General features: G+C 61.1%; 206 protein-coding genes, 1 tRNA gene, 1 other RNA gene and 26 pseudogenes (2 of these 234 only partly in view). 121 read left to right on the forward strand and 113 right to left on the reverse strand.

Going from position 1 to position 225711, the window contains the following annotated elements; genetic code table 11:
* The 10 genes from ACIGJC_RS30120 to ACIGJC_RS30165 form a co-directional block, all read left to right on the forward strand.
* A protein-coding gene (locus ACIGJC_RS30120; RefSeq protein ID WP_483714588.1) for a hypothetical protein crosses the window boundary here: on the forward strand, positions 1 to 34 show its end. It extends 305 nt beyond the left edge of the window; only the last 34 of its 339 coding nucleotides appear in the window; the start codon falls outside the window, past its left edge; the stop codon is at positions 32 to 34.
* A gap of 194 nt (positions 35 to 228) precedes the next feature.
* Positions 229 to 399 carry a hypothetical protein gene (locus ACIGJC_RS30125; RefSeq protein WP_483714589.1) on the forward strand — a complete coding sequence of 57 codons (171 nt, stop codon included), beginning with the start codon at positions 229 to 231 and terminating at the stop codon, positions 397 to 399.
* The gene (locus ACIGJC_RS30130) at positions 399 to 1091 is read left to right on the forward strand and encodes a hypothetical protein (RefSeq protein ID WP_483714591.1); all 693 of its coding nucleotides are present in this window, start codon (positions 399 to 401) and stop codon (positions 1089 to 1091) included. Before ACIGJC_RS30125 ends, ACIGJC_RS30130 begins: the two co-directional genes overlap by 1 nt.
* Positions 1057 to 2712: a DNA methyltransferase family protein gene (locus tag ACIGJC_RS30135; protein ID WP_483714592.1), complete on the forward strand. Its 1656-nt coding sequence runs from the start codon at positions 1057 to 1059 to the stop codon at positions 2710 to 2712. The genes ACIGJC_RS30130 and ACIGJC_RS30135 overlap by 35 nt, the downstream gene beginning before the upstream one ends.
* Entirely contained in the window at positions 2667 to 4262 is a 1596-nt protein-coding gene (locus ACIGJC_RS30140; RefSeq protein WP_483714594.1) for a helicase-related protein, read from the forward strand. The genes ACIGJC_RS30135 and ACIGJC_RS30140 overlap by 46 nt, the downstream gene beginning before the upstream one ends.
* Entirely contained in the window at positions 4259 to 4501 is a 243-nt protein-coding gene (locus tag ACIGJC_RS30145) for a hypothetical protein (protein ID WP_483714595.1), read from the forward strand. The genes ACIGJC_RS30140 and ACIGJC_RS30145 overlap by 4 nt, the downstream gene beginning before the upstream one ends.
* A 777-nt stretch (positions 4502 to 5278) precedes the next feature.
* Entirely contained in the window at positions 5279 to 6976 is a 1698-nt protein-coding gene (locus ACIGJC_RS30150) for a tannase/feruloyl esterase family alpha/beta hydrolase (protein WP_483714596.1), read from the forward strand.
* Between the two features lie 358 nt (positions 6977 to 7334).
* The gene (locus ACIGJC_RS30155) at positions 7335 to 7979 is read left to right on the forward strand and encodes a TetR/AcrR family transcriptional regulator (RefSeq protein WP_483714597.1); all 645 of its coding nucleotides are present in this window, start codon (positions 7335 to 7337) and stop codon (positions 7977 to 7979) included.
* A gap of 246 nt (positions 7980 to 8225) precedes the next feature.
* The gene (locus ACIGJC_RS30160; RefSeq protein WP_483714598.1) at positions 8226 to 9983 is read left to right on the forward strand and encodes an AMP-binding protein; all 1758 of its coding nucleotides are present in this window, start codon (positions 8226 to 8228) and stop codon (positions 9981 to 9983) included.
* Positions 9984 to 10011: 28 nt separating this feature from the next.
* Positions 10012 to 10764, forward strand: coding sequence for a Crp/Fnr family transcriptional regulator (locus ACIGJC_RS30165; RefSeq protein WP_483714600.1), 753 nt, complete (start codon positions 10012 to 10014; stop codon positions 10762 to 10764).
* Positions 10765 to 10832: 68 nt separating this feature from the next.
* Here the strand turns inward: ACIGJC_RS30165 and ACIGJC_RS30170 are convergent, their stop codons facing one another.
* Genes ACIGJC_RS30170 through ACIGJC_RS30185 form a run of 4 tightly spaced genes read right to left on the reverse strand, consistent with a single transcriptional unit; the run spans position 10833 to position 14958 of the window.
* Positions 10833 to 12035: an acetyl-CoA C-acyltransferase gene (locus tag ACIGJC_RS30170; protein WP_483714601.1), complete on the reverse strand. Its 1203-nt coding sequence runs from the start codon at positions 12033 to 12035 to the stop codon at positions 10833 to 10835.
* A gap of 7 nt (positions 12036 to 12042) precedes the next feature.
* The gene (locus tag ACIGJC_RS30175; RefSeq protein WP_483714602.1) at positions 12043 to 12801 is read right to left on the reverse strand and encodes an SDR family NAD(P)-dependent oxidoreductase; all 759 of its coding nucleotides are present in this window, start codon (positions 12799 to 12801) and stop codon (positions 12043 to 12045) included.
* A 19-nt stretch (positions 12802 to 12820) separates the two neighbouring features.
* A complete protein-coding gene (locus tag ACIGJC_RS30180; protein WP_483714603.1) occupies positions 12821 to 14191 on the reverse strand; it encodes an MFS transporter in 1371 nt (456 codons plus the stop codon).
* Between the two features lie 44 nt (positions 14192 to 14235).
* The gene (locus ACIGJC_RS30185; protein ID WP_483715205.1) at positions 14236 to 14958 is read right to left on the reverse strand and encodes a nitroreductase; all 723 of its coding nucleotides are present in this window, start codon (positions 14956 to 14958) and stop codon (positions 14236 to 14238) included.
* A gap of 236 nt (positions 14959 to 15194) precedes the next feature.
* Between ACIGJC_RS30185 and ACIGJC_RS30190 the strand changes: the two genes are divergently transcribed.
* Together ACIGJC_RS30190 and ACIGJC_RS30195 are read left to right on the forward strand one after the other, a co-directional pair.
* Entirely contained in the window at positions 15195 to 16853 is a 1659-nt protein-coding gene (locus tag ACIGJC_RS30190; protein WP_483714604.1) for an acyl-CoA synthetase, read from the forward strand.
* Positions 16854 to 16875: 22 nt separating this feature from the next.
* Complete coding sequence (locus tag ACIGJC_RS30195; RefSeq protein WP_483714605.1) at positions 16876 to 17643, forward strand: enoyl-CoA hydratase; 768 nt, start codon at positions 16876 to 16878, stop codon at positions 17641 to 17643.
* Positions 17644 to 17964: 321 nt separating this feature from the next.
* On the opposite strand, the gene ACIGJC_RS30200 is transcribed toward ACIGJC_RS30195, so the two are convergent.
* The 5 genes from ACIGJC_RS30200 to ACIGJC_RS30220 all read right to left on the reverse strand — a co-directional run bounded on the left by ACIGJC_RS30200 (position 17965) and on the right by ACIGJC_RS30220 (position 21705).
* Positions 17965 to 18138, reverse strand: coding sequence for a hypothetical protein (locus ACIGJC_RS30200; protein ID WP_483714606.1), 174 nt, complete (start codon positions 18136 to 18138; stop codon positions 17965 to 17967).
* Positions 18139 to 18228: 90 nt separating this feature from the next.
* Complete coding sequence (locus tag ACIGJC_RS30205) at positions 18229 to 18981, reverse strand: SDR family NAD(P)-dependent oxidoreductase (protein ID WP_483714607.1); 753 nt, start codon at positions 18979 to 18981, stop codon at positions 18229 to 18231.
* A 38-nt stretch (positions 18982 to 19019) separates the two neighbouring features.
* Positions 19020 to 19361: a hypothetical protein gene (locus tag ACIGJC_RS30210; protein WP_483714608.1), complete on the reverse strand. Its 342-nt coding sequence runs from the start codon at positions 19359 to 19361 to the stop codon at positions 19020 to 19022.
* Between the two features lie 138 nt (positions 19362 to 19499).
* Positions 19500 to 20561 (reverse strand): porin, encoded by a 1062-nt coding sequence (locus tag ACIGJC_RS30215; RefSeq protein WP_483714609.1) that lies wholly within the window; start codon positions 20559 to 20561, stop codon positions 19500 to 19502.
* Positions 20562 to 20715: 154 nt separating this feature from the next.
* The gene (locus ACIGJC_RS30220; protein WP_483714610.1) at positions 20716 to 21705 is read right to left on the reverse strand and encodes a Bug family tripartite tricarboxylate transporter substrate binding protein; all 990 of its coding nucleotides are present in this window, start codon (positions 21703 to 21705) and stop codon (positions 20716 to 20718) included.
* 272 nt (positions 21706 to 21977) lie between these two features.
* On the opposite strand from ACIGJC_RS30220, the gene ACIGJC_RS30225 reads away from it, so the two are divergent.
* Entirely contained in the window at positions 21978 to 22691 is a 714-nt protein-coding gene (locus ACIGJC_RS30225; RefSeq protein WP_483714612.1) for an FCD domain-containing protein, read from the forward strand.
* 51 nt (positions 22692 to 22742) lie between these two features.
* Here the strand turns inward: ACIGJC_RS30225 and ACIGJC_RS30230 are convergent, their stop codons facing one another.
* Complete coding sequence (locus ACIGJC_RS30230; RefSeq protein ID WP_483714613.1) at positions 22743 to 23618, reverse strand: alpha/beta hydrolase; 876 nt, start codon at positions 23616 to 23618, stop codon at positions 22743 to 22745.
* A gap of 205 nt (positions 23619 to 23823) precedes the next feature.
* On the opposite strand from ACIGJC_RS30230, the gene ACIGJC_RS30235 reads away from it, so the two are divergent.
* The 22 genes from ACIGJC_RS30235 (at position 23824) to ACIGJC_RS30340 (ending at position 42605) form a co-directional block, all read left to right on the forward strand.
* Positions 23824 to 24825 (forward strand): NAD-dependent epimerase/dehydratase family protein, encoded by a 1002-nt coding sequence (locus tag ACIGJC_RS30235; RefSeq protein ID WP_483714614.1) that lies wholly within the window; start codon positions 23824 to 23826, stop codon positions 24823 to 24825.
* 3 nt (positions 24826 to 24828) lie between these two features.
* Complete coding sequence (locus tag ACIGJC_RS30240) at positions 24829 to 25203, forward strand: RidA family protein (RefSeq protein ID WP_483714615.1); 375 nt, start codon at positions 24829 to 24831, stop codon at positions 25201 to 25203.
* A gap of 44 nt (positions 25204 to 25247) precedes the next feature.
* Positions 25248 to 26591: an MFS transporter gene (locus ACIGJC_RS30245; protein WP_483714616.1), complete on the forward strand. Its 1344-nt coding sequence runs from the start codon at positions 25248 to 25250 to the stop codon at positions 26589 to 26591.
* 384 nt (positions 26592 to 26975) lie between these two features.
* Positions 26976 to 28640, forward strand: coding sequence for a PRTRC system ParB family protein (locus ACIGJC_RS30250; RefSeq protein WP_483714617.1), 1665 nt, complete (start codon positions 26976 to 26978; stop codon positions 28638 to 28640).
* 57 nt (positions 28641 to 28697) lie between these two features.
* On the forward strand, positions 28698 to 29153 hold the full coding sequence (locus tag ACIGJC_RS30255; protein ID WP_483714618.1) for a PRTRC system protein E: 456 nt from the start codon (positions 28698 to 28700) through the stop codon (positions 29151 to 29153).
* Positions 29154 to 29164: 11 nt separating this feature from the next.
* Entirely contained in the window at positions 29165 to 29389 is a 225-nt protein-coding gene (locus ACIGJC_RS30260; protein WP_483714619.1) for a PRTRC system protein C, read from the forward strand.
* A gap of 93 nt (positions 29390 to 29482) precedes the next feature.
* A complete protein-coding gene (locus ACIGJC_RS30265) occupies positions 29483 to 30622 on the forward strand; it encodes a PRTRC system protein F (RefSeq protein ID WP_483714620.1) in 1140 nt (379 codons plus the stop codon).
* An 8-nt stretch (positions 30623 to 30630) separates the two neighbouring features.
* Positions 30631 to 31350, forward strand: coding sequence for a PRTRC system protein B (locus ACIGJC_RS30270; protein WP_483714621.1), 720 nt, complete (start codon positions 30631 to 30633; stop codon positions 31348 to 31350).
* A 2-nt stretch (positions 31351 to 31352) separates the two neighbouring features.
* Positions 31353 to 31997, forward strand: a complete 645-nt coding sequence (locus ACIGJC_RS30275) for a PRTRC system protein A (protein ID WP_483715206.1) — start codon at positions 31353 to 31355, stop codon at positions 31995 to 31997.
* Positions 31994 to 32788 carry a PRTRC system ThiF family protein gene (locus ACIGJC_RS30280; protein WP_483714622.1) on the forward strand — a complete coding sequence of 265 codons (795 nt, stop codon included), beginning with the start codon at positions 31994 to 31996 and terminating at the stop codon, positions 32786 to 32788. The genes ACIGJC_RS30275 and ACIGJC_RS30280 overlap by 4 nt, the downstream gene beginning before the upstream one ends.
* Positions 32789 to 32851: 63 nt before the next feature.
* Positions 32852 to 33043, forward strand: a complete 192-nt coding sequence (locus ACIGJC_RS30285; protein ID WP_483714623.1) for a hypothetical protein — start codon at positions 32852 to 32854, stop codon at positions 33041 to 33043.
* 196 nt (positions 33044 to 33239) lie between these two features.
* Entirely contained in the window at positions 33240 to 33560 is a 321-nt protein-coding gene (locus tag ACIGJC_RS30290; RefSeq protein WP_483714624.1) for a hypothetical protein, read from the forward strand.
* Positions 33561 to 33720: 160 nt separating this feature from the next.
* Positions 33721 to 34341, forward strand: coding sequence for an RNA-guided endonuclease InsQ/TnpB family protein (locus ACIGJC_RS30295; protein WP_483714626.1), 621 nt, complete (start codon positions 33721 to 33723; stop codon positions 34339 to 34341).
* Complete coding sequence (locus tag ACIGJC_RS30300) at positions 34338 to 35054, forward strand: RNA-guided endonuclease TnpB family protein (RefSeq protein ID WP_483714627.1); 717 nt, start codon at positions 34338 to 34340, stop codon at positions 35052 to 35054. Before ACIGJC_RS30295 ends, ACIGJC_RS30300 begins: the two co-directional genes overlap by 4 nt.
* 262 nt (positions 35055 to 35316) lie before the next feature.
* On the forward strand, positions 35317 to 35697 hold the full coding sequence (locus ACIGJC_RS30305; RefSeq protein WP_483714628.1) for a hypothetical protein: 381 nt from the start codon (positions 35317 to 35319) through the stop codon (positions 35695 to 35697).
* A gap of 197 nt (positions 35698 to 35894) precedes the next feature.
* The gene (locus ACIGJC_RS30310) at positions 35895 to 36272 is read left to right on the forward strand and encodes a hypothetical protein (protein WP_483714629.1); all 378 of its coding nucleotides are present in this window, start codon (positions 35895 to 35897) and stop codon (positions 36270 to 36272) included.
* 1 nt (position 36273) lies between these two features.
* On the forward strand, positions 36274 to 36741 hold the full coding sequence (locus tag ACIGJC_RS30315) for a hypothetical protein (protein ID WP_483714630.1): 468 nt from the start codon (positions 36274 to 36276) through the stop codon (positions 36739 to 36741).
* A gap of 264 nt (positions 36742 to 37005) precedes the next feature.
* On the forward strand, positions 37006 to 37377 hold the full coding sequence (locus ACIGJC_RS30320; protein ID WP_483714631.1) for a DUF4313 domain-containing protein: 372 nt from the start codon (positions 37006 to 37008) through the stop codon (positions 37375 to 37377).
* 97 nt (positions 37378 to 37474) lie between these two features.
* Positions 37475 to 39040 (forward strand): hypothetical protein, encoded by a 1566-nt coding sequence (locus ACIGJC_RS30325; RefSeq protein ID WP_483714632.1) that lies wholly within the window; start codon positions 37475 to 37477, stop codon positions 39038 to 39040.
* Between the two features lie 284 nt (positions 39041 to 39324).
* Entirely contained in the window at positions 39325 to 40350 is a 1026-nt protein-coding gene (locus ACIGJC_RS30330) for an ATP-binding protein (RefSeq protein ID WP_483714633.1), read from the forward strand.
* A gap of 100 nt (positions 40351 to 40450) precedes the next feature.
* Complete coding sequence (locus ACIGJC_RS30335) at positions 40451 to 41374, forward strand: hypothetical protein (RefSeq protein WP_483714634.1); 924 nt, start codon at positions 40451 to 40453, stop codon at positions 41372 to 41374.
* Positions 41375 to 41381: 7 nt separating this feature from the next.
* The gene (locus tag ACIGJC_RS30340; RefSeq protein ID WP_483714635.1) at positions 41382 to 42605 is read left to right on the forward strand and encodes a vWA domain-containing protein; all 1224 of its coding nucleotides are present in this window, start codon (positions 41382 to 41384) and stop codon (positions 42603 to 42605) included.
* Between the two features lie 295 nt (positions 42606 to 42900).
* Here ACIGJC_RS30340 and ACIGJC_RS30345 read toward each other — a convergent pair whose 3' ends face one another.
* From ACIGJC_RS30345 to ACIGJC_RS30355, 3 genes are read right to left on the reverse strand one after another with little or no spacing between them, the layout of a single operon-like run.
* A complete protein-coding gene (locus ACIGJC_RS30345) occupies positions 42901 to 43311 on the reverse strand; it encodes a bactofilin family protein (RefSeq protein ID WP_483714636.1) in 411 nt (136 codons plus the stop codon).
* Between the two features lie 11 nt (positions 43312 to 43322).
* Positions 43323 to 43946 carry a hypothetical protein gene (locus ACIGJC_RS30350; protein ID WP_483714638.1) on the reverse strand — a complete coding sequence of 208 codons (624 nt, stop codon included), beginning with the start codon at positions 43944 to 43946 and terminating at the stop codon, positions 43323 to 43325.
* Positions 43947 to 43981: 35 nt separating this feature from the next.
* Positions 43982 to 44578 carry a hypothetical protein gene (locus ACIGJC_RS30355; protein WP_483714639.1) on the reverse strand — a complete coding sequence of 199 codons (597 nt, stop codon included), beginning with the start codon at positions 44576 to 44578 and terminating at the stop codon, positions 43982 to 43984.
* Between the two features lie 720 nt (positions 44579 to 45298).
* On the opposite strand from ACIGJC_RS30355, the gene ACIGJC_RS30360 reads away from it, so the two are divergent.
* From ACIGJC_RS30360 to ACIGJC_RS30395, 8 genes and pseudogenes are all read left to right on the forward strand, one after another.
* Positions 45299 to 45538 carry a DUF7696 family protein gene (locus ACIGJC_RS30360; protein ID WP_483715208.1) on the forward strand — a complete coding sequence of 80 codons (240 nt, stop codon included), beginning with the start codon at positions 45299 to 45301 and terminating at the stop codon, positions 45536 to 45538.
* Complete coding sequence (locus tag ACIGJC_RS30365; protein ID WP_483714641.1) at positions 45487 to 46812, forward strand: recombination directionality factor; 1326 nt, start codon at positions 45487 to 45489, stop codon at positions 46810 to 46812. The genes ACIGJC_RS30360 and ACIGJC_RS30365 overlap by 52 nt, the downstream gene beginning before the upstream one ends.
* Positions 46813 to 46949: 137 nt before the next feature.
* Complete coding sequence (locus ACIGJC_RS30370; RefSeq protein WP_483714642.1) at positions 46950 to 48368, forward strand: metallophosphoesterase family protein; 1419 nt, start codon at positions 46950 to 46952, stop codon at positions 48366 to 48368.
* 164 nt (positions 48369 to 48532) lie between these two features.
* Complete coding sequence (locus ACIGJC_RS30375; RefSeq protein WP_483714644.1) at positions 48533 to 49051, forward strand: hypothetical protein; 519 nt, start codon at positions 48533 to 48535, stop codon at positions 49049 to 49051.
* Positions 49039 to 51363, forward strand: coding sequence for a sbcc family protein (locus ACIGJC_RS30380; protein WP_483714645.1), 2325 nt, complete (start codon positions 49039 to 49041; stop codon positions 51361 to 51363). The genes ACIGJC_RS30375 and ACIGJC_RS30380 overlap by 13 nt, the downstream gene beginning before the upstream one ends.
* A gap of 71 nt (positions 51364 to 51434) precedes the next feature.
* The gene (locus ACIGJC_RS30385; protein WP_483714646.1) at positions 51435 to 51944 is read left to right on the forward strand and encodes a hypothetical protein; all 510 of its coding nucleotides are present in this window, start codon (positions 51435 to 51437) and stop codon (positions 51942 to 51944) included.
* A gap of 1520 nt (positions 51945 to 53464) precedes the next feature.
* Positions 53465 to 54096: pseudogene (locus ACIGJC_RS30390) on the forward strand (IS607 family transposase).
* Positions 54090 to 55276 (forward strand): annotated as a pseudogene (locus tag ACIGJC_RS30395) (RNA-guided endonuclease InsQ/TnpB family protein). Before ACIGJC_RS30390 ends, ACIGJC_RS30395 begins: the two co-directional pseudogenes overlap by 7 nt.
* 619 nt (positions 55277 to 55895) lie before the next feature.
* On the opposite strand, the gene ACIGJC_RS30400 reads toward ACIGJC_RS30395, so the two are convergent.
* From ACIGJC_RS30400 to ACIGJC_RS30420, 5 genes are all read right to left on the reverse strand, one after another.
* Positions 55896 to 56330 carry an HU family DNA-binding protein gene (locus ACIGJC_RS30400; protein WP_483714647.1) on the reverse strand — a complete coding sequence of 145 codons (435 nt, stop codon included), beginning with the start codon at positions 56328 to 56330 and terminating at the stop codon, positions 55896 to 55898.
* A 127-nt stretch (positions 56331 to 56457) separates the two neighbouring features.
* Positions 56458 to 57369, reverse strand: a complete 912-nt coding sequence (locus ACIGJC_RS30405; protein ID WP_483714649.1) for a tyrosine-type recombinase/integrase — start codon at positions 57367 to 57369, stop codon at positions 56458 to 56460.
* Positions 57370 to 57450: 81 nt separating this feature from the next.
* Positions 57451 to 57792, reverse strand: coding sequence for a hypothetical protein (locus ACIGJC_RS30410; RefSeq protein WP_483714650.1), 342 nt, complete (start codon positions 57790 to 57792; stop codon positions 57451 to 57453).
* A gap of 98 nt (positions 57793 to 57890) precedes the next feature.
* Positions 57891 to 59189 (reverse strand): type II toxin-antitoxin system HipA family toxin, encoded by a 1299-nt coding sequence (locus ACIGJC_RS30415; RefSeq protein WP_483714652.1) that lies wholly within the window; start codon positions 59187 to 59189, stop codon positions 57891 to 57893.
* Complete coding sequence (locus ACIGJC_RS30420; protein ID WP_483714653.1) at positions 59189 to 59560, reverse strand: helix-turn-helix domain-containing protein; 372 nt, start codon at positions 59558 to 59560, stop codon at positions 59189 to 59191. The genes ACIGJC_RS30415 and ACIGJC_RS30420 overlap by 1 nt, the downstream gene beginning before the upstream one ends.
* 191 nt (positions 59561 to 59751) lie before the next feature.
* Here ACIGJC_RS30420 and ACIGJC_RS30425 point away from each other — a divergent pair, with 191 nt between their 5' ends.
* Entirely contained in the window at positions 59752 to 60075 is a 324-nt protein-coding gene (locus tag ACIGJC_RS30425) for a helix-turn-helix domain-containing protein (RefSeq protein WP_483714655.1), read from the forward strand.
* Positions 60076 to 60161: 86 nt separating this feature from the next.
* Here ACIGJC_RS30425 and ACIGJC_RS30430 read toward each other — a convergent pair.
* A pseudogene (locus ACIGJC_RS30430) lies at positions 60162 to 60491 on the reverse strand (DEAD/DEAH box helicase); the annotation flags it as partial.
* Between the two features lie 78 nt (positions 60492 to 60569).
* Here ACIGJC_RS30430 and ACIGJC_RS30435 point away from each other — a divergent pair.
* Positions 60570 to 61787, forward strand: a complete 1218-nt coding sequence (locus tag ACIGJC_RS30435; protein ID WP_483714656.1) for an RNA-guided endonuclease InsQ/TnpB family protein — start codon at positions 60570 to 60572, stop codon at positions 61785 to 61787.
* A gap of 190 nt (positions 61788 to 61977) precedes the next feature.
* On the opposite strand, the pseudogene ACIGJC_RS30440 reads toward ACIGJC_RS30435, so the two are convergent.
* From ACIGJC_RS30440 to ACIGJC_RS30455, 4 genes and pseudogenes are all read right to left on the reverse strand, one after another.
* Positions 61978 to 62932 (reverse strand): annotated as a pseudogene (locus ACIGJC_RS30440) (DEAD/DEAH box helicase family protein).
* Complete coding sequence (locus ACIGJC_RS30445; protein WP_483714657.1) at positions 62917 to 63732, reverse strand: TOTE conflict system archaeo-eukaryotic primase domain-containing protein; 816 nt, start codon at positions 63730 to 63732, stop codon at positions 62917 to 62919. Before ACIGJC_RS30445 ends, ACIGJC_RS30440 begins: the two are co-directional and overlap by 16 nt.
* Before the next feature lie 87 nt (positions 63733 to 63819).
* Positions 63820 to 64383 (reverse strand): hypothetical protein, encoded by a 564-nt coding sequence (locus ACIGJC_RS30450; RefSeq protein ID WP_483714658.1) that lies wholly within the window; start codon positions 64381 to 64383, stop codon positions 63820 to 63822.
* Positions 64384 to 64651: 268 nt separating this feature from the next.
* Positions 64652 to 65092, reverse strand: a pseudogene (locus tag ACIGJC_RS30455) (Fic family protein); the annotation flags it as partial.
* Positions 65093 to 65881: 789 nt separating this feature from the next.
* On the opposite strand from ACIGJC_RS30455, the gene ACIGJC_RS30460 reads away from it, so the two are divergent.
* Genes ACIGJC_RS30460 through ACIGJC_RS30475 form a run of 4 tightly spaced genes read left to right on the forward strand, consistent with a single transcriptional unit; the run spans position 65882 to position 67346 of the window.
* A complete protein-coding gene (locus ACIGJC_RS30460; protein ID WP_483714659.1) occupies positions 65882 to 66079 on the forward strand; it encodes a hypothetical protein in 198 nt (65 codons plus the stop codon).
* Positions 66080 to 66091: 12 nt separating this feature from the next.
* Complete coding sequence (locus ACIGJC_RS30465; RefSeq protein WP_483714661.1) at positions 66092 to 66772, forward strand: helix-turn-helix transcriptional regulator; 681 nt, start codon at positions 66092 to 66094, stop codon at positions 66770 to 66772.
* On the forward strand, positions 66769 to 67182 hold the full coding sequence (locus ACIGJC_RS30470) for a hypothetical protein (RefSeq protein ID WP_483714662.1): 414 nt from the start codon (positions 66769 to 66771) through the stop codon (positions 67180 to 67182). The genes ACIGJC_RS30465 and ACIGJC_RS30470 overlap by 4 nt, the downstream gene beginning before the upstream one ends.
* Positions 67183 to 67217: 35 nt before the next feature.
* Positions 67218 to 67346 (forward strand): hypothetical protein, encoded by a 129-nt coding sequence (locus ACIGJC_RS30475; protein ID WP_483714663.1) that lies wholly within the window; start codon positions 67218 to 67220, stop codon positions 67344 to 67346.
* A 344-nt stretch (positions 67347 to 67690) separates the two neighbouring features.
* Here ACIGJC_RS30475 and ACIGJC_RS30480 read toward each other — a convergent pair.
* A pseudogene (locus ACIGJC_RS30480) lies at positions 67691 to 68840 on the reverse strand (helix-turn-helix domain-containing protein).
* 263 nt (positions 68841 to 69103) lie between these two features.
* On the opposite strand from ACIGJC_RS30480, the gene ACIGJC_RS30485 reads away from it, so the two are divergent.
* The 3 genes from ACIGJC_RS30485 (at position 69104) to ACIGJC_RS30495 (ending at position 71518) form a co-directional block, all read left to right on the forward strand.
* Complete coding sequence (locus ACIGJC_RS30485) at positions 69104 to 69361, forward strand: type II toxin-antitoxin system Phd/YefM family antitoxin (protein ID WP_116323145.1); 258 nt, start codon at positions 69104 to 69106, stop codon at positions 69359 to 69361.
* A complete protein-coding gene (locus ACIGJC_RS30490) occupies positions 69358 to 69744 on the forward strand; it encodes a type II toxin-antitoxin system VapC family toxin (protein ID WP_483714665.1) in 387 nt (128 codons plus the stop codon). Before ACIGJC_RS30485 ends, ACIGJC_RS30490 begins: the two co-directional genes overlap by 4 nt.
* A 1399-nt stretch (positions 69745 to 71143) precedes the next feature.
* The gene (locus ACIGJC_RS30495) at positions 71144 to 71518 is read left to right on the forward strand and encodes a PHA-granule associated protein 4 (RefSeq protein ID WP_483714666.1); all 375 of its coding nucleotides are present in this window, start codon (positions 71144 to 71146) and stop codon (positions 71516 to 71518) included.
* Positions 71519 to 72254: 736 nt separating this feature from the next.
* On the opposite strand, the gene ACIGJC_RS30500 is transcribed toward ACIGJC_RS30495, so the two are convergent.
* The 3 genes from ACIGJC_RS30500 to ACIGJC_RS30510 all read right to left on the reverse strand — a co-directional run bounded on the left by ACIGJC_RS30500 (position 72255) and on the right by ACIGJC_RS30510 (position 73938).
* Positions 72255 to 72566 carry a hypothetical protein gene (locus tag ACIGJC_RS30500; protein WP_483714667.1) on the reverse strand — a complete coding sequence of 104 codons (312 nt, stop codon included), beginning with the start codon at positions 72564 to 72566 and terminating at the stop codon, positions 72255 to 72257.
* A gap of 70 nt (positions 72567 to 72636) precedes the next feature.
* Entirely contained in the window at positions 72637 to 73569 is a 933-nt protein-coding gene (locus tag ACIGJC_RS30505; protein WP_483714668.1) for a ribose-phosphate diphosphokinase, read from the reverse strand.
* A gap of 36 nt (positions 73570 to 73605) precedes the next feature.
* Complete coding sequence (locus tag ACIGJC_RS30510; protein WP_483714669.1) at positions 73606 to 73938, reverse strand: ElaB/YgaM/YqjD family protein; 333 nt, start codon at positions 73936 to 73938, stop codon at positions 73606 to 73608.
* Positions 73939 to 74161: 223 nt separating this feature from the next.
* On the opposite strand from ACIGJC_RS30510, the gene ssrA reads away from it, so the two are divergent.
* Positions 74162 to 74491, forward strand: a transfer-messenger RNA (tmRNA) gene (gene ssrA / locus ACIGJC_RS30515).
* Positions 74492 to 74568: 77 nt separating this feature from the next.
* On the opposite strand, the gene ACIGJC_RS30520 is transcribed toward ssrA, so the two are convergent.
* Positions 74569 to 74817: a hypothetical protein gene (locus ACIGJC_RS30520; RefSeq protein WP_483714670.1), complete on the reverse strand. Its 249-nt coding sequence runs from the start codon at positions 74815 to 74817 to the stop codon at positions 74569 to 74571.
* 133 nt (positions 74818 to 74950) lie between these two features.
* A complete protein-coding gene (locus tag ACIGJC_RS30525; RefSeq protein WP_483714671.1) occupies positions 74951 to 75490 on the reverse strand; it encodes an Hsp20/alpha crystallin family protein in 540 nt (179 codons plus the stop codon).
* Positions 75491 to 75853: 363 nt separating this feature from the next.
* On the opposite strand from ACIGJC_RS30525, the gene ACIGJC_RS30530 reads away from it, so the two are divergent.
* The 3 genes from ACIGJC_RS30530 to ACIGJC_RS30540 all read left to right on the forward strand — a co-directional run bounded on the left by ACIGJC_RS30530 (position 75854) and on the right by ACIGJC_RS30540 (position 77235).
* The gene (locus tag ACIGJC_RS30530) at positions 75854 to 76525 is read left to right on the forward strand and encodes a sigma-70 factor domain-containing protein (protein ID WP_483714672.1); all 672 of its coding nucleotides are present in this window, start codon (positions 75854 to 75856) and stop codon (positions 76523 to 76525) included.
* A gap of 66 nt (positions 76526 to 76591) precedes the next feature.
* Entirely contained in the window at positions 76592 to 76789 is a 198-nt protein-coding gene (locus ACIGJC_RS30535) for a sigma factor (protein ID WP_483715172.1), read from the forward strand.
* A gap of 260 nt (positions 76790 to 77049) precedes the next feature.
* Positions 77050 to 77235, forward strand: coding sequence for a sigma factor-like helix-turn-helix DNA-binding protein (locus tag ACIGJC_RS30540; RefSeq protein WP_483714673.1), 186 nt, complete (start codon positions 77050 to 77052; stop codon positions 77233 to 77235).
* 38 nt (positions 77236 to 77273) lie between these two features.
* Here the strand turns inward: ACIGJC_RS30540 and ACIGJC_RS30545 are convergent, their stop codons facing one another.
* The 3 genes and pseudogenes from ACIGJC_RS30545 to ACIGJC_RS30555 all read right to left on the reverse strand — a co-directional run bounded on the left by ACIGJC_RS30545 (position 77274) and on the right by ACIGJC_RS30555 (position 78735).
* A complete protein-coding gene (locus ACIGJC_RS30545) occupies positions 77274 to 77471 on the reverse strand; it encodes a hypothetical protein (protein ID WP_483714674.1) in 198 nt (65 codons plus the stop codon).
* 470 nt (positions 77472 to 77941) lie between these two features.
* Positions 77942 to 78411: pseudogene (locus ACIGJC_RS30550) on the reverse strand (alanine dehydrogenase); the annotation flags it as partial.
* A 9-nt stretch (positions 78412 to 78420) separates the two neighbouring features.
* Positions 78421 to 78735, reverse strand: coding sequence for a GYD domain-containing protein (locus ACIGJC_RS30555; protein WP_483714675.1), 315 nt, complete (start codon positions 78733 to 78735; stop codon positions 78421 to 78423).
* 217 nt (positions 78736 to 78952) lie between these two features.
* Between ACIGJC_RS30555 and ACIGJC_RS30560 the strand changes: the two genes are divergently transcribed.
* Positions 78953 to 79171: a hypothetical protein gene (locus tag ACIGJC_RS30560; RefSeq protein WP_483714677.1), complete on the forward strand. Its 219-nt coding sequence runs from the start codon at positions 78953 to 78955 to the stop codon at positions 79169 to 79171.
* A gap of 471 nt (positions 79172 to 79642) precedes the next feature.
* Here the strand turns inward: ACIGJC_RS30560 and ACIGJC_RS30565 are convergent, their stop codons facing one another.
* The 7 genes and pseudogenes from ACIGJC_RS30565 to ACIGJC_RS30595 form a co-directional block, all read right to left on the reverse strand.
* Positions 79643 to 80017 carry a TraR/DksA family transcriptional regulator gene (locus ACIGJC_RS30565; RefSeq protein WP_483714678.1) on the reverse strand — a complete coding sequence of 125 codons (375 nt, stop codon included), beginning with the start codon at positions 80015 to 80017 and terminating at the stop codon, positions 79643 to 79645.
* A gap of 134 nt (positions 80018 to 80151) precedes the next feature.
* Complete coding sequence (locus ACIGJC_RS30570) at positions 80152 to 80826, reverse strand: dienelactone hydrolase family protein (protein ID WP_483714679.1); 675 nt, start codon at positions 80824 to 80826, stop codon at positions 80152 to 80154.
* Positions 80827 to 80853: 27 nt separating this feature from the next.
* Positions 80854 to 81357 (reverse strand): BCAM0308 family protein, encoded by a 504-nt coding sequence (locus ACIGJC_RS30575; protein ID WP_483714680.1) that lies wholly within the window; start codon positions 81355 to 81357, stop codon positions 80854 to 80856.
* A 231-nt stretch (positions 81358 to 81588) separates the two neighbouring features.
* A pseudogene (locus tag ACIGJC_RS30580) lies at positions 81589 to 81977 on the reverse strand (ABC transporter permease); the annotation flags it as partial.
* Positions 81978 to 82023: 46 nt separating this feature from the next.
* Positions 82024 to 82650, reverse strand: a complete 627-nt coding sequence (locus tag ACIGJC_RS30585) for a phosphoribosyltransferase (RefSeq protein ID WP_483714681.1) — start codon at positions 82648 to 82650, stop codon at positions 82024 to 82026.
* Positions 82651 to 82679: 29 nt separating this feature from the next.
* Positions 82680 to 83210 carry a nitroreductase family protein gene (locus tag ACIGJC_RS30590; RefSeq protein ID WP_483714682.1) on the reverse strand — a complete coding sequence of 177 codons (531 nt, stop codon included), beginning with the start codon at positions 83208 to 83210 and terminating at the stop codon, positions 82680 to 82682.
* Positions 83211 to 83476: 266 nt separating this feature from the next.
* Positions 83477 to 84316 carry a universal stress protein gene (locus ACIGJC_RS30595; protein WP_483714683.1) on the reverse strand — a complete coding sequence of 280 codons (840 nt, stop codon included), beginning with the start codon at positions 84314 to 84316 and terminating at the stop codon, positions 83477 to 83479.
* Positions 84317 to 84541: 225 nt separating this feature from the next.
* On the opposite strand from ACIGJC_RS30595, the pseudogene ACIGJC_RS30600 reads away from it, so the two are divergent.
* A pseudogene (locus tag ACIGJC_RS30600) lies at positions 84542 to 84819 on the forward strand (DUF1488 family protein).
* Positions 84820 to 85403: 584 nt separating this feature from the next.
* Here the strand turns inward: ACIGJC_RS30600 and ACIGJC_RS30605 are convergent.
* From ACIGJC_RS30605 to ppsA, 3 genes are all read right to left on the reverse strand, one after another.
* Positions 85404 to 86303, reverse strand: coding sequence for a purine-nucleoside phosphorylase (locus ACIGJC_RS30605; protein WP_483714684.1), 900 nt, complete (start codon positions 86301 to 86303; stop codon positions 85404 to 85406).
* 120 nt (positions 86304 to 86423) lie between these two features.
* On the reverse strand, positions 86424 to 86921 hold the full coding sequence (locus ACIGJC_RS30610) for a carboxypeptidase regulatory-like domain-containing protein (protein ID WP_483714685.1): 498 nt from the start codon (positions 86919 to 86921) through the stop codon (positions 86424 to 86426).
* Between the two features lie 60 nt (positions 86922 to 86981).
* On the reverse strand, positions 86982 to 89408 hold the full coding sequence (gene ppsA, locus ACIGJC_RS30615) for a phosphoenolpyruvate synthase (RefSeq protein WP_483714686.1): 2427 nt from the start codon (positions 89406 to 89408) through the stop codon (positions 86982 to 86984).
* 646 nt (positions 89409 to 90054) lie between these two features.
* Between ppsA and acsA the strand changes: the two genes are divergently transcribed.
* The 10 genes from acsA (at position 90055) to ACIGJC_RS30665 (ending at position 99593) form a co-directional block, all read left to right on the forward strand.
* Positions 90055 to 91827, forward strand: coding sequence for an acetate--CoA ligase (gene acsA / locus ACIGJC_RS30620; RefSeq protein ID WP_483714688.1), 1773 nt, complete (start codon positions 90055 to 90057; stop codon positions 91825 to 91827).
* Positions 91824 to 92846, forward strand: a complete 1023-nt coding sequence (pdhA, locus tag ACIGJC_RS30625) for a pyruvate dehydrogenase (acetyl-transferring) E1 component subunit alpha (protein ID WP_483714689.1) — start codon at positions 91824 to 91826, stop codon at positions 92844 to 92846. Before acsA ends, pdhA begins: the two co-directional genes overlap by 4 nt.
* A gap of 8 nt (positions 92847 to 92854) precedes the next feature.
* On the forward strand, positions 92855 to 93817 hold the full coding sequence (locus ACIGJC_RS30630) for an alpha-ketoacid dehydrogenase subunit beta (RefSeq protein ID WP_483715173.1): 963 nt from the start codon (positions 92855 to 92857) through the stop codon (positions 93815 to 93817).
* 61 nt (positions 93818 to 93878) lie between these two features.
* On the forward strand, positions 93879 to 94994 hold the full coding sequence (locus ACIGJC_RS30635; protein WP_483714690.1) for a dihydrolipoamide acetyltransferase family protein: 1116 nt from the start codon (positions 93879 to 93881) through the stop codon (positions 94992 to 94994).
* On the forward strand, positions 94991 to 95239 hold the full coding sequence (locus ACIGJC_RS30640; RefSeq protein WP_483714691.1) for an acyl carrier protein: 249 nt from the start codon (positions 94991 to 94993) through the stop codon (positions 95237 to 95239). The genes ACIGJC_RS30635 and ACIGJC_RS30640 overlap by 4 nt, the downstream gene beginning before the upstream one ends.
* 640 nt (positions 95240 to 95879) lie before the next feature.
* Complete coding sequence (locus ACIGJC_RS30645; protein ID WP_483715209.1) at positions 95880 to 96365, forward strand: ATP-binding cassette domain-containing protein; 486 nt, start codon at positions 95880 to 95882, stop codon at positions 96363 to 96365.
* Between the two features lie 44 nt (positions 96366 to 96409).
* Positions 96410 to 96511, forward strand: a complete 102-nt coding sequence (locus ACIGJC_RS30650; RefSeq protein ID WP_483715175.1) for a hypothetical protein — start codon at positions 96410 to 96412, stop codon at positions 96509 to 96511.
* A 76-nt stretch (positions 96512 to 96587) separates the two neighbouring features.
* Entirely contained in the window at positions 96588 to 96947 is a 360-nt protein-coding gene (locus tag ACIGJC_RS30655) for a hypothetical protein (protein WP_483714692.1), read from the forward strand.
* Positions 96948 to 97204: 257 nt separating this feature from the next.
* Positions 97205 to 98944 carry a PAS domain-containing sensor histidine kinase gene (locus ACIGJC_RS30660; protein ID WP_483714694.1) on the forward strand — a complete coding sequence of 580 codons (1740 nt, stop codon included), beginning with the start codon at positions 97205 to 97207 and terminating at the stop codon, positions 98942 to 98944.
* A gap of 1 nt (position 98945) precedes the next feature.
* Entirely contained in the window at positions 98946 to 99593 is a 648-nt protein-coding gene (locus ACIGJC_RS30665) for a response regulator (protein WP_483714695.1), read from the forward strand.
* 133 nt (positions 99594 to 99726) lie between these two features.
* Here ACIGJC_RS30665 and ACIGJC_RS30670 read toward each other — a convergent pair whose 3' ends face one another.
* The 4 genes and pseudogenes from ACIGJC_RS30670 to ACIGJC_RS30685 all read right to left on the reverse strand — a co-directional run.
* Positions 99727 to 99936, reverse strand: coding sequence for a helix-turn-helix domain-containing protein (locus tag ACIGJC_RS30670; protein WP_483714696.1), 210 nt, complete (start codon positions 99934 to 99936; stop codon positions 99727 to 99729).
* A 32-nt stretch (positions 99937 to 99968) separates the two neighbouring features.
* Positions 99969 to 100208, reverse strand: a complete 240-nt coding sequence (locus ACIGJC_RS30675; RefSeq protein WP_483714697.1) for a cyclic nucleotide-binding domain-containing protein — start codon at positions 100206 to 100208, stop codon at positions 99969 to 99971.
* Positions 100209 to 100550: 342 nt separating this feature from the next.
* Positions 100551 to 100877, reverse strand: coding sequence for a DNA-binding response regulator (locus ACIGJC_RS30680; protein WP_483714698.1), 327 nt, complete (start codon positions 100875 to 100877; stop codon positions 100551 to 100553).
* Between the two features lie 638 nt (positions 100878 to 101515).
* Positions 101516 to 101986: pseudogene (locus ACIGJC_RS30685) on the reverse strand (cation diffusion facilitator family transporter); the annotation flags it as partial.
* Positions 101987 to 102357: 371 nt separating this feature from the next.
* On the opposite strand from ACIGJC_RS30685, the pseudogene tnpC reads away from it, so the two are divergent.
* Both tnpC and ACIGJC_RS30695 read left to right on the forward strand, forming a co-directional pair.
* A pseudogene (gene tnpC / locus ACIGJC_RS30690) lies at positions 102358 to 103067 on the forward strand (IS66 family transposase); the annotation flags it as partial.
* Between the two features lie 149 nt (positions 103068 to 103216).
* Positions 103217 to 103297 carry a hypothetical protein gene (locus tag ACIGJC_RS30695; RefSeq protein WP_483715176.1) on the forward strand — a complete coding sequence of 27 codons (81 nt, stop codon included), beginning with the start codon at positions 103217 to 103219 and terminating at the stop codon, positions 103295 to 103297.
* Between the two features lie 775 nt (positions 103298 to 104072).
* Here ACIGJC_RS30695 and ACIGJC_RS30700 read toward each other — a convergent pair.
* From ACIGJC_RS30700 to ACIGJC_RS30720, 5 genes are all read right to left on the reverse strand, one after another.
* Positions 104073 to 104741: a DMT family transporter gene (locus tag ACIGJC_RS30700; protein WP_483714700.1), complete on the reverse strand. Its 669-nt coding sequence runs from the start codon at positions 104739 to 104741 to the stop codon at positions 104073 to 104075.
* Between the two features lie 994 nt (positions 104742 to 105735).
* Positions 105736 to 106923 carry an efflux RND transporter periplasmic adaptor subunit gene (locus tag ACIGJC_RS30705; protein WP_483714701.1) on the reverse strand — a complete coding sequence of 396 codons (1188 nt, stop codon included), beginning with the start codon at positions 106921 to 106923 and terminating at the stop codon, positions 105736 to 105738.
* Between the two features lie 4 nt (positions 106924 to 106927).
* Positions 106928 to 109294, reverse strand: a complete 2367-nt coding sequence (locus ACIGJC_RS30710) for an ABC transporter permease (RefSeq protein WP_483714702.1) — start codon at positions 109292 to 109294, stop codon at positions 106928 to 106930.
* A complete protein-coding gene (locus ACIGJC_RS30715) occupies positions 109288 to 110004 on the reverse strand; it encodes an ABC transporter ATP-binding protein (RefSeq protein ID WP_483714703.1) in 717 nt (238 codons plus the stop codon). Before ACIGJC_RS30715 ends, ACIGJC_RS30710 begins: the two co-directional genes overlap by 7 nt.
* 44 nt (positions 110005 to 110048) lie before the next feature.
* Positions 110049 to 110489, reverse strand: coding sequence for a universal stress protein (locus ACIGJC_RS30720; protein ID WP_483714704.1), 441 nt, complete (start codon positions 110487 to 110489; stop codon positions 110049 to 110051).
* Between ACIGJC_RS30720 and ACIGJC_RS30725 the strand changes: the two genes are divergently transcribed.
* Complete coding sequence (locus ACIGJC_RS30725; RefSeq protein ID WP_483715210.1) at positions 110399 to 110800, forward strand: hypothetical protein; 402 nt, start codon at positions 110399 to 110401, stop codon at positions 110798 to 110800. The two genes, ACIGJC_RS30720 and ACIGJC_RS30725, sit on opposite strands and share 91 nt — an antisense overlap.
* A gap of 596 nt (positions 110801 to 111396) precedes the next feature.
* Here the strand turns inward: ACIGJC_RS30725 and ACIGJC_RS30730 are convergent.
* From ACIGJC_RS30730 to ACIGJC_RS30750, 5 genes and pseudogenes are all read right to left on the reverse strand, one after another.
* Positions 111397 to 111831, reverse strand: a pseudogene (locus ACIGJC_RS30730) (MgtC/SapB family protein); the annotation flags it as partial.
* Between the two features lie 120 nt (positions 111832 to 111951).
* Positions 111952 to 112431 carry a CreA family protein gene (locus ACIGJC_RS30735; protein ID WP_483714705.1) on the reverse strand — a complete coding sequence of 160 codons (480 nt, stop codon included), beginning with the start codon at positions 112429 to 112431 and terminating at the stop codon, positions 111952 to 111954.
* 1123 nt (positions 112432 to 113554) lie between these two features.
* Positions 113555 to 113905 (reverse strand): EF-hand domain-containing protein, encoded by a 351-nt coding sequence (locus ACIGJC_RS30740; RefSeq protein WP_483714706.1) that lies wholly within the window; start codon positions 113903 to 113905, stop codon positions 113555 to 113557.
* 52 nt (positions 113906 to 113957) lie between these two features.
* A protein-coding gene (locus tag ACIGJC_RS30745) for an IS5-like element ISJp4 family transposase (RefSeq protein WP_086004422.1) occupies positions 113958 to 114775 on the reverse strand; the annotation gives its coding sequence in 2 pieces (ribosomal slippage) (positions 113958 to 114427 and positions 114427 to 114775; 819 coding nt in all).
* Positions 114776 to 115351: 576 nt separating this feature from the next.
* The gene (locus ACIGJC_RS30750) at positions 115352 to 115675 is read right to left on the reverse strand and encodes a hypothetical protein (protein ID WP_483714707.1); all 324 of its coding nucleotides are present in this window, start codon (positions 115673 to 115675) and stop codon (positions 115352 to 115354) included.
* A gap of 362 nt (positions 115676 to 116037) precedes the next feature.
* Between ACIGJC_RS30750 and ACIGJC_RS30755 the strand changes: the two genes are divergently transcribed.
* Entirely contained in the window at positions 116038 to 116640 is a 603-nt protein-coding gene (locus ACIGJC_RS30755) for a hypothetical protein (protein WP_483714708.1), read from the forward strand.
* A 264-nt stretch (positions 116641 to 116904) separates the two neighbouring features.
* Positions 116905 to 117273 (forward strand): hypothetical protein, encoded by a 369-nt coding sequence (locus tag ACIGJC_RS30760; protein ID WP_483714709.1) that lies wholly within the window; start codon positions 116905 to 116907, stop codon positions 117271 to 117273.
* 797 nt (positions 117274 to 118070) lie between these two features.
* Here the strand turns inward: ACIGJC_RS30760 and ACIGJC_RS30765 are convergent.
* Entirely contained in the window at positions 118071 to 119090 is a 1020-nt protein-coding gene (locus ACIGJC_RS30765; protein WP_483714710.1) for an AraC family transcriptional regulator, read from the reverse strand.
* Between the two features lie 117 nt (positions 119091 to 119207).
* Between ACIGJC_RS30765 and ACIGJC_RS30770 the strand changes: the two genes are divergently transcribed.
* From ACIGJC_RS30770 to ACIGJC_RS30805, 8 genes are all read left to right on the forward strand, one after another.
* Positions 119208 to 120056 (forward strand): TauD/TfdA dioxygenase family protein, encoded by an 849-nt coding sequence (locus tag ACIGJC_RS30770; protein WP_483714711.1) that lies wholly within the window; start codon positions 119208 to 119210, stop codon positions 120054 to 120056.
* A gap of 12 nt (positions 120057 to 120068) precedes the next feature.
* A complete protein-coding gene (locus ACIGJC_RS30775) occupies positions 120069 to 121475 on the forward strand; it encodes an alpha/beta fold hydrolase (RefSeq protein WP_483714712.1) in 1407 nt (468 codons plus the stop codon).
* A 234-nt stretch (positions 121476 to 121709) separates the two neighbouring features.
* On the forward strand, positions 121710 to 123002 hold the full coding sequence (locus tag ACIGJC_RS30780) for an MFS transporter (RefSeq protein WP_483714713.1): 1293 nt from the start codon (positions 121710 to 121712) through the stop codon (positions 123000 to 123002).
* Between the two features lie 43 nt (positions 123003 to 123045).
* Complete coding sequence (locus tag ACIGJC_RS30785) at positions 123046 to 124689, forward strand: 3-(methylthio)propionyl-CoA ligase (protein WP_483714714.1); 1644 nt, start codon at positions 123046 to 123048, stop codon at positions 124687 to 124689.
* 125 nt (positions 124690 to 124814) lie between these two features.
* Positions 124815 to 125999, forward strand: coding sequence for a beta-ketothiolase BktB (gene bktB, locus ACIGJC_RS30790; RefSeq protein ID WP_483714716.1), 1185 nt, complete (start codon positions 124815 to 124817; stop codon positions 125997 to 125999).
* Positions 126000 to 126030: 31 nt separating this feature from the next.
* Positions 126031 to 126927, forward strand: coding sequence for a 3-hydroxybutyryl-CoA dehydrogenase (locus ACIGJC_RS30795; RefSeq protein WP_483714717.1), 897 nt, complete (start codon positions 126031 to 126033; stop codon positions 126925 to 126927).
* A gap of 187 nt (positions 126928 to 127114) precedes the next feature.
* The gene (locus tag ACIGJC_RS30800) at positions 127115 to 128086 is read left to right on the forward strand and encodes an NAD(P)H-dependent flavin oxidoreductase (protein ID WP_483714719.1); all 972 of its coding nucleotides are present in this window, start codon (positions 127115 to 127117) and stop codon (positions 128084 to 128086) included.
* Between the two features lie 224 nt (positions 128087 to 128310).
* The gene (locus ACIGJC_RS30805; protein ID WP_483714721.1) at positions 128311 to 128448 is read left to right on the forward strand and encodes a hypothetical protein; all 138 of its coding nucleotides are present in this window, start codon (positions 128311 to 128313) and stop codon (positions 128446 to 128448) included.
* Positions 128449 to 128512: 64 nt separating this feature from the next.
* Here ACIGJC_RS30805 and ACIGJC_RS30810 read toward each other — a convergent pair whose 3' ends face one another.
* From ACIGJC_RS30810 to ACIGJC_RS30840, 7 genes and pseudogenes are all read right to left on the reverse strand, one after another.
* Positions 128513 to 130486, reverse strand: coding sequence for an MASE4 domain-containing protein (locus ACIGJC_RS30810; RefSeq protein WP_483714722.1), 1974 nt, complete (start codon positions 130484 to 130486; stop codon positions 128513 to 128515).
* A gap of 72 nt (positions 130487 to 130558) precedes the next feature.
* Positions 130559 to 131203 (reverse strand): response regulator, encoded by a 645-nt coding sequence (locus tag ACIGJC_RS30815; protein ID WP_483714723.1) that lies wholly within the window; start codon positions 131201 to 131203, stop codon positions 130559 to 130561.
* Between the two features lie 795 nt (positions 131204 to 131998).
* Positions 131999 to 132795: pseudogene (locus ACIGJC_RS30820) on the reverse strand (IS5 family transposase).
* 35 nt (positions 132796 to 132830) lie between these two features.
* Positions 132831 to 133112: a hypothetical protein gene (locus ACIGJC_RS30825; protein WP_483714724.1), complete on the reverse strand. Its 282-nt coding sequence runs from the start codon at positions 133110 to 133112 to the stop codon at positions 132831 to 132833.
* A gap of 184 nt (positions 133113 to 133296) precedes the next feature.
* Positions 133297 to 134001, reverse strand: a complete 705-nt coding sequence (locus tag ACIGJC_RS30830) for a hypothetical protein (RefSeq protein WP_483714726.1) — start codon at positions 133999 to 134001, stop codon at positions 133297 to 133299.
* Between the two features lie 81 nt (positions 134002 to 134082).
* The gene (locus ACIGJC_RS30835) at positions 134083 to 134865 is read right to left on the reverse strand and encodes a bestrophin-like domain (protein ID WP_483714727.1); all 783 of its coding nucleotides are present in this window, start codon (positions 134863 to 134865) and stop codon (positions 134083 to 134085) included.
* 15 nt (positions 134866 to 134880) lie between these two features.
* The gene (locus tag ACIGJC_RS30840; RefSeq protein ID WP_483714729.1) at positions 134881 to 135378 is read right to left on the reverse strand and encodes a hypothetical protein; all 498 of its coding nucleotides are present in this window, start codon (positions 135376 to 135378) and stop codon (positions 134881 to 134883) included.
* A gap of 275 nt (positions 135379 to 135653) precedes the next feature.
* On the opposite strand from ACIGJC_RS30840, the gene ACIGJC_RS30845 reads away from it, so the two are divergent.
* A complete protein-coding gene (locus tag ACIGJC_RS30845; RefSeq protein WP_483714730.1) occupies positions 135654 to 136568 on the forward strand; it encodes a transporter in 915 nt (304 codons plus the stop codon).
* Positions 136569 to 136602: 34 nt separating this feature from the next.
* Here the strand turns inward: ACIGJC_RS30845 and ACIGJC_RS30850 are convergent, their stop codons facing one another.
* From ACIGJC_RS30850 to ACIGJC_RS30875, 6 genes and pseudogenes are all read right to left on the reverse strand, one after another.
* Positions 136603 to 138030 (reverse strand): DUF2252 domain-containing protein, encoded by a 1428-nt coding sequence (locus ACIGJC_RS30850; protein ID WP_483714731.1) that lies wholly within the window; start codon positions 138028 to 138030, stop codon positions 136603 to 136605.
* A 38-nt stretch (positions 138031 to 138068) separates the two neighbouring features.
* Complete coding sequence (locus ACIGJC_RS30855; RefSeq protein ID WP_483714732.1) at positions 138069 to 139877, reverse strand: SulP family inorganic anion transporter; 1809 nt, start codon at positions 139875 to 139877, stop codon at positions 138069 to 138071.
* Positions 139878 to 140070: 193 nt separating this feature from the next.
* Positions 140071 to 140523 carry a carboxypeptidase regulatory-like domain-containing protein gene (locus tag ACIGJC_RS30860; protein WP_483714733.1) on the reverse strand — a complete coding sequence of 151 codons (453 nt, stop codon included), beginning with the start codon at positions 140521 to 140523 and terminating at the stop codon, positions 140071 to 140073.
* A complete protein-coding gene (locus tag ACIGJC_RS30865) occupies positions 140520 to 140729 on the reverse strand; it encodes a hypothetical protein (RefSeq protein WP_483714734.1) in 210 nt (69 codons plus the stop codon). Before ACIGJC_RS30865 ends, ACIGJC_RS30860 begins: the two co-directional genes overlap by 4 nt.
* A gap of 1270 nt (positions 140730 to 141999) precedes the next feature.
* Complete coding sequence (locus ACIGJC_RS30870; RefSeq protein WP_483714735.1) at positions 142000 to 142479, reverse strand: hypothetical protein; 480 nt, start codon at positions 142477 to 142479, stop codon at positions 142000 to 142002.
* A 244-nt stretch (positions 142480 to 142723) separates the two neighbouring features.
* A pseudogene (locus ACIGJC_RS30875) lies at positions 142724 to 142959 on the reverse strand (ISKra4-like element ISBte1 family transposase); the annotation flags it as partial.
* Between the two features lie 212 nt (positions 142960 to 143171).
* On the opposite strand from ACIGJC_RS30875, the gene ACIGJC_RS30880 reads away from it, so the two are divergent.
* Positions 143172 to 143396 carry a DUF2188 domain-containing protein gene (locus tag ACIGJC_RS30880; RefSeq protein WP_483714736.1) on the forward strand — a complete coding sequence of 75 codons (225 nt, stop codon included), beginning with the start codon at positions 143172 to 143174 and terminating at the stop codon, positions 143394 to 143396.
* A 182-nt stretch (positions 143397 to 143578) separates the two neighbouring features.
* Here ACIGJC_RS30880 and ACIGJC_RS30885 read toward each other — a convergent pair.
* The 3 pseudogenes from ACIGJC_RS30885 to ACIGJC_RS30895 form a co-directional block, all read right to left on the reverse strand.
* A pseudogene (locus tag ACIGJC_RS30885) lies at positions 143579 to 143776 on the reverse strand (SulP family inorganic anion transporter); the annotation flags it as partial.
* Between the two features lie 6 nt (positions 143777 to 143782).
* Positions 143783 to 143897: pseudogene (locus ACIGJC_RS30890) on the reverse strand (porin); the annotation flags it as partial.
* A 204-nt stretch (positions 143898 to 144101) separates the two neighbouring features.
* Positions 144102 to 144601 (reverse strand): annotated as a pseudogene (locus tag ACIGJC_RS30895) (AMP-binding enzyme); the annotation flags it as partial.
* Here ACIGJC_RS30895 and ACIGJC_RS30900 point away from each other — a divergent pair.
* A pseudogene (locus ACIGJC_RS30900) lies at positions 144600 to 144734 on the forward strand (DDE-type integrase/transposase/recombinase); the annotation flags it as partial. The pseudogenes ACIGJC_RS30895 and ACIGJC_RS30900 sit on opposite strands and share 2 nt — an antisense overlap.
* 157 nt (positions 144735 to 144891) lie before the next feature.
* Here the strand turns inward: ACIGJC_RS30900 and ACIGJC_RS30905 are convergent.
* The 4 genes from ACIGJC_RS30905 to ACIGJC_RS30920 all read right to left on the reverse strand — a co-directional run bounded on the left by ACIGJC_RS30905 (position 144892) and on the right by ACIGJC_RS30920 (position 150145).
* Entirely contained in the window at positions 144892 to 145776 is an 885-nt protein-coding gene (locus ACIGJC_RS30905; RefSeq protein WP_483714737.1) for an ADP-polyphosphate phosphotransferase, read from the reverse strand.
* A 428-nt stretch (positions 145777 to 146204) separates the two neighbouring features.
* Entirely contained in the window at positions 146205 to 148628 is a 2424-nt protein-coding gene (locus ACIGJC_RS30910; RefSeq protein WP_483714738.1) for a plasma-membrane proton-efflux P-type ATPase, read from the reverse strand.
* Between the two features lie 102 nt (positions 148629 to 148730).
* On the reverse strand, positions 148731 to 149225 hold the full coding sequence (locus ACIGJC_RS30915) for a universal stress protein (RefSeq protein ID WP_483714739.1): 495 nt from the start codon (positions 149223 to 149225) through the stop codon (positions 148731 to 148733).
* Positions 149226 to 149284: 59 nt separating this feature from the next.
* Entirely contained in the window at positions 149285 to 150145 is an 861-nt protein-coding gene (locus ACIGJC_RS30920) for a sulfurtransferase (RefSeq protein WP_483714740.1), read from the reverse strand.
* Positions 150146 to 150531: 386 nt separating this feature from the next.
* Here ACIGJC_RS30920 and ACIGJC_RS30925 point away from each other — a divergent pair, with 386 nt between their 5' ends.
* Together ACIGJC_RS30925 and ACIGJC_RS30930 are read left to right on the forward strand one after the other, a co-directional pair.
* Positions 150532 to 151005 carry a hypothetical protein gene (locus ACIGJC_RS30925; RefSeq protein ID WP_483714741.1) on the forward strand — a complete coding sequence of 158 codons (474 nt, stop codon included), beginning with the start codon at positions 150532 to 150534 and terminating at the stop codon, positions 151003 to 151005.
* 580 nt (positions 151006 to 151585) lie between these two features.
* Positions 151586 to 152308, forward strand: a complete 723-nt coding sequence (locus ACIGJC_RS30930) for a hypothetical protein (RefSeq protein WP_483714743.1) — start codon at positions 151586 to 151588, stop codon at positions 152306 to 152308.
* A gap of 121 nt (positions 152309 to 152429) precedes the next feature.
* Here ACIGJC_RS30930 and ACIGJC_RS30935 read toward each other — a convergent pair whose 3' ends face one another.
* The 5 genes and pseudogenes from ACIGJC_RS30935 to ACIGJC_RS30955 all read right to left on the reverse strand — a co-directional run bounded on the left by ACIGJC_RS30935 (position 152430) and on the right by ACIGJC_RS30955 (position 157524).
* Complete coding sequence (locus ACIGJC_RS30935) at positions 152430 to 153320, reverse strand: DUF2242 domain-containing protein (RefSeq protein WP_483714744.1); 891 nt, start codon at positions 153318 to 153320, stop codon at positions 152430 to 152432.
* A gap of 870 nt (positions 153321 to 154190) precedes the next feature.
* Positions 154191 to 155114, reverse strand: coding sequence for an FAD:protein FMN transferase (locus ACIGJC_RS30940; protein ID WP_483714745.1), 924 nt, complete (start codon positions 155112 to 155114; stop codon positions 154191 to 154193).
* The gene (locus ACIGJC_RS30945; protein WP_483714746.1) at positions 155053 to 155574 is read right to left on the reverse strand and encodes an FMN-binding protein; all 522 of its coding nucleotides are present in this window, start codon (positions 155572 to 155574) and stop codon (positions 155053 to 155055) included. Before ACIGJC_RS30945 ends, ACIGJC_RS30940 begins: the two co-directional genes overlap by 62 nt.
* Before the next feature lie 272 nt (positions 155575 to 155846).
* Positions 155847 to 155996: pseudogene (locus tag ACIGJC_RS30950) on the reverse strand (tol-pal system YbgF family protein); the annotation flags it as partial.
* Positions 155997 to 156453: 457 nt separating this feature from the next.
* Entirely contained in the window at positions 156454 to 157524 is a 1071-nt protein-coding gene (locus ACIGJC_RS30955) for a 4-hydroxyphenylpyruvate dioxygenase family protein (protein ID WP_483714748.1), read from the reverse strand.
* A gap of 283 nt (positions 157525 to 157807) precedes the next feature.
* On the opposite strand from ACIGJC_RS30955, the gene ACIGJC_RS30960 reads away from it, so the two are divergent.
* The 3 genes from ACIGJC_RS30960 (at position 157808) to ACIGJC_RS30970 (ending at position 161230) form a co-directional block, all read left to right on the forward strand.
* Entirely contained in the window at positions 157808 to 158641 is an 834-nt protein-coding gene (locus ACIGJC_RS30960) for a shikimate dehydrogenase family protein (RefSeq protein ID WP_483714749.1), read from the forward strand.
* A 130-nt stretch (positions 158642 to 158771) separates the two neighbouring features.
* A complete protein-coding gene (locus tag ACIGJC_RS30965; protein ID WP_483714750.1) occupies positions 158772 to 160106 on the forward strand; it encodes an MFS transporter in 1335 nt (444 codons plus the stop codon).
* A 59-nt stretch (positions 160107 to 160165) separates the two neighbouring features.
* Positions 160166 to 161230: a porin gene (locus ACIGJC_RS30970; protein ID WP_483714751.1), complete on the forward strand. Its 1065-nt coding sequence runs from the start codon at positions 160166 to 160168 to the stop codon at positions 161228 to 161230.
* A gap of 49 nt (positions 161231 to 161279) precedes the next feature.
* Here ACIGJC_RS30970 and ACIGJC_RS30975 read toward each other — a convergent pair whose 3' ends face one another.
* On the reverse strand, positions 161280 to 161717 hold the full coding sequence (locus ACIGJC_RS30975) for a MerR family transcriptional regulator (protein ID WP_483714752.1): 438 nt from the start codon (positions 161715 to 161717) through the stop codon (positions 161280 to 161282).
* Positions 161718 to 161865: 148 nt separating this feature from the next.
* On the opposite strand from ACIGJC_RS30975, the gene ACIGJC_RS30980 reads away from it, so the two are divergent.
* Both ACIGJC_RS30980 and ACIGJC_RS30985 read left to right on the forward strand, forming a co-directional pair.
* Complete coding sequence (locus ACIGJC_RS30980; RefSeq protein ID WP_483714753.1) at positions 161866 to 162099, forward strand: GDCCVxC domain-containing (seleno)protein; 234 nt, start codon at positions 161866 to 161868, stop codon at positions 162097 to 162099.
* A gap of 18 nt (positions 162100 to 162117) precedes the next feature.
* Positions 162118 to 162336, forward strand: a complete 219-nt coding sequence (locus ACIGJC_RS30985; protein WP_483714754.1) for a DUF2188 domain-containing protein — start codon at positions 162118 to 162120, stop codon at positions 162334 to 162336.
* Between the two features lie 449 nt (positions 162337 to 162785).
* Here ACIGJC_RS30985 and ACIGJC_RS30990 read toward each other — a convergent pair whose 3' ends face one another.
* Both ACIGJC_RS30990 and aroQ read right to left on the reverse strand, forming a co-directional pair.
* A complete protein-coding gene (locus ACIGJC_RS30990; RefSeq protein WP_483714755.1) occupies positions 162786 to 162983 on the reverse strand; it encodes a hypothetical protein in 198 nt (65 codons plus the stop codon).
* A 142-nt stretch (positions 162984 to 163125) separates the two neighbouring features.
* Positions 163126 to 163599 (reverse strand): type II 3-dehydroquinate dehydratase, encoded by a 474-nt coding sequence (gene aroQ, locus ACIGJC_RS30995; protein WP_483714756.1) that lies wholly within the window; start codon positions 163597 to 163599, stop codon positions 163126 to 163128.
* Between the two features lie 88 nt (positions 163600 to 163687).
* Here aroQ and ACIGJC_RS31000 point away from each other — a divergent pair, with 88 nt between their 5' ends.
* On the forward strand, positions 163688 to 164647 hold the full coding sequence (locus ACIGJC_RS31000) for a LysR family transcriptional regulator (protein WP_483714757.1): 960 nt from the start codon (positions 163688 to 163690) through the stop codon (positions 164645 to 164647).
* Positions 164648 to 164682: 35 nt separating this feature from the next.
* On the opposite strand, the gene ACIGJC_RS31005 is transcribed toward ACIGJC_RS31000, so the two are convergent.
* On the reverse strand, positions 164683 to 165450 hold the full coding sequence (locus tag ACIGJC_RS31005) for an IclR family transcriptional regulator domain-containing protein (protein ID WP_483714758.1): 768 nt from the start codon (positions 165448 to 165450) through the stop codon (positions 164683 to 164685).
* A gap of 142 nt (positions 165451 to 165592) precedes the next feature.
* Here ACIGJC_RS31005 and ACIGJC_RS31010 point away from each other — a divergent pair, with 142 nt between their 5' ends.
* Complete coding sequence (locus ACIGJC_RS31010) at positions 165593 to 167467, forward strand: bifunctional sugar phosphate isomerase/epimerase/4-hydroxyphenylpyruvate dioxygenase family protein (RefSeq protein WP_483714759.1); 1875 nt, start codon at positions 165593 to 165595, stop codon at positions 167465 to 167467.
* A gap of 53 nt (positions 167468 to 167520) precedes the next feature.
* Positions 167521 to 168342: a 3-oxoadipate:acetyl-CoA acetyltransferase gene (locus ACIGJC_RS31015; RefSeq protein ID WP_483714760.1), complete on the forward strand. Its 822-nt coding sequence runs from the start codon at positions 167521 to 167523 to the stop codon at positions 168340 to 168342.
* A 60-nt stretch (positions 168343 to 168402) separates the two neighbouring features.
* On the opposite strand, the gene ACIGJC_RS31020 is transcribed toward ACIGJC_RS31015, so the two are convergent.
* The gene (locus ACIGJC_RS31020; RefSeq protein ID WP_483714761.1) at positions 168403 to 169290 is read right to left on the reverse strand and encodes a DMT family transporter; all 888 of its coding nucleotides are present in this window, start codon (positions 169288 to 169290) and stop codon (positions 168403 to 168405) included.
* 258 nt (positions 169291 to 169548) lie between these two features.
* Here ACIGJC_RS31020 and ACIGJC_RS31025 point away from each other — a divergent pair.
* Positions 169549 to 170462, forward strand: a pseudogene (locus tag ACIGJC_RS31025) (IS256 family transposase); the annotation flags it as partial.
* Between the two features lie 128 nt (positions 170463 to 170590).
* Positions 170591 to 170803: pseudogene (locus ACIGJC_RS31030) on the forward strand (transposase); the annotation flags it as partial.
* Here ACIGJC_RS31030 and tnpB read toward each other — a convergent pair.
* The 5 genes and pseudogenes from tnpB to ACIGJC_RS31055 form a co-directional block, all read right to left on the reverse strand.
* A pseudogene (tnpB, locus tag ACIGJC_RS31035) lies at positions 170795 to 170872 on the reverse strand (IS66 family insertion sequence element accessory protein TnpB); the annotation flags it as partial. The pseudogenes ACIGJC_RS31030 and tnpB sit on opposite strands and share 9 nt — an antisense overlap.
* 51 nt (positions 170873 to 170923) lie before the next feature.
* Positions 170924 to 171235: a transposase gene (locus ACIGJC_RS31040; RefSeq protein ID WP_483714762.1), complete on the reverse strand. Its 312-nt coding sequence runs from the start codon at positions 171233 to 171235 to the stop codon at positions 170924 to 170926.
* Positions 171236 to 172430: 1195 nt separating this feature from the next.
* Positions 172431 to 173042, reverse strand: coding sequence for a 3'-5' exonuclease (locus tag ACIGJC_RS31045; RefSeq protein WP_483714763.1), 612 nt, complete (start codon positions 173040 to 173042; stop codon positions 172431 to 172433).
* A gap of 1010 nt (positions 173043 to 174052) precedes the next feature.
* On the reverse strand, positions 174053 to 175576 hold the full coding sequence (locus ACIGJC_RS31050) for an amidase (protein WP_483714764.1): 1524 nt from the start codon (positions 175574 to 175576) through the stop codon (positions 174053 to 174055).
* A 70-nt stretch (positions 175577 to 175646) separates the two neighbouring features.
* The gene (locus ACIGJC_RS31055; RefSeq protein WP_483714765.1) at positions 175647 to 176642 is read right to left on the reverse strand and encodes a Bug family tripartite tricarboxylate transporter substrate binding protein; all 996 of its coding nucleotides are present in this window, start codon (positions 176640 to 176642) and stop codon (positions 175647 to 175649) included.
* A gap of 176 nt (positions 176643 to 176818) precedes the next feature.
* On the opposite strand from ACIGJC_RS31055, the gene ACIGJC_RS31060 reads away from it, so the two are divergent.
* From ACIGJC_RS31060 to ACIGJC_RS31075, 4 genes are all read left to right on the forward strand, one after another.
* Entirely contained in the window at positions 176819 to 177739 is a 921-nt protein-coding gene (locus tag ACIGJC_RS31060) for a LysR family transcriptional regulator (RefSeq protein WP_483714766.1), read from the forward strand.
* Between the two features lie 194 nt (positions 177740 to 177933).
* Positions 177934 to 179175, forward strand: coding sequence for an NAD(P)/FAD-dependent oxidoreductase (locus ACIGJC_RS31065; protein WP_483714767.1), 1242 nt, complete (start codon positions 177934 to 177936; stop codon positions 179173 to 179175).
* Positions 179176 to 179314: 139 nt separating this feature from the next.
* Positions 179315 to 180328 carry a ribonuclease Z gene (locus ACIGJC_RS31070; RefSeq protein WP_483714768.1) on the forward strand — a complete coding sequence of 338 codons (1014 nt, stop codon included), beginning with the start codon at positions 179315 to 179317 and terminating at the stop codon, positions 180326 to 180328.
* Positions 180329 to 181141: 813 nt separating this feature from the next.
* Entirely contained in the window at positions 181142 to 181342 is a 201-nt protein-coding gene (locus ACIGJC_RS31075) for a hypothetical protein (protein ID WP_483714769.1), read from the forward strand.
* Positions 181343 to 181503: 161 nt separating this feature from the next.
* Here ACIGJC_RS31075 and phaZ read toward each other — a convergent pair.
* The 3 genes and pseudogenes from phaZ to ACIGJC_RS31090 all read right to left on the reverse strand — a co-directional run bounded on the left by phaZ (position 181504) and on the right by ACIGJC_RS31090 (position 183699).
* A pseudogene (gene phaZ, locus ACIGJC_RS31080) lies at positions 181504 to 182743 on the reverse strand (polyhydroxyalkanoate depolymerase).
* Positions 182744 to 182996: 253 nt separating this feature from the next.
* Entirely contained in the window at positions 182997 to 183305 is a 309-nt protein-coding gene (locus ACIGJC_RS31085) for a hypothetical protein (RefSeq protein WP_483714771.1), read from the reverse strand.
* 76 nt (positions 183306 to 183381) lie between these two features.
* Positions 183382 to 183699: an H-NS histone family protein gene (locus tag ACIGJC_RS31090; protein ID WP_483714772.1), complete on the reverse strand. Its 318-nt coding sequence runs from the start codon at positions 183697 to 183699 to the stop codon at positions 183382 to 183384.
* Between the two features lie 311 nt (positions 183700 to 184010).
* On the opposite strand from ACIGJC_RS31090, the gene pstS reads away from it, so the two are divergent.
* Positions 184011 to 185078, forward strand: a complete 1068-nt coding sequence (pstS, locus tag ACIGJC_RS31095) for a phosphate ABC transporter substrate-binding protein PstS (RefSeq protein WP_483714773.1) — start codon at positions 184011 to 184013, stop codon at positions 185076 to 185078.
* Positions 185079 to 185864: 786 nt separating this feature from the next.
* Here pstS and ACIGJC_RS31100 read toward each other — a convergent pair.
* Both ACIGJC_RS31100 and ACIGJC_RS31105 read right to left on the reverse strand, forming a co-directional pair.
* Positions 185865 to 185941: transfer RNA gene (locus ACIGJC_RS31100), tRNA-Ile, on the reverse strand.
* Positions 185942 to 186208: 267 nt separating this feature from the next.
* Entirely contained in the window at positions 186209 to 186631 is a 423-nt protein-coding gene (locus ACIGJC_RS31105) for a fumarate hydratase (RefSeq protein WP_483714774.1), read from the reverse strand.
* A gap of 566 nt (positions 186632 to 187197) precedes the next feature.
* Between ACIGJC_RS31105 and ACIGJC_RS31110 the strand changes: the two genes are divergently transcribed.
* From ACIGJC_RS31110 to ACIGJC_RS31125, 4 genes are all read left to right on the forward strand, one after another.
* Positions 187198 to 187764 carry a YitT family protein gene (locus tag ACIGJC_RS31110; RefSeq protein ID WP_483714776.1) on the forward strand — a complete coding sequence of 189 codons (567 nt, stop codon included), beginning with the start codon at positions 187198 to 187200 and terminating at the stop codon, positions 187762 to 187764.
* 367 nt (positions 187765 to 188131) lie between these two features.
* On the forward strand, positions 188132 to 188944 hold the full coding sequence (locus tag ACIGJC_RS31115) for a formate/nitrite transporter family protein (RefSeq protein ID WP_483714778.1): 813 nt from the start codon (positions 188132 to 188134) through the stop codon (positions 188942 to 188944).
* Positions 188945 to 188966: 22 nt separating this feature from the next.
* Positions 188967 to 190703 (forward strand): bifunctional protein-serine/threonine kinase/phosphatase, encoded by a 1737-nt coding sequence (locus ACIGJC_RS31120; protein WP_483714779.1) that lies wholly within the window; start codon positions 188967 to 188969, stop codon positions 190701 to 190703.
* 356 nt (positions 190704 to 191059) lie between these two features.
* On the forward strand, positions 191060 to 192625 hold the full coding sequence (locus ACIGJC_RS31125) for a methyl-accepting chemotaxis protein (protein WP_483714780.1): 1566 nt from the start codon (positions 191060 to 191062) through the stop codon (positions 192623 to 192625).
* Positions 192626 to 192907: 282 nt separating this feature from the next.
* Here ACIGJC_RS31125 and ACIGJC_RS31130 read toward each other — a convergent pair whose 3' ends face one another.
* From ACIGJC_RS31130 to ACIGJC_RS31160, 7 genes and pseudogenes are all read right to left on the reverse strand, one after another.
* Entirely contained in the window at positions 192908 to 193111 is a 204-nt protein-coding gene (locus tag ACIGJC_RS31130) for a cold-shock protein (RefSeq protein ID WP_483714781.1), read from the reverse strand.
* A gap of 113 nt (positions 193112 to 193224) precedes the next feature.
* Positions 193225 to 193560 (reverse strand): RNA chaperone Hfq, encoded by a 336-nt coding sequence (hfq, locus tag ACIGJC_RS31135; protein WP_483714782.1) that lies wholly within the window; start codon positions 193558 to 193560, stop codon positions 193225 to 193227.
* Positions 193561 to 194242: 682 nt separating this feature from the next.
* Entirely contained in the window at positions 194243 to 195094 is an 852-nt protein-coding gene (locus ACIGJC_RS31140; protein ID WP_483714783.1) for a peptidoglycan D,D-transpeptidase FtsI family protein, read from the reverse strand.
* Positions 195095 to 195490: 396 nt separating this feature from the next.
* Complete coding sequence (gene ttdB / locus ACIGJC_RS31145; protein WP_483714784.1) at positions 195491 to 196099, reverse strand: L(+)-tartrate dehydratase subunit beta; 609 nt, start codon at positions 196097 to 196099, stop codon at positions 195491 to 195493.
* Complete coding sequence (ttdA, locus tag ACIGJC_RS31150; RefSeq protein WP_483714785.1) at positions 196096 to 196995, reverse strand: L(+)-tartrate dehydratase subunit alpha; 900 nt, start codon at positions 196993 to 196995, stop codon at positions 196096 to 196098. The genes ttdB and ttdA overlap by 4 nt, the downstream gene beginning before the upstream one ends.
* Positions 196996 to 197037: 42 nt before the next feature.
* A pseudogene (locus ACIGJC_RS31155) lies at positions 197038 to 198338 on the reverse strand (MFS transporter).
* Positions 198339 to 198800: 462 nt separating this feature from the next.
* Positions 198801 to 199724, reverse strand: a complete 924-nt coding sequence (locus ACIGJC_RS31160) for a LysR family transcriptional regulator (RefSeq protein WP_483714786.1) — start codon at positions 199722 to 199724, stop codon at positions 198801 to 198803.
* A gap of 122 nt (positions 199725 to 199846) precedes the next feature.
* Between ACIGJC_RS31160 and ACIGJC_RS31165 the strand changes: the two genes are divergently transcribed.
* From ACIGJC_RS31165 to ACIGJC_RS31195, 7 genes and pseudogenes are all read left to right on the forward strand, one after another.
* A complete protein-coding gene (locus tag ACIGJC_RS31165; RefSeq protein ID WP_483714787.1) occupies positions 199847 to 200935 on the forward strand; it encodes a tartrate dehydrogenase in 1089 nt (362 codons plus the stop codon).
* A gap of 323 nt (positions 200936 to 201258) precedes the next feature.
* Entirely contained in the window at positions 201259 to 202527 is a 1269-nt protein-coding gene (locus ACIGJC_RS31170) for a glycerate kinase type-2 family protein (RefSeq protein WP_483714789.1), read from the forward strand.
* Positions 202528 to 202540: 13 nt separating this feature from the next.
* Positions 202541 to 203959, forward strand: a complete 1419-nt coding sequence (pyk, locus tag ACIGJC_RS31175) for a pyruvate kinase (protein WP_483714790.1) — start codon at positions 202541 to 202543, stop codon at positions 203957 to 203959.
* 9 nt (positions 203960 to 203968) lie between these two features.
* Complete coding sequence (gene eno / locus ACIGJC_RS31180; protein WP_483714791.1) at positions 203969 to 205255, forward strand: phosphopyruvate hydratase; 1287 nt, start codon at positions 203969 to 203971, stop codon at positions 205253 to 205255.
* Positions 205256 to 205296: 41 nt separating this feature from the next.
* Positions 205297 to 206283, forward strand: coding sequence for a tripartite tricarboxylate transporter substrate binding protein (locus ACIGJC_RS31185; RefSeq protein ID WP_483714792.1), 987 nt, complete (start codon positions 205297 to 205299; stop codon positions 206281 to 206283).
* Positions 206284 to 206521: 238 nt separating this feature from the next.
* Positions 206522 to 207083, forward strand: a pseudogene (locus ACIGJC_RS31190) (transposase); the annotation flags it as partial.
* A gap of 73 nt (positions 207084 to 207156) precedes the next feature.
* Positions 207157 to 207441 (forward strand): LysR substrate-binding domain-containing protein, encoded by a 285-nt coding sequence (locus tag ACIGJC_RS31195; RefSeq protein ID WP_483714794.1) that lies wholly within the window; start codon positions 207157 to 207159, stop codon positions 207439 to 207441.
* Positions 207442 to 207781: 340 nt separating this feature from the next.
* Here the strand turns inward: ACIGJC_RS31195 and rraA are convergent, their stop codons facing one another.
* The 3 genes from rraA to ACIGJC_RS31210 form a co-directional block, all read right to left on the reverse strand.
* The gene (gene rraA, locus ACIGJC_RS31200) at positions 207782 to 208309 is read right to left on the reverse strand and encodes a ribonuclease E activity regulator RraA (RefSeq protein WP_483714795.1); all 528 of its coding nucleotides are present in this window, start codon (positions 208307 to 208309) and stop codon (positions 207782 to 207784) included.
* 36 nt (positions 208310 to 208345) lie between these two features.
* Positions 208346 to 209326 carry a Bug family tripartite tricarboxylate transporter substrate binding protein gene (locus ACIGJC_RS31205; protein ID WP_483714796.1) on the reverse strand — a complete coding sequence of 327 codons (981 nt, stop codon included), beginning with the start codon at positions 209324 to 209326 and terminating at the stop codon, positions 208346 to 208348.
* Between the two features lie 130 nt (positions 209327 to 209456).
* On the reverse strand, positions 209457 to 210347 hold the full coding sequence (locus ACIGJC_RS31210; protein WP_483714797.1) for a LysR family transcriptional regulator: 891 nt from the start codon (positions 210345 to 210347) through the stop codon (positions 209457 to 209459).
* A gap of 167 nt (positions 210348 to 210514) precedes the next feature.
* Between ACIGJC_RS31210 and ACIGJC_RS31215 the strand changes: the two genes are divergently transcribed.
* A complete protein-coding gene (locus ACIGJC_RS31215) occupies positions 210515 to 212491 on the forward strand; it encodes an aconitase family protein (RefSeq protein ID WP_483714798.1) in 1977 nt (658 codons plus the stop codon).
* A 304-nt stretch (positions 212492 to 212795) separates the two neighbouring features.
* On the opposite strand, the gene ACIGJC_RS31220 is transcribed toward ACIGJC_RS31215, so the two are convergent.
* The 3 genes from ACIGJC_RS31220 to ACIGJC_RS31230 form a co-directional block, all read right to left on the reverse strand.
* A complete protein-coding gene (locus tag ACIGJC_RS31220; RefSeq protein ID WP_483714799.1) occupies positions 212796 to 213197 on the reverse strand; it encodes a rubredoxin in 402 nt (133 codons plus the stop codon).
* A 102-nt stretch (positions 213198 to 213299) separates the two neighbouring features.
* Positions 213300 to 213503 (reverse strand): hypothetical protein, encoded by a 204-nt coding sequence (locus ACIGJC_RS31225; RefSeq protein WP_483715211.1) that lies wholly within the window; start codon positions 213501 to 213503, stop codon positions 213300 to 213302.
* A 14-nt stretch (positions 213504 to 213517) separates the two neighbouring features.
* Positions 213518 to 214912, reverse strand: coding sequence for a GntP family permease (locus tag ACIGJC_RS31230; RefSeq protein ID WP_483714800.1), 1395 nt, complete (start codon positions 214910 to 214912; stop codon positions 213518 to 213520).
* 57 nt (positions 214913 to 214969) lie between these two features.
* On the opposite strand from ACIGJC_RS31230, the pseudogene ACIGJC_RS31235 reads away from it, so the two are divergent.
* A pseudogene (locus tag ACIGJC_RS31235) lies at positions 214970 to 215125 on the forward strand (integrase); the annotation flags it as partial.
* An 81-nt stretch (positions 215126 to 215206) separates the two neighbouring features.
* Here ACIGJC_RS31235 and ACIGJC_RS31240 read toward each other — a convergent pair.
* Positions 215207 to 216211 carry a Bug family tripartite tricarboxylate transporter substrate binding protein gene (locus ACIGJC_RS31240; RefSeq protein WP_483714801.1) on the reverse strand — a complete coding sequence of 335 codons (1005 nt, stop codon included), beginning with the start codon at positions 216209 to 216211 and terminating at the stop codon, positions 215207 to 215209.
* 267 nt (positions 216212 to 216478) lie between these two features.
* Here ACIGJC_RS31240 and ACIGJC_RS31245 point away from each other — a divergent pair, with 267 nt between their 5' ends.
* The 7 genes from ACIGJC_RS31245 to ACIGJC_RS31275 all read left to right on the forward strand — a co-directional run bounded on the left by ACIGJC_RS31245 (position 216479) and on the right by ACIGJC_RS31275 (position 223507).
* Positions 216479 to 217930, forward strand: a complete 1452-nt coding sequence (locus ACIGJC_RS31245; protein WP_483714802.1) for an aldehyde dehydrogenase family protein — start codon at positions 216479 to 216481, stop codon at positions 217928 to 217930.
* A gap of 41 nt (positions 217931 to 217971) precedes the next feature.
* A complete protein-coding gene (locus tag ACIGJC_RS31250; RefSeq protein ID WP_483714804.1) occupies positions 217972 to 219516 on the forward strand; it encodes an acetolactate synthase large subunit in 1545 nt (514 codons plus the stop codon).
* A gap of 101 nt (positions 219517 to 219617) precedes the next feature.
* Entirely contained in the window at positions 219618 to 220541 is a 924-nt protein-coding gene (locus tag ACIGJC_RS31255) for an NAD(P)-dependent oxidoreductase (RefSeq protein ID WP_483714806.1), read from the forward strand.
* A gap of 20 nt (positions 220542 to 220561) precedes the next feature.
* Positions 220562 to 221029, forward strand: a complete 468-nt coding sequence (locus ACIGJC_RS31260) for a cupin domain-containing protein (RefSeq protein ID WP_483714807.1) — start codon at positions 220562 to 220564, stop codon at positions 221027 to 221029.
* An 11-nt stretch (positions 221030 to 221040) separates the two neighbouring features.
* The gene (locus tag ACIGJC_RS31265; protein WP_483714808.1) at positions 221041 to 221337 is read left to right on the forward strand and encodes a DUF1330 domain-containing protein; all 297 of its coding nucleotides are present in this window, start codon (positions 221041 to 221043) and stop codon (positions 221335 to 221337) included.
* Between the two features lie 90 nt (positions 221338 to 221427).
* A complete protein-coding gene (locus tag ACIGJC_RS31270; protein WP_483714810.1) occupies positions 221428 to 222273 on the forward strand; it encodes an IclR family transcriptional regulator in 846 nt (281 codons plus the stop codon).
* A gap of 652 nt (positions 222274 to 222925) precedes the next feature.
* Entirely contained in the window at positions 222926 to 223507 is a 582-nt protein-coding gene (locus ACIGJC_RS31275; RefSeq protein WP_483714812.1) for an NAD(P)H-dependent oxidoreductase, read from the forward strand.
* 227 nt (positions 223508 to 223734) lie between these two features.
* Here the strand turns inward: ACIGJC_RS31275 and ACIGJC_RS31280 are convergent, their stop codons facing one another.
* Complete coding sequence (locus ACIGJC_RS31280; RefSeq protein WP_483714814.1) at positions 223735 to 225042, reverse strand: MFS transporter; 1308 nt, start codon at positions 225040 to 225042, stop codon at positions 223735 to 223737.
* Positions 225043 to 225108: 66 nt separating this feature from the next.
* On the reverse strand, positions 225109 to 225711 hold the 3' portion of the coding sequence (locus tag ACIGJC_RS31285) for a Bug family tripartite tricarboxylate transporter substrate binding protein (RefSeq protein WP_483714815.1). 348 nt of this gene lie beyond the right edge of the window; only the last 603 of its 951 coding nucleotides appear in the window; its start codon lies off the right edge, out of view; its stop codon occupies positions 225109 to 225111.

Raw genomic sequence — 225711 nt, forward strand, 5'->3', positions numbered from 1 at the left:
CATTCCCGATATCGACCGTTTGTGGTCGGTTTGAACCGCAAGTCCGAAGTGAAGCGCACGGCGTCAGCGATCATCCTTCGCAAGACGGTACATTCGGAAGCCGTTATCAGATCCAGCAGCCGACGGGTCGGTCACTACAGCACGCAATTTACCGCGGACTGTCTCTCCGGTCTGGCGACCTTCGCAGGCAAGGCTGGCTTCCCCCAAATCCAGGCGAATCTCAGCCGCGTGAACCTCTATGACCTGACGTATGACTACAGGGAGAAATGGAGCGTGCCGGGCCTGGACGTGGTGTTCTTCAAGGACGCGTGGGAATTCAAGTTCTCGCACGAGGTCGGCAACGAGCTGATGCTGTTCGTCGGTGAGTATGGCCAGGAAGCCCTGAGGGAGCGTGACTGATGTACAACGCGCTGATTCAGAAGTTCCTCCGGGCCTCCCCGTCGAACGGGCCTGCCGAGACGAAGAAGTTTTGCCGACGGCTTGTGGCAAACATGATCGAGCGCGCCAGCATTCAGTTTGGTGTGCCGGACATGCCGCTGGCGATTGATGAGACCCGCATTGCTGTCGCAGACTACCCCAACATCTGGGAAGCAATCGGGGCGGGGATCACCCCGGACCTTGATCGCTTCTGGGATCCCCTGAGCGAGACGTACGAGCCGACGGGTGTCGCGATGGCCTACCGACAAGCGGCAACAACGCTGGTCGACGGGCTGCATCTGACCCATCCCTCATCGATCCGTCGCACGGCGAGAACGGCGCGCATGCGTCTCCTTGCCGACTCCGAATCGGCTGCCACCGATGGTCGGCCATTCCGACGCTTGACGCCGGTGTCGCTGGAGCCGGTCGGCGCTGTGGTTGTATCGTTGGTGATTGCAGCCAGGCAGGCGGGCGCATGGCCTTTAGCCGGCTGCCTCCGGCAGTTTGACTATGGCGAGCCGTTCCTCGCGCAGCGGCGCAGGACCTTCCCGGAGCTCGATGTCGTTCAGTTCAACGAGTACTGGGAGTTTCGGTTTGACGTCGCACTCGCTGACCGGCTCATGCAATTCGTGAGCCAGCATGCAGGCATTCCAGCCTGTCGGTTTTCCTCATAGTCGCTTGCGACTGCCCTTCAACTGCCCCGTCATCGACGGGTTTTTTTTCTTTATTGGAATCCAGTATGAACCATTGGTAGAGCCCTTGCGGGCCATTGTCAGTCTCGGTTCGCAGGCCGAGAAGATTGCCCACATGGGCGAATTGCACGCGGCGCGCCAGCGCCATCTTTCCCAGTTCTTCACGCCCGATGCTATCGCGCGCTTGATGTGGGGCGAGGTCTGCGGCTGGTTGCCGGAGCGCAAGGTATCCATCCTCGACAACTCGGTCGGGTCTGGCCGCCTGCTGCAGTTCGCGGATCCGGCCAAGTACAGCCTCCACGGTGTGGATGTGCATGCCCCAACGATCGAAGCAGTCCAGCATGCCGTGGAAGCCGCCGGCTTCGATGGCAGTTTTCGGCACGCTGGGATGGAGGAAATCCACCCGAAGCGCTTCGATATTGCCCTTATCAACCCGCCGTTCTCGATCCACCTTGAGTCGCCGCATCTGAAGCCATACGACTGCACCACCTGGGGCCGCTTCGGAGCTAACACCAGCGCCCTGAGCCATGAATATGCGCTGTCACAGGCGCTCGACGCGGCTCAGATCGTGGTGGCGCTGCTGCCGACGACCTTCGTCGACAAGTTCGCCAACCTGATAATCGCCCACGGCGAGCCGTTTAGTGATGCCGCGAGGCGCGTGGTCGGCGTATTTGACCTGCCCACAAGCGCGTTCCGAGAGGAAGGCGCAGAGGTGCGTACCTCCATCGCGGTGTTCGCGCGCTTCCGGATGCGAGCCCGCGATTTCGTGCGGCAAGCCGTGTCGGATCTGGCCCAGCCGCTGCCCGCGCTGGAACTGCAAGCCGACGATCGTCTCTATGGCAAGCCGCGACTGGCCCACCAGTTGCTCGACGACGAAGGGCCCGCCATCACGCGCCCGGTAACCTCGCAGAAACGGGTACGCATCGCGCATGACGGACGGCGCATCGTGTTCGGTTTCGAGTGTGGATTCACCGAGGCCATGGTGCTCAACCGGGTGCTGGAGAGCCGGATCGTGTCGCTGGAGGGCCAACGCCTGCCGCGTGGTTTTCGCTATGCCGGTACCGGTCGGTTGGACCTCGAGACCTATCTGGCGCAGGACGATCCAATCGGTGCGCTCGACCGGCTCATCAAACTGGTGAAGTCAGCGGGCGGTGAGCCGGAGTTCGCGCCGGGCTTCCTCGATCACTTCCGCCGCCGACTGCGCCGCAGCGCCCGTCAGGCGCTGCCTCTTCGCCACGCTGTATGGACCACGGGCGCGGGGCAGGCCGACACGATGGTTGGTGCTGCGACGAAGTCTCATGTCGTGGATCCGACCTCTTGGGGTAGCCCGGTCATCAAGGCGGGCCAGGAAGTGCGCTTCGACCGGCTGCCCGATGGCAATTACGCCTACGAGTGCGCGGGAAAGCTCTATTCGATGTCCCTGGATGAGCTTATGACGCGCTTCACCGTTGAGAGATCGGCCCAGGCATGGGAGGTTGTCCACGAGGGCCTGCAGCGCCGCTACCCCGAGCAAGCAAACCACTTGCGCAAGCGGCTGCGTGCGTTGGCGATCGACAAGTGGCTGGACTGGGCCAACGGGAGGACCTGGTCGAGCTGCTGCTGAAGCCCAACGGAGCCGTGGCCGCGTGGGAGCAGGGGTGCGGCAAGTCGCGGCTCGCTGCGGCGCTGATTCTGCTGTCCGGGGTCAGGCACGGCCTGATCGTGATCGAGGCCCGGCTGGTGCCAGAGATGCGCGCGGAACTGGCGCTGATCCTGCCGCCAGGCGACGTTCACGTCATCCAGTCGCCAGAAGATCTTGGTGCGCTCGGTCGAATCAACCTGATTGCCTATGAGCGTTTGCGCATGCCGGTATGCCGAGAGGCGTCTCGGCGCGTCACATATGCCCACCGGTTGCGCCGTCGCGTTGGCCTGCTGGTAGCGGACGAGGGCGAGCGGCTGTCGAACCCGGCCAGTGACCAAAGCCGTGCGCTGTGGCAGCTGTCGGCCAGGCGCCGCTACATCCTGACCGGCAGCCCCATTGCCAACTACCCGCGCGACATATTCGGGTTGATCGCTTTCACGGGAGGCGATGGCACGGCGGCTCAGCCCTACGGCTACCGGCGAGGCTATCTGGAAGCCAACTGGCTCGCTACGGTGCAGCACGCCGAGCGAGGCATTGACCGCTTCCGCAACGACTTCGTCGTGCTGGAGTGGGTGCCGTGGGAGTTTGCGGAGAGCCTGCAGGATGGGGCGAAGCGCGAAGTGCCAAAGATCGGCAACTTGCCGCGGTACCGGCAAATGCTGGCGCCGCATGTGAAGCGCCGATTGGTGTGCGAACCGGATGTGTCGCGATACATTCAGTTCGACCCGCCGGCAGTGGAGGTGGTCGAGACGGAATGGGATCCTGCGCACCTGTCGCTCTACCTCCGTACGGCGGACGAGTTTGCCGAGTGGTACCGGGACATGCGCAAGGTCGAGGGGAAGTCCAACAACCTCATCGCCATCCTGGCACGCATCCGGGCCGTGCACTTCGCCGCCAACTACCCGCAGCATGGGGTCGATGGCGTCGGCGGACTGCGGCAGCTCACCAGCAAGCAGCGCGCCGTGATCGAGCGAATGGAGGAAATTGCGGGCGAAGGCAAGCAGGCAATTCTGTTCGCGGAGAACCCGGGCGTGATCAACCTCATCGCCCGGCACTTGAAGGCGAAGGGCGTTGACACCGTGCCATTCCATGGCGGGATTCCGATTGCGAAGCGCGTGGCCGACAAGGACAAGCGATTCGTGAGCGGTAGCGCCACGGGGCTCCTGTGCACCAAAGCGTCCGGCCGGGCTGGCTACAACCTGCCCAATGCCGACTATGTGCTCTTCTACGACCGCTCGTGGACGTGGCGTATCGAGTATCAGGCGATGCGGCGCGCACTACGGTGGAACCGGAAGGGCCAGCTGAAGGTGGTGTACTTCCATTTGCCCGGAAGCATCGACGTCTACCAGGACCAGATGATTGCGCACAAACGAGACGCCATGGAGGCGGGCTTGGACTGGGCAACCCCGGAACTGGATGACGAGGCATTCCTGCACATCGATACGCTGTTGGACGATTTTGTGGACGATCTCGCCATGCTGCACGGCCGCAAGGCCCGGGATCAACGTGAACTTTTGAAGGAGGCCGCATGAAGGCTCAAGACTGCAATATCGCCGTGGGCGAAGGAGTGGTGACCGTGAAGCGCCGCGGCACTCGCGGGACCACCGTGGCATCCATCCTGGGCACCGTTGAAGCAGACGGTGTAGAGGTGATCTGCCTGGACCGGCTGGTGCACGGCACCCACGAATCGGAGCTGGATGGCTGGCAAGTCGCCGGCGCCGTCACCACGCTTTTGTCGCGCCCGATGGGCCCACGCCGGCCGATTCGCTGATGGCCACCCTGGCGGATCGCAGTACGCGGTCCGCCAGTGGGTCATCGCCGCAAGGACCGCGCTGGACGCGGACCTATTCGGCGAAAGAGGTAGCAAATTGGTGAGCTTTCGGCGGACGAAAACGCCTGAGCGCACGTTATGATTGACTTCAGTGGCGCTCCCGCTACTGACCCGACCTCGTAAGACTCACCCTCCCCACATGCGGGAGGGTTTTTTTGTCTTTTGGCCAGTGCCTGGCAGGCAGAGATCGGCCAACAACAGTCACTGCTCCTTCCGGCTCCGATGGCCGATAGCAGCCGCGTTCTGACCGTTCGGAGAACTGAGATTTCAGTCTTCACCAAAGACACACTAAGTTACGAGGTCTGACACCGCCGACGACGGCCCCGACGGCATCAGGCACGAACGCAGCCTTGAGAAATTCAAGAAATTCTGCCATCGCCCAGGAAACAACGGAGTCGTAGTCACCGTGTCGGCCGTCGCCCCACGCAAAACCTCCGCTTAGATCTTCGCATGATGCTAGAAATGCTGGAAGGTATCTAGCTGCTTTGATCGCCATCGCCATGGCGACGGCCTCGATCTTGTGGACATCCTCGCTATCCCGTTGCAATTGGCGTCTCTACTGTCTTACACATGACAATGTGCCTCCTCTCAGCACGGTAGCTTTCAGTCTGACGCTTACACCAGGCCATCAGGAGCGAACTGAAGCGTCTCGACGAGACGCAATGGTCAGATGCCCGTAACGGACCATTGCTATAAACATGAGAGGAGACTAGGCACATGAAGTACCAAACATTCATGCACACGGCCGGACGCGGCTTTGTTCTTGCGATTGGATCGACGGCAATACTTGCCGCTTGTGGAGGAGACGGCGACCCGGCAACGTCGCCCAGCATACCTGGTCCGCAAAGTAAGACGCCGGCCGAGTTGTGTGCTGGTCTTCAAAATCTCGAGATCCCTGCCGCAGTGATAGGTCTTCCCACCACCGGCGCATCTGTATCCAGCGCGACGTTGGTAGCGTCAACTGAAGCGGGCAACCAGTCCGGCGAATATTGCAAAGTGCAAGGGAAGATTCATCCTGTGGATTTTGAGGCGCCTGATATTCGCTTTGAAGTGGATCTTCCGAGCAATTGGAATGAGAAGTCTGTTCACTTCGGTGGCGGCGGATTGGACGGTACCATTCCCGCAACCGCCAACTTTGCGGCCTCCGCGTTAGCCTCCGGCGAGCGAGCCGGCACAAAGACTCCGTTGGCTAGGGGCTTCGTAACCCTCGGTAGCGACAGCGGGCATCAAGGTTCTGCTTTTGAAGGTGGATTTCTGAAAAACGACGAAGCTCTGGCGAACTACGCGGGTGACCACGTAAAGAAGACCCACGATGTCGCAGCGTTCCTGACGCAGCGCCGCTACGGGAAACCGGTCGTTCATAGCTACTACATTGGTGGTTCAGGCGGAGGCCGACAAGGTCTAGTGGCCGCCCAACGATATCCAGCCGACTACGACGGAGTAATTTCGACTTACCCCGCCTCCGAACTTCTTGGACTTTCCTTTGCCATGGGGCGAGTGTCACAGGCGTCACTGGCAACCGGCGGATTTATTAACGTTGAAAAGGCGAAAGTTCTTAAAGCGGCAGTGATGGCCCAATGCGATGCGCAAGACGGGGCAACAGATGGCGTCGTCAGCAACCCTGCCGCCTGCAATTTTGATCCGTCGACGCTGCGGTGCCCAGGTGGCGCTGATACTGGTAATGCCTGCTTGTCTGACGCGCAACTAAAAACCGTCAGCACCCTCGCTACGCCATTGACGACTGCTTTTGATTTCGCTAACGGCATTCGTTCGATCCCAGGTTACAACATCCTTGCCGGGACAGATTTCTGGAACGGCCTGTTGGCGCCTCTGGGTACATCCCCAACGGCGGCGTTGGCGGATCCTGCATCGATGACCGGATCGTTCTTCTATGCGTTCCCGTATGGCCTTGTCAATTTTGCGATCTCTCGCACCCAGCTTGTGGACGTCATGTCGTTCAACTTTTCCGATCCTGGAATCCTGACGCCCCGGACACAGGCGGTCAGCAACTTGGTAGATGCCACGAGCACCGATCTTAATTCCTTTAAAGCCCGGGGTGGGAAATTGATTCTTCAGCATGGGCAGTCCGACCAGTTCATTCCAGCCCAGATGTCGATTGATTACTACCATCGTCTGTTGACGCGATATGGCCAGGCAACTGTTGATGAATTTGTAAAATTTTATTTGGTGCCAGGCGCGGCACACGGCTCCGGTGGGCAATTCGGTGGCGCCTACGATGCGCTGACAGTCCTTGATAATTGGGTAGCTCGCGGTACTACACCGAATGCGCTGGTTATCACCGACACATATGGATCAAATGCCGGTCGCACGCGTCCTCTTTGCGAATACCCGACGTGGCCAAAGTACGTTAGCGGAGATGTGAATTCCGCAGCAAGCTTTACCTGCGCACAATAAATCAGGGCGCGCGTCGACGAAGACTCGACCGTGGGGACGCTGTGCCGCCACGGTTCTTGCTGTTCACTTGAGGTTGTTCGAGGTCTCCAGACCTTTGTCGCCTGGCACTAGGGGTAGCGCCGGGCATCTTTTTTTAGGAGGGCCAAGAACGACATTAAGCGAACCACGAGTGGGCGCGAGTGAAGTGTTTGTGCCAAAGCCGTAGGACGACAGTTTTCCACCCACCCACCAAATCCACCGCTGTCACCATTGCGTCGCAAGCTAGTAGAGTATGGTCAAAACAGGAGAGAGGCCCACCCGTGTCATAATAACCATCAGGCTGAACACGCTCCGCCCCGGATATTGGAAGGACAGTCCCATGGAAGAATTATTGACTCGTTCTCGCGTGCGCATTCGGCGTCGAGGAGCCGATAAGCATCCCCTGATACTGAAGGCCGCTCGGGAACTGGTCGCACAGTCTGGCTTCCGCGAGGCACAAATGACGGCCATTGCAGACGCCGCCGGTATTGCCGTCGGAACGCTCTATCGGTATTTCCCCTCCAAAACCGAACTCATGGTCGAGGTCGTCAAATCGACCGCACAACGTGAGGTTGACGTGGTTGCCGGCATTGCCATGCGAGATGGTTCTGCCTGCGATAAGCTCGGCGCCGCTGCGTGGACTTTCGCCAGCCGCGCGCTACGTGGCCAAAGGCTTGCGCACGCACTCGTCGCTGAACCCGTCGAGCCGGACGTCGAGGCAGCTCGCCTGATTTACCACCGCGCACTCGCCCGTGTCTTCAAGACAATCATTGAACAGGGCGTGGAAACCCAGGAATTTCCGCCACAGAATGCCGCTGCGTCGGCCGACTGCATTGTCGGCTGTCTGTTCGAAGGCCTCGTCGCACCCCTGAGCAGTGGCTCCGCCGACGCGTCCACGTCCATGGGTCTGCATGCCACGGCAATCATCACGTTCTGCCTTCGCGGGGTCGCCGGGCGCATGCTCAGCTTTCCGCCCCAAGGTTAGCGGGATCGTCAGCAGCCTGCGTACCGGTATTCGGATTCGAATCCTCGTTCCACTTAAGGAAATCCGCAAAGGAATAAATATATTATTCGGCACTTATTTTGGCCGAATCGCATCCCTATGCTAGTACTTTCCCTGTAGGCATGAGCCTTGACAGGCGGCGGAACGCAACTTAGCCTTAAGTGAAATCACAATTCGCTTAAGGCCGACTCCCCGACCCGACGCCTACTCGAGCATGGAGACAAAATCATGAGTACGTTAGAGCTCAGTTCGGAGCTAGATCGCCGGGTTGCGGCGTTGGTTTCGGAATACGCGGCGCCGACGACATCTCTCGCGTGGCTGCTCTGCGACCGCCATCCTGCCGAGACTGTGGCCTATGACGTCATCGACGCTCAAGGGAATGCCGAGCGCCTGACTTATGGCGAACTGAGACGACGCTCCGAAGGCTTTGCGGCTGGACTCGCGAGCATCGGCGTCCGCGCTGGGGATCGAGTCGCGACGCTGGCAGGGAAGAGTGCAGAATACTTGATTGGTCTCGTGGGCATCTGGCGCCTCGGCGCGGTCCACGTCCCGCTTTTTACAGCGTTTGCGCCGCCCGCCATAGCTCAGCGGCTTGCAGGGAGCCAAGCGAAAGTCGTGATTTGTGACGCCTCCCAGGTTGGCAAGCTCGGCGCAATCGACGGGGACACTGAGCCCACCGCTGTGACCGACCTAATTCTCATTGGTGGCGATAACGCCTCTTCTGGCAACTGCCGGATCCATAGATTCGACGATCTCGCAGCCGAGGGACGTGCGAACGTAGCTGCCGCGGTCCTGGGCGGCGACGCACCGTTTATTCATATCTACACGTCCGGAACCACGGGCAAGCCCAAGGGCGTAATTGTCCCCATCCGCGCCATTGCTGCGTTCCGAGCGTACATCGAGTTCGGCACTGGACTGCTTCCGGACGATGTGTACTGGTGCGCGGCCGACACTGGCTGGGCCTATGGTCTGTACTTCGGCGTCATTGGCTCACTCAGTACCGGGGTTCATAGCCTCCTTCTTAAGGGCGGCTTCGACGCTGCGGCCACTTACGGCATTCTCGCAGAGCGTAACGTCACGAATTTCGCAGCCGCTCCGACCGTCTACCGATCCCTCATGTGCTCAGAGATCGCGCCGCCGCAGGACCTGAAGCTGCGCTGCGCTTCCAGCGCTGGCGAGCCGCTCACGCCGGATGTAAACGAATGGGCCAAGTCGGCCTTAGGGACGCTCGTCTTTGACCACTATGGCCAGACCGAGGCGGGCATGCTTATCAACAACCACCACGATCCTCGCCTCGCACGTGAGGTTCGACCTGGATCAATGGGTATCGCCATGCCTGGGTGGAAGGCCGTGGTGCTGGACCGCAGCGAAGATGTCGAATTACCGGCGGGCGAGGTTGGACGTGTCGCCTTCAACGTCGCGGAGAGCCCGCTCGCCTGGTTCCACGGCTATGACGCAGCTCCGGAAAAGAGCGCCGAGAAGTTCTCCGCAGACCGAAAATACTATCTCTCCGGTGACCTTGGCAACATGGATGCCGAAGACAGCTTCTATTTTTCCGCGCGAGAGGACGACGTGATCATCATGGCCGGTTATCGCATCGGTCCATTTGAAGTCGAGTCCGTGATTGCCGCTCACCCGGCGGTCGCGGAATGTGCCGTCATTGCTGCCCCCGACAAGATCCGGGGTGAAGTAATCGAAGCGTATGTCGTCCTGCGACCCGGGTTTGCTCCGAGTTCAGCCATGGCCGAGGAGATCCAGCGGTGGGTTAAGACTCGCTATGCCGTCCACGCCTATCCGCGGCAGGTGCATTTCGCTACCGAGCTCCCCAAGACACCTAGCGGGAAGATCCAGCGATTCGTATTGCGCGCCACAAGGAACGACGGACTGGCCGACCCCGCCACTGACACAAAAGTAAAGCTTAAGCCCGTATCGACACATTCGACGCGTGCAGTCGGTCCGGTTTGCACGGAAGACCGTGACCACTGATCCCAGCGGCAACCGAAGAGAATTACACATGCAAACGCTATCCCACGACTTCAGTAGCCAGGTCGCCCCGCGACCGCTTGTCTCAGGATGCATTTCGCGTCCGACCCTGGCGTCCTTCTTCAAGAGCTCCGCCTGGTTCGACCATCTCACCCCTCAGGAGAAAACGCGCGTCATGGCCGATTCTTTTGAGAAGCACTTCGTCGCAGGCGGCACCGCTTGCCACAGGAGTACACCAGCCGACCACTGGCTGGGTGTGGTCGAAGGCATCGTCAAGGTGGACACGGCGTCCGCCTGCGGAAGGGCTATTACCTTCGCCGGCGTCCCCGCAGGCGCTTGGTTCGGCGAGGGTGCGGTGCTAAAAAACGAACCACGGCAGTACTCCGTTGTAGCGCTCAAGGACAGCAGGGTTGCCTATGTTCCAAAAGACACCTTCCTTTGGCTGTTGGAACACAACCATACCTTTAGCCGCTATGTGATCGACCAACTCAATGCACGTTGCGGCTACTATGTCGGACTGGTGCACAACCTGAGGCTTCACGAAGCCGCAGGCCGTGTGGCATTCTGCCTTGCCGAGTTGTTCCATCGTCAACTCTATCCCGCTACCGACCGGACCCTGGGGCTGTCCCAGGAAGAAATTGGACGGCTCTCCGGCCTGTCGCGCCAGAACACGAATCGAGCGCTCCGAGAACTCGCGGATGCCGGCATGATCGCCATGGAATACGGCGCCATCCATATCCTGAATCTCGAAGGGCTCCGACAATTTGCCCGCCTGGGCGATTGACCCAACAACAATTGCTGGCAGCCAGCGGCATTGCATCCAGACAAGGAGGATGCAATGCCGCCTTCTTCTTACACGATCTCAACGGCTACGGCTGTGGCCTCACCGCCGCCGATGCACAGGCTTGCGACGCCTCGGCGACCACCTGTCTTGCGAAGCGCACCAATAAGCGTGACCAGGATTCGCGCACCCGACGCGCCAATGGGGTGACCGAGCGCACATGCCCCGCCGTGAATATTGACCTTCGCCCGGTCTAGCAGCAGGTCTTGCACGGCGGCCATGGCAACGACGGCAAACGCCTCGTTAATTTCCCAAAGATCGACCTCCGATGCGGCCCATCCCAATCCGTCGAGAAGCTTCCGGATCGCACCAATCGGAGAAGTGGTGAACGTCGCCGGCGTCTGTGCGTGCGTTGCATGGCCCATGATCCTAGCAACCGGCTCGAGTTGCATCTTGTCCGCAATGGACTGCCGGGTGAGGACCATCGCTGCCGCACCATCCGAGATCGAACTCGAATTGGCGGCCGTCACCGTCCCGTCCTTCTTGAATGCCGGCTTCAAGGTGGGCACACGATTCAGATCGGCCTTCAAGGGCTGTTCATCACGCGTGACCGACACCGACCCCTTCCGTGTATCGACGGAAATCGGCACCGTCTCCCACGCGAAGCTACCCGCGTCGATCGCAGCCTGGGCACGCAGGGTCGACATCACCGCCCATTCGTCCTGCGCTTCCCGCGTGAAGCTATACATCGCAGCGCAATCCTCGGCGAACGTACCCATCAGGCGCCCACGCGTGTCGTCGCTGTAGTGATCCTCAAGGCCGTCCAGGAACATGTGGTCCATGACCTTGCCATGGCCGAGCCGATATCCGCCTCTCGCTTTTGGCAGCAGGTAGGGCGCATTTGACATGGATTCCATGCCGCCGGCGATCATGATGTCATTAGTGTTTGCCAGCAGCAGATCGTGGGCCAACATGACCGCCTTCATCCCCGATCCGCAAACCTTGCTGATAGTGGTACTAGGCGTAGAAAGCTCCAGTCCACCACGGATACCGGCCTGCCGGGCCGGCGCTTGCCCGACGCCGGCAGGAAGGACGCACCCCATGAGCAGTTCCTGGATGCAGGACGGCGTCAAGCCGGCCCGTTCCACGGCCGCACGAATAGCCGCCCCGCCCAACTCCGGAGCCGTCAAGGATGACAGCTCCCCCTGAAACCCACCGATAGGCGTGCGCGCTGCCGAAAGGACGACGATTGGATCGTTTGTCGAATTCATCATGAATACCTCACTTCGCTGCCATACGGATGGCACCGTCGAGTCGAATCACCTCACCGTTGAGGTAGGAATTGCCGATAACGTGCCGCACAAGATCCGCGAACTCTTGCGGCCTGCCCATGCGCTGGGGAAACGGTACGGATGCCCCAAGAGATTTCTGCACCTCCTCAGGCATCGCGAGCAACAGGGGCGTGCCCATGATCCCCGGCGCGATGGTTACCACCCGCACGCCGAATCGCGCCAGTTCGCGCGCCAGCGGCAGTGTCATTGCCACCACTGCGCCCTTCGAGGCGGCATATGCGCTTTGGCCGACCTGGCCGTCGAAGGCGGCAACCGACGCCGTGTTGACGATGACCCCTCGTTCGCCGTCCGCCGATGGCTGCTGCTCCGCCATCAGTGCCGCCCCAAGGCGGAGGACGTTAAACGTGCCTGCAACGTTAATCTGAAGCGTGCGGCTAAACGATGTCAGAGCATGTACGCCGTTCTTGCCAATTACCTTTTCAGCAGGAGCAACGCCAGCACAGTTGACGAGACCACGCAACGGTCCAAGCGCAGCGGCGAAGTCGAACATCTCTTTCACGCTGTCTTCACTCGTGACGTCGGCCCTGACAAAGACGCCGCCAGTCTTGCGCGCGACGTCTTGCCCGTTGTTGGAATCGAGGTCGACAATAACGACCTTCGCCCCCTGCTCAGCAAGTGCTGTTGCGGTGGCAGCACCGAGGCCAGAGCCGGCCCCGGTCACCACAAATACGTTGTCCTGAATCTGCATGTGTACGGAAATTCTGGGTTCAGCGGTTGGTGGATGCGTGCACGTCGAGCGAGGAAAGTGAACCCTCCTGCGCGGGTTGCACGGATGCGCTTTGGCGGTGGTCGATGAGCATCACCGCCAGGGTCCCGACCAGACCGGCAAAGCCGATGGCCAAGAAATTCTGTTCGAGTGGCAGCTTCATTGCCACTAGTGCGCCGATGAGCACAGGTGCCACGATGGCGCCGAGTCGGCCGATTCCCGAGGCGAAGCCCACGCCGGTCGAGCGAATGGAGCCTGGATAGAACTCCCCCGCATAGGCGTAGGCAAGCAACTGCGTGCCGAGCGTCGAGGCACCGACAACGAACACGAGCACGAACAACAATTCGGTCACCTTCGTGTATCCCATCAGGGACAGCGACACCGCGCCCGTTGCGTAGAACACCACCAGCACATGCTTGATGTTGAAGCGGTCCCCCAGCCAGCCGCCGCCGATCGCACCACATACCGCACCAATGTTGAACACTAGTACAAAGTTCAAAGCCGAACCGAGGCTGTAGCCGGACATCGCCATGAGCTTCGTCAACCAAGAGCTGAGCGAATAGACCATAAAGAGGCCGGTAAAGAAGGCCACCCAGATCATCAGCGTGCTCACGGCGCGCCCGCGGGCGAAAAGCGCCGCAACCGGGGCATTGGAAGCCATCGCCTCCTGGGGTACGACCAGACGATCACCCGGCGCAACCTTCAACTCGGGAGCAAGCTTGCGCACCACGGCACGCAGCGCGTCATCCCGCTGCTTGCGTGCAAGAAACGCCATGGACTCCGGCATGGTCCACAAGATGAACGGAATGAGAAGTACCGGCAGACCGGCAACGAAGAACACCGCCTGCCAGCCGTATGCTTCGATCAGGCCCTTGCCGGTCAGAGCGACCAGAATCCCGCCGATCGAGTACCCGGCGAAAACGATGGTAACGAGCCGAGCCCGGATCTTGCTGGGAGCAAATTCTCCCATCTGGGCCGTCACGACAGGCAGCACGCCGCCAATACCGAGACCGGCCAAGAAACGCGTGACGCTGAAGCTGATCGGATCGCTCGTGAGGCCAGCCCCCGCGGTAAACACACTGAAAAGGCCGACGCACACACAGATCGACAACTTGCGACCAATCTTGTCGGCAAGCGTGCCCAGGTAGATGGCGCCAAACATCATGCCGAACAATGCAGAACTCGCCATGAATCCCGCCTTCGTTGCATCGACCCCCATCTGCTTCATGATCGATGGCAGCGCTGCGCCCACTACCGCCAGGTCGTAGCCATCCAGCACAAGGATCATTACGCACCAAAATAGAATCATCCGGTGGAAGCCAGAGAACTTGGCTGTGTCTGCTACCTTTTGCACGTCAATTTCTTTTGTCATCGTCTCCTCCATTTGTAATGGGTCAAATCATTTTTGTGCTGCGGTCATTCCTTGTGAAATGTCGTAAAGCTCGAGGCGGGTTCGCGCTCTGATTCCAGTGAGTTCTCGATGCGCTCCTCATCGGCATATCCGAGACTCATCCCAACCACGAACTTTTCCTCGGCGCTCAGTGCCAGCTCCTGTTCGATGATCCGGTGGTACTTCATGAACGCAGCCTGAGGACAAGTACTCAGGCCGTAGGTGCGCGCGACGACCATGATGTTTTGCAGGAACATCCCGTAGTCCAGGAGGCTCCCCTCGTTCATCACTCGATCCATCGTGAAAAAGAGGCCGACGGGCGCATCAAAGAATTGGTAGTTGCGACCGTGCTGGGTGTGCATGCGGGCCTTGTCGCCCTTCTCGATCCCAAGCAGGCTGTAGAGCTTCCAACCCACCGTGCGACGGCGATCGAGATACGGATCCGTCCATTCCAGCGGGTAATACGCCCACTCGTCGCCGTGCTCTGCGGAAAGAGCCGGATCGTCATCCACCTTGCGTATTGCCCCGCAGACGCGGTCCTTGGCGGCGTCCATCAGGACGTGCACCTTCCAGGGCTGCATATTCACGCCGCTTGCAGCGAACCGCGCGGTATTCAAGATTGCCTCGACGACTTCGGCGGGCACGGATTGTGGAAGGAAGGCACGTACGCTACGGCGCGTCGTAATCGCCCATTCGACCGCGCGACGCACGGCCGGAAGCTCACTAGGAGGGGGACTCAATCTGTTCAGGTTCACGCTAACGCTCTCTACTGAAAATGGCTGCATCAGCCTTTCGGGTAGAGACTAGGTTTCGCGCCGAACGGGTACTGTCACATAGCCGACAATTGCGAGTTATTCCTGCTCGCGAACTCAAGGGAAGTCAGCACTGTCCTGTGCAAGACAGTGTCGCAATGGGAATCGGCTTACTTTCCGGGTTCCATTAGTGCGCATAGCGCAGTACTCATAGAACTCGGTAGGAGACAGTCGTGAGCAACAACATTTATGAAATCGGCCTGGAACGCAACGACGCCAATCATGTGCCGTTGACCCCACTGCACTTCCTGGACCGCTGTGCCATGCAGTATCCGGACAGGGATGCCATTATTCATGGCAACCTCCGCCAGTCGTGGCGCACGACCAGGGAGCGCTGCCGACGCCTGGCAAGCGCCCTCATCAAGCGCGGCATCGGCAAAGGCGACACCGTGTCGATCCTCGCGCCGAACACGCCGGCAATGGTGGAAGCTCATCATGGCATCCCTCTGAGCGGCGCCGTACTGAACGCCATCAACTGCCGCCTCGATGCTGATGGCGTTCGATTCATCCTGAAGCACGGCGAAGCCAAGGTTCTGCTGGTGGACCAGGAGTTCTCTGCCCTGGCAGCAGCCGCACTCGAGGGAATCGAGAACCCACCGCTGGTTATCGATGTTGTTGACACCCTCGCACCCGAAGGCGACCTCATCGGCGAGCTGGAGTATGAACAGTTCCTCCGGCAAGGCGATGCCGATTTTCCGGGCATCTATCCGAAGGACGAGTGGGATGCCATTGCGCTGAACTACACCTCCGGAACAACCTCTGATCCTAAGGGGGTTGTTCCCAGCCATCGCGGCGCGTATCTGATGAGCTTGCTGCAGCTCACGGATTGGGGCATGCCGCGCGGGCCGAAGTACTTGTGGACGCTGCCGCTCTTCCATGCCAATGGTTGGTGCTTCGCTTGGGCCATCACCGCGGCGGCTGGCACGCACGTGTGTCTGCGCAAGGTAACGGCGGCAAACATTTTCCAGGCGATCGACGCGCACGGCGTTGACCATTTCTGTGCGGCACCCATTGTGCTCGCCTCACTTGCCACGGCGACAGAAGCCGAGCGCCCAGCATTCTCGCATCCCATTCGCATCCGTACAGCGGGCTCGCCGCCTCCTGCCGCCGTAATCAAGGCCGTAAGCGAGATGGGCTTCGACGTGGAACATGTGTACGGCATCACAGAAGCTTCCGGCACCCCGGTCAGTTCGTACGCCAACCCCGCCTGGAACGCCATGCCGCCGGACGTCAGGGCTCGTTTGATGGCACGCCAGGGCAACCGTGCTGCCGCACTCGAAGGGCTCTATGTCGCCGATCCCGACACGATGTGCGCCGTACCGTGGGATGGCCGAACGCAAGGCGAACTGCTGCTACGCGGCAACATCGTCATGAAGGGGTACCTGAAGAACGCCGAAGCCACCGAGCGGGCCTTCGGAGGCGGATGGTTTCATACTGGTGACATTGCTGTCGTCCACCCGGACGGCTACGTCCAGATCACGGACCGATCAAAGGACGTGATCATTTCGGGTGGCGAAAACATATCTTCTGTGGAGGTAGAGGATGTCCTCCATCAACACCCGGCCGTCCTCATCGCGGCGGTCGTCGCCCAGCCCCACCCGAAATGGGGCGAATCGCCCTGTGCCTTCATCGAACTCAAGGACGGCTACGCCGCGCCCTCCGAAGCGGAAGTCATTGCCTTCTGCCGAGATCGCCTGGCGCACTACAAGTGCCCGGTTCGCGTGATCTATGGCGCGCTGCCGAAAACCGGCACCGGAAAGATCCAGAAATTCCGGCTGCGCGAGATGGCAGGCAGCCGCGAGGCCATCACCGACCTAGCCTGCTCACGCTAAAAACCACTGGCAGCACTGAACTATGATCGATTGCATTATTGACGGGCATACCGCACTGGTATCGCTCAACCGCCCGCCGGTCAACGCCTTCAATATCGAGAGCCTTGCCGCACTGGAGGCGCTGATCGGGCGACTGAACGCCAATGCCGAGGTGCGGGCGATCGTGATCACCGGCGAAGGGAAGTTCTTCAGCGCCGGCGCCGAGCTCAAGGAGATCGCCAACGGCGAACCCAATCATCCCCGACTGGTCGCCCAGCATTTTGGGCGCGCCTTTGAAGCGCTCCAGAATGCCAGGCCTGTAGTCATTGCGGCGATCAATGGATATGCGCTGGGGGGCGGCCTGGAATGTGCGATGTCATGTGATATTCGGATAGCCGAAGCACACGTTCAGATGGCGCTCCCCGAAAACGCGGTCGGTCTTCTTCCCGCCGGTTGCGGCACGCAGACCTTGCCAGCCCTCGTGGGCGATGGCTGGGCAAAGCGCATGATTCTATGCAATGAGCGCGTAGATGCGGAGACGGCATTGCGAATCGGGCTGGTCGAGGAGCTTGTCCCTACGGGCACGAGCCTTGAGACAGCGATGGCATTGGCTCAGCGAGCGTCAGCCGTGAGCCCTGCCGCCGCCGCCGCAAGCAAAAAACTGATCCAACTGGCACGCGACGGCGTGCCCAGGAACGCCGCGCTGGCCGTCGAGCGCGAACACTTTTTGCGCCTCTTTGATGGCGAGGACCAGAAGGAAGGTGTGGCCGCTTTCGTCGAGAAGCGAGCGCCCCGCTGGCGCGGTCGGTAGCCCACAGGAAGAGTCCCAGTCGGCTACAGTCCGATCGAGATTCGTTATCCGAACTCAATTTTCTCCACGCCCTCGGCCATTGCTGATAAATACGCCAACGGTACTGAGCGGCTGTGACCGACCGCCATCATCAACACGTTGAATGACCGATTTAGTCTGCATACGAGCCGTTTGCTGTTATGCACCGGAATGTCGCGGATGGGTCGTTCAGGGTCGGCCGTGACACGGAGGTGGACGGCCGGCCGTGACCGGCCATTTTGGAGCGTTCGAAGAGGCGGAGTGGGACGGCCGAGTTGGCCAAAAGGTGGGGCCTCCAACTCCTCAACCCAATTGTCCGCTGTGGATCGACGAGCGGTCCTTGCCACCACCCGGCGAAAAGCCTACGAGGATCCGGATAGGCTTGCCGGTGTCGGCAAAGGCCGCGCCCGACACCAGCGCGAAAATCACCAGGAGCGCAGCGGCAGAGTGCCGTACTTTTGAAACGCGTGTATTCATCCCTTCATTTCATCAGGAAGAAATTGAAGGGGAACACAGGCATTTTCGATTGCGGTTTCGCGAACGGATATCGGCGCGGCAAGCTTTGAATCAGATGCCGAGACCACCCAGGGATTTGCCTCCGTCGACAAACAACGTTTGTCCCGTGACGAAGCGAATGCCCGGAGAGGCGAAAAACGCGATCGCGTTCGCAATGTCCTCCGGTGAAGCGGGTGCCTTGCTCGGTTCGAGCGCTATGGCAGCGGCGTATTGCTCGGGCGGCATGGTTCGGGTCATCGGCGTATCCGTGAAACCCGGGGCAATCGAATTGACAGCAATCTGCTTGTTACGCAGTTCCATCGCCATGGCACGGGTCAGCCCGATGACGCCGGCTTTCGAAGCGACATAGTCGGGAAAGCCAAGTCCACCTAGCGCGCCGCGCGAAGATACCGTAACGATCCGACCTCCCTCGCGCATTCTTCTGGCACCTTCCTGGGCCGGAATGAACACGCCGATCAGGTTCACTTCCAGGGTATGGCGGAAGTCGTCGTCAGTGACCTGATCGAAGCTGCGCGGCTTGTAGATCCCGGCCGCGCAGACGACAACGTCGACGCGACCTTCAGTGTCCATCGTCCGGGCAATCCCGGCACGGTCGGTTACATCAAGTGCGTAGCCAACCACGTCCAGTTGCTCAGCCTGGAGAGTAGACACCGTGTCGTTCACAGCCTTCTCGTTCCGATCGATAACGGCGACACGAAACCCATCTCGTGCGAGCCGCGCAACCGTGGCGCGTCCGATGCCAGAAGCCCCGCCGGTGACAAACGCGACCTCCCGGCCCGAAGGCTGTGTATTCAGTTGATTCATAGCGTTCTCTTCATATGGTTGCGGTGGACCTGCACGTACTACTGCGCGGGCACCGACTCGTCCGCGAGCAGCGTTTGGGTAATATGGAAAATGCGTCCCTCGAAGAGGGGCATGATCTCGTTAAGCTTTTGCCTTAAGAGATGTCGGACCGGATGCGCAAACGCGCGATCCATGGCTTCCACCGAAGGATAGACCGTCTCGAAAGTCATGCGGAGAGACGGCCCATCGTCCTCGATTGTGTCTGCCCGCATTACGCGAACCGATGTTGCGTCTGGGAGTTGCTTCATCAGCGGCACGATCTCCGCGCCGATGAACGGATCGAACCGACTGCGATGCTCCGGTCTAACCGAGCCCTCAAGATAGGCACAACGTACAATCATTCGGGTATTCCTCGGAATGCAAGCGTCAAGCCCGCATCAGGGCCGGCGTTCTTGCAGAATAAAAGAGGCCCGGTGTACGGCGGGTTGCCACATGCCGGGCCAAACGCCTGCAAGTTGCACGACTCGCAGGCACGGTAGTCAGAAGATGTGATTCATGCCAAGGCTGAACGCGGAATTGCCTGCCGCGGCGTTTCCAACGTCGTTTGCGTTCCATACGCGGTAGAAGCCTGACGTCGCCGTGTTCGGAGCGTGATTCCAGATGTGCGCATAGGAGGTGTACAGACTGGTGCGCTTTGACAACTTGTGTACGTATCCGATGCCGAGTTGCTGCGCGTCATTGTTGGCTGCAGTCCGGTCGTTCTTGTAGATGTACGAGGTAATGATGCGTCCGGAGGCGCCAACAGGGATCTGCGCACCAATCAGGTAGTCTTCCGACTTGTAATTCGGGGTGCCGGGTACGATCGCCCCCCTGTTGATCACAAAGTTCGCATAACCGACAAATGGACCGAAATCGTACTTGGCGCCCGTGAAGACTTCACGTGCATTCTTGCCAGGGCCGTTCGCGTCCTGAGCATCTGCATAGGCAATTCGGGCCGAGAACCGTTCGTTCGAATACCCCAGCGAGGCACCATACTGGGCATTTGCTGCGGCGCTCCCCGCCACTTCACCAAAGGCGTACGACAACTCGCCTTCCAGCCCGTTCAGGCCAGTTGGCAGGTTGTACTTGATCCCGTTATCCATACGATTGGAGCCGCCACGCCCGCCTGCTGAGATCAGATTGGCTGACGTGCCGGCCAGACCGGTGACAAATGGGTCGTACTCTGCCTGGGCCAGCGCCAGCGTGGTGTACTGGCGGCCTAGCGTGAGGCGGCCGGCCGTGCTATCCAGCCCGAGGTATGCCTGGCGCCCGAAAAGCAACCCACCTTGCCCGGACGCCCCGGTGTCCATCAGCACCCCGCCCTCGAGGGTGAAGAACGCCGCCGTACCGCCGCCAAGGTCCTCGCGTCCGCGCATGCCGAATCGCGACCCGGACATCATGCCGCTGGTGACCTTGGTGACCGACCCTGCCGCGGCGCCGCTTTCGTGAACAACGCCGACGTCCGCAACGCCATACATGATGACCGAAGACGACTGCGCCCATGCCCCGCCATATCCTGCCGATGTGGTCAGTGCTGCCGCCAGGATTGCCATTCTTTTCATTCGCCGTTCCTCACTCTTCTCTGGTTGTAGCCTTGAATTTCCAAATCAATTACTGGCGTATAAATTCCATGCGCGGGCGAGCGGCATCCTCCCGTGCAGTACGGGATCACGTTGTCAGCCAGTTGTCGCTCGCCCTGCGGGCGAGCCGCGGCGCTCAGTCGGCCTGGATGCCGAATTCCTTTACCAGCTTGCCGTACCGCGCATAGTCGTTGGCGATCAGTGTTCCAAGCGTGGCCGGCTCGCCGCCGAGCGGCGTGACGGCAATCGTCGCCATGCGAGACGTCACCTCAGGCATCTTCAGAATCTCGTTGAAGTGCTTGTTCAGCGTGGCGACCAGGTCAAGCGGCATTCCCTTGGGCCCGAGGACGGCTTGCCACGCACCGACTTCGGCATCCTTGTAGCCGAGTTCGCGGAGGGTGGGCACATTGGGCGCAAACGGGGAACGCTTTGCGTCCGCCACCGCGAGAGGCGCGAGCTTGCCGGATTGGAAATACTGGGCGACAGGCCCCAGCGTCGAGTACATCATCGGGACCTGCCCCCCGAGCAAGTCCACGACGGCGGGTGCGCTGCCCTTATATGGAACCTGGGCGATCCTCACGCCCGCGGACTTGTTGAAGAGCTCGGCAAGAATGTGCATGGGCGACCCGTTACCCGGGCTTGCATAGGCCTGGATACTGCCGGCGCGTGCCCGCGCCACGAGGTCGGACATCGTAGTGGCTCCGGCTCCTTTGTTCACGACAACGAACAGCGATTGCGTACCGAGTTCGACGATCGGCGTGAAGTCCTTTTGCGGATCGTAGGAGGCGCCGCTGCCTGGCTTCAACACGTGCGGCGATATGACAAGGGTGTTCGGCGCAAACAGCAGCGTATATCCGTCGGCAGTTGCTTTGGCCACGTACGCGCTGCCGATCGACCCTCCGGCGCCTGGCCGGTTCTCGACGACAACCGGTTGGCCCAAACGTGCGGTGAGCTTCTCTGCAAACATCCGGGCCAGGACATCGGTGTCGCCGCCGGCCGGATAAGCCACGACGAGCGTGACCGGCTTGTTTGGATAGCCTCCCTGGGCCGTCGCGCTTCCCACCGCCAACGTGGCAGCAATAGCCGTCAGCGCAAGCAGGGCACAGCGCCTTGTGAATGAGTACATGCCGATCTCCTCGAAATTCGGGTCACACCCGTTTCATGTATGAAACCATGTTTCATGTTATTTGGTGTGGAAATTATAAATTTTTGACTTCTAAATATAAGATGGCGTTTACCCGAAGATAGGCCGGGAGAGGGCGATGCGTGCGTCCGATAGTGCAAAATTTCGCTGTTGACGTTAAATTTATGAATCTTTGGATGCACGATCGAATGCAACGTGGACTGCACAGGCTGGAGCCGCACCCTCCCGCCGCGCAACCACCTGGACGAACCACCATGCGGACTTCCGACCTGCCGGCCAAGCTTCAGAACACTCAAGCGCCTAGCCAGACCATCTCCGAAAAGGCTTATCAGTTGCTGCGAGCAGACATCATCGCGGGAAGCCTCGCGCCAGGGGAAAAGCTGCGCCTGCAGTCCTTGCAGCAACGCTACGAACTCGGGCTCAGCCCGATCCGGGAGGCGCTGATGCTGCTCTGCGGCGATGGGCTGGTAAGCAACGAGGGGCAGCGGGGTTTCAGTGTGTCGAAGCTGTCGAAGAGCGATCTCCTCGATCTCATGCGCACGCGGACATCGATCGAGCTGCTGCTGTTGGCAGACGCCATCGAGCATGGCGACGACGACTGGGGCGCCAACATCATGGCCGCGTACTACAAGCTGACCAAGGCTCGCCTGCCGACCGATGCGTCCGATACGGTGGCCGTAGAGCTGTGGGAAACGGCCCATCGGCGTTTCCACTTCGCGCTGATCGCGGCCGCCCGCTCGAAATGGCTGCTACGTATCGACGAACAGCTGGTCGATCACTCCGAGCGGTACCGCCGCATTCGTCTCGCCTATCCCCGCTCGAGCAAGGAACTGAGCGACGACGTCATGAAGGAGCATCTGGATATCATGGAAGCTGTGCTGGCCCGTGACACTGACAAGGCGTCAGATCTCCTGCGGCAGCACCTCATGCGTACCGCCGAGGTGCTGAGCAAGCGTTTCACCGACTAGGTCACGATCACGACTTCACGGTCCGCAGGACCCCGGGCGTGGCACCTCCACTCACTCGCGCGGAACGATGCCGGAATGCGCCAGGCTGGCTAGCCGTCCGTACCACGGATGGTCCGCGGCAGCGAGATTGGTGTGGGTCTGGAAATGATCGGCATCCGGATCGACAAACGAGGCGACCGCGCCAGGCTGCAGTGCAAGCACGCTGGCCAGGCGGCGGTTCGACACCCTGACGCGCAGGCTGTCATGCCTGCCCCAGCTCAGCACCATCGGGATACCGTTGCCGCGGGCCCAGCACAGCGGACTCATTTGCGCATCGTCCGTGTCGGGGCCGAGCACCATGTCGTAGACACGCGCTTCCAGCGACGCCGGCGCGGGCTCGGGATGGTGCAGGTCGAATATGCCGCTGATCGGCATACAGCCCACGAGCGTATCGAGCGCGACACCCGCGCGCGCCAGATCGTCGGGACGCAGCGCCAACAACGCGGCGAGATGTCCGCCCGCCGAATGACCGGCGAGCACCACGCGGCGTGCCGGCCCCGCCCACGCGGGCAGCAATCCCGCCAGCCTCGACAGCAGGGCCACGCCGTCGTCGAACGCCGCCGGCAATGGCGCGGCCGGCGCCAGCCGGTAGCTCGGCGCCACCAGCACACAACCGGTCGCGATCACGTGCCGCGCCATGAACGCGGCATATTCCTTGTAGCCGTTGGTCCACCCTCCCCCATGAAAGAACACCAGGACGGGTGCATCAGGCGCAACGCGCTGTGCCGCGTACACATCGAAGCGCTGGAGCGGGTCGGAGCCATACGGCAAGTCTTTCGCCACGCGCAGTCCGACGCTAGCCTGCTGCGCCCACGCGAGCACGCGTTCTTCATAAGCCTGCGCCGCGGCGCTCGGCAGCGGCATCTGCGGATTCAATAGCGATTTCATCGTTCACCAGGGAAGACACTGAGAAGACGCGGCGACGCTTCGCACTGCCGCGCAGTACGCATATATTCGAACATCAAATTTATAAATGCAACAATGTTTTGTGTTGACATCATCTTTTTATTTGCATAACTTGCATCCCGTGGACACCGCGGATCATCGCGTGACGTCCACGCCCAAAAGGAACAAAGAGGGACAGAGGAACCGCATGACAACGTTGATAACAGGGGCAGGACTGATTGGGCGCCTGACGGCCGAGCAGTTGCGCGAGCAGGGCGAGACGGTCGTACTCGCCGACATCCGCGCAGACACCGTGCCCACGGAATCCCGCACGCGCCAGACCGGCCTGCACGTCACCCAGTGCGACGTCACCGATTTCGCGCGCCTGGCCGCGCTGGTCGAGACGCATCGCGTGACATCGATCGTCCACACTGCCGCGCTGCTTTCGAGCGCGATCCGGCGCGATCCGCTTGCCGGCGTGCACGTCAACACGATCGGAACCGCCAACGTGCTCGAAATCGCCCGCCGCCACGGGCTCAGGCGCGTGGTGCTGGCCAGTTCGACGACAGTGGCCTATTCGGCGTTCGGCACGCTGCCGACCGAGCCGGTCGCCGAGGACTTCGCGAGCCGCAGCGTGAGCGAGGCGCCCGCGAGCATCTACGCGGCCACGAAGGTTGCAAGCGAGCACTTGGCATTGGCCTACTCGTCTCTGTACGGCGTCGACACAATTGTGCTGCGCTACGGCGCTGTGCTCGGTGCCGGGCCGGAGGCTGCCACCAGCGTACCGGGACGGCTACTCGGCCGACTGCTGGAGGCCGGGCGCACCGGTACGCCGGCCCGGCTCGACGATCCCGTCCTGCTCTGGAACGGGCGCGAGGAATTCGTCGACGCGCGCGACTGCGCACGGGCCAACCTCGCTGCCTTGCGGACCGGCACGCCGGGCCAGCGCGTGTTCAACGTGGCCACGGGCGACTGGTTCACCGTGGACGAGTTCGTCGACGTGGTGCGCGCGCGACATCCGGCTCTGCGCGTCGAGGCGATGCACTTGCCCGAAGGCGGCTTCGCGGCGTTTCCGCACCGGCGGCCGGCGCCGTCCGATGTGCGTGCCGCCCGCGAGAGCCTCGGCTTCACCGCACAATATTCGCTGGCCAACTCCGTCGCGCATTTCGCCGCGTGCGCGGCGCAGAGCGATCCGGCCACAGGGAGCTGAGTCATGGCACGCGTCATTCCCGTCGGCCTGCCGAGCCTCGGCCAGCCGTTTTCGTGGGCCACCGAGGCAGGCGGCACGGTGTTCACGGCGCACGGTCCGGTGCGGGCCGATGGCTCCATCGAAACCGGCAGTATCGAAGCCCAGGCACGCCTTACCTTCGATAACCTGCGCCTCGCGCTGGCAGCAACCGGGCTCGGCACCGCCGATGTCGCGCAGGTGCTGATCTACCTGACCGAGGCGGACGACGTCCGCGCCGTCGACGACGTCTACCGCAACTACTTCGCGCCGCCGTACCCGAACCGCTCCACCGTCGTGGTCAAGGCACTGGTGGTGCCCTGCATGCGCATCGAGATCGTCGCCTACGCGGCTTCGAACTAGCCCCCGGCGCCACACACTACTCAGAACAGAAGGACACATACGTCATGACGCAACTGGAAACGGGCAGCCTGTCCCTGCAGGCCGTCAGCGCTGGCGACGTCGAGCGCGACACGATCCGCCACATCACCTGGCGGCTCGTGCCGCTGATCTTTGTCGCATGGTTCGTCAACTACCTCGACCGCGCCAACATCGGCTTCGCCGCGCTGCAGATGAACGAGGAGCTTGGCATGGGCCCCGAGATGTTCGGCTTCGCGGCCGGCATCTTCTACCTTGGGTACATCGGCTTCGAGGTGCCGAGTAATATGCTGATGCATCGCTTCGGCGCGCGCGTCTGGCTCGCGCGCATCATGGTCACCTGGGGCATCGTCTCGGCGGCCACGGCCTTCGTGCAGACGCCGCAGCAACTCTATATCGCGCGCCTGGCTCTCGGCGTGGTCGAGGCGGGCTTCTTCCCGTCGGTCCTCTACTACCTGTCGACTTGGTTTCCGAAGCAGCATCTCGGCCGCGCCATCAGCCGCGTGTACTCGGCCAACATCGTCTCGCTGATCATCGGCGCGCCGCTGTCGGCCATGCTGATCACCCACTTCCACGAAGCTGCCGGATTTACTGGCTGGCGCTGGATGATGCTGCTCGAAGGCCTGCCAGCTGTGCTGCTCGGCGTGATCGCATGGTTCGTTCTCGTGGACCGCCCCGCCGACGCAAAATGGCTTGCGCCGGAGCAGCGCGAGTGGCTTGTCGCAACGCTGGCAGGCGAGCATGCCGCCGCCGCTGACCAAGGGGCAGGAAGTTTCCGCCAGGCCATGCTCGCGCCAATGGTCTGGGCGATGGGCTTTCTTTACTTCTGCATCGGCATCGGGTTCTTTGGCGTATCGACGTGGCTGCCGCAGGTCGTCCGGCAGATGAGCCGTCTGACGATCGTCGAGATCGGTTTCGTGAGCGCGATTCCGTTCGTTGTCGGCGCAGTGGCCATGCTCGCGAATGCACGCCATTCCGACAAGAGCATGGAGCGCCGCTGGCACTTGGCAGGATCCCTCTTCGTGGGCGCAGCAGGGCTGCTGGCAAGCGGCTTCACATCGCATGTTCCGCTATTGTCCTTTGCCTGCATCTGCCTGGCGGCCGCCGGCATCGTCGGATCCTTGAGCGTGTTCTGGACCATTCCGCCAACGTTTCTTTCCGGGGCAGGCGCGGCGAGCGGCATTGCGCTCATCAACGCGATCAGTGGCTTTGCGGGATTCTTCGCGCCGTGGCTGGTGGGTATTGCCCGCGGCCGTTCGAGCGATTTCACGCTGGCACTCTACTGTCTCGCGGCGAGTGCCGCGCTGGCGGCAATACTGGCGGTGGTGCTGCCATACGGTCGGGCGGGTGTGAGAAGCTCCAGGCAGGCTTAAATGCATGCGAGAGTCTGGTGAGCGGCGGCGAGCGGATGCCCCCGGAGCAGCGTCCGCCGTCCCCTTTTCCGGCTATCACCGCCGTTCGGCCTGGCCAAGGCCAACGGCAGAGAAGGGTCGACTGCGGCCAGCCGCAGCGGATCGGGTTGTGCAGGGGCTCAATCGCCTGTGGGCGTTGGAAACTGGCGCAGTCGGCACAATTGCGCTATTCTTGCGGCTACTTCCGCGTCTCTGACGCATCGACCTCGCACCACCCGGTGCACAGCTTTTTGCCATAACTTGGCTTCCCGCTTCGCCGGGCTGCCTTGCCTTCCTTCTTATCCCATCGGGAACCTGTTCCCGGTGCGGCTACGGGTTCCCTTTTCCGTTCCGGAGAACCCACAAATGCAATCCCAAGTTACCGTCAAGCTCGGCAAGATCCGTCCTGGCCGCAATCCCCGTAAGTATTTCGATCCCGCGGAGATGGCGGAGATGGAAGCCTCGATCAAGGCTGTAGGCATCATCCAGCCTCTCGTGGTTCGTCCCGTCGAGGATAATGAGTTCGAGCTCGTCGACGGCGAGCGGCGATACCGCGGCGCTCAGCCGCTCGGGCCCGATTACGACGCTCCCATTGTCATCAAGCATCTGACAGATGAGGAAGCCGATGAAATTGCGCTGATTGCCAATATCCAGCGCGCCGACATGGCTCCTTCCGAGGAGGCACTGGCGGCTGCCCGGATCGTTGGTCGTTACAAGGGCGATCGCGATGAAGCTGCCCGTGTACTCGGCTGGTCCCGCTCCACGCTGGACAAGCGCCTGGCGCTCATGAACTGCAGCGAAGCTGCGCTTGACGCGCTCAACACGCGCGCGCTCCAGCTTGGCCACGCCGAACTCCTGGCCACCTTGGCCAAAGACAAGCAGGACAATCTCCTGCCGGTCATCATCGCCGAGAAGAAGTCGATAGCCGAACTGAAGAAGACCATCGAGGCCGCCGCGTGCAGTCTCGCCACGGCCATCTTCGACAAGGCCGACTGCGCTGCCTGCCCACACAATTCGTCGTTGCAGACGGAAATGTTCAGCGAGGCCATTGCTACCGGCAATTGCACCAACCGCACGTGCTACAGCCAGAAGACCGACAAGCAACTGGAAACGGTTGCCTACGGCCTGAGGGATGAGTACCCGGTGATCCGGATTGTGCGCACGGGGGACAACCACACGCGCGTGCAACTGGTGGTGGACGGCCCAACCGGCGTTGGCGAGGAACAGGCGAAAGCCTGTCACGCCTGCGAGAACTTCGGGGCGGCCGTTAGCGCCTTGCCGGACAGCATGGGCAAGGTCTATCGCGGCCAGTGCTTCGATACAGCGTGCAACACCAAAAAGGTGGCTGCACGTTTGAAGGCGGAGCGCGATATCAAGGCGGCAAACCAGGCGCCTGCGAAAGCTGCGGCGAGCAGTCAGGCTGCGTCAAAGGGCACCACCAAGGCTACGACCGAGGAGAAGCCCGTCACGCGCATCAGCGAATCCGAGAGGGTGAAAGCCTACCGGACCGCGCTGTGGCGCAAGGCTTTGCGCCGCGAGGCGACGGCCAGTACTGACATGGCCAACACCTACCTGCTGGCGATGGCACTGACGGGACTGTCCCGCCAAATTTCCGGCGAGACGATGGGCAAGATCTTCGAGAAGCTGGTGGGCGAGAAATCATCGGCCACCGATCTCAAGAAGAACTTGTCAGCAGTCCACGATCTGGCCGCCGGCAAGCGCCAGAACCTGACCATTGCGCTCACTGTTGCTGCGATCGAAGGGATCGATGTCAGTGACCTGACAGCGCTGTGCCAGTACCACAAGCTTGATCTGCGCCAGCACTGGAATCTTCAGAAGTCGAAGGACTTCCTGGAGATGCTCACGAAGTCCGAGATGAAGGTGCTTGCCGACGAACTCGGCTTGCGGGCTGCGCTTGGTGACAACTTCGGCAAGGTGTTCAACAAATCCAAACCAGAACTGGTCGAGGCGCTTCTCAACGTGGAAGGCTTCGACTACAGCGGCAAGGTGCCCAAGGTCCTTTGCTTCTGATTCATCTTCTCTGAGGCGCCGCGTGCGCCTCTCTTTCTCTTTCTCAAGGAATCTCCCATGTTTTCGGAACTCGTTCCGCTCGTTCGCGCGAGCGAAAAGATCGTGCTCACCCTCACCATGCAGGGCGACACGATGTCTGTTGTCGTTGTCCCGGTCGTCAAGAACCCGACCGACGGTGCGCTCGCAACGCCTCTGGCGCTGTCCGCATCGCCGGCGGAACTCGATGCTGGGTTCGCTGACGCTGTCTCCACGGTCACCGACGCTCGCCAGTCTCTGGCCGAGCAGGCCGAGGCAACAAAGTCGATCCTGGATGCGGCCAAGTCCACGCAGTCGGTCAAGGCGACGAAGGCGCTGGTCAAGGCCTCGCCCACGTCCCCTTCGTCGTCGGCGGATGCTGATGATGAGGATGAGGAAAGCGGTGAAGGTGGCGCAAGCCCGGGCACACAGGCGAAAGCCGAGCCCGAGCAGCCCGCCGAACCGGCCGGCACCAACCTTGCCGATTTGCTCGGTTGAGGGGGATCGCAATGGCTATCGAAGTCAAGAAGCTGAAGCGCGAGTTTTCCTACAACGGCATGACGCTGATGGATCCGGGCCCGACGTTTTCCCCGGCACAGGTACGCGACGTGTATTCCGCCCAGTACCCGGAGCTGACCACCGCCGCGGTCGATGGCCCGGAGCACAAGGGCGATGTCGCGCACTACACGTTCGTTCGCGCCGCTGGCGCGAAGGGCGCCTATGCGCAGGTCTGATCTGATGAAGGCGCTGTCCACCGGACAGTTCAGCCATCCGAACACGAAGCCGCCCGAAAGGGCGGTTTTTTTTCATTCTGAGGAGACTCAACAATGCTGTTCGATCCTCGGTTGTTTGTTTTTGAAGACGTTGGAGGACAACCCGCATGGTCGTCATCGCGACAGCATTCCGCTGCCCAACGTCGACCTGCCCATGATTTTCTGACGCTGCCGGTCATCCCAGCAGAGGTCCCCGGCAAGGCGGTGCTCGCCTACCGCGAGGAATTGGATATTACGGACCTGGTTCGCGTGCAGTTCGCGACCGGCGTGCTGCGCGCCCGGGATATTGTCAATCCCACCGGTGCTGGCGATGCCTTCGCGCAAGCGATGTTCGCGTGGATTGGCGCTCGTATGCCGAAGTGCCAGCGGTTGCAGTTCAGCTTCTCGCTGGTCGATCAGTCGGCAGTCGCCGATCAGGTGAGCCAGTTCGGCTGGGACGAAGAGTTAGACAACCCGCTGTACCTGGGCATTGACTTGCCCGGCGACGAGACCTATGTCATCGGCATGGAGCGCGCGCAGGCATTGCGAGCGGCGCACCCATCGTTGCTCTACACTGCAATGGGCATCATCAATGCCGCGGCGGGCAAGTCGTTGTACCTCCGCACTCCGGATGAGTTGCTGGACATGTTCGCGCGCTGGCATTGGGAGTTTGATTCCACGCTCACCGATGACGACGATGCACGGAGCTTCTTGAAAGAGCGCTTCGGAGAGGACGATTCCGATATCGAGCGCTACCTGCCGTCCGTCGTGCGCCCTGAATTGGCACCCGATGACACATTGCCGAAGTTCTGCCATACCAATTCGGCGTCGGCTCACCTGCGCACGCTAAGCCGCCGTTGTCTGCGCGCGCTGTCGCGTTCGCAAGACGGCTGGGTAGGGGAGCTATGTGGGGCGCTTGCCGACCTGCAGTTGCTCGTTGCCCAACAGGGCGAGCGGTCAGCGCTTGAAGGCTCGCAGTGGGCGGAGCCTGCCTACTCGGCCGCAATCATCGCGTTCAGCAATTGTGACTACGTCTCGGAACTCCTGGACGACCACTACGACTGCATCAACAACTCCGGTGATGCGACCCTTTTCCAATGCTTCATTCCGCTAGCGAGCGAACCTGACGCCATTCGACTGCAGTTCCGGGATTTGGACGGGATGCTGCGGATCATCGGCGCCCTCGATCGCGTTCTCACTCTCATTGCTTCATAGGAGGCCTCATGGCCGAAATTCTGACCGCCTCGCGGTCGCACGATGTGGCCCTGCAAGGGGCCATTTTGCTTTACGGCGCTCGGCCCGAGCAGTTCTCGTACGCAACCGCCCACGTCATCCAACAGGATGTGGGCGGGCGTCCGGTGATGGGACCTGGCACGCCGCTCAACCGGCAGGCGCTGATCTACGCCGTGCGCCAGGTTGCCAAGGCGGCGCTGCCGAAAGGCGAATTCCTGACGCCGAACGTCTTGTCGATCAGTCCCACCGCGGTGACGTGGTGGTGTCCGGCGGGCGAGCGGCGCGTCTTCTTCGATTGCAAGGAGCTGGGCAAACGCAGCGCTGTCGTTCCGCATCCGGCGCTGGTATTCCAGGCGGCTCATGCGGGATTCCGGGTCTTTGCGCTGGACGGCGAAGATCGCCCGGTGCCGACCACGGTCCTGCATGAACCTCCGTACTTCAACACCTGGGACCAGGGAAAGATCTGCATCGGGAGCGCACACGTGCCCAAGCAGATCGACGTGGCTTCCATTACCGGGTGGGAAGAGAGCTTCTTCAACTCTGCATTCACCCACCCTAACGTTGGCGGCCCGCGCGTGAACTACGAGCGCGGCGCTTACGCCTTCTGGAAGGACATGCTCGAGGGGACGTTCCCCGTCTATCCCAAGAGCGTCCTCATCCCCATGAACCTTACGCTGGCCGAGCTCATCGCCGGTAAATTCAAAAAATGACCATGCATCCCGCTGATTTTGCCCTGCAACAGTCCTTTCCGACCGTCATGGTCCCGCGCTTCGGCGATCTGCAACCGATGCAGACGTTGGGGGAACGGCTCCTGATCGGGCAGAACGGAATTTTCCTTGAAATCGCTCGTCCGTGGATCCGCCTGGTACGTCGCCTGGCGTCCTACGTCTTCGAGACACCCATCCCGTACGGTGCTGTCCAGCCGGCCACGGAACTTCACTGCGGTCAGGTTCCGCTCGAGTTGATTGGGCAATTCGCCCGCATGGCTCGCGAAGCCCATCCGAACGAGACGGGCGCGTGGATCGTCTGGAGCAGCCAGACCCGCGCGTTTCGGCTCATTCCGGTGCGAATCCTGGAGCATGGCCCTGGCCACCTTCGTTACGACCGGCCGCGGCTGGAAGAGGCGGAGGTGCTGGTGATGGACTGCCATTCGCATGGGCGCCATCGAGCATGCTTCTCCTCGACCGACAATGCTGACGACCGCTTCGACGTGAAATTCGCATTGGTCGTTGGAGAGTGTGGCCGTCAGTATCCGTCACTGGCATTGCGCCTATGCGCGAAGGGGATCATGGAAGACGTCAAGCCGATCCCGGTATCGTGGTTTCGTGCAACGGCAGCTTATGGGGAGGTCGCATGAGCTTCGTCCATCAGATTCCCGTTGCGATGACACAGCGCGCATGGCGTGTTGCGGTCATTGGCGCCGGCGGTACCGGGAGCGCCTTGTTGCCGAACCTCGCCCGTCTGCACCACGCGATGTTGGAACTCGGCCACCCCGGTGGCATTGAGTGCACGGTGTATGACGACGACACGGTGAGCGAGACCAACGTGGGCCGCCAGGGGTTCTATCCAGTGGATGTGGGCCAGTACAAGGCTACGTTGCTGGTGAACCGGTTGAACAACTTGATGGGTACCCGCTGGGAAGCGGAGACACGCCGGATCGGTAGCAAGGACCGCTTCGTGGCCGACCTGGTGGTCGGCTGCGTCGACACGCGGGCGGCCCGTAAGGCCATCCTTGGGTCGATGCAACGAGGAACCGGGGGCTACTACCTCGACTGCGGCAACGAATCGGATAGTGGCCAGGTCATTCTTGGTCAGGTCCGAGGCAAAGCCGCCGAGCGGTTGCCTCATGTGGGCGACCTGTTCCCCGAGCTGTTGAACCCGAAAGGGGACAAGGCGGATACGGCGCCATCCTGCTCGATGGCCGATGCACTGCGCAAGCAGTCGTTGGTCATCAATCAGGCCATTGGCGTGCAGGCTTACAACCTGCTCTGGACGTTCTTTCGCACGGGCACGCTGCAATACTGCGGTGCCTTCGTGAATCTGGCAGCCGGCCGGACGAACCCACTGCCGGTCGATCCGGTAGCCTGGGAGCGCTTCGGCTACAAGTTGCCGCCGAAGGCGTCTCGTAAGCGAGCGCCGACGAAATGATCCAACGCTTCATGTAATTGCCCCCCAACTCGTTTGGGGGGCTTTCATTTTCCGGAGGACATCATGTCCGATCTTCAGACCACTATTGCGCCGCCCCTTGGCTATCTGTATCACAATACGGTGCACTGCGCGGCCTGCACACAGACCAAATTCCGCAGCCAGGCATACGGCCGGCCGAAGGATGGCAACGGCGTACCGTTCGCCCCGTTTCACCGGGGATTTCTCGGGATTTCAAAGTCTGTATCCCGCGCGTGACGCGGCGGATTGGCAGCAGGGTTGCACCTGTGATGACTGTGGACGATTGCTTGCTACGGGCGTGGACTGCTAACATATCTGCACTTTCCGCGTCCCTGACGCATCGACCTTGCCAGCATCGCTGGCACAGCTTTTCTCTTCCCCCTACGGGCCTTCCTGCCCGGGGCATGTTGGCCCATTTTCATGTGAGGCCATCATGTTCAAGCGTTTCTTCCTGTTCATCGGCATCGTTTGCCTGTTCACTGGCTGCGCTGCGCAATCCTCGCCGAACACCTATCGTGGATCTGACGCCATGCGCACCGGGTCTGTCGAGCAGGTGACCGTGTTGCGCGTGCGCAATGTCGTGATTGCTGGCGATTCGATGCTCTCCGCGAGCTCCGGCCTCCCAGCCATTCTCAGCACGGTGGTTGGTGCTGTGCTTGGCGCCAGCGTGATCGGCAATGGCGATGGTCGTTACATCGCCGGCGCTCTGTCGGGTACCGCGGCCGGCGTCGTCGGCCAGCTCACCGCCACATAGGCGTTGAGGTCATTGTTCGTACGGACAATGGTCGCCAGCTCGTCGTAACACAGGGCTCGGAGATGGTCTCTAGGTAGCATGAATGTGCTGATAGGTGCATAATCGTGCGCGCTCAGGGCTTGATGATGAGTTGCGATATGGAACACAAAGGGCGCTGCCAATGCTGATAGCCCATACGATCGAACTTGTAACCAGCCAGCGCGAAGTCGATTACTTCGTGAAGGCGGCTGGGTGCGCGCGTTTCGTATGGAACTGGGCGCTGGCAGAATGGAACCGCCAACGCGCAGCCGGCGGTAAGCCGAGCGCCATGGCGCTGAAGAAGTCCTTTAACGCCATCAAGTATCAACACTATCCGTGGATGGCCGACATCCATCGTGACGCGCACGCCCAACCCTTCGCGAATCTATCGAAGGCCTGGTCGAAATTCTTCTCTGACGTGACGTCGGGGATAAAAGCGCATGCCCCCCGGTTCAAGAAGAAAGGTCAATGCAAGGACGGATTCTACGTCGCCAACGATAAGCTAAGGTTTGACGGACAGTCGGTTGTGCTGCCATTGATTGGGCGGGTTGCCATGCGGGAGGCGCTGCGCTTCCCCGGGCGAGTCATGGGCGCTGCCGTGAGCAGACGCGCCGATCGTTGGTTCATCTCGGTCCAGGTAGAGGTGGCGGACGACGTGGCGTTCGTCCCGCGCACCGCCAATGGCGTGGTTGGCGTGGACCTTGGGATCAGTTCGGCCGTTACCTTTCGACGGGGGAAACGTTCGAGGGCCCAAAGCCGTTGAAAGCAGCGCTACGGCGCCTGCGGATTCGCTCTCGACGCCTTTCCCGGAAGGTGGAGATGGCCAAGCCTGGGCGCGCGGCCTTCAGCCGAGAGTTCATTGGGCCGCTACATCCGAACACTAATCCACGGCCGGCGCGGTCTGCCGGCCAGATCGACAGTGCTGCACGGCTAGCGCGCCTGCACGCCCGCGTCGCGAATATCCGGCAGGATTTCCTGCACAAGACCACCACCAGGCTATGCCGCGAAAACCAAGCGATTGGCCTGGAGGATCTCAACGTCCGCGGTATGCTCAAGAATGTGCGCCTTGCCCGTTCACTCTCAGACATGGGGCTGGGTGAGTTTCGCCGGCAAATGGAGTACAAAGCGAAGCGATACGGCACGCACCTTGTGTTTGCTGATCGCTGGTTCCCGTCGAGTAAGCTGATGTCCTGCTGTGGCCATAAGCTCGACAGACTTGCGCTGAGCGAGCGCCGCGTAGTGTGCCCGGCCTGCGGCATGAGTCATGACCGGGATCACAACGCAGCGATCAACCTTGAACGGCTCGCAACCGAAACTGCGCTACCCGTGGCGAGTGATTCGGCAACGAATCGCACTGCGAAAGGCATATCGCCACTCGCAGGCGGGAAAGTTACGTCCGTCAGAGACGAGGTCGGCCAGCAGGGAACCTCGGGGCGGGAAGGAAACGGTGCGCACATTTGCGCACGTTCCTCATAGCAGCAGCAGTTCGTCACTGGCCGAGCGGCTGTACCCGGTGTCGTCGGGTAGCAACTAGCGCCTGACGCGATGACTCGAGGGCCGTACAGGCTCTCCCATCCCTTGCACGCCCGAGAGGGCTTGCCCCAGCGTTCGCGCTTGGGCAAGCGCTTTTGATGGCGTCGCACGACGCATCGAAACCTGCACCTGGTTTGTCCAGGACCATCCCTTGCACCCACGGGGCCCCGCCCCCGTGAGCGGCGTCCCTTTTCTGGAGCCGACTATGCAATCCGTTTCCCCGATCACTACTGAAGGCAAGACCGTGCAGGAAGTTTCCGACCTGCTCGCACACAGCCTACGTGCGATCGAACTTGAGCCCGAGTGGATCATCCCGACAAACTTCCTCGCCGACGCCAATGAGGCCCAGTATGGCCTTCGACCCACCGCGCCCTGGCCAGCTGAGCATGCCCGCCACCGCTTCGCTGTTTCTGTCGAGCGCGGCATATCGGAAGGCTGGCGCGTCCACGTCGATCACATTGCAACGATAGTCGAGGGGCCCTCTGGCAGCACGACGCTGCGCAAGCTGGTCACGGCCAAGATGTTCAATCGCGACCAGGCCTGGCAGACAGCGCGCGTGATCAATCGCGCGCTGGACCTGGACTGATCACTTCGCTGGCTGGCGCGGCGCCCTTGGGCGTTTGCGCAGCCAGAGGAGGGCGTTTGCTCAATCGAGCGCCGGTGCGGCAAGCACCCTTTGATCGCGTCGTCGACGCATCGAACCCACGTCTGGATTTCCAGACCTTCACCCGTTGCGGGACACTGTCCCGTGGGGATGGCTGTCCCGATTTACCAAAGACTGCCATGAAAATCCCCAAATCCTTTACCCGGCCGCACCAGCCCGGCAACGCCGCCGCTTGTGCCACCCTGAAACGCGACGCCTCCCGCGTCATTCGCCGCCTGGCGAGCGACCTTGGACTGCGCCAGCGGGACTACACCGTCCGCGAACGCCGCCATAGCCGCCATCGCGCCGACCTCTATGCGCTGCACACCGATACGCTATATGTGCAGATTGCCCACGCGCCGCAGCAGACCGCCGCCAGCATGACCTTTCGTACCTGCCGCGGCCGCGACGACCACACAGGCAGTCGCGACAATGCCGTCTGCCTGCAGTCGATCGGTTCCCCGGAAGGCTATGCCTCGCTCGTGGCCACGCTGCGTGTGGTGGCCGGGAGACGTTGACATGTCCCTCATCAAAGTCACGTTCACGTCGACCACCGGCGAGGAGACCACCGGCAAGGCGCAGTTCGACCATGCCAGCGGTCTTGTGACGTTGCCCAGCAGCCTTCAAGGCTTGGTAGACCATGCCAAGGCTGGAGGCAACGGATGCGCGTTGGTGGCGCATGAGGACGGCTACCAACTGCCCCTTGTTCATCAACAAGGTGCGGCCTATCGCATGGATCGCACCCGGGCGAAGCGGCACGGCCTGCTGGTCCTGGCATGGCGCGCCGTTTCCGAGCCGACCAAGGAGCAGCGCCAACAGTCCGGGCGCTTTGCCCACACGCTGTCCGCGGCCGCCGTCATTGGTGCCGCGGGCTACCTCGGTACCAACCATGCGTGGACAGTGCGCGCCGTTACCGACGTAATTAGCCTGATTGGAATCGGTGTTGTACTATTTCTTGCAGGCGCAATCCTCTCCAAGGGAGACTGAGAATGACCCTCACGCTCGGCATGTTCGTCGTGATTCTTGGCGGAACCATTGCCGGCCTCCTCCTTTGGGCGGGCCACAATGGCAAGCGCGTTCACAAAGATTAAGTGATGTTTGGTGCTCTCTAACCGGGGCGCCGTCGATCCTCTCAGGTGTCCGGGCTAACCGGACGTCTGCTCTGGCGCACTCTTCGGGGTGCGTTTTTTGTTTCCAACACCCACACGGGGCTTGCCCCGATGGGGGCGCCTCTTCACTCAGGAGTCCCCCATGGAAGACCGCATCCTTTGCGCCGGCGTACCCAGCTACCCGGCAGGCCTGCATCTGCGGGTTCACGTCTACCAAAGCAACAATCGCCCGGCGCTGTCCCTCATTTGCGCCGACGACTTCATGCCATACGTCGATCTCACCTCCAATTTGCCCGGCCAGCAGCTGGCGGACGATGAGGTGTTCGTGGCGGCGTGGAATGTTCCCGATGATGTCCTGGCGGCATTGCTCGAGACAGACCTGTTCGTGCCGGTGCGCACGCTCGTCACGGGCTTCGCGCGTGGCCCGGTCTGGAAGATCCAGTCTGCCGAGCTGCTCGACTGGATTGCCGATGCCCGCGCGGACGCCGCTGCGGATGCTTCGGCAAGCGCCTGACCTGCGCCCGCGAGCCTGATCTCGCACCGTCGTTACCTTACAACCCATACGGGGCAATGCCCCGATGGGCTTGCTCCGATCGCTCACGGAGCAAATCATGTACGTTATCTCGATCGGCCCGGAACGGGTCGAGAGCCGCACGACCCTCGCGGGCGTTCTGGCCCTTCTGAACCATGAGCCCGGCCCGAAGCCGGGCATGCGCGCTGAGGATATCGCTGTGCGGCATGTCGAGCGCGGCGCCATTCCCGTGCTGCGACTCCCATCGGGGCAATTCGCGGTGCGGCCAACCGGCGATGCGAAGGCCATTCTGGCTTCGATCCTGGATGAGGTCGACCAATATATTGTCCGTCCGGATGGCAGGGTGCTGCGCCCGCATGAAATGAGCCGCACCTCCTGGCAAGCGGTGGCTGCGGCTGGACGGTTGGCGGTGTTCACCAACGAGGCAGTCGATCCGGACCAGGTTGGGAATCCCCAGTCTGCGAACCTTGACTTGTTTGCGGTGGCAGCCCCCTTCGACGCGAGCAGCTTCATGCATGAAGATTTCTATCGGCGCTTCGGCTATGGGACCAACGGGCCTGAGTACTCGCCGGGTGCCGGCACGAATTGCCGTCACGAGGTCCACGTCGCCTATGCCTTGCAGCGTGGCGAGCCCGTCAGGGACTGTATCCTGAACGTCTACCGCCGCGACGGCGATGCCGTTGACGTCGGCCGGCACGACCTGCACTGGCTGCCCACGTTGATCGAGGTGCCGGCGCTTCGGGGCGCGCTTTCCGCCAACAAGCTGCAGGCGCTGTGCTCGGTGATGCGTCATGACAAGCTGGCGATCACGGCGCGCAACGCTGCACGCCTGATAGCCCTGGTGAAGCCGCTGCCTGATGACGGCACCCATGTCGACGTCGACAATGCTCTGTTTGCCGCGCAGGTGGTTCCGCCACTCTCCGCGCCGTTGGGCAAATCCCCGACCGGAGACGATGCCACGCCGGTGTCGCCGCTGTCCGCGCGCTTGCACACCTTGATCGGGGCAAAGCGATATGCGGAGCGCGTCGAACGGGCGGCAGTGGAGCGCAGCAAGGGCAACCTCAGTGAGCGGCGCTACCAGTCGGAAATGGCCATGGCCGCCGTGGAACGTGACCATGCCAGCTTCAGTTGGCCCAACCGCTTCGCGCTGGCCGTGCTGCAACGGGACATCGCGACGCTACTGCAGGTTTTGGATACGCCGAACGACCGCAATACGTCGTCCAAGCGTGCCCTCCGCGAGGTGAGTGGTGTCGCGCTGACCGGAGTCCCCGCTGCAACGCGTCGACGCCGCATCTTCGAGATGTGCGGTTTTTCCGAGTCGGAGCAGCACCAGTGGGAGCTTCAGGCCCTGGCCGCGAAGTCCGAGCGCCTGCAGGAGCAAGACGCCGAATGTGCGCGCAAGCGTGCGGAGGTCTCGCGCTGGAACTTGAATGGCAAGCGGATGAACGGCCGGGAGTACGTGGACCTGTGCATCGATGAAGGCTTCAGCCATATCCGGCACTTCCCGCGTGGGAGCGCTCGGGTCTACTACATCGAGCAGCCCGCGACACGCACCGCCCGGCGCCTGCGGGCCAAGGATGGCACGCTGGACTATGCCCGTGCCCGCCTGTCCGAGCCGGTCACCGCGCCGGCGATAGCCGCGTGATCTTCTTTGCAATTTTCCCCCGGCCTTGTGCCCGGGGGACCTCTCTCCCTCATAAGCGATACGCAATCTCTCGCCTTTCGGCATTCCGCTCGTGCCGCGTTGCCTGTAGTCTTGTCGATGAAGCGTTGTTCGCACTGATACGGATCAGTCCAAACAGCGTTTTACCCGCGTCTAGCGACGCATCGACCCCAAGCCAGCACCGCTGGCGCATTCATTGAACCTTCCCACAGGGACACCTTCCCTGTGGGCAAGGTGGCTTTGTGGGATCCCCTTTAAGAATTCCCATGAAAGTCAATCCGCTCCAACTGCAAACGCTTCTCGCAGCCTTCATTCCGGCACGCCTGCCTGTCCTCATTACCGGTGCCCCTGGCATCGGCAAGAGCGATATCGTCGCCAGTGCCGCCAAGGCCGCCAGCTACGACCTGCTGATCTCCCACCCGGTGGTGGAGGATCCAACCGACTCCAAGGGCCTGCCGTTTCCGGCAACGGACGGTGCCGGCGCCAAGTTCCTGCCTTTCGGGGACCTGGCCACGGCGCTCAACAGCACGCGCCCCATGGTCTGGTTTATCGACGACCTCGGACAGGCCTCCCCGGCCGTCCAGGCCGCCAAGATGCAGCTGCTGCTCGCACGGCGTATCGGTGAACACGTCCTGCCGGACCACGTCACCTTTGTCGCGGCGACCAACCGTCGCAGCGACAACGCGGCGGTGTCAAACATCCTCGATCCGTTGAAATCCCGCTTTAGCACCATCGTGGAGCTGGAACCGACGATCGAGGACTGGACGCGCTGGGCCGTCACGAACGGCGTGCCGCCGGTGCTGATCGCGTTCCTGCGCTTCCGGCCCGACTTGCTGCTCTCTTCAAAGCGGAGCAGGGAGGTCGAGAACAAGCCGTCGCCGAGAGGCTGGGGGCACGTGGCGCGTCAATTGCCGCTGGTGCCGCCGGGCATGGAGATCGTCGTCACGGCCGGCGCGGTAGGCGAGGGCGCAGCGCTCGAGTTTGAGTCCTTCCGCCAGATCTATCGCGAGCTGCCCAGCGTGGACTCGGTGCTGGCCACGCCGGAATCTGCCAGGATCCCGGACAACGTGGCGGCGCAGTTCGCCATCTGCTCGGCGCTGGCATCGGTCGCCAACGAGAACAACTTCGATCGCGTGATGGTGTATGCCAATCGCCTGTTCGAAGCCCATCTCGGTGAGTTCGCTGTGATGCTGGCCACGGACGCAGCCCGCCGCGACTCGCGCATCTGCGCCACACCGGCGTGGATCAATGCGCAGGGCGGCAAGCTCGGTGAGCTGCTGCTCGGCAACTGATCCAGGCAACCAACCCCTTTTCTTCTTCATCCCCTGACGGCGAGCCATCTGGCTCGCCGTTTCCGTTTCTGCCGTATCCATCCCATTTCCAGGACTCATCATGAACATTACCAACATCACCAAGCGCGTCATGCTCGCCACCTTCAACACGTCGGTGTGGCGCGCGCGCAAGTTCGACACCCGGGCCACCGAGGAGGTCGAAGCCAATCATGACGCCAAGGACATTGGCCGCTTCAACAAGAAGCTGCTGACCGAAGGCGCCACGTCCTACAAGGAGGTGTGCGCGATTGCCAACCGTGCGCGAGCCTACTTCGATGCACACTCGCTGGACTATGACCAACTGGGCGTGCGGCTGCTGCCCACCGACATCTACATGGAGGTCGCCGACCGCCAGCGGCAGTTCCAGGACGAGTTCAATGCTGCAACCGCGGTGTTTCTGGCGGACTATCCGCGCCTGAAGGAAGAGGCGCGCGCGGCGTTGAATGGCCTCTTCGATGAGGCGGACTATCCAACACCGGCGGAGCTGGCCAAGAAGTTCGGCATGCGCCTGGCGGTCCTGCCGTTTCCGGATGCAAGCCAGTTCGACATCGCGCTGCCGGCCAACGTGCTGGACGGGCTGCGGGCCGACATGGACCAGCGCGTGCTCGGCGCGGTCAAGACGGCGAATGACGACCTGGTCGGACGCCTCTTTGAAGCCGTGCAGCACTTCGCCAACCGCCTGTATGGGGCGACGAACGTGCGGCTGGACGTGGCCGACAAGGTGCGCGAGTTGAGTGCGCTGCTGCCGAAGCTGAATTTCTCCGGGGACCCGGCGCTCACGCGCATCCTGGAGGAGACTCAGCAGCATCTGACCCGGCATAGCGGTCTGGACCTGCGTAACTCGACCGACCTGCGCAAGCAGGTGGCCGAGAAGGCGATGGAAATCGAGGCACAGATGGCCGCCTTCATGGGCGGTCCGCCGCCGTCGGTCATGTCGGAGGCGCCGGCGCCGACCTCGCAGCTCTTCGAAATGCTGACTGCGTGAGGCGAGTATGCGCGATCGAATCTCGAAGCAGCGTTCCCAGCTCATCCTGTCGCAACCGTTCTTCGGAGCGTTGCTGATGCGGTTGCAGTTGGTCGAGGATCCGTCGTGCAAGACGTTCTGGGTGGATGGCGTTTCGCTGGGGTACAACCCAGCGTACGTCGCCACCCTGAGCGATCTTGAGCTGCGCGGCTGTCTGGCGCACGAGGTCCTGCATCCGGCAAATGGACATTGCTGGCGCCGCGGCGCTCGCGACTCCGCTCCCTGGAATGAGGCGTGTGACTATGCGATCAATCCGTTGGTGCTCAACGCCGGCTTGCAGTTGCCGGCCGGTGCGCTCATCGATGGACGCTTTCTCGGAAAGTCCGCGGAAGAGATCTATGCCATGCGGCGCCAGGAGGCATCAGACCAGGCGCAGCAGCAGCCGCAGCCACAGCAACAGCAGGACGGCAACGGCGAGGGTGACGGTGGGTCGCCACCCCAGCCCGATGGCCAGGACGGCAATGCGGAAGGGAAGGCCGGTGACGATCCGTCGCAGGCCTCGCCAGAGTTCTCGCCCGGCGAGGTGCGTCAGCAACTGCAGGCGGACCAGCAGACGTTGGCCAACGAGTGGAAGGTGGCCACCATGCAGGCGGCGAAGGCCGCGCAGATGCGGGGCAAGCTGCCGGGCGAGTTGAGCGCGATGGTGGAGTCAGCCACGCGGGCGTCTGTGGATTGGCGCGCGGTGCTGCACCGCTTTGCCTTCGAGCAGACCCGTTCGGACTACAGCTGGGCGATGCCAAATCGGCGGTACACCCACATGGGGCTGTACCTGCCGGCTTTGCATGACCAGTCAGTCGGCGATGCGGTCTTCGTGCGCGACACCAGCGGTTCGGTGTTCGACGAGACGCAACGGCAGTTCGGGGCGGAAATCGAAGCGGTCTTCGCTTCGCTGCAGCCCCGGCGACTGTTCGTGGTGGACTGTGACACCCGCATCGCGCAGGTGCAATGCTTTGAACGGGGTGAGGCGATTGAGCTGGGTTCCATCCGAGGCGGTGGCGGCACGAGCTTCGTGGCGCCATTCGACTGGTTGGACGAACAGAGAATTGCTCCAGCGTTTCTGGTCTACTTGACGGACATGCACGGGAAGTTCCCGGCGGCGCCGCCAGCGTATCCTACCCTGTGGGCCTCAACCACGCCGCTCCATCGGATTGCTCCGCCGCCATTTGGTGAGGCGCTGGAGGTGATCGTTTGAACCAACCCCGGGCTTGCCCCGGGGTTTTTTTGTTGGGGGAGGGCGCCGCATCATAGGACGACTTAACGCAGAAATCTGCCAAAAAACTATCTGAGGTACGGTCGAAGGACGAAGGAACGCAGGTGGGTCTCTGCGGCTGGCATGCCAGTCGCCTACCCTTGATGAGGGGTTGCTCCGTCAAAACACGACAGTTTTATGTCGCCATTCTCCGAATCTCTGTCCAACGTGTTGGACTCGCCAGACCGCGCGCCACCTGACTCTCGGGAAGCCCGACATATTCGGAAAATTTGCCAGATCAAGCGGTCTGATCAGCGACCTCGGGTTGTTGCGTTGGGGCCGGACCGGTGTTGGTCTCCGTCGTCAGAGGCACTGCCGTCGGGAAAGCGGTGCGAGTGACGCGCCCCTCGAGGACCGCATTCGGTCCCAGCCGGATCGAGCCGGCGTAGATGATGTCGCCCTTTACCCGGCCGTTGATCTCGAGCGAAGCGCGGGCAGCGACACCACCTTCAACGGTGCCCTCGATCAAGACGTGCTCGCCTTCCGCGCGGCCCCGAATAACGGCCCCAGCTGCCACATGCAGCAGGCCTTGCGTTACCGTCATGTTGCCCTCAATCAGGCCGCCGCAGGAGATGCCGTGGTCTGCGACCACGTCTCCGTGCGCGCAGATGCCATAGTTGAGCAGGCTGATAGCAATAGGTTTTTCCATATGATCTCCCCTCAGAACATCTTCACTTCAGTCATGTGAGGTGCCGCCGCCTTCTGCGGACTAGTCGGGCTTCCCGTTGCTGGCGTCGACGTGGGGTGACGTTGCGGTGCTGGGGCGGGAGCGATACCGCGAGCCGATGATTCAGCACCAGTGACCGTGGCTCGCCGATTGGCGACAGATTGCGGAGGTGATGGGTCTTCAGGTCTTGCCAGAGGCTTCGCCGATGCCGGCGCGAGGGCGTCTGCGGGCAGTGCGACATCGGGCGCACTGGAGGCTGTGTGCGCCTGGGTCTGGACTTGACTCGGAGCGGGCACCGGAGCGACCGTTGCGGCAGCTGGCTGACTGGTGTCAGCGACATCCGTAGCCGGGCGGGCGTCCGCAGCACCTGTCCATTGATGCTGCATCTTGGCGACAAAGATGCCACCAACCGCGGCAGCGCCGATGATGCCAAATACCAGCGCCAGCACTCTCGTTCGCTGCCCGAGCGCCGTCCATTGCTGACGTGCTGCCGTTCGGACCTGTGATGGCGAAGGGAGTGCCAACGGTTCGCTGATACCGTTGCGAACCGGCAAGTCTATCGTGATCGGCTGGCGGGCAAACTGCGCGTGCAGTTGCTGGACTTCGCGCAAATCCATGTTGTCGTCCTTCAGAGGTGGGATGGGTAACGCGGCTAACGATTGAGTGCAGAGAGGCGGGTGCCGTCCCCTGCGAACTGATCGTTGTCAGGCATACAAATGGAGTGAATCAGTGAAATGCGCCGCGATGCGTGTTCGATGGCGGCGTTGCGGTCTTGCGGCGAGATGCCGCCCGCGGTCATGGCACACAGCGACAGGGTAAAAATCCGGTCGTGCTGGTTGAGTAGACGTACCAGGCGGCCCGACAGTGGATGCTTGAGTTCGACGGCTTGCTTGTCCGTAAGCAGAGGAATATCCAGGCTAGGTCGACTTTCCAGCCAGCCAATCGCCTTAGCGAACCCTTCTTCTGCGTCGCGGAACGCTGTGTCCAGCGCCCTGAGCTTGCCGCCGCGGGACAAAGTGAACTTGGAAGCGCAGAAATTATAGTCTCGCGCCACGAAGTCACGGACGAATGTTGAACAATAGATGACGACGGCGTGGGAATCGGTCTCGGGCTGGATTCGGGCAAGGCGATGGTCGCTGCCGAGCCGCAAGATAGGGCGTAAGCCAGCCGCCTTGCGGCGGGTCGATTCGTCGTCTTCGCGTTCGTCCTCTGCTCCGGGGACGCTCCCATTTGTGTCGGGGTTGGCCATATCCTTTTCGGCGGGTTCTCTCTCGCTCGGAATTGTCCGCCAAGACAAGCACATGGTTCCCAGCAAAAGCTATACGATTTTCGTGAGCTTTCCGGGATTCACACGCCGCGCAATCGATGCATAATGATGTCACTTCTCGCGTCTCCGACGCATCGACCTGACTCCCTCGCGAGTCCATAGCATTTTCAAGTCGTGCCTTAGCGCATGCGCCGACCGGTTGGCTACCGGTGTGGAAATTCTCTTGTGATGAGCAATTTCGCCATTTGCTCCCCATCTATCATCCGTAAAACGCGTCCTGCATCAGTGCTGCTTCTCGCATGCGCTGTGGACACCGTTCGAGCTCGGGACCATGTGGGTCTCTCTCTCTTGGCCCCTCCTGGGCAGAACGGCCGTCGTCGGCTGATCCGTGATCCCTGCGGAAGAACTTCGGTTCTCAATGGGTTGTAGTGCAGCGTGACCATGCTGCACGAGGACGACTTTACGTCCTCACATAGAGCCTGCGCACTGGCGCATGGCTCCCTGTTTGCCACGCCCCCGGAAGGGGCGTGGCAACGGGTTTTCCTGCGAACAAGCTCGCTTCCGCATTGCCGGAGCGGGCTTTTTTTGTTTGTAGGAACCCTCGAACAGGAGCTGATCATGCTGTCTGCAATCGACCAGAATTCCGAGATTCGCGCCGCGATTGCGGCCACGCTTGCCCGTAGGCGGCCCGACTATGTCGATATGCCGCACGCGTGGCGAAGTTTGTGCGAAGCGGCCCACGTGGCCGGTCTAGCGGAACCCGCGCGAGCGGCGTTCCTTTCCCAAGTAACGACCCAGCGCGGGGCCGACACAGCCCTGCGCCTTCGGGAGCATGCTGCGTCTATCCGCGTCGCCGTCGTTCAATTCCTTGAACGAAGGAGTAGCGCATCATGCAACGAGCCATCGTCTACAACGACTTCAGCAGTCCCCGCAGTCTCATAGAGGAACGGCCGGCCAGGCCCCCGATCATTGGCAAGATCCGCCCGGGCATCAAGGTGCTCACCAAGGCGGCGAAGGCCAACCCGGAGGCCGTCAAGATCCACGACGCGATGCTGGCGCTTGGCGAGTCGTTCGAATCCATCGGCAACGAAATCGAGCGCAAAACCAAGCTTCGCAATGCGCTGGTACCCAAGAACACCGGGTGGTTCACCTGCCGCGGTTCGGACTTCACGAACCCGGCCACCGCCGAGGAGATTCTCCAGAAGTACGGGGAAGATCGCGGCGACGGGCTCAAGCTGTGGCGCTTCCCGGTGATTTTCGCCTTCGACGACTGGCTTGCCAACATGCCCAACCAGCTGAAGGTGTGGGGCTCACGGGGCCTGCAGTATTTTTCGGACTATGGGCCGGACGGCAAGCGGTACTGCAAGATGTACGCAGCACCCGAGGTCGATCAGCGCGCGCAACGCGCAAAGCGTTTGTTCGGCGGCCGGACCATCATCCTGCGCCAGGACAATGCCATTCCTGACGGCGTATGTGATCCGCATCAGTGTCCGCAGTACCAGGATCGCAAATGCAACCTCAGCGCGAGCTTCTTCTTTGCGATTCCGGAGGTCCTCGGCCTTGGACTGATCGAATTACCCACCAACTCCATCTACGTACTGCAAAAGGCGTATGCCGCCATGCAGACGGTGGCTATGGCACGCGGTGGACGCCTGGCAGGCATGCGCTTCTGGCTCTCGAAGAAGGCGGTCGAGATCACCCGCATCGGTGAAGATGGGTTGCCGATTCGGCAGGAGCAGATGCTCACCATGCTGGATGCGGAGATCGACCTGGGCGCGCTGCTGGATGGTGCCGACCAGCTCGCCATCGAGGGGGCAAACCATGCGGTTGCGTTGCTGGAAGGCAATTCGGCAGCGATGGACGATGTGCCGTTGACGTCGACCGCAGAGTTCGCGGATGCCGTGCCAGTCGCAGCGGTATCGGAAGGCACGGCAGGAGCTTTGCCCGAGTCAGGCCCGCCGCCCATGACTGGCGCATCCGACCCCGAGGACCCCGAAAGCATGCTGGCCGACCTTGCCGCCCGCCTGGGCATGGCAGCGGGGCAGGAAAAGATCGACCTGCTGACCTTTGCCCGTATCGAGTATGGGCAAGGCTGGACCAAGCGGCCTAAGGACATCGACAGCCTGATCGGCGAGATGCAGACGGCGCTGGCCAACCCCATGGCCTTCCGCGAGCAAGTCCGCGCCCGCGTGCGCGAGGCGACCTTGCCGGTCTGACGGCATCGAGGGTGAACGGCGCAATGGCGTCGTTCACTCTTTGAAATTCCCCTTTCCCCTTCACCTGTGGCCACACCGGCCACGCCTTTCCATGCCTGCGCCATGCCGGCGCAACTTTCCCTTTGGAGAATCACTTCATGCTCGACGCAAATGAGAGCCTGCTGTTGGCTCACTTTTCTGACCTGCACTACTCGCCCGGCCATCTCGCCGAGGCGGATCGCTGCTTCGGCTTCGCGGTGCAACACGCAATCGCCGCCGGCAATCGGATTGGCGTCGTCTCCGGCGACTCGACCGACCATCGTCTGGATGCCCACACGCCGGCACTGCGTGTGCTGGCCGAACGTCTCCAGCAGCTCTCCGAGCACATGGCCGTCGTCATGCTCCAGGGAACGTATTCCCATGAGCCCCCCGGCACGCTGGATCTGTTCCGCCTCGTTGGCAGCCGTTACCCGGTCTACATCGCCGACCGCATCCATCAGGTGGCCCTGCACGATGGGGCGTTCATCCCGTCCACCGGCGCGCTGTTCACGCCAGCGGAAATCGAGCAGATCCTCGCGAGCGGGGTGCCGGAGGTGGTCTTCACCTGCGTCCCTACGGTCAACAAGGCAATGCTCGCTGCCGCAATTGGGACGTCCGATGCCGCGACTGCGGTGGGGGACCATCTGGCCACCTACCTGCATGCCGCCGGCTCGGTGAACCGGACCTTGCGTTCCCGGGGCATTCGGACCGTGGGCATCTCGCACGGCACTGTGAACGGCTGCCAGACTGAGCACGGCGTGCCCATGGCTGGATTCGACCACGAGTTCACTATTGGCGCGCTGTTCGATGTGGAGTGCGATGGCTTCATGCTCGGCCATATCCATCGCGCCCAGCAATGGGACCGCGAGGGCCGGCTGGTGGCGTATCCAGGCTCGATCGGACGCTTCCACTATGGCGAGATTGGTGACAAGACCTACCTCCAATGGCACGTCGCGCCAGGACGGGCGACAACCACTCCCGTGGTGACGCCGGCCCGCGAGACCCTGTGCATCGACTTCGATGGCCCGCCTGACATGTCGGATCTGGCCCGCGTAGCGGAGCAGGCTTCCGATAAGTTCGTGCGCATCCGTTGGGTCGTGGACGAGGAGCACCGTCAGATGGTCGATCGCGATGCCATCAGCGTGCTGTTTGCCGGTGCTGCCGAAGTGAAGCTGGAAGGCCGCGTGCTGCCCGCTGTGCGTAGTCGCGCGGAAGGTATCAGCCGTGCCGCCAGCCTGTCGGAGAAGATCACGCGGTGGGGCGAGTTGACGCAAGTCGACACCGTTCCGCTGCTGGATCGACTGTCGATGCTGGAGCATGCAGATCCGCAAGCCATCGCGGACCTGGTGCTGCAGCAGCTCGACGGTGCCGGCGACTCGGTCGTGGTTGACGCAGCGGCGGCGCCTGACGTTCTGTTGACGCCAACGGATGACGCCAATGCGCTGGCAGAGCCGTCAGTGCCTGTCGCGCGTGTCAGCACACCGCCGCAAGCGATGGACTGGCTCTCCGATGACCTGTTCGCGGAAGTGACCGCCTAACCCTTGAACCTGGCCGAAAAAAGCCATGTTCCGACAGCCCGTTGGGGCTGTCGAAACAAGGTTTTACCCGCGTCCTCCGGACGCATCGACCGTAGTTTCATCCCTTTGACCCCTGACGGGTGCTTCCCGTCCGGGAGAGCACTCCGTCGCACATGGAGTGCATCATGATGCTTTATCCCGCCGGCCCCGACTGGGCCCAAACCTTTGAAACCACCATCGCCGCGTCCGACCTGGCCGCGCGCCTGGCGGACGCGCACGGCTTTACCCGCAGCACCTTATTCCAGCCGTTCGGGGCAGGGCGCGGTGCGGTGATTGCCCAGCGCGATCATCTGCTGGTCCTCGCGGTGCACGCCGCCGACGGCCAGCACTGGTACGAGGTCACCCCCTCGCTCGAAATGCAAAACCTGCTCTGGTCGTTCTCCAACGGCTACGCCAGCCAGTGGAGCACGCTGGAGTTGAAAGCGCTGTGCGGCTGCGCGACGTGGCCCGACGTGATTGCGCTGGCTCGCCAGCAATTCGCGGCCGCCGTTCGCTCCCTGGAGCGTGCGCTGGCCGGGCGGCCCGAACAGGACACCCTAGCCGCAGCCCCTGACATGCCGTTCTACGACGGCGACGTGATGGAGCTGCCGTCCGACTACCTGTCGTCCATGACTGGTGCGGAGGTGTCCGAATGCGTCCACTGAAACTCATCCTCTCGGGTTTTCATGGCGTGCGCGATGGCATGCGCCGTGACAGCGTGACGCTGGACCTGACGCACTTGCCCCCCGGGCTGATCGCGCTGGTCGGCCCTAATGGGGCCGGCAAGACGACGCTGATGGACAACCTGCACCCGTACCCGATCATGCCGAGCCATGCCTCGAAAATGACCGCGGATGGCTTCTCCTACTGGGATCACCTCTGTGGCACCCGTGGCGAGAAGGATTTGGAATGGGAGCACGCCGGCAAGCTGTACCGGTCGGCGTTCGCGTTCAGGAATCCGGGCAAGACCCGCAAGGCCGAGTACTACCTATTCGAGAAGTGCGCCGCGGGCGACTGGGTGCCGCTGCAACTGCCGGACGGCACGCTGTCGGATGGCAAGGCCGATACCTATAACCGCTGCATCGAGGCGGTGTTGGGGTCTCCCGAAGCGTTCTTCACCAGTGTGTTTTCTGCCCAGAACCGTCGCCCGATCGCCAGCTACCAGGCCAGCGAGATCAAGCGCCTGCTGGCTGAGCTGCTTGGGATCGAGCACCTGCGCGACCTGTCAGCGAAGGCGGGCGACGTGGCGAAGGTGCTGGGGCGCAGTCTGGACACCCTCCAGCGCGAGTTGGTGGGGCTGTCCGCCCAGCGTGAGCGGGCCGGGCAGCTTGGCCGGGAGATCGGCCAAACCGACGAGGCATTGACGACGGCACGGCGCGAGCGCGATGCGGAAACAGCCAACGGCGCTAAGCTCTTGCAGGAGCGCGCGACGCTGGCTGCGAGGCAAAGCGCGAGTGCGGCGACTGAAGCGCGTCTGCGCGAACTCAGACAGCGAGAGACCGAACTTGGGGCGCGCCGGCGGCAACTGGAATCCGACCACCGTGCAATAGCCACCCGTAACTCAACGCGGCGCCGGGAGCTTGAGCAACTGGTGGCCAGCCGCAAGCTGACCTTGGCTGAAGGGCCGGCGATCCTCGCGGCAGGCGAGCAGCGCGATGCCTTGCAGATGGCCATTGGCCGGAAGCAGGAAGAGCTTGGCGCGTTGCAGCAGGCGGTGAGCCAGTTGGAAATGCAAAGGACGCAGCATGCCGCGCTTTCCACCGAGTTGCAGGGGCTGGAAGCCCGCGGCAAGTCGGCGGCGCAGTTTGCCGGCTCGCTGAAGGCACAGGCCGATGTGGTCGACACGGTGCCATGCCGGGCCGATCCGATGCATAACACCTGCCCGTTGCTGGCGCAGGCGCGCGAAGCCCAAGGCAAGTCGGCCGAACAGGTCATCACGGTGCGGGATCTGCGGGCCAGCTACCAGGCCAAGCAGTTGGCGATGAAGCCGCTGGCCGACGCGCTGGCGGCTCTGCCTGGGCAACGTACGGCTTTGTCTGCCCTGCAGGCGGAGTTGGCACGCGACCAGCAGGAATTGCAGCGCCTGACAGCGCTGGCGGCCCGCAAGCCGATGCTGGACGTGGCCCGGGAGGGCCTGGCGCAGGCCGAGCGGGACCTGACGGGGCTCGGTGAGGAGGAGGTTGCTGCCGCGGCGATTTTCGCGCGGGAAGTGGCGGACGCCGACGCGCAGATGTCGATCGTGCAGCGCGAGCTGTCCGGGCTGGCCACCGAAGACGTGACTGGCATGCTGGCCGCGCTGGACCTTCGTATCCGCCAGAGCCGGGAGGCCGTGGTGGCGCTTGATGGGCGGATTGAAGTCCTGATCCGCCAGCAGGCCACCTTGTCGACCGAACTCGAACGGGTGCAGGCCATAGTTGGCGGCTTGCCCGCGGTTCAGGGCAAGGCCGATCGGCTCTCTGACGAGATCGCGCAGTGGAAGCTGCTCGCCAAGGGATTGGGCAATGATGGCGTCATCGCGTTGTCCATCGATGACGCGGGCCCGGCCCTCACGCGGATCGTCAACGATCTGCTGCTCGCTTGTTACGGACCGCGATTCACCATCGCGATTCAGACGCAGACGACGCTGGCCAATGGCGAGAAGCGTGAAGGGTTCGAGATCGCCGTCAACGACGGGGAGAACGATTCCACGAAGGACTTCTCAGTGATGTCGGGCGGACAGAAGATCTGGATCAACGAGTGCCTGACCCGTGGGATTGCGCTCTTCCGGGCGCAGGACACCGGGCAGGCCTTCCAGACGCTGTTCACCGACGAAGCCGATGGCCCGTTGGACCCCGGGCGCAAGCGTGCCTTCATGCGAATGAAGCGCGAAGTGCTGCGCCAGGGCGGGTACGAGCGGGAGTTTTTTATCACGCACACGCCAGATCTGGTCGACGAAGCCGATGCGGTCATTGATGTGGTGGCCCTGGCTGCCCAGTAGTTGGTAGCAACCCTTTGTAGCCATGCCCGTTGTCCCGAAAAGGACGCGGGCATTTTTTATGAGGAAACAGTATGGAAAACATTAGCGATCAGCGCACAGTCCTGACCGAAGAGCAAGACGGCGCGATTGCTCGGGCGATCGAGTTCGGTAAGCGCCAGATCCAGCGGGAAATTGCCGACGGCCGGATTCCGCCGACGGTGACGGACTTCGCCAGGCTGCACGATTTCGTGGATGCCAATGAATTCGGGGGATTGTGCGAGGACGAAGGCGAGTGGAATCGCCTGTTCCCGCGCACCAACGCTGCAGAGGAAGATGCCTTTTGCGAGTCGGCCAAGCGCGTGCAAGAGGCGCTGGGACAGTGGTTGGCCGCCAGTGTTGAACGCAACGCGTTGTTGATCGAGAAGCTGGTCGAGGATGCACTGAACGCTGCATGCCTCTCCGTGCAGGACGGTCTCAAGGTGAGTGCTGGCGACGTAGCGGGCGCGTTCTTCTCCGGATCGCAAAAGGAGGCTTTCCAGGCGATGTTTGCGCGCTACGTGCTCTGCGAGATCTCCTGCATGTCTGAGGACGAAGGGGATTGAGCAGCTGCATCCTGAACTCGGCAGAGGATCGGTATCACTGGCCTCATGCCTGCGATGGAATCGTTGCACTTCTCGCGTCTCTGACGCATCGACCTTGCTGGCTTGCCAGCACAGCTTTTTCTTTTCCCATTGGGGCCTTGTCCCTATCACTGCATCCGATGGTTACCTTCCTCGACCTTAGTGACTTGGCGGTTGCCTTGGACGGCACAGTCTGGTCTGGGCCGCAGCACGTCTGCGGTGTCTGGGCAGGACCCTCCTCCGAGGGCGACCTTAATTTGCCAATCACATGGAGTACTTCGGTAGGCCTAATGAAAGCCGTGCTTATGGCTGGGCGTCAATGGGAATGAGGTCGCACGTATTGCAATCTATGTCGCCACAACACGGAATAGCCGTGTAGGGCCGCGACTGTTTTACCAGTACGGGGTTTGCGGCCGACATCGTTAGCAGTAGTGCGCGAAGAGCGCTTCTTGAGACGTATGCAAGCGGATCTGCACCGAAATGAAAATGATCTTCATTTGGTTGTCCCGCCCAAAATTCGTGATCGTCCGCCCAGCGCTGTAGGAAAGCGTACTGCTGCGACGTATCAGCGGTGTCGGCAGAATCTACGTTGAAAGTGGGCAGGGCGGTCCTTCGGCTGCGATGCATTTTTGATCTCCGGCGTAGGTAAAGTTTGGCGCCATGCAGTGGCACGAGATTTACCTTACGCGCTGGGGAGCGAAGTCAAGTCCGCGTGTCTGGAACTGCCACGCTGCGTCACGACCATGAGGCGGAATAGGGTGGGACACGCCATCACTTCAGACGCAGTTGGGCGGCTTCGACGTCATTCTTTCTCCCTGGGGAACCGCGACAGACTTCGCCGCTTGTGGGAAGGGCTTTGTCTTCGCAGTTCGCCAGAGAGCGCTCTGATGCGGCGCTACCAATTCGCCTGGTTGTAAAGGCCAGGCTATTGCTCTCTGTCAGAGGGTCTATTCGTCGCTATGTCGGCCCCTGGGCCGCCAGCGCCAATGCAATCCAACGGCAATCGCTTCCACGGGGGAAGGATCCGCCCAATCTAAACTTGAAAATGACAAGAAATACTTCGATGAGACCGGCCTTCTGGAACTGATGTCCGTTACGCCTGTAATCAGAGCCCTGTTTCAGGACTTTTACCTGGATCCATCGCGTCCGAGCAAGGGTCGAGCATTTATCTGGCGATCCTCCGAGAATAACGTGCCGCAGCGGGAGGACGTTCACGAAAATTTGCGTGAACTTGTTCTCCACCTTGGCCTAAGCGTTCCAGATGGCGACTCTATAGAGAACCATCTCAATGTATTGGCTACGCACTTCGGGGCCGATGGTGACGCCACATTTGCTAGCCTGATAGCGCGCACCCCTTTCGATGGGTGTGCAGAGCCTGGAGTGCTGTTCGAAATCGCTCGCCATTTCGACGATGGCCATGGTTTGAAGGCTATGAAGATCGGAGGGCTTCAACTGCTGAGATATTAGTTGCGCGTTCTTGCGCAGTTGTGGACATTTTGCACATGTCACGCATGATGGTCAGCATTCAAGAAGCAGCGGACTTTCTGGGCGTCTCGGCCCCAACGCTGAGGCACTGGGAGCGCGAAGGCAAGCTCATCCCAGACGAATGCACAGCGGGCGGGCGACGACGCTACGATCTCGCGCGGCTGCGCCCCGAACAATTCCACACGCCCGATCCGGCGCGACGCACCGTGGCCTACGCCCGTGTTTCCAGCCACGACCAGAAGGATGACCTTGAGCGGCAGAAGCAGGTGCTGGAGCTTTACTGTGCCCGCCAGGGCTGGACGTTTGAGGTGATTGCCGACCTTGGCTCCGGCATGAACTACCACAAGAAGGGCCTCAAGCGCCTGCTGGGCGCGATCATCGACGGCGCTGTCGGGCGCCTGGTCATCACCCACAAGGACAGGCTGCTGCGCTTCGGTGCGGAACGGGTGTTCGCCATCTGCGAGGCGAAGAACGTCGAGGTCGTGATTCGCAACCAGGGCGAGGACACGACGTTCGAGGAAGACTTGGCCAAGGACGTGCTGGAGATCACACGGTGTTCAGCGCCCGGCTCTACGGTAGCCGTTCGCGCAAAAATCAGAAGCTGCTCGACGGCGTGCGCAAGGCCGTGGAGAATGCCCAGTCATGCTGATTGCCCACCGCATCGCCCTCGATCCGAACAACGCGCAAGCCACGTATCTGGCGCGTGCGGCGGGCACGGCGCGCTTCGCCTATAACTGGGCGCTGGCCGAGTGGAAGCGCCAGTACGAGGCGTGGAAGACGGAAAACGCGCTGCCCAAGCCGTCGCAGGCAGCGTTGCGACGCCAACTGAACGCGATCAAGCGCGAGCAGTTTCCGTGGATGATGGAAGTCACCAAGAATGCGCCGCAGATGGCGATCATCCAGTTGGGCGACGCGTTCAAGAATTTCTTCGCAGGCCGCGCCCGCTATCCGCAGTTCCGCAGGAAGGGCATGCACGACCGCTTTACGCTCACCAACGATCAGTTCAGTATCGACGCCTCACGCATTCGCATCCCCAATCTCGGCTGGGTGCGCATGCGCGAGACGTTGCGCTTTGCTGGCAAGATCATGTCGGCCACGGTCTCCCGTGTGGCCGACCGCTGGTTCGTCAGCATCACCGTGGACACACCCGACAGTTCGCACCTGCCTGAAGCCGAAAACCAAGGCGCGGTGGGGGTCGATCTGGGTGTGTCAGCTCTAGCGACACTCTCGACGGGAGAAAAAGTTCCTGGTCCGAAGCCTCACAAGGCGCTATTGGACCGGTTGCGCGGTCTCTCACGCAGCCTGTCGCGCAAGGTCAAGGGCTCTGCGAATGGCCGCAGGGCTAGAGCAAAGCTGGCGAAGCTGCACGCCCGCATCGCCGCCGTCCGCTCGGATGCTCTGCACAGGCTCACGACGGATCTGACGCGCCGCTTCCATACCATCGGGATCGAGAATCTGAACGTGCGCGGTATGGTGAAAAACCGGCATCTCGCCCGCTCGATTGCCGACATGGGCTTCTTCGAGCTGCGGCGGCAACTGGAGTACAAGGCGGACATGCGCGGCGGCCAGGGGTGGTGGCCGACGCCAGCAGCAAGACGTGCTCGGCGTGCGGCGACAAGCTGGAGAGCTTGCCCCTGTCGATGCGCGAATGGACATGTCCCGCATGCGGGACGATTCACGACCGCGACGTGAATGCGGCCGTGAACCTCTGTAACAACGCCGTGAGTTCCACGGTGTCAGCCTGTGGAGAGGAAGGCGCTGGCTCGGTTCGTAAGACCCGAGCGAAACCAGCCTCTGCGAAGCAGGAAGTCAGCTTTGTTCCTGTTTGAGCAGGAGTGAGCAAGTCTGACGGAACGGGATCTTGGTATGGCTATCGAAGATCGAAGGCCTGCTGACACATGTTCAGTGCCTTTTGGTCGGTGTTATCAACGATGAAACTCGGGCAGCTCTGCGTACTGGAATAGCCAAGGGATTGCTCGGCGCACCCGATACTAGGCCAGCTCGCGCAGCTGACGCAGGTGGGGGCCGAGAACGTGTCGACTGAGTTTGACTCTGTCGCGAAGACAGTAGCGCCATCACTGACTGAGCTAGTCGGCCGTCCTGTTGGAGACCCACGACGCTGCGATGGCGCCCTGGTCGGGTTGTTTACAGTTAATGCTGGTATGCACAGTACGGCATGCCTCACGCTTTCGCACGCACCGCGCGCCGAACACGACGAGATCGCACGGCGCACCGTGTAAGGATCACCTGGGGCCGATCTTTGAGTACGACGTCGGGGCCTTGCGCGAGCGGGCGTTGTCTTTCGAGATCTTGCCGCGGGCAGGACAGGCGGCTTGGCAGCAGGTCGCGAGGACGCAGCATTCACTGTTCTGATGACCGTCAACATGCAGAAAAGCCCCTAAATCTCGCGATTTCGGGGCTTTTCCTTTTGCTACGGGTGCGAAGCAATTACGCCGCCGCGTCCTTCAGCTTCTTCAGCGGGCGGACCTTTACCTTCACGCTGGCAGGCTTGGCGGCGAACCACTGGTCTTGACCAGTGAACGGGTTCTTGCCGAAACGCTTCTTGGTAGCCGGCACCTGGATCGCAGCGACCTTGAACAGGCCGGGCAGCGTGAACTCGCCCGCGCCCTTCTTGTGGATGGCGCTGACGATGGTGTTCTCCAGGTGGGCGAGCACAGTCTGCACAGTCTTCTTTTCCAGTTGGGTTTGCTCGATCAGGTGAGCCAGCAGGCTGGATTTGTTGAAGGTTTCCTTGATCGGCTTGGCGACCGGGGCAGCAGCGGCTGCCTTCTTAGCCGGGGCGGCAGCCTTTTTGGCCGGAGCGGCTTTCTTCGCTGCGGTCTTCGTTGCAGTCTTTGCTACGGGTTTTGCTTTCGTGGCCATAGTCGTAGGTCTGGATGGAAATGCGCGCCTGCAAGCCGGATTTAACTTGCAGCGCACCGGCGAAGCATAGCAAAGACGGTTGCATGTGCAAGGCCGGGATTTCACCCGGCGTTCGAACGGTGCGCGGTTACAACGGTCTGTCGACAAGGATCGTGGCGGCGATGCGGTCGCACGTGCGATGGCTGGACAGGCCCAGCATATGGCTGACTTCCGCGCGCGAGCGTCCAGCAAGCAGTTGCCGCCGGCCGAAGGTATTGCGCAGCGTGCGCGGACTCATCTCCGCGTCCGACCCGCCAATCGCTTCGAGCACCGCCGACACGATGCGTCCGAAGCTCATGTCCGTGATTGGGCCTCCGTCCGGGGTGAGCGTGAACAATCGATCGCCCTCGATCGGTAACGTTTTGCGCCGCGCCAGCCACGCACGCAGTACGGGCACCGCGAAGTCGGGCAGGTGCACCGTGCGGGCGTCTCGTGGCCCATGTGCCGGCACGAAGAGGTAAGGGGGGCGGGCGTCCGGGACCAGGTTCACGATGCGCGCGGCGCGGGCTTCCGCGGCGGTGATGCCCGTCGCCAGAAACGTGGCCACGATGGCGCGGCTGCGCAGTTGTGCCAGATCGTCGGCAGGCGACTGCAAAAAGGCCCGCAGCCGCGCATCGACGTCTGCGTCGAGATACTGCGGCGTGGGTTCAGTGTCCGGCCACCGCTCGACGGCGAGAAGAGGAGCGGCCGGGTTGTCCTGGCGCACGCCGGCGAAGACCAGATGCCGGCATAGCCGGTCCAGCAGCTTGACGTACCGCATGCGCGTGGCCTGCGAATAGGTGCGGGCCTCCGCGCTCAACCAGAACGAGTCGATATCGTCGGCGCCAAACGCGACGACGGACGTTCCGCTGACCAGCAGATGTCGGCGGAAGTGCTCGAACATCGCCTGGTGCTGGACGATCGAGCGAGCCGAGTACGGGCGGCGATCCGCGCCGGCCGCCTCGCGGGCCTGCCAGTCCCGATAGGCCAGGGTGGGATTCGTGAGCCAGAGGGTATCCATAGTTGCTGTTATATACTGAAATTGCCTCTCCCCACGTCCCTGCCGCCTCGCTGAGGCGGATATTGCTAGCAGGCGAGGGGGTCAGAAGCGCGGGCGGCCATCGCAATTGCGCCGCCCAAGCAGCCGTGCACGGGTTCGCGCGTAGCGGGGATAGGCCGCGTCCAGCATGTCGGCAATTTCCTGCAAGCGGTATTCCTGCAAGTAGCAACACGCCAGCAAGCACTCCGCGGCGCAGTAACCGAGGATGTCCTGGAGCAGGGCGTAGTGCTTCTCGTCCGGAAAACTCAAATTGCCGGCCTTGGCCCGGGCCCGATAGCCGGCGTAGGTCAGTGCCAGCAGCGGCTGAGGCGTATCGGTGCTGGCTTCGCACAGGTCTTTCGCCTCGCCGAACGGCACAGGATAGAAGTCGCTCACCAAATTCACGGGAAGCCTCGGGGTTCAGCCCGGGGTTGAGAGTGCGGACTGCGTAGCCGTCCTTTTGGTTGCCTAGTGTGGCGACTGCTGCTGCTAAATGTAGCCAACTAGAGCAGAGTCTTGGCGATGCTCATCTGTTCATTCTCAAACGCGGGCGCGAAATCGTTCAGGTCGCGTGCGGTCATGCCCACGACGGAAGACCGAGCGACAGTTTGCCAGTCGACGATGGCCTGGTACACCTGGCCCAGCACTCGCTGAACGGCAGCCGCATTGAGGCGAAAATAGGGAGCCACACCTACGACCGCTTCGATGGAGTCGACGGGGCCGTAGCCTTCATCGAGCCACAGCTTGAGCTCCTGATCTTTGTCGGGGAACGGATTGATATCGAAGGCCGGCGACAGGCGCCACTGGCCGTGCTCCACATGCAGAAAGCCGTGGTTTTGTACGTGGTCGTCGACGTTTGTGATAAGCAGATTGAACGCCAGCCGACGCCATAGCTCTTCAAGGTCGCGGGCGGGATCGACACTGTTGGCGATGATGGCGTCGGCAATCTGCGTGTATGCGTAGTCTTCCTGCCGAGAAGCCTGCATCATTGAGCCAGCTGACAGGTACGGAATTCGCCCGCCATTGGCTACCCGGTCGAACCGGCGAACAAGTGCGACAGGGATGTCATCAGACATGACGATGCGGGAGTCTGCTACCGAGATGCCCGCGGCGGCTGCCAGGTGCAGGGCCAGAATCTCGCCCCGGGTCACGCTGCGGTCGTCCTTGACACTTGGAAACTTGCCGATGGCCAGGTGGCCGTCTTCATCGACGATGGTGCACTTTGGGCGCATCCCGCCTAGCGACGTACCGCGTCCGCGCAGGTAGCGCAAGTCGGCTTCGGTCTCCTGGTTCATCTCCACCGCGCGAGAAGCTGCCATCAGGTGTGCGAGCTCTAGCAGCGGCGGTGTGCCCCGGCCGTCGTCTTCGATGACCCGCAGGAACTCCTTGGTATTCTGGTCGACAAGCCGGACGGCGCCGATTCGACTCACATCGTCAACGCCCAGCAGGTAGTCCAACTCGCTCAATTCGGCGGCTGGGACGGGTTTGCCGTTCTGCTGCGCCTGTTTGCGGCGCTTGGCGTGGTCGCGCGCGATGACCCGACAGCCCCAGCCGTCGGGCTCAGTGTCTGCGAACGCGAAATGGAAGATGGAGTCCCCCTTGGAGGGAGCCTTGCGGAACTGGTTGCCCTCTACAAGGGGGAGGTCGGGCGAAATCCAAAACCGGTCAGCATCGGCCAGCCAGACGTTGTCGTAGGAAAAGCTGGAATGTTCCCGTTTGCCTTCCTTCGTATAGGACAGCTCGCCAAGAGCAATCCCGGCCTGACCCAGCACGACGCTCACCTTCTTTTGTTTGAGGGCCATTAGATGGCTCCCGTCTTCTTGGCACTCTTGCGCCGCACGCGCTGGGGCAGCCGCTCGTTCATGAGAGACAAGCCAATCTCATCGGACGCCGTGTCCATCAGTTCAGTGATTTTGTTGAGCTCGCCCAGGACGAAGAACGCTTGGACGACTGTCCCGATTTGTACCCGCGAGTCACCCTTTTCCATCCGACGCAGGGTGGCGACCGACGTCTGAATGCGCTCGGCCATGGACTCCTGTGTCAGCTGCCGGCGACGGCGGGCCAGCGACAGGTCGTGGCCCAGTTTGATCAAGGCGCGAGAGACTGGCGTCGGTAAGACGTTTCCATCATTAGCGCTCATATATGAGCGCTTTTGCGCGGTACGGGTGGCCATGTGAGCGGTTATAAGATGACAATACCGCAGTATTTTCGTCAACAATCGTTGAGAGGTCAAGTTATCGCTTAGATATAAGCGATAAAGTGGATTATTCGCTTATAACTGAGTGCTATTGCGGGTTTGATGGATTCCACCTCGGAGCCGTTGTCGTCGTGTCCAGTATAATTTCACGATAGCGAAAGAATCCCATGCCACGACCACTTCCTGATCCGACGCCCCCCTCGCGCGCCACCATCCGTACCATTACGCAACTGGGTGACCGCATCCGCGCCACCCGAGGAGGGCAAGGGATGCCCATTGACCAGGCAGCAAGAAGTTGTGGTGTGTCTGTCGGCATGATGTCCAAGCTAGAGAACGGTAAGGGCGTCAATCTCGAGCACGTCCTGCGGGTGCTGGACGGACTGGGTTTGACGATGCTGGTCGTGCCAAAAGCCCATGGTGTTTGGCTCGAGCAGGCAGCGGCCCATGCAGTCAAGGTCGGCGACCAAGCTGCGTGGGAACCCCATGCATAGCGGGCAGATGGATGGTTGAAAGCAGTCTCGCCTGGTTGCCGATCCAGGCTATCCCCGGTGCATTGGATTGCATAGTGGGGGAACGGTCAGTCACTACCGGCTTCTGCTGCCGTCCGATACCCCATGGCTCGGTAGCCTTGCTGGCGCTTGTGCCACATCCGCAGCAGCGCCGGATGGCCAGCATCGACAAAATCGATGATCCGTACGTCAGTCTTGTCGGCATGTTCTCGATGCAGCCGGCCGGCGTACTGTTGCAGGGTTCCCTTCCACGACACGGGCATCGCGAGCACCAGGGTGTCGAGGGGCGGGTGGTCGAATCCTTCACCGACCAGCTTGCCAGTCGCCACCAAGACGCGAGCCGCGTCGGCTGGCAGGGCGCCGAGCTCCGAGATCAACGCGGCGCGTTGCGGTTTTGACCAGAATGCGCGTCGGAAGGATAGCGCGGACGCCGCAGGCGTCCTTGACAACGCATGAATCCTGATACGATTTATATCATGCAACGACTCCAAGCCTTCAAGTACGAATTGATGCCGACCGGCGAACAGACGCGGGACATGCGCCGCTTCGCAGGTTCGTGCCGATTCGTCTACAACAAGGCGCTGGCGTTGCAGAAGCAGCGTTACGAGCAAGGCGAGAAGAAGCTCGAGTACGCTGGGCTGTGCAAGGAACTCACGGCCTGGCGCAAAGGCACCGAAACACCGTGGCTCGCCGATGCACCGACACATCCGCTGCAACAGACGCTGAAGGACCTGGAGCGAGTCTATACCAACTTCTTCACCAAACGGGCCGACTTCCCGCGCTTCAAGAAGAAGGGGCAAAGCGACAGCTTTCGTTATCCCGATCCGAAACAGATTAAGCTGGATCAGGCCAACAGTCGTATTTTCCTGCCCAAGCTCGGCTGGCTGCGCTACCGCAACAGCCAGGCCATGTTGGGGGAAATGCGCAACGCTACGGTTTCCGTGAGCGCAGGGAAGTGGTTCGTCTCGATCCAGACGCAACGAGAGGTCGAAGCCCCCGTGCCACAGTCCGCCAGCGCCGTGGGCATCGATGTCGGCGTGGCCCGCTTCGCGACATTCAGCGACGGCAGCTACCTTGCCCCGCTAAATAGTTTCAAGCGGCACGAAGCCCGGCTGCGCCGAGCGCAGCAAACGATGAGCCGCAAACAGAAATTCAGCAGCAACTGGCAGAAGGCGAAGGCTAGAATCCAGCGCATTCACGCCCGCATCGGGAACGCCCGCCGCGACTACCTGCACAAAGCCACGACCACGATCAGCCAAAACCACGCGATGGTGTGTATCGAGGACTTGCAGGTGAGGAACATGTCCAGGTCGGCAGCGGGCAGTGCCGAGAAGCCAGGCAGGAACGTTCGGGCCAAGTCCGGCCTGAACAAAGCGATTCTGGATCAGGGCTGGTTCGAATTCCGCCGCCAGTTGGAATACAAATTGGCGTGGAACGGCGGCTGGCTTGTCGCAGTGCCGCCCGAAAACACGAGCCGGACATGTCCGGCGTGCAGCAACGTGAGCGCGGACAACCGGCTTACGCAAGCTGGCTTCGCCTGCATCGAATGCGGCTTCGAGGAAAACGCCGACGTCGTCGGCGCGATCAACGTTTTGGCGCGGGGACACCGCGTTGCAGCCTGTGGAGAGCCGGTGCAGTTGGGCCGCTCTGCGAAGCAGGAACCCGCCGAAGTGGCTGCGCAGCTCATCGCGTAGCGCCGTAGGAATCCCCTTCCTTTCCGCCGACAGGCGGCGACCGCAGGTCGAGGGAGGGGAGGATGTCAAATCCGCCCGTGCAGCACGAATAGTTGGGAAATCTGCCCATTCAACGCAGCCTGGATGACATCAAGGTGTTCGGTGCGCTCGGTCAGTACCAAAATCTTGCGGCCTCGATTGAAGGCCTCCGTCACGGCCGCAGCGATGGCGTCGGTCCGGGCCTGATCGTGGACCAGGTGCCGGATATATCCTGAATGCCAGACTCGGTCGGCAGCTCAATGCGTGAAGGGCGTGTGCGCGGTACGACCACCAAGTCGTGAGGTGAGCTGGGCGCCTTTGCCGCGGTGTACCGGATAGGCCCGCACTGCATGAAGATGATGGGCTGCTGGCCATCGCGGCGAATCGGGGTGGCCGTCAGGCCGAGCACGTACTTTGCCTTGCTTCGTTTCAGAATCGCGTCGAACGAGACCGCGCCGACGTGGTGGCATTCGTCGACGATGACATGACCGTAGTTCTCGACCAGCGAGCTAACCTCGCCCAGCCGCGACAGGGATTGCATTACAGCGATGTCGATCTTGCCGGAAGGCTTGACCTTGCCACCGCCGATGGTGCCGAGGCTCGCCGTTACGGAGCCCCAAGAATGCTCGCAAACGCTCTTGCCATTGCTTGAGCAGTTCGGTGCGCTGTACCAGCACCAGGGTGTTGACGCCGCGGCGAGCGATCATGGCGGCCGCAGTGACCGTCTTGCCGAAGGCAGTCGGTGCACACAGCACGCCGGCGTCGTACTGCAACATCCCGGCAATCGCGGCTTCTTGGTCGAGGCGGAGCATGCCGGCGAAACTGACGTCGATGGGCTCACCTGAGTAGCGCTCGTCGTGCAGATCACAGCGGATGCCGTTATCACGCAGCAGTTCCAACGCAGCCTCGAGACAGCCGCGCGGGAGGGCAATGTGCTGTGGAAAGTTTTCCGCGTTGCTGATCACGCGCGGCTTGTCCCACACCGACATACGCATCGCTTGCGCCTTGTAGAACTCGGGATTCTGGAATGCCGCCAAACGGATCAGGCGATTGGCCAGCGGTTGCGGCAGTTGTGCCTTCTCAAAATAGATAAGGTTAGCCAGCGTCACGGTCAGTGACTCAGGCATAGGGCCTGCCAGGGGGGTTGCCGCGAGGGATTTGCGCTTCCACTGGGTGGAAAAGTCCTCGTCGGTGACAAAGGTGACATCCAACGGGTGGACACCATCGGTGGCGCGAAAAATCGTTGGCTCGATGTCGTGCGGTGCCATCGGCTGGATTGAAGCAAGGAATGCCCACTGGTCGGATAGGGGCGAAAATCGGCATCGACGAACACGCTGCAGCCTTGCTCACGCGAATGCTTCTGCAGTGGCAGGGCAATCAGATTGCCAAAGCCGCCCTTTGGCATCGTGTCCTGGTTGGGAAATAGACGGTCATAGGACGCCAGCTTGAGTTGCCGGGTGCGCGAGCAGGTGTGGCTGATGATGGCTGTGCCCAGCCGGCGCGCATCGCGCGCCGACACCTTGCCCGCGAAGAAGACCCAGGCATGCGCGCCCTGGCCGGAACGGGAAATCTCCAGCGCGACCGGCACCCCCAGTTCCCCGCAGGACTGCACGAAGGCACGCGCATCGTCCTGCCACTCCGCCTCATCAAAATCGGCGGGGAGAAAGTAGCAGGTGTCGTCTTCCAGCAGCGGATAGATGCCCACCGTGTGTTCACCGGCCAAATGGTCGTAGATGACCTGATCGGAGAGCGGGATCAGCAAGCGGTTGCCGCAGTCGCCGCACTTGATGCGCGGCTTCTCGCAAACGCCGGCGCGCCATTCGTTGGCGCAAGCTGGCGCGTAGCCAGACTTGCCTGTGGACTTGCTCTCCCAACGGATCGGATAGACATCCGTGCGGCCGCGAAACAACCGGCGGAACAGCGCCACTTTGTCGACCGTGGAAAAGCGCGACCGCTCAGCTTCCTGAACATCAGGCGGGCGTTCTCGGCTTGCAGCGCGGCGAACGCATCACGATCAGCCATCGACGCCATACTCGGCCAGCAATTCATCCATGTCATCGCCCACCCCGTACCCGAAATTGTCACTGGTACGGCGTACTTGGGCAAGACGTGCCCAGAGTGCCGGCCGCTGTGTATCGGACAAGGTAGCGATCATTTGCAGCGACTGGTCGAACATCCGCACCAAGGCGTCGAAATAGCCATCGTCCTGGTAGCCAATGTCAGCGCTGAAGCCGGACGCCCGTTCGCAATAGAACACCATCAGTTCGGCCATCCCTTCTGGTTGGCCATTGGCCTTCTTGTACTCCGAGATCGCCTTCTTCGCCTTGGCTACCGAGGTGTCCTGATTCTTGAACAGATCCGGCCACAGCCAGCGGTCGATGGTCACTTTGTATGGCTTGAGCACATCCTGGCCCAGGGTAAACCGGGCGTGCAAGAAGGCCTGGTTGTCCTTACTCGCCACGTACAGGGCCTGTACCAGCCCGATCAGGCCGGCACGGTCGAAGTCGGCCAGCTTGGTTTTGACATCGCTCCAGGAGGGCGAGGATTTGTGGGCTGCCTTAGGCTTTACATCCGACATTGACATGCTCCTTCTGTGGAATCCGCGCCCGTTTCGCTGATAGCAGCGTGGGCGTACATCGGTTCGCTTTGGAGTGGCATGTCCAACAATGCAGCTCCAGGCCGCGACTCGCCGCTCCCTGCGTTGTTTAGCTCCGACAGCCGTAGCGCAGGGCTTCGGTTTCGTAGTATCCGCGCGGACTTCCCTTCCTTTCGGGACAGGCTTCCACGCTGCGCCCCCTACTGGGAGCGTGAAGAGTGTAGAGCTTGTTCACGTGGCGGCAATGAAATCAGTTGGGAGGCCCAGCCACCTGGGATGCCTTCCAAGCTGCAAGTTCCGAGGGGCGCAATCCGTAGCGGGCCAGTACGCCCTCGTGCAGCCGTCGGAGTTCTTCAACGATCAGCGCTTGCATGTTGTCACGATCAACCTCTGGCACTGTTGCCATGACGACCTCCCGAATCACGGATAGGGCATCCTGATCGGGTTGCAGCACGACGTCCCGGATCGTTTGTTTGATCACATCCCGCCAGGCAAGGCGTAGCGGATCGGGTTCCGCCAGATCCTGCTTGATGGCCAGGTACTCTTGCGTTGAGCGCTCGTAGGCCCAAACGTAGAGATCGCGCAGCAATTCGACGCGGGTCATCTCATACATGCCAAGGATGGCGCGACTATAAGCTTGCTCCGGCACATCCAGGAACGTCAGCGGACAAACCTGTCGGCGGAAAGTGGGATGTAACCCGGGAAGCGGTCTCGCTCCGGCGCGGTCGCAGCAACCTCTGTCGTTTTCGCCCCAAAATAACGACGGGCACGCCCTTCGCCGATTGCCGTAACCTGTCCGCCATCGATCCATTGGCTGATCCAGCGTTGGGCTGTCCGACGCGCCACGTCGGGATGCTGTGCCGGCAACTCGGCGAGCATTAATCCCGCGGAGGCTTTCCGAATGCTTTCTAGCATGGCTTAGGCAGTGGACCTGTTGGCCATGGCGCAGTTCGCTTGAGGGAGTGGCGTGATTGTGGCGCAGTTTGAAGATCCCCTTAGTAGTGCATGGGGCACCCGACGCGCCCATCGATGGCGAGCTCATTGCAGACGCGTTCGCCTGCATGCATAACGTGGTACCGCGCATCGAATATCTCGGCCAATCTGCTGTAGGCTTTTCCATAGCGTCGGATTGATTCGAGCAGACTCTCGTAGCCGCGGCCCTCGGCGTTGTACTTGGCGGACGAGGAAGATGCTGGCCTTGTCCGCATAGAACGCGAGCGGCTTGCCGTGGCGCTCGACATAGGCGCGCGTGGCGGTGAATTACGCGCGCGTGGATTCGGCGGGCACGAACAGCAGCTGCATCAACGGGCCGGTGGCGTCGTCGACGTTGATAAGAGCGTGCAGGCCGGCGCCCGGTCCTCGAACGAGGCGTGGTCGCTGCCGTCGATCTGCACCAGCTCGCCCAGGCAGGCGCGGCGGTTGCGCGGCTGGTGGAGCTTAGGCGGGCGCAGCTTGCGGGGCACCCAGCACGGCGTCGATCATGATCCGGGCGGACCGTCTCCGTGGCCAGGTCAATGCCGTGGCGCTCGCGCAGCTTCTCGGCCGCCAGGGTGGACCCGACGTCGGCGTGGGTCTCCCGGATCTCTTTTTGGTTCTTTATGCCGCACATATGTGCGCCGCCCGGAAAAACGTCATGGATATGTTCAATAGACTGGACAAAAATAGGGATTTAGCCTAAGATAATGAACAAATGCGAGTGTCAACTGATACCACCTCAGTACTCGAGCGCCACCTGCTTTTGCAGTTGGGCGATCGCCTCAAGGGCCTGCGGAAGGCGCAAGGGCTGACTGCGGTCGAAATGGCCAAGCGGGTCGGCATCTCAAGGACCACCCTCAATTCGGTGGAATCCGGGGATCCGGCACCAACGATCGGCACATACCTCCGCGTGATGTCAGCGTTGGGCGTTGCCGGCGACTTCGCCTTGTTGGCTAACGACACCTTCCAGCCCGCCCCAGCGAACTCCGCAGCTGCGACCTCTTGGCGCATGCGGCCACAAGTTCAGGTATTGGTCTCTTCCGATTCCTCGCGCCACCAAGCCCAGGACTTGCAGAGCCTCGCACTGCACAAGGAAGCGGTGCGATTAGTCAGTGCTAATCCCGATCTGCTGGCTCGCGCTCAGGATACGCTGAAGAGATGGCGCTCGAATGGTCTGTCGCGCTCAGATTCCCTTTGGGCCGAATGGGAAGAAATCCTGGCGCACGGCTCGTGGCGGAAAGCCTTGGGACGAAGCAGGCGTGCCCAAGAACTCCGACAAGCCTCCCCGCTGCCGACCGTGTTGCCGGCGGAAGTCCGGCGTGATGTCCTTGCTCAAGTGCAAGCGCTCAAGAAGGGGGTGGTTCTAGGGGATGTCGGCGAGGACATGGCGAAATGAATCGCGAAGACTTGGAGCACATCATTCGAGCGGCGGGCGAGATTACGGATGAATACGAATTCGTGATCGTCGGCAGCCAGTCGATTCTGGGCGGAATCCCATATCCGCCCGCAGTCTTTACGGTGTCTTCGGAGGCCGACATTTATCCGCTTAATGCTCACGATAAAGCCGATCGCATCGACGCGGCGATTGGTGAGGGCTCTCATTTTCATGACACGCATGGCTACTATGCGCAGGGTGTAGGACCAGAAACGGCCTGTCTGCCGGCCGGCTGGCTGCATCGTGTGGAGCGCATCCAAAATCAAGGTACGAATGGGCACGTTGGCTATTGCCTGGCGTGCTCGATCTTTTCATGGCCAAGGCCGTCGCAGATCGAGACAAGGACCGCGACTTCGACGTGGCGCTTCTAGTACACGGTTATGTAAAGGCGGATGAAGCGATTGCAATGGTCGACAAGATGCCAATTGATAGCGCTTCCCAAGGGCGGCTGCGCGCACGGATCAAGCGGTGGATTAAGCTTGCGGAAGACAAAAGAGGCAAGGAGAACGCGAACATGCCGGAAGCAAAAGATTAACAATAGCAAAGGTCCCCACTGATCATGGCGAATTTCGGAGGCGGCCGGCAAATGATGCGACAGGCTATTTGCATAGAGACCCTGTGAATGCTCGCGAGGCGCTCCGAGCGGAGGCGCCATCGCGGTAGCGATGCCGCCGGCGCGACGGCATTCAAGAAACGTCTACGGTGTGCTTGATTGATTGTCAAAGCTAAGTTGAAATGTCCGCTTGTCCGGTGTCCTTTCAGCTTGTTTGTTCTGTCTTTGGGGGCTGTTCCCGTAGGGTGGTGGGGCTGACCTGACACGACAGAGTCCAGTTCAGGGTGGGGCTGTCATTCCAGCAGGGCCCCAGGAGCAGGCGGAAATCAGTTGTCAGTTCCGTTAAGCGGCCACGGTTGCTGCTGTAAGCGTTTTAGCGCTTCCAACATATCGTTCTGATCCAGCGAGCACTGCGACTTCTTGCCTGATGGTCGCCCACGCTTGCGGACAACGCCTTCCGTGGCAGGCAAAGAGAGAGATCGCGTGTTGTCGCGTTTCTCCTGAACGTATTGCGCCAGTTGCAATACGTGCCCCAACCGTTTGTTGTCGACGATCGCACCTTGATCCACTTCCGATAGCCGGTCGTAGGTGGTGTAGGGCAGGGCGACGCCATTCGCGCGTGGCTCGATCCTGCCGTCGGCATAGTGATAGACATCGATATAGCGACCAGCCGACTTCCGATGCTCGGGTGTATCCGTCAGCAGGTAAAGCATCTTGTCGTACTGGATGGTCAGGCTCTTGGAAACGCAGCGCGGCTCGCGCCAAGCGAAGATCAGATCCAGGTTCTCGTCCGATCGCAGCGGACGATGGGCGTTATGGCTGTTACGCGGGACCTTGGCGAAGCGCGCGTTGTAGTCCGCGATGAAGTCGGGCATGAAGACATTGGCGGCTTCCATGGTGCTGATATTGCGAAGGCGCAGCTCCTTGACCAGGCGGTCCTGCAACGTCAGGTGGGTCCGTTCGACGCGGTCCTTGGCCTGGCTGCTGTTGGCGCAGATGCCTTCGATGTTCAGCTCGAACAAGGCTCGGGAAAACTGGGTATGGCCATCGCCGCCGGTTGCATTCGGCTTGTTGACCCGGAAGACGCTGGCCTTGTCGCTGTAGAACGCCACCGGCTTGCCATGGCGCTCCAGGTAGGCGCGTTTCCTTGGACAACGTGAGTCCATGGCGTTCGCGCAGCTTCTCGCAGGCCAGCGTCGGCCCGAAGTCGACGTAGTGTTCCCGGATCAGGTTCAGCGCCGCGGCTTCACGGTCGGCCGGCAGCCGGTTGTTGCTCGGGCGGCCGCGCTTGCGGGTCACGAGCCCTGACGGGCCTTCTTGCCGGTAGCGCTCCAGCAACCGCCGCAATTGCCGGTCCGTGATCTCCAACCGTTCGGCGGCCACACCAGGCCGTAACTGACCATCCACGACCGCCTGGACGGTCTTGAGCCTGTCTAACTCATGCATGCTGACTGTAATGACCTCGGATTTAGCCATCCTCTGGCGTCTCCATCGTGTTTCAACCGGGCAGGCTGAATACCACGAATGGACCACTCAGGCGGACATTTGAACTTTGCCAAAACCGGACATTACAACTTTGCCGCTACATACCAATTACGTAGAATATGCATTATGTTCAATCATGTTTGGCTTTCTGCGCGCGCGTTCGGTTGGGCGCGCGCGTTGATGCATCGTTGCAAACGCGCAAGTCAGCGCCTTGGCAGTTATACTTAGCTAAAACTTCTAGCTAAGGAGTAAAGATGCTGACGATCAACATGCACGATGCGAAAAGCCAGCTTTCGAAGCTGGTGGACGCTGTCGAGTCGGGCACCGAGGCAGTAGTCATCATCGCTCGCAATGGTAAACCGGCTGCCCAGCTCGTCCCCGTACCCACTTTCGCACCCCAACGCATCGGCGGGGCCAAAGGCATGCTTCCGTCGCTAGAGGGACTGACTCTGCATAAATTCAACGCCAGCGACGACGAAGTCGCGGCGATGTTTCTGGAGGGCGATGAGTGAGGGTGCTCCTGGATACACACATCGCGCTGTGGGCAGTGACCGGCAGCTCTGAATTGCCGGCCGCAGCCGCGGCGGTTATTGCCGAGCCGACCAACGATATTTTCGTCTCCGTGGTGAGCCTCTGGGAAATCGGTATCAAATCGGCCATCGGCAAGCTGGGGTTCACAGCCACTCAGGCCAACGCTGCGTTCGATCTGTGCGGATATCAAAGCCTGGTGATGAACAAGTACCATACGAGCACTCTCGATGCGCTGGCGCTTCACGATGACCACAAAGACCCTTTCGACCGCATGCTAGTAGCGCAGGCCCTCCATGAGGGAATGACGCTGCTGACCGCCGACACGAAAATGACCCGCTACTCCCCGACGACTAAGGTCGTATGAGTGCTGCCGAATGCCATGTGCCAAAAAGCGAGTGAGAAATCCGAGAACCCGAAACTCGATGCCTGACGGAAGAAATCGCTCCAGGCATTCGAGCAGCGCTTACTGTCGTTCGCTCGTGCTACGCGTACCAACGCGCCCGTCGCTACCAAAGAGCCGACCGTGGTACCGTCTCTCATAAGCGCGTGTGCGCCGGGTGATCGCCCTAAGCTCCCGCGGCTAACGCGCTGGCAAATCAAAGCCGGCCACACTATCAACAGACTGATTGCGGCAAACGCCCGGCTCCCGGGGTCAACTCCGCGTGCGCGCGTGATTCGTTCGCCCTCGGCGTCCCGCTTTCCGCTTTTGACGTCCGCAGCGCCAATCGCTCTCCGACGAGAGTGCATCCGACTTGAGGCGGTCCCGCAAGGTCGAGCCACCCCTCGTTCAGCGTTCTGTTAGCTGCGTGACAATTTTCTCGCTGGCAAAAGAACTGCCGGCAAAAATGGCTCCTAATCCTGTGTTGCGCGATGTTTATATCGCCGTATCCTGTTCCGGTAGGTCCTGCTACCACCCGCGCCCCTCCCTTGATGAGCGCGGGTTCTTTTTTCACGAACAGATGAACTGCGCGCCGCAGGTTGGATTGCCGTCAACGGCGAGCTGGCGGATACTGACTGCGGGCGACGCCGCAAGGCGCTACCCGATCTACTTGGACGTTCTGCGGCCCTCTTCCATCGGATCGAGGGCTGTTTTTTCGGTCGCAATCACTATCGGGCAACCGGCGCGTCCAACTTGCCGACGGCAGCCGCCGCAGGCGCGATCCATCAGATTCCGCCCAACCCCGCAATCCGAAGGCCTGCGATCGTGACCACCTGCCCATCCAGGTTCCGGTCGGAAAGGCTTGAGCCGAACAGGTTGTCGAGTCGTGATTACCAGGAATCCACCACACCTGCGTCAGGGGAAGGATGCTGGCGAGTTCCTGGTCCAGTGGGCGCCTAGCCTGGATGGCTCCAGCGAGCACCACCGCCTCGGGGCGGTGACGGTGGACGTTTTCGATCAGCGCCCATGGGGGTCGCCGCAAATGAATACATGGCCTTCTGACATCGGTCGTTGGGGTAGGTGAATTGGTCTGAATGGAACTGGCGGATCGATGACGTGACCGCAGGTGTAACGCCGCCACTCAACCACGGTTATTTCTGAATGATCACCAATTTACCTGATCAGAGGTCCGCCGAATGCGTAGCCACGACTGCACCCGCGCAAGGTTGCCGCATCCACGAGTACAGAGTCTTAAGCCAAAGTCGCACGCCGGAGGACAAGACTGACGAACGCGCCACTTCCCCGCTTACAATGTTGCCTTGCAGCAATCTGGACCGTAGAAGCGCGCGAATCGCCACAGGTCTTACGAGCAGGGGAGGAGGCAATGGCGACAGCTCTGGCTGCGACCAAAGGCGAGGCACTAAAGCTTCTGGAAACAGAAGGCGTCACGGTCGTGGAGTTGGACTACGAATCAGGATGGCAGGATGCGATTGAACTGGGCAGACTGGGCGAAAAGCTTGGCATACGCGTCCAGTATCGCGGCCATGAGAGTATTGCCGTCAGCTCGCCCGCGGCACTTGTTGCCGGACTGAGTCGTCCAAAGTTGACGTTCCGTCAGCGCAATCTTTACTGCCAATTTCAGCTCAGCACGCTGCCAGCGGCTGACTTGGAGCGCCTGGAGGGAAAAGCGGAGAAGCTCGGGGACTACATCCTCGCTGGACACCTAATGCGGGATGTCGATGCTGTGTGGACGGAGTAACCCGTTGCCATGCAGCCTTCCTGAAGTCCAGAACAGGATTTGAGCCGTGAGTCGCGCCTTGATTTTCCAGGCCGCCTCGGGGGAACTCTTATCTCGTACGCAGAGATGGGGGCCGGTCGCGGATTGCCCGTCGTCGTGGCAGCAGCTACCATCCCTGAAGATTCGTTGTGCCCGGCGATGTCGGGCCAGTCCTCCAGGGGTATCCGTACGCGATAACGTTTCGGGGCTCTTCTTCGCTTCTGCACGCACTCAAATAGGGCAAAAAAACAGCTCTCCACCTCGCGGAAGAGAGCCGTGGAACGTCCAAGAAGAAGTCGGGCACCCGTTGTCAAGCACCCAGCTTCAGTATCCGCCAAGCTCCCAGGGCACGCAATCCCTCGCCCAGCGTGTCGCGTCGACCGTCCGGTGTCATGGGGAGCGCAGTGATCAACAAATTCAAGCACCTGCGCAGCCACTACGCGATGCCACATGGCCATGCTGAACATGCTCAATCACCATTCATCATGTTGGTGCGCAAACCGACCGGTCGATCATTCCTACGCAATGAGACTGTGCTCAGGTCGATTGCCAAACTTCGCAAGGCAAAGGAAAGAATCTCTGAACTGACGCCTGGCTTGTTCCACGCCAATTCACTGGCCCCGCAGGCCCCACAAGATGCCCAGGAGACGCTCCTTTCACGGCTCGCAGAAATGGGTACGCACGCCGCAGAAGGATGTCATTGGCACGAGTCTAGCGTTCAGCGTACGGAGTCGACTTGATGGCGACGCACATTGCTGCTTGCCACGCCGCCAGTCAAAGCGTGTGTCTCGGCTGAGCAGCGGCAGCGATTGCCCCCCAGCGTCAGGTCCACCGCGTCCGGGCTGACTCCGGGAAGCGCCACCATGAGCATGAGCCGCCCGTCCTGCTCGACCGGTTCCACGGGTGGCTCCCATATCGGCACTTGCCGTGACTGGCCGGCAAGCCGGAAGAACTGGCGGTGCAGATGCTCAGCCCGTTCAAGTGCCGCCAGCGCTGTTTCCCACATTGGGTTGAACCTCTTGCCAGGCATGACGAATTTCCCCTTTCTTTTCCGTAGGGACCAGGCCCCCCCCGGTTCACCGACAATGCATCCTCCGCCTTCAATCGGGTCGGACTGGTGCTCCAGTTCCACGTTGCACCTCAGTTTGAACACCCTCTGCCAGCCAGTTTGCGAGCGGGATGCGATTGGACGGATGCTCGACGGTGTCGCAACTGACAACGTCGGCAGCGACGGCACAAAGATCTGCGTAGGCAGTGCCGGCAAAGAGCGCATGGACGCCTATGCACACCGGCGGCCGGTAGCCGTGTTCGCGAAGCTGCCTGGCGGCCTCCAGCATGGTGTGCCCAGTGGAGACGATGTCGTCGATGAGCACCGGCGTGCAGTCCCCCGCCTCCGGCAGCCTGCGTGCGGCGATATGGACAGCCGTGTCGCTAAACCTGTCCTTCTGCAGCACAACCGCTGCCGACTGGCACCGGGCCGCAATCTCCTCCACCCACTGGCCGCTCTCCTCGTCGGGACCGATGATCAGCGGCGCCGCGATCTGTTTGCGAATCCATTGTGCAATGGCCGGCGCGGCATGAATCGCGATGGTCGGGATGGAGAAGATCTCCGACAGGCTGCCGATGCGGTGCAGGTGTGGATCGACTGTTACCAACCAGTCGAAGTGGCCGGACAGCAACGCGGCGAAGTGCCTGGCGGAGACAATTTCTCCAGCGCGAAAGATCTTGTCCTGACGCATGTAAGGCAGGTAGGGCGCCAATAGCCCCGTCCGGGCCGCGCCATTCTCCCGCACAGCCGCTGCAAGCCACAGCAGCGGCATTACCTTGGCATCGGGGCGGTCCAGCGTGCAGACAAGGATGACGTCCCGGCCCGTCACATCTTCCTGCAGCCTGACGGCGGACTCGCCATCCGGAAAGTGCCGCACGATGGCCCTGCCAGCCGTCGCATGTAGCGCACCGCAAAGCGCCGCAGCCTGCCGCTCGTTCCCTGGCATGGAAAGGACCACTTGCTGCGTGCTCGGCTTCGGACTCATCCCGTCTCCATCCACACACCAACGGCCATGACACCCCTAGCGGCGGCCGACGGCCAGTGCCACGATCGCGCCGGTCGCAGCACCAATCGCCGCGACGGTCCCGATGCACTGCCATGGATGTTCGTGGACATACAAGTCCGCCGTCTCTGAGAACTGCCCCACGCGATCACGGCCAGCGTCACGCAGCGCGTCCAGGCGCGCCTGTAGTGCTCGCAGCCGGCTTCCGAGTTCGGTTCGCGCCTGGCTGGCTCCGGTGCCAGTCTCGTCCGCGAGATCCTTGAGCAAGGCCTGTACATCGGTGAGCAATACATTGGCGTCGCGAATCAGCGTTCCCCCGTGTACCGCAAGATCTGCACGGATATCGTTCATCGTTCACTCCCTCTTTCTGCAACCACGGCCGCACAGGCGGCAACCATTGCGTAACCGGTGCAAGGTCAATATAGAGGCGTCCTGGCACCGCGGTTTGACAAGGAACAAGACCAGGGCCAAGACGTTCCTACTCCTATCCTGGTACGCAGCGGCCCACGCTTGACACCACGACGAGCCTTGAACGGCCGTGTCCGCCATGGCGAATTTCGCCGCAGACCTCAGCGCTCACCCTCGCTCTTGAAAATAGCCATGGGCGCTCCATATTGGAAACATGGTTGTCATCCCGGCAATCTGGCGGCGTTCTGGACAGGGGTTCGAATCCCCTCACCTCCACCTCAGCGTACCGTGCACGCGGCGCGCTTAGGTGGGGGTGTATCGGTTTCGACAGGGCGTGCAAAGGGGCGCAGGCAACCCGTCAGGCGATCGACGTAAATGACGCAAATCCATAAACGCCAACGATGAGCGTTTCGCACTGGCCGCCTGAGGCCAATGCCGGGGCCGCTGAAGCCTTGTAAACAAAGACAGCCGATGGGGACTTCGGTCCCCATTGTCATATTTCAGTTGGCTTCTCGCCCCTGACGAATGCCCGGGCTCTCCGATGTCGCCGTGAGCCATGGCACCAACGCCGTCTCAGTCTCCCGAATCCCGCTCGTCGCTTTCCAGAATTTCGAGAATGCGTGCGGCCTTTCCCTCCAGTTCGAAGCCAGGGCGATGCCGCAACCGCGGGTCGGTGCGAAGCCATGTGAAGGCCTCCAGGACTTCTGCATTGGTTGGCGCTTCGTCCATGATCCTTTCAACCACCTGATCCTCGACCGGTCCGACGATGTCGCGGATCTCGCTTGCGGTAGCGGCCCGCGGCACTGCTTTGTGCGTTTCCATTGCCACTCCTAGAAAAAAGGTCGCCCCGGTGACCGAGGGCGCAAGGTGGATGCCGTGCTCGTCCGCGAAGACAGGATCGACGAGAGCGGCGAGGCAATCGTCGCCGGACTCTCGCCGTGATGACACCCTGCTGTCAGGTGCTCTTCACCGGAATTTTCTTAGCCGCACTCTGTGCCTCTACCGTCTTGGGAAGCGTGACGGTCAGCACGCCCTTGTTGAACCTGGCTTCGATCTTGTCGGCATCAACGCCCTCGGGCAGTCGGAAATAGCGCTCAAAGGAACCGAAGCGACGCTCGCGAAGGTAATAGTCCTTCTCCTTTTCCTCCTTCTCCTCGCGCTTTTCGCCTTTGATGGTCAGGCCGCCATTGGCCAGCTTCACCTCGATATCCCTCTCGTCCATCCCCGGCAACTCGGCCGTCAGCTCAAAGGTCTTGTCCGTTTCGGAAAGATCCACGGAAGGAGCGGATGGCATCCATTCGTGCCGCCAGAATGGTTCCAGGCCGAACCGCGGCAGGCGTGCCGACGTCAAGCGCGTGCCGTGATCGAAATCGTCAAACAAGCGCTCCATCTCGCGCCGCAGACTCTCGATAGGGTGCCAGGCCTGAAGGGGCCACGGGTGCCTGGCGGCCTCTTCGCCCTTCTTCACGGGCACCGTAGTTTGAGATTCAGCCATTTCAAGTTCCTCCTGTGGGGTCGATGTAAGAACCATCCTAGGCCGTCTCTTATTGGGCAATTTGACTCGTATCAAAGCGGCACGACGGCTACTGGGTGGCTTTGAAGCCACAGGCGGACCGCCCCGTGAACATGCAGCGTTCGCGAAACGCGCTGCTTGCGAATTTCACTAAGAACCCCACATACGCAAGCCGAAGCGGACGGGCGTCCGCGTAGTCTCGGCGCGGCCTCTACCGCCTGAAAAGGCGGCCAGCTTTATGACCTCCCATACCCGTGCAGCCGACGCGGACAACCATACGCAAGCCATAACCCAGTTGCTGACGCTTGCAACCGACCGCGGATATCTGATCCATTCGTCGACGCTTTGCCGTCGGAAGACAGTTCGCCGGACAGCGTCGAACCCTTGCTTGCCGCGCTGACCCAGATGGGCATTGCCGTGTTCGACGAGCTTCCGGAGGCCGACGCCCTGCGCAACCACGAAGCACACTCCATCGACCCGGGCGTCATAGAGGAAGCGGGGAGTTTGCTGGCTGACGCGGCCGCCGGGATGGGCGCTTCAACCGACCCGCTTGCCATCTCTGCGCGACGCATGCAGGCCGTCGCCCTCCTTACCAGGGATGAGGAAGTGACGCTAGCAAAGGAAATCGAAACCGGGCGGCGTGGAGTACTGTGGGCGCTCGCGGTTTGCCTCGTGCGCTTGAAATGTGGCTGGTTGCGCCATTCCAGGCCGCCGGCGCCGACCCGGCACGGATTGACGAGGTCCGCCAGTCGCTGCGGCGCATGCAGACCGCGCTGCGACAAGGCGGCGCCGAATCGGTCGGGTACCAGCGCGCCCGACAGGCCATCTTTGCGATGTTGCTCGCACATGGTGAACCGGCCCGCACCGTCGACTGTGCGTGCCATGTCATGCGGAGCCTGCAGACACGCGAAGCGCGAGGGGACGGCGCCACCAGCGAGGGGTTCGCCGCGACAAGTGCGCTGTTGCATGACACGTTGGCGGCCGAAGACAGGATCGCCCGAGCTACCCGGAAGATAGTGGAGGCCAACCTTCGACTGGTGGTGTCAATCGCAAGACGGTACCAGCATCGCGGGCTGGACCTGGCTGACCGTTCAGGAAGGCAATATTGGCCTGATGCGGGCCATCGAGGAATTCCAGTACCAGCGCGGTTTCAAGTTCTCAGCCCATGCAACGTGGTGGATTCGGCAAGCCGTCGCGCGTGCGGTGGCTGATCGTGCACGGACGATGCGCTTACCAGTGAATGTCGGCGACAACCTGCGCCGCGTACTTCTGACTACCTAACGTATCTGCCAGCGCACCGGGCGAATGGCGGCCGCCCTGGCGAAACTTGCTGTTGAACGCGGATTCGAGCGAGAGAAACGCTGCCTGGTGAACCAGTCTCGCTCGACGCACCGGTACTGTCCGGCGATACCGCGCTAGCGGAAATGCTCGAAAATCAGGCGGCACCCGACCCGTTCAGGACAGCGTTGGACAAGCGCATGCGCGAGTTTGTCTCTACCATAGCTTGCAGCTATGACACCGGATGAAGCTACCGTGTTGCGATGCAGGTTCGGCATTGGGGCGTTGAGCCGATGGCCTACGAGGAAATCGCCAGGCTGACCGGCATGTCGCGCGAACGAATCCGGCGCACCGAAAGGCAGGCAATGGAAACACTGCGTACGTCGGGACAGGCAGAAGGAGCGAGGACGTTTCTGGTAGAAGACACTGCGAGACACTGCGGCGGATAAAAGCGCCAGGCACTCCCAGCCGCACTGAACCGGCCCCGTCAAAGGCCGTTGGTGATCGCCTCCAGAAGTTGCCGCCCTTTCCCGGTTACTCGAATTTGCCTGCGGTCTGTTGTCGCGGCTTCGAGACGGACTAACTGGCGCTCGACAAGAGCGCCGATGTCGGCTGGGTCCAGTTCACGGTGACTCTTCGCGTCACTGAGAACCATCAGGGCTGCAATCTCGTGGGGACTCAGCATCTTATGTCTCCGGCAGTAATTGACGGGTCACGCCTGGTGCGCCGCAGCGGCCCCTCCTGAGCTGCTAGACTCAGCCGCCGCACTGTGTCTGAGACTATAGAAGTCGACGCGCCATGGGGCGCCATCAAATTCCGGCGTATTTGCGCTGAATCAAATGGAATGGCCGCTTTGAGCAGCCCGAGCAACTTTGGCCGCCCGGGCAAGTTAAACGCCGACCGCGCTACGGGGTTCTGTACAAGTAGGGTATGAACGTCTGGCACAAGCCGCCTGCCCTCAATCGGGATGTGAAAGCTCGCGCTAACGCGCCAAGATTCGCCTATGCACAGAACGGCGATTCGTTACTAGCGCTGGTCAGCAGCACAGGACACGCGCCTAATGTGACGGTCTGACTCCTCGAACCTGCCGCCTCCCTACCGGGATCAGTGGGACTGCATCCGGGATTGCGAACGGCATTCCATTTCCGAGCCACGCACCACCCGCTTGCCGACCATCGGTCCGCGGGTCTCGGTAACCCCCGGCACTCCGCCCAGCAGCAGAGCCATGCCATCCCGCGGCTTCTCCAGGTAGGCTGCGGCCACCTGCACGGACATGCGACCGGGCACCTCGCTCATGGGCGCCAGCAAAGGAAGGCTGCCGCTCGGGGCTGTCACGGTCTCGTAGGCAACACAAACTGCGCCGGATTTCACCAGGTCCGCAGTCTGCTATCTGTCCGGGCTTGAGCAGTGCCCGCTCCGCCGGTTGCAGTTCCTTGACCTTCACGATCATCTCGCCCGAGGCGAAGACCTCCTCGGCATCCACGGCCAGTTGGGCACCGGCCAGCTTGTAGGAATGGTCGGAGGGGCCGATTGTGGCTCCGGCTGACCAGTTCACGTACGCTGGCCGGTGTGAGGCCGACCCGGTACTCCGGGTTCTTGATTTCCTTTGGGACGCCGATTCGCATGAGGCTGGCTCACACAGGCGGCAATTCCGGGAGATTCCGCACCAAATGCTTGAATCGGCCCCAGTCGACCGCAGGATGGATCGTCGCCTCGCCGTGTCCATACGCACGCACCAGGACCGACACGCGCATCGCCGCTTCAATGTCGTTGGCCTCGAAGATATCGAGGTAGTCATAGGGCCCCATGGTCGCGTAGCTGCCCAGCCACTTAATGTCCAGACAAGCCTTCTCGACATAATCCGTAACCCCACGCTCTAGCGCTTCGAACGACCGAGGCTGCCGCAGCGATTCCACCGACACACGAGTTTCCATGATGAAGATTGGCATCTTCCGCTCCTTTGACTGGCGGCCCGGATAGCTATAGCCTAGCGATCGCTGGAGGGCGGGCCTTTGTCCCAGCACAACATCCGGGAGACAAGCTACAGGGAGTTCTGGCCTGCTTCTCGATCCGACCGCGTAACTCCAGGCGGGCTGCCTCGCATGTCACCCCGACCCAGGCATGACGCGCCGGGATGGCCACCTTTTTCTTTCAGGAGAACCCGAGATGATCAAGAACAAGGGCAGCGCGGAGCAGATCGCAATGAAATCCTGCGTCGCCTGCAGGAAAAAGCCGACCTTGGCGACGCTTGCCGCAATTCGGATATTCCGCTCCCGCTACGCGTCGACCCGGGCACGAACAGCGGGTGCAACTGGCGCATTGAAGCCTTACCCGGCGTCGCGCCGGCATGCCAGACTGCAGTCAAGGCCATTACCGCGGAAATGATGCGGGAGTACGATTTTCCCTGAGCGCCCTCGCGGTTCCGCCATGGCAGTGGGCGCGCATGCCTGCACGCGCCCGCCTTTTTCGTTCTTGCGATGCGGGAATCCGGGCCCAGTCGGCTCCCATCCATCAACGGAGGATCAGATGTTCGAACGAGAGCGGTCGTACAAGGGATTCCGGATCGTCATCGGCGTGCCCGACGCAGTTGCCTTGGGCACGTCGAATTCGAACGGTCGCGTCAAGATCAGCGAGCCCGGCCAGGACATTGGTGTGCGCACGGGTGTGTGCTTCACGCCGGACTGGGGCCATCCGCCTGCAACGCCGCTGGAAGCGGAAAACTGGTTATTTGCCTATGCCGCCGGCGTCATCGACTGTGAGCTGGCTGGCGGCTTCGGCATTAGCCTCAGTCACGATTGGCGCTTGCCAGGCGGCAGCGCACCGTCCGCCGCCGTGCCTCCTTATTCATATTCCTTCTTATCCGCGATCACGAGCGAACCGACGCTCGTGCGCCTGTTGGCAGTCGGTGCATCGCTTTGCGGTCGGGTAAGCCTCGAGACGCGAATACGGTATCGGCTCGCCGCAATCGGTGCAGGTGCCGTACTGGCCCGACTTCATGCGTTCCCTTGCCGCCTGAATGTCCGCAAGTTCCATGCGGTAATGCTCCAGCATCGCGTCTGCCTGGCGCTGTACGACTTCCTCTTCGGCCAGGTCGGCTTCGTCCCGCGCCTCGGGCTGCAACGGCGCCACAAGCGGCGAGGCCGCAGTCCCGGCGGCGGCCCGGATACGGGCCTCGCCTGCGTCCAGTTGTGCGGCCAGGGCTGCGGATTCCTGCGTGGTTAGCTCGGGCATGACAGGCCTCCTTGGGCATTCATCATTCTCGCTTCATGAAGCGACCGCTGCCGCGTATTGCGCGATCGCCTTGCGGATGGCTGAACATCCCCAAGGAAGGCGCTGAAGCAGGGGTCAGACGGGCACCGAGAGTGCTACGTTTCCCTTTTCGTTTCGGCGGCAGCAAAGTGGCAAACGAACCATTCGGCGGCAAGCCTGCCTACCTGCTCCAGGGCACCAGGCTCTTCGAACAGGTGGGTAGCGCCGGGAACCACTTCCAGTCGCTTCTCGCATGGTATCCACGCTGCGGCGCGGGCATTGAGACTGACGACGACCGGATCATTTTCCCCGACGATCATCAGCAGAGGAGCGGCCAGGCGGCAGAGCGCATCGTGGTCGGCGAGATCAACCCGCCCGCCCCGGGACACGACCGCGTCGATACACAGGTGCGCCGGCGGTGCGACGGCGGCACGCAAGGCCGCGGCGCCTCCGGTGCTTGCACCGAAGTACCCTAGGCGAAGCCGACGCTGCCCGGCCAGGCCTTCCACCGACTCGGTCGCGGCCCGCAGTCTTTTGCTCAGCAGGGAAATATCGAAACGCCGCGTCAGATCGATATCCTCTTCCGGCGTCAGCAGATCAAACAGCAGCGTGCCGATGTCCGCGCCATGCAATATCGATGCAACCTGGCGATTGCGGGGGCTATGGCGAGAGCTGCCGCTCCCGTGGGCGAACAGCACAATCCCGCAAGGCGTTTCAGGCAAGGCCAGTTCCCCCGGAAGTGCCACGTCATCCGCGCGAATCACCACCTGTTGCGCAGTGATGAGTTTCATTCGCGCCCCCTTGTTCGCGTGCCCCGATCAGTCCCTGCGCCAGTTCACGTGCAATTCGGTTTCGGCATGGTCATAGTCGATCGTAAGCTTGCCGCGGTAAGCATGATGGATGGCGTTGCCGACATCGCGCGCCAGGTGCACGCCCGTGGTTGCGATGGTGGTGCCTTGGTTGTCCGACTGGACCGACATCAGTCGCTCCATCGGATGTTGTGCGCGCAAGCCCGCCTCGCGATTGCGGACGAGAGCCAGGATCTCGTGGCGATGTGCAGCCTCAAAGTCGCCGGCAAGGACCACGCGCCCGGCAGGCATGTTGTCGGCGATGCGGGCGCATGCCGAACAGACCAGACGCACTGCCCCGGATGGCACCGCGCGCCACTGCCAGTGCCCCCGCATGAAGACGGCGTGGCAGACGGGACAGGACGCCAGCGCTGGCGCCGCCGCGGGCTGCTTGTAGCGGTCCGCAATATGCTCGACGGGAAATGGACTCCACCGCACGGGACGGACTTTCGCAAACTGTGCTCGGACTTTCATGTTGGGCTCCTCGGTTCTGGGGATCCGGCCTGACGACCCGGCACGCCGGTGAAAATGTCGTAACAGGCTGCTTCGCGCTCCACCTCATTCGGCAGCAATCGCCGGTCACATAGAGATAAGCTATGCGCCAGGCCAGGCCGTGACTTAAGCTGGATCAAAGGAATTGCACAGTCGCCGCGCGAACGCAGGCGAGGATCGCAGCCGCGCAGGCAGAAGCCGTCCTCAAGCGTCCCCGCATCCGAGGCGCGCACGGCCGAACAGGCTGGTGTCGTCGATGCAGATCACAGTCACAGGCTGATAGGTACCGCACTGAAGACGTACCAGCGCCCCGCCCGAATATAGCGGCACGCAGGGCGTACGCCGTCGATCCTTCGCACGACATCTAGTACATAGTCCGGCATTCCGATGGTGTTTGCCACGGTGTTGACAGCCGGAACCATGACCCAGATGCTGGCGCCGATGTTGAAGACGGTCGATGACGACCGATTCAGGACCCCGGCAAACAGCGAGGCCATCTCGATCATCAGGAACACCAAGAACGTGATGCCGACCAGCAGACCGGTGAACTTGGCGCGGTCGCTGACCAGCAGCTTGTAAGCCAGCAGCAGGACGCCCGGAATCGCCGCTCGTTGCGGCTGGTTCGGGGAATGGTGGGAACATCCCGTCTCAGCGCGCGTTCAGGCAGGCAATGACCTGCTCGTCTTCAACCTGCGGAAACTCGCCATAGCAGTCACCGACAGCGCGGAATGCGGCCGGCGATTCCAGGCACACCACCTCGTCGGCGTATGGACGCAGGCGCTCCAGCGTCTGCCGAGGTGCCACCGGCACCGCGCATACCAGGCGCGAGGGGTTCTGCTCCCGGACAGCATGCAGTGCCGCGATCATGGAAGCGCCGGTCGCCAGGCCATCGTCAACGATGATCACCAAGCGGCCCGCCGCACTGGCGGCTTCACGCCCGGGCGTGTACATGGCCCGGCGGCGGCGCAGCGTATCAAGCTGGCTGGCGCGTTCGCGGTCAACGAATACGCTGTCAGCACCATACATCGCAGCATGGGGAGTCAGATACGTCCAGCCGCTCTCGTCCACAGCGCCGATGGCAAGTTCTGGATTCCCCGGTGCGCCAAGCTTGCGTACGAGCACGATGTCGAACTCCGCCCCGAGCGCTTGAGCAATGATCGCGCCCATCGGGACGGCCCCACGCGGGACGGCCAGCACGAGCGGATGCTTGCCAGCGTATCGGCGCAACGCCTTCGCCAGTTGCCTGGCGGCATCCCCCCTGTCGATGAACGGCATGCTTTTCTCCTTCTGCGGCGCTCGATGGGTCACCCAGGAAATCCCACACTTTGGGCGAGGACAACGCGTTGGTCGGGGTCCAGCCGCATTGCCTTTGAGAGCGCGCGCCGGTCCAGCAGCCCCCGCGCCACCGTCGCGAGGCCCGATGCGGCACAGAACAGGTACACGTTCTGGCTGATGTAGCCGGTATCCAGGGCGGTATAGAACTGACGCAGCGGCTTGTCAGTCTCGTCCAACCTCGACAGCCTGCTGACATAGACGAGGTTGAGCGGCGCAGCCGATACATAGTCTTGCAGGCCAGTGGCCGCGCGGAGGTCTTCGCCGGTCACGAGCCTGAGGCGCCAGGCTGGCGGTTCCAGCATGTAGAGGCCATCCGGCAAGGCAACGTACACGTCGATCTCCTGCCAGTTGCGGGCAGAGGGTGCGGTGCGCAAGCCGGAGTCTATCCGGTTGATGCCAAATGCCGCCCACAACAACGTAGACAGCAGCGCCTCGTCCAGCGGACGCTGCGCAAAGCTGCGGGTGGACCGGCGCTTGTGAAGCGCGGTCAGCAACGGCATACCGCCTTCGGTCTGAGGCACCGGCTTCATTCGCGCGGTTGCAGGTGGCTGTCCGGTCCCTGCTGATGTGGAGCGCCCTTCTTTCTTGCTGTGCCTGCACGTCGATACCCAATTTCTTGCGCCCGCCACGCCACGGGCGTCGGTATCGACAGGGATGCAGGTCGTGCGCGCGTGCGGCGCCAATGAGCACGGGCGTCCCGCACGTTGCCTGCCAGGTTCGCCACATAGTGGATGGGCTCATGGCCATGTCCATGCCCGTCAAACAATCAATGCGACAGCATTACCGGCACGGTCATCGACTCGAGGAGCGTACGCGTCACGCCGCCGAGCACAAGCTCGCGCATCCTGCCGTGTCCGTAGGCGCCCATGACGATCATGTCCGAGCCCTGATCCGCGGCGAATGACAGCAGCATCTGCCCTATATCGTCACCGCTTGCCGCAGTGAGGTCGTGAAGCTTGGCCTGCACTTGATGCCGGGCCAGCCATTCGATCGCAAAGCGCGGTGGCGAGAGCCATGGATTGAGCGCCCTGTCCGGCTGGTTCCATGAGACCACATCGACGGATTGCGCAGCCCGCAGAAATGGCAGTGCATCGTGAATGGCTCGGGCGGCCTCGCGGCTCCCATTCCATGCGACCAGGACATTCTTCCCCGGATGCGGAAACACCCCCTCATAGGGCACGACCAGCACCGGGCGGCCGCATTGCAGCACCACGGACTCGACGAAGTGATGTCCGGCGAAGGCATCCTTGTCAGAAGGATCGTGCTGTCCCAACACCAGCAGGTCGGCCGTATGGGCCTGTGCGACCACGCTGTCGGCCCCGGCACCCTCCGGCGCATGCCACTCCGTCGGAATCGGCAACTCGTCCGTGGCGCCGAGGAACGAATGCCGTGCCACCTCGCCGGTGCGCTGGTGCCATTCATGAAAGGAAGCCAGGAGGCGGTCTCCATCGGCAAGGTAGCGGATTGAACGGGAATCCGCATGGCCGATCGCGAAAAATCCTACCAGCGTTGCGTGAAAGTCCCGCGCCAGCATGATGGCGATGTGCAACCGCTGGTGCATGCGGCGGCTGGCATCCAGATGAACCAGTATGGTCGCGTAGTCCATAGGGCAATCTCCTATTACACGGTCCGATACATCAGCATTGAATCGATATTTGCAATGTAGATCGCAGTGCATCAGCGCGGTTGTCGCACGTCAAGACTCGCGATGGTGGCGCACGGTCCTCTTCCGGCTTGATACGCGTCAAGTCCTGCTGTGCCCCTGCATCTAGCCTTCTGATATTCGCAGGAACGCGGAATGATCAGGATTCACCGCGAGCAGGATTGCTGCATGAGCCAGATTGGCTTTCCGGATCCCGTACCAGCTTATTGCCCGGCGGGTCCCGGCCTGCAGTGCGCGGCCTGTTCGACGGCGCCGCCGCAACATTCGAGATTACGGCGGAGCCGCTGGAAGACCATTTCGGTGCCAGGTCGTATCTCTATGAAGACCTGGCGTCCGCCTTCTCGGTCCATCGCGAGGCCATCGAGAACGTTGCCCGTAGCATGTTCGAGATGAACGGCGCCCATAGCATCGTTCTGCATAGCGGCCACTTCCGGTTCCCCGCTTAGGCGAATGTTGACGATTGCACATTCAGCGGTTCGGCCAGACCTCGCCCCACTGGAAAGAACGCTTTTGACGCGACCCTTACCTTCGGCTCTACGATATGCACCCTCGGCAAGGGCACGTCGATGTCGTTCAAAGCTTTTCGTGTTGGGGATCATCTAGTCGGTGTAGGGGTAAACGCCTCGCGAACAGCAGGGTTCTCAATGGGTTGCCACACCAGACCCGCTCGCTGTGGTGATCGACCTCAATATTGAGGAGTGCAAGGCGCAGATTTGCCGAATGGTACGGCATATCCAAGCATGGAACGCGTATGGAATGCGATTGCTCTACGGCAAAGAAACTCCTGGATCTGTACTGGAAGAACTTACAGGTGCTTCACTCATGCCAATCTGCATTTGCAGAAATACAGGGCGCGCACGCTCGCTGACCGAACGACGTCGACATCCACCTTTGGTATCGGGGCCCAGCCTCTAGCCTGCTGCCTTTCGTTTGCTGCAGCCCTTTCCGGTTTGAGTGGCTATGCGCCCTTCATTACGTGCTTTTCAACAGCCTGCTATCCAAGCCGAGATCGCATTCTGACGCTGAGTTGTTAACCGCCGGACGGGCTTGGTCCTTGCGTTGACCTTGTGAAACGGCCCGACGATGCCTGTTGGTCGAGCCAGCCGAATATCAGTCGCTGCAGGTCGGGCAAGGCCATCGTCGCGTACTGCAACGTCATCTCGTGAGACAGGACTTCATTCCCGATTCCCTCGGCGAGGTTGGTGATGGAAGCAATGGCAAGCACCCGCAGGCCACAATGCCTTGCGCTGATTACCTCTGGAACTGTCGACATCCCCACAACGTCGCCACCAATGGCCTGCATCATTCGGATCTCCGCAGGGGTCTCGAATGCCGGGCCACTGAAGGCCACGTACACTCCCTCGGCCCACGGCAGTCCAAGCACCTGCGCGGCAGCGTGCAACTCTTGACGCAAGTTAGCGTCATATGCGTTCGCCATGGGAAAGAGACGAGGGCCAATCTGGTCATCGTTGGGACCGATCAATGGATTGCCCGGTTGCAGATTGATGTGGTCCGTGATCGCTACCAGGCGGCCAGGTCCCACGCCGGGGCGCAGCGAGCCTGCTGCACTTGTCACGATTAGCCGGTCGCATCCCATCCGTTTCATTGTACGGACCGCCTGCGTCATTCCCGTCGTTCCATGTCCTTCATAGAAATGCTGCCGGCCGCGCATGCACATGACATCCACCCCGCGCAACCGGCCGAGAACGAGTTCACCAGCGTGGCCTTCCACCAGGCATTGCGGGAATCCCGCCAGTTCCGCATATGGAATCACGATGGCATTCTCGATTGCTTGCGCCAGATCACCGAGTCCAGAGCCAAGGATTATGCCAATTTGGGGAATGAATTCGCCGACGCGTTGGCGAATCCGTTTGGCTGCCTGTTCGGTTTGATCAAGCCCCCCCATGGGCGATAGCAACGTGTGAGTCATGGCGCCAGCTCCTGTGTGTCGAGGCTTGCATCGCCAAATGTCATCTCAAGCCCTCGCCAGCGCTGCGGATCGAACCGGAACTGCTGAGCACGCATGAGCGGTCCAGCGTCGGCCCCTGTTCTAGCGGCAAGGGCACACAGCATTTTTGCAAAGGAGCCAGTCATCTTCCAGCTTATTCACCTGGAATCGGAATGACATGTCCAGTGCCTGGTTAGCCACCACGATGTCTCGTATCTGATCGCGGCCTTGGAATCCCGCCGTGAGCCGGTAAGCGCCTGGCTTGAGTCGCATGTATAACAGTGGACCGCTGGCCACAATGCGCAGCACCGGTTTGCCATCGACGCTGGCCACGACAACAGCTACCCCGCTAAGGGGTCTGCCGCTGCTCGCATCTACCATGCTGAGTCGGACATTAAAGCGATCCGCGACTTCCTGCATGGCCCGCTTACTGGCTTCATCGTCCCTGGCGCAAGCGTAGGGAATGCCGCGCTGCTCCATAATCTGAACTAGGTCTTCCGCCGATTTCGTCGGCGTTGCGCAACCCGCCGCCAACAGCGTCGCCAATAGCGCAGCCAACAGCGATGATATTCCGATGTTAAGTTCTTCTAGAATCTGCATTTGCCTGCCCCGTATATATGGATGGAAGTCCGAAGTGCCGGCTGCGCCCGGAGCCGACTGTCAAAGTGTGTCACCCTCGACGCCGCCCATTCGCCTGGCCGCCATGGCGGCTTCAGCGCTTGCAACGTCGCGTTTGACTGCGATGAAACTGTCAGGAGTGACGGAAACGGAATCAATGCCGCATTCGACCAGGAATCCAGCGAATCCAGGGTGGTCGCTCGGAGCCTGGCCGCACAAGCCTACGTGCACTCCTGCCTCGTGGGCCGCCGCAATGACACTCCGGATCATCGATTTAACCGCCTCGTCTTCTTCGTCGAACAAGCCGGCAAGATCGGCCGAGTCACGATCCACGCCGAGCACCAGCTGCGTCAGATCGTTGCTGCCAATCGAGAAGCCGTCGAAGCGTTTGGCGAAAGCCTTTGCCAGGATGACGTTGGATGGAATCTCGCACATGACGTAGACTTCCAGGCCGTCTTTGTGCCGTACGATGCCGTTGTCCGCCATGACCTCCAGCACAAGGTCGGCTTCTTTCACAGACCGGCAGAATGGAATCATGACAATGACATTGCTGAATCCCATCTGCTTGCGCAGGCGGGCAATTGCCTGACATTCCAGGGCGAAGCCATCCCGATAGCGCGGCGAGTAGTACCGTGAGGCGCCGCGAAATCCGAGCATGGGATTCTCCTCCAAAGGTTCGAACTCCGCTCCACCGATCAGCCGGGCATACTCGTTGGTCTTGAAATCGCTCATGCGGACGATCACGGGCCGCGGATATTGCACGGCGGCAATCCTCCCCAGTCCACGCGCGAGCCGGCTTACAAAATACTCTGTCTTGCTGTCGTAAGCGGCCGTCAATTCGGCAATGGTTCGCTTCGCTGCCTCGTCCTTGAGGGAGTCATACAAGACCAGCGCCATCGGGTGGATCTTGATATGGTTACTTACTACGAACTCCATCCGGGCCAATCCGACGCCGTCGGCGGGCATTCGCCACCAGCGAAATGCTGCTGCCGGATTTGCCAGGTTAAGCATGACCTTGGTGCGGGTCTCTGGGATACTGCCGAAATCGATTTTCTCGACTTCGTACTCGGCGATGCCTTCGTAGACAAAGCCCTCCCGACCTTCGGCGCAGGAGACCGTCACATTCTGATTCTCATGCAGCAGGCCGGTTGCATTGCCGGTCCCGACGATTGCCGGAAGCCCGAGTTCACGGCTGACTATCGCCGCGTGGGAGGTCCTTCCACCCTGGTCGGTGACTATCGCGGCCGCCCGTCGCATGACAGGTACCCAGTCGGGATCCGTGGTCCTGGTCACAAGCACCGCGCCATCGACAAAGCGCGCCATTTCCCGCAGATTCTCGATGACACAAATCGGACCGGTGGCGATGGCATCGCCAATGCTTACGCCCGTCACCAATGGCTTGCCCGCTTTCTTGATGCGATAGGTCTTGACCGCACTGGATTCGCGTCGAGACTGGACGGTTTCAGGGCGGGCCTGTACGACGAAAATCTCACCCGTTACACCGTCCTTCGCCCATTCAATGTCCATAGGCTGGCCGTAGTGGTCAGCGACCGCGCAGGCCCAGCGCGATAGTGTGAGGATCTCCTCGTCGCCCAGCACGAAGGCTGCGCGCTCCGCTGTCGTTGTCGGTATATTCCTTGTCGGGCAGGTGGAATCGCTTGTGTAGATAAGCTTCACGGCCTTTTCGCCCAGCTTCTTCCCGACAATGGGCGTGAGCGAAGGATCCGACAGCAATGGCTTGAACACTTCGTACTCGTCAGGATCGACGCCCCCCTGGACGACGTTCTCGCCCAGCCCCCATGCCGCGTTGATCAGAACCACTTTATCGAATCCGGTTTCCGTATCGATGGAAAACATCACGCCGGCGCCGCTCAGGTCCGCTCTCACCATGCGTTGGACACCAACAGATAGGCCGACCTGGAGGTGATCGATTCCCTTCGCCTGGCGGTAGCTGATTGCCCGATCGGTAAAAAGGGATGCGTAGCACCGGCGGCATGCATCAAGCAGTGCATGCTCGCCTCTGATGTTCAGAAAGGATTCCAGCTGCCCGGCAAAGCTCGCCTCGGGCAGATCTTCGGCCGTCGCGCTCGAGCGTACCGCCACGTCCACGTCGGGCTGGCCGGTCCGATGGTTCAGGGTGGCATAGGCCTGCCCGATTGCCTGAGCGGTCAATCGAGGCCACTCGCCGGTGAGGATCGCGCGGCGAATCGCCGTCCCCCCCTCGGCGAGAGAGCACTTTCCGCTCGCGAGCTCTGCAAGCGTTGATTTGATCATTGCGCTGAGCCCGTTTGCCTCAATGAAATGCCAGTAGGCGCCGACCGGAATGGCGAATCCCGGCGGCACCCGGATACCCTGGGTGCCCAGGCTGCCGGTCAGTTCTCCCAGCGAGGCGTTCTTGCCACCCACGCGCGAGATGTCGGCGCGTCGGAGTTCCTCAAACCAGACTACCTGCACAGTATTACTTGGCATGTGCTGCTCCCCGACGTCCGTCTCGTGCCGCAGCCCCCCTAGCAGCGCGCAACGGCCTTCGCGCGTTGGACAATCACTGAGCCCGCTACCAAGAACCTGTTAATCCGTTCCCAATACCAAACAACAGAGTGGACTACCGGTCCTTCACCATGCTTTCGGGCAAAACCATGACCTTCGTGACAGCCGCGCAGCAGCAGCATGCGGAGGGTGCCCTTCAATCTAGGACGCCACGCCCGCGCCACCTTGATATGGCTCAAGGTAGCGACGCCATGGGTGCCGCATAGGGCCACTGCGCCTTCCACCGGTAACTCGGAAGGCCGTCGTCCACACGTCGCGCATCAAGCCGCTTGCGGTAGATCAAGCATCTACCTGCTGCTCCAGATTTACTAGATAGAAAGGCTGGCGAATCGCTGGCGCCAGGACAGCCCCAATATGCCTGCGCATTGCTGATTGAGGTTTGATCGTTCTCGGGTCGTCTGCCATACGGATTCATCAGCTATACGCAACGGTGTCAGGGATGGGGGTGCAATTTCATGGGACAGCGCCAGAGTCTTTGGGCTGCCGCGCAAGAGAGTACCGCCATGTGTGATCGGGGTCTAACCGCGACAGAGGACGGCCAGACGCATCGCAAGCGTGCCGGCAAGTAATGGACTCCTCATCAATCATCCACAAGACGGCAGTGGATCTGCGTGTACCGCCAAATCTGGACGATTACGAGGCGGAATGTCGCCGCTTTTCCTGGGATGCTGTCCGGACGGCTCTCGGCACACAGCCGGATGGCGGAATGAACATGGCGTGGCATGCCCTGGATCGCCACGTGGCGACCGGCATGGGCCGGAAGGTGGCTTTGCGCTTTCTTGCCGGAGGTGGCAGCTCGACAGCCCGTGACGTCAGCTACGAAGAACTGGGCAGTCTTGTCAATCGCTTCTGCAATGTGCTGCGCGCCCTTGGCGTGTGCAAGGGCGACAGGCTCTTCATTCTGGCCGGGCGCATCCCGGCGCTCTATACCGCCCTGCTTGGAGGACTGAAGAGCGGCACCGTGGTCTGCCCTCTCTTTTCGGCATTCGGTCCAGAGCCGATTGCAACGCGCCTGAATCTGGGCGGCGGAACCGTGTTGGTGACAACCGATCGGCTCTACGCGCGCAAGGTTGCCAGGTGGCGTGACCGGATGCCAAGCCTTAAGCATATCTTGTTGGTCGCCGAAGAAGGCGGTCCAACCACCATTCCGGGCACGATAGATCTGGCCGCCATGATGGATGGCGTGCCTGACACTTGCGACAGCACTCCTACCTCGGCCGAAGACATGGCGCTGCTGCATTTCACCAGTGGCACCACGGGGACGCCAAAGGGCGCAGTGCATGTCCACGGGGCTCTGGTCACCCACTGGGCGACCGGCCTGCATGCGCTGGATCTTCATCCCGAAGACGTCTACTGGTGCACGGCAGATCCGGGCTGGGTGACGGGCACCTCGTATGGCACCATCGCCCCGCTGCTGCACGGCGTGACATCCATCGTGGACCCCGAGGACTTCGACGCGGAACGCTGGTACCGTATCCTTGCTGAGGAGTGCGTCTCCGTCTGGTACACGGCGCCGACGGCCATTCGCATGCTGATGAAGGCGGGAGCCGACATGGCGAAAGCCCGAAATTTCCCGCGGCTGCGGTTCATCGCCAGTGTCGGCGAACCGCTGAATCCTGAAGCGGTCTGGTGGGGCAAGCAGGTTCTCGGCCTGCCAATCCATGACAACTGGTGGCAGACGGAAACCGGCGGCATCATGATCGCCAATACTCCCGCATTCGATATCAAGCCGGGCTCGATGGGCAGGCCGTTGCCGGGCGTGGAGGCTGCCATTGTACGGCGCCTCGAATCCGGAAAGGCCGAGGTAGTCGATACGCCCGGAACCGAGGGAGAGCTGGCCCTCAGGCGCGGCTGGCCGTCGATGTTTCGCGCCTACCTGAATGACGAAGCGCGCTACCGCAAGTGCTTTGCCGGCGACTGGTACCTGACGGGCGACCTTGCGCGCCGCGACGCCGACGGGTATTACTGGTTCGTCGGCCGTGCCGACGATGTCATCAAGTCCGCCGGGCACCTGATCGGCCCGTTCGAGGTCGAGAGCGCGTTGATGGAGCACCCGGCCGTGGCCGAAGCCGGCGTCATTGGCAAGCCGGATCCCGTTGCAGGTGAAGTGGTGAAGGCATTTGTGTCGCTCAACAATGGCTTCGAGCCAAGTGAAGCCCTGCGCATGGAGTTGCTTGGCCACGCGAGAAGCCGCCTCGGTGCAGCGGTAGCCCCGAAAGAGATCGCCTTCCAGGCGGAGTTGCCGAGAACACGTAGCGGCAAGATCATGCGCCGCCTGCTCAAGGCCCGCGAGCTTGGCCTGCCCGAGGGAGACATCTCCACCCTGGAAGCCGGATCATGACCCACATCGATCATCCCGCCCCGCCGCCGCCTGCCGGCCCGGTGCCGTACGAAAAGGCGTTCGCGCTGACATTGCTGCGCGACATGCTGCGCATTCGTCGTGTCGAGGAGCGATGCGCGGAGCGCTACGGCGAAGGCAAGATCCGCGGCTTCCTTCATCTATACATTGGAGAGGAAGCCGTCTGCGTGGGTGTTCTTCATGCGCTGTCTCCCAAAGACGAAGTGGTCGCCACCTACCGGGAGCATGGGCACGCGCTGGTTCGCGGCATGGACATGGGTGTGCTGATGGCCGAGATGTATGGCAAGCGGGAAGGCTGTGCGCGAGGACGCGGCGGCTCCATGCACTTGTTTGATCGCGCCAGTGGTCTCTTCGGAGGGAATGCCATCGTGGGTGCGGGCCTGCCCCTGGCGGTGGGACTGGCGCTTGCCAGCCAAATGCAGGACGCCGGGCGCGTCACCGCCTGCTTCTTCGGCGACGGAGCGGTGGCCGAAGGCGCGTTTCACGAGTCGATGAACCTCGCGGCCTTGTGGGAGCTGCCGATTCTGTTCTGCTGTGAAAACAATCTATACGCGATGGGAACGGCATTGGAGCGCCATGAATCGCAGACAGAACTCTGCGTCAAGGCCGCCTCCTACAACATGCCGGCAATCCCCGTGGACGGTATGGATGTGGTAGCCGTCTGCGAAGCCGCCAGGGGCGCGGTGGAACGAATCAGGCTAGGCAAGGGGCCGGAGTTCCTTGAGCTGCGCACCTATCGTTTCCGGCCTCACTCGATGTACGACCCTGATCTTTACCGCCAGGCGGCAGAAGTCGACGCCTGGAAGGCGCGCGGGCCCATTCATACCTTCACCGCCCGGCTCAAGGCCGAGGGCAAGCTGACGGAAGACGAGTTCCTCGCGCTGGATGCCGAGGTGGGCGAGGAGATTGCCAAGGCTGAGGCCTTCGCCGAGGCGGGCACCTGGGAGCCTGTCGAAGATCTGCTGAAAGACGTCTGCGCGCCAATCGGAGGCACTTCGTGACCGTGCACCTGAGTTACCGCGAGGCCGTGCGTGAAGCCCTGCGCGAGGCCCTTGCCGCGGATCCCCGCGTCTTCATGATGGGAGAGGATGTAGGCCGCTATGGCGGCAGCTACGCAGTCTCCAAGGGCTTGCTGGCGGAGTTCGGGCCGGAACGCATCCGCGACACGCCCCTCTCGGAGCTCGGGTTCACCGGCGCCGGCATCGGCGCCGCCCTGGGTGGCATGCGCCCGATCGTCGAGGTCATGACGGTCAATTTCAGCCTTCTCGCCCTCGACCAGATCGTCAATACCGCTGCGCTCTACCGTCACATGTCAGGCGGACAGTTTTCGGTGCCTCTGGTCATACGCATGGCGACCGGCGCGGGGCGTCAGGTCGCGGCCCAGCATTCCCACAGCTTCGAGGGCTGGTTCGCTGGCATACCAGGCCTCAAGGTGCTGTCCCCCGCCACGGTCGAGGACGCACGCCGGATGCTGGCCCCTGCATTGGCCGACCCCGACCCCGTCTTGATCTTCGAACATGCCGGCCTGTACAACATGGACGGCGATATTCCCGAGACCTCCAGCGTGGACATCCGGTCGGCCAGGGTCCAGCGCACCGGCAAGGATGTGACCCTGATCGCCTACGGCGGCAGCCTGCCCAAGGCGATGCAGGCTGCCGATCTCCTGTCCGCGCAAGGCATCGGTGCTGAAGTGGTCGATCTGCGCGTGCTGCGCCCGCTCGATGATGCGACCATCATGGCATCCGTGGCGAAATGCCGGCGCGCGGTCATCGTCGACGAGGGCTGGCGCAGCGTCAGCCTGGCCGCGGAGTTGATGGCGCGCATCGTCGAGCAAGTCTTCTATGAACTCGATGCGCCGCTGGCCCGTGTGTGCGCCGAAGAGGTGCCGATCCCCTACGCCAGACACCTGGAAGAGGCTGCCCTGCCCCAGGCGAACAAGATCGCGGCTGCGGCGATCCAGCTGATCTCATGAACAAGCTGCCAGCCTGGGGCCTTACGGCTCCCCGGATGCGCGGTCTGTCGGCGAGGACGGCATGATTGAATTCCGCCTGCCCTCGCTGGGCGCCGACATGGACGAGGGCACACTGCTCCAATGGGCCGTGAAGCCCGGCGACGTTGTGAAAAAGGGGCAGGTTCTTGCTGTCGTGGATACCAGCAAGGCGGCGATCGACGTGGAATCATGGCATGACGGCATCGTCGGAGAACTCCTGGTCTCGCCCGGAGACAAGATGCCGGTCGGCACGGTGATGGCGATCCTCCTTCAGCCTGGCGAGGCGCTGGCGGACGCTCGGCCCATGCCCGCGCCTCACGCGTCGGGCGGCGCGCCACAGCGCCGCATGGTTTCGCCGGCAGCCCGCAAGTTCGCGCGGGAACATGGCATTGATGTCGATGTCGTGACCGGTACCGGTCCGGGTGGTGCGGTAACGCTGGCAGATGTCGAACCGGGTTCGCGCATGCCCGGAGCCGCTTCAGGCGACGGATCGGCCGATATCCGCAAAACCATCGGTGCCGCGATGGCACGGGCCAAGCGCGAGATTCCGCACTATTACGTTGCAGAAACGATTCCGCTGCGGGCGGCGCTGGCCTGGCTCACGCAATGGAATGCCCATCGGCCCATGGCCGAGCGTATCCTGCCGGCGGTGTTGCTGATCCGGGCCGTCGCGCTTGCCCTCACGCGCTTCCCAGAACTGAACGGTTTCTTTCGCAACGGCGTGTTCCAGCCTGCTACGGCGGTGCATGTCGGGGTCGCCATTTCCCTGCGACAGGGAGGTCTGGTGGCACCAGCGCTGCTGGATGCCGATAGCAAGTCGCCGGCGCAATTGATGCAAGAACTGGCCGACCTGGTCACACGGTGCCGCGCCGGCTCGCTCAAGCGTGCCGAACTGTCGGAGTCCACCGTCACGGTAACCAACCTTGGCGACCAGGGTGTGGCACAAGTCTTTGGCGTCATCTATCCGCCGCAGGTTGCGCTGGTGGGATTCGGCCGGATTGTCGAGCAGGCCTGGGCAGAAAATGGTGCGATAACGGTGATGCCGGTCGTGGCGGCCAGCCTGTCTGCCGACCATCGCGTATCCGACGGACATCGCGGGGCGATGTTCCTGGCGGAGCTGAGGGAGTTACTCCAACATCCTGGCGAGCTTGAGCGATGAACAATGCCGACATCCGCAATATCGTCCTGTCTACCCTGCGCGAGATCGCCCCCGAGGTCGAGGTGGAGACCCTGCGCGCGAATCGCCCCCTGCGCAGGGAAGTGGATCTGGATTCGATGGATTGGCTCCACTTCCTAATTGCCTTGCACCAGAAGCTGAAGGTTGAAATTCCGGAGTCCGACTATGCCCGCCTAGTGACGCTGGACGACGTCGTCTCTTACATCGAGGCCGCTCAGGGCCAATAGGCGCCGGCTGTGTCTCGCCTGGGCTGCATGGGGAATCGAGAGCGGTTTGCATCAATCAGACCAATGATGTGTAGTCAAACACTGATTGCAAGCCACCGCTCCGCGGCCCATGCGCTCCCCTGCGAGCATCACCTGTGCGCGGCTACGCTGCAGCCCGGCGCATCGCGCCAGCCGGCCGCACCCGCGGCCCGGCTCGGTCGGTAAATTCTGAAGACTCATCCCATCGAACATGAACAGCACGGAATGCAAGCCGGATCCGGTGTGGCTGGAAAATTAACCCGCCGGTGTACCGGCGGAAATTGACGCTCATCGCTTCGGCTCGGTCCCTGACATGCTCACGCAAAGGTGCAGGCAGTACGCCTCGCGTACGGCCTTCACCCACATGGGCGTTGGCCTGAGCTACGCTGACCTGGACAGCTGACTCGCCAATTTGCCGCCTACCTGCTGCAGGCGGGACTGTGCCGGAGTGACCGCGTCGCGGTGATGCTGCCAAATATTCTGCAATACTTGGTGGCCATGTTCGGCATCCTGCGCGCCGGTCTGGTTGTCGTGAACATCAACCGCTCTCGACCAACTTTCCGGAGGACAGCGCCAGCGTGTCGCCATTGCGCGCGCACTCGCGGCAAGCCCGCGCCTGCTGTTGCTGGACGAGCCGCTGTCGGCACTCGATGCCGCCCTGCAGGCGCAAATGCAGCAAGAACTCATTGCCCTGCAGCGGCAACTCGGCGTGGCATTCGTCTACGTGACGCACGACCAGACCCATGCGCTCGCCCTCTCTCCGCGCATTGCGGTCATGCAGGAGAGGCGAATCGTCCAGGTCGATAGTCCCGAGGCAATCTATCGCTTTCCTGCCACCCGGTTCGTGGCCGGATTCATCGGCTCATGCAACCTGTTTGACGCGACAGTCGAAGAGGGAGCGCAGAACCGTCTCCAGGTGCGCGTTAGCGGCATTGGCACACTGCAGGTGCAGGCCAGCGGACCAATGGCCGCGGGCAGCCGGGGCACCGTCGCTATCCGCCCCGAACAGATCCGGATTCGCGGCATGCGGGAGTTCCCGGAGCAGCCAGCCGGCCAGCGCCTGCTGTCAGGGACGGTGCGGGACCGCCTCTACCAGGAGGCGATGTGACGCTTTACCAGGTCGAACTGAGCAGCGGGCATCGCTTGCAAGCGATGGTGGCCAACACTGGCCCGGCCACCGGCGAGCAGCTCTCGCAGGGAGACCATGTCGTGCTTGACTGGCCCGACAATGCCGGCATTTTCCTTAGTCGCTGAAACAACGGGGGAGAAAGTGAGGATCCACACAAACCAGATGACTCGATGGGTTGCCTGCGGCGTGCCGATTGTCTTCTTGGTCGTGCTCATTGCGGCGCCGTCTGCCATCATGCTGGTGGCTGCTTTCCGCTCTCCAGGCGAAAGCGGCGGGCTGATGCCGTTGTTTCCTGGCGGTATGGCGGTGCCGGCACCTGTCCGGTGGCAGGACCTGTTCACGCTCGACAATGTCCGTGAGCGGCTACGGGAACCGCTGTATGCCCGGCTACTCTTGAGATCGGCAGGTTATGCCGCGCTGACCACTTTGATCTGCCTGGCGGCCGCGTATTCGCTGGCCTGGTGGATTGCGCGTAGCGCCCGCCGCCAGCGAAACCTCTTGCTGATCCCGGTCATCCTGCCCTTCTGGTCGAACTCCTGGTTCGCGTCTACGCGTGGATGAGGAGCTGCCTCATAATGCGCCTGAATGAACGCGGCCGCCCGGCGTTGGTGCGCCCGCCAGGTGTGCCGCGTCGCTGCGCCGCCGCCAACAAGCTTCCAGCGGAAACAACGCTGGCCACCTTCCATAGCCGGCAGCTTACGTTATGCGAGGTACCGATTGTGGCACAATTTTGCCGACGGGTTGCCATTGACTGCTGTCCCCCTATAGTGTTGATAAGTGCTGAAAACGCACGAGACTAGCCAGACAGTGCGCGTTGCATGACCCACCCTTTCGTCCCCAAAGGCAAGGCCCGGCCGCCATCGTCCAGAAAAGCGCCCGCGCTTGCTATCGATTTCGCGATTGGCAGTGGTGCAGTCGTGCTTTGCATCGTGGTGGCCTACCTCGTTCGGGTCACCGCCGAACGGTACCAGGAGCTTCTGTTACCGTTGGTGCCTGTGTTGGGGGCGGGCATCGGACTGGTGGTTGGTCTTTACTGGATCCGGCTGGTAAGGCTCAGGCGCGCCTCCGGAGACGGTCTTCAGAGCGTGAAGGAAAGCGAGGTGCGGTTGGCGGGGATCATCCGCTCCTCCGTGGAAGCGATCATCACCGTGGACAGCGACCAACGCGTCGTGCTGTTCAATCCAATGGCCGAGGCCATGTTCGCGTGGCCAGCCGAACTCGCGATTGGTCGCCCGCTCGGCGATTTCATTCCCGATCGATTCCGGGCTGCGCATGAGCAGCATGTACGCCGGTTCGGTATCACCGGGGTGTCGGATCGCCAAATGGGACGTCAACGAGCCCTCTACGCCTTGCGGCGAGACGGCAGCGAATTTCCGATCGAAGCGTCCATCTCGCAAACGGCGGACGGAGGCACCAAACTATATACGGTGATGCTGCGCGATATCACCGAACGTGCACGCGCGGATGAGGCGCTGCGAAGCAGTCTCCAGCGCGTGAAGGAAAGCGAGGCGCGCTTGGGGGGCATCATCCGCTCAGCCATGGAGGCGATCATCACCGTGGACAGTAATCAGCGCGTCGTGCTGTTCAATCCGATGGCCGAGAGCTTGTTTGGCTGGCTTGCCGAACTGGCGATTGGTCGCCCGCTCAGCGATTTCATTCCTGAGCGCTTCCGGGCCTCCCATGCGGAGCATGTGCGCCGGTTCGGCATTACCGGTGTGTCCGAGCGCCAGATGGGACGTCAACGGGCACTCCATGCCTTACGTCGGGACGGCAGCGAATTCCCGATCGAGGCGTCCATCTCGCAAACCGTTGACGGTGGCACCAAGTTGTACACGGTGATGCTGCGCGACATCACCGAACGCGTTCGTGCCGAGGAAGCTCTGCGGCGTTCGCGTGAGGAACTGCAGCAGCTCTCTGGGAGCGTTCTCGCCACACGCGAGGAGGAAAAGCGGCGCGTTGCGCGCGAACTCCATGATGACCTGGGCCAGCGGCTCAGCGCGCTGAAGATGGACACGGCCATGCTCCGCACCGACATGAAGGACGGCCGTGATGCTGCGGACCTCCTTCAGGAGATGGATACCATGGACGAAGTCATCGACGACGCCGTAGCCTCGGTTCGCCGCATTGCCAGTGACCTACGGCCGGCGCTGCTCGACGAACTTGGGATGCTCCCCGCCATTGAATGGCTGGCCAATGATTTTGCCGACCGGTACGGATTGGCGGTAAGCGTCGATGGCGTCGATGCGGAAGTTCCGGAGCGAACGGCAATCGCCATGTTCCGCATTGCCCAGGAAGCGTTGAGCAATGTCATCCGGCATGCCGACGCAACGGCAGTACAGATCCGCCTTACCCGGAAAGAGAGCCAGATAGAACTGCAGATACAAGACGATGGCGTGGGCTGGGACAGAAAGCCTTCCGGGGGCGGGCCGCGCAAGTCGCTGGGCCTGCTCGGCATCCGGGAACGGGCACGCCTCTTGGGTGGCGCCGTCTCGATCGACAGCACCCCTGGTAAAGGATTTTGCCTGATGGTACAAGTCCCCCAGGTCAAGGAGACTTAACGTGGTACGCGTCATGATTGCCGACGATCACGCATTGGTCCGCGACGGGCTCAGGCAGATCCTGGAGCGAGCCGGCAAGTTCGAGGTCGTCGCCGAAGCCGCGGACGGGGCGCAAGTCCTGTCTCTGGTGCGCGATTGCAGGCCGCAAGTGATGTTACTTGACCTCTCCATGCCGGGACGCAGCGGGTTGGAGCTGATTCGCCTGTTGCGGGACGAGCAGCCGGCGTTGCGCATTCTCGTGCTTACCATGCATGCGGAGGAACAATACATTGTCCGCGCCTTCCAGGCGGGGGCTGCCGGCTACCTGACCAAGGAATGCGCCGCGAATGAAGTGGTCGCTGCCATTAGTCAGGTAGCCAATGGCAGCACCTATGTCAGCCCTGCCATCGCAGGAAAACTCGCGACGAGCTTGCAAGATCAACATTGCGAGACCCCTCACCTGCACTTGTCCGACCGCGAACTGGAGGTCTATCGCCGTCTGGTCCTGGGCGATTCGCTGACAGCCATCGCTGCGGTGCTGTGTGTCAGCGCCAAGACCGTCAGTACCTACAAAATGCGCCTGATGGAGAAGATGGGGATGTCAAGCGAAGCCGCGCTGGTACGGTATGCCCTGCACCATCATTTGTTTGGCGACGACGAGGACTGCTAAGGTCTAGCGTTGGGCCTCGGTCGAGGCGCTACTCAGTCGAAGCGAGTGCCGGTGGCCGGATGCATTTGCGTGCGGGCGGGCGAGGCGTGCGGACACTGTTGCCTTTGCCTGACCCCAGCGCGCGTCAAGCGCCTCAAGCGTGACTTGCTTGCCATGGCCCCGGATGGCGGGACAAAGTACGGCTGACGGTTTCCAGTGTTACGCCCGGGTAACTCCCAATCTCCTCCCGTGTCATGCGCAACGTGAAGTCGGTTGCCGAATAACCCCGCCGTTCGAACCGTGCTGAGATGTCGAGCAAGTACGCGGCCACGCGTTGCTTGGCGGTGAGGTTACCGAGCAGCATTCTTTGACCGGCTTCACGTACGATTTCCGCGCTCAAAATCTTATGAACATGTAGCTGCAACGGCTTGACTCGCGGCACAGCGCTTCCAGTAGATGGATCGGGATCACACAGACGGCGCTGTCCTCGAGGGCAACGGCATCGCAGGTATGCTGCTCTGTCGCAATACCGTCTACGCCGATAGTTTCGCCAGGCAGGAAGAACCCGGATACGTATTCCCGGCCACTCTGGTGCGAGAGAACGGTCTTGAACGAACCTGAGCGCAACGCATACACACTGTGGAACGGATCTCCGGCCCGGTACAGCGCTGCCTGAGCGTTCGCCGGTTGAGGACAACGCCACTCAGTCGAGCGACCTCCTTCTCATCCAGGGCGGACACCATGCAGATGTGCCGCAACGCGCAGGAGGAACATGGGTCTTTGGCTTTGGCGACTTGGACGCGATGTGACCAAAATCCTCCGCTGCCGAGGCGACGGTATCGAATGCCGTCAAGGCTGCCGTCCCCGCAATGCTTGTTTCGAACATCGTTGTCTCCATCTCGATGCCAGTCGTTGACTGGCCGAACGGCGCTCTTGCGCATTCTGGACTGCGCGCATTTGTCACCGATTGCACTCTCCCTATCGTTCCTTGGCGTTCTTGACTGCAACGGCTTCCATCAGAGCCGCCCGCAGTTCATTGATCTCGAGCGACCTGTCAAAGCAGTAGCGCTTACCTGCCTTCAGGCAAGCCTTACGTAACAATGAAGCGCCGCTTTCAGCAAGCACAATCAAGATGCTCTCCGGGAGTGCTTTCGCCACTGTCTGGATCTGCGACAACGAGCCTGGCTGCGAGGCGCGCAGTCCGATCGGAATGATGTCCGGCCTTACAGCAATCAGCACCTGCAACTCGGTCGCTGCATCTGCCCCCATTCCTATGACCTGAATGCCTGCAAGCGTCCTCAGCATACGCAACTGTCAGCGCCGGATCGGGATAACGTGTTCGAGCAGATAGACGGTGAGGCTATCTTGTGGGGTGGGATCACTCATGTACCCAGTATTGTGGATGTCCGGGGGGTGTCGAAATGAGGCGCCACTGAGAGTGGCGTCAGATTTGAAGGCGGCTCTGTCAGACTTTCCTGACAGGCGGTCTGCGTTTAGGCCCCGCCTGCGAGGAAATTATGCCTCACCGCCCGTAGTGAAGACGGCGTTACCGTCGCAGCCGCCCAAAGCCTAGCAATTGCAGGCTGTCCCCTTTGCGCCTGGCACAGGTCTGGCGCCCAAAGAGAAATTTTCGGATCATAAATGTAAGGACCCCATGGGCAGCCCGATGCAGAATGCCCGAGACGTCCGCACAGCGTGCAATAGTGGTCCATGGCCATTTCCCTCGTCGATTGCAGAGCGTTGCTAACTCCAGTATCGAAGGGACACCCGATTACCGCCATCAGGAGACGCTGATTGTAATGTCAGGACCGTGGCGCGCCGTTTGTCGGCCTTGCCCCTGTGCACGTAAGTAAATACGGCAGGCCTGTCAGGGCACCCTGACAGCGGTCGACTCCTGATTTGTGGCCCGGTGTCGTGAACGCAGGGAGCCTTCACTTGGCTCGGGGCGTTTCCAGTGTGGCATTTCGAATCGCCGTTACCGTGTCCGTGTCGATCGCACGGTCCATCAGATCCCGCAGGGCACTCCGGGAGAACCGCCAGCCGATTCTTGTCAGCATCAGGCCTACCACGAGCGCCGCAATCGGATCCAGCAGGTGGTAACCCAGCGTATTGCCCAGGATCCCCAGTGCCACCAGACGCTGCATCCGGGCGTGCCAGGCGTTTACAACCAGCATGCTTGACCTGACTCGTTCGGCGATAGCGAGAAGATAGCGAAACAACAATTCCTTTGTTGCCAGCGCACCAAGGGGCGACCCAGAGCCCGATTATTCGTACAGGCTGGATTGAATCCGGATGCTCAAGCTTGAGTACGGCGTTAACAGCATGCCGACGCCGACGACCAGCAAAAGAAGTCCAAGTACCAGCGAGGAGGCAGTCTCGAAACGCTGGTGCCCGTAGTGATTGAACCGCCCCGGGAACGGTGGAGGCTGGTTGGTTTAAGTTAATAGCGGTTCGGGGGCAGGCATTTTATGCTGCCGATAGTAGTTTGCCTCAGCTTCGGCGGGCGGGATATAGCCGAGGGGTTCCATTAGCCGATGAGTGCTGCCGCGCAGTGCGGTGGAGCGCTCAGCGAGCTTGGCGGAGACATCGCCGAGCAGCTCGAGTACGTGCCCGGTCATTAACAAGCGATTCGTCATCGTCGGCCGAAGAAGGCCTGCGCTTGCTGTGACTGCATCGTGCAGGCTGCCGCACCCAGCCGACCCATTGATCGCGGTATGCCGGGTCCTCGCCTGCTCGCCCGGTTAGTAAGTTCTGCGACCATCTCCCCCTGTACCGTCAGTCAGCGATATACGCGCGGGACGGTGTCGAATTGAGCCGATCGACTCTGGCCGATTGGGTCGGCCAGGCTAGTGCACTACTGCGCCCTCTGGTCGATGCCATTCGACAGTACGTGATGGCGGCCTCGAAGATCCATGCCGAACGACACGCCGGTACCGGTGCTTGAACCCGTCAATGGCAAGAACAAGACGGGGCGGCTCTGGACCTATGTACGTGATGACAGGCCGGATCGAAGGAGACACCGGTCGCCTGGTTCGCATACAGCCCCAGTCGATCGGGAGAATATCCGCAGACCCACTTGAAGGGCTTCAAGGGAATCTTGCAGGCTGACGCGTTCGCTGGGTACAACGCCATCTACGAACGAGGCGACGTGCGAGAGGCTGGATGCGTTGCTCACGCGAGACGCAAATTCCACGACCTGTACCTGGCACGCAGGAGCAAGGTCAACACCGAGGCGCTGCGTCGGATCGGTGAGCTGTACGCGATTGAGGCCGAGATCCGCGGCACGCCCCAGACGAGCGAAGATGCGTCCGACAGGAACGGGCGCGCCCCTTACTGGATGCCTTCGAAATATGGTTGCGCTCGACGCTGAGCACGGTGTCGCACAAAAGCGATACCGCGAAGGCCATCAATTACGCATTGAATCACTGGGCTGCACTGACGCTGTATGCCGACGTTGGCCGCGTCGAGATTGACAATAATGCGGCGGAGCGCGCACTGCGAGGCGTTGCTCTCGGCCGGAAAAACTTCCCGCACTTCGGCTCCGACAGTGGCGGTGCACCCGGCGTCGCAATCTATACGCTTGTTGCGACAGCCAAACTGAACGGTCTCGATCCGAGGCTTACCTGCGACACGTCATTGCCCGCATTGCCGAGCACCCCGTCAATCGCGTCAGCGAACTACTGCCATGGGCCGTGGCTGATCAGCTTCGCCAGAGCGCAGCCTGAAAGTATCCCAAAGGATGCTGACGGTCGGAGCTCATACTTTGTTCGCCCCGGTCGATACTCGATCAGCGTTTCCTCTCAGGAGATCCGCCGCCGGAGGAGCAGAAGCTCCCAGTGGCTGTGGCGCATATAGCGAAGTACGAGCAGAGCTAGTCCAACGTCCCCATCATGGAGTTTTGCTTCTCTTACGCGCCCGACCTGTTCATGGATTCGGGTGCGCGACTCGGCAATATGGCTGTCGAGTCCCTTCAGACGTTCGGCCCTGAGCCATTTAGGGAGTAACTGCATTCGAGGCTTCCTCTGGAAGGAACCGGCTAATTTGATTCACGTGCAGAGTACCTAAGACGCTCTGTTCGCGCGTTTCGGACGAAGTACTCCGGGCCGACGGTCGCTCAGTTCGTCCCGGCTTGGCATCGCCTCACCACTGCTACCACCGCTTCGGACCGTACCACCCAATCTCAGAGAGCAGAGCCATACTTGTCCTCACGAGCTGACGGCTTCGCGCTACCGTCTCATGGACACTGTTCTGATGCAGGTTCCAGCGCTTATGCAGCGCAGTGTTATCGAGCAACAAGGCAGAGAGATGGTCCCGTGCGCGTGTCTTTTTCATTGCTGGACACCTCAAGCTAACGTTGATGTTGCCAGTCTCCGCCGCCTCTGACATGGATGACTATCGGATTCCGTCCGACATACGCGTGAGAGCGCGAAATAGGCGTGAAAGAGCGATTGTATGACTTTGAGCGCACGGCCTCGGCGCCCGCTAGCGGCCGGTCGGGCGTCACGCGGGGACGTTCGCCGCGGGCGCTCCCCGTTCGCGCGCCGCCGCGGCGGTTCCGCCCACGCCGCTGGCGGCAATGAATGCGACGCCGAGCACCGACCACGCATCCGGCACGGAGCCGAACACCATCCAGCCGCCGAGCATGGCAAAAGCGATCTGCAGATACAGATACGGCGTTAGGATGCCTACCGGTGCGCGCGCATAGGCCAGCAACAGGCACAGGTGACCGGCACAACCGGCCAGCGCCATGCCGGCCAGGAGGGCCCAGTGCATCGCGCTGACGTGCCAAACCCACGAGAGCGGAAACGCCGCCGTGAGCAGCAGCGTCGCCACAGAGCGCGTGTAGAAGTGCGTCGTCCCGACGCCGTCGGCACGCGTCAGCGCGCCGGTCAGCAACTGGTAGTCGGCGTTGAACACCACCACGCCCAGCGGCGGCAGCATGGCCGGCTGGAATTCGGGGCCGGGGCGTATCACCATCACCGCGTCGGCAAACCTCTGCAGCAGGAACAGCCAGCGCACCGGCGAGACACGTTCGCCCATCAGCGCTGCCGCGGCGAGCGTGATGGCCAGCGGCGTGAGCATTGCCACCGCGGTGAAGTCGCCCACGGGCATCACCTTGAGGCTGAAAAACGCGCACAGGCTCGACACCAGCATCCGTGCCGCGCGCATGCATTACAGGACCGGCCGGCGTGTGTGCAGCAGGTACCGGCCGCGCGCCGGCAACAGGACCGCGCCGTCAGCGCCGTCTGCGCCAGATAACGCACCCACAGCGCCATGGCCACCCGGACGGCGCCGCCGATGCCCTTGGTCAGCGTATCGAGCGTGGCAAAGCAGGCTACCGCCGCGATCATCAGTGCGATGCCTTACGGCGTGTGGTGGTCCTTCATGACGGGTTGGCTGCTTGTTGCGCCGCTGGCAGTGGGTTGCGCGGCGTGGATGGGGGGATCGGAGCTGGGTACTGTTGTCAGCAGGAAAAACAATTGGGCTGGGAGGAAAGTCAGAATGCGCTTGCGGTGAATAATACCGCCGGCTGGTGCTCTTGGGGGTAATCTATATGAACGCGTCCCGTTTGCGCCAGGTTTTCGCTTGTTCAGACACTGACAGGCTCGAAGCACTCCACCGCGTCAAGGTCTTTCAAGATGAGCCTCTAGTCCGCCTCTGGGATCGCGCAGTCCGCTCACCCTCAGCTGTCATCGTAGATTCCGTAGCTGTCGCTGCTATTGTGGCCGTCAGCCGGGTGACCGGGGAGCGCCGATTCCCCTTGCGCGTCGTCCCGTACTTCGTACGGCCCGCCCCTCGTGGTCGTCGCCGGGCTGTACGTCATGCGATCCAACCGTGATCTTGCTGATCGCCGGAAAGCTCGACTTCTCCTCGATCAACCCGCATGCCGCATAACCCACTAATTTTTCAAAAGAGCCCCAAATATTAGGCCTGCGCGACACCTCACCAATCTGGGCCGGCGGCGGCAACCATGGAAGACAACCAGCCTTCATTCGCACACGGCGCCAGAGTAACCGAGTAACCGCACCGGAAAGCTGCACCTCCGGCACCGTACACTAAGCGCAATCCGCGGCAACAGGCGCGGCCGTTGCGAACATTGGCGACGTGGCATGTAACCTGGGGGCGCAGTCGACTTGGGGTACTTTTCGACTGACACACTGGACTAGTGGCCGGTACGCAGCTTGACCCGCTGGCCATCCTGAAGGCTGTTTTGCGGATATCGAACCACTTGTACGCCGTCGGTCAGGGGAGAAAGCAGTTCCACCTCATCCGAATTCCGATGACTAATCCGGACTTCCGTCCTGCGCACCCGGTCGCCCTCAAGCCGAAACACACACCATTGGGAACCCTCGCATCGGAACAGCGAACTAGCGGGCAACTTTGTCGCGCGATCGGTCTGCCACAGCACAACGCTCGCAATGACGCGAAATCCATCACCCAGCCCAGAGGGTGAATCAATAACGTCGATAATCACCCGGGTTCGCTTTTCTTCTATGCCCAGGGCGGATACTTTGGTAAACGCATGGGGCTCCACGAGCCGAACCTTGCCTAGTACCACTTGCTCGCCGCCCCATCCTTCCAGCCTCGCCGGCATCTGCGGCCGCACCTTGACTGCTTCCGTTGACAGTAGCTCGACCACGATCTCCAGGTCATGTGGATCGCCGATTGTCAGCAGGGGCTCGCCCGCAGCGACAACCCGTTCGCTGCGCTCCGAAATGGATAATACGGCCCCGGTGAACGGTGCATGAATCGGCACGACCGGCCAGCGCCCACGTTTGTGCTCCTCGATGGCCAGCAGGCCGGCCTCTGCCACGCGGACCTCCTGCAAGGCGGTGCTGGCTCGGGCGCGCGCCGCGGCGAGATCATTGCCGGCGGTAATGGAGGCGTTGGCGGCCTGCTCCCCTGCCTGAGGAGACAGGAAACGCTCCCGCACCAGTCTCTCGACACGCTGCAGTTCGCGCTGCGCCTGAGCGTAGTCTTCGGCGGCATGCCTGGCGCGCTCCTGCGCCTCACGGTATGCCGCACGTGCCGCAGCGACCTTTGCTTCGGCTTCTTCGCGTTCCTGGGCCGTCAGCGGCAGTGGCGCAAGTTCCGCCACCACTTCGCCTGCATGCACCCAGTCGCCCTCCCGCAAGCTGATTCGCATCAGTCTTCCTGCGACAGGCGCGGCAACAACGTAGCGCTCCCTGCTGCGGGTCTCTCCCTCCTCGGTAGTGGTGACTGCCATGGCGCCAACGGAGGGTCGCACCACCTCGACATCCACTGGCTCGGGCATGAGCAGATAGCCAAGGCCCGCCGCAACCACGACAGAGCCGACCATCAGGAACGTCTTGGCTTTTGACCACCGCATCGACTTACTCTCTGGTTTTCAGCACTGCGATCAGGTCCAGCCGTCGCAGCCGCTGCTGGACAAGCAGTCCGGCCACGGCTGCAGCGCCGATGGCTGGCAGCAATGCCTGCGCCAGTGTTTGCCTGCTCAGGCTGAGCGGGATGCGAAAGGCCTCTCGGTCGAACATGGGGACGAGCAAGGCGCACAATCCATAGCCCACGGCGATCCCGACCGGCAACGACAAAACCGTCAGAAAGTACTGCTCGCCAAGCAGAATCCCAGAAACCTCTTGCTGGGAAAAACCAAGTACTCGCAGACTGGCCAACTCATTCCCGCGCTCGGACAGCGCAATGCGAAAGTTGTTGTAAACGACCCCTGCCACGATGACCGTGGCGAAGGCCGCCAGCACCAGACTGGAGACGACGAACGTCCGATCAAGCGTTCTTCGAATGCTGGCGATCACGGCGGAACGTATGATCACCGAACTCACGACGGGCAGGCCCTTGAGCCTTTGGTACAGAGATTGTGCCTTGTCGGTGTCGACGCGGAGGTACGCGCCACTGATTGCAGGCGCTTCGCCCAGCAATCGGGATGATGCCTTGTGGTCCATGTAGGCAGCGACGCCCAGCAGGTCATCGACGACATCCGCTACCCGCATGACTACACTATTGCGGCGGCCCTCGAGCACTTCAACCTCAACACGCTCACCCACCGATAAGCCCAGCTCTGCCGCCAGTCTTGCCGAGAGTACAAGCCCGTCCGAAGCAACCGGATGACGCCCGGAGGTGTAGCCCGCAATCTCATGTAACTCTCCCGTGGCTTCCAGACCTGTGATTACGGTGCGCTTGGAGCGATTCGCGTTGTGCAACCATACTGGCACAATTCGAAATGGCTCGACTCTCAGGACGCCCGGCATCTGGGCCAAGTCATGGACTACCTGCAGGGGGCGCTGTTCGTTGAAGATCAACGTCAAATCTTCATGCTGAACGCGGCCGAACTGAAGGTTGAGAATCGTATTGACGCCGTCGAGTCCGAACCGTCCGACGATGGTCAACCCTACGGCCAGCGCGATGGCGGTGATGGACATCAAGGCCTTGCCCGGCCGACGAGCCAGATTGCGCAAGATTAGGCGAAGGGGAATCGGCAACACTGCCAGGAGGCCTGCACGGTCGAGAATGCTCGCCCGGAAGCCGAGGGGTAACTCAGGGCGCATTGCTTCGACCGGTGACAAGCGGCCTGCGCGCACGGCGGCCGATGCACCGCCCAGGGAGGCCGCAGACACACTCGCTATGACAGCGCCGACCACGATCCCGGGAGAGACCTCAGCGTTCAGCGCGGGGAAGTGGAAATACTGGCGGTATAGGCCGACCAGCAATTCCTCCAGATACAGGCCAACAGGTACGCCGAGCAGCCCCCCAAGCAATACCGTCGCTAGGCCAAAATACACATATTGGCTCGCCACGGTCTCGGTGCTATAGCCAAACGCCTTCATCAAACCAACCTCGGCCCGCTGTAAGGTGACGAGGCGGCTCAGCAACGTATACACCAGGAAAGCCGCCACCGCCAGGAATAGGGCCGGGACATAGTTGGCGATCACGCGGATCTCGTCGAGTTCATCGCTAAGGAATCGATTCGACTGTTGCAGCGTCCGTTCATACGCCCCGAGGCAGCCGTAACGGAGAAGCATCCGGTCCAGCCTGGTGACGACCTCCTGGGGGCGAGCCTCGGCGTCAAGCAGGATAGCCAGATCATTGAACCCCCCCTCCATATCGAAGGCGGATTCCATAGCGGCGTGCCCCATCCACACGACGCCGAACCGGCGGTTGTCCGGAAACACCATGCCCTGCCCTACCTCATAGACGTACTCTGGTGACATTCCGAGGCCAGTGATCGTCAAGCGGCGAGCATGGCCATTGAGTATGGCTGTCAGGTGTCCCCCGACATCCAGTGCGTTGGCATTTGCGAAGGCGACACTCAGGACGACTTCGTCTTCACGGGAGGGGTCGGGAAGTCGGCCACGTGAAAGCCATAGCGCATTGATATCGGCCTTGCCGAAGGTTGGCAGGGAAATTAGGCGAAGGGTGGCCGGCTCCCGCGTGCCCGGAACATCGGCATTAACGTCATGGACGATGCGCATGAGAACTTCGCGCACGCCCGGGATAGCCCGAACAGGTCCTTCGAGAGAAACCGGTGCACGTTTCACATTGGCAAACACGTCGGCAAAGCGCTGCATCTCGTAGTAACGGTCCTTGGCGGATGCAAGAGAGTGCCATGCCCCATTCATCGCTACCAGCACGGCTATGCCGCATGCGACGACCAGCGCCGCGGCAATAACCTGGGCGCGAAGCCGCCACAACTCGCGCGATAACATGGTGAAGCGTGCGGCTACCATCGCAACTCCGATGGATTTGCGCGGGTTGCATGCTGCTCAATCTCCGTAATGCGGCCACTGCTGATGTGCAGCACCCGGTCAGCCATTGCAGCTATGGCCGTGTTATGGGTGATAACGGCTGTAATTGCTCCCTGCTCCGTATTTACGCGCTGAAGAACCTCCAGTACAAGCCTCCCAGTGCTGTAGTCCAGCGCTCCGGTTGGCTCGTCGCATAGAAGAATGTCCGGCTGCTTGACAACGGCACGGGCAATGGCAATGCGCTGCTGTTCACCGCCGGAGAGTTGCGCTGGAAAGTGGTCCTTGCGCGCCGATAGCCCTACCATGTCAAGGGCATCGAGCGGATTCATGGGATGCTCGGCGATATCGGCCACCAATGCGACGTTTTCTAGGGCCGTCAAGCTCGGAATCAGATTGTAGAACTGAAATACAAAGCCGACGTGCTCGCGGCGGTAAAGGGTAAGACCCGCCTCATCGGCGTGTGCCAGGTCATGGTCCCGGTATTCGATGGTCCCGGACGTGGGGCGGTCCAGTCCGCCTAGAATATGCAGCAACGTCGATTTTCCGCTTCCCGATGCTCCCAATAGGACGACAAACTCCCGGTCATAAAGGTCGAGGTCCACGCCGATTCGCGCGTGGACGACCACCTCGCCAGTTTGATACGTCTTATAGACACCGCGCACGCGAAAGAGCGGACTGCGATCGTTGGACATTGCAGAGCTGACCTCTTTACCTGGAGGTCAAGCATTCCCAGTCATTAGCTGCTGGCTGTGCCAGCCTTTACCAGAATGACGGGGCATGGGGCGTGAGCAATGACGCGGCCCGCTACGGAACCGACAATGGCATCCAGAAATGCGCCACGGCCGTGAGTGCCCATCACGATCGCTGCCGCATTGATAGAGCGTGCAAACTCGACGATGCGTTCTGGCGCAAAACCCGTCAGCGCGTGCTGTTCGAACGGAACACCCGCTGCGCTCAGGATCTCAGCGGCAGAGTGCAACGTCCGGCCGCTCTCGTCCGAGTGCCATGCTGCAAGGTCAGCGGCGCTGATGTAGGACTTCACCTCTCCCGACACGTCTGGCATGCAGTGAACGAGGTGTACGAGCAATGGCCCCTTCAGTAATTTCCCAGCAGCCACAAATTGTGCCGCTGCATCGCTATATGTTGACCCATCGGCCGCAAGTACAATGGATTGCATCGCATACTCCTGATGACGAAGACGGCAGCGATCTCATGCTGCGCCGCACAACATTGCAAAAATGGCGGATTACAGGTCGCGGCGGTTATCTTCCATCGGTCAAACCCCATGCCTTTGTTCATAAGGTAGGTGATGAATCATTCACGGATTTGGGCTGGATCAAAGAAGCTGTAAGCGCAAGAAGCCGCGCTATACGGCCGGACCGTCATGAAGAGATCACTATTGTCCGGCTGAGCCGCGCCTCCGGCTGTTCGGTGGCGCACACCGGAGATCCAGCACCATCATTCGGTTGGCGCCATTGCGTAGGGTAAGTCTGGCCGGGAGCGCCATGGTTCAACCTGTCATCCTCCCCAATCCATAATCGCACAAGCGCCACATCTGAGCGCCAGCCGCCCTCTCCGTCGGTGATAGGCCAACTGCCACAATCGAGGATTCGCCGATGCGGTAGTCCGGGTGTTTCGTGCGCTCAGGTAAGCGAGGCCTACAAAGCTCGGCTTGAGCGCGGTGGCCATAGCCCGGGCCCGGCTGAGCTGACCCTTCCCCGCATAGAGCAAGAGCCCTGACAAGAGCATGGCTCCTGCGACGAAGCAGAACGCGCTTTGAACGCTCCCGCCCGGCGCAGCGGTGATTCCTAGCCCCCTAGTCCACCAGTGCCATGCTGGTAACCCACGAGCTTCGTGAAGCAGAAAGCCAGAGACTTGCTGGCTTTCGGATATCTAGGCGACGCAAAAGCAAATACGGGCAGCGCTCGGTTCCATCGGGTCCATGGAGACAATCAACAAGCACATCAGGCAACACTGGGCTGAGCGACATGGCGAGGACTGGGAGTTCAGCACCAGTCGAGAGTTCGCAGCAGCCATCCAGGCGGAGACTCACACGCGTGGCCACGACAAGCTCTTTGGAGTTAGCCGAACGTGGCAGCGGTGAGCCGCATTGCCACGTGTCCGACCATGGACAGGCCTGCAATCAGTATCACCGCCCACCATAGCTGGTACGGGTTCAACGCCTTGTACGAGCCCATCCGGACACTCGGGAGGTTGGGCAAAATGAGAGCACCAGCCGTTGCAGCGCCGCCGCCACTTCACGATGCTCAATCAGGCGAAGCCAGCCATGCAATGTCGGCTTCATATCCAAGAGCACTGCCAAGGCGCCAAATTCCGGAAACAGGTTGCCAAGAAACGCTACCATGGAGACCTGTCAAGGCAAATGTGCGCAGGCCGGCTACGCGCCCGCCCTCGGGAAGTTCGCGCTCATGCCAGCCACGCTCCAAGCCAATCAGAAGACCGAACGTCAGTGCCGCCACCAAGCCCGTGGCTTCGTGGCGTATTCCGAGTGGCGTCAAGGCCGTTCTCCTCTGAGAACTGCTCCGAGCGGACTATCGCAAACTCGTGTGGTGATGTCTGTGCATCCAGATTTGACTTTATCTGCTCGCCAGGTGTGGCCGACGTTCGGTCACTCGACTTCATTTGGTTGGGATACTGATTTCGTCGGGTAACGGGATGACCATGACTTGCCCAGGCGAATTGCCAGCCATGTCGGCCTCCATATACGTAACGTAAACGAGTGCGCGCCGCTCGATGTCGACGATTCTGATCACATGGACTGACTTAAAGGTAAGCGCTACAGATTGGTCAAAAACCTGCGCTTGTACGGGAGTTGATTTTGACAAACTGAGCTTACCCACTTGGTGGCACGACACTGTTACATCTTGAGAGTGGGGTTGGCGCGCGCCATGCTGAGGAATGTCTACATGCATTTCAGATACGTAACATGCGACGCCGCGTACCAGCTGATCATCGTAGACTGTAATCCCTAGATGCGATCCATACCGCTTCGATTCGGTTTCGATGGTCGCCAGATCTTTACTTAAAGAGACATGAGGCTGCAAGAGAAGTAGCGCCGCAGCTATTGCGGCCTGCAATGGGAATAAGGATGTCCACATAGTTTCCCTTAATGTTTTCGCGACAGAACTTGTGACAGGCTGTCGATAGAATAGTCTTTTCCTCTCATTCAAAAATATCCCGACATCGAGTATCGAAGTTGATACGGGTCAAAGATCAGTTTCGCGTGGCTGCTTTTTCTAAGAGGGAGGAAACCTCGAATTGACCGATGCCCCACTTGACCCTGAGCCCGTCGCTTGGGCTAGTCGTCGCCGTGCTCGACAAAAAGTGGACCGGGTTCCCAACTGCTCTGCGCTCAATTTGTGCCGCTCTCGCCCGTATCGGGTGGAGCGGACGTTGCAGACGGTGCGGTTGGTTGCGGCGCTCGCTCTATCAGCAGATCAAGCGATCCATAAAAAAGGCGACGCGAAAACACCTCGACCTCGTGCTGGATCAGTTGAGGTGGCTCGAGTCGCTGCGTGACAACGACACGCTTGGTTAAAAAACCCCCGCAGAAGCTCTGGACGAATACTTAAAATCTGTTCAACAATCTAGTGTGCGACGACCGGTTGAATCCGCCCAGTCACGAGCCACGTCTTAACGGGCGTGCTCAAGCACGAGGGCATCGCCATCAGCAAAGTCGCGGCCGGGCGTTACGACGAGGAACGACCGCACCAGTCGCTCGGCTACAGAACGCCGAAGGCCGTCTATGTCTCGTGAGCTTGAAAGACCGCGATGGGTCGGTGGACCGGATCACACTGATATCCGCGGATTGGCTACCGCATTACGGTGGCCCGCCCCTTGAGCCTGCCGCTACCTAAAGTCGCAAATCGCAAGAATTTTGTTGCATAGTCCAATCGCGGGTTGCTCGCGTGCCGGGCTACGCCGCCTTCAGGAAACTCCTCGTCTCCAGATGGGACTGCAAAGGTCATCCGGCGTCATGCAGCTGGAGCATCGGGGCGTGGGATGGCACGGAACATGGCGAGTCTGCTGATGTCCCAAATAAGATGACCCGCATCGTTGATGCGCACGCGACCCGCCAGCGTCGCCGACCTCATCGCCCCTGAGAAGTCGCAGAATTCACAAAAATGGGCTGAGGCCGGCGAATGGACTCAGCCCTATTCCAAAGAAACGCATCCTTGAGACCTCGCGTGGTCGGGATCTTCGAAGGATTCGCTTCTCACATCAATGACCAAACCATTGCGGATTTTCTTTCTTCATTTCTTCCTTGGACATTGCCCCCCAGTACGAACCGACTTCTTTTTCGGTTACGTAGCCATGCTTCTTTCTATCGATTTTATCGAAGTGATTGTAGACACCAGGCATGCCTGCTTGCGCTTCCTCACGTGTCAGCTTTCCGTCTTGATTGCTGTCAGAGGCCTTGAAGCGCTCTGCAATCCGTGCCTTGGCTTCGGCCGGCGTCGATGCTTCGGGCATCCGGGTGGTTCCTGGTTCTGGGGCTGGCTGCGCAATCGCTCCGCCAATGGTGAGCATCATTGCGACAGCCAAGCAAACCTTACTAGCTTCTTGCATCATATTCTTTCTCCGATTGTTAGGATTTTCTTGCTTTTGGCTCTAAGAGACTGTTTCAAAAAGACGGCTCAGCGCGCCTGAAGATGTTCCAGCAGACGAGAGAGCAGCCGAGTTTTAGGAACGCTTCGTGAATGTCGGCTCGACGTTCGAAGCGAATGCGAAGACGACGAAAGTTGTGAAGCCACGCGTGAGTACGTTCGACAACCCAGCGGAATTTGCCCAAGCCACTGCCGTGTTCTGTCCGGCGCTTGGCGAGCACCGGTTTGATGCCGCGCTCGCGAAGCCGCTGACGATGCGGCTCGGAGTCGTAGCCACGGTCTGCGTAGATGACTTTGGGCTTTTGAAGCGGGCGACCGCGCACGCCGCGAATTGGCGGGATCGCGTCGACGAGCGGCAGCAGTTGGGTGACGTCGTTGCGGTTCGCCCCGGTCAGGATTGCGCTGATGGGGACGCCATTTGCGTCGACGAGGATGTGATGCTTGGAACCTGGTCGCGAGCGATCCGTGGGGTTCGGACCAGTTTTTCGCCCGCCCCAACGGCTCGCACAGACGATGAATCGACGGCTGCTCGGGAGAAGTCGAGTTCGCCGGCCTCGCGTAACTTCGCCAGCAGTAGCTCGTGCAATCGCTTCCAAACGCCGGCCTTCTGCCAATCGCGCAAGCGCCTCCAGCAGGTCGGCCCCGACCCGAATCCCAACTTGGTCGACAGGTCGCACCAGCGTATGCCAGTCTTGAACACGAACAGGATGCCGTTCAGTGCAGCCCGGTTCGAAACCGGGAGCCGCCCTGGATATTTCTTGCGTCGCGGTTTCGGCGGCGGCAGCAAAGGTTCGATCAGTGCCCACAGTTCATCATCAATGATCGGCGCGCTCATCCCCTCGGTTCCAGTTGTTCAGATGGCCAAGGTTAACAGCTTGCCGAAAAGGTTAACAGCCCCCCGGGGCTCTTTTTGAAACGGTCTCTAAAACTCGGCTGCTCTCTCGTCTGCTGGAACATCTTCAGGCGCGCTGAGCCGTCTTTTTGAAACAGTCTCTAAGTTGGCTGCTCCCTCCTCTTGGTAACAAGTACACGTCCATGTTAGTAATCGACAATCGAGATGAATTGAGATACGTCAACAAGATTAACGTCCTATCGCGACGGAGCCACCCCTCGCGCACATTCGTTCCTCCGACGACTGGTCAGCCAGTACGGTTATTGACGTCCAGACGTTGCGCGATGCTCCGCGCGGCGGTGTCGCCGAAGCCAATAACAGGATCAGCCGCCCTCCGACTGCTCCTACGTGCTGCCTGTAGCAGCTGGTGGGAAGTCCAGCCTCGGGGGGCAATTCCTTTCCCTGAAGAGACAGAGCTTATGATTCGTATCGTGCCCACAGCCAGTTCGATGGACTTGCGCACTGCAATGCCGCGCCAACAAGTATTCTTCACAATCCGACCACATTTTCAATGGCGATTTATGGATTCCACTCGTACTTACGCATGGCGATCTCGCGCAAGCGGTGGAAGGGAGCGGGATCGCGAAGTCTGCGCACTGCGTTCGCGGCAATAGCGCGACGCAGGAAGAACTCGACGCTGGCGTGAATAATCGGCCCACAGGGGTCGTCTTTGTATTCTTCTAGCATCTCAGCAAGATAAAGCATTGCCAGTGCTTGTGGTGCGAGTTCGCCTTCGGCTCGCGCGCTAATAGAGATCAACTTTCTTTGCACCTCGTCCGAAATCGGAACGCCGTAGTATCTCCACAAGAGGTTGGCCGCCTTCGCACGTCGGCGGGCGCTCATACACGCGCAAAGGTAGTCGGCTAGACCGGCCATATCAGGTTCTGGCTCCAGACAAAAACAGCGATGAGGTCGCGGCGCCAACGCTTTACCAAGACTTCGCCCTTATCCCGTTAAGAATGCACAAGCTGACAAAGCAATATGAGCGCCGGTTACGCCACATACCCCAAGCGTCCATCGTTGCCGTGCCGCATTAGCTCCAAGGCTACATTGGGGCTTCCCTGCTTGATTAAATGTAAACATCATTGGCTCAGATTGATCCACAGCAAGATTTCAGGTGTGCCATCCATGAGAATACATGCACGAGGCGCCATCGGTTCGCGCGACATGCGTATCAGTGCACATGAAGTTTGTCGCAACGTACCATGTGGCCAATCTGGGCAGCCGAAAAAACGCGAGGGGGACAAATAAATAAGCGGCCTGTCTGCATATTTATTCTAGAAAAGCGAATTTTTCTTTTAATAATGATCCTGAGTAATAATTTTTCTGGAATTAGAAGTCGCTTGCGTCGTCACGCGGTGGTGGTGATTACCATCATGGCTGGAATCGTTTGGACTGGTGAAGCGGCTTACTGCGATGAAGTTTCGGTGCAGACGAACCTCTACAATATTCACTATCACCACGATCCCGAGCACATCCCATATTCGCCGCTGGTAGGCGCAGAGTATCGCAGAAGCGACGGCTGGCTGGTCGGCGGCTCGCTTTTTTTAAACTCGTTTGGACAATTTTCCCAAGCGGCATATGTTGGCTATCTCTGGGATATTGGGAGCGCGCCATTTTACGTAAAATTGGTCGGAGGTGTCATTCACGGTTATGCAGGAGATAACAAGGGGAAGCTGCCGTTGAATGTCGGAGGCTTCGCGCCTGGAGTATTTCCAGCGGTCGGCTTAAAGTTCGGTCTCGTTCGCATCGAAACGCAATTATTCTGGACCAATGGACTGATGGTAACAGCTGGCGTCGCCTTCTGAAAGTCACGCGATCAGAGTACCAAAGAAGCTAAGATGCGAGACTGGAAAATACCAAGAAGGGTTACCCTCGCGTCGTTAGATATAGAACACATGCCGAAGAAAGAATTATTTATTTATTTATTTATTCCACACCAAAAAAAATTCGAAGCGTATGAGAGCGAACAGACTGTCAATCAGCGACATGGCATATCCAAATCAGACTGGTGATGGCGACTTAATCTGTGATGCGTGGATTTAATATTTTGGCTTATTGATAACCATTAAATGATGAAACCAAGAACTAAATCACTTACATTGGCTGCAGCTGGGACTCGTCTGACTGAGACGGAGTACCTGCGTCAGGCGCAGGCCGCTTGCGAGAGCTACAGCAGGATCCCGGGGGTCATCGGGCCGTACCAGACCGCATCACTGACATGGAACGGCAGGCGTTATTACTATGCATATGGGAAGGATGCGGCGGATGTACTAAGGCTGATAGAAGTGTTTAGGGTTGAAGAGATGGGCGAACTGAAAGCGTTGCTGGCATTCCAGTATCCGACGTTTCTCAAAGACCTGTTTCCACAGGATTATGGATTCTTGTTTGGCGAATATCCGGAAGCGGATGTCCTTCCCGTTGAAACGCCCCATGGTTGAGAATAACCTTTCAACCGCGATACGGCAATCAACACCTGAACGTCTGCCACCCGCCCATGCCAGACTGGCTGCTCGCGTCTAGAAAGTCACTTCATGGATTGGCTCGGCCGAGCACCATTGGCACGAAGCAATTTGCTTCCGATACGTTGTGCTTATTTGCTTATTTGGCGGCGTCCCACGTCCGACGCACGGAAGCAGGTATTGTATGTGAACGCGACGATCCCATGTTGGCGTGCGTCTTCAAAGTTCTCTGAGGCTCTATCCTACATTTCATTGACTTGGCGCAATATCACCGGTGTCGCTGCGACATAGTCTGAATTGCGTGCAGCCACTGGAGGAGTATCATGAAACGCACATTACTATCCCTCGCACTATTTTCGCTTGTAGCAGGCGTAGCCTTAGCTCAAGGGCCGAGGAAGCCTGATCCATTCACGGACGGCGCCCGCACCGTTGATCCTTATACGGACGGAGCTAAGTCGGGAAAATTCGATCCTTACACGGATGGGGCTAAACAATCAACGGAAGCCGCCGCCTTGAATCCCCCCGGAACCAACGCCGATCCGTACACAAGTGGATCAAAGTCCGGAAGGCCTGATCCCTACACGGATGGAGCCCGTATCGGTAAGCCGGACCCATACACTGACGGGGCAAAATCCAAATAGGGGCATCGCTCGAAATTCATCGAATTCACGGAATGCGTGCCTCTATCGACCGGTGAGTGGTCTTTTGGAGGCACGCCCCGTGTCAACTGAAATTCTAGTCGGGGTGTTGTTGCTCGGGGCCGATTCCAAAATAACTCAGTCACAGGACAGCTGGGCATTACGGGGCCGTTGTTGTCTCGTCCTTACTGGACAGCCAAACTGCTGGCGATGCCAACGGGAAAACGCACTGAGTTCCGAAAATCCCAATAATGCAGCGACTTCCGATATCGTACGCGCCCCGTCGTGGAGATAACTCGCTAGAAGCTCGCGCCGCATGGCATTAACGATGGACTTGAAAGTCGTACCTTCCGCCGAAAGATGGTTGGCCACCGTACGGCGATCAACGCCTAAGTGCTGAGCAATAATTTCCACGCGACAGTGCCCGCGCGGCAGTAACAGGGCCACCAAATGCCTCACCCGGTCTGACATTTGAGTCTGCGTGCCCGGGTCGACCTCAAGCAATCGCTGGGAATAGCGAGCCATCACAGGATCGGCTCCCGGGTTGGGGGCATCGAGATCCCGGGCGCTGCAAACAATGTCGTTGAATTCCTGTCCGAACGCTACCGGGCAGCCGAACACACGACGATGCCATTCGGTGCGCGCGGGCGCCGGGTGGCGGAACGTCACCAGCCGGGGACGCCAACCTTCGCCGAGAAATATACCCAAAAGGCGGAACGTCGTCCCCATGGCCAACTCAATGGACTGGCGCGGGGTACGGCCGCGCTCGGAAAGGATTTCCTCGCGGATACAAATCAGTTCTCCGGTTTGCACCAAGGACACGGACATGGCCGCATGGTGCACAGAGATGTGCTTGACCAGGACCTCCAGCGCATGACGCAGTGTTGGCTGGTCCCGCAACAACAGCCCCAACGGGCCTAGGTTCGACAGGCGCCGCGAGGCCGCCATGCGCAAACCGAAGGCAGGCTCATGCCCGCGCTCAGCCGCCAGCTCCAGCAAGGTCGCCGCCAGATCTGACGGCAACGCAACGTCGGGGTCCGATAGGCAGTTCCAAGGCAAGCCCACTTCCGCCACCAGGCCGTGGGCGTCTACACCGCAGTCGTTAGCAACTTTCTCGAAATTGGTCAACGCAGCCGACCGAACGATGGGCGTGGTCATGGTTATCCCCTACGTTCTCGAATAGTCAACTCATTTTCTCCAAATGTCAAGTCGGCAGCAGAGTCAATCTGCAAAATGCAGCCACATCGATACCGCATTCACCAAGTGGAGTAAGCCATGAAAGTCATCCCCCTCACCTGTGCGCTGGGTGCCGAAATCCAGGGCGTCAACCTTGCCGAGGCCGGCCGCAATGCGGATCTTGCTGGCCAGATCAAGGAACTACTGCTGAAGCACAAGGTACTGTTCTCGCGCGATCAGGTGATGACCGATGCCGAGCACGCAGCGCTCGCGCGCATCTTTGGCGATCTCGAAGACCACCCCCTCGTCCCGAGCACCAGCGGCGAGCCCGGCATCATCCAGATCTGGAAAACTCCGGACAGCCCGCCCGAGCGCTATGAAAACTCCTGGCACCACGATGCGACCTGGCGCGAAGTGCCGCCCGCGGGCGCGGTGCTGCGCTGCCTGGAATGCCCGCCGGTGGGTGGCGACACCATGTGGGCCAACATGGAACTGGCCTACGAACGCCTGCCCGATCACATCAAGGAGACCGTCGAAGGCCTGCGCGGCCGCCACAGCATGGAATCGGTATTCATGGCGGCCAAACCGATCGAAGAGCGCCTGGCGATGAAGGCCCGCTTCCCGGACCCGGAGCACCCAATCGTTCGCACCCACCCCGAGACGGGCAGGAAGAGCCTGATGACCGGCGCCTTCATGACCCACCTTACGAATTACCACACCGCCCGCAATGTGCGTTTCGGCCAGGATTGGCAGCCGGGCGCCTCGGCCCTGCTGAGCTACCTGATTAGCCAGAGCTTCATCCCCGAATACCAGATGCGCTGGCATTGGAGTCCCAATGCCATCGCCATCTGGGACAACCGCTGCACCCAGCACTACGCGGTAATGGACTACCCGCCCTGCCACCGCAAGATGAACCGCGCCACCATCAAGGGCGATCGTCCCTTCTGAGTGAGACCGAACATGGACCGTGCTTTGAATCTCGAACTCACACACAGCTACGCCCAGGTCGGCGAGGTGCGCCTGCACTATGTGAGCGGCGGCCACGGACCCACCATGGTGTTCCTGCATGGGTGGCCGCAGACCTGGTACATGTGGCGCGACGTGCTGCCCGGCATGATGCAACACTACCGCGTAGTGGCAATTGACCTGCGAGGCCTCGGCGATTCGTCGCGGCCCAACGGCGGCTATGACACCAAGACGGTTGCCCAGGACGTCTGGCGTCTGATGCACGACGTGCTGGGCGAGGACAGCTTTTACGTCGTCGCCCACGATTGGGGCGGCCCGGTCGCCTTTGCGCTGGCCGCCCAGCACCGGGACGCGGTCCGTGCGATGGCCATCTTCGATGCTCCGGTGCCCGGTGATGGCTCCGCGCTGAATGGTATCCCGCGCTGGCATTACGGCTTTCACGGCGAGCCTGACCTGCCCGAAGCGCTGGTGGCCGGACGCGAGGAAGTTTACCTGCGGCATATGTTCCGCAAGGGCGGCGCCAGGCCGGATGCTATCTCGGAGGAGGCCCAGCGTGAGTATGTGCGCGCCTACGCGCAGCCCGGTGCAATGCGTGCGGGCTTCAACTATTACCGGGCCATGTCGCAAGATGCCCGGGACAACCAGGCGTTTGTGCGTCAGGCCGGCAAGCTGCAAATGCCCATTCTGGTCTATGGCGGCGGCGCGCCCAATGTCGGCCGCGGGCTCTTTGCCATGGATTCCTGGCTACGCATGGCGAGTGACGTGCGCGGCGGCGTGGCACCCGACTGCGGCCACTGGATTCCCGAGGAACGCCCGGCCTGGGTGGTTGAGCGCCTGCTCGAGTTCTTCAGCGAAATTCATCAATCGGACGCCAAGCCAGCGTCCTGCGTATCCCCCACCACCATTTCCCCCAACCCGCAAGGAACCGCCATGTTTTACGAGAACATTGATACCGCACTGATTGACGTCGAAGCCCTGCCCTGGGTTCCCTTCACCCCCTATAGCGAGAAGTTCTTTCTCAAGCTCATTAAGGTCGATCCGATCCGCGGCGAGTGGATCGCACTCCTGAAGGTGCCTCCACACTCCGAACTGCCCCTGCACCATCACTCCGGCACGGTCATGGTTTCTACCCTGAAGGGAAGTTGGAAATACGTCGAGCATGACTGGGTGGCGACGCAAGGTAGCTTTGTGTTCGAAACCGCCGGCTCGCGCCACACGCCCGTCTCGGTTGGCGAGGAAGACGTCGTGACGTTGAACATCGTCCAGGGCGACTGGAACCTGCTGTCCCCGGACGGGGCGGTGCTGGCCATCGAAAACTGGCGCAGCATGATGGATCGTTACCTCGCGTTCTGCAAGAAGGAAGGCATCGAGCCGATCGACGTGTCGAGCTTCAGCGCCTGACATCGCGCCGGTAACCCCTGCAACCGTGCACCGGCCGCACGGCCAGCCTAGCTTCGCCGTCCCCTGACCTGCAGCTGGCCAAGGTGCATGGTCGTCGGGGCCACAACAAAAAGCTCACGATGGCCTCATCATCGGTGTCGCCCACTGCCGCCCTGCCCCTGTTTCAACTTCGTCGCCGCTGCCCCCAGGCGCGGTCTTGCCATCACCACGCCCGTCTGTCTCCCGGAGACAATTATGCTTTGGAAAAACCACCCTCGCGCCGTGATGGCGTGCCTGCTGGCGCTCCATATGCTCGCGCATATCGACCGCAACATGTTGCTGGGGTTCTCGCCCCAGATCACTCGCGATCTGGCACTGAGCAACGCGCAATACGGGCTCCTGGCCGGCGCAGTCTGGGTGCTCAGCTATGGCGTCATGGCTCTCGTCATGGGTTCTTTCGCCGACCGCTACAGTCGCACGCGGGTGATGGCCTCCGGCATCCTGATCTGGAGCGTCTGCACCGCCGCGTCCGGCGCGGCGAACAGCTTCGAGGCGATGGTGGCCGCTCGCTTTCTTGTGGCCAGTGGCGAAGCCGCCCTAGTGCCAGCAGCCGTCTCGCTGATCGCTGAGCTTTTTTCTGAGCGTCGCCGCGGGTCCGCCATGGGCGTGTTCTTCACGGGCATCCCGCTGGGCATCGGGTTCAGTTTCGTGCTGGCGGGGACGATCGGCGCGACGCAAGGCTGGCGCGACACTTATTTTAGCCTTGGCGTGGTAGGCGCCATAGTGGCTCTGCTCGTCTTGCTGCTCAAGGATGAGCGCGGCGCGCGCATGATGCATGGCGCGCATGACACCGAGGAACGTGGCGCCCCATTGCTTCAACAATTCAGTGCGGCATGGGCAGTAATGCGGAGTACCCCCGCACTCACCCTGACGATGGCCGGCTTCGTCCTAATTCACTTCGTCATCGCCGGCTTGTCGTTCGTGCAGTTGTGGCTGGTCCGTGAGCGCGGCGTCGACCCCGCTGGCATCGCGCGCGAGTTGGGTATGTTGCAGATCGTATTCGGGACGCTAGGCGCATTAAGCGGCGGGATCCTGAGCGACCGCGTGGCACCCCACGTCCCCGGCGGACGGGCAGGCTTCATGGCCTTGCTGGTGTTGCTGTGCGTTCCGCTGCAAGTGGCATTCCGCTTCGCGGCGCCCGGCTCGGCCCTGTTCTACGTGGGCATGTGTGTTGGCATCTTCCTGCCCATGGCCCTGTACGGTCCGTCCCTCTCGCTGATTCAGGGGCTCACGCCGGCGACCATGCGTTCAACCGTCACCGGCGCCACGATGCTGCTGCTGAATATCGTCGCCATAGCCATCGGAAGTGCGGCCATCGGAGCCGTCAGTGACACCCTGACCAGAGCCGGGTACCCGCAACCCCTTACCGTGGCGTTGCTGGGCAGCGATCTGCTGGCCTTGCTTGCTCTGTTCGCTTTCTTGTGGACAGCAAAGAGAATGCGCCGAACAGAGCTAATGGCCGGCGTCATTGATGCAGCCTCTACCTGATCTAGCCGGCAGGTACTTGACATCCATATCTGGAGAAAATCCCATGCTGGGACAAATGATGCAGCAAAGTCTGCTGGTGTCTTCCTTGCTGCGCCACGCCGAGCGCCACCACGGCGACCAACTCGTGGTCTCGCGCCGCGTCGAGGGCGACATCCACCGCTACGCTTACCGTGACCTTGCTCAGCGGGCCCGCCAACTCGCCAAGGCCATGGCAGCGCTGGGCGTGAAACCCGGGCAACGCGTTGGCACGCTCGCCTGGAATGGCTACCGCCACTTGGAGCTGTACTACGCGGTCAGCGGTTCCGGCGCCGTGCTCCACACACTGAACCCGCGCCTGCATGCGGACCAGCTTGTCTGGATCGCCCAGCACGCCCAGGACCAGGTACTGTGTTTCGACCTCACCTTCCTGCCCCTGGTCGAATCCGTCGCCGCCCGGCTGCCGAGCGTCAAGCACTTCGTGCTAATGAGCGACCGCGCCCACATGCCGAACGACTCCACGATCCCCGGACTGCTGTGTTACGAGAAACTCGTCGCCGCCCAGGACGACCGTTTCGACTGGCCCGACTTCGACGAGAACACCGCATCCGGCCTGTGCTACACCAGCGGCACCACCGGCAACCCCAAGGGGGTGCTCTACAGCCATCGCTCCACGGTGCTGCACAGCTATGCCTCGGCGCTGCCCGATGCGCTCAGTCTCTCGGCCCGCGACACCATCCTGCCTGTTGTGCCGATGTTTCACGTCAACGCCTGGGGACTGCCCTACTCGGCTTGCATGGTGGGGGCAAAACTCGTGCTGCCGGGGCCGGGACTGGACGGCCAGAGCCTGTACGAACTGTTCGAGTCCGAAGACGTGACGCTCTCGGCCGGCGTGCCTACGGTCTGGCAAGGGCTACTGGGTTATGTGCAGAAGCACGGTCTGCGCTTCAGCACCATGAGCCGCACCGTCGTCGGCGGCGCAGCCTGCCCGCCCGCTATGCTCGCGACCTTCGAGGACACTTACGGTGTGCAGGTGGTTCACGCCTGGGGCATGACCGAACTCAGCCCGCTTGGGACTGTCGGCATTCTCAAAGGGGAGCAGCTAGCGTGGCCCAGGGAACAGCGCCGCGCCGTGCAATCCAAGCAGGGACGTGCGCTCTTTGGCGTAGACATGAAGATCGTCGATGCCGAAGGCGAGGAGCTTCCCTGGGATGGCAAGACCTCGGGAGACCTGCTGGTACGTGGACCGTGGGTAGTGACGTCGTACTTTAACGCGACCAACGACGGCCCGTTGGTGGCGGATGCAGCCGGCAACGGCTGGTTCCCCACCGGGGATGTAGCAACCCTCGATGCCGACGGCTTCATGACCATCACCGACCGCTCCAAGGACGTCATCAAGTCCGGAGGCGAATGGATCGGGTCGATTGACCTCGAGAATATTGCCATGGCCCATCCGGCCGTGGCCATGGCCGCCTGCATTGCCGTCCGGCACCCCAAGTGGGACGAGCGCCCGCTGCTCATTGTCGTCACGAAGCCGGATGCCGAGTTGACCTCAGGCGAATTGCTGAGCTTTTACGAGGGAAAGATAGCCAAATGGTGGACGCCGGACGATGTTGTCTTCGTCGATAGTATCCCGTTAGGTGCCACCGGCAAGATGCTCAAGCACGAGTTGCGCGACAAGTTTGCGAACCACCTATTGCCGATGAGTTGACAGACATGGGCGGCACAGTCTGCTTGGGCCGCCTTTTCACGGCAGCAGCAGTAAAGATGTCCCCTTCAAGGGGTGCGACGAAAAAGTATTCGAGTATTCCAACATTTTAGGTACCGGAGAGAGACATGACGCGTGAAGTCGTGGTGGTGAGTGGTGTACGTACGGCAATCGGGACGTTTGGCGGCAGCCTGAAGGACATGGCACCGGTCGATATGGGTGCGCTCGTGGTGCGTGAAGCGCTTTCGCGCGCCAAAGTGTCCGGCGATGACGTTGGCCACGTCGTGTTCGGCAATGTGATTCAGACCGAGCCGCGCGACATGTACCTGGGCCGTGTGGCGGCCGTCAACGGCGGCGTAACGACCAATGCGCCCGCGCTGACCGTGAACCGCCTGTGCGGCTCGGGCCTGCAGGCGATTGTCAGCGCCGCGCAGACCATCCTGCTCGGCGATGCCGACATCGCCATCGGTGGCGGTGCCGAAAGCATGAGCCGCGCGCCGTACCTGGCGCCTGCCGCCCGCTGGGGCTCGCGCATGGGCGATGCCACCATGGTCGACATGATGCTGGGCGCGCTGCACGACCCGTTCCATCGCATCCACATGGGTGTCACGGCGGAAAACGTGGCCAAGGATTACGACATCAGCCGCAGCCAGCAGGACGAGGCCGCGCTGGAGTCGCACCGCCGCGCCTCGGCCGCCATCAAGGCCGGCTATTTCAAGGACCAGATCGTTCCGGTGACGCTCAAGAGCCGCAAGGGCGAAGTGAGCTTCGACACGGACGAGCACGTGCGCCATGACGCCACCATCGACGACATGACCAAGCTCAAGCCGGTCTTCGTCAAGGAAAATGGCACGGTGACCGCGGGCAACGCCTCGGGCCTGAACGATGCCGCCGCCGCGGTGGTGCTGATGGAGCGTGCCGAGGCCGAGCGCCGCGGCCTGAAGCCGCTGGCCCGCCTGGTGTCCTACGGCCACGCCGGCGTGGATCCGAAGACCATGGGCATCGGCCCCGTGCCGGCCACGAAGATCGCGCTGGAGCGCGCCGGCCTGTCGGTGTCCGACCTGGACGTGATCGAAGCCAACGAAGCGTTTGCCGCGCAAGCCTGCGCGGTAACCAAGGCGCTGGGCCTGGACCCGGCCAAGGTCAATCCGAACGGCTCCGGCATTTCGCTCGGCCACCCGATCGGCGCCACCGGCGCACTGATCACGGTCAAGGCACTGTACGAGCTGCAGCGCGTGCAAGGCCGCTATGCGCTGGTGACGATGTGCATCGGCGGCGGCCAGGGAATAGCGGTGATTTTCGAACGCGCTTGATCGAGACACTAAAATTCCATCGAGGGACGGTGTGCAATGTTCGCGCTTTAGCAACCATCAACGAGACAACAAAATGAGTATCAGGACCGTAGGCATCATCGGTGCCGGCACCATGGGCAATGGCATCGCGCAGGCATGCGCGGTGGCCGGGCTCGAGGTCATCATGCTGGACATCAGTGATGCCGCTTTGCAAAAGGCCATCGGCACTGTGGCGGCCAGCCTTGATCGGCTGATACAGAAAGGCGAAATCACAGAACTGCGCAAGGCCGCAGCAGTGTCTCGCATAAAAATCACGACCAATGACGAGGACCTGAGGTCCGCACAGATCGTAATAGAGGCCGCCACGGAGAATCTCGAGCTCAAGGTCAAAATACTGAAGCAGATCGACAGCCTGGTCGGCGATGACGTGATCATCGCCTCCAACACCTCGTCGATATCGATCACAAAACTCGCCGCAGTGGTCAATCGCTCGGAGCGCTTTATCGGCATGCATTTCTTCAACCCAGTGCCGATGATGGCGCTGGTCGAGATCATCCGTGGCCTGCAAACGAGTGACGCAGCCTACGGCCTGGTGGAAGAACTGGCCAGGCAACTGGGCAAGTTCCCCATCACCGTGAAGAACAGCCCGGGCTTCGTCGTCAACCGCATTCTGTGCCCGATGATCAACGAAGCCTTTTGCGTGCTGGGCGAAGGCTTGGTCACGGCAGAGGAGATCGACGAAGGCATGAAACTTGGTTGCAACCACCCGATCGGACCGCTGGCGCTAGCCGACATGGTTGGCCTGGACACAATGCTCGCGGTGATGGAAGTGCTGTTCACTGAGTTCGCCGATTCAAAGTACCGGCCGGCGATGCTTCTGCGGGAAATGGTGGCGGCGGGCCATTTGGGGCGGAAGACTGGACGGGGCGTGTATGTCTACAGCAAATGACAGAAGTGCCTGTTAAGGCTGGGCGCCATGTTGATATGCCCACTGGTCAAGCGCCTTGCCGGTGAAACGCCAATCCGTAGGCTGTCCTGACTGCCTTGGGATAATTCCGGCCTCTGCGTGGCAATAGGGGGACGCGGGCGCGGTGCGGTTGCAGAAAGGGCAGTGCCCATGAATAAAGAGGAACCGTATGAAAACCAGAATTACCGAGTTGCTTGGCATCTGCTACCCCATTATTCAGGGCGGTATGCAATGGGTTGGGCGCGCGGAACTTGCCTCAGCCGTGTCGAATGCTGGCGGTCTGGGTGTGTTGACGAGCCTTACCCAGCCGACGCCGGAAGCGCTAGCAGCCGAAATCCGGCGCTGCCGGGAGATGACGGACAAGCCCTTCGGCGTGAATTTGACTATTCTGCCGTCAGCTAACCCACCGCCTTATGAAGCATACCTAGACGCGGCAATCGATAGCGGGGTGAAGATTCTGGAGACTGCGGGAAACAACCCCAAGGCATTTGTTGAGAAGGCCAAGGCGGCGGGTGTAAAGATTATTCACAAGTGCACCTCGGTTAGGCACGCGCTGTCGGCTGAGCGTAACGGCGTCGATGCGATATCGATCGACGGGTTCGAGTGTGCCGGGCATCCCGGCGAGGACGACGTCGGCGGGCTCGTCTTGTTCGCAACAGCTGCGGAACAGGTCAAGATTCCGCTGATCGCGTCCGGCGGCATTGCCAATGGGCGCGGCCTCGCAGCGGCTTTGATGCTGGGCGCGGACGGCGTCAACATGGGAACGCGATTCTGTGCGACAAAGGAAGCGCCCATCCATCCGAACATTAAAGATGCGCTGCTGGCAGCCCGGGAGCGCGATACACAATTAATCTTCCGGACGCTGCGCAATACCGGGCGTGTGCTCAAGAACGCTATCGCGGATGAGGTCGTCAGGCTCGAACGTCGCCAGGGTGGTTGCGAATTCAAGGATATTCAACCGCTGGTGGCGGGAGCGCGCGGACGCGCCGCATTGGAAAGCGGAACTGTCGACCACGGGCTCGTCTGGGCCAGTCAGGTCGTAGGATTGATCCACGACATCCCGACATGTGCCGAATTGATCGAGCGATTGGTATCCGAATGTCGGGCCGCACTGGCGAGCGGATGCAGCGTCTTTGATTGATAACTTGGCGCACACTTCTCTTCATATGCTCCGTTGGCCGCCGCTTGGCACTTAGCAACGCACAATACGGCGTGGCCGAACTCTGGCCCGCCGTGCTTACCGCAAGAGGCTGACGGTGGCGACGACGTCCCGGTTTAGCACCTCGCCTCGAACTGCCGAGGCACATTTCGCATGAGAAATCCATGAGCGTGATGCGATCGCGAGCAGTAAGGTATGCAGCGGGAATGGAAACCGATCCTCGTTTCATCGTACCAGCCTCCAGAGCGATGGCAACGATCAAGCTCCATCTGCCCAAGGGCAGGATCGTGATGCATGATGTCAGCCAGGCTTGCTTGCACGAACTTATCGAGGCGCTGCGATGATAACGGAGAGTTGGCGCAAGAGCCCGGAGGTGGTGTCTGATGTTCGGCCAACTCAACCGCCATCTCAATCGCCGCCACGCCCTCGGCCATGATTCTCGTCATGGTCACCACCGTGGTCGTCCCGTTGAGCTTGGCCGCACTCCTGACCATGCCCCCAGCGCCGGCCCTCTCCTCGGTTACCGTTGTTCCCGCCACCGCTTTTCCCTCGATTCCCCGAGACCCAGCCTCGCTGTTCGCCTTGGCTCTCTCCCCCATTCCAATCTCGGGGATTACCCGGATCCTGGCAGTCTCGGTCCCATGGGGCGTCGGGATCTGACGGCGTCAGTTTCTGATCAGGAACTGGTTCGCGCGCCTCCTTTGGTTCGCCCTTGTTTCCGGGCCGCGGCAAGTGGACTGTGATGCTCGCCCCGTCGCCCGGCGCGCTGGCGAGACCGAACGTCCCGCCGAGCAGGTAGGCGCGTTCGCGCATCCCGACAAGGCCAAACGAGGTGGGCTTGCGCGGACTGGCGGTATCGAAGCCCTTTCCGTTGTCAGAGATCGAAAGTGAGATGCCGTCCTCGGCGGCGGCAATGCGGATATCGACCCGCGAGGCTTGCGCATGGCGTGCGATATTGACCAGCGCTTCCTGGACGATGCGGAATACGGCAGTGGCGTACGGGTCCGCCAGCTCTAGCCCGGGCGGATCGAAGCGCAGCCTGCAATCAATACCATGACGCTGCGCCAAGCTGCTCACCATCCATTCGGTCGCGGCGGCGAAGCCAAGGTCGTCGAGCATCAGGGGCCGCAACTCGGCGGCGATGCGCCGTGTTGCCGCGATCGCAGTGTCGGCTTGCGTGAGCATCGCATCAAGACGTCGGCGCTGCGCCGCATCGCTATCGGCGAGCTGCTCCGAGAGCCAGCCGAGATCGATGCGCAGCGTGGCAAGCCCCTGTGCCAGTTCGTCGTGCAATTCGCGGGCCACACGCCGCTTTTCGTTCTCTAGTGCCGTGGCGCTTATCGCCCCAATTTCCCGCAACTCAGCCTTCGACCTTTCCAACGCCTGTTCAGTGCGTTTGCGTTCCTCGATCTCGCGGTGCAGCTCCTCGTTCGTGGCACTGAGGTCGGCTGTGCGCGCCAGTACGCGCCGCTCGAGTTGTGCGTTGGCCTCATTGAGTTCGGCGGACTTCTCCAGCACTTGCCGGCGCTCGACACGCTCGCCGGCAAGTGCGCGCACGACCTTCCCGTACAGCTTGCCGTGCTCGAATAGCAGAATCGCGAGGACGAGGCTCGATGCGAGCAGCCCATAGGTCCTACCCGCGTAGAAGCCGACGTCGAACCGGCCTTGGTTGAAGACGGCGGACAATCCGATGTCGAAGATCCAGATAAACATCACGACAACAAGGCAGAGGTCCAGCACCGAATGGGGACGCTTGCGCCACAGCATGGCGAGCGCAGCCAGATTGAGTACCCATACGGCCGTGACCACGAATCCCATGCGGTGTGTGTACTGATGAGCGTCCATGATGGCCGGCAGCAGGTCGTCGGCCATCATGGACAGCATGGTGAAGCCAGCGATGGCTGTCAGCACGGCCGCGATGCAAAACAGGATCGGCACAATGGAACTGTGGGCCCCGATCGCGGACGGTGCGTCGCCCCGTATGCGCAATGCTGAATAGAGAATGATGGCCAGCGGAAAACCGCCGTGCCAGAACATATAGAGCCACGCCGTGGTCTGAGAGCCGCCGCCAAGCAATCCTCCCGGCGAGAACAGGCCCGGAAAGCTCATCATGTGCGCATAGGCAATGAGGCCAGTGAACAGGTAACCACCGGCAAGCACCAGTAGGGCACGCGAGCGCAGAATGTAGAATTGCCCAAACAGCAATCCCGCGGTAACCACGTCATTTACGGCAAGCGCGGTCTGGTAGATGGGAATGAACGCCCACACCGGCGGAAGCTTCACGGTGGCGAACGGCGCCACAGCAACGAAGAGGAGCGCCGATACCAGCAGTGTCCAGAGGGCGAGGCGGCGCTCGGTGCACTCGGGGGCCACCGTCGACATGAAGAGTTGGGAGGTCTCGCAAGCGCTGGCGACTTCAACGCATCTGTCGTTCAAATTCTGCCTCGCTCTGTCTCAAGTTTCGCTGCCCTCGTGGTCGATGCCGTGCCGGATTGCGTAACGGATCAGAGCTGCCTCGTGTGGAAGCTCCAGCTTATCCATCAACCGTGCCTTGTAGGTACTAACGGTCTTGACGCTCACGCAAAGCTCGTCCGCTATCTGTGAGAGCGATTGTCCGGCGGCGAGCCGGCCAAGGACCTCGAACTCCCGGTTGGACAGTCGCTGGTGCGGGGCGTCATGTTCACCGCGCAGGGCCATGGCGAACCGCTCGGCCATGGCGGGACTTAAATAGATGCTCCCGGCGGCCACTTTCTCCAAGGCGGTCATCAGTTCCGTACCTGCACTCTCCTTCGTCAGATAGCCGGATGCCCCCGCCTTAAACGCGCGTTCCGCATATGGCTGCTCGGCGTGCATGGTTAGCACGAGGACACGCAGGTGCGGGTGTCCAGCGCGGATCTGCGTGATGAGGTCGAAGCCGGTGTGGCCTGGCATCGAGAGATCCAGGACAAGCACGTCGGCGGCGATGCTGCGGCACAAGGCTAACGTGCCCGGTCCGTCGCCGGCCTCCCCTACCACGTCGAACCGGCCGGCCGAGTCCAGAACACTACCCAGGCCGGCGCGAACGACCGCATGGTCGTCGGCCAGCAACACTCTGATCATGTTTTCCTCCCCCCACCCCTCCAAGCCCTGTATGTGCTCTGCAGTTCCGCTAGCATGGTAGGCTGCAGGTGGCCCAGGCCGCAACCGATTCGCGGCGCAGAATCGGCATCCAGGTTCCCGCAGCGTTGACCCGTGCGCATGTTGTCCTCCGTTTCCTACAGGCTGGCAGCACGGACCTACTGGAATCTCAGCCACGGCCGATACCCCCGGAAGGCGTGATCCCCCAAACTGTCTCCCGACACATGAAAGGAAACAGCCGTGATGTTGACGCCACATGAAATCGCCAAGCTGTACGTGCCTCACCGAGCGCGGATATCACTCATTCGGACTTCCGCGCGCTCGTCGCGCAGAGATTAATCCGGCTCGTGCCAAGCAAGAGAAATGGCTTTCGGGCTCAACTAACGTCGCGCGGTCAGCGGATCCTCTCTTCCTTGCGCAACTGCTCGATATAGGCCTAGCTCTTGCGGAGGATGTCGCGGCCCGGTCCCCTTGGTATGCCGAAATAAGTAGAAGCCGCGATCGCAAGGGATATAGGGCCGCTGCTGAAGCTGTGAAAGCCGACGGCGCTACCCGTCCCGGTAAAACTCCGCCGAATGCCCGCATTGACCGTCCGCTTGAGCCATGACGGCATCTTGCCTTGCTCGTCCCAAGTCAGCCTTTCCGCGTTGCGGTAGAGATCAGTGGCGGTGGCGCTAGTACGTGGCGGCGGTTGCGGGGGGCGGCGGATCGAAGCGCCCCGCCGCTTCCAGTCCCTCCATGGTCAGCTCGTAGTCAGCCATCTCCGCCTAGAGCGTGTTATGCACTTTGCAGAACGGAAACTGCATGAACAAGCATGAGCATGGCGAAGACGACGAAATGCAGGCCGGTTAGGGTTTCTGGCAAACGCTCATAGTCCCGTGCGAGCCGGCGAAAGCGAGCCGAAGCTGCGTTCCACAACCCATCGTCGGGGCAGCAGGACGAAGCCTTTCTTCGCTTCGGGCAGTCGAATTACCTGCAACTCCATGCCCACAATGCGCGCCGCCTCTGCCGGCTCATCACCTGTGTAGCCCTGGTCTGCAAAGGCAACCTTCACAGTTTGGCCACTTTCGCGCTGCACCTGTTGCGCCAGCTCCTGGACTTGAGCCCGCTCTTGTTCATTGGCTGGCGTTATATGTACAGCGAGCAAGTAGCCAAGCGTGTCGACGGCCATATGGACTTCGCTTCCCACTTGCGCTTGTATCCAAGCGTACCCAGCCCTTGGTCCACTTTCGCATGTCGACTGCAACGTCCGACCGTCGAATCACCGCGCTGGGCTGGCCACGACGACCCTGTGCAAAACGCAGTATCGAACGCAAGTCGCTCACCATGGCTTCAAAGCACCCAGCGCGCAACCACCGCTGCGTTTGCTGATAGACCACCTCCCACGGCGGGAAGTTCGTCGGCAACAGTCTCCAGGCTGCTCCCGCACGGGCTATCCAGCGCAACGCATTGAACAGTTCGCGCAACTCATGCTTGCGCTGTGGAGCGTCCTCGTCCATCAGCGTCAAATACGGGGCTACAAAGCTCCATTCCTCGTCCGACACGTCCGACGGGTACGGTCTGCGTTTCGTCATCTCCATCAGCCGTGACGAAAAGTGCATAACACGCTCTAGATCCAGCGGATCATCGCCGCCCACTCACTTCTCGCTGCTGTCGCTTCTGTCACTGCTCCCGCTGACACCTTCCAGTCGCTGACGGACTTGCGCTGCGCCTGCTGCTGGCGAGCGATCGGCCGGTACCGCGACCTGGCTTTGAGCGTGGTGCGCGCCTGGGGCTGTGCCATCGCCGTGTCCCTTGCCTCGCTGCTTGCCGCCGCAATTTCGCCTTGCAAACCTTTGGCCGTGCGCTCTCCCTTCTTGCGCGCCGTGGGCTCGGCGCCCAGTTCGCGCAACCTGCGCCGGTCATTGGCTTCCGCGCGCCCTGGACACTGCCAGCCGAGCGTGTCCTGCTAACTGGGATCAAGGTTTTCGGGACCGGCTTTGCCCAAGGCTATTCAGAGTCACTGTCCGCGGGTAAGTCTTGCTCATGTATGGACTTCATGCACGCCATGAGCGGTCAGTCTGGCGGGACGCATCTCAGCCTCCCAGTGCGATAATGGCCGTGGTGAGAGCCACACCCAGTGCCGTCATGCCCATACCGGTGGCCCAACCACCGACGCCAGCGTAGCGGCCGAGCGCCCATCCGGCGACGAACAGCATGGCGAGAGTCAGAAGGCGTGAAATGATCAGTGCCACGTGGACATCGTTCAGCAACACGAACGGTAGCGCCACCGGAAACGTGCTCAGAACGACAATGAAGAATATGCGCATGGCTGCAAGCAAGTCGATCAGACTTAAGCGGGGATGCGGCGGTAGCCTGGGGGTGGCAACGAGCCGTGCCGATATGGCTTCAAGTTCCGCATCGGCAATAAGCTGTCTCATCCCAAGTGGCAGCTCAACACGAATGAGCGCGATTGCTGCCGACAGGTCGCCAGCAGTCCGGATGGCTAGCGCCAGAGAGAGCCTCTGACCGCGAGCAGCCAGCGTGCGGACCAAGAACATGACCGCATCGACCAGCCCCCAGGCCAGATTGCAACCAATCGCGGCATGGAGCATCGTACGGCTCGCGTTCGGACCGCCCGTTCCGCTCGCTACCGCGCCGACAAATGTGAGCGCCATGAATAGGCCGAAGCACAATTCGGAGGCGCGGTCTACGACGTTTAGAACCGGCTGCTGTGTCTCCGTATCCTTCGGCGGTTCGGATACAGGTGCGGCGATAGACGTCCTGGTTAAGTCTGGCATTACTAACTCCCCAAAGCTGCGTTGATATCGACCAGACGCTCTGGTAGCAAGAGCTCCAATCTCCCGCCCCCCTTTCAGGGCTCATGGAGCCTGCATCGATTCGGCGAGACGAACGAGATTCTGCGGCTCAATCCGGATAATCCCGCCCCGAGGGCTGTCAATGTCCGCAATCAGCATGAAAGACACGGCGACAACCAATGGCACCACGAACAACAGCCTCCGCTCAGCATTCGCTCCCCTTACCGAGTATCCGACGATCAGCGTGCTGCAAATCGACACGAGCAGCATGAGTAGCCATGCCGCGCTTGGGATCCTGTTCCACCAGGCGGCCTGCGTGTAACCCTCGGAGTTCAGGACATCGTTCATCCCCGCCGTCACCAGGGCCATGATCACGTTGGGCTGCGCGCTAGCGCTCTCCTGAATGACATTCCAGAGCTGTGTTTGCAATACCGAAGTCTCTGCGGTGACATTGCGCAATTCATTTTCGTCACGGAGCGTATAGAAACGCAATCGCTGGTCGACATATTGGCGAAGCAGACCGCGAACTTTGTCTGCATCTGCGCCGGGCAGGAACCCAGCCCGAAGGTATTCCGTGCCGATGGCATTCGCCTCGGCTTCTTCATAGTTCTTGCGCAAGTCGTAACGGCTCACCGCCATAGAGAAGCTGAAGCCGATCAGGAGGGCCAGTAATGTCAGGACAGCTCCTTCGATCACGCCATCAGTTGTTCCCGTGCTGTCACCAGCAGTGCGTTTCCGAAACAGGAAGCGAGTCCCGAGCCATCCGGCAAACCATAGCGTGCTGAACGTTATCAGCATGACCAATAGTGGAAAGTCCTTGATGACCAGTTTCACGAACTGCTCCATTCATTGCCATCGCGGTCAGTGCAATTGAGCGAATTGCCTGAAGACTCGGTTGGACAGGGCCCGCGACAGCGCGTAGGGAAGGCAGATCAGCACTGGACCAACAACAGCCGCCGCGCCAGGGTGGACCTCACGGTAGATAAGCAATTGCGCAATCGCATCCAGCGTAATACCCATCGCCAGCAAATCGCGTACCGCAGCTAGTCCGCTGCGCATGAGTGCCTTGCGATTTGCGGCGTCAGTGATGAGCGCATAGATATAGGGCAGGCGCCCGGTACGCGCGTCATTCCAGCCCGCCCGCGCCCCAAGAATTGCGGCAATCAGCGGCTGCAAGACAAAGCGCATGCGCCCAGGCCCCGTGAATCTCTGCGGCAGCTCGTCGATGAACTGGTGTGCGAACAGGTAGATCCGCCCTTTCTCAATGGTATCGCGCACCGCTGACGGGAGCGAGGCCAGCAGAATCAATATGGCGATCACAGTCAGAACGGTGCTGATGTCGCTGCGCTTGAATTTCATGGTCCCTTGCTTCCTTTGTCCTCCTTCTTATCAAGGAAAGTCGGTTTTTGCCTTTCCACATTGATCCTTGTCAAGTAGTCCCTCGCGCTCCTTCTCGCCCTGAAGTGTAGAAGGGCGATTTGATTGAATCTGGTAGCGCAGGCCTGCTGGTTAAACAGGGCAATTCTGCGCGAATATCAGTTATCCAAGGACAAGATCAAGCACATTTGGGAAGCACGCCCCTTCAGTCTCAGCCATAATCGTGAGTAGGATCAACGGGACCAAAGGCAACTGTCATGCCAGCACTTGGGCGTACCTTTACCTGGTGGTTTTGGCTCGCTCCCTGGGCTCTGACGGTCGCCCACGCGCAGGAGTTGGAACCTCGCGCTTATTCCGCCTTGCCTGTTGGCGCCAACTTTCTCGCAGCCAACTATTCGTTGCTGACTGGCGATGTGCTGACCGACCCGTCCCTGCCTATCTCGGATGTGCGAGCCAGAATATCCATCTATGGGGCCGGCTACGTGCACGCGTTTGACCTCTTTGGGCGAACGGCATCGATTGGCGTTTTCATGCCGTTTGCGAACGCCGATGTCAGTGGAAATGTGTTCGACGCACCGAACTCGGTCCATCGAGCGGGAATTGGCGACGCCCGCATGCGACTGGCCGTGAATTTCTTGGGCGGCTCCGCGCTGAAGCCGGCCGATTTCCTGAAAAGGACACCCGCTACCACGCTCGGTGGAAGCGTGACAGTCATTGCACCAACCGGGAAATTCAATGCGAACCGCCTAATCAACATCGGTGCCAATCGTTGGGCCGTCAAGCCGGAGATCGGGTTGTCGCAGCCCTTGCGCAACTGGTTTGCAGAGGTTTCCGCGGGCGCGTGGCTCTTCAGCGACAACCCAGATTTCCTCGGCAGCAACCGCCGTTCACAATCGCCCCTCTGGGTATTCCAGTTGCACGGCGGCTATCAGTTTCGGCCCGCGTTCTGGATTGCGAGCGATGTTGGCTTCTACACCGGCGGCAACACCTCGGTGAATGGCATCACCAACGCCGACCGACAGCAGAACGCACGTTATGGCATCACGCTGTCGGTGCCAATGGCGGCGGGCTGGTCGGCCAAGCTTGGCGCGTCAAAGGGATTCATGACCCGCGCGGGGGGCCACTACAAGGCGCTCACGCTGACGCTCCAATACCAGTGGTTAGATCCATGAGGCAGAGACGCCCCGCCGTCGGCCGCGGGACTGACTAAATCTCCTCGATCTTCGCCTCGATGCGCCCCTCCCGGATCGCGGCGACGAAGGCCCGGAAGTCGCTCCGGTTCTGCGAGCAGTATTCGGTCGCGAACTCGCAGATAGCATCATCAAAGGTCTGCCCGGAACCCAGGTACCCCGCGATCATCGCCGCGTCGCCCGATCGCGCGTGCGCGCGGGCCAGCGCGTGCGCGCACATCCGGCCGTATTGCCTGAGCATGCCGGCATCCCAGTCCTCGACCACGGCGGACATCTTCATATCGCGCAACTGGCGGATATAGAAGTCGCGCCCGTTCTTGCCGCGGGTCCAGCCCAGGAACACATCGCTGGCCGACTGCATCAGCCGCTGGCCGACGATCACGCGCTGCCCATGGTTGGGATACACGCTCTTTCCGGCATATGGCTCCAGCACCGAGGCCCGCGCCTCCTTCACCTGCAGGAACAACGGATCGTTGTCGGCCGCCATGAACAGCCCCACGCCGCACATCGTGCCGACGCTACCGACGCCGACCACCTTGACCGCCAGATCGAAGAAGTGGAAGCGGTCGAACAACACCCGCGTATGTTCTGCCAGGCTCTCGCGGTATGACCGAATAGCTTCATCGTAGCCCGACGTCAGCCCGGGGGCGAGTTCCTCGGACGGATGGAAGATCAGCGGCGGCTCATCCTTAATCCTCGGTCGCTCGCCCTCCTCCGAGACGAGTTTGGGATACAAGTGGTCGGGCACGGACTTGTGCCGTTCCGCCTCGATGCGCTCGGCCAGTCGTTTGCGCGCCGCCGCGACAATGTCGGGGTCGCCCGATCGGTCTTCATACTTCTGCAGGTCGATGCGGTCGTACCAGACGTCGAGCGCACGCATCCAGCCGTAGTTGTGCATTCGTTCGCGGTACTCCCGCACGGCGTCGGTCACCACGCGGGCCGCATCGCTCTTCGGCAGCGCGAGATGGTCAGCCGCGATCGCAATGCTGGCCCCCAGCCGCTTTAGGTCCCACTCGAACGGCGCCGGCAACGTCTCGTCGAGGTCGTTGATGTCGAAGATCACGTTGCGCTCCGGCGTGGCGAAGCCGCCGAAGTTCATCAGGTGCGCGTCCCCGCAGGCCTGCACCCGGATGCCGCTCGTGGGCGTGCTGGCCAGATCCGCCGCCATGATCGCCGCCGCGCCTCGGTAGAAGGCGAAGGGCGAGGCCGACATGCGGCCGAACCGGATGGGCACTAGCTGCAACATCCGGCCAGCATTCGACTCTTCCAGAAGCGTCACCGGATCACGGCGGTCGGGCGCCGGCGTCCATCCGGCTTGCGAGGCGCGTGGCACCGCGTCGCGCAGCATCCTTCCCTTGGCGGCGCGTTCGTCGGCGGTCAGGTAGGGCTCCGGTGGGCTCTCGCTGGAATCCACGCTGTGAATGCGTTTTTCTGCCTTGTTCATGGCTGGTCCTTTATTGAATGAATCCTGGCATTGCCCTGCTATGCGGCAGCCGGCACATCGCCGCCGGTGGCTGCACATGCGTTGTCATGGAAAGCATCGACCGCGTCAGCCACCGTCAGGTGGCGCTCGAGACGACCCAACTGCTCCTCCATCCCTTCGGCGCGCAGCATGTCGCGCGCGGCGGCATGTGCACCGACAACGCGCAGCACGGCGCCGGCCGCCTGCAGTTCCTCATGCAGGGCCGAGAGCATGCGTGCACCCGCCAGGTCGACCACGGGACTGAGGGAGAGATCGCAGATCACCAACCGCACCGCGCCGGTGCCAGCCCGAACCCGCGCCCGGATGGCCGCGCGAATATGCTCCGCGTTGAAATAGAGCAGCGACGCCTCGGGCCGGAAGATCATCACACCCGCAACGGGCTGGTTGTCCGGGTGGCGCGCCATGTCGGAGAAGATGCGCGTGCCGGGAATACGGCCAAGGATGGCCACGTGCGGATGGGCGGCGCGACGGATCAGCAGTAGCATCGACACGAGGACCGCCACGATTACCCCCTTCAGGATCCCTAGCAGCAGCACGGCAGCGAACGCGACCATCGACACCGTGAACTCGAACCGGCTCACGCGCCAGACGTGGCGCAGTTCGCTCAGGTTGATCAGCCCCTTGACTGCCACCAGCACGATCGCGGCCAGCACCACATTGGGCAGATTGGCTAGCAGACCGGTCAGGAACAGCAGGCACAGGCCGATCGTCACCGAGGCGAATACCAGCGCGAGCGGCGAGCGGGCGCCGGCCTTGTCGTTGACTGACGACTGCGAGAGGCCACCCGCCACCGGATAGGCCTGGAACAGGCCGGCGGCCAGGTTAGCCATCCCGAGGCCCAGCAGCTCCTGGCGCGGGTCAACCTCGTCGCCGTGCGACTGTGCCAGCGCGCGGGCCGCCGACACGCTCTCCACGTAGGACAGCAGTAGGCAGGCGAACGCCAGCGGAATCACTCCGTCCACATCGCTTGGCCGCAGCCCCGGGAGATGGAACGCCGGCAGCCCTTGTGGCAGTGCACCAACCACCTTGAAGCCGAGCGCGCCCAGCGGCGTCACCGACAGCACGACGATGGAAACAACCACCACGAGCAGCGCTACGGGACGCCCCGGCAGGAACTTCTCGCCCAGCAGCAATACGGCCAGGGCGGCCAGCCCGAAGCCGAGCACGGCCAGGTTGGTGTCGGGAATCTGACCGGCGAGAACAGAAATCCGCTCGAAGAACGACTCGCCGCCGCCCTTGACCCCGAACAGCTTGGGAAGCTGGGTCAGTGCGATGGTCAGCGCCGCGCCGGCCTTGAAGCCAAGCAGGATCGTCTCGCTGATGAAGTTCACCAGCGAACTCAGCCGCAGCAGCCACGCCACCACGCACATGGCCGCGATCAGCAACGCCGTCAGCGCCGCGATGGATGCCCAACGCGCGGGATCGCCCCCCGCCATGCCCGCCACAGTGACGCCCACCAGCATCGAGATCGCCGAGGTCGGTCCGATCGCAAGCTGGCGCGAAGAGCCAAAGAGCGCGTAGGCGAGGCCGCCGACCAGGTAGCAATAGATCCCGTACTGCGGTGGCAAGCCGGCAAGGGACGCGTAGGCGAGGGAGACGGGAATCCCGTAGGCGGCCAGGGTCACTCCGGCAATGACGTCGTGCCGCAACCACTGCGCCTGGTAGGCGGGCAGCCAGCGGGCCGGGGGAAACACGGCGTGCCAGCCGCGGGGGCCCGCAATCCCGTTGTCGACGGCCCTGCCGTCCCCATCGCAGTCGTCGCGCCCGCCATCCGCCGGTTCCCCGGCCCCAAAAGCGTTCCTGCCCATGGCGCCTCTCCTTATACGATGCCCCTGGGTCCGGCACGACTAACATCGAGCCGAGCCGCTTCCCGATCGCGCCCGTATCCCTTCTTACCGAAGGGCCTACAAGAAGAAAATAGCGGCACCATGGGAACACGGATTGATCCATGTCATGACGTGCACACCACCGCTCACCATCGGGAGCGCCGGCGCGTCAGCCTCACGACGGCCAGTTGAACGAACGGCTGACAGGGCCTCGCTTGGGCACTGTCACCGAGATCTTCTTTTCCACGCCGTCGGCGGTCACAACGACGCGGTATGCACCAGGCGGCATCCTCACATACAGAAGGGGGCCGTCCGATACGGCAAAGAAGACTTCCTGCCCCTTGGCGCCGAGGATGCTGGTGTTCACGCCGGCCAGGGACTCGCCCTCGCGTCCCGAAAAGGTCAGCCTGAGGTTGTATTCAGAGGCGGTGCGCCGCATCGCTGCCACCTCGTCCACGCCCACGCCGCCCGTCTGGAAGGCGATTTCGCCAGCATGGCGGACCGGCGGGGCGCCGTCCGTGAGGGAGGCCGCAGTAGTGCCGGCAGCCGGCGCAACCCGGGCCGGTACGGCCGCGCGCGACTGGCAGTCCATCCCTATACCCATATGGTGGCCTTCAGGCAGCGTCACGCCTCGGTCCTTCGGGCTTGCATCAGATCATGCATCTGCGTGGCGATCTGCTGCTCCGCGGGTGTACGGCTGGCGCGCATCCGCCCGCAAAAGTCGGCGCGTTCGTCCGGTGTCAGCATCTCCATGCCGGCATAGCGCCCATGCTGCCGTCCGCCCGGCCCCATGGGCATCGCGGACGCGCCGCTGGCGCCCGCAGCCGGACCCATGCCCATGCTCGGGCCTGCCGGGCCGGGCCGGCCCGGGGCCTTGGGCGAGGGCGGCAGGGAGCGCGGAACCGAACACGAGACCGAACATGGCAGATCTGATAAGGGAAGCCATGGGTCACCTCCTTGAGGTGTCAAATTTCTAATCTATTGCGGCGATGCCGCGCTTGTATTCAAGGGCAGCAGTTGAGTGAGGACCTGATTTGCGTCAACAAAAGCGAAAGACCTTATATGCCGCTATAGCACCTCAATTGGCATACACCGCAGGCATTTGGCACCAGTCGGTCAGCTGCGTCTGGATCGAGCTGATAGCATCCGCCTGCTCAGTGCCCGCTGTCCATTGCCGCCGTTGGGAGCATCGGAGCCGGGCCGACGCCGACGCCCTCCCACTTCCCTTTGGAGCAACCGTACCCCCCAGCCTTGCTCCGCCGTCGCGTTGAACTGGCCTTGCAAGCAAGGTTGCCAGCACCGCGCGCGCGAACCCTCGCCTGCTTCGTCTTGCAGGAGCGCCGTGGCCAGGGCTTCGAGCTTGGCGCCGCTCTCCGCCTTGCACCAAGGTCACATCGCGCACCTCGCTGTGTGCCGCGGCCAAATCCGCGCGCGAAGGTTACCTGCTAGCTGGCGCTCCAACTTCGTCGAGAATTTCGTATGTACTGCTTCTCCCTCGTTGTCTACCAGAGGGCTCGGTGCGTTCGGAGCGCGGCGGAGAATTCCCGATCGGTGTTCGGCCCACTTCTTGCCGCTTCTTTTGAGGATGCGGTTCCTTTTGCTGGCCGCACACTTGACTCCTTAGGGTCAATTAGACGGAGGGGAGGTCAATGGCACCGCGAGGTCAGATAGCCGAACGGATGGGGCCTGATTTCTGCGCATGCTCGCCTCCTCGCCGTCCCGTCTACGTGCAGGGCAGCACACTGCCAGCAGTGATTCCGGCAGGATATAAAAAGGTGCGGAGCTGGCCGACTGACAGAGCGGCACCGCTGCCTTACCTTTGAGGCAAGACGGAGTCCCTCGGGGCGACTGATGACTTGCCAGCCTAGATGCGGTAGAAGGATTGTTTAGAAAAGTCCATGTGCCTTTCTTGGGGCCCCTGAGCCAAAGCTGGGCTTGGTCCGACCACCGAAGTTGATTACGTCAATACTATATATTCTACGTGAAGAAAAATGCGTAGTAAGGGAGGATTGAATGCTAGGCGAATCGCAGATTCGCCTGCCGCGCGTTCATGTCATCCATCCTTGAGCAACCACGTGGTGGGGGCCGTTCCAAGAGCGTGAAACTACGGCTCCCAGCCGTATTTCCGCATAGCGATCTCCCGCAGGTGCTGAAAGTGGATGCAGTCGCGCCGCCGGCCCTCGGCATTGGCTGCAGTGGCACGACGCAGGAGAAACTCAACGCTCGCGTGGACAATCGGGGCATGGGGATCGCCTTCATATTCCTCTAGTATCTTGGTGAGGTAGAGCATCGCCAGCGCGTGCGGCGTGAGTTCGCCTCCGGCCTGAACGCTGAGGTACATTAACCGGTGGTGGATCTTGTCTGAGATTCGAAGACCATAGTACTTCCAGAGGAGGTCCGCTGCTTTCGCGCTGCGGCGGGAGATGACATACGCGCGAAAGTAGTCAGCCAGCCTCCCCATGTCGTCCCCGCCTCGGATGGTGGGCGAAATTATCTGGTAGCGCGCCAGCGACAGGGAGAGGCGCCGTGTGGAAATCTGTGGGCTGCCGAACAGGCTTTGACCTGAGCAGGTACCGCGAGGCATTGATGACCGTAAGCAGACCTGGCTCAATGGCTTGCAAGATCGCCTGCCGCACAGAGTGCGGGCGGCGTCGAGGCCTTGCTGCGAGTGGCTCTCCAACTGGCTCCCGCCAGACACGCACCCAGAAACTCGTTCCAGTTGCGCGGGTAGTCCTTGCCAGCTTCCGGCGCCGCTGGGAGGGCCCGTGTTCATCGGCGGGTTATAAAGCGTTGTCGATATCACGAGACCGCGCCAAACCGGGGGCTGACTAAGCGGCAATGCGGTGGCCCTCCCCTTGAGAAATGGAGAGATACCATCGTCAACGTAAGACCGAAGCCTGTTATTAAGCACCGCGGTCCGGATTTGCAGTAGGTTGTGCGCGTGCCGAGGTCGCCAAGCCATCTGTTGCCGTTTTACGAACCGCTTGCTTACAACTTGGGTGACGGCTGAATCGACAAAACCTGATGCTATGGGCTCCCCATGCCGATAGCGGTCACCGTCGTTCCTGCCACGGGGCTACTTGGCGCCATGCAATGCTTTCGTGCGACACCAAACAAATTTGCGCTGCCATATTGGCTAGTTTCGGATTAGTCTGCAGATCGTAATATAGCTTGTCACGTGACGGACAATGATTCGCCTTCACTTTCAGTCGACGGCTGATACCGACGCGGCGCCCCTGCGCAGGACCCTAGCTCCACCAACTCCCGGAGACGCCCATGCCACGCAAGAACATCCACGTCGTGCCTACCCATAATGGCTGGGCTGTTGAATCGGAAGATGGCTCTAGCAGCCAACACCGATTCACCTCCTTGGATCATGCGATTGCCGCCGGTACAGAGAAGGCTAAACGCGCAAAGGTGGACTTGCTGATTCACGGCCGTGACCGCCAACTTCTAGAGCGGAGCTCTTTCAGTAACGAACCGCGCGATGTTCAGACGTAGCTAAGCATTTCCAGGTCCAATATTTCCTCTGGCATTTCAGCCCGTTAGTTTGCATGATTTTGTTCCTGGTCTTTGCAGAATCTTGTTCCCGACCCCACGGAGGAAGCCTGCTGGCACGCTTGGAGAACGCGCGCGCGGGAAGCACGGTTGACGAACACGAAGGTTTGCCGCGCTCGCGATGACTTGCCGCCACCCTTGACCCCGAACAGCTTGGGAAGCAGCATCAGTACAATGGTCAGCGCCGCGCCGGCCTTGAAGCCGAGCAGGATCGTCTCGCTGATGAAGTTCACCAGCGAACTCAGCCGCAGCAGCCACGCCACCACGCACATGGCCGCGATCAGCAACGCCGTCAGCGCCGTGATGGACGCCCAGCGTGCCGGAAACGCTATTGCCGTACTCGATGTTGGCGCCCACCACACCGTAAAGCGTCACGCTCGATTGTGCTTGTGCCGCATCTGCAAACGCGCTCAGAGCTGCCGGGCGCGAAAAGCGACGTTTTATGCCTAAGGATCTCCACTATTGATTGTTCTGTGGTCAGCGGGGAAACCTCCCTGGCCTCCATTCCCCATCGCCAATTTTCCTGAGAAGCTGTAGCAACTCAGGGTTTTTGTGTAATGAGCCTTTCCGGGGAACCCGGCCATGCGTGAGACTGGCCACTCTTGCCAGCGGCAATCACCCGCGGTTGCGCGAGTTCATCGGCTGCGGTCATGTGGCGCCCCTCTCCCCTGACCGTTCGTTGCCCATGTCGCAAGGAACCCACACCGACCGCCTACACAAGCGCCCCCTTTTCTCTTTCGGCAACAAGTAGCCCTGGTACCAGTTGCGCAGCTTGTTTTTCAGTACCTTGCCCCTGGCCCCGAGTGGCAGGGCGTCGATGAACACGACGGCATCCGGCATCCACCACTTTGCGATCTTCCCTTCCAGAAAGGCCAGCAATTCCTCTGCCGTCACTTCGACACCTGGCTTCTTCACGGCGAGCAGTGGCGGACGCTCGTCCCACTTCGGATGCTTCGCCGCGATGCACGACGCGCTGGCTACCGCCGGATGGGCGCTGGCGATGTTCTCGATCTCGATCGAGCTGATCCACTCCCCTCCGGACTAATGACGTCCTTGCTGCGATCCGTGATCTGCATGTAGCCATCCGCGTCGATGGTGGCCACGTCGCCCGTGGGGAACCAGCCGTGTCCTTCGGCATCGGCCTGCAGGGATCTGGTGCAGCGCCACTTCCAAGCTGACGCACCGAACCGTCTGTGGGTCGCCGATGCGACCTACATACCGACAGCAGCAGGCTTCTTCCATCTCGCTGTGGTGTTGGATGTGTTCAGCCGCCGGATTGTATTGGGCACCCTTGATCCGAGTGGTGAATGCGGCGTCATGCTAACACTACGGATTGACGCAAATTCGTCTCCGGATCGGGCTGTGTACTCGGAAGTCAGGCTGGTACGCTCCAGCCATGGCGGAAACGAAAAGCACCTTGCGAGCGCGCTGGTATACCTCACACCGCCCCGCCCTCCATTTCCAGTCGAGCGCGTACCGAACGCAATACTTCATGCTTCTCAGTGGAGGTTACAGGGTAACGCAGCTTCAAACTATCGAGCGTGTCGAGAATGATCTGCGACACAATCAGGCGGGCGTTCTCTTTGTCATCCGCCGGTATCACATACCATGGCGAAACCTCCGTGCTGGTGGCATGAAGGCATCGCTCATAGGCATCCATGTACTGAGGCCAGAACTTCCGCTCTTCAATGTCCGCGATACTAAACTTCCAGTTCTTGGATGCGTCATTGATACGATCAAGAAAGCGCTTGCGCTGCTCTTCCTTCGACATATGAAGAAACAGCTTCACGATGCGCGTGTCATTGCGGCTGAGATGATTCTCGAATTCCACGATCGATCGGTATCGGCCGTTCCATAGAGCTTCACCCCTACCCGCCGCCTCGGACAAGCCCTCCGCGAGCAAGAGTTCGGGATGCACGCGTAGGATCAGGACTTCCTCGTAGTACGATCGGTTGAATATTCCAATATTCCCTCGCTTCGGCAGATTGCGTGTAGTGCGCCACAGGAAATCGTGTTGCAGTTCTGCCGCGCTTGGATGCTTGAAGCTGTAGACTTGGCATCCCTGTGGGTTGACGCCTGACATGACATGCTTGATTGCGCCATCCTTCCCGGCGGCATCCATTGCCTGAAGGATAAAGAGGACGGCAAAGCGATTGTCGGCGTAGAGCCGATTCTGCTGCTCGCTAAGCCGCTTGATGTGCTCGGCGAGGATCTTGTGATATTGCTCCTTCGACTTGTAGACTGGTTCGACGCGAGTGGGGTGGCGCTCAAGGTTCAGGCTATGGCTTTCGCTCACTCTGAACTCATTTGTGTCAATTCGCATGGCAAGTTCCTTTTCTCCTCATCCATCGTGATTTCTACGAGGCAGTAAGATTGCTCCCTGTCCATCGCTTTGCCCTTTACAGGCCGGCCATCCATCGACCCATCTCTATGCGCTGAGATGATGTGCCAATGTAGCTGCTCGTTCCGAGAACCTGATCAGGCGTCGTGAAGTCGCAGCCTGCTTCACGACGCAGCACAAAGCCCGACTATGCGTCCAGGATGAAAGACTGGCTCAATGGCGACAGGCCGAAGGATGCGCGATGACCGTAAGCTCGCACACCGAATCGCCTTGTTGAAACCTTGGAAGTGGCCCACGTTAACCATATGACGACGAGCCAGCGGAGCGGGACCGAGAGCACCCGCGCCCGGTGTGTATCCGCCACTCATAGACAAGGGCTCAGTCGATAGTGTGGACATCAAGATCCAGCTCTATCCCCATTTCCGGGTAAGGAGTCTCTTCAAGAGGTCATTCGGGCCGAGGACGAGAAGTCCTGCATAGATGAATGTCACGACACTGGTCGCAAGCGGCAGAGGTGCCAGTTCCGCCAAGCCGTGAATGCCGATGAACAGGCCGAGAGCGGCATCAGCGACGATGGCAATGGCAAGTGTCCTGCTCGGCCGTGACGACCAGAAAGCACGGCGCTCACGGACCGAGACGATGGAAAAGAGGGCGAAGAAGAGCAAAGTCTGGAATGTGAAAGTCTGCAGCTTGCCGCCGGCATCCGCGAGTCCAAAGCGATGCCAGCCGAATGCGAGCAGTGCCAGCGACTCGACCAACATCAAGAAGCCAAGAGCGATGGCCACCCGCACAAGTGGGCCGATATTCCAGGTCTCCGGCCGCTGCGAAGGATGCACACGATCAGTCGCCAGGGCGATCTTGACAAAATCCGTCATGAAGACGAGCAGGACCATGCCAAGCGCGGAAATGGCGAATCTTCCCGTGGCCAGGAATGCCACAACGACGAAGCCGGCTTTCAGTATGGTGCGACTGACCTTGTTGATGATCCATGTCAGGACGCGCTGATAGATGGCGCGTCCGCTTTTCACCATGTCGACGATGTCAACCAACCCCTCATGGGTTAGCACCGCGCTTGCGGCGCCCTTGGCAACGTCGGAGGCCCCGCTTACAGCAATGCCGACCTCGGCCTGGCGCAGGGCTGGCGCATCGTTCACGCCGTCGCCTGTCATGCCAACCACATGGCCAGCTTCCTGAAGGCGCTTGACGACCAGGAACTTGTCCTCGGGGAATACCTCCGCATAGCCGTCAACGCCTTGCATCGGGCTCCCACCATTCGCCGTTGACTGCTCACTATGCAAATCGGGAACGCGCGCAATCGTGCCGAGTCCCAGGGCCGCCGCGATGGCTTGCGCCACCGGCAAGGCATCGCCGGTCAACATCTTGACCTCGAGGCCGAGTCGGCGAAGTTCGGCAATGAGACGCGCCGAGTCGGGACGCGGAGCGTCATACAAATAAGCTAGGCCGATCAACTCCAGTGGACCTGCTCCAAGGGCTCGCGCCACTGCCAGAACACGCTCTCCTTTGCGCGCTTCGATGCTGGCCTGATCCTCCAGCCGCGTAATCGCGTCCTGCGAAAGGCCTGCCGCCTCTGCCACGGTTCGCAAGGCTCCCTTCACACATCGCAACGTGCCCCCGTCCACCGACACAATTGCTTCCGTACGTCGCGTCGCGGCGGAAAACGGCTGGAAGGACAGGATCGTTGCCTTGTGGCCCTCCTCTTGCCCCGACGTCCCCACGGCACGCAAAAATGCGAGATCGATGGGATCCGCGTTTGCTTGATTCGATGCCAACGCGGCGACCCGGACCACGTCGGCATCGCTGAATCCGGGCCGAGCTTGTACAAGCTTGAGGGAGAGCTGGTTCAAGGTAAGCGTCCCTGTCTTGTCAGTGCACAGCACGTCCATCGTAGCCGCGTCCTCGATACCGCTCAGCCGGGTGATGAGCACACCCTGTCGGGATAGCTCCATGGAGCCCAATGCCATGCTCACGGTGAACATGACAGGTAGCGCGACGGGAACAGCGCTCATCAGCAGGACAAGCGCAATAGGCAAAGTGTCTAGCAGTGGCAGCGCATTCAGGTACGACACCACCAGGGTCACCAGCACCAGGGTGCCAACGATCAGGAACAGCCAGCGAACAACGCGGGAAACAACTTCCTCGACATGTAACTTCGGATGCGCGCTCGCGACAAGCTCGGTAGTGCGACCGAAGTAGGTCTTGACTCCTGTTGCGGTGACGATCCCGGTTGCCTCGCCATACCGGACCGTTGCGCCGCCGTACAGCGTATCGCCTGCGGTCCGTTCCACTTCCCGCGACTCGCCGGTGAGCGCTGCCTGATCGAGCCTCAGATTCCCTTGCACGAGCAGCATGTCCGCGGGAACAAAGTCGCCAGCTCGCACCCGAACAATGTCCCCATGCACCAATGCCTTGGCGGAAATGGTCTTCCAGCTTCCGTCGCGCATTGTCCGGACTGCTATATTCAACTGTTGGCGCAGTGCAGCGACGGCAGCCGACGCGCGTTGCTCCTGGAGGAAACTCAGTACGGCATTCACGACGAGGAGGAGCAAAGCGACGACAAGGTCTGTCGTCTTGTGAAGAACCAACGACAGCAGGGCAATCAACTCGACCATCCAGGCGGACAGTCCCCAGAATTTGGCCAGGAAGCGGAGCACGTAGTGCTGCTTCTTCTCCGGCACCTCATTCGGGCCATCGCGTTTGAGCCGGATCTGCGCTTCCGCACTCGACAAGCCAGTCTCGCAGTTCGAGCCCGATGCTTGCAGTGTTTCTGCTACGGCCCGCGGTAGCGTTTGCTGCGCGTTCTCTTGCTGCATCATCGTATGTCTGGGTGGGAGTGACCGTTGCATGCCAGATGCCAGCGTGTTCTTCAACGCACCAGTAAGATTGGAGTTCGGCTCGCGTAGGATGAGATTGGTGAACTAGCTGGGCGCGGATGCTCCGGTGGGGGTGGCATGGTAAGGCACCAGGATGACCGGGATGGTGCTCAGCCGGGCGACGGACTCGGCAACACTGCCAAGTACAAGGCGCCGAGCGCCACGCCGGCCATGCGTTCCGATGACGATGACGTCGGCATGCCAATCTAGCGCGACCGACTGAATTGCTGACGCGACGCCCAGCCCACCAGCATCCAGCGCCAGCGTGTCGCCCCGGACGCCGGATAAGTCCAGCAACTCCCTTGCTCGGGCGAGAACGCCTTCGGTTTCGGCGCGCACCACGGCCTGCTTCGTCGATGCGTGTTCGAGACCGCCTCCCAATCCGATAATATTGGGCAGTTGCTCAACCACGCCGACTACCCTGACTACCGCATGCAGTTCGTCCGCAAGAGCGAGAGCAGTAGCGAGTGCCGCGCCAGAGGCGGAACTGCCATCAAACGCGACCAGTATCCTTTGGAACAACTTCGCCTCCTCTGACATGGAGACACCGTGGCACGTCGAAGCTTGCAGGCATCGGGCCATTGGCGCGCAGAGCGTTTCTAATAAGGCAAGCCCTCTTCGATAGGCAAAGAGAGGTCCCTCGACCACTCATTCCACGAACCAAGATAGAGCCGTACGTCGGCTATGCCAGCTTCTTCCAGGGCGACAAAGGTATTGGAAGCTCGCGCCCCTTTGAAGCAGAAGACGACGACGGGCGTATCACGACGAATTCCGACGGTAGCACACTCGGCGAGAATTTCCGCAGGTGACTTGAACATCTGGCCGGCCGGAGTCGGCTTCATCATCCGGTACCACTCGATCCAGACAGAGTTTGGAATGCGGCCTTTGCGGGGACAAAAATCCTTGCCGTAGGGCGAGGAGCTATCGGCTATCCACTCGTCGACGTCGCGTACGTCGAGTTTGACAATGTTTGGGTCGGCGACCGCCTTCTTCATTTCCTCCAGGTCGACGAGGATGCTGGCCTGCGTGCTAGCAAGCGGAAACCTGGCCGGCTCGGGCTTCGGGGTATCGGTTGTGCTGGGAAAGCCCGCCGCGTGCCATGCACGGTAGCCTCCGTGAAGCACCTTGATCTTGTCCCGTGGATATCCAAGGTATCGGAGAAGTACGTATCCTCGGCAGGATTGACCGAATCCAGTGGTCATCGATTGCTCGTAGACGACGGCCACTTCCTTTCCCGACAGTCCGGCCTTACCGAACGCCTCGTCAAATGCTTCCCGCAGGGCGGCCAAGCCCTCTTGTGTCGTTGTTGCCAAGTAGGTAAATATCTCGTGGATATTCACCGCACCAGGCAGGTGAGCCTCGGCGTAGCTCGCCGCGTCTCTCGTATCGATGAGCACGACGGACTCAGTCCGCATCATTTCCGCCAGATCGGCCGGTGATATGAGAACCCTTACGTTCATGACGACCCTCATCTGATCGAGCCACGCTTGCTTTGACGGGACGATTGACACTGGAGTACAGCAAGCTTGCGGACGATTGGAATAGTCCCGTTCATTCTGAATTCTGGGATGGGCAGGGCCGCGGTCGTTGATTTCTGTCAACCCAAGTCAAGTTACAGTGGCTGCTTGGCACCCGCCTGCGTCAAGACCTGGAGGGCCTGTCCGGCTGGTCGCCACCCGTTACGGCCTCGGGTGCCGCCATCTGAGTAGCGAAGTAGGACAAAGCCTGACAACGATCGGCCCTGCCAAGCGCTACAGTGAACTGCTTGTTTCCGAGTGCTCCTGTTCTGCGTTGCGGCCATTCCATGCCTGTCTCCTGCTCCATCGAAAAATGTCCGGCAACATGCTTGCTAGGCCTGCTGATCGTGGCCCCCCCTGCAGGTTTCGCAGCCCAGCCACTCTCCGATCTGGCCAGCCTGCTGCTTGGCACCGTAAGCGGCAAGCCAAGCGGCATGTCGGGTGTGACTCGGCTGACCGCCCGCGATGCCGAGCGCCAGCTGAGCCTGGCATGCTCGGAACTGGCTCGGTCGGCGCCGATCGTGGTGGATAACTCTACACGCCTCACTGGCTGCGCCGTCCGCCCCGGCAAGGTTGTGGAGTTCCAACTCAAGGTAACCGGGGTGGACCCGCGGCGCGACGACACCAAGAAATTCATGGCTTTTGTCAGGCCGATCCTCGAGCGCGGAATCTGCCGAAATCCGGATGTGCCCGTCCTGGGCAAGCTCGGCGTGACACTGGACTACCGCTATCTGGTGGGCCAGGAGCCTCTGGTGGCGCTGCACGTTCCTCCTGACAGATGCACGGAAAAGGCCGGGAAATGAAGTATCCCTCCAAGCACGTCCCTATCGTCATCCATTAGTTCCGCCTCTGAAGGTCCGGCACATGAGCCAGTCAGCAATTGATTGATTCCATGGACATTTCTTGTATGTACGGGCCGGACACCCAGCCGAATGCTCGGGATGCGCTTCTGTAGATTGCATCGATATCAGAGTGACTCCCGCCAGCAGGATGCCCCCCGAGGTACCGCGACCGGTCGCTACCGCACTGCTGCGGGAATTTGAGCGGCCAAAAGCGCGGGAGTTTGACCTGCCAACTGAAGTTGACGGGCATCAAGGCTCCCTTGATGGAACCCGCTAGCTTTTACATAGACGAATGAGTTCCCTACCCCAGTCGCTCTCTTGAGCCTGCATTGCACCCGGACCTTCGCGATTGTGGAGGCACGGGCACCAGCGATGCCTCTTTGTAAATCAGTTGCCCTACGGTCGCGCCTGCTCTTCCGCCAGACCGCGATGAACAAACAGGTGTTGGGGGCCTCCGGCGGATCGGTCATGACCTTCACCGGTTCGAAACTCTGGAGTCTATGCAAGATCAACAGATCGACGAACAACTGGAGTCAACATTATGAAAGGCGCATTTCAGTTATTTTGTATCGTCAGCATCGCCAGCCTCAGCTTGTTTACCCCTGAGTGTCAAGCACAGGAAACCGCTGGGCAGGTTGCAAAACCCGCGACTTCCCGGACCATGCGTGGGGTCGACCTGCTCAGCAACGAGGAAAAGGCGGATTTCTGCGGCCGTATGCACGCCGCCAGGACACCAGAAGAACGCCAGGAAGTCACGCGCCGTATGCACGATCTCGTGCATACCCGCGCAGATCAACAAGGCGTAGTGCTTCGACACGAGCGCGGGGGTGGACAGCGCATGTATGGCAGTGGTCGAGGCACCGCAAGCCTGGACTGCGGCCCCATGATGAGCCGTAGTGCGGCCACTGACCAACCGGCAGACGGCGGGTTGCCGCCGCAGAAACAGGCGAGCGGTCTGGCCTACCTTAGTGGTGGCATTGGCGAGGACGAAGCTGCCGCCTTTCGGCGTGCCGCGCCGTCGTATAGCCTGCGCCTTACCTTCACAGGCAAGCGGGGCGAATTTCTGGCCGACGTTGACACTCGGATCTACAAGCCGGACGGCAAACAGATCTTTGGGGCGATATCCGACGGGCCCTTTATGTACATCAAACTACCAGCAGGAAAGTATCGCGTGGTTGCTACTGCAAACGGCGTCGAGCGTAAGACGGAGGTTACGGTCCCATCGAAGGGAGGCGTCGCCCAGCACTTGAACTGGCCGTCCTGAAACAGTTGCAGCCAAGGACTTTCATTATTGGACCGACATTGTCTTCTTGTTGACCCCGTCCCTTGGGCTGGTCGTCGCCGTTCTTGACAAAAAGTGGACCGGGTGCCCAACTGCACTGCGCTCAGTTTGTGCCGCTCGCGCCCGTATCGGGTGGAGCGGACGTTGCAGACGGTGCGGTTGGTGCGGGCGCGACCGTCGGCCCCGTGGTGTCGGGCTTCGCGGCGGGGGCTACCGTGGCCGTTGATCCATCGGGCGCCTGCGACGTCAGCGAAGGCGACGGGGTCGCTGGAGCTGGTTCAGGTGCGGCAGCGGGCGGCTGCGCAGGAACGGACGGGACGAGCGGCGTCGGCACAGCGGGCGTTGTCATCTTCATCGGCTCGCCCGGATGTGTCGGCGCGGGCTCGGGTAGCGGCGCAACATGCTCCTTCTTCGCGGCCTTCACTGTCGCGCGGTCACGCCCCACCGGATCGACCTTCAGAAAATGGGCAACCAGATTGAAGAAGCGCTCGTAGAACACGCCGGCGGGAATCGTCTCGCTCGCGATCTTGACCATCGCGTCGCTGCCCGAGCCAATCGGCAACGACAGCGAGCCGAGCACGCTCAGGCCGACGCTGGCCGAGGTGCTGGTTTTCTTTAGCGCGTAGCGGTCCTGTACTGCGTTCACATAGGCGGTGCTCGACGAACCGTCCGCGTTCGCGTCCGCGCAAACGATGTGAAAGGCGATCACGACATGCGTGTCGTCGGTCGGCTGGAAATTCTTGCTGCCATCGATCGTATCGGGATGGGCCGAACTCGACACATAACCTTGGCTCAGCAGCGCCCGGCGCGCGGCTTCACAAGTCGCGTCGGAATTCGCCTGGAACGTGTGTGCGTATGGGCTCGTCGCCGCGTCAAACAGCTCCTGCTGATAGAGCGGCGTCGGTGCCGGCGCCGGCGCCGAATTCAAACTGCATGCCGACAAGACGGCGGCAATCGCGCACAAAACGAACAACTGGCTGAGTCGGTGGAGCATGGCGTTAATTAAAATGGCTCGGCCGTGCGACGCGTAGCAAGGTGCGGTGTAATTTTCATTTGCACCGGTCGCTTGTGGCGACGCAATCTCGCATAGCCTAGGCGTCAGTGTAGATTCGTAAGTTGACCCGGGGTTCCGAGCGCGTGCGCGGGCTTCCGCCTGGTGGTCGTCTGACCGAGTTGGCAGAGCGGATCCGTCCGACTCTAAGCGGCCGGTTTCAGCAACGGGCGGTTCCATCGGTGCCCCTAATATGCACTATGGGCCTTCATTGACATCCGTATGGAGATGCCTTTGCGTCTTTTGACTGTGCCCGAAAAGAGTCCGATGGCGAGCACTTCCATCAGGGCCCAACGTGGTCACGGTTCTCTCAAGTGCGTGAACTCGACCGCTATCCGACGTGTAGCAGAACACGAGTGGTTCCAATTCGGCGCACATGAACTCCCTGCGTAACGCCGGCGCGATGCGTGCCATCACGCAGTCATCGTTCACCGCGTCGAGCACAGTGGCTCACCACGTGTTATGCATGTCGCGAGCGCACGCCGAGCGCCATTGAAGGACGGACGTCGCCGGCCTAGAACTAGGATCGGCAGGTGGGCGCACTGTAGATGCTTCATTAACCTCTCCGCAGCGGTCCGGTCGTCTGCACCTGCTTTGGCGCGGTCTTCATTTAGCGCTTTCCCTTAATGCCTTTCCCCGGGTGCTACTGATTGCAGTTGTGCCCATACTGGTGGCCGTGCTCGACAAGAAGTGGACCAGGTCCGCTCGCGTGATGACTGCCACTTCACCTGCAACGGTACCTATGCCCGTATAGCCAGCGGTAGGACCAGGCGAATTCCGGTGCCGTTCAGGGGTGACGACGAGGAGATTTGGTCATGAAACAATTGCCTGCGCGTGATAGAGCGACAAGGCTTTGATGGTGATTGGGGACTCAATGCCGGCCAGAGTCACGACTTTTGTCAGGGCGTCGGCCCAGATGCAGCGTGGAGCGATAACGGAGACGCTGGGGTATCGCGGCGTTTTCACAACTTGACCGCGCAAGCGAGCGCCGCCGACAATCGCATACTTACCGGCACTGTGGCCAAAGCTGTCAAGAAAGTAGGCGCCGCTTGTGGCAACCGCGCCCCGATTCAATGCGCCGAGTAAATGCGTTTCTGCTGGACGCTGGGGTGACCGAACAAAAATCGGCTGGTCGGTATCGCCAAACACTCTAAGGTCGCCGCCGGCAGAAACCGCACCCGCGCGAACCCCCGCATCTCGCAAGGCACCGACGGCTACGTCAACTGCAAATCCCTTTGCGATACCTCCAAGGTCTAGCCAGACAGCCTCTTTGCGAACGACGGTGCAATCAGAATGAAGAACTATGCTGTCGAAAGTTGTGCTAGTGGCTGGTCTCGGTCCAGCTGGGGCAGGCAGTAAGCCGTCCGCAACCAATGCTGCTGCAACCGAAGGGTCGAATATGCCAGAAGTTCTCTCAAACATTCGGAACGCTTGACGGAGAACGTGCATCGTCCATGGATGTACGCTAACTCGCAGGCCAGGCTCTGCGGCGTGCAGGCGGGCAAGGTCGCTGTCGTGGCGATGAAAGCTCATTAGCTTATCGACGTACGCAATGGACTCGAATGCAGACGCTACTGCTGGCTGGGCGAGTCGCGCCGGTATTGGCCCCTCCGCAGCGCCGTCGACACGTATTTCAACGATAGTGCCGAGCAGTGGCCGCGCCCGCTTTAGCATCTCACCCCTGCGCAAGCACGAGTTCGTACAGCGCCAGTACGCGTTTGACGCCCTGTGTAACATTCTTGCACGACAGAGTTGCGCCACTGATATTGCGGATGTCCTTGCCGAGCTGGAGTGCATCGCGATATGTTTTCCCTACGAATTGAGCCCGCCACTCGGCATTGCCGACTTCACGGCCGTAACTCTCCTGATAGGACAGGATTTCAATAGCACGGACGGCACCATTCGAATCCAAACCCACAGCATAGCCAATTTTCCCGTGCTTGCTGGTAACGTGGTCGACGATGAACCAGCCGCCAGTGGACGCCTTCCAGACGCCCTTTTCGTCGAAGGGCTCATGGACGCCGGAGCGGTCGTACATGGCATCACGTACGCTTTTGCTCAATTTCAACAGAACTGGCTGGAAGGTAGCACCTTGGAACATCTCCGCTTGCGCTTGCTCGACGGTCAGATAATCGCTGGCGTACGCCGGCGCAACCAGCATGGCGAACGGTATTGCGGCAACTGGTGTCCATTTCATTGGAAAACTCCGACGGCTCAGAACGGAATGGCGACCTTGATGATAAGCCCGTTGCGGACTTGCTTATCGCCAAAGATGCGGTACGCAGTGCACTGCTGATGCTGGCGTCGCTCTCCGCCTTTTCAGCTGAAGAGCAGACCTCGCCCTGCCCGTCCCATGTCGAGATCATCGTTGACCCCACACTCCGGAAAATGTATGGTTCGTCAGAATCTGAAAATCCACCTAAAGCAGGCCCTTGGCGCGTGGCGCGGCCGGCTGGAAACCGCCCGCATTTACTTCAGCGTCTTCGACCGGTTATCCGCCGCATGCGCGCCTTCGGTACCGGGATACTTGGCCACCACCTGTTCCAGCGTTTTGCGCGCTGCCGCCTTGTGGCCGGACTCAAGCTGATTATTGGCCACCGCGATCATGGCGTCCGGCACCGCGTCGAACTCTTCCAGGGAGCCGGATTGAAATGCAGTTGCTTGAGAACGTCGGCGGTCTGCAGACTTTGAACGAATTCCGTCGCCGGGGCAGGCTGCTTTCGTGCTTCGTGTTTTGTTCAATGTCTCCTCCTGCCTTGCGCCATCTACGTGGGATGCACGGCCGATAGTAAGCCTCACGGGCAGTCGAAATGCAGTCAGAAAGAATTTACCAAGTTCCTCAAACCGCACTATCTGCAGCAATCGCCGTGCCAGGTTGTCCCACACAGTCGACGGACACATCGGGGGGACGCTCAACTCTTTGAGAGAGGGATCGTACTCGGCACCCAGCGGCTTAAAGGCCAGCAACTCGATAATTTTTCGCGCCTTGATGAGTATCGCCTCGCTTGCGAATTTCTAAGGTGCCGATGGGAAGCAGCGACTTTGGGCCACGATTCTCAATCGGCCCCACGCCTCATCACGGGGTCAACGCCTCCAGCACGGCAAGGTTGCCCTCGCCAAAGCCGTGGTGCCCGTCCCGCTGGACGATCTCGAAGAAGAACTCGCCCGCCTCGCGTTTCGCGAAGGCCTGGAGGAAGCGGTCCTGTCCGCCGTCGGCGCGCACGGTGCCATCGACCAGGACGCCGTAGCGCTGCAGCGTGGCCAGGTCCAGTCCATGCCCCGGCAGGCGCGCATCGAGCGTGCCATAGTAAGCCGCCGGCGGCTGCACGAACTGCACACCGTGCGCAGCCAGCGCCTCCGCGCTCGCCGCCAGGTTGTCCGTGGCCAGCGCAATGTGCTGGATGCCTTCGCCATGGGGGTCCGACAGGTAATGGCGCATCCGGTCATGGCGCGGCGTACCCTTCTCGTACAACGGAATCCGGATCTGCCCGCAAGGGGAAAGCAGTACGCAGGCATCGCTGGCCACCTGCCAGTCGGGATGGACTTCGTGGATCTCCCGAAAACCCAGTACCTTGCGGTAGAAGTCGCTCCATTCTTCGAGGTGGCCCGGTTCCACGGCCTGCGTCAGGTGATCAACCCGGACGAGACCGGCGCCGGACGCACGGGCGCCCAGCGGCAAGGGCCGGAAGTCCACGTCGTAGATCGAGATATCTCCAACGTCGCCCGGACGGCCTTCCTTGCCGCGCCAGCGGTCAATGAAATAAATGACCGACTGGCCGATGCCCTGGATGGCGGGAATATTCAGCTCCATCGGCCCGACCGTGCCGCCTTCGAACGGCCACGCTCCCGCATCCAGGGCGCGTTCCAATGCCGCTGCGGCATCGTTCACGCGGATGCCGACGGCGCAGATCGACAGGCCATATTCGGCGGCGTAACGCGTGGCAAAGGAATCAGGCTCCGAGTCCACGATGAAGTTCATCTCGCCCTGGCGATACAGCCTGACTGCCTTGTGGCGGTGCTCGGCAATTGCGGCAAAGCCGAAACGCTCGAAGGTCCGGCCCAGTGCGGCGGCATCCGGCGAGGCGAATTCGATGAATTCGTAACCATGGATGCCCAGCGGGTTGTCCCAAGTTTCAGCGGCGCTCATGTTGGGGGGCTCCTGTATGGGTGCGGGGCGGTAAGGCAAGCCCCGTGGCAACGTGGTCCGATCATAGCAATGCTGCCGGCGCCTGCCGCATCGCCCACCCTCTCCGTACAAACCCGCACTGCGTTTCATGATCGCCCATATGCGTTCACTAATCGCGCGTTATGCGCCTTACGTCGCTTGGCTCGTTGCCCCTCGGCCACTAATCTCCGGTCATCGAGACACAGCGCCAGGCCCGGACCATGCATCCTTGCCGGCCCTCGCTTCCTACGCCCCCAGGAACATCATGATCAACGGCAAGACCACCCTCATCGCGCACCTTGGCTTTCCGACCGAGTCATTCAAGGCGCCAATGATCTATAACCCATGGTTCGAGCAGCAGGGCATCAATGCCGTGGTGATGCCAATGGGCGTAAAGCCCGATGACTACCGCGCATTTTTCCGTTCGCTGTTCCGCCTGAGCAATATCCGCGGCGCGCTGATCACCATGCCGCACAAGGTCACCACCATCGAATTGGTGGACGAACTTACCCCCACTGCCCGCATCGCCGGCGCCTGCAACGCGGTGCTGCGGCGCGACGACGGCACGCTGGTCGGCGACCAGTTCGATGGCGCGGGCTTCGTGCGCGGCATCCAGCGCAAGGGCTGCCAGCTTGAGGGCGCGCGCGCCATCGTCTCGGGCAGCGGCGGCGTGGGCAGCGCGATCGCCGCTTCGCTGGCCGCGGCGGGCGTAGCGGAGCTGGCACTGTTCGACACGCGCGACGCCTCGGCGCTCGCGCTGCGTGGCCGGCTGCTGGCGCACTACCCGGCCCTGCGCGTGACCACCGGCTTGGCGGATCCCGCCGGCTACGACGTGGTGGTCAACGCAACGCCGCTCGGCATGAACGCGGGCGATGCGCTGCCCTTCGATGTCGCCCGGATCGATCCGGGCGCCATGGTTGGCGAGGTGGTGATGAAGTCCGAATACACCCCATTTCTCGAAGCCGCCATCGCGCGCGGCTGCAAGGTCCAGGTCGGCACCGACATGCTGTTCGAGATGATTCCCGCCTACCTGGAATTCTTTGGCTACGGCACCGCCACGCCGGACGCCCTGCGCGCCGTAGCTCGCCTTAAATACTGAAAGACAGCCACGGAATGCGCGACGGTGCCTCACCGTGCGCGCCCGCCCGCCACAAACAAGACCGGATGCCGCCCCCAGGTCGTCAAGGCATGCCGGATAGCACATCGCACCCATTGGTGGAGACAGACAAATGACCACAATCAACAAGGAGATCACGGCCCCCGCCGTGGCCAGCCACTCGTTGGCCGACAAGATCCGCGCCGGGTTCGCGCTTGGCAAGGTGCGCTGGGGCATGCTGGCGCTGGTGTTCTTCGCGACCACGCTCAACTACATCGACCGCGCCGCGCTCGGCGTCCTGCAGCCCGTGCTGGCCAAGTCCATGGCCTGGACCGCGCAGGACTACGCCAATATCAACTTCTGGTTCCAGGTCGGCTACGCCATCGGCTTCGCCCTGCAGGGACGATTCATCGACATGGTCGGCGTCAAGCGCGCCTTCGCGCTGGCCGTGCTGCTCTGGAGCCTCGCCTGCGGCGCGCATGCACTGGCGGCCTCGGCGGTCGGCTTCATGGTCTGCCGCTTCTTCCTTGGCCTGACCGAAGCCGCCAACTACCCGGCGTGCGTCAAAACCACGCGCATCTGGTTCCCCGCCAGCGAACGTGCCGTGGCTACAGGCATCTTCAACGCCGGCACCAATGTCGGCGCCATGCTCACGCCCATCATGCTGCCGCTGATTCTGCAGGTCTGGGGCTGGCAGGCAGCCTTCCTGATCGTGGGCGCGCTCGGTGCGATCTGGCTGGTGTTCTGGCTCATCAAGTACTACAACCCGGACGAGCATCCCACGGTCAGCCAGGCGGAACTGGCGCACGTCAGCCGCGATGTCGAACCGACGCCGCAGCGCATCCCGTATTCGCAGATCCTGCGCATGCGTGGTACTTGGGCTTTCGCGCTGGCCTATGCCATCACCGCGCCGGTGTTCTGGTTCTACCTGTACTGGCTGCCGCCATTCCTGAACCAGCAGTACCAGCTCGGCATCAGCGTGACGCAGATGGGCATTCCGCTGATCGTCATCTACTTGTGCGCCGACATCGGCAGCGTGGGCGGCGGCGCGCTCTCGTCCTGGCTCATCAGCCACGGCATGCCTGCGGTGCGGGCGCGGCTGGTGTCGATGCTGGCCTTCGCGCTTTGCATCACCTCCATCATCCTTGCCGCCGGCGCGAGCAGCCTGTGGATGGCCGTGGCCGCGATCTCCGTCGCCATCGGTGCCCATCAGGCCTGGACCGCGAACATCTGGAGCCTCGTGATGGACTACACGCCCAAGCACGTGGTCAGCTCGGTGTTCGGCTTCGGCGGCATGATCGGCGCGATCGGCGGCATGTTCATGACGCAGCTGGTCGGCTACGTGCTCACCGTCACGCACAACAACTACGCGGTGCTCTTCACCATGATCCCCTGCGCCTACTTCATCGCGCTGACCTGGCTGTTCTTCCTGGCGCCGCGCAAGGTGCCGACGGCCACCGCGGCCTGAGCACGTCAGACTGTCACCGTCACAACGAAACCGACAACAACAATCCGGGAGACCTTCCAATGCATAAATCCATGGTTGCGCTGCTCGCGCTTGCCGCGGGCAGCCTGCCCGCGGCCGCCCAGACCAACAGCGGCGTCACGCTCTACGGCCTGATCGACACCACCATCCGTTTCAGCACCAACGAGGACGCGGCCGGTCATTCCCGCACGCAGATGACCGACGGCGTGCTCACCGGCAGCCGCTGGGGCCTGCGCGGCACCGAAGACCTCGGCGGCGGCAACAAGGCCTGGTACATCCTCGAATCCGGCTTCGCGCCCGACACCGGCACCAGCCAGCAGGGCGGGCGCCTGTTCGGCCGCACCGCGGTGATCGGGCTCGACGGCGACTACGGCAAGCTCGCGCTCGGCCGCCAGTACACGCTGGCCCACGAAGTGCTCTCCTCCTACGAGGCCATGGCCTTCGCCAACAACTCGATCGTCGGCTACCAGGGCGGCAACTACACGGGGCTGCGCTACGACAACACCCTCAAGTACATCAAGTCCTTCGGCCCGGTGCAGGCCTCGGCCGCCTATACGTTCGGCGAAGTGCCGGGCAGCATCAAGAACAGCTCGGCCGCGGCGGGCGCGCTCGTCTACAGCAACGGGCCGCTCGAAGTCGGTGCGGTCTACCAGCAAACCCAGAATGTCACCAGCGCATTCTTCGGCGCCGTGCCCGCGGCGCAGGCGAGCAAGCAGACCGTCTGGGGGCTGGGCGGTACGTGGAAGGCCGCGCGCGCGCAGTATTACCTCGGCTACACCAACAACCGGTTGGACGTGGCCGACTATCGCAACAACGTCGGGTATGTCGGTACACGCTACTCGCTGACGGATGCGCTCGCATTCATCGGCACGTTCCAGTACGACTGGTTGCGTCATGCCGGGCAAAGCGGCAAGCGGCTCACGACAGCAGGCATGCTCGACTACAGCTTCAGCAAGCGCACCGATGTCTATCTGGAAGTGGATTACACCCATCTGCAGGGGGCGTGGATCGCGCTGAACAGTTCGCCGGCATTCAACAACAGTGGCAATACATACGGCAATGGCACGCGCCTGGGCGTAGTGGCGGGTGTGCGGCACAAGTTCTGAGGCCCCGGAGGGGCCAGATGAACGCCAGACATGGCCCCTGCGTCGGCATTCAGGGGCGAAGCGAAACCTCGCGAGCGTTGTCCGATCCCGTGCTTTCGGACAATGCTTCAATCAAGGGGCAAGACGCCTCGTCGCCATTGGCGTTGCATTGCCCGATCAGATGCTTCAGTTCGGCACGCAATCGATCGAGGTCCCTCAAGCGTTCCTCCACCAGGTCGAGCTTTCGCTCGGCCAGTGCGCGGGCCCTGCTGCACGAGTCACCATCGCTCTGTTGCAGCAGCACCCGGATTTCATCAAGGGTAAACCCGAGCGATTGGGCCCGACGAATGAAGAGTATCCGCTTCAGGCTCTGTTGCGAATACTGGCGAATGGTTCCACCGGCACGCTCCGGCACCGGCAGCAAGCCGCACCGGTGGTAGTAGCGGACCGTCTCAACGCCTACACCAGCCGCCTTGGCCAGCTTGCCGATCGTCAGTGTGTGCGCCATGGCTTGACTCCGTACCTGGGTACGGAACTAGGCTATCTCTAAACCCCACATTGGAAAAGGGCTGACTGCATTTCGATGTGCAACCGGGGCCGGAGCGCCAGGGATGGTGACGTCATACCGCTCATCGGCTGCTATGGCAAAGGACGTGATGAGCGCAATCCAGTTGAAGTCCGTCATCACCTGTCCCAAGTGCGCCTATGCAAAAGAAGAAACGATGCCGACAGATGCCTGCCAGTGGTGCTATGAGTGCGAGCGCTGCCACGTGATACTGCGGCCCAAGACCGGTGATTGCTGCGTGTTCTGTTCCTATGGGACCGAACGGTGCCCGCCCATGCAGCGGCAATCTGGCGCCTGCTGTGCGCCGGCAACTGTTCGCAGCTGACGCCAAAGCCCGGGCATCATGCCATCGCAAATCATTCGCGTTTTTCCCGCGGAATATGGCTGGGCACTGGAGGTCGTAGACCTCAATGCAAAGGCCCGGATATTTCCGACCATGGAAGCCGCAATCGCTGCAGGTTGGGGCCTGGCGCGGCACGAGAACGCCGAGTTGCACATACACCGCCACGACGGGAACCTGCGCTGGCGCACCAGCGGCTGCGACAAGCAACAGGGGCAATAGGAGCCACAGCGGCCCTGCTAGCCATGGGCGCTGCTAGGCGGCGACAGGCGGAAACACGTACCACCCGCCATCGCCATGGCGGAAGAAGGCAATCGACAAGCGTCGTGTGGATTGGGTCGATTCGACGCACAAAGACAACCCTTATGGTTGGCAAGGTGCCTGAAGCAGGCAACCCGTGCCGGGCTCTCGTTGCTTGGCGACAACCACTTTTCGACCAGCGCGCGTAGCGAATTCTCCGTATTGCGCATCGTGGCACTCCTTGCGAGGCACGCCTCACTGGGTACCGCAAACTATCGGCACCTCCTTGATTTCAAGGCTAGATGGAGAGCGTCGCCAGCGCCTTAAGCAAGGGACAACAATACGCATCGGCACGAACTGAATCGTTCGTAGGAAATCCCTGACAAGGGGTGCCCGCCCCCCCGGGCGACGTACAGGGCGTATCCTGCCATTCAACGCGGCCTGCCAATTGCCGCAAGAAGCTGAAGGCCCTCGCCCGTGATGCGGATGTGCCTGTGGTCAGGGGCAGCGGCCTCCAGCCTCACGAGCTGGCGCTCGACAAGCGCGCCAATGTCGGCCGGGTCCAGTTCACGGTGGCGTTCCGTATCTCCGAGAACCATCAAGGCTGCGATCTCATGAGGACTCAGCATCTCCTGTCTCCGGCAGTGTTCGAGGGTCGTGTCCGGTACGCCGCCTGAGGCCTCTTGCCGGCCCCGGGCCGGTCGCCGGCACGTCTCCGTCACTATAGGAGTCGACTCCCGAACGAACGCAACGATGCCGCCGCGCTTGCGCTCAATCAAATCGAAGCGCGCCATCCAACCCCGCCAGCATGGCCAGCGCCGAAACCGCCACGCCATACCCCTTCACCCCCAGGCCAGCCATCACCGCCTTGGCCACCGGGGAAATCCATGAGTGATGCCGGAATGCCTCGCGCGCATGCACATTGGAGATGTGGTACTCGATCACCGGCACCGCGGCCCCCTTGATCGCGTCGGGCAGCGCAATCGACGTATGCGTCAGCGCGCCCGCGTTGAGCACCACGCCGGCTATTTCGCCGCGCGCGCAGGCCTGCCCGGCCTCGTGGATCCAGTCGATGAGCTGCCCTTCGTAGTTGGTCTGGCGGCACTCGGCCCGCAGGCCCAGGCGCTGGGCCGCCTCCTGGCAAATCCGCTCCACATCAGCCAGCGTTTCGCTGCCGTACACCGCCGGCTCGCGCGTGCCCAGCAGGTTGAGGTTGGGGCCGTTGAGCACCAGTACTGTCTTCATTGCGTCTCCTGGAATGAACAAGGCCGCGCCTCTGGCGCGGCCATCACCAATAGCCTATCGTTAAGTCTTCGCATAACAATCCGGCAATATGGAAACTCAGAATGCGCTGTCAGCGAATAATGATCCCTTTCTGCGGGATCTGCGCCTGTTCTGCACGGTGGCACGCCGCTCCAGCTTCATTGCCGCGGCCCATGAGACGGGCATCTCGCCGGCGCACGTGAGCAAGCGCATCGCGATGCTGGAGGCGATGCTGGGCACGCGCCTGTTCCACCGCACCACGCGGCGCGTCAGCGTAACGGCAGAAGGCGAAAACGCGTTTGCGTGGGCCCGCAAGATCCTGGAGGACGTCGACGGCATGCTCGAAGCGGTGGGCGGCGCCGGCAAGGCGGAAAGCGAGCCGCGCGGGCTGCTGCGCATTGCCACCAGCCTGCGGCTGGGGCGCCGCTTCGTGGCGCCGGTGCTGGCGCTGCTGCGGCAACAGCATGCGGGACTCGAGGTGTGGCTGGAACTGCTGGATCGGCGCGTGGACCTGATCGGCGAGAACTTCGACCTGGACATCCGCGTCGGCGAAGTCGAGGAACCGCACCTCATTGCCAGCCGCATTGCTAGCGGCAGCCGCGTGCTGTGCGCGGCGCCGTCCTACTTGGCGCGCCGCGGCGCGCCGCGCCACCTGGCCGAACTGGCGCAGCATGACTGCCTGCTCCACCGCGAACGCGACCAGGCCTTCGGCGTGTGGCGGCTGCACGGCCCCGCCGGCATGGAAATGGTCAAGGTGACCGGCCCGATGGCATCGAACCACAGCGACGTCACGCGCGAGTGGGCGCACGAGGGCTACGGCATCATCATGGCCTCGGTCTGGGACGTGGCCGACAGCATTCGCGCAGGCGAGCTGGTGCAGGTGCTGCCGGCGTGGCAGCAGCCGGCCGACGTCTGGGCCGTGACCAGCGCCCGGGCATCGTCGTCGGCGCGCATGCGCGTCTGCATTGATTTCCTCAAGGGCCGCCTGTCACAGGGCCCGTTCGCGCTGGCGAGTTCGCTGCACGGGTAAGCCGGCCCGCGCAGCGGCGCAGGGGCTAACAGCCGCTAAAGCGTACGCATGATTGACAGCGCGGTGTCCTGCAGGACCTGCAGCACGCGCACGCAGGCCGCTTCCGCGCTCTCCTCGCCGATCTGCATATTGACCGACAGCGCCGCAATCACCTTGCCGTGGCGGTCTCGCAGCGGCACCGCCACCCCGCGCACGCCGATCTGCAACTGCTGCTCGACCACGGCAAAGCCCTGCGTACCGGCCTTGCGGATCTCTTGCAGCAGGCGGTCGTGCTGGAGGATGGTGTACGGCGTATAGGGTGTCAGCACGCACTGGTCCAGCCATGCGCGCACCGTGTCCTCAGGCTGCGACGCTAGCATCATCACGCCGGCCGAGGCCAGCGGCGCCGGCACGCGCGCACCCAGCACGAAGCCCGTGCTCATCACGCGGCTGGTGCTGGTGCGGGAGATGAATACCAGCTCCCAGCCATCGAGGACGCTCAGGTAGGCGGCCTCGCCGACCTGCGCGGTGATCTGCTGCAGGAACGGCTGCACCAGGCGCGGCAACCGCGCCGAATCAAAGTAGGACCAGCCGACCTTGAGCACGCGCGGCGTCAGGCTGAACAGCGTGCCGTCGCTGGTCGTATAGCCCAAGTGCTCCAGCGTGAGCAGGTAGCGCCGCGCGGCCGTACGCGTCAGTCCAGTCAGCTGCGCCGCCTGCGACGGCGTGAGGCGGGGATGGTCGTTATCAAAGGCCTCCAGGATCGCCAGGCCCTTCTCCAGCCCGGCGATCCAGTCCCGCCGGTTCAACGGTTCCTTTTCCATGCTCGTTTATGGTTAACCCTGATAACGCGTGAATGTCGCACATGATCGCGCGATTATCGCTCCTTTAAGCGCGAATTGCGATTGTTTGGCGGGCTCTCGGCTTCTACGCTTGCTGCATACCGGCCCCGACCTTCACCGCATCATGTCTGCAGCCTCTCAGCCCAAACCGCTTCCGAAGTCGATCGCGACCGTCTCGCTCTCCGGCACCCTTCCCGAAAAACTTGAAGCCGCCGCGGCCGCCGGATTCGACGGCGTGGAGATCTTCGAGAACGACCTGCTCAACTTCGACGGCTCGCCCGCCGAAGTGCGCCGCATGGCGGCCGACCTCGGGTTGCGCATCATGCTCTACCAGCCGCTGCGCGACTTCGAGGCCATGCCCGCGGAAATGTTCCCGCGCAACATGGCGCGTGCCGAACGCAAGTTCGACGTGATGGAACAGCTTGGTGCCGACACGGTGCTGGTCTGCAGCAATGTGCAGGACATCGCCATCGACGACCCCGCGCGCGCCGCCGCGGACCTGCGCCAGATGGCCGAGGCCGCCGCCCGTCGCGGCCTGCGCGTCGGCTACGAGGCCCTGGCGTGGGGCCGCCACACGCGCCGCTGGCGCGAGGCTTGGGACATCGTACGGCGCGCGGACCACCCGGCACTGGGCCTGGTGCTGGACAGCTTCCATACGCTGGCGCTGGGCGACACCCTGCATGGCCTTGGGATCGTGCCGGCCGAGAAGATTTTCTTTGTGCAACTGGCCGATGCGCCGCGCATGTCGATGGACGTGCTGGGCTGGAGCCGACACTACCGAATCTTCCCCGGACAGGGCGACCTGCCGGTGACCGACTTCACGCGCGACGTGCTGCAGGCCGGCTATACCGGCCCGCTCTCGCTGGAAATCTTCAACGACGAATTTCGCGCCGCCCCGGCGCGCCAGACCGCGCTGGACGGGCTGCGCTCGCTGATCTGGCTCGAATCCGAGGCGGGCGGCTTCGCGCTGCCGGCGCCGCCGGTATTCGAAGGCGTCGATTTCGTCGAATTCGCGGTCGACTACGTGGCCGGGCGCGAACTGGCGCAGCGGCTGGCGTCGCTCGGGTTCGTGCATGCCGGGCGCCATCGCTCCAAGTCGGTCGACCTGTACCGGCAGGGCGGCATCAACCTGATCCTCAATGCGGAGCAGGACAGCGCGGCCGCCGAACACTTCCAGCTGCACGGCCCGTCTGTCTGCGCAATCGGCCTCAAGGTCGACGATTCACGCCGCGCCATCGCGCGTGCCCGCGCGCTGCTGTGCAAGGAGTGGCGCGAACCGGTGGGCCCTCAGGAACGCGTGATTCCCGCGCTGCGCGCGCCCGACGGCATGCTGTTCCACCTGATCGACGACATCGACGCCGCGCGCAGTATTTACGAGAGCGACTTCGAGCTTCGCCCGCTGCCGCAAGAAGCCGCCGCGGGTGCGGAACTGACGGCGATCGACCATATCGCTCAGGCCCTCCCCGCCCACCGGCTCGACACCTTCGTGCTGTTCTACCGCTCGGTGTTCGGCATGCAGGCCGAAGCCGTCCACGAGATTGCCGATCCGTATGGCCTAGTCAAGAGCCGCGCCATGGTCAGTGCCGGCCAGCGCGTGCGCATTCCCCTCAATGTCTCGGAGAGCGGGCGTACGGCCACGGGGCGTTTCGTCACTGCCTACGCGGGCTCGGGCGTGCATCACATTGCCTTCCGCTCCACGCAGCTCGCGCATATGGTCGAAGCCATCGACCGCAGCCGCTCGGCGATGCTGCATGTGCCCGACAACTACTTCGAAGACCTGGCCGCGCGGCTGGCGCTCGACGATGACCTGCTGGCCCGGCTTCACCGCCTTGGCCTGCTCTACGATCGTGACGGCCATGGTGAATTCCTGCACACCTATACGGAGCCATTCCACGAGCGCTTCTTCTTCGAACTCGTGCAGCGCGATGGCTACGTCGGCTACGGCGTGGCCAACGCGTCGGTGCGCATGGCCGCTCAGGCGCAGCTGCGCCACGGCTGACGCCAGCCGCCCCTCTTTTTCAGGACAACCACACTTCCCACAGGACACTCTGAATGCTGGATCCTTGCATTATCTCGGTTGCGATTACCGGTTCCGTACCCCGCAAGAAAGACAATGCCGCCGTGCCGGTCACGGTAGCCGAACAGATTGAAAGTACTCACGCCAGCTATGAGGCGGGCGCTTCGCTTGTCCACCTACACGTCCGCGACGCGCAGGAGAACTCCAGCTCCGACCCCGAGAGTTTTGCCGCCCTGCAGGAGGGCATCCGCAAGCATTGCCCGGGCATGATCGTGCAGTTCTCTACCGGTGGACGGGGCCGCGAAGCCAGCCAGCGTGGCGCCATGCTGTATCTGCGCCCGGACATGGCATCGCTGGCCACCGGCTCGGTCAATTTCCCCACCAGCGTCTATGAGAACCCGCCCGATTTCATCCGCTCCCTGGCGGCCAGCATGCGCAAGTTCCAGGTCAAGCCCGAAATCGAGATCTTCGACCTGTCGATGCTGTACAGCACGGCCGAACTGGTAAAGGAGGGGCTGCTGGCGCCACGGCCGCATGTGCAGTTCGTGTTTGGCATCCGCAACGCGATGCCGGCGCGCCGCGAAGTCCTGGCGTTCGAAGTCGAGCAACTGCAGAAGGTGCTGCCCGGCGCGACCTGGACGGCGGCCGGGATCGGGCGGCACCAGCTCGAAGTCAATCACTGGACCCTGGAGCTTGGCGGCCATTGCCGGACCGGGCTGGAAGACAATATCCGCTGGGACAAGGACACGCTGGCCCGCAGCAATGCGCAGCTGGTGCAACGCGTTGCGCAACTGTGCGGGCAGTATGGCCGCGCCGTGGCGACGACCGCTCAGGCCAGGTCCCTGCTCGGCTTGTAACCCCTGGCGGTTTAGCCTCGATATGTCAGACCGCGGCCCGACCCGGCGGCCGGTCGGGCGTCACACGGGGACGTTCGCCGCGGGCGCCCCCCGTTCGCGCGCCGCCGCGGCGGTTCCGCCCACGCCGCTGGCGGCAATGAATGCGACGCCGAGCACCGACCACGCATCCGGCACAGAGCCGAACACCATCCAGCCGCCGAGCATGGCAAAAGCGATCTGCAGATACAGATACGGCGTCAGGATGCCTACCGGTGCGCGCGCATAGGCCAGCACCAGGCACAGGTGACCGGCACAACCGGCCAGCGCCATGCCGGCCAGCATGGCCCAGTGCATCGCGCTGACGTGCCAGACCCACGAGAACGGCAACGCCGCCGTGAGCAGCAGCGTCGCCACAGAGCCCGTGTAGAAGTGCGTCGTCCCGACGCCGTCGGCACGCGTCAGCGCGCCGGTCAGCAACTGGTAGCCGGCGTTGGACACCACCACGCCCAGCGGCAGCAGCATGGCCGGTTGGAATTCGGGACCGGGGCGTATCACCATTACCGCGCCGGCAAACCCCAGCAGCAGGAACAGCCACCGCACCGGCGAGACACGTTCGCCCATCAGCGCTGCCGCGGCGAGCGTGATGGCCAGCGGCGTGAGCATTGCCACCGCGGTGAAGTCGCCCACGGGCATCACCTTGAGGCTGAAAAACGCGCACAGGCTCGACACCAGCATCAGTGCCGCACGCATGCATTGCAGGACCGGCCGGCGTGTGTGCAGCAGGTACCGGCCGCGCGCCGGCAACAGGACCGCGCCGGTCAGCGCCGTCTGCGCCAGATAACGCACCCACAGCGCCATGGCCACCGGGACGGCGCCGCCGATGCCCTTGGTCAGCGTATCGAGCGTGGCAAAGCAGGCTACCGCCGTGATCATCAGTGCGATGCCTTGCGGCGTGTGGTGGTCCTTCATGACGGGTTGGCTGCTTGTTGCGCCGCTGGCAGTGGGTTGCGCGGCGTGGATAGGGGATGGGAGCAGGGTACTGTTGTCAGCAGGAAAAACAATTGGGCTGGGAGGAAAGTTAGAATGCGCTTGCAGTGAATAATGCCGCCGGCCGGCGCTCTAGGGGGTAATCAATATGAACGCGTCCCGTTTGCGCCAGGTTTTCGGGACCTATCCGGAATTTTGTGTACGAGGCGTATCATGAGAGGTAATGACATGGATATGCCAATGAGGAAGAAACGTACGGTGGCGTCACAGGCAGCGGCCCGCGGGCCGCTGCCTGCTTTGCCTAAAGGCTTGCTCGACGAGTTGGTTAAAGGGCCGATGACGCCTGGCGAGGTCACATGGCGATAATGCGCTCATCGAAGCCGGTAAAGCGCTGTTCGAGCTTCGGGATCAGAACCGGATCGTTTGCCTCTGAAGATGACAGCCGTTTGGCAAACAGGCACAGTCCGCCATCGCGCCAATACAGGCACTTGAGCAGATCACCTCGTACGCGCGCGGCATGAGCACTGGGCGAGATCCAGGCGTTTCTGGACGAGAGCTACGGAACGGAAGTCTCCCCGGACTTCATCAGCTCGGTCACCGACGAAGTCATGGCCGAGACCATCGCTTGGCAGAACCGCCCCCGGTCGTGTTCTTCGACGCGTTGCGGGTCAAGATCCGCAGCGACGGCATCGTCAGCAATAAGGCCGTGTATCTGGCATTGGGAATCCAGGTAGACGGCCAGCGCGACGTGCTGGGCCGGTGGGTCGAGCGACCGAAGGCGCCAAGTTCTGGCTCAAGGTCTTCAATGAACTCAAGAACCGCGGATGCCAGGACATCCTGATCGCAGTGGTCGACGGCCTCAAGGGGTTGACGGAGGCCGTTGCCACGGCCTATCCCCGCACGACGGTGCAGACCTGCATTGTGCATTTGATCCGCAACAGCTTGGAATACGCCAACTATAAGGACCGCAAGGTGCTGGCACAGGCGCTGCGGCCGATCTACGGCGCGGCCAGCGAACAGGAGGCCGGGCAGGCGCTGCAGGACTTCGCCACGGCCCGTGGGGCGCCAAATACCCGATGATCGTGCAGTCGTGGCGACGCGCCTGGGAGCACGTCATACCGTTCTTCGTGTTCCCGTCCGACATCCGGCGTGTGAAAAGCGCTGCACGGGCGGGCGGCATAGACGGGCTGCCGCCAATCGAATCCCTCCAGCAGTAGGCCAAGTTGCGCGCTCGTCAGAGCTACCACCCCGCCTTCGGCGCGCGGCCATGCGAACGCCCCCGTTCCAAGATCTGATGCTGGCGTTCAACAAGGCCATCATCGAGCGGGCGATGAGCGCCGAGATGAGCATGCATTTGGGCTACAAGCCAGGCGAGCCCAAGCCGGCCGAGCAGTCCAATGCGCGTAACGGTCTGAGCGGCAAGACCGTGATCACCGACCGCGGCCCGGTGCGGGTCGAACTGCCACGCGACCGCGATGGCTGTTTCGAACACGTGGCCTGAGAAGGGGTCCTTCTGAAGTACCGTCTGCACCTTGGCCGCCAGGCCATCAAAGCCGCATCGCATATCGGTAAAACCTGCGGCAACCCAGATGCAGGGTGTTCGCCGGCGGCCCTATCATTGGCTCAGGCATTGCACCACCGTGCGCAGGACTTCCGGATCGCCCCGGCCTTCAATGCTCACTTGTCCATTGGCTAGTTGCAACCGGATGACCGCGGTAGGCAATGCTTCCGGCTGGTCGCACGGGTTTCCCGTGGGCGGCATGTCGACCGATTCTTCGGCTGCGGTTGCCTCAACCATGACGGGTAACAGCAATGAGTCGTTGGTAACCTCAGGGACGCCGAAACGGCCTGCACGATACAAGCGGCGCCAGCGAAAGACCATGTTCACGTTAAGACCGTGTTCCAGCGCCGGCTTCGAAACAGACAAACCTCGCACACCCACGCCGCTTCTGCCAGCCTACGTTTGAGTTCAATCGGATGATTGCAGCTGCCGTGAGTGCGACCGCCCGTTTTGCCACAGTCTCCAAAGCAGTCCCCGCCAAATTCTGATGGGACTACTCTGGATACGTTTGCCTTATGCGTCTACACGGCGGTCAGCGGACGGTTACCGACTTTCACGCTTGAAAGCCGGAGATGAGGCATAACCCGCGACGATCCAGCCAAGTCATCCGCCGGCCGACCTAGTCGCGTAGGTGTTCCAGCGCTTGTGGCTGGACGACATGGTGCAATCCGCGAGCGTCAAGTGCTGGGGAACAACGGAGCGTCGTCAAACCTGCCAGCTCGGTGGGCGCGCGGAGCACTTCGAAGGGACATAGAACTCCGTCCCTCGGAAGCCATGCACGCATGGTAAGGCCTGATTTGCCTCTCTGCAGAGGTCCGATCCTCCCCAAAGCTTCGCTGCTCCCGAGATGTGCTGCGTTCGTGTCTCCATTTCATCACTTTCTTAAGCCCGTTCCCCAGCATACGTTGCTGCATCGCAACATGGGATATTCACGGGTTCTAAATCAGAATTAAACATGATTAAATTCAGGTCCGCAGCGGCAAATGCTGCACCACTTGTGCGCCGCTGCGCAGGACCGGATCGATGCTCCCCGCGTCGCTCCGGTTTTTTTTCGGCGCATCCGGACCGAATCGTCGCACGGTCTTCGCGTTCGGCATCGGCAGGTGGTTGCCGAGGTCGCCAATTGTGCGTGATGACAAGTTTGTCGCTCAGTGCATCTGGCTGGCGAATTAACCGCCCAGCCGAGGCAAGGATCAGGCCGAAGCTTTCGGAATAACCCGTTAGTATGAAGCGCGGAGTATAACCGTTGGTGCGATCCTTCCAAATCCGGTTTTAACTGCTGTTTGGATTTCATGGTGCAGATGATATGTCAAGCAAAACGCCAGAATCACTACCGAGTGGCCAATACTGGGCCACTCCGCATGCACCCTTTCCGTTGGACGGTCCAAACGGCCACGACGAGGTCTACCCCGGCGCGGATTGCCTAAGCGATGGCAAGTGGGTCACCTTCTACAAGGAAGGCAAAGAAGTATGGGCATGCAACGCCGTGTATGCCGCTGCCCATTTTGACTTTACTCGCCGTCCGGGATCCCGTTCCTCGACGGACCACTGAATTGCAGTGCTAAGCCTCGCCTAGCGAGCGCAGTAGCGTCGCGACCTTCGCGCTGGTTGTGGCCTGCACACGTGCGATGAGCGCGTAGTCGACTTGGCTCACTCGGTACGTCTGACCGATATCGTGTTGCAGGCGATGCCACAGATGGCAGGTCATTTCAGCGTCGGCCATTGCCCGGTGCGCACGAGCGGTCTTAGGCAGTTGCAGCATATCGACGAGCGTCGATAACCTGTGATTTTGAGCGTGTGGGTAGATACGCCTGGAAGTGAGCATCGTACACGCGAAGTGTTGATTGGCTGCAATGTCCAATAGCCCAAGCTCGGCCTGCCAAAACCTGCGGTCAAAACCGGCATTGTGGGCCACTACCGGATGTTTGCCGACAAACCGGGCCGCTTCACTCATGACCTTCGACGCAGCAGGTGCATCTGCAATCATGTCATTGGTAATTCCGGTCAGGCTGACAACCTGCGAGGGGATACGCCTACCCGCGTTCATCAAGCTTTGATAACGATCGATGATCTCGTCGTCACGCAGCAAAATGACAGCAATTTCCGTTGCTCGGTCACCGCGGCCCGGCGACAATCCCGTCGTTTCAAAATCCAGCACTGCGACCGTTTGCACCCTGCCTCCCCTGTTTGTCATTGCCGAAAACTGTGCCGTCGCGCCGCCACGGCTTTCGCGTTCGCGCCATTGTAGCGAACGGACCTAATCCATCTGGGCAGGCAAGTATTCCATACTGACATCGTTGGCTTCGGTAGTGGCATGCTGCGCCGCCAGGCGGGCCCAAAGGCGTTCGGCTTCGGCATCGAAGCATGGCCAGCCGGACAGCAAGTATCGCCGTCCGCTTGCGGTGGTCCCTACGCCCGTGCTAACGTCAAACGACCGAATGGCCGTACTCACACGTCCCGTCTGGGTCTCAATACAGAATCCGACGAAATATCGATCACCTCCTGCTGTCTCACGTACCCGCCAGCGTTCGAGTGTAACCTGTGCTTGCACATCAAGAGGCGCAACGGTTTTAGTCAGCATGCTGGTTCGATCCACCTGATGCAAATTCGATTCGACTGACAGTTGACAAAGGAACGTCATGGGTTGGGCGCGCCTTATGCGTCTGCTCAGCAATACTGACGCGAAATTTTACTGCGCAGTGCACGCCACCCGCCGAGACCTAAAAAAAGAAGCGCGGTTGTGCCGCGCTTTCAAAAGATCCACCAGATGCGGGGAGGGTTCTGGATGAAGAGGACAGATAATTGAATTTACCCGGCCGTCGCATCAATGACAATTGAAGCTTTTTAAGGACGGATTTAAAAATAGTGGGAAATGGAAATTACCGACTCTTCGCAACGACGTTGCTGCCATAAAATTGCGACATGGGGCCGTGTGTTGGTCCTTCAGGAAGCTATTCTGAAGTGGGTCGGGAGCGATATGCTAACGAATACATAACAGAAGAGTGATATGCTAGCCAAAGCAAAAAAGAAAATCTGACACCACTTCATTTGCTCTGGATACCGGCGTGCTGTGCCATTCCGCGCATGCGCAGTTCCGCGTCGGTCTGACTCGTTCAGATGTCGCAGAGGCCGGCTTCAGCCCGTTGGTGGTTGCCGGCGCGACTAATTCTTGCCGGCGTCGAGTCAGACCGCCGATACGCCCCCTGCCCGTGTCGTCTCGCCAAAGATGGGCGGCGCCGTCACGATGGAGCGAAGCGCGGGTACGGCCGGCACGATGGCATCGAGGTCGGGAATGGGGCGACGCAATGCCGTCGAGGCGGAAAACGCGGTCTCCATCGCCTGCGCCACGCCGAGCGTCACCGCGTCGCCGCGGAACCCGCCGGTCACCTGCAGGCCGAATGGCATGCCTTGCTCGTCAACGCCGCATGGCAATGAAATGGCCGGATGCGTGGTCAGGGTGACGACATAGGTCAGGGCAAGCCAGCGGTAATAGTTCTCCTGCTTCTCGCCATTGATAGTGTTTGCGTACAGCTGCGTCCACGGAAATGGAGAGACTGGCGTGGTCGGCGACAGGATGACGTCATAGTCCTGGAAGGCCTGCTGGAAGCGATGCAGGATTCGGGTCTGCTCTGCCTGAGCCCAGGAACTGTCACCCAGGGACATTCGCGCACCCATCTCGTAGTTGGCGCGGGTATTGGGCCCGAGGCTGGCGGGATCGCGCTGGTAAGCTTCATTCAGGCTCGCGACGAAGCTCTCTGCGCGCAATACGTCAAAGCAGCGATGCACATCGCCCAGCTCGAACCTGACTTCATCGCAACATTGGAAGAGGTGCCGCATCGCGGCGATCTTTGCGCGAAAGACGCGCCGGATGCTGTCATCGACGCTGCAGCTGCCGAAATCCTCCGTCCAGCCTACGCGCAAGGTGGACAGATGGACGTGCGGTGGCGAAAGGAAGGCAGCAGGGTCGAGTTCGTAGCTAAGGGGATCAGTGACCGACCCGCCCGCCGACGCTGCCAGCTGCAGGCAGGTATCGGCGACCGTGCGGCCCATCGGTCCGACCACGGAAATCGGGGTCCAGCCCAGCAGCTTGCGCGAGTTCGGTACGACGCCCGGCGAGGGTCGGAAGCCGACCACGCCGCACTTGGCAGCCGGGATGCGCAGCGATCCTCCCGTATCGGAGCCGGTGCAAACCGGCAGAAAATCGGCGGCCAGCGCAGCGGCGGAGCCACCTGAGGAGCCGCCTGCATTGAGGTTTGGGTTGAACGGGTTGCCAGTGGCGCCCCAGACCGCATTGCGAGAATTCGCACCGGCACCCATTTCGGGGATATTGGTTTTGCCAACGACGATGGCGCCAGCCGACCGCAGGCGCGCCACCAGGACGTTGTCCTGGCTGGGCACGTTGCTTCGGTATAACGGCGAGCCATACGTGGTGAGCAGGCCTGCGGTCGCCTCCAGGTCCTTGACGCCCAGCGGCAGCCCGTGCAAAAGGCCCAGCGGCTCGCCGCGCATGACGGCCTGCTCGGCCGCCCTCGCCTCTTTGCGCGCACGCTCGTAACAGGTCGCGGTCACGGCATTGATTGCCGGGTTGTAGGTCTCGATGCGGGCGATGCACGCCTCAAGCAGTTCGACCGGGGAGATTTCCCGGGCGCCGATCAGCCGGCGCAGTTCGACGGCGGACGTCGAAGTCAGTTGGTCCTGCGAAGACATGGAGGTTGGATTTCCTTGAGTGGCCGCTTGCGCCAGCGGCCCCGGTTGAGGGGACGGAATTCGCGCAGGCTCAGTCAAGCTTGATATTGGCGCGCTGGGCAACCGCACGCATCTGCGGAATCTCTTTGTCGATCATGTCGCTTACCTGCTTGCCCGTCGCGTAGTGCGGCTCGATGCCGCTATCGGCCAGCTTCCTGCGCGTGTCCGGGTCGGCAACGACTTCGGCCAGCGCTTTCGCCAGCCTGGCGTGGATCTCCGGCGGCAGACCGCGCGGTGCCACCAGCGCGATCCAAGTGCTGGCATCCATGCCGGGATAGCCGCTCTCGGCCACGGTCGGCACATTGGGCAGCAGCGCCGAGCGCTTGGCCGTCGTGACTGCGATGGCTTTGATCTTGCCTGCCTTGACTTGGGGCAGAGCGGCGGCCACGGTATCGATGCTGAAGGGGATCTGGCCGCCAATCAGGTCAGTCATGGCGGGCGAGCTGCCCTTGTAAGGGACATGCAGCAACTTGGTCCCGGTCAGGTTCAGCAGCGCCTCGCCGGCAAAATGCGCGGTGGTCCCTGCACCGAAGGAACCGTAGGAATACTTGCCGGGTTGTGCTTTGGCTGCGGCGACGAACTCCTTCAGGGTATTGACGGGCACGTCGCGATTGGCCAGCAGGACCAGGCCGGTAGATCCAATCAGGCCAATCGGCTCGAAGTTCTTCTGCGGGTCGTAGGGCAGCCGCGGATAGACGGCAGGGTTGACTGTGAACGTCGTGCCGGATGTCGCCAGCAGGGTATAGCCGTCCGGGGCGGACTTCGCGACATAGCTCGCACCGACAATCGTGCCGCCGCCAGGGCGGTTGTCGACCACCACGGTCTGACCCAGTCGCTCACCCAGCTTCTGGCCTATCAGACGGCCGACCACATCAGTGGCGCCTCCGGGCGGAAACGGCAGCACCAGCTGGATCGGCTTGGATGGGTAGGTGCCCTGTGCGCTTGCCAGGACGGGCGCCAGGCCAGTGGCCAGGGCGAGCCCGCAGGCAGTCAGTGCAGAAAGAGCGTGGTGGAGAGGGGATCGCATCTTGATGCTCCGGCAGGGATAGGAACCGACATATGGCAGTGGCACGCCATGTCAGACTATCCTACGATCTCGGCAGTCAAAATTCGTAGCAATGTTTAGAACAATTGATTGCCAAATCGGCAATCCGTAAGATCAACGCTGCGTTTCCTCTCGCATTGCATTGCTCAAGGCACCCCATGTCCTATCGGATCCTTCAGGAAACCGCCGTCCGCTACTTCCTCGAGGTGGTACGCACCGGCTCGGTCAAAGACGCGGCAGTGAAGCTAAACGTGGCCCCGTCAGCGGTCAGCAGGCAGATCGCCAAGCTTGAGAATGAGCTGGACACCCTGCTGTTCGACCGGCGTGCGCGAGGCCTCGCTCCCAATGCCGCCGGAGAGTTGCTGGCTGCGTTCGCCAAGCGATCCCAGCAGGAGATCGAGCGCGTCACAGGCGACATCCAGGCGCTGCGCGGCCTGCGCGCGGGACGGGTGCGGCTGGCCAGTGTCGAGGGCATCGCTCATGAGTTCCTGCCCACCCTTGCAGCCGGGTTCAGGGAACAGCACACCGGGATTCGATTCGAGCTTGATGTCTGCCCGCAGGGCGACGTCTCCCGGCGAATCCGGGACGGCGAGGCTGACATCGGGGTCACGCTGAGCGGGCTGCCCGAGCGCGAGATCGAGGTGGAACTTCGCCATCCAGCGCCCGTGCTCGCCATCATGGCGCCCGACCATCCGCTCGCCGGTCAACGTCAGGTTTCGCTGTCGCAAGTCATAGCCTACCCGCTCGCGTTGCCGCCCAAGGACAGCTCATTGCGGCAGTTGCTTGACACAAGCTGCAGCCGGCAAGACCTGCACTACCAGACCGTTTTCTCGAGCAACCATCTCGATTCGCTCGTGAGTTTCGTGGTGGCCGGCGGCGGTGCCATCAGCTTCTATGGCGAGTTGTCGGTGCGCGAGCGGCTGAAGGCCGGCACCATTGCCGCCGTGCCATTGCGCGACCGTGAAATGAACGAGCGCTACATCGAGATCCAGACCCTGGCCAAGCGCAACCTGCCTCCCGCGGCGCGCGCATTCGTGCAACAGCTGGGGCAGACCATCACCGGTGTTGGCGATGGCTGATTGCCGAAATTGCAATCCACGGTTCCGTTAAATGCGGTGCAAGCATATTCCCGTCGGCCCGCGCGACATGGAAAATCTAACGTGGTCAATATGGCCAAGTTCGCTGCTGGCCCGCCATGAACCGATCGCGAGACTTTCGGGCCCGGAGGGCGTATTGCCGGCGCAGGAAACTCTTGGATGACAGCACAGACGGCATGACAAAGGACATTGTGGTACTCGGCGCCGGCGTGGTGGGCGTATGCACGGCGTTGGCACTGCGCCAGCGCGGCCACGCGGTGGTGCTGCTCGACCGCCAGGCACCGGGGAGAGAGACCTCCTACGGCAACGCCGGCATTATTCAACGAGAGGCGGTGCAACCCTATGCCTTTCCACGGGAGTGGCAGGCTATCCTGCGGGTTGCCCTGCGCCAGGGCAACGATGTGCATTACCACCCTGGCGCGCTGGCACACCTGGCACCGGCGCTGGTGCGTTACTGGCGGGAGTCGGCGCCCGATCGCTATGCCTTTGTCGTAACCGCCTACAGTGCGCTGATACGCCACTGCCTGAGCGAGCACGAGCGACTGATCACGCTCGCCGGCGCACAAGACCTGGTGCGCAAGTCAGGGTGGCTACAGGCCTACCGCACGGCGCGCGCGTTCGACCGGGCCGCGCGCGAGGCCAGCACAGTCGCGCGTGTGCACGGCCTGGATTGTCAGGCGCTCGACCAGACTGGCGTAACGGCTACGGAGCCGGCCCTTTATGGGCGGCTCGCCGGCGCGATCCACTGGCGCGATCCCTGGACGGTTGCTGATCCCGGAGAGCTTGTCACACGTTATGCCTCGCTGTTCGAGCGCGAGGGCGGCATCTTCCGCCGCGGCGATGCCGCGACGCTCAAGCCTGCCGGCGCCGGCTGGACCGTCACCACCGAAGATGGCCCGCTGAGCGCGGAACACGTGGTGATCGCACTCGGTCCATGGGCCTCGGCCTTGATCGAGAGGCTCGGTTATCGCTTTCCGCTATTCGTCAAGCGTGGCTATCACCGCCACTATGCAGCCGACCCTATGCCCCGGCTGCCGGTGCTCGACGTCGAGAACGGCGTCATGCTGGCGCCAATGCAGCGGGGCCTGCGTCTGACCACGGGCGCGGAGTTTGCCCTCCGCGATGCACCGCCGACACCCGTCCAATTGGAGCGTGCCGAAAGCTACGCGCGCGAACTGGTGCGGCTGGGGCAGCCAGCCGAAGCGCAGCCGTGGCTCGGCGCCCGCCCCTGCGTGGCCGACATGAAGCCCATTGTGGGCAGGGCCCCGTGCCATCACGGTCTCTGGTTCCACTTCGGGCATGGCCATCAGGGTTTCACGCTCGGGCCAGTCACGGCACGTCTGCTCGGCGAGCTGATCGACGGCGAGCAACCCTACGTTGATCCCTTGCCCTACGATCCAATGCGGTTTGCCGTTTGAAGTGGCGAGTGGCGTATTGCCCGTCTATTCCCCGATCAGATCGTCGGGGAACTCGTCACGCCAGCGCAGGAACGATTGTCATACCATTAAGCCGGATCGGCCCTCGACCGCCCCTTCGTATCCGCCGCTGAAAGTGAGTATGCGTCCCCTGCTGGAAGCCCGTCTCGTCAATGATGCTTTTGGCGATCCCGGACTGTTCGTCGACTTCCTGGACGAACGGCGCGCATTGCTGTTCGACCTGGGCGATATCAGCACCCTGATGCCGCGCAAGTTGATGCGCCTGTCGCATGTGTTCGTCACGCATACGCATATGGACCATTTCTCCGGCTTCGATCGTTTGTTGCGGGTGCTGCTCGGGCGCAAGCCGTCCCTCGTGCTGTACGGCGGACCAGGTTTCCTGGCGCAGGTCGAGCACAAGCTGCTCGCCTATACGTGGAACCTGGTGCATCGCTACGACATTGAACTTGTTGTTAGAGCGAACGAACTTGGATTGGACGGGCAAGTGCGGCGTGCTTGCTTTTCCAGTCGCGATGGATTCGCCAGATTGGCCGAGTCCCCCATCGAAAGAACCGGCGACATCGTGCACGACGAGACCACATTCCGGGTGCGCGCCTGCTTTGTCGATCACGGAATTCCATGCCTGGCCTACCTGGTCGAGGAAAAGGTCCGACTCAGCATCAACGCGGAGCGCCTTGCTGCATCCGGTCTGAAAACCGGCGCCTGGCTGCGCCACCTGAAGCATGCCGTTCTGACCGGCGCAGCGGGCGATGCACCAGTTCTCGTGCAGTGGCACGATAGAAGCGGCGACCACACGGTAACGCGAACGGTCGGCGAGTTATGCCATTTGATCATGGACGTGGAGCCCGGCCAGCGCATCGGCTACGTGACCGACCTGCGCTATACGAGCGAGAACATACGAGCGCTTTCGGGCCTGATGCAAAACGTCGATCAACTTTTCGTTGAAAGTATGTTTCTGGAAGCGGATAGCGTCCACGCCCTGCGCAAAAACCATCTGACCACAGTACAGGCTGGGCTGATTGCCCGCCGCACAGGCGCCCGCAAGGTGACCCCATTCCATTTTTCGCCCCGCTATCGGGGGCGTGCCGTTGACCTGGGGGCGGAGGTTCGGACTGCCTCGGGAGTATCGCGGTAGGGACGGAGGTTTCCCCCCACTCAACCGCCATCTCGATCGCCGCCACGCCCCCGGCCACGATATTCACCACGGTCACCACGCTTGTTGTCCCGTTGGGCCTGGCCACGCTCCTGACCACGCCCCCAGCCCCGGCCCTCCGCTCGGTTGCCGTTGTTGCCGTCACGGCTTTCCCCTCGATTGCCAGAGCCCCAGCCTCGCTGATCGACTTGGTTCCAGCCTCGGTCCCAGCCTCGGCGGTCATCCCGGGACCGATCGTGGCGGTCCCGATCCCGGTCCCATTCCCTGCCACCGCTGTAGTGGCCGCCATTGCTCCAGTTGAAGTACGCCCCACCGTAACTGGGTACAGCATATCCACCGTAATAGGGCGCAGCGTGGCCGCCATAATACCCGTCGTCATATGGGGCAATGGCACAGCCGCTCAGCAACGCAGCGGCGGCAAGGGACAGTACGGCTGGACGGCTCATCAACTTTCTGCTTGGGATAGATAAGGCAGGGAGGATACCGCTGTATATGGACGACAACTGTAAGAATTCGTGTGGCAGGAGGGTGCCCCGTTGGGTCGTTATTCGCAATCTGGCCCACAGTCACAACGACCAACAATCCGATGTGTCTCAGCCTTGCTTCGCTGCATCGCAGCACGTGTAGAGCTTGATTCTGCTGAAAAAACGGTTTAGGGTGAACGCTCGGTGTGCGCATACTCAGCGCGTCCTCGCACCGAGTTCACTCAGCACCGTTCCTACCGTCCCCCGTGGAACTCCATCCACGGACCTGCAGTCGTAGTTCCTTTTTCCGATCCAGACAAAGGAGCCTGACATGCTCAGTCCGCATGAAATCGCCGCGCTATTACTGCTTGGCGATGCCCAAGACATCGACGATCTCGAACCAGAACAACTGGACGGATTACTGATCCACAAACTGGTGACAATGGAGCATGGCTATGGTAGCGCTAGTGCCCACCCTCGTTTGACGAGTCAAGGTGCTTCTATGCTTGAAGCCCTGCGCCGCATTCCGTAACACGGCTCGTGCGGCAGCCAGTGCGATCTTCGTTCTTGGCACCGGACATGAATGGTGTCCACCTCCATGACTAGTGGACGGCCGACATCGAATTCTTGCGATCGCCGCTTGCAGGTGATGCCATCTGTGGTGTTTGGATGATGGGCGCGGGCATCGCGGCGCTAGGTATCTGGTCGAGTCAGGTCGCGGATGACCGGGTAGATCTCGGAGTGCCACTGGGGGCCAGAGAAAAGATCATAGTGGCCGCACCGGCGCGCCGTCACGTGTCGCTTGTCGCTTGCTGCAATGCCTCGGCCAGATCGTGCGCTGCCTGAGTCTGTCCGCAGCCGGAAATGGCGTCGCGGTCGCCTTCTATGGTCAGTAGCGTAGTAGCGCGGATGTCTTGCGGACGCACAGGCTGGCCGTGCACGGACCAATTGCCGCGTGCCAGCCGGAACTCCTGGAACACGATCTGGATGGTGTCCAGGTAGAACTCGGCCGCCATGTCGAGCACCGCATGGTACGCATCGCAAACGCGCCGGAGGGCTTCGGCACGCTCGTAGTCACCCAGCGCGAGTCCCAAATAGTAGGCCCAGTGCGACGCCACCAAAAGACCTGGTTGTGCTGCCATCAAGCCGGCAAGCTGCAGGAAGTTCGGGCACACCTTGCGACCGGCACCGGCGTAGCGATCGGGCACTGTATAGATCAAATTCCGTTGAAACCACGCGAGCGAGTGGTCTGCGGCCAATCTGCCAACCGTAGTTGGGCTGCGACGCGCATCGATCGGCCCGCCCATTAAGATCAGACTCCTGGGAGTCGGCTCATCCGCGCTAGCCAGGAGGGAAATAGCTGCTAAGGCCGGCACTGTGGCCTGGCAGATTGCAATCACGTGTAGCGGCTCCGCCGCGCCAAACTGACGGATGAACGCCTGCAGCTCGGTGACATAGTCATCCAGGTGAAACGGCCCGTCCACGAGTGGAACGCAGCGCGCGTCAATCCAGTCCGTCACATAGACGATATGCTCGGCAACAAGCTTTCGACGACCTCGCGAAGCATGACCGCGTGATGTCCAGCCAGCGGCGCGCAGACCAGCACGGCAGGTCTTGAATGCGACGCGGCGGCGCCAAGAGCGACCGGATCAGGTGCGAAGCGCAAAAGGCGGCAAAATGCCCTCTGCAGGACGACTTGCTCGACCACAGGAATGACGCAGCCGTTGTGGTCAACGGCTGCGATACCGAACCCCGGCTTGTCGGCGGCTTGTCCCAGACGGTACAGCATTTCGTACCCAGCGGCAAAGGCGGGAGCACCCGGCATCTGCGACAGGGGGTTGTCCCGGTCGGAAAGCGCGCTTGCCGCGTTCGCTGCCCACTCAGTGAATGGCGCGAGCATTGCGCGCTGATGCTCCATGAACCGGTAGAGCATGGAGGTCTCCAAGAAAGTACGCCAGTCAGGGTCTGCGGCCCCCTGTACCTATACGGGTGCGGGAGGCGTACCAGAGTTTCACTATAGGTCGGGAAGCTATTGCTGCAGTGCCAAAGATCGATGCAACACCGCTGCGGTGACCTGGTCGGTGGAATGACCGATTCTTTGGCCGCGGCGATAATCATTAGCCACAATGCGGCAATGGCTTAACAATGCAGAGGGATGAGCCCTTGGTCGAACCGCTGCGTCGGTACTAACCGGGGAAACCGGCTAGTTCGTGTTTCCGGATGATTTCCACCTGCTCATCGATGATGGCTAAGAGCTCGGCTACTGAGCCCGAGAAGCGCTGTCGTACCTTCTCTCGTGTTTTTCGCTCGCTGGCCGAACGCACGAGCTCGTAGCCACTACCCTCTTGCGAAAGACGGATGACTCGCAGCTCCTTGCTGGGCGGAACCCGCAGCCAATAAGAATACCCATTCCTTATCCCTTTCTCTGAGCGTTCGCGAGGAATCAGGTATGGCCGAGCAAGCATAATTTCGGCGTGAATCGCTTCAAAGGACATGGTACTGCTCTCAAAAAACAAAGCCCCTGCCTTGCGGGCAGGGGCGAATTCTATTCTGGGGTGCAGAAATCAAGGTTTACGCTTCTTCTGCAATCAGGAACCTCTTGGGGTTCTTACCTAGCCAGGCCGGCTGGCGACCACGGCCGGACCAGGTCTTGCCGGTTTTGGGATCCATGTACTTCGGCGGCAGCGGTGCTTTCTCGGTGGCCGCGGACGCTGAACTTGCGGGCCGGCCCCGACGACGACGCGGCGCCACGTCTTCCGGCGACAGACCATATCGAGCCATCAGCTCGCGAATCTTTTCGATGACGCCCGCGACCTCAGTCGAACGCACCTCTTCGATTTTGGCTTCCAACGCTTGCTTCTGCGCCAACAATTCCTGATACGTTGCCATTCTTCTCTCCAGTTTCTCAGCCACGATTGATTTATACGCATTCTCAAGTCGGTCGGCAAGATATTCGTTCGCTACCCTCATACGCTGTAATCCGTTCAATCGAAATGAAGTCTGTATTAACGTATGGCCCGGTCCCGGCCGATCAACCTTCCCCGTCCATGCATGGCCTGCACCTGCGGCCAATTACCTCATCCGTGGCTCGCACAAAAGGCTACGTTCACGTCCTTGCCTCCCTCGCCTCCCGCGACGGCAGCACGTGGCTTCAAGCGTAAACAAGTACAATCAGGGGCCCAAACTTCCTCCTGCCGTCCATGCTATATAAAGCTGCACTCGCCTTCGCCGCTCTGATGCCATTTATCTCTCCTCTTGCGAGCGCGCAGGTTCGTGGGGCAGGCTCAACCGCTGCGGCACCCGTCTACCAGATTTGGGCGGATTCCTACAAAGGGTCCACAGGCGTTAATATCGCGTACGAAGCGGTGGGCTCGAGCGAGGGCATGAAGCGCATACGCGATGGAGGCATCGATTTTGGGGCATCGGATGTGCCACTTTCGGCGTCGGAAGCAAAGCGTGTCCATTTGGTACTGGTGCCAACCGTGGTAACTGCGGCCGTTCCGGTTGTCAATCTTCCTTCTGTTGCCCAAGGTCAATTGCGTCTAACCGGCGACGTGCTGGCCAAGATATTCCTAGGGAAACTAGACGCGTGGGACGCTATGGAAATTCAAGCGCTGAATCCTGGTATCTCGCTTCCAAAGCTGAAGATTCGACCGGTTGTACGCGCTGACGGTTCAGGCACGACTTTTCACTTCACGGACTATCTGAACAATGTCAGCGACGATTGGAAGATCGCCTTCGGCACGAAGTCTTCCCTTTCCTGGCCGGTCGGCTTTCTCACTGCAAAAGGAAGCGACGAGGTCGTTCGAGCGGTCCGAGGCATTCCTGGAACTATCGCTTACATCGACTATAACTACGTGCTCGACGCCCGCCTGAGCCCCGTGCAGTTACGCAATGCTGCAGGGAATTTCGTTACCGCTCAGGTCAGCAGCTTCCGCGAGGCCGTGTTGAATAGCGACTGGAACAGAAAGGGCGATTTTTCCAGTAGTCTTGTCAATCGCCCGGGCCGAGACACATGGCCCATTACGATGGGCACGTTCGTTGCCGTGCCCGAAGTCAGTAAGTCTGCAAAGCAAACGCTAGCAGCACTTCGCTTTGTCACCTGGGGATACTTGCGTGGCGACGACTTGGCCCGACGGGCAAAGTTTGTCCCCCTACCGGAGCGCGTTCAGGCGAATGCTTATCGCGAACTTGCGCGAATCACTGATGAGTCCGGTGCCATGATTGGCTTACAAAGCATGGCGAGCACGCCCGGCCCCAAGCCATAGACACCTTGAACTTGCCAAGTCCGCGGCGCAAAAGGCTTTCGTGCAATCCGCGCTTGGCCACGACTCCCCTCCGCCATCATGCAATGCCCCGTCTGTGACAAGGCTGATCTGACGGCAGTGACACTAGAGATAGAAGCTCCCGAGCCAAACAAGACTGTTGTGCTGAGGGCAATGCAGTGCCCTGCATGCAGCGAAGGAATCATCGAAGACCGCGAACTACGCCACGCAGTCGGCGAGCCCAGACGTCATAAAATATCGACCACATAGCGACCCCTTCGAGAAGCGGCCTCGGTAGCTGAGCACCGCGCATCAACAGCCGTCGATGAGGATGGCACGCTTCGTGGTACATAGCCCCCCAGGGTCTTTCGAGCGTGATGCAAGAATTCTTATCTGCTCGAAGGGCCACATCCAGCGAACGAAGCCGCCCTTTACAAGGTTGCCGTGCAATGTAGGACCATGGCCTAAGAAGCAATGAATAGCCACACGCCCTATTCGCGGCTGGCAAATACGTGACCAAAGACAACGTTCCAGCAACGGAATCTGTACTCTCAGTTTGAGCTCGACGACCTGCCATCAGATGAGCTAGAGAGCCTGGAGGCAAAAGCGGCGAAGTTGGGGAACATATTCTCGCGGGGCACTTGATGAGAGAGGTGGATGTACATTGGACAGAGTAAGCTGGTGCGGTCTGTCCTTTCGACAATGAACTGTTCGCTGTACGGTAGCACGGGTACTCGACCGCGTCGTAGTATCCCACTCTGTCCCTCGCATGCCGAGAACCACTATTATTGGTGGGCCGGGTGGGACTCGAACCCACTATCAGTCGATTATGAGTCGACGGCTTATACCACTTAAGCTTCCGGCCCTTGCATGGAGCGCGAGATGTTTCCCGAAGGCGACCTCTTAGGGACGGTTTCCACCGCCGCTGTACTATAGGTCTGCAGGAAAAGTGAAGGTCCGCTGCTCTAACCAGGCATGAGCTAGGGGCCCATAAAACCACAAGGGGAAAAGCCGTCGGCGCCGTGCGCAGCATGTACTTTTCCCAGTCGATGCGGGGCGCAATGCAAAGAAATGCGCCCGCATCTTCGGCCATCAACTGGTTGGCACCATCGCGTACCGGCCGAGGCAATAAATCAGGCTGCCGGCGCAACCGCCTTCTTTGCCGGGGCCCGCTTTTTCGTGACGGCTTTCATTGATTTTTCCGAAGCCGCCTTCTTCGCAGCGACCTTATTGTCGGGCACCGCATTTTTTGCGGGCTTCTTCGCAGCCACCTTGTTAGCCATGGCCTTCTTTGCGCCGGCGGTCTTCGCCCTCTTTGCAGCCGCCTTGTCCTTTGCAGCCTGCTTTTCGAAGCGAGCTGCAGCCCTTGCGGCTTCCGCCGCCTTGGCGACCTCACGCTTTGCTGCTTCGATGGCCTTCTTCGTGTCGGTGCGCAGCTTCAGCAGACGCTTCTTTGCGGCCTGCGCCTCGCGCGCGAGCACGCTGGCCTTCTTCGTCGGCACGGCAACCTTCTTTGCCGCAGGCTTGTTTGGGGCAACTGCTTTGACCCGAGTCATGTGATTGAGTCCCTTTTGGGTGATTTTTCGTTCGAAAACGCCGAGTATAACCGCGGGAATGGCAAATGTAGCAGCGGTCTCAGTCTCTTCATTGTGATTGCGGCGAATCCCGCCAGTTTATTTGGCTGATACCGAGAATGATTGAACTCGTTGTTGCGTCACGACGTTGTGATCGATACTCGGTGTAAGCTTGTGTGCCAGTCCGTCGGTCTGGCGACAGACGGCAAGTCGAAGCGCGCAATCTGCGGTAGCCAAAAGCGTCCCGATAGCCCCCACCCGCCAGACTTGTTTCGCCGTCTCTGCAGTTCGGTCGGTCCCGCCTCAGTTCTGGCCATTGTCTTGACGCTTAGTCCCCCAGATTTGGCGCGGTCTCCTTGCTGAACGAACCTGTAGCTTGGCGGCGGCGGACACTTGACCAGGATCATGCAAGGGCGCGTCCAGCGTCGTTACACTTTGCCGGTCCCATAGTCTGTGCGCCCCACTTATCTTGATGGGCAGGTCTCGAAGCCGTCTTCACCCCCTCTGCCATGAAGCCTGCAATTGTCCAACACACCCCCATAGAGAACTTGCAGGCACTGCTGATAGGCACACTGCTTGTCGCACTGGCGGTCTCCATGTTCAAGCAGGCAGGCTTGCTGTCGGGCGGTACGGCTGGTCTGGCATTCCTTGCCCATTACCTCGGCGGAATGCCGTTTAGCCTAGCGTTCTTCGTCTTCAACCTGCCCTTCTACTGGCTTGGTTGGAAATACATGGGCGCGACGTTCACTATCCGGACGTTCGTGGCCGTGCTGTTGTTCTCCGTCGAAACCGACTTGCTGCCGCGCTGTCTCAGCTTCGCCACCCTCGATCCCACGCTTGCCGCAATACTGGGAGGAGCACTATTGGGCAACGGATTCCTGATTCTGTTTCGGCACAAGGCAAGTCTCGGCGGTGTCGGTATCCTTGCGCTCGTGCTTCAGGAACGGCGCAACTGGCGTGCCGGCCATATCCAGATGGCGGTGGATGCAGCGATCGTCGCAGCGGCACTCCTGACCGTTCCATGGCCGCGCGTCGCTCTCTCCATTCTCGGTGCCGTTGTCCTCAACTTTGTATTGACAACCAACCATCGCCCGGGACGCTACGTGGTCCAATGACCATGGCTGCTGGGTTCTCTCAGTCACCTGCCTGTGGACGCGGTTGCCTGCACCACGATTGAATTGGATCCACGGCGCGCACCAAAAGCGCGCCGCATCTGCACCACGAACGTTGAGGTGGTCGTCCGGAACTGCTCCTCATCGCTGGCATGGAACATGCGACAGGATCTGGCATCAGGCTGATGAGAGCCTGCTGCCAGCGTCGCTGCACTAGCGCCGCGCTGGCAAGCGGTACAAAAGTTCGTACCCTTTCGAACCCCTGTAGAAATCGAGGACAACGGCGTCCTTTCCCGGCTGACTGTGTACGGCGTGGGAAAGACGCCGTTTGTCTTTTGTGCGCCAACGAAGAAACGGAGAGGAATACCCAATGGCCTATCTCGCCCCCACCGAGTTCGTGACCAAGATGGTCGACGCCGGAGAATCCAAGCTGTTGATGTCAGCGCGCGACACGCTGATCCGGGCCTATATGGCTGGCGCCATCCTTGCGCTCTCTGCTGCATTCGCAGTCACGGTTACTGTCAACACGGGCAATGCCCTGGTTGGTGCACTGCTGTTCCCCGTGGGCTTTTGTATGCTGTACCTGCTCGGCTTCGACCTGTTGACGGGCGTGTTCACGCTAGCACCGCTGGCTGTCCTAGACCGGCGTCCGGGTGCCACTTGGCAAGGCGTGATGAGGAACTGGGGTCTTGTCTTCTGTGGCAACTTTGCCGGCGCATTCACCGTGGCTATATTCATGGCCATCATCTTCACCTTCGGCTTTTCCGAGGGACCCAATGCGATCGGGCAGAAGATTGGTCACATCGGCGAAGGCCGCACCGTTGGCTATGCGGCGCACGGTGCCGCTGGCATGCTGACTCTCTTTATCCGGGCCGTAATGTGCAACTGGATGGTTTCCACGGGCGTAGTTGCTGCAATGATGTCGACTTCGGTCTCGGGTAAGGTGATCGGCATGTGGATGCCCATCCTCGTGTTCTTCTATATGGGGTTCGAACACTCCATCGTCAACATGTTCCTGTTCCCGTCGGGACTGATGCTCGGTGGCAACTTCACCATCATGGACTATCTGATCTGGAACGAGATTCCGACCGTCCTGGGCAACGTGGTGGGCGGCCTGACGTTCGTTGGCGCTACGCTCTACAGCACGCACTACAAGACGGCCGCGAAACGCGTGCTGGGCTGATCAATACCATTGGTCGAAGCGAATGCACGGCCGACTCTGCATCAGCGTTGGCCAGCATTCTGAGGCGGGCCGGAAGCCAGTCAACCAGGACTTTCATGGCGTGACACAGCCGGGGGGTCACCAGCGCGTCACGAAGGGTGTCGCGCTGGCGCTGGCGGACGGCATCAGTACAAGCGCGGTGAGCCAGGTCGCCAGCGCAGCGGCCGTGCGAACCTTTCTTGAAGATTACTACTGCACATCCGAAGCCTGGACAGTGCGGCGATCCGCACAGCGCGTACTGGCGGCTATCAATTCGTGGCTGCATGGGCAGACTCGGCGCAGCGATGCCCGCTTCGACAGCGACCGAGGTTACGTATGTACCTTCAGCGCTCTGATCTTCAAGGCTCGGGAGGCTCACCTGGTGCACGTTGGCGATACTCGCGTCTATCGTTTGCACCCTCATTCACTGGAGCAACTGACCAACGATCATCGGATATGCGTTTCCGCTTCGGAAGCTTACCTCGGCCGTGCCCTCGGAGCGGGTCCGTTTGTCGAGATCGACTATCGCACTTGGGACGTGGAAGCCGGGGAGATCTATCTGCTTGCCACCGACGGGGCCTACGAGCATCTGGATGCGATGGACCTTCACCGCGCGCTGTCCGCCAGTGCCGGCGATCTGCAGCGTGCCGCGCAAGCCCTGGTCGAGGCTGCGATCGAAAGAGGCAGCCAAGACAACGCGACGGTGCAAATCGCGCGCGTCGATGCCTTGCCGGAACTCGATGCGCCGAGCGCGCGCATGCAAGCCGAACGCCTCGCCCTGCCGCCGCCTCTTGTGCCGCGTATGAAGTTCGAGGGATACACGATCGTCCGGCAGCTTCATGCCAGTGCCGGCAGCCATGTGCATCTGGCAGTGGACGATGATAGCGGTCAGTTCGTCGCATTGAAGATACCAGCCGTTGACCGATACGAAGATGCGGCGCATCTTGATGGGTTCCTGCTAGAGGAATGGGTGGCCAGACGCATTGACAACCAGCACGTGGTCAGGCCACACATTGCAGACCGGCAGCGCAAGCACCTGTACGTGGCGATGGAGTATGTCGAAGGCCAGACACTGGGGCAATGGATGGTCGATCATCCATCACCGGACCTGGACACGGTGCGCGCGATCGTCGACCAGTTGGCAGTCGGGTTGCAGGCCTTTCATCGACGCGAGATGCTGCACCAGGATCTCCGTCCGGAGAATGCCATGATCGACCGGTCTGGCACTGTCAGGATCCTGGATTTTGGCACTGTCCACGTGGCAGGACTGGCCGAAGGCACGCAGAATCCACGACCAGACAAACCGGTCGGCACGCTACAGTACACCGCTCCTGAATATTTGATTGGAGACGGTGGCACTGTGGCATCTGATCTCTTCTCGCTGGCAACACTGACCTATCAGATGCTGACCGGGAAACTGCCGTATGGATTACAGGTGACGCAGGTGCGCGATCGCTCGAACTTTCGGCGCTTGCGCTACCTATCGCTACGCGAGCTGCGCCCCGATCTGCCAGTGTGGGTCGATGAAGCCGTGCGAAAGGCGCTGCATCCCAATCCACTGAAACGGCACGAAACGATGTCCGAGTTCATTCAGGCACTGCACGCCCCTGCCCAGCCACTCTGGCAGCGCGCGACGCCGCCACTGATGGAGCGAAACCCATTGCGTTTCTGGCAGGCGTTGACATTTCTGCTTGGAATCTCGGTGGTGGTATTGCTTGGGTTACTGATTACCGGCCGTTGATAGTTTCAAAACCAGATTCCGGGCCAGCATGCGCGCCTCTTTCGTTGCCCTTCCCTACAATTGAGCGAAGCCCGACAATTTCAGCTTCCGATGCCGACCACACGCACAGACAGATCGAGAACCGCTTTTTGGGAGAAGTCTTTATTCGTGAGGTTAGTATCAGAACGTCGCGGAGCCACATCGTGAACGCCCCTCCAACGGGGGATTAGTGCAACAAGGTTTTCTGCCGATCTAGTACCAAGGATGAGTCAAAGTGGACGCCGTACATCGACGAAGTCTCATGTCGGCCATCGCATATTTCCTCATCTGCCTGGCTAAATCAGCCAGCTGACTGCTAATAACGGAGGTTTCCTTTGATGTCTTTTAATAACCTGACGATCGGTACCCGCCTTAGTACTGGCTTCGGTGTCGTCTTGGCTCTTATTGCCGCAATGGTCGTGCTGTCGTTGGTCCGGATCACCAACATAGGTACTCTTAGTGAGCAAATTGTCAAGGACGACTGGGTCAAGGCGGAGGCCGCCGCTACCCTCGACACCTACACTCGCGCCAACGGTCTAGGCACCATGGAACTATTCTTCGCTACGGACAAGGGGCAAATGGACAAGATCCATCAGCGCATCGAATTTAACAAGAAGAATGTCGTAGCCTCGCTTGATGTCCTCGACAAGCTGGTGCGTACCCCGGAAGGCAAGAATTTGCTCGAAAGCGTAAAGGAGATGCGAGCATCCTATCTCGAATCGTTCATGCGTGTTGAAACGTTGCTGAGCGATGGCAGAAGAGATGAAGCCACCAAGATCTTGGTCGATGAAACTCTTCCGCGACTCGAAGCACTGAAGGACCGCGTAGTAGCCTTAAGCAATCTGCAAAAGAAGTTGGCTCAGTCCAGGAGTGTTGTCATCAGGGATGATGTTGACTCCGCACGAATTGCAATGATTGCCACGGGCCTGACTGCGCTGCTACTTGGCGCCGCATTTGCGTGGCGACTGACCCGATCGATTACCGTTCCTATCCAGCAGGCGCTGGAAGTGGCCCAGACGGTAGCCACTGGAGATCTGACCTCTCGCATTCAAGTCACGCGTTCGGATGAGACGGGGCAGTTGCTCTCCGCACTCAAGATCATGAACGAGAATCTCGATTCAGTGGTGAGAACGGTGCGGTTTAGCTCAGAAAGCATCGCTACGGGATCCGCCCAGATCGCTGCCGGCAACACGGACCTTAGTCAGCGCACCGAGGAGCAGGCCGCGAATCTGGAGCAAACTGCGGCCTCAATGGAGGAGATTAGTTCGACGGTTAAGAACAATGCCGAAGCGGCGCGCCAAGCCACGCAGCTTGCGAATTCCGCAAGCGATGCCGTAGCGCACGGTGGAAAAGCTGTCAGCCAAGTGGTCAGCACGATGGAGGCCATTACGGCCAGCAGCAAACAGATCGGCGACATCATCGGCGTGATCGACAGTATAGCCTTTCAGACTAACATTCTCGCGCTCAATGCCGCCGTGGAAGCAGCTCGCGCGGGTGAGCAGGGGCGCGGCTTTGCGGTCGTGGCAACAGAAGTCCGCGGACTGGCTCAACGGTCCGCGGCTGCAGCCAAAGAAATCAAGGACTTGATCACGGACAGTGTCGATAAGGTCAGAGCTGGTGGTTTGCAGGCCAGCGCTGCTGGCGAATCGATGCGTGACATCATCACCCAGGTGAAGCGGGTTAGTGACCTCATCGCGGAGATCAGCGCAGCCACCATCGAGCAGTCATCTGGCATCGGCCAGGTTGGCGACGCCGTCAACCAGCTAGACTTTGTGACGCAGCAGAATGCGGCTTTGGTTGAGGAGTCCGCGTCGGCGGCCGATAGTTTGAGTCAGCAGGCCACCAAGCTGGTCGAGGCGGTAACGGTATTCAAGCTCAGAAATCAAGGGGCAGAAGCCAATTAGACTGCGCCTGGGGAGGGGGCTGGTCGTTTTCGCATCGGCCCCTCACGTTGTTTGGCATGACGTGTTCGACATTCCCTACGTCGCGGCCCCGCAAGGCTATGATCGGGCGCTACTCGCGCCGGCCAGGTCGCCTTGGGACTCCGGGTCAAGCAAGGGGCCATGCCTGCCGCCCCGTCATTGTCTGATGTCGTCCCACGAAAACTTCAGTTGTCAGCGCAAACAAAAATGCGTTTCCCGTTATAAGAAGCGTTTTTTCCACTGGCTCCTCAGGCAAGCAGGCGGCTATAGCTTGCGAGTCTTTGACGCTTGCGGGCCTTTCTGGCCTTGCGTGACTTCGAACTCTACCTTCGTCCCTTCCTCCAGCACATTGAATCCAGTACCTTGGACTTCGCGGTAGTGAGCAAACAAGTCCTTGCCGCCGTCGTCCGGCGTGATGAATCCGTAGCCCTTTTCGCTGTTGAACCACTTCACAGTGCCAGTCGCCATCGGCTGCCTCGTACGACCAAGGCCACTTCTAGATGGCCCAGTACGACGTAAGTCGTTAGTCCGTATGCCAGATTCCCCAAGACCTCCGAGATCCACTCTGTTTGTGGAAAGAATTACTTCTCTCCTTCACCGCCAGACCTCGCAGGGCGACGCATTCGTGTGACCATGCGGGCCACGTCAGCTTCTTTGTAGGGGGCCTCATCCCTTGCGGTACGCACTCTGGGGCCCGACTGACGCCCTGGCCAGTGGAGCTGAATAGTCGATATCGCGCTTTTGTACACGGCCTGCGTGCTACCGTTGGGCGCGCTTAGTACCACAACGAATTGGTCGAACGACACGATTGACCCGCCGAGTCTAATGCCGCTGACCAGGTATACGTCGACAGGCCTTCGCTCCTTGCGCGCGCTGTTCAAAAAGTCGTTTTGCGGAGAGGATTGTTCAGGCTGCATAAATCTCTGGTCGAACCCCAGCTTGCGTTCACTGCTGACTCCCCGGCAGTCAAAACAGGGCAACGTGGGAAGGCAGTTCTTGGAGGCGGGAGCGGCTTTCACGTTGGCCACCCGACCTCACTGCTGGCGTGTCGATCGCGACGAAAGCGGAAACTCCCAAGCCGTAAAAATATAGAAGCGGCTCTAGATTGGAAAGGACTTTCTTGTTTCGAGTACTGGCAAATCGTGGCCTTACAATCGCTTACAAAATGCAGCTATGTTTAGTGATAGCCTCACTCGGTCATAGCAGCAACCGATCGCAGGACGCCTGGCAGTTAAGCGGTTTTCGAAATGAACAGCAAGCAACGCCGTAAAGCATATCGAAATAGCCCCTACCAGATTGAAACTACGTGGACGTTTCGGGGCGCACGCGTGACCATCACTCGCATAGCAAGTCCCACGGCGGTCATTGTTGAGTTTGAAGGGGCCGGAGCGCGTACGCATATCCCAACGCGAGCGCTGGAGCCACATAGTCCCACCTGACTTTTCAGCCCCTGAACTGGACTCGCCAGAAGAGAGAAGTGTGTCATTTAACTTCGTGCGAAGGTTTGGTATCAGGCGAAAGTCGAAGAAACCTGTCGACTCTCAAGTCGACCCCTGCACGCAGCCTGAACCGCCCCGGGAACGGTGGAGGCCGGTTGGTTTAAGTTAATAGCGGTTCGGGGACGACGCGATTGCGCAGTTGGTCTCCGGTCAAATGCACTCGATCGTTCGGATTGAACGTGGGAAGATTTGCGACGGCCAGCACGTCGCCGCTTCTCGCGTCCATTACGACGGCCATGCCCGCCCTTGCGCCAGTGCGCTCCACCGCATGCTTAACCGCTGCCTGGGCAATGTACTGAAGGCGCAAGTCCAGCGTTAACTTGACGTCATCGCCGTTCCTGGGTGGTGTGGAGTCATCCAATTCCTCGATCGTATGGCCAATTCGGTCCTTGATGACGTGCCGGGTCCCTGCGCTACCCTCAAGAAGTGATTCGACCCCGAGTTCCATACCCTCCTGGCCTCGATCCTCGACGTTGGTGAATCCCACAACGTTGACGGTAAGTTCGCCCTCCGGATAGAACCGCTTGTACTCGCGGCTTTCGTACACGCGCGGAATCTCCAGGGCTTGTATTCTCTGCCCAACTTCTGGCGATACCTGACGCTTGATATACGAGAACTTTCGGTCGCCGAGGAGCTTACTGCGCAGTTCTGTGACGGGCATGTCTAGTAGACGGCTTGCCCGATGAAGATCCTTGTCGGAGACCCTCCCGAACGCCTCTGCAGGTACTGCCCAGACGGTGCGCATTGGTAGACTGGTCGCCAAAAGACGGCCGTCACGATCTTCGATCCTGCCGCGGACTCCGGGCATGCTGATGGTATGCTCGAAGCGCTTCCCCCCTTGGAGCAGATAGAAGTTGTTACTCGGGCCGGCGATCCAGAACGCTCGGATCACCAGTCCGGCAAACGCCAAGGTCATGAAACCGACGACGAGTCTGGAACGGGTGAGCGACATGCGCCTTTCCAGCACCGGACTCGTCGAGAAATTGAGGTGCTTTACCTGACGTCTTCTTCGCATGAATTACAGCACAGGTCGGGGCGGGATCATCAAGGAATGCGCTCGGCGCTGAGCTGCGCGAGATACATAAACGCTTCCATGTCTGGGCGCTTTGACTGATGGCACCCGGCGGCGGGGCTTCGCGTGACAACCATAGGTCGCCTGCATAGGCCACTACAAGAACCAACCGACTGCCTGGGTGCAAAATGACGGTGCCCGATTGCTTTTTAAGTTTTTTCCGGACACCGTTCCAACAATACTGACTGCAAAACCACTCGGAAATCGAATCCGCTCAATGGTCGCCCAATGAACGGACACCGGGCGGCGAATCGCCCGATCATGATACAGAGTTGATTACTTGATGAAGCTTAGCTGTTGATTGATCCGATCCAGAACGGGCTTTTTTTTCGACTTGAACTGTTCCTTGTTCTGCTGAATCAGATTGTTACCCTTGGTGTCGATGGAAATGATCAGCGGGCCGAACTCCTTGACACGGTTCACCCACAGAGTCTCCGGCATACCCAAGTCCTGCCACTCCGCCGCTTCAATCTCCTCGACCTGCGTGGCCGCAAGCACCGCACATCCTCCCGGGAATATGGCGTGCACCGCAATGTTTTCCTGGCAGCCCGCAGCCGTTTCCGGTCCCATGCCCCCCTTACCAACGATCAGTTTCACCCCAGTTTGACGGATAAACTCACGCTCGAATTTTTCCATGCGCATGCTCGTGGTCGGCCCAATCGAAACCATCTCGAACTTGCCGTCTTCCTTTTTGCGCACGATCGGGCCGGCGTGGAAGATTGCTCCACCCTCGAGGTTCACCGGAAGCTCACGGCCTTGCTCGATGAGTCGACGATGCGCGACATCGCGGCAAGTGACGAGTCGCCCGGTGAGGTACACGACATCGCCAACGTTCAAATCTGCAAGATCTTCGTCCTTGATAGGCGTAGTCAGAATCTTCTTCACAGCACCACTCCTTCGTGGGAAATGATTTCGTACGACATGTCCGCATTGATGCGAATCTTTCCGCGCCGGTGCGCCCAGCAGCCTGTGTTGACAGCCACACCGATAGTCGATGGATGACGTGCTGAGGACTCGATGTTCACACCCATCACGCTGTTATTACCGGTCAAGCCTTGGGGGCCGATACCAACCTCGTTCAGACCTTGTTCCAAGAGGTCTTCCATCAGGGCGGCACGGGGATTGCTGCTCTTCGAGTCCACGGGACGCATGATCGCCAGCTTGGACAGGCGGGCGGCCGTCTCGACCGACGTCGACACGCCGACACCAACGAGCAGCGGCGGGCACGCATTGACGCCTCGCTCCGTGATGACGTCCATCACGAATTCCGCCACACCCTCATAGCCTTGGCCAGGCATCAGAACCTTTGCTGCGCCAGGCAGTGTGCAGCCTCCGCCCGCCATGTAGACGTCAATGGTGCAAGTATCGCGATCTGGGACGATGCGCCAGTCAAGCCAAGGGATCTGCGTCCCCGTGTTCGTACCGGTGTTCTTCTCGTCAAACGTTTCCACCGCGTTATGCCGTAGCGGTCCGATGCGCGTCGCTTCGGCAGTTGCTTCCTTCAGGATTTCCTCGAGTTCGCCGAGCAGCGGGAAACTGGCACCGGCCTCCACGAAGTACTGGATTACTCCCGTATCCTGGCAGCTTGGCCGATCTAGCTTGTCCGCCGCTTCCTGATTGCCAGCCATCGAGTCATAAATCGATTTGGCCAATGGATTGGTTTCCATTGTCCGCAGCTCGCCAAGTTTCTTGGTAACGTCCTTCGGGAGGCGCTTGCCAATATAGGCTGTGAATTTAGCCATCGTGTCAGTCAAGGCAACGATGGCGGCTTCCTTTTCCATTGAGTACTCCTGTTTCTTTTTGAAAGGGGGAAGTTAAAGAGCTCAGTGAGCCGCTACTTCATTGGTGTTTGTTTTCGTCTTTTGCGTAAGCGAAAGCACTAACGCCAGCGTTGCAGAAAGCACCAGGAGACCTGCGACAAAGTACAAGCCGCCAGAAAAGCTGCCGGTCCTGTCTTTGATCCAACCGATCATCGCCGGGCCGGCAAAGCCACCGAGATTGCCGATTGAGTTGATGGTCGCGATACCGGTTGCAGCCGCAGTTCCAGAGAGAAACATCGTCGGCATGCTCCAAAGCGGCGGCTTTGCGCAACTGATGCCCACGTTCACCAGCGTCAGCGCTGCGATAAGTCCAACGGCGCCGTTCGAGCCCGCGGCGATGACAAGACCTACAGCGGCTGCAAGACAGGGCAGCACTACGTGCCACGTCCGCTCACCAGTCCGGTCCGAATGGCGCGACCAGAACACCATGGCGAACACCGACACCAGGGGGGGAATGGCATTCAGGACACCGACCGTCATCGATGACATGCCAAGCTGCTTGATGATCTGAGGAGCCCAGATGCCAAGCGTATAGAGTCCCGCGGATGTACCGAAATAGATCAGCGAAAGCGCGATCACCCGGATATCGGCCAATCCGCGCAGAATGCTGTGTCCACTGTTCTTGGCCTTGCCCTCATTCTCGTCCGCCATGGCTTTCACCAGCCATTCGCGCTCGTCATCCTGCAGCCAGCGTGCCTGCTCGGGGCGATCTGTCATGTAGAAGAACACGACCACGCCAAGGATAAGTGCGGGAATCGCTTCGAGCAGGAACATCCATTTCCATCCCGCCATGCCCATAAAGCCGTGCATTTCAAGCAGTGCTGCAGAAATAGGGGAACCCAAAGCTGTTGAGATCGGTGCTGCAGCCATGAAGAACGCCGTGACGCCTGCACGATGCTTTGACGGAAACCAGTAGCTCAGGTACAGGATGATTCCGGGGAAGAATCCAGCTTCGGCGGCGCCAAGCAGAAAGCGTATGACATAGAAACTGGTTGGCCCCTGAACGAACGCCATAGCCCCGGAGATAATCCCCCAGGTCACCATGACCCTGGCGATCCAGAGACGCGCGCCCACTTTGTGCAGAATGATGTTGGATGGGACCTCGCATAGGAAGTATCCCCAGAAGAAGATGCCTGCGCCGAATCCGAGAATCGATGCGGTGAAGCCCAGGTCGTCCTTCATGGTGAGCGACGCGAAGCCAATGTTGACTCGGTCGATATAAGCGACAAAGTACAGCAGCATGATGAACGGCACGATGCGCCACGTGATCTTGCGAAGGTGCGTTTCTCAATGTCTCGCTCCATTTTTACGTCTCCATGTCTCTGATTGGCGGCGCCAATTATGTGTGAGGTATCTTGTCTGACTTCGCTGAAGGACTTCTCCTTCTGCGACATAGGATCTGCGCTCTTCGGCTGCATTTCATCGACACGCCTTTTCGCATCAATGTTTCTATTGCCATGTGCGGTAGCACGGTGTAGAGCGCATTCGCGCTTCTAGCCAGCAAGTCGAGGCAGCGTGCCGCTCGCGAATGGAGCGTTTGGCGTGGGCTGGATTTTGATGGCGCGGGACGCCGATGGAATGGGGGCGAAGTTAAACTGCTCTTAACTTCAGCTTAAAGCTGGGGATGGGAAAGGGGCGCTAGCGCACACGCAGGAACGCGGCGCGCCCGTTGTCGACCTGTCGGCCTAACTATGAATTACGGGAGCGCGAGAGGGACGCGGAATACTGGCATCGAGAGACGCGCCTTGCTCTCTCGCAGAAAGGCCTTACTTGCCGAATTGGCCGAACTTTTTGGCAAGGAACTCCACGAAGAGCCGGATGCGTGAAGACAACTGGTGCCGCTGCTGATACACCGCGTAGATGTTTGCTTCGGGCGTCACATAGTTGGAGAGGACCTCGACCAGCCTGCCGCTGCGCAAGTAGCGCTCAACGTCCCATTCAGCGCGCAAAACGATGCCATGTCCTTCCAACGCCCAGTGGACGGCGATCTCCCCGTCGTTCGTCGTGAGGTTTCCGCGCACGTGGATCGACTCTGACTGCTGTTTGGAACCTTTCGCTGCCGTGAGACGCCAGACGCCGTAGGCATCGCTGCCCTGCCGGATACCGATGCAGTTGTGGCGCAGGAGTTCCTGGGGTGTCTGCGGTGCACCATGCTCCCTTAGATACTTGGGGGACGCGCAAAGGATGCGGCGGTTCGGTGCCAAGTGCCGCGCCACGACTCTGGCATCGGGCGGCTCACCGAAGCGAACACAGACATCGAACGCGTCCTCGATCAACGCAGGCGGATCGGCAGAGAGTTGTAACTGAACATCTAAATCCGGGTACATCCTAGAGTATTCGGAGATGACCGGCGCCACATGCATGCGCCCGAAGCCCAGAGTAGCGTTTACCCGTAACAGACCGCTTGGCTTGCCCTTGGAACTTGTCAGCAATTGCTCAAGATCGTCAATCTCACCGAGGATGCGGCGCGCATGCTCCAGAAGGACTTCGCCTTCTGGGGTCAAACTCATACGACGTGTCGTACGCGTCACCAACGGCATGCCGATACGAGTCTCCATCAACGCCAAGCGTTTGCTGACAGCCGCAGTAGAGATGCCCAGGTCTCGCGCGGCTGCGCTCAGGCTTCCGGCTCCCGCCATCGATACGAAAAAGCCCAGCTCGGCCGGCTGGATTGCATTAGCTGCGCCCATCTGAATCTTCAACTTGTAGTTAAAAACAGTTTAACTTTAGCCTCAGTCAAAACTTGCGTCTAGCCGACAGAATCTGCTTCACAAATTTTGGCTGAAGTCGATTCGAAAACAGGAGACGAAAGATGAAGACGTACAAGATCGCAACCATTCCGGGTGACGGCATTGGCAAGGAAGTGGTGCCAGCCGGCCGTGAAGTCATGGAAGCCCTCGTCGCCGCAGGCACCGACTTCCGCTTCGAGTTTGAGGACTTCGATTGGGGCGGCGACTACTATCGCAAGCATGGCGTGATGATGCCCGCGGATGGCCTGGACGCACTGCGCGACAAGGATGCGATCCTGTTCGGCTCGGCGGGCGACGACAAGATCCCCGACCACATCACGCTCTGGGGTCTGCGCCTGAAGATCTGTCAAGGCTTCGACCAGTACGCCAACGTACGTCCGACGCGCATTTTGCCGGGCATCGATGGACCGCTCAAGCGCTGCGCGCCGGAAGACCTGAACTGGGTGATCGTGCGTGAAAACTCGGAAGGCGAATACTCGGGCGTGGGCGGCCGCGTGCACCAGGGCCATCCGATCGAAGCCGCCACCGACGTGTGCATGATGACGCGTGTCGGCGTCGAGCGCATCCTGCGCTTCGCCTTCAAGCTGGCCCAGTCGCGTCCGCGCAAGCTGCTGACCGTGATTACCAAGTCCAATGCCCAGCGTCACGCCATGGTGATGTGGGACGAAGTGGCTGTGGAAGTCGCGAAGGACTTCCCCGATGTGACGTGGGACAAGGAACTCGTCGATGCCGCCACTGCGCGCATGGTGAACCGTCCGAAGACGCTGGACACCATCGTGGCCACCAATTTGCATGCCGACATCCTGAGCGATCTGGCTGCCGCGCTGGCTGGCAGCCTGGGCATCGCCCCGACCGGCAATATCGATCCGGAGCGCCGCTACCCGTCGATGTTCGAGCCGATCCACGGCTCGGCGTTCGACATCATGGGCAAGGGCCTGGCCAACCCGGTCGGTACCTTCTGGTCCGTCGTGATGCTGCTCGAACACCTTGGCGAGCAAGCCGCCGCGCAGCGCGTGATGGACGCCATCGAAGCCGTTACCGCGAACCCGGCGCTGCATACCGGCGACCTCGGTGGCAAGGCCAAGACTGTTGACGTCACGAAAGCGGTCTGCGACTTCCTGGCGAAGAGCCAACAGAACAGGGCCGCCTGAACGCCCGAAGGTAGCCCTCCCCGCACGACTGAGTGCGCACCGCGGGCGTTGCGCGCCCGCATTCTCGCGCCAGCTCAAACAGCCACCAGAGCTGCTGGCGCGAGCACATTCCGAATCAGCAGGAGACAGCTATGATTCAAAGAGTGAAGCGGCCGCAGTCCACCACGATCTTTCCGTTGGACCGGCTCGCCGCAGCCGCAGCATCCTTTCGCATGCGTGCCATTCACACGTACTGTGACGGCCTTCTCTCAAAGCTTCGCGAGCTTCTCCAACGAGCCGCCGAGGCTCATGCCCTTTTGCTCCACTAGCTCTCCAACATGATCATGAACGCGGATCAGGCGCGCGGCTTGCTGCGCGAAATGTTCGATGCGGCGATCGCTGCAGCTCAGCCGTCCAAAACGCTGGCGAACCATCTTCCCGAGCGTCCCCGCGGACGCACTATCGTGATCGGCGCCGGTAAAGCATCGGCCGCCATGGCGCAGGCGTTCGAATCGGCTTGCCCCTGGCCCGTCGAGGGCTTGGTCGTCACCCGTTATGGGTATGCGGTGCCTTGCGAGCACATCGAGATCGTCGAAGCTGCGCATCCCGTACCCGATCGGGCTGGCCATGAGGCTGCGGGCCGCTTACTTGAACTGGTATCGGACCTCACCGAGGACGACCTGGTGGTCGGCTTGATTTCCGGTGGCGGCTCCTCGCTGCTGCCGTTGCCGCTGGCTGGCGTTTCACTCGAAGACAAGCAGGCAATCAACCGTGAGTTATTGAAGTCGGGTGCGACCATTACGGAGATGAACTGCGTTCGCCGCCACCTTTCGGCTATCAAGGGCGGTCGCCTGGCAGCAGCCTGCCATCCAGCAAAGGTCTTCAATCTGCTGCTCTCAGATGTCCCAGGGGACAACCCAATCGACATCGCATCCGGGCCGACAGTCGCCGACCCGACCACACGCGACGACGCGATCGACATTCTGCGGCGCTACGAGATTGAGGTTCCTGCTCACGTCCTGACGGCGCTGGGCACCGAGGCGGCCGAAACCATCAAGCCGGGCAGTCCGCTCCTGCCGGCGATCCAGACCACGATGATCGCCACGCCTCGCATGGCTCTAGAAGCAGCGGCGACGGTGGCACGTGGCGCCGGCCTTCCTGTGCACATGCTCGGCGACGCTATCGAGGGCGAGGCCCGTGACGTCGGCCTTGTGCTGGGATCCTTAGCGCTGGAGGCCGCGATCCATCGGCAACCCTTCCCGCCGCCCTGCGTCCTGCTCTCAGGAGGCGAGACTACCGTGACGGTGCGAGGCAAAGGTCGTGGTGGCCGCAATGTCGAGTTCCTGCTTTCCTTGGCGCTCACGTTGCGTGGGAACCCGTCCATCTACGCACTGGCTGGTGACACCGATGGTGTCGACGGGCAAGAAGAGATTGCTGGCGCCGTTATTACTCCTGACACGCTGCAACGTGCGAGAGATCTTGGGATCCGCCCCCAGAACGCGCTTGTCAATAACGATGGACACGGATTCTTCGAGGCATTGGGCGATTCCGTAGTGACCGGCCCAACACTCACCAATGTCAATGATTTCCGCGCGATCCTGATCGCGCCTTGAGAGGCAAGAGAATATGAGACGCCATCGCAATGCGAAGATAGTAGCCACCCTCGGACCGGCGAGCACGTCCCCCGAGATCATTGACGCTCTGTTCGAGGCAGGAGCCGACGTATTTCGTCTGAACTTCAGTCATGGTTCACATGACGATCACAAGCAGCGATTTGCAACGATCCGCGAGATCGAACAACGCCGCGGTCGACCGGTCGGCATCCTGCTGGATCTTCAAGGCCCGAAACTGCGGATAGGCACGTTTGCCGAGGGCCCAGTCCAACTGGCCGCGCAAGCAAAATTCCGGCTTGATCTGGACAAGGCCGTTCCGGGAACGAGCGAGCGCGTCAGTCTTCCCCATCCGGAGATTTTCGCTGCATTGCACGAGGGAACAGAATTGCTTCTCGACGACGGGAAGCTCCGCCTTCGGGTCGATCGTTGCGGCGCCGATTTTGCCGAGACGACCGTCATCAATGGCGGGACACTGTCCGAGCGCAAGGGGGTAAACGTACCCGGCGTAGTCCTGCCGCTATCGGCCATGACTGAGAAGGACCGGCGTGATCTCGAATTCGGCCTGACACTTGGAGTCGATTGGATCGCCCTCTCTTTCGTGCAACGTCCTGAAGACATCCAGGAGATCAAGGCTATTGTCCAGAATCGCGCAGGCATCGTCGCCAAGCTGGAGAAGCCCGCCGCGATCCAAAGCCTGGAGGCAATTGTCGCTGAGTCGGACGCGGTGATGGTCGCGCGTGGAGATCTCGGCGTTGAGATGCCTGCTGAACAAGTTCCATCATTGCAGAAGAAAATTGTTCGCGCTTGCCGTAAGGCCGGAAAGCCTGTCATTGTGGCCACCCAGATGCTCGAGTCGATGATTTCTTCGCCGGTGCCCACGCGCGCGGAAGCCTCCGATGTGGCTACCGCCATCTATGATGGCGCAGATGCTGTCATGCTTTCCGCGGAATCTGCGTCGGGGCGCTTTCCCGTGGAGGCCGTCAAGATGATGGACAGCATCATCAGCCGTACCGAATCGGATCCGCTTTACCACGACGCAATTCAGTCATCCCACACCCCACCGCGTGCGGAGGCTGCCGATGCCATCGGCTATGCCGTCCGCCATATTGCTGGGCTGCTGAAGGTCCCGGCTACGGTGGCCTATACCAGTTCCGGATACTCCGCCCTTCGCATGGCCCGCGAGCGCCCCGAGGTTCCGATTCTTGGCATGACACCGCGAGCGGCAACTGCGCGCCGTCTCGCACTGGCATGGGGCGTCCACGCGGTCCTTTGTCATGAAGTGGTCGACGTGCTGGAAATGACAGACCTGGCCAGCCGCACCGTCCTGAAGGAAGGCTTTGGTCAGAGCGGTCAGTCCATCGTGATCTCTGCCGGCCTCCCCTTCACGGTGGCTGGCACCACAAACCTGCTGCGCATCGCGCAGATTGCCTGAGGAAGCAAGATGTCTGTGATTCGAGAAGTGCGTGGTTATGAGGTTCTAGATTCGCGAGGCAATCCCACCGTCGCCGCGCAGGTATTACTCGCGGACGGCAGCGTTGGATATGCGGCTGCGCCGTCGGGTGCCTCCACTGGATCTCGCGAAGCCATCGAACTTCGAGATGGTGAGCCTCATCGCTATTCTGGTAAGGGCGTTCGGAAAGCAGTGAACCACGTCAATACGGACATCTCGCGAGCACTGACTGGAATGCAGGTGTCCGGACAAGCTGAGATCGATCGGTGCCTAATCCAGCTTGATGGGACGGCTGACAAGTCAAGGCTCGGCGCAAACGCACTGCTTGCGGTGTCACTGGCGGCATCGCGCGCTGCAGCCTCGTACGCGCGTATCCCGCTCTATCGCTCGATCGCCGGCACGAACCGAGAGCTTCGCCTGCCGATGCCGATGATGAACATCATCAACGGCGGCGCACACGCCGACAACAGCGTGGACATGCAAGAGTTCATGATTCTGCCGGTCGGTGCACCCTCCTTCGCTGAAGCAGTGCGCTGGGGCGCGGAGGTGTTCCACGCGCTCAAGTCTCTGCTCAAGCAACGTGGCCTTTCGACAACAGTCGGTGATGAAGGTGGATTTGCTCCCGACCTAAAGTCCAATGTCGAGGCGCTTGATGTAATCATGCAAGCCATCGACAAGACGGGTTTCGAGGCCGGCGATGATATCGCTCTGGGGCTCGATGTGGCCAGTTCCGAATTTCATCGTGACGGCTCATACGTGCTTGAATCTGAAGGGCGAAGCTATGATGCCGCGGGATTCGTCGATCTTTTGGCGAACTGGGCGTCTCAGTATCCGATTGTCACGATCGAGGATGGCATGGCCGAGAACGACTGGGACGGGTGGAAGATACTGACCGACCGCCTGGGCCGCAAACTCCAGTTGGTTGGCGATGATCTGTTCGTGACCAACACGGCGATCCTGACCGAAGGGATTGAGGCCGGCGTCGCCAATGCCATCCTCATTAAGCCCAATCAGATCGGTACACTGACCGAGACACTGGCGGCTATCGAGATGGCGCAGGCCGCAGGCTATGCATCGGTCATCTCGCACCGCTCGGGCGAAACCGAAGATACCACGATCGCGGACCTGAGCGTATGTACCGCGGCCACCCAAATCAAGACCGGGTCCTTGTCACGATCTGATCGTACTGCAAAGTACAACCGACTGTTGTTTATTGAATCGGAGCTAGGTTGCGCTGCCACATTCGCGGGACGCGCTGCCCTATCCGCTTCGAAGTAACGCTGTTCTTTCGCAAACACAAAAAGCAGAGGAGACACACCATGCGTAAGTCACAGTTCGCAACCAAAGCCTTTGGCGCTATCCTGGCGATCACTGGCATCGCCATGGCCAATGGGACTCTTGCCCAGACGTGGCCGACGAAGCCCATTAGCTTGGTCGTGCCGTTCCCGTCGGGGGGGACGACCGATATCCTGGCGCGAGCGCTGGGAGATCAGCTATCGAAGAACTTTGGGCAGCCGGTCATCGTGGAAAACCGCCCGGGTGCCGGCGCAACTGTCGGGGCCGATTACGTCGCCAAGGCCAAGCCCGATGGTTATACGCTTCTCATGGGGGCCGTCCACCATACGATCGCCACCAGCGTGTACAAGAGACTACCCTACAGTTTCCAGAAGGACTTCGCGCCTATCTCGACGCTTGCCATGGTGCCAAACGTTCTTGTCATCAACAGTGCCAAAACTCCAGCCAAGAATGTGGCCGACCTCGTCGCGTTGGCTAAAAGGGCTTCACCCGAGATGTCGTACGGATCGAATGGCAATGGAACAGCGCAACACCTGATCGGCACGCAATTTCAGAAGGCGACGGGAACGCAGCTCCTTCATGTGCCGTACAAGGGTAGCGGGCCCCTTACCACCGACTTGCTAGGAGGCCAGGTCAGCATGTCGTTTGATACGCTGACCACCGTGCTTCCACATATCAAAGGGGGAAAGTTGAACGCGCTCGCGGTCACTACCGCTAAGCGCTCGACGGCTTTGCCCGAAGTACCAACAATGGAAGATGCTGGGCTAAAGGGCTTTGATATTGGTACGTGGTACGGTGTGCTGGCACCCGCCGCCACTCCGAAACCCGTGGTCACCCGGCTCAACACAGAGATCGTCAAGATCGTTAGCTCACCCGATTTCCAACAGCGCTTGATCGCCGCCGGCGCAGAGCCCATGTCAAGCACGCCGGATGCCTTTTCAAAGCGCATCAATGAGGAGACAGCGAAGTTCGCCACGTTGGTCAAAGAAGGCAAGGTGACGATTGAGTAGCACTGGAGCTTTTTGGCCGTCAGCAGCACTGCGGTGACATCGAGAGTTATGCAGATGCGCTGACGCGGCTTACCAATGTTTTCGACGGAGGCTCTCTAGCAGGCCGTTGAAATACCTCCAGCGGACGTCAGCGCGACAACTGGCTGAAGCGTTGATTTGAGGACACCATCGATTTCGTGCCGAAGTCCCACCCGTTGCGCTCGATCCGCACCATGGCCAACCAAGCGCTGGTGAAGATGGTAGCAAGCGCAGCAACGACACCCATCACTCTAGAACCGATCCCGAGGCGAAGCTCTATCGCAAAGGCAAGACTGGCAGTGAGCTGCGCTACATGGGACATACGTTGAGTGACAACCGTCACGGCCTGGTGGTCAGCGCCCTGGTAAGCACCGCTGATGGACACGCCGAGCGCGAGGCTGCCAAGGTCATGCTCAACGATGCCCGGCAGGTGGCGCGACCCGGACACCGAAATCACAGTGGGTGCAGAGAAGGGCTACGACGCGCAGGAGCTTATTGGAGCCTGCCTGGAGATGAAGGTGACGCCGCATGTGGCGCAAAACACTTCGGGTCGACGCTCGGCGGTTCCTGATGCCATTGCCCGCAGCGAGGGCTATGCCATCTCGCAGCAAAAGCGCAAGCTGATCGAACAAGGCTTTGGGTGGGCCAATACGGTCGGCCGCATGCGTCAGGTGATGGTACGTGGACTGAAGCGAGTCGACCAGATGTTCGTCCTGAGCATGGCGGCCTACAACCTCGTGCGCATGCGTTCCCTGGGGAAAATCCGTCCGCAGTTGCAATAAGCGGGCAAAGAAAGCCGGAAATAGGCGCCCCAGAGCCGAAAAACTCGATTCAGGGGCGCGTAGCTTCCGGATTGTGAAACCCAGTTGTGCTCACCTGCAACAGGCGGAAAGCATACGTTTGTGCGGGGAGTACTTCAGCAGCCTGCTAGGGCGTATTCGCAACAACTACCCTAACGTGGAACTGGATCTCCACGATCTGGACCGCGCCGCGATCGGGGACCGCGTTCTACGTGGCCAAATCGAGCTTGGAATTGTGCTGCCTTCGAACGTTGAAGTTTCAATGCGCTTTGGTCACCGCTCGCTGATCCGTTCGCGCCGTCAACTCTGGGCCGCACCCGGTCACCCCCTTCTCCCCTGACCATTGACGAAGCAAAGCCTCGACGATGCGCTGTTGGCAAGCCAGGCGGGTGTCGCTAAACATCGCGTTTCGAACGACCTCGATGGAAGGCCTGCGTGGCCTGTTCGCACATGGTTTCGGGTTCACCGTGTTGTCGGACATGGTTTGCGCCCATGGTTACTGGAAGGCAAGGAGATCGAGGCCGGACCGCTCGGCTTGCCTGCTACCGATATGGAAGTCGAGGTGATTTGGCGTAAGGATGCCGAGCTTTCTTCTTCCGCAACGGCTGTCCGGGACTTTCTCATCTACGCGTGCAGCCGGTGAAACCAGCCCGAACCAACACGCGCCTAAAGAATCCGCCTCATGAGGGGATGCAACCGCCACCCTCGGTGATGTCGACATTTAACGCATCCCCGGCGATGAGAATGCCATCGGCGTCTATATAGACATAGGCGCCTGCGGAAAACGGGATGTCAGCGATGACGAGATCCCCACCCCGCCTTCCATCGCCTTCCAGCGCGCCGCGTACCGGTACTGGACCGAGGGCCACCACGCCGAAGTCCAATTGCCTCAACGTCTCGCAGTCGCGGATGGCGCCATTGATCATGACACCGGCCCATCCGTTGCTCATGCCCAGGCGCGCCATCTTGTCACCCAGCACGGCGACTCGGCGGGAACCGCCTGCGTCCGCGACAAGCACTCTGCCGAGGCCAGGCTCGGCTAGGCACGCCCGGATGGCTCCCGCGTTCTCGAAGCACTGGACTGTCGCAATCCTCCCGCGGAAGGCCCGACGCCCGCCATAGCTCTGGAACGGCGAGGCAAAGCCGTGGACAAGATCCGGATGGCTATCCGCCAAATCACTGGTCGAGGGAAAGCTGGAGGAATGCATGGAGTCCGGGCGTGGGCCCGCCAGAATCACTGCCAATCAGTTGAGGGTGGCGCCGGCCTGCTTCACGATCTTGGCGTGCTTGTCCAATTCTGCCTTGAAGAAAGTCGTCGCACCGTCGGCATTCGCCGTGGAAACGATTACACCCTGCTGAGCAAGCTGTTCCTGGACTTCCTTGTCTTGCAGCGTCGCCTTGATCTTGGTCTGCAATTGGGTCACGTTATGGGGCTGCATGCCGGCGGGGCCGACAATCGCCAGCCATGCATCAAAGTTGTACTGCGGCAGCCCGGATTCCGCGAGCGTCGGCACGTCGGGCAAGCCAGGGACGCGCTGCGCCGTCGATACTGCGATGGCTTTAAGCTTGCCGGCCTTGACCAGGGGCAGCACGGTCTGTAGCGTCAGGAATCCAAGCTGAATCTGACCACCCACCAGGTCGGTTGTATAGTTGCCCGCCCCCTTGTACGGGACGTGGCTGACATTGACCTTTGCCTCGCTCGCAAAGAGTTGCCCGGCGAGATGCAAGACCGTGCCATTGCCTGACGAACCGTAGTTGTATTCGCCCGGCTTTGCCTTCAGGAAGGCAATGAGTTCCTTCGTGTTGTTCGCGCGCACGGATGGATTCACCACCAGCACCAGCGGCAACGTGCCGATGACCGTGATAGGCGTGATGTCTTTGAGCGCGTCATACGGCATGTTCTTATAGATGAACGGATTGATCACGTGATTCGAGGAGATCAAGCCGAGCGTCGAACCGTCCTTCGGTGCGCGCACAATTTGCTGCGTCCCTGGCACACCGCCAGCACCTGGTAAGTTCTCAACGACAACGGAGTGGCCCAAATTCTTGGACAGGGACTGACTCATGGCACGCGCCACGGCATCGGCTTGCGAACCCGCCTGAGTGGGTACGATCAAGCGAATGGGCGTTTGTGCTAGCGCGGGGGATAGGGTTCCTGTCACAAGCGCGCACGATGTCAGTACAACAAATGCATGGCGCACTTGCTTCAGAAGTGAGGTGGGCATTGATGTCTCCGTCTATTGTGTGTCACCGCTTGTCCGGGCGATGACCTATGGGACGGAGTTTAGTGCGAGCATTTCCAGCGGCAGGAGTGCTAATCTGCTAGACCCGCTATCGCACGCCAGCATATCCGACCTACTCTTGCTGCTTCAGGGCCTCCACCAACGCCGACACGGCGCGCAACCGCGGATTCTTGTAGGGCGCGTAAATCAACAAGTGCCGATTACTCCATGCTTCTTTGAGCGGTATTCTGACGAACCGGTCGGAGCCTGCATACGCCGCACTGGCGCTCGTTGGGAGGACAGCGATCCCCAATCCCGCCTCCACCATGCGACAGCCGGCCTCAAAACTGGATACCGCCACGCTTTGGTTAAACGGCATCCGGAGATTGGTCGCCTGTTCACTGAGTTCCTGCGCCAAAGCGCCCCCTGGCTGCACGACCACCAACGGATGGTCGAGAATTTCCGCATATCGAAGCCGCTTACGGCTTGCCAGTGGGTGATTAACAGGGACGACCACGTTCAGCGGATCTACGGCGAACGGCCAAGATTCCAGACCAGGCTGCGCATTTGTCGCCACGCCAATGCCGACATCCACGACATCGTCCAGACAGGCGCGAATCGACTCGGCCGTCGACCGTTCGAGCAACGCAATATCGACGAGCGGATGCGCTTGCTTGAACCCGTGCAAACGCTCCGGAAGGAAACCGATAATCGCCGACGGACTTGCAGACAGCCTGACGACGCCCGCGACCCTATCGCCGAGATCCTGCACCTCACGCGTAAAGGCAACAATGTCCGCGTTAAGCTTCCTGCCCAACTCCAAGGCGCGCTCGCCTGCACTCGTCAATACCACGCCAGTGGTGGAGCGGATAAACAGCCCCACGCCGAGGTTGCGTTCGAGCTCGGCAATACGGCGGCTCAGGGCCGACTGGGCGATATGCTCGCGTTCCGCCGCTCGCTTGATGGAACCCTCCCGCGCGACGGAAAGGAAGAGTTGAATACTGACCGGGTCGATACGGTGCATGGTTTTGTGGGCGCAAGTGCAACGGCGGACAGTCTGCAGAGAGTTGGCGACCCTCACCCTAGGGTTTACCTGATATACGCTGCCGCGATACCGGGAATGCTACATCAGCGCTTCATCCTGAGGAACAGACGGACGTACAGTCTAAGGAAATCCCACAGGAGATTCCCATGAGCGTCCTCGAGCCGAATGGCCGCGTTTTGTATCTGGCCGACTCGACGGCGGCAATGGAAAAGCAATTGCAGGGAGAGCGACTCACGCTCGCCGACTGCGAGCCACTTCGCGACGATGTTTCCACCGACGAGATTACGCCGGTTCCCATCCTCACCCATTACGACGACGCCCTGGGACGGTATCCGTACACCGGCTACAAGGTCGGCGCGACGCTGCCCGTTGCACGGAATGCCGTCCGGGAGGGTAAGTTCTACGTCACAGTTGCGGGCAATCGCTACGGCAAGGGGTCGTCCCGTGAACACAGCCCGGCGGCGGAGAAACTCGCTGGTATCCGGCTGGTCATCGCAAAAAGCTTCGAACGGATTTACCGGCAGAACGCGGACAACATTGGACTGTATACGTCCACAGACTACAGCTTGGTGCCCCGGCTGGAAGCAGGGGAAGCCATTCCGCTCGATGAGCTCGTACGGGGTCGAGACGCGCTGGCCGCATCGATCCTCAATCGTGGCGGTCTGCTCAAGTTTGGCCAGCAGTACCTGACCCAGGTCGCACCGGCGGCGAAAGTGCACGCACAGCGCCCTCAAACACTGTTTGAGAAAATTGTCCGACGTAACTTGCTGGCGACGCCGGTCACCCCTGCCGACCCACAGCCTGGCGACGGCGTCTTTGTGCAAGCCCATTGGCGATTCATTCATGAGTACTACACCGGTATGTGCGCGCACATGCTGCACGCCGCATTCGGCAAGCCAGTGTCGTTGAGGCAGGCTGACCATATCGTTGTCTTCGAGGACCACACCTCGTACGTGACCGAAAGCCCCGCGCACGTTCGCAACGATCTCGTGGAAAACGTCGTGCAGATGCGTTTTGCTCAGCGGGACTTTGTGAAGACTTACGGGCTCACGTTCCACCGTACCCTGACAGACGAAGAGCTGTCGAAGGACGATGGCAGCAACGTGGCGGGTATCTCCCACGCCATGATGGCCGAGCGATATGCGTTGCCTGGCCAGGTTGTGGTTGGCACGGACTCTCATACCCCTCACAGCGGGGCGCTGGGTTGCGTCGCCTTTGGCGTGGGCACGACCGACATGGCCAATGCTTTCGTGACAGGGGCGGTGCGCATGACGCTGCCGGAGTCCATCCGCGTCCATCTGCGCGGCAAGTTGCCGGCAGGCGTGACCGCCAAGGATGTCGTTCTTCAGTTGCTGGCGCAGCCGGCCATCAAGGCCGGCGCCGGAGTCAGCAAGGTCTTCGAATTCACTGGTCCGGTAGTTTGCGCCATGAGCGTAGACGAACGCGCCACGCTAACCAACATGTGCGCCGAACTCGGCGGGTTCACTGGCATCGTGGCACCGGATGACGAGACAGTCCGCTTTCTTCTTGAGCGGCGAGGCATCGCGTTCCAGGTCGAACCCTGGATGCGCAGTGACGACGGCGCCCACTACGCCGAGACTCTCCAAGTGGATTGCAGCGTACTGTCGCCAATGGTTGCCCGCCCCGGCGACCCAGGCAATGGCCTGCCGCTTGCCACACTCGATGAGACGGTGAAGGTAGACATTGCCTACGGTGGCTCTTGCACTGCTGGTAAGCGCGAGGACTTCGACCAGTATCACGCGGTATTCCAATGGGCCGCCGAGCATGGCCTGAAAGTCCCTGAGCACGTGACCCTCTATCTTCAGTTCGGCACAACTGACGTCCGGGACTACTGCCAGAAGAAGGGCTACCTGAAAGCCTTTGAAGCGGTCGGCGCACGCATCCTGCAACCGTCATGCGGCGCCTGCGCGAACTGCGGCCCCGGATCCTCCACGGGCGCCGAGCAGGTCACCGTGAGCTCCATTAACCGGAACTTCCCTGGACGGTCAGGCCCCGGGCAAGTCTGGTTGGCCAGTCCTCCTACCGTGGCGGCCAGTGCCATCGCAGGCAAGCTCGTTTCGTTTGAGGCGCTGCAGCGGCACGCCACTGCTGCATCTCATTGAGCACGCATGACGTGACCCCGCCGTGCCGGGGGGTTTCCTCCCTCTCGCGCCCGTAACAGTTCAGACCTACACGCATGCGTCCCGTTGCCGGACGCGGGCGACGTTCGTCCAAAATTCACCGAGGATTTTCCCCAAACAAGTTGCATGACACATTTCAAGAGAAGGAGATGAAAAGATGTCGTAGACGCAGGTGTCGAATACCTGAATCATGGCAACGCCACGGGCAACAGCCTGACGCGACTGACGTCGGACAGCATGTCGGGCTCGCATTAGGGCTGCAAGATTACGACACCATCGCAAAGTCTTACTTGCCGACATCGCATTCCGGGCAGTGCCAGTCATCAGGAATGTCTTCCCAGCGTGTAGCACGCAGCCGCATCGACTTCCATAAAAGAGGAGGTGGCATACGTGGGCGCTTCTCTAAGCTCCATCGGCGCCCATGAATCGTCGTCGACGACCGGTCTAGGCCATCTTTCCGACACTCATGCGATAGAGAAATGAATGGCTCAGATGGGGTCGTCCTCGGCCCTACGCGGATGCGCCAGGAGGGAGCGCTGGGCCTTGCTCGGCGTCGGGCTGCACCCGGCCATGAAGAGCCCTTCGTCCGCTGTGTCGTCGAGACATTCACATGGCAGTTCCACTCAGCAAGCGTCATTCGATCGTCGAGAGACAACGTCACGACATCCGCTGCCAAGTCAGCAGACATGCTCTTCCCCACACTCGATATTGGACGCGGCGGCTTCCTTACAGAATCTGCCGGGGCCGCCGATAGAGAGTCCGCCGTTCAGATCGAACATGGGCAGCACGTTCAGTCAGACCGCTGTGCGCACACCAGAAGCTCTTCTGACCGCGTCGGCGAGAGCAGATGATTCCACTGCGGGAAGGCTTGCCGGATGGGGTTCGGCGCGTGGATCGGCACCGCGCCAAGGTCGTCGGTACGCACCGACGAGAGCGAACCGCCGTAGCGGCCAATAGGTGTGCGGATGGCGTCGCAGATGAAGGCGTGGTTCATGGTGGTTTGAGATGTCAATAGATCGTCATGGTGACGACGATGGCCAGCACATTGGTGAGCATGGGGGTCACCACGGCCAGCATGAAGATCGGCTTGTAGGCCTGCTTGTGCGTGAGGCCGACGACGGCCAGCGCCGTGATAACGGCGCCGTTGTGCGGCATCACGTCCAGGCCGGCGGTCGCCAGGCTGGCAATGCGATGGATCACCTCCGGGTTCAGGCCCAGCGACAGGAACTGCTTTGCAAAGAGCTCCATTGCAATGCCCAGCCCGCCGGACGCAGAGCCCGTGATGCCGCACAGCAATTGCGTGGCCAGGGACAGCGAGATCAACGGCGTCCCGGGGATGCTCAAGAGCATGTTGGAGATGGACTTGAAGCCGGCGACGGATCCCACCACCGCCCCGAAGCCGACATCGGCACAGGTGTTGATGACGGGCAGTGCGCAGTTGGTCGCACCGCCGGTGAGGGTCTTCAGCTTGTAGGGCAGGTGCCGATGCAGCAGAACCATGCCCGCGCCGATGCCCCCGAGCAGCGCCCAGACGATGTCGACATTGAAGACATTCAGCAGGATCAGCAAGGCGACGGAGGGCATGAAGGCCAACCAGATGTTGGGAAGCGCTCTGTCGTCGCTGGCACGAGTGGGCGCCGCCTTGGACGCCGCAGGATCGGTGCCCTCGTAACCCTCGCCCTGGCGCTTCGAGCGCTTGATCATCCAACCGAGGAGTAGATAGTTCGCGGTGATCACGAACACCGTGGCGATCAACCCGAGCGCTGGTGCCGCCGTGGCGGTGGTGCCCAGGTACTTGGTCGGAATGATGTTCTGAATCTGGGGCGTGCCGGGCACCATTGACATTACGAAGGTGGCGACGCCGAAGAAGTAGATGCCGGGAAACAGGTGCCAGGAGAGATCGATCTCCTTGAACAGCGGCCGTGCGATCGGCACGATGACGAAAAGGATTACAAAGATGCTCACGCCGCCATAGCCGAGCAGGCCACAGACCGCAACGATGGCCATCGACACGTGCAGAGGATTAGACTTCCCCGTCAGCGTCAGCAGGAAGTCTGCGATCTTTCGGGCTGCGCCGCTGTCTTCCATGACCTTGCCGAAGATGGTCCCTAGCAGGAAGAGGAAGAAGAACTTCATCGCAAAGGAACTGAAGCCCTTCATGTAGGTGTCGTTCAGTCCCTTCAGCAGATCGACCTGCGAGAAGGCCAGCACGATCATCGCGGCGATCGGCGCAATCAGAATGATCGACCAGCCTCTGAGTGCCAGTGTGATGAGTGTGGCGAGCCCCAGGAAGATTCCGAGAATGCTCAGCAGTTGTGGGTCCATGTCAATTCCAGTCAAAGGTTGTCCTACCACGCGGCGATCGAGCCTGGGGCGTGATGTCTTGAACGGTCCGTCGATCAAACGGAAAGCAGATGCCTCGAGCAGCCGCGCGAGGTCGCCGGCAACGAAGCCGAAGCAGCCAGCGAAGTGGTGGCGTTGAAGGTGACCGATATCAACAGTGAACGCATGACCCTGCGGATCGACCAGGCGAAGGGTCGCAAGGACCGCTACGCGATGCTCTCGCCAGTCCTACTCGAACGCCTGCGTGTCTGGTGGCGTGTCGCCCATGCCCAGGCAACTCCCTGTGCTTCCCCTTCCGGCCACGGATGACCGGAGGGGTCCGGGACATTCAGAGGTGGGAGGCCGCTGAGGTGCTTACTCGACGACGATTCCGCGCTCCTTGATCAGCGTTGACAGCCGCCTGCTCTCGTCAGTCAGCAGATTTCGGAAAGCTGACTTTTCCAGTGCCACCGGTTCGGCGCCGAGTTGCGCGAACCGTTGCTTGAGCACTGGCGAGGCCAGCACTTTCTTCAACGCCGCAGAGAAGCGCTCGCTGATGTCGGCCGGGACCTTATTCGGTGACCAAACACCGAACCAGACATCAAGACTCGCATTTCGGATGCCCAGATCCGCGTATGACGGCGCGTCCGGAAAGAACGGCGACCTGCTCTGGCTCGCCACTGCCAGCAGCTTCACCTTGCCACTTCGGATGTGGGGGAAGCCAATCCCCGGGTCGAATACGACGTCCGTCTGACCGGCCATCACATCCTGCAGTGCAGGGGCGGAGCCTTTGTACGGCACCTGCGTGATCGACGTGCCGATGCTCTGATTGAATAGTTCGGCGGCGAGATGCGGTGCCGTCCCGGTTCCGGCCGACGCGATGGTGATCTTTCCCGGCTGCGACTTCGCCAAGGCGATGAACTGCCTGGCGTCCCTGGCCTCAAGCGTTGGACGGGCGACCAGGTACATCTGGGCGCGTCCGATTGCCATGACAGGCATCAGGTCCCGGGACGGGACGAGATTCGACTTGAACAGATATGGGTTGGCCGTCTCAACCGAGGTGGGGGCGATCAGAAACGTGTACCCGTCAGGCGCCGCCCTCACGACTTCGCCGACCGCCAGGTTGCCGCTAGCCCCCGGCTTGTTTTCGACGATCACTGTCTGCCCGAGTGCTTCATTCAGCAACTGTGCAATCGCACGCGCCATCACGTCCGTTCCGCCGCCGGGAGCAAAACCCACCACCAGGCGGAGGGGCCGTGCCGGCCACGCTGGACTCTGGCTCGCCGCCGGAAACGCTGCGCCAGCAAGCATGACGGCAGCCAGCGCCAGTACCGCGCGGCGTGAACGGAAATGAGAAATGGGGCTGAAGCGGTGGGTCATGGTGGTTGTCTCCTGGGTTGTCTTTGCGGTCGGGAGCGACCGTCGGATCGAACCATAGACGCAGCGTTCAATGTTGTAAATAGGGTTTCATGGTTATCCATAGGATAATTCTTTGAGAAGGAGCCCTTTGCATCACCTCGAAATAATTATCCTATGGATAACGCAAGTACCCTATTTACAACCATCCTTCAATGTTCTACCGTTCGGGTGATTGGCAGCAGCCCTGCGCCGCTCGGCCTGCCGCAACGCAAATCAACGAGAGACAACGTGCTTGATAAGAGACAGTTTCATATCGATGGGAAGTGGGTCACGCCCGCACGGCCCCAAGACCTGACGGTGATCGACCCATCCACCGAACAACCCTGCGCGGTGATATCCGTCGGCGATGCCATCGATGCCGACCGCGCGGTGCAGGCGGCAAGGCAAGCCTTCTCAGGCTGGTGTCGCACCAGCCCGGGCGAACGGCTTCGGCTGGTCGAGCGGCTGCTGGAGATCTACGAACGACGCGCTGCAGAAATGGTGCGGATGATCAGTCTGGAGATGGGTGCGCCCGTCGACATGGCGCGCGCCGAACATGTTGGCGCCGGCGCGTATCACATGAGGAACTTCATTACCGCGTTTCGCACGTTCTCGTTCGAACGTTCCCTTGGCACGCATGCACCCAACGATCGGATCCTGATGGAGCCGATCGGCGTCGCCGGCCTCATCACCCCGTGGAACTGGCCCATGAATCAGGTCACGCTGAAAGTCGTGCCCGCATTGCTGGCCGGATGCACCATCGTGCTGAAGCCATCCGAGATCGCGCCGCTCTCCTCGATGCTCTTTGCCGAATTCATCGAGGAAGCCGGATTTCCGAACGGCGTGTTCAATCTCGTGAACGGTGACGGCACGGGGGTCGGCGCGCGCCTGTCATCCCATCCCGATATCGACATGATCAGCTTCACGGGCTCGACCCGCGCTGGCATCGCCATATCGAAGGCCGCAGCCGAGACGCTCAAGCGAGTGGTGCTCGAACTCGGCGGAAAGGGCGCCAACCTCATCTTTGCCGACGCGGATGCAGATGCGGTGAGACGCGGGGTGCTCCATTGCTTCAAGAACACCGGTCAAAGCTGCAACGCCCCTACCCGCATGCTGGTCGAGCGCTCGATCTATGCGCGCGTGGTCGACGAGGCCCGGGAAATTGCTGAGAACTTCGCGGCCGAGGCGGCGCACGCGCCGGGGAAGTTCTTCGGTCCGCTGACGTCGGCGGCGCAATTCAGGAAAGTCCAGGAGATGATCGAAACTGGCATGGCGGAGGGCGCGCGACTTGTTGCAGGCGGCCCCGGGCGTCCCGAAGCGCACGAATGCGGCTACTTCGTGCGGCCGACCGTTTTCGCCGACGTGACCAACCAGATGACCATCGCCCGCGAGGAGATCTTCGGCCCTGTGCTCTCGATCATTCCGTTCGACACCGAAGAAGAGGCGATCGCCATCGCGAACGATACGCCGTATGGACTGGCCAATTACGTGCAATCGGCCGATGACGAACGATGCCGCCGCGTCGCGGGCCGGCTGCGTTCGGGCATGGTGGAGATGAATGGCAGGCCGCGCGCACCGGGATCTCCTTTCGGTGGCATCAAGGCGTCCGGACGTGCCCGCGAAGGCGGGATCTGGGGCATCGAGGAGTTTCTTGAAGCCAAGGCGGTTTCCGGCTGGACGGATCCTGCCCGCTCGCACTGACCCCACGCGACCCACCTTCATCGAACCGGAGAACACACATCATGAATGGCGCCGAAAGTCTGGTCACCACACTGCTCGAGTCGGGCATCGATACCTGCTTCGCCAATCCCGGCACCAGCGAAATGCATTTCGTCGCGGCCCTGGATCAGATTCCAGGTATGCGGTGTGTGCTGGGGCTGCAGGAGAACGTCGTTACCGGCATGGCCGACGGCTATTTCCGCATGGCCCGGAAGCCCGCGAGCACGCTATTGCATTGCGGCCCGGGACTTGCCAACGGCTGGGCGAACCTTCACAACGCTCGCCGCGCGAATAGCGCGGTCGTCAACATCGTGGGAGATCAGGCGACCTATCACCGCCCGTATGATGCGCCCCTCACTGCCGATACGGCCGCGCTCGCGGGCGCCGTATCGGCATGGGTCCGCACAAGCCAGGCCGCAGCCGACGTCGGTCGTGATGCGGCCGCCGCGGCAGCCGCTGCGCGCACCGCGCCCGGACAGATCGCCACACTGATCCTGCCTTCCGATACGTCCTGGGATGCGGGCGGCGTTGCCGCCCGCGCATTGCCCGTGCCGTCAGCGCCATCGATCGATACATTCGCCGTCGATAACGCCGCGCGCATTCTGCGCCAGAACAGCAATGACGTGCTGATTCTGCTTGGCGGCGAATGCGCGCTGCCCGAAGCGCAGGTGCTCGCTTGGCGCATTGCCAGCGCGACGGGCGCGACCCTGAAATACGAGTACGTGATGGGGCGGGTCTCGCGGGGACGAGGCCGTCTGCCGATCGACCGAGTGCCCTACAACACGGATCAAGCCATCACGATGATGGCATCGTTCCGGCACATCATCCTGGTCAACGCCAGGCCACCAGTCGGATTCTTCGCCTACCCGGGCAAGCCGTCCCTCCAGTATCCGCGCGAAGCCCAGATCCATCATTTGTCGCGCGTCGACCAGCATCCCGAAGCGGCCCTGCTCGCGCTGGCGGAGGCGCTGAATGCGCCAGTGGTCGATATGCCGCCCGCGCAGCCCTGCTCGGAGATCGTTACCGGTGCACCCACGCCGGAAGGGCTGGCCCAGACGATCGCCGCCGTGATACCGGAGAACGCGATCGTCTCGGACGAAAGTATTTCGTATGGCCGCAGTTTCTACCGATTCACCCACGCTGCAGCACCACATGACTGGCTCTCACTGACCGGCGGTGCCATTGGCGACGGACTCCCGGTTGCCACCGGCGCGGCGGTGGCCTGTGGGGGCTCGAGACGGGTCATCAGCCTGCAGGCTGACGGCTCGGCGATGTATTCGCTTCAGTCGCTTTGGACGCAGGCACGTGAACGACTCCCCTGCACGACGATTCTGTTGGCCAACCGCAAGTACAACATCCTGATCGGCGAATACGAGAACGTCGGGGCATTACCGGGGCCCACGGCCATGAGCATGCTGGATCTGTCGAATCCCGATCTCGACTGGGTCAGGCTCGCCAACGGCATGGGGGTGGAGGCCGCACGCGCAACGACGCTCGAGCAGTGCGCCGACCTCCTGAAGCAGAGCTTCCGCCAGGACGGCCCGTTCCTGATCGAACTGTTGATCTGACTGAAGGCCGGCACTGCAACGCTACCCGAAGCACACCGCGCGCGGCACCGAATGCTAGACGCGGTGTGCGGAAATCCACCTAGATATGGAGACATACGAACGTGAGCGAGATTACCCACGTCGGCTTTTTAGGCCTTGGCAACATGGGTGCCGCGATGGCAATGCGGCTTATTCATCCCGGGTGCCGACTGCACGTCTACGACCCTAACGCGGAAGCCGTGTCGCGACTTGTGGACGCTGGCGCGGTGGCGCATGCCAGTCCGCGTTCGGTGGCGGATGCCGTCGCCATCGTCATGGCCTGCCTGCCAAGCCAGGCGGCATGCGAAGCGGCGATTTTCGGCCAGGACGGCGTGGCGGCCGGCAAGGCGCTGCAGACATACGTCGAGATGTCGACAATCGGTCCGACTGCGGTGTCCTCCATCGCCCAGAGACTTCAGCGTCAGCATATCGCCACGGTCGACGCGCCAGTCAGCGGTGGGCCGTCCGCCGCGCGTGCGGGCACGCTGTCCATCATGCTGGCCGGCGCGAGCCATGACATTGCGCGCGCCATGCCCTCGCTGGATCGCATCGCCAAGACGATCCACAATCTGGGAGATCAGCCCGGCCAAGCACAGGCGATGAAGCTGGTGAACAACATTATGCTGGCCGCCAACATGGCCGTTGCATCGGAGGCGTTGGCGATGGGCGCCAAAGCAGGCCTGAACGCCGACGCCATGGCCGACGTCATCCGATCCAGCACCGGCCAGAGCGCGGCAGCAGACATTCTTGCTCGCTTCGCCCTCCCTGGATCGTTCGACTTCGGGGCACACATGTCGATCCTCGCAAAAGATGTGGAGCTCGCAATTACGGAGGCCCGCAATCTTGGCGTCCCAGCGCGCGTTCTAGAGCAGGCCCGGGGCGTCTGGCAAACGGCAGTGGAAGAAGGACGCAGCCAGGACGATTTCACTTCGATCATCAAGAGCGTGGAAGAACGCGCCAACGTGCTGGTACGCGGGGCACCACGTCGGCAACCCGCCAATCACTAAGTTCAACAACGACAACACTCATGGAGCAGACGATGGACTCATCCACCGAACACGTTCATCCCACCCCGTCGCTTGTCGACGCGGAAGCGCTTGCGCAAAGGCTTTCCTATGCCACGCCCGAAACGGCGCCACTGGTGCCGGGACGCCGCTCATTCTTCAAGTATCGAGACCTGGGCGTGACGACTGCCACGGATGGCCGCATGCGCGCGCAGATCACGCTCGCAACGGGCGAAATGCAGCAAACCGGCTGGCACTATCACCTCTGCGATTCGCAGTTCGTTTATACGCTGCGCGGCTGGGTAGACCTGGTCTTCGAGGACGGCCGCCATATTCGCGTCAGCGCGGGAGAATCGCTCCTGATCCCTGGCGGACTCAAGCACAACGAGCTGGCGATCTCCCCAGACCTCGAGCTTCTCGAAGTCTCGATTCCGGCAAAGATGGGAACGGTGGCCTGCGACCCTCCAGCGAACTTCACCTCAACCTTCTGACGGGAGATGACATGACGAAAGGTTACATCTTTGCCGAGGTAGACATCCATTCCCCCGGCACGGAGTGGGATGAGTACGCCAGAAAGGTCCAGCCAACGCTGGATTCCTATGGCGGCGTGTTCTTGATTCGAGGAGGCACGCCCACCGTCCTCGAGGGCGACGCCAAGACGGGGACGTTCGTGGTTCTGGAGTTCGAGAGCCCTGAGCAGGCTGAGGCCTGGTACACGTCCACAGACTATCAGCGCATTTTGCCGCTGCGCCTGCGCAATGCCGATGCGCGCGTCATCTGCTTGCCTGGAGCTGGCTGAAGCGCCGTGTCATCGCCGTGATAAACTCAAAAGTCGCTCACGCGACCTGAATCCGAGGTTCGCGCCCCCTTCTGAGGAGTATCGACGGCTTTGACAGAAGCAAAAAAAACCATCGCGGAACCATCGGCGGTGTCGGCGGACGACCCGTCGCCGACTGCTGCCGGCAATGGCGGAGGACGACGCCGGATTCAGTCGGCCGACAAGGCAACGGAGGTTCTTCTTGCGCTTGTCGAGGCGGGTAAGGCGACGCCGCTCCGAGATCTGGCGCGCGCTATCGGCATGCCAAACAGCCTCGCGCATCGCTATCTCGCGAGCCTGATGGCAAGCGGTCTGGCAGTACAGGATGAGGTCACCGGTCTCTACGACCTTGGACCGACGGCGGTACGCATTGGTGCGTCCGCCCTCTCGCGTGTTGATCATCTGCGCCTCGCCAGTGAAGCGATGCCACAGCTAGTTTCCAGCACGGGATTGCCCGCCCTTCTGTGCGTGCTCGGCGATCGCGGCCCCACCATCGTGCGATGGGAGCGCAGCTATGTGCCGTTCATTACCACGTTATCGGTTGGCTCGACATTCCAATTGACGAACTCGGCCACGGGTCGCGTGCTGCTCGCCTTCACCCCCGATCAGGTCAGGGATGACCTGATCGAGTTGGCCGTTTCGAAGAACCGTGAACAGCCGCCAGTGGAGTTGCTTGAGCATCTTTCGAAGATCCGGCGAGTCGGATACGACGAAGCGGAATCGGTTCTCATCCCAGGACTGTCAGCCATGAGTGCGCCGATTCTCGATGTTCAGAACGAGGCAGTCGCGTGTCTGACGCTAATTGGTGCAAGCCCTGATGTCCGGCGCATCAAGACAAAGGCAATCAAGGCGCTGGTCGAGGCAAGCGTGAGCATCTCGCGATCTTGCGGGAGCAACCTGTCGTTCGTTTCTTCATAGGCAGATCCGACAGACAATATAAGCCTGATCTCCCACATTGCCGCCCCTCGTCTGCCAAGCAACACGTGGCATTCAACTTTGCGAGCGACAGTTGCAACGCCGAACCGGGCGACCGCTCTTGTCGCAACTTCAGCCAGAACAATTGGACCGGCCGGCTTCCGAGAAGGGGCGGGTAGTTCCGACCGGCGCCCTCCCCTCGGTCGCCTGAAGTCGGACAGGAAGCGACGTACGATGTCGCCCCGACCGTGCCATTCAGACGACCGCTTCGCACCAGGAAACTGCCGTTGGCGAAACGCATGGTCCAGTGACTGTAGTGGGTCGGCTACAGCCGCCGCTGCCGGCTTGCCGGGTCGCCGCGTTGACAAGCGTTTGCCGGCCAGTTTGTGTCAGCCGGTCTCGGATCGCCGATGACCGACACGGCCTGCAAACCACCGGTCGACTCACGACGGCGGGACGGGCGATTCCCGATCTGCGGTCGGCGCTCCTCAGCAATTGGAACGCTGCCGATGTCGGGGCGGGAACTTCCAGGACTCGCTTGCCCTTGATCCAGCGCAAAGCAGGCACGGCCCTTCATTGCTATTCACAATCTAAGTGCCCACCTTTCGGGGGAGCCGCCCATACCGCTGGTCTCCCCAACAACTTCGGCTGCTTCATGTCAAAGCGCATCGTGATCATCCAGGGGCATCCAGACCCATCGGGCCATCACTTGCTGCATGCGCTGGCCGACGCCTACGCTGAAGGTGCGACCACGGCGGGACACGTCGTACGGCGCCTCGAGGTGGCGAAGCTCGACTTCCCGCTGCTTCGCACGCAGGCTGAGTTCGAGACTGGCGCATTACCTCCTGGTTTGGAGCAGCCAAGTGAGGACATGCGCTGGGCGGAGCATTGGGTCTTTCTGTTTCCGCTGTGGCACGGAACCATGCCGGCGCTATTCAAGGCCTTTCTCGAACACATCTTCCGGCCCGGCTTTGCCATGGATTACAAGAAGAATGGGTTCCCCAGACGACTGCTCGCCGGCCGCTCGGCTCGCATCGTCGTGACCATGGGAATGCCAGCGCTGCTGTATCGCTGGTACTTTGGCGCATACGGCGTCCGCAGCTTCAAACGCAGTATGCTGAGTTTCGCCGGGATCAAGCCCATCCGCGAAAACCTCTATGGACTTACCTTTTCCAACGAGAGCAGACGTGCCCGTTGGATCGAGAAGATGCGTTCGTATGGCGCGCGCGGGAACTGACCGGAGTTCGGCAGACACATGCGTTGGATGCCCCTTCCCGGACGGAGAGACGGTTCCAGTTTCGCGGCGGGCATCAGACTGAGACCATCAACGGACGCTGGCCACAAACTCAAAACGGGTACTCGGATGTCTGCTAGGCCTCGATCCCGGATTTCCGTGCATCCATCACGCGGGCCTTATTGTCCGCCGAAGCGAAAGTGTCTATCTGGCCAAAGTGGTATCAGCAACTAGGTACCACCTCCGACCCGATTGATCCGGCCACCCATCGTCTTCAACCAGATACTGGACACAAGCGCAATCGCCGCGACACCCGTCAAATAGAGTCCTGGTGCGGCCAGGGATCCAGTCGCATGTAGTAGTTGCGTCACTAAGAAAGGGGTGGCTCCCGTGAAGATGACCGTTGCCAGATTGAGTGAAAGTGCAATGCCGCTGAAACGGACATTGGTCGGGAACAGATCGGCCAACAGGAAGGCGTATGATCCATTCACCAGTCCGCCGACGGCACCTATGATCATGAATGCCGCAAGCACATCGAGCTTGTGGGCGGCGAGCAGCGCGTAGAACGGATAACTCCCCGCCAGCATCAGGACAGCTCCGATTCGATGCCAGTGACGCGGCGCGATGCGGTCCCCGAGGAACGCGAAGAGAAGGAGCGACATGCACATCGTGGCAACGCCGATGTTCTGACCTTCGCTGACAAGGCGCGCATCTGTATGCAGGACGAGCGCCATGTACGACGGCAATACCACGAATAGCAGGCTGTTCGATGCATTGACAATCCCAGCCATCCCGACGCCCACAGCAATCTGTTTCGGATATTCTGTGAGCACCTTCCTGAAGGGACGCCTGACCTTGTGACTCCGGAGTTGCTGGAATTCGCTGGATTCCTCGAGTGAGGTCCGGAGCCAGTACGAGACAAGGCCGATGACTCCGCCGAAGATAAAGGCGATCCGCCAACCGTACGCCAGCACGTCGCGTTCCGGCAAGGTGGTGTGAATCACCAGACTGACCAACGTAGCGACCAGGATGCCCGATGCCGCGCAGAAGATGACCAGTCCGCTAACCATACTGGCGCGACCGGGGATTTCCTCTACCACATACGTGATCGAACAAGGTAACTCACCGGCCAGGAAGAAGCCTTGGGCAAGCCGAAGCAACACCAGCAGCACTGGCGCCATCATTCCGAGCGTCGTGTAGCCCGGAATGAGGCCCATGCCGATGGTCGTGGCAGACATCGCCAGCACCGACACCAGGAACACCAAACGGCGGCCGAACCGGTCTCCCAGGCTGCTCAGGACGATGCCGCCTAGCGGCCGTGAGACGTAACCCAGCGCAAAGACACCAAAAGCGCCGAGAAGCGATGCGACAGCGTCCGCCGCCGGAAAAAACTGCGTTGCAATCTCCCTGGCGAAGACACCATAGATGATGAAGTCATATAACTCCAGCGAGCCACCCAGGCTCGCCAGGATTACCGTCTTCCATTTCTGCCTTAGCATGGGCTGATGCGATTGCAGTGCAATTTCTATCGACGTCATTGCTTGTCTCCAGTCTAATCTTTGGGGCGTTGCCGTCGTGGCACTCAGAACTTCTGGCGAAGGTAACTACGACCCCTTGATACCGAAGCGCTTGATAATGTCCCCATAGCGCTTCGACTCGCTGCGCATGCGCTCTGCGAACTGCGCGCCCGGCATCGCCACGAGGTCCGTCCCGAGCGCTGCGAATCTTGTCCGTGAGTCCGGTCGACCAAGCACGGCGAAGGCCGCCTTCTCGAGCTGCCTGGCAACATCCGTCGGGGTGTGCGACGGCACGAGCAAGCCGTACCACGTCACGAAGTCGTCGTCGCGCATGACGCCCATCGCCTCACCCATCGTCGGGACATTTGGAAGCAACGGCGAGCGATGGGGCTGCGTCACTGCAAGCGGCACCAGCTTTCCCGACGCGATATGGGGCAGCAGCGGTGGCGCGCCGACGAGCGCGAACGCCACCTCTCCACCCAGCGCGGCAATCGTGGCGGGGCCGGCGCCTTTGTAGGGGACATGGATGATGTCCAGGCCCGTCTGCGCACGCAGCAGTTCCAGCGCGATATGCTGCGGAGATCCGTTGCCCGGCGTACCGACCGTGATGCCGCCAGCATTTCGCTTCGCGACACCGAGCGCTGCGCGCAAGGTTTTCGCACCGAGCGATGCGTTGGCGACGAGCACGTT

This window comes from Cupriavidus sp. C3SS-1 (assembly GCF_057073755.1).

What these genes read in the sequence shown, in the direction of transcription:
- ACIGJC_RS30225 (WP_483714612.1), top strand. Translation starts at nt 21,978, where the DNA reads ATGCGGACTTCCGACCTGCCGGCCAAGCTTCAGAACACTCAAGCGCCT.
- ACIGJC_RS30610 (WP_483714685.1), bottom strand. Translation starts at nt 86,921, where the DNA reads ATGCAGATTCTAGAAGAACTTAACATCGGAATATCATCGCTGTTGGCT.
- ACIGJC_RS30960 (WP_483714749.1), top strand. Translation starts at nt 157,808, where the DNA reads ATGATCAACGGCAAGACCACCCTCATCGCGCACCTTGGCTTTCCGACC.
- ACIGJC_RS30415 (WP_483714652.1), bottom strand. Translation starts at nt 59,189, where the DNA reads ATGGCCCTCAAACAAAAGAAGGTGAGCGTCGTGCTGGGTCAGGCCGGG.
- ACIGJC_RS30755 (WP_483714708.1), top strand. Translation starts at nt 116,038, where the DNA reads ATGTGGCCAATCTGGGCAGCCGAAAAAACGCGAGGGGGACAAATAAAT.
- ACIGJC_RS31050 (WP_483714764.1), bottom strand. Translation starts at nt 175,576, where the DNA reads ATGTCTTCGCAGGACCAACTGACTTCGACGTCCGCCGTCGAACTGCGC.
- ACIGJC_RS30870 (WP_483714735.1), bottom strand. Translation starts at nt 142,479, where the DNA reads ATGCCTCGCGGTACCTGCTCAGGTCAAAGCCTGTTCGGCAGCCCACAG.
- pyk (WP_483714790.1), top strand. Translation starts at nt 202,541, where the DNA reads ATGAGACGCCATCGCAATGCGAAGATAGTAGCCACCCTCGGACCGGCG.
- ACIGJC_RS31165 (WP_483714787.1), top strand. Translation starts at nt 199,847, where the DNA reads ATGAAGACGTACAAGATCGCAACCATTCCGGGTGACGGCATTGGCAAG.
- ACIGJC_RS30955 (WP_483714748.1), bottom strand. Translation starts at nt 157,524, where the DNA reads ATGAGCGCCGCTGAAACTTGGGACAACCCGCTGGGCATCCATGGTTAC.
- ACIGJC_RS30830 (WP_483714726.1), bottom strand. Translation starts at nt 134,001, where the DNA reads ATGCCAGACTTAACCAGGACGTCTATCGCCGCACCTGTATCCGAACCG.
- aroQ (WP_483714756.1), bottom strand. Translation starts at nt 163,599, where the DNA reads ATGAAGACAGTACTGGTGCTCAACGGCCCCAACCTCAACCTGCTGGGC.
- ACIGJC_RS30505 (WP_483714668.1), bottom strand. Translation starts at nt 73,569, where the DNA reads ATGAGTCCGAAGCCGAGCACGCAGCAAGTGGTCCTTTCCATGCCAGGG.
- ACIGJC_RS30525 (WP_483714671.1), bottom strand. Translation starts at nt 75,490, where the DNA reads ATGGCTGAATCTCAAACTACGGTGCCCGTGAAGAAGGGCGAAGAGGCC.
- ACIGJC_RS30705 (WP_483714701.1), bottom strand. Translation starts at nt 106,923, where the DNA reads ATGCGGTGGTCAAAAGCCAAGACGTTCCTGATGGTCGGCTCTGTCGTG.
- ACIGJC_RS30195 (WP_483714605.1), top strand. Translation starts at nt 16,876, where the DNA reads ATGATCGATTGCATTATTGACGGGCATACCGCACTGGTATCGCTCAAC.
- ACIGJC_RS30975 (WP_483714752.1), bottom strand. Translation starts at nt 161,717, where the DNA reads ATGGCGCACACACTGACGATCGGCAAGCTGGCCAAGGCGGCTGGTGTA.
- ACIGJC_RS30150 (WP_483714596.1), top strand. Translation starts at nt 5,279, where the DNA reads ATGAAGTACCAAACATTCATGCACACGGCCGGACGCGGCTTTGTTCTT.
- ACIGJC_RS30200 (WP_483714606.1), bottom strand. Translation starts at nt 18,138, where the DNA reads ATGAATACACGCGTTTCAAAAGTACGGCACTCTGCCGCTGCGCTCCTG.
- ACIGJC_RS31130 (WP_483714781.1), bottom strand. Translation starts at nt 193,111, where the DNA reads ATGGCGACTGGCACTGTGAAGTGGTTCAACAGCGAAAAGGGCTACGGA.
- ACIGJC_RS30170 (WP_483714601.1), bottom strand. Translation starts at nt 12,035, where the DNA reads ATGATGAATTCGACAAACGATCCAATCGTCGTCCTTTCGGCAGCGCGC.
- ACIGJC_RS30765 (WP_483714710.1), bottom strand. Translation starts at nt 119,090, where the DNA reads ATGACCACGCCCATCGTTCGGTCGGCTGCGTTGACCAATTTCGAGAAA.
- ACIGJC_RS30435 (WP_483714656.1), top strand. Translation starts at nt 60,570, where the DNA reads ATGCAACGACTCCAAGCCTTCAAGTACGAATTGATGCCGACCGGCGAA.
- ACIGJC_RS30500 (WP_483714667.1), bottom strand. Translation starts at nt 72,566, where the DNA reads ATGCCTGGCAAGAGGTTCAACCCAATGTGGGAAACAGCGCTGGCGGCA.
- ACIGJC_RS30345 (WP_483714636.1), bottom strand. Translation starts at nt 43,311, where the DNA reads ATGGAAAAACCTATTGCTATCAGCCTGCTCAACTATGGCATCTGCGCG.
- rraA (WP_483714795.1), bottom strand. Translation starts at nt 208,309, where the DNA reads ATGCATTCCTCCAGCTTTCCCTCGACCAGTGATTTGGCGGATAGCCAT.
- ACIGJC_RS31105 (WP_483714774.1), bottom strand. Translation starts at nt 186,631, where the DNA reads ATGACTCGGGTCAAAGCAGTTGCCCCAAACAAGCCTGCGGCAAAGAAG.
- ACIGJC_RS30275 (WP_483715206.1), top strand. Translation starts at nt 31,353, where the DNA reads ATGCATCCCGCTGATTTTGCCCTGCAACAGTCCTTTCCGACCGTCATG.
- ACIGJC_RS30365 (WP_483714641.1), top strand. Translation starts at nt 45,487, where the DNA reads ATGCAACGAGCCATCGTCTACAACGACTTCAGCAGTCCCCGCAGTCTC.
- ACIGJC_RS30965 (WP_483714750.1), top strand. Translation starts at nt 158,772, where the DNA reads ATGACCACAATCAACAAGGAGATCACGGCCCCCGCCGTGGCCAGCCAC.
- ACIGJC_RS31060 (WP_483714766.1), top strand. Translation starts at nt 176,819, where the DNA reads ATGTCCTATCGGATCCTTCAGGAAACCGCCGTCCGCTACTTCCTCGAG.
- ACIGJC_RS30585 (WP_483714681.1), bottom strand. Translation starts at nt 82,650, where the DNA reads ATGCCGTTCATCGACAGGGGGGATGCCGCCAGGCAACTGGCGAAGGCG.
- ACIGJC_RS30285 (WP_483714623.1), top strand. Translation starts at nt 32,852, where the DNA reads ATGTCCGATCTTCAGACCACTATTGCGCCGCCCCTTGGCTATCTGTAT.
- ACIGJC_RS30235 (WP_483714614.1), top strand. Translation starts at nt 23,824, where the DNA reads ATGACAACGTTGATAACAGGGGCAGGACTGATTGGGCGCCTGACGGCC.
- ACIGJC_RS30740 (WP_483714706.1), bottom strand. Translation starts at nt 113,905, where the DNA reads ATGATGCAAGAAGCTAGTAAGGTTTGCTTGGCTGTCGCAATGATGCTC.
- ACIGJC_RS30985 (WP_483714754.1), top strand. Translation starts at nt 162,118, where the DNA reads ATGCCATCGCAAATCATTCGCGTTTTTCCCGCGGAATATGGCTGGGCA.
- ACIGJC_RS30845 (WP_483714730.1), top strand. Translation starts at nt 135,654, where the DNA reads ATGCCAGCACTTGGGCGTACCTTTACCTGGTGGTTTTGGCTCGCTCCC.
- ACIGJC_RS31185 (WP_483714792.1), top strand. Translation starts at nt 205,297, where the DNA reads ATGCGTAAGTCACAGTTCGCAACCAAAGCCTTTGGCGCTATCCTGGCG.
- ACIGJC_RS30375 (WP_483714644.1), top strand. Translation starts at nt 48,533, where the DNA reads ATGATGCTTTATCCCGCCGGCCCCGACTGGGCCCAAACCTTTGAAACC.
- ACIGJC_RS30155 (WP_483714597.1), top strand. Translation starts at nt 7,335, where the DNA reads ATGGAAGAATTATTGACTCGTTCTCGCGTGCGCATTCGGCGTCGAGGA.
- ACIGJC_RS30905 (WP_483714737.1), bottom strand. Translation starts at nt 145,776, where the DNA reads ATGCGAATTGACACAAATGAGTTCAGAGTGAGCGAAAGCCATAGCCTG.
- ACIGJC_RS30770 (WP_483714711.1), top strand. Translation starts at nt 119,208, where the DNA reads ATGAAAGTCATCCCCCTCACCTGTGCGCTGGGTGCCGAAATCCAGGGC.
- ACIGJC_RS30355 (WP_483714639.1), bottom strand. Translation starts at nt 44,578, where the DNA reads ATGGCCAACCCCGACACAAATGGGAGCGTCCCCGGAGCAGAGGACGAA.
- ppsA (WP_483714686.1), bottom strand. Translation starts at nt 89,408, where the DNA reads ATGCCAAGTAATACTGTGCAGGTAGTCTGGTTTGAGGAACTCCGACGC.
- ACIGJC_RS30420 (WP_483714653.1), bottom strand. Translation starts at nt 59,560, where the DNA reads ATGGCCACCCGTACCGCGCAAAAGCGCTCATATATGAGCGCTAATGAT.
- ACIGJC_RS30990 (WP_483714755.1), bottom strand. Translation starts at nt 162,983, where the DNA reads ATGCTGAGTCCTCATGAGATCGCAGCCTTGATGGTTCTCGGAGATACG.
- ACIGJC_RS30315 (WP_483714630.1), top strand. Translation starts at nt 36,274, where the DNA reads ATGTCCCTCATCAAAGTCACGTTCACGTCGACCACCGGCGAGGAGACC.
- ACIGJC_RS30220 (WP_483714610.1), bottom strand. Translation starts at nt 21,705, where the DNA reads ATGTACTCATTCACAAGGCGCTGTGCCCTGCTTGCGCTGACGGCTATT.
- ACIGJC_RS31000 (WP_483714757.1), top strand. Translation starts at nt 163,688, where the DNA reads ATGGAAACTCAGAATGCGCTGTCAGCGAATAATGATCCCTTTCTGCGG.
- ACIGJC_RS30335 (WP_483714634.1), top strand. Translation starts at nt 40,451, where the DNA reads ATGAACATTACCAACATCACCAAGCGCGTCATGCTCGCCACCTTCAAC.
- ACIGJC_RS31070 (WP_483714768.1), top strand. Translation starts at nt 179,315, where the DNA reads ATGCGTCCCCTGCTGGAAGCCCGTCTCGTCAATGATGCTTTTGGCGAT.
- ACIGJC_RS30320 (WP_483714631.1), top strand. Translation starts at nt 37,006, where the DNA reads ATGGAAGACCGCATCCTTTGCGCCGGCGTACCCAGCTACCCGGCAGGC.
- ACIGJC_RS30340 (WP_483714635.1), top strand. Translation starts at nt 41,382, where the DNA reads ATGCGCGATCGAATCTCGAAGCAGCGTTCCCAGCTCATCCTGTCGCAA.
- ACIGJC_RS30980 (WP_483714753.1), top strand. Translation starts at nt 161,866, where the DNA reads ATGAGCGCAATCCAGTTGAAGTCCGTCATCACCTGTCCCAAGTGCGCC.
- ACIGJC_RS30230 (WP_483714613.1), bottom strand. Translation starts at nt 23,618, where the DNA reads ATGAAATCGCTATTGAATCCGCAGATGCCGCTGCCGAGCGCCGCGGCG.
- ttdA (WP_483714785.1), bottom strand. Translation starts at nt 196,995, where the DNA reads ATGGAAAAGGAAGCCGCCATCGTTGCCTTGACTGACACGATGGCTAAA.
- ACIGJC_RS30245 (WP_483714616.1), top strand. Translation starts at nt 25,248, where the DNA reads ATGACGCAACTGGAAACGGGCAGCCTGTCCCTGCAGGCCGTCAGCGCT.
- ACIGJC_RS30130 (WP_483714591.1), top strand. Translation starts at nt 399, where the DNA reads ATGTACAACGCGCTGATTCAGAAGTTCCTCCGGGCCTCCCCGTCGAAC.
- ACIGJC_RS31160 (WP_483714786.1), bottom strand. Translation starts at nt 199,724, where the DNA reads ATGGGCGCAGCTAATGCAATCCAGCCGGCCGAGCTGGGCTTTTTCGTA.
- ACIGJC_RS30280 (WP_483714622.1), top strand. Translation starts at nt 31,994, where the DNA reads ATGAGCTTCGTCCATCAGATTCCCGTTGCGATGACACAGCGCGCATGG.
- ACIGJC_RS31055 (WP_483714765.1), bottom strand. Translation starts at nt 176,642, where the DNA reads ATGCGATCCCCTCTCCACCACGCTCTTTCTGCACTGACTGCCTGCGGG.
- ACIGJC_RS30160 (WP_483714598.1), top strand. Translation starts at nt 8,226, where the DNA reads ATGAGTACGTTAGAGCTCAGTTCGGAGCTAGATCGCCGGGTTGCGGCG.
- ACIGJC_RS30605 (WP_483714684.1), bottom strand. Translation starts at nt 86,303, where the DNA reads ATGACTCACACGTTGCTATCGCCCATGGGGGGGCTTGATCAAACCGAA.
- ACIGJC_RS30350 (WP_483714638.1), bottom strand. Translation starts at nt 43,946, where the DNA reads ATGGATTTGCGCGAAGTCCAGCAACTGCACGCGCAGTTTGCCCGCCAG.
- ACIGJC_RS31260 (WP_483714807.1), top strand. Translation starts at nt 220,562, where the DNA reads ATGGAGCAGACGATGGACTCATCCACCGAACACGTTCATCCCACCCCG.
- ACIGJC_RS30970 (WP_483714751.1), top strand. Translation starts at nt 160,166, where the DNA reads ATGCATAAATCCATGGTTGCGCTGCTCGCGCTTGCCGCGGGCAGCCTG.
- ACIGJC_RS30565 (WP_483714678.1), bottom strand. Translation starts at nt 80,017, where the DNA reads ATGCCCGAGCTAACCACGCAGGAATCCGCAGCCCTGGCCGCACAACTG.
- ACIGJC_RS30380 (WP_483714645.1), top strand. Translation starts at nt 49,039, where the DNA reads ATGCGTCCACTGAAACTCATCCTCTCGGGTTTTCATGGCGTGCGCGAT.
- ACIGJC_RS30725 (WP_483715210.1), top strand. Translation starts at nt 110,399, where the DNA reads ATGGCCCCTTCAGTAATTTCCCAGCAGCCACAAATTGTGCCGCTGCAT.
- ACIGJC_RS30780 (WP_483714713.1), top strand. Translation starts at nt 121,710, where the DNA reads ATGCTTTGGAAAAACCACCCTCGCGCCGTGATGGCGTGCCTGCTGGCG.
- ACIGJC_RS30485 (WP_116323145.1), top strand. Translation starts at nt 69,104, where the DNA reads ATGCTGACGATCAACATGCACGATGCGAAAAGCCAGCTTTCGAAGCTG.
- ACIGJC_RS30710 (WP_483714702.1), bottom strand. Translation starts at nt 109,294, where the DNA reads ATGGTAGCCGCACGCTTCACCATGTTATCGCGCGAGTTGTGGCGGCTT.
- ACIGJC_RS30290 (WP_483714624.1), top strand. Translation starts at nt 33,240, where the DNA reads ATGTTCAAGCGTTTCTTCCTGTTCATCGGCATCGTTTGCCTGTTCACT.
- ACIGJC_RS30595 (WP_483714683.1), bottom strand. Translation starts at nt 84,316, where the DNA reads ATGGACTACGCGACCATACTGGTTCATCTGGATGCCAGCCGCCGCATG.
- ACIGJC_RS30250 (WP_483714617.1), top strand. Translation starts at nt 26,976, where the DNA reads ATGCAATCCCAAGTTACCGTCAAGCTCGGCAAGATCCGTCCTGGCCGC.
- ACIGJC_RS31220 (WP_483714799.1), bottom strand. Translation starts at nt 213,197, where the DNA reads ATGTCTGCTGACTTGGCAGCGGATGTCGTGACGTTGTCTCTCGACGAT.
- ACIGJC_RS30215 (WP_483714609.1), bottom strand. Translation starts at nt 20,561, where the DNA reads ATGAAAAGAATGGCAATCCTGGCGGCAGCACTGACCACATCGGCAGGA.
- ACIGJC_RS30310 (WP_483714629.1), top strand. Translation starts at nt 35,895, where the DNA reads ATGAAAATCCCCAAATCCTTTACCCGGCCGCACCAGCCCGGCAACGCC.
- ACIGJC_RS31210 (WP_483714797.1), bottom strand. Translation starts at nt 210,347, where the DNA reads ATGCACCGTATCGACCCGGTCAGTATTCAACTCTTCCTTTCCGTCGCG.
- ACIGJC_RS30205 (WP_483714607.1), bottom strand. Translation starts at nt 18,981, where the DNA reads ATGAATCAACTGAATACACAGCCTTCGGGCCGGGAGGTCGCGTTTGTC.
- acsA (WP_483714688.1), top strand. Translation starts at nt 90,055, where the DNA reads ATGGACTCCTCATCAATCATCCACAAGACGGCAGTGGATCTGCGTGTA.
- bktB (WP_483714716.1), top strand. Translation starts at nt 124,815, where the DNA reads ATGACGCGTGAAGTCGTGGTGGTGAGTGGTGTACGTACGGCAATCGGG.
- ACIGJC_RS31275 (WP_483714812.1), top strand. Translation starts at nt 222,926, where the DNA reads ATGTCAAAGCGCATCGTGATCATCCAGGGGCATCCAGACCCATCGGGC.
- ACIGJC_RS31090 (WP_483714772.1), bottom strand. Translation starts at nt 183,699, where the DNA reads ATGGCAACGTATCAGGAATTGTTGGCGCAGAAGCAAGCGTTGGAAGCC.
- ACIGJC_RS30360 (WP_483715208.1), top strand. Translation starts at nt 45,299, where the DNA reads ATGCCGCACGCGTGGCGAAGTTTGTGCGAAGCGGCCCACGTGGCCGGT.
- ACIGJC_RS30815 (WP_483714723.1), bottom strand. Translation starts at nt 131,203, where the DNA reads ATGATCAGAGTGTTGCTGGCCGACGACCATGCGGTCGTTCGCGCCGGC.
- ACIGJC_RS30855 (WP_483714732.1), bottom strand. Translation starts at nt 139,877, where the DNA reads ATGGGCAGGAACGCTTTTGGGGCCGGGGAACCGGCGGATGGCGGGCGC.
- ACIGJC_RS30465 (WP_483714661.1), top strand. Translation starts at nt 66,092, where the DNA reads ATGCGAGTGTCAACTGATACCACCTCAGTACTCGAGCGCCACCTGCTT.
- ACIGJC_RS30840 (WP_483714729.1), bottom strand. Translation starts at nt 135,378, where the DNA reads ATGAAATTCAAGCGCAGCGACATCAGCACCGTTCTGACTGTGATCGCC.
- eno (WP_483714791.1), top strand. Translation starts at nt 203,969, where the DNA reads ATGTCTGTGATTCGAGAAGTGCGTGGTTATGAGGTTCTAGATTCGCGA.
- ACIGJC_RS30240 (WP_483714615.1), top strand. Translation starts at nt 24,829, where the DNA reads ATGGCACGCGTCATTCCCGTCGGCCTGCCGAGCCTCGGCCAGCCGTTT.
- ACIGJC_RS30210 (WP_483714608.1), bottom strand. Translation starts at nt 19,361, where the DNA reads ATGATTGTACGTTGTGCCTATCTTGAGGGCTCGGTTAGACCGGAGCAT.
- ACIGJC_RS30865 (WP_483714734.1), bottom strand. Translation starts at nt 140,729, where the DNA reads ATGGGTCCGGCTGCGGGCGCCAGCGGCGCGTCCGCGATGCCCATGGGG.
- ACIGJC_RS30760 (WP_483714709.1), top strand. Translation starts at nt 116,905, where the DNA reads ATGATGAAACCAAGAACTAAATCACTTACATTGGCTGCAGCTGGGACT.
- ACIGJC_RS30775 (WP_483714712.1), top strand. Translation starts at nt 120,069, where the DNA reads ATGGACCGTGCTTTGAATCTCGAACTCACACACAGCTACGCCCAGGTC.
- ACIGJC_RS31215 (WP_483714798.1), top strand. Translation starts at nt 210,515, where the DNA reads ATGAGCGTCCTCGAGCCGAATGGCCGCGTTTTGTATCTGGCCGACTCG.
- ACIGJC_RS31120 (WP_483714779.1), top strand. Translation starts at nt 188,967, where the DNA reads ATGCACGGCCGACTCTGCATCAGCGTTGGCCAGCATTCTGAGGCGGGC.
- ACIGJC_RS31250 (WP_483714804.1), top strand. Translation starts at nt 217,972, where the DNA reads ATGAATGGCGCCGAAAGTCTGGTCACCACACTGCTCGAGTCGGGCATC.
- ACIGJC_RS30555 (WP_483714675.1), bottom strand. Translation starts at nt 78,735, where the DNA reads ATGCCAATCTTCATCATGGAAACTCGTGTGTCGGTGGAATCGCTGCGG.
- ACIGJC_RS30270 (WP_483714621.1), top strand. Translation starts at nt 30,631, where the DNA reads ATGGCCGAAATTCTGACCGCCTCGCGGTCGCACGATGTGGCCCTGCAA.
- ACIGJC_RS30385 (WP_483714646.1), top strand. Translation starts at nt 51,435, where the DNA reads ATGGAAAACATTAGCGATCAGCGCACAGTCCTGACCGAAGAGCAAGAC.
- ACIGJC_RS30635 (WP_483714690.1), top strand. Translation starts at nt 93,879, where the DNA reads ATGATTGAATTCCGCCTGCCCTCGCTGGGCGCCGACATGGACGAGGGC.
- ACIGJC_RS30495 (WP_483714666.1), top strand. Translation starts at nt 71,144, where the DNA reads ATGGCGACAGCTCTGGCTGCGACCAAAGGCGAGGCACTAAAGCTTCTG.
- ACIGJC_RS30735 (WP_483714705.1), bottom strand. Translation starts at nt 112,431, where the DNA reads ATGTGGACATCCTTATTCCCATTGCAGGCCGCAATAGCTGCGGCGCTA.
- ACIGJC_RS31115 (WP_483714778.1), top strand. Translation starts at nt 188,132, where the DNA reads ATGGCCTATCTCGCCCCCACCGAGTTCGTGACCAAGATGGTCGACGCC.
- ACIGJC_RS30255 (WP_483714618.1), top strand. Translation starts at nt 28,698, where the DNA reads ATGTTTTCGGAACTCGTTCCGCTCGTTCGCGCGAGCGAAAAGATCGTG.
- ACIGJC_RS30715 (WP_483714703.1), bottom strand. Translation starts at nt 110,004, where the DNA reads ATGTCCAACGATCGCAGTCCGCTCTTTCGCGTGCGCGGTGTCTATAAG.
- ACIGJC_RS30850 (WP_483714731.1), bottom strand. Translation starts at nt 138,030, where the DNA reads ATGAACAAGGCAGAAAAACGCATTCACAGCGTGGATTCCAGCGAGAGC.
- ACIGJC_RS30575 (WP_483714680.1), bottom strand. Translation starts at nt 81,357, where the DNA reads ATGAAAGTCCGAGCACAGTTTGCGAAAGTCCGTCCCGTGCGGTGGAGT.
- ACIGJC_RS30810 (WP_483714722.1), bottom strand. Translation starts at nt 130,486, where the DNA reads ATGTCGACGGTGGCCCCCGAGTGCACCGAGCGCCGCCTCGCCCTCTGG.
- ACIGJC_RS30545 (WP_483714674.1), bottom strand. Translation starts at nt 77,471, where the DNA reads ATGCTGAGTCCCCACGAGATTGCAGCCCTGATGGTTCTCAGTGACGCG.
- ACIGJC_RS31205 (WP_483714796.1), bottom strand. Translation starts at nt 209,326, where the DNA reads ATGCCCACCTCACTTCTGAAGCAAGTGCGCCATGCATTTGTTGTACTG.
- ACIGJC_RS31280 (WP_483714814.1), bottom strand. Translation starts at nt 225,042, where the DNA reads ATGACGTCGATAGAAATTGCACTGCAATCGCATCAGCCCATGCTAAGG.
- ACIGJC_RS30915 (WP_483714739.1), bottom strand. Translation starts at nt 149,225, where the DNA reads ATGTCAGAGGAGGCGAAGTTGTTCCAAAGGATACTGGTCGCGTTTGAT.
- ACIGJC_RS31225 (WP_483715211.1), bottom strand. Translation starts at nt 213,503, where the DNA reads ATGAACCACGCCTTCATCTGCGACGCCATCCGCACACCTATTGGCCGC.
- ACIGJC_RS30450 (WP_483714658.1), bottom strand. Translation starts at nt 64,383, where the DNA reads ATGTCGGATGTAAAGCCTAAGGCAGCCCACAAATCCTCGCCCTCCTGG.
- ACIGJC_RS30805 (WP_483714721.1), top strand. Translation starts at nt 128,311, where the DNA reads ATGGAAACCGATCCTCGTTTCATCGTACCAGCCTCCAGAGCGATGGCA.
- ACIGJC_RS31020 (WP_483714761.1), bottom strand. Translation starts at nt 169,290, where the DNA reads ATGAAGGACCACCACACGCCGCAAGGCATCGCACTGATGATCACGGCG.
- ACIGJC_RS30265 (WP_483714620.1), top strand. Translation starts at nt 29,483, where the DNA reads ATGCTGTTCGATCCTCGGTTGTTTGTTTTTGAAGACGTTGGAGGACAA.
- ACIGJC_RS31015 (WP_483714760.1), top strand. Translation starts at nt 167,521, where the DNA reads ATGCTGGATCCTTGCATTATCTCGGTTGCGATTACCGGTTCCGTACCC.
- ACIGJC_RS31170 (WP_483714789.1), top strand. Translation starts at nt 201,259, where the DNA reads ATGAACGCGGATCAGGCGCGCGGCTTGCTGCGCGAAATGTTCGATGCG.
- ACIGJC_RS30570 (WP_483714679.1), bottom strand. Translation starts at nt 80,826, where the DNA reads ATGAAACTCATCACTGCGCAACAGGTGGTGATTCGCGCGGATGACGTG.
- ACIGJC_RS30400 (WP_483714647.1), bottom strand. Translation starts at nt 56,330, where the DNA reads ATGGCCACGAAAGCAAAACCCGTAGCAAAGACTGCAACGAAGACCGCA.
- ACIGJC_RS30405 (WP_483714649.1), bottom strand. Translation starts at nt 57,369, where the DNA reads ATGGATACCCTCTGGCTCACGAATCCCACCCTGGCCTATCGGGACTGG.
- pdhA (WP_483714689.1), top strand. Translation starts at nt 91,824, where the DNA reads ATGACCCACATCGATCATCCCGCCCCGCCGCCGCCTGCCGGCCCGGTG.
- ACIGJC_RS30700 (WP_483714700.1), bottom strand. Translation starts at nt 104,741, where the DNA reads ATGCGCGCGGCACGGATGCTGGTGTCGAGCCTGTGCGCGTTTTTCAGC.
- ACIGJC_RS31085 (WP_483714771.1), bottom strand. Translation starts at nt 183,305, where the DNA reads ATGTCCTTTGAAGCGATTCACGCCGAAATTATGCTTGCTCGGCCATAC.
- ACIGJC_RS30165 (WP_483714600.1), top strand. Translation starts at nt 10,012, where the DNA reads ATGCAAACGCTATCCCACGACTTCAGTAGCCAGGTCGCCCCGCGACCG.
- ACIGJC_RS31005 (WP_483714758.1), bottom strand. Translation starts at nt 165,450, where the DNA reads ATGGAAAAGGAACCGTTGAACCGGCGGGACTGGATCGCCGGGCTGGAG.
- ACIGJC_RS30425 (WP_483714655.1), top strand. Translation starts at nt 59,752, where the DNA reads ATGCCACGACCACTTCCTGATCCGACGCCCCCCTCGCGCGCCACCATC.
- ACIGJC_RS30325 (WP_483714632.1), top strand. Translation starts at nt 37,475, where the DNA reads ATGTACGTTATCTCGATCGGCCCGGAACGGGTCGAGAGCCGCACGACC.
- ACIGJC_RS31010 (WP_483714759.1), top strand. Translation starts at nt 165,593, where the DNA reads ATGTCTGCAGCCTCTCAGCCCAAACCGCTTCCGAAGTCGATCGCGACC.
- ACIGJC_RS31265 (WP_483714808.1), top strand. Translation starts at nt 221,041, where the DNA reads ATGACGAAAGGTTACATCTTTGCCGAGGTAGACATCCATTCCCCCGGC.
- ACIGJC_RS31140 (WP_483714783.1), bottom strand. Translation starts at nt 195,094, where the DNA reads ATGTCGCTCACCCGTTCCAGACTCGTCGTCGGTTTCATGACCTTGGCG.
- ACIGJC_RS30260 (WP_483714619.1), top strand. Translation starts at nt 29,165, where the DNA reads ATGGCTATCGAAGTCAAGAAGCTGAAGCGCGAGTTTTCCTACAACGGC.
- ACIGJC_RS30920 (WP_483714740.1), bottom strand. Translation starts at nt 150,145, where the DNA reads ATGAACGTAAGGGTTCTCATATCACCGGCCGATCTGGCGGAAATGATG.
- ACIGJC_RS30880 (WP_483714736.1), top strand. Translation starts at nt 143,172, where the DNA reads ATGCCACGCAAGAACATCCACGTCGTGCCTACCCATAATGGCTGGGCT.
- ACIGJC_RS30175 (WP_483714602.1), bottom strand. Translation starts at nt 12,801, where the DNA reads ATGCAGATTCAGGACAACGTATTTGTGGTGACCGGGGCCGGCTCTGGC.
- hfq (WP_483714782.1), bottom strand. Translation starts at nt 193,560, where the DNA reads ATGCAGCCTGAACAATCCTCTCCGCAAAACGACTTTTTGAACAGCGCG.
- ACIGJC_RS30145 (WP_483714595.1), top strand. Translation starts at nt 4,259, where the DNA reads ATGAAGGCTCAAGACTGCAATATCGCCGTGGGCGAAGGAGTGGTGACC.
- ACIGJC_RS30475 (WP_483714663.1), top strand. Translation starts at nt 67,218, where the DNA reads ATGGTCGACAAGATGCCAATTGATAGCGCTTCCCAAGGGCGGCTGCGC.
- ACIGJC_RS30180 (WP_483714603.1), bottom strand. Translation starts at nt 14,191, where the DNA reads ATGACAAAAGAAATTGACGTGCAAAAGGTAGCAGACACAGCCAAGTTC.
- ACIGJC_RS30460 (WP_483714659.1), top strand. Translation starts at nt 65,882, where the DNA reads ATGATCCGGGCGGACCGTCTCCGTGGCCAGGTCAATGCCGTGGCGCTC.
- ACIGJC_RS31240 (WP_483714801.1), bottom strand. Translation starts at nt 216,211, where the DNA reads ATGACCCACCGCTTCAGCCCCATTTCTCATTTCCGTTCACGCCGCGCG.
- ACIGJC_RS30135 (WP_483714592.1), top strand. Translation starts at nt 1,057, where the DNA reads ATGCAGGCATTCCAGCCTGTCGGTTTTCCTCATAGTCGCTTGCGACTG.
- ACIGJC_RS30800 (WP_483714719.1), top strand. Translation starts at nt 127,115, where the DNA reads ATGAAAACCAGAATTACCGAGTTGCTTGGCATCTGCTACCCCATTATT.
- ACIGJC_RS30835 (WP_483714727.1), bottom strand. Translation starts at nt 134,865, where the DNA reads ATGGAGCAGTTCGTGAAACTGGTCATCAAGGACTTTCCACTATTGGTC.
- ACIGJC_RS30520 (WP_483714670.1), bottom strand. Translation starts at nt 74,817, where the DNA reads ATGGAAACGCACAAAGCAGTGCCGCGGGCCGCTACCGCAAGCGAGATC.
- ACIGJC_RS30750 (WP_483714707.1), bottom strand. Translation starts at nt 115,675, where the DNA reads ATGAGCGCCCGCCGACGTGCGAAGGCGGCCAACCTCTTGTGGAGATAC.
- ACIGJC_RS30640 (WP_483714691.1), top strand. Translation starts at nt 94,991, where the DNA reads ATGAACAATGCCGACATCCGCAATATCGTCCTGTCTACCCTGCGCGAG.
- ACIGJC_RS30935 (WP_483714744.1), bottom strand. Translation starts at nt 153,320, where the DNA reads ATGCTCCACCGACTCAGCCAGTTGTTCGTTTTGTGCGCGATTGCCGCC.
- ACIGJC_RS30330 (WP_483714633.1), top strand. Translation starts at nt 39,325, where the DNA reads ATGAAAGTCAATCCGCTCCAACTGCAAACGCTTCTCGCAGCCTTCATT.
- ACIGJC_RS30295 (WP_483714626.1), top strand. Translation starts at nt 33,721, where the DNA reads ATGCTGATAGCCCATACGATCGAACTTGTAACCAGCCAGCGCGAAGTC.
- ACIGJC_RS30945 (WP_483714746.1), bottom strand. Translation starts at nt 155,574, where the DNA reads ATGAAATGGACACCAGTTGCCGCAATACCGTTCGCCATGCTGGTTGCG.
- ACIGJC_RS30720 (WP_483714704.1), bottom strand. Translation starts at nt 110,489, where the DNA reads ATGCAATCCATTGTACTTGCGGCCGATGGGTCAACATATAGCGATGCA.
- ACIGJC_RS30660 (WP_483714694.1), top strand. Translation starts at nt 97,205, where the DNA reads ATGACCCACCCTTTCGTCCCCAAAGGCAAGGCCCGGCCGCCATCGTCC.
- ACIGJC_RS30370 (WP_483714642.1), top strand. Translation starts at nt 46,950, where the DNA reads ATGCTCGACGCAAATGAGAGCCTGCTGTTGGCTCACTTTTCTGACCTG.
- ACIGJC_RS30680 (WP_483714698.1), bottom strand. Translation starts at nt 100,877, where the DNA reads ATGCTGAGGACGCTTGCAGGCATTCAGGTCATAGGAATGGGGGCAGAT.
- ACIGJC_RS30910 (WP_483714738.1), bottom strand. Translation starts at nt 148,628, where the DNA reads ATGATGCAGCAAGAGAACGCGCAGCAAACGCTACCGCGGGCCGTAGCA.
- ACIGJC_RS30940 (WP_483714745.1), bottom strand. Translation starts at nt 155,114, where the DNA reads ATGTTACACAGGGCGTCAAACGCGTACTGGCGCTGTACGAACTCGTGC.
- ACIGJC_RS31065 (WP_483714767.1), top strand. Translation starts at nt 177,934, where the DNA reads ATGACAAAGGACATTGTGGTACTCGGCGCCGGCGTGGTGGGCGTATGC.
- ACIGJC_RS30650 (WP_483715175.1), top strand. Translation starts at nt 96,410, where the DNA reads ATGGTGGCCAACACTGGCCCGGCCACCGGCGAGCAGCTCTCGCAGGGA.
- ACIGJC_RS30670 (WP_483714696.1), bottom strand. Translation starts at nt 99,936, where the DNA reads ATGCTGCTCGGTAACCTCACCGCCAAGCAACGCGTGGCCGCGTACTTG.
- ACIGJC_RS31075 (WP_483714769.1), top strand. Translation starts at nt 181,142, where the DNA reads ATGCTCAGTCCGCATGAAATCGCCGCGCTATTACTGCTTGGCGATGCC.
- ACIGJC_RS30470 (WP_483714662.1), top strand. Translation starts at nt 66,769, where the DNA reads ATGAATCGCGAAGACTTGGAGCACATCATTCGAGCGGCGGGCGAGATT.
- ACIGJC_RS30930 (WP_483714743.1), top strand. Translation starts at nt 151,586, where the DNA reads ATGAAAGGCGCATTTCAGTTATTTTGTATCGTCAGCATCGCCAGCCTC.
- ACIGJC_RS30540 (WP_483714673.1), top strand. Translation starts at nt 77,050, where the DNA reads ATGCAGGTTCGGCATTGGGGCGTTGAGCCGATGGCCTACGAGGAAATC.
- ACIGJC_RS30305 (WP_483714628.1), top strand. Translation starts at nt 35,317, where the DNA reads ATGCAATCCGTTTCCCCGATCACTACTGAAGGCAAGACCGTGCAGGAA.
- ACIGJC_RS30510 (WP_483714669.1), bottom strand. Translation starts at nt 73,938, where the DNA reads ATGAACGATATCCGTGCAGATCTTGCGGTACACGGGGGAACGCTGATT.
- ACIGJC_RS30560 (WP_483714677.1), top strand. Translation starts at nt 78,953, where the DNA reads ATGATCAAGAACAAGGGCAGCGCGGAGCAGATCGCAATGAAATCCTGC.
- pstS (WP_483714773.1), top strand. Translation starts at nt 184,011, where the DNA reads ATGCTATATAAAGCTGCACTCGCCTTCGCCGCTCTGATGCCATTTATC.
- ACIGJC_RS31125 (WP_483714780.1), top strand. Translation starts at nt 191,060, where the DNA reads ATGTCTTTTAATAACCTGACGATCGGTACCCGCCTTAGTACTGGCTTC.
- ACIGJC_RS30590 (WP_483714682.1), bottom strand. Translation starts at nt 83,210, where the DNA reads ATGCCGTTGCTGACCGCGCTTCACAAGCGCCGGTCCACCCGCAGCTTT.
- ACIGJC_RS30785 (WP_483714714.1), top strand. Translation starts at nt 123,046, where the DNA reads ATGCTGGGACAAATGATGCAGCAAAGTCTGCTGGTGTCTTCCTTGCTG.